Annotated in this window: 234 protein-coding genes, 2 tRNA genes and 3 pseudogenes (2 of these 239 running past the window's edge); 90 read left to right on the top strand and 149 right to left on the bottom strand. The window is 54.1% G+C overall.

Annotated elements, in window-relative coordinates:
• The 5 genes from NITSA_RS03135 to NITSA_RS03115 all read right to left on the bottom strand — a co-directional run.
• Positions 1-260, bottom strand: partial view of a patatin-like phospholipase family protein gene (locus NITSA_RS03135; protein ID WP_013553581.1) — the 5' end (the start) only. It extends 508 nt beyond the left edge of the window; 260 of the gene's 768 nt are visible here — the first part of the coding sequence; its start codon is at positions 258-260; the stop codon falls past the left edge of the window.
• A 1-nt stretch (position 261) separates the two neighbouring features.
• Positions 262-1,407, bottom strand: coding sequence for a tRNA nucleotidyltransferase/poly(A) polymerase family protein (locus NITSA_RS03130; RefSeq protein WP_013553580.1), 1,146 nt, complete (start codon positions 1,405-1,407; stop codon positions 262-264).
• A 60-nt stretch (positions 1,408-1,467) separates the two neighbouring features.
• Entirely contained in the window at positions 1,468-1,977 is a 510-nt protein-coding gene (locus tag NITSA_RS11060; RefSeq protein WP_013553579.1) for an REP-associated tyrosine transposase, read from the bottom strand.
• A gap of 208 nt (positions 1,978-2,185) precedes the next feature.
• Positions 2,186-3,253: a 3-isopropylmalate dehydrogenase gene (gene leuB, locus NITSA_RS03120; RefSeq protein ID WP_042204148.1), complete on the bottom strand. Its 1,068-nt coding sequence runs from the start codon at positions 3,251-3,253 to the stop codon at positions 2,186-2,188.
• Positions 3,253-3,750 carry a 3-isopropylmalate dehydratase small subunit gene (locus tag NITSA_RS03115; protein ID WP_013553577.1) on the bottom strand — a complete coding sequence of 166 codons (498 nt, stop codon included), beginning with the start codon at positions 3,748-3,750 and terminating at the stop codon, positions 3,253-3,255. The genes leuB and NITSA_RS03115 overlap by 1 nt, the downstream gene beginning before the upstream one ends.
• A gap of 197 nt (positions 3,751-3,947) precedes the next feature.
• Here NITSA_RS03115 and NITSA_RS03110 point away from each other — a divergent pair, with 197 nt between their 5' ends.
• The 4 genes from NITSA_RS03110 (at position 3,948) to NITSA_RS03095 (ending at position 8,357) form a co-directional block, all read left to right on the top strand.
• Entirely contained in the window at positions 3,948-5,177 is a 1,230-nt protein-coding gene (locus tag NITSA_RS03110; protein WP_013553576.1) for an endolytic transglycosylase MltG, read from the top strand.
• Entirely contained in the window at positions 5,174-6,391 is a 1,218-nt protein-coding gene (trpB, locus tag NITSA_RS03105; RefSeq protein ID WP_013553575.1) for a tryptophan synthase subunit beta, read from the top strand. Before NITSA_RS03110 ends, trpB begins: the two co-directional genes overlap by 4 nt.
• Positions 6,392-6,464: 73 nt before the next feature.
• A complete protein-coding gene (locus NITSA_RS03100; protein WP_013553574.1) occupies positions 6,465-6,818 on the top strand; it encodes a four helix bundle protein in 354 nt (117 codons plus the stop codon).
• A 54-nt stretch (positions 6,819-6,872) separates the two neighbouring features.
• A complete protein-coding gene (locus NITSA_RS03095) occupies positions 6,873-8,357 on the top strand; it encodes a leucyl aminopeptidase (protein ID WP_013553573.1) in 1,485 nt (494 codons plus the stop codon).
• 123 nt (positions 8,358-8,480) lie between these two features.
• On the opposite strand, the gene NITSA_RS03090 is transcribed toward NITSA_RS03095, so the two are convergent.
• From NITSA_RS03090 to NITSA_RS03065, 7 genes are all read right to left on the bottom strand, one after another.
• A complete protein-coding gene (locus NITSA_RS03090; RefSeq protein WP_013553572.1) occupies positions 8,481-9,104 on the bottom strand; it encodes a hypothetical protein in 624 nt (207 codons plus the stop codon).
• Positions 9,105-9,115: 11 nt separating this feature from the next.
• Positions 9,116-9,622 (bottom strand): Pycsar system effector family protein, encoded by a 507-nt coding sequence (locus NITSA_RS03085; protein ID WP_013553571.1) that lies wholly within the window; start codon positions 9,620-9,622, stop codon positions 9,116-9,118.
• 12 nt (positions 9,623-9,634) lie between these two features.
• Positions 9,635-10,483: a hypothetical protein gene (locus NITSA_RS03080; RefSeq protein ID WP_013553570.1), complete on the bottom strand. Its 849-nt coding sequence runs from the start codon at positions 10,481-10,483 to the stop codon at positions 9,635-9,637.
• 9 nt (positions 10,484-10,492) lie between these two features.
• Positions 10,493-11,203 (bottom strand): adenylate/guanylate cyclase domain-containing protein, encoded by a 711-nt coding sequence (locus NITSA_RS03075; RefSeq protein ID WP_013553569.1) that lies wholly within the window; start codon positions 11,201-11,203, stop codon positions 10,493-10,495.
• Positions 11,204-11,345: 142 nt separating this feature from the next.
• Positions 11,346-11,441 (bottom strand): hypothetical protein, encoded by a 96-nt coding sequence (locus NITSA_RS11760; RefSeq protein WP_425357270.1) that lies wholly within the window; start codon positions 11,439-11,441, stop codon positions 11,346-11,348.
• A 45-nt stretch (positions 11,442-11,486) separates the two neighbouring features.
• Complete coding sequence (locus NITSA_RS11055; RefSeq protein ID WP_013553568.1) at positions 11,487-11,852, bottom strand: type II toxin-antitoxin system VapC family toxin; 366 nt, start codon at positions 11,850-11,852, stop codon at positions 11,487-11,489.
• Between the two features lie 3 nt (positions 11,853-11,855).
• Positions 11,856-12,143, bottom strand: coding sequence for a hypothetical protein (locus NITSA_RS03065; RefSeq protein WP_013553567.1), 288 nt, complete (start codon positions 12,141-12,143; stop codon positions 11,856-11,858).
• Positions 12,144-12,326: 183 nt separating this feature from the next.
• Here NITSA_RS03065 and NITSA_RS03060 point away from each other — a divergent pair, with 183 nt between their 5' ends.
• The 4 genes from NITSA_RS03060 to NITSA_RS03045 are packed head-to-tail and all read left to right on the top strand — an operon-like array spanning position 12,327 to position 15,403.
• On the top strand, positions 12,327-12,542 hold the full coding sequence (locus tag NITSA_RS03060; protein ID WP_013553566.1) for a DUF4492 domain-containing protein: 216 nt from the start codon (positions 12,327-12,329) through the stop codon (positions 12,540-12,542).
• Positions 12,542-14,074, top strand: coding sequence for a cytochrome ubiquinol oxidase subunit I (locus NITSA_RS03055; protein ID WP_013553565.1), 1,533 nt, complete (start codon positions 12,542-12,544; stop codon positions 14,072-14,074). The genes NITSA_RS03060 and NITSA_RS03055 overlap by 1 nt, the downstream gene beginning before the upstream one ends.
• Before the next feature lies 1 nt (position 14,075).
• A complete protein-coding gene (cydB, locus tag NITSA_RS03050) occupies positions 14,076-15,206 on the top strand; it encodes a cytochrome d ubiquinol oxidase subunit II (RefSeq protein ID WP_013553564.1) in 1,131 nt (376 codons plus the stop codon).
• 11 nt (positions 15,207-15,217) lie between these two features.
• Entirely contained in the window at positions 15,218-15,403 is a 186-nt protein-coding gene (locus NITSA_RS03045; protein ID WP_013553563.1) for a hypothetical protein, read from the top strand.
• A gap of 270 nt (positions 15,404-15,673) precedes the next feature.
• Here NITSA_RS03045 and NITSA_RS03040 read toward each other — a convergent pair whose 3' ends face one another.
• The 4 genes from NITSA_RS03040 to NITSA_RS03025 form a co-directional block, all read right to left on the bottom strand.
• Positions 15,674-16,045 (bottom strand): DUF3375 family protein, encoded by a 372-nt coding sequence (locus NITSA_RS03040; RefSeq protein ID WP_013553562.1) that lies wholly within the window; start codon positions 16,043-16,045, stop codon positions 15,674-15,676.
• 210 nt (positions 16,046-16,255) lie between these two features.
• Entirely contained in the window at positions 16,256-19,081 is a 2,826-nt protein-coding gene (locus NITSA_RS03035) for an ORC-CDC6 family AAA ATPase (RefSeq protein ID WP_013553561.1), read from the bottom strand.
• A gap of 251 nt (positions 19,082-19,332) precedes the next feature.
• Complete coding sequence (locus NITSA_RS03030; protein WP_013553560.1) at positions 19,333-20,754, bottom strand: FAD-dependent oxidoreductase; 1,422 nt, start codon at positions 20,752-20,754, stop codon at positions 19,333-19,335.
• A 122-nt stretch (positions 20,755-20,876) separates the two neighbouring features.
• On the bottom strand, positions 20,877-21,557 hold the full coding sequence (locus NITSA_RS03025; protein ID WP_013553559.1) for a phosphoglycolate phosphatase: 681 nt from the start codon (positions 21,555-21,557) through the stop codon (positions 20,877-20,879).
• Positions 21,558-21,675: 118 nt separating this feature from the next.
• Here NITSA_RS03025 and NITSA_RS11380 point away from each other — a divergent pair, with 118 nt between their 5' ends.
• The 3 genes from NITSA_RS11380 (at position 21,676) to NITSA_RS03015 (ending at position 22,672) form a co-directional block, all read left to right on the top strand.
• Positions 21,676-21,825, top strand: coding sequence for a hypothetical protein (locus NITSA_RS11380; protein ID WP_169308526.1), 150 nt, complete (start codon positions 21,676-21,678; stop codon positions 21,823-21,825).
• 15 nt (positions 21,826-21,840) lie between these two features.
• Positions 21,841-22,068 (top strand): thioredoxin domain-containing protein, encoded by a 228-nt coding sequence (locus NITSA_RS03020; RefSeq protein ID WP_042203639.1) that lies wholly within the window; start codon positions 21,841-21,843, stop codon positions 22,066-22,068.
• An 82-nt stretch (positions 22,069-22,150) separates the two neighbouring features.
• Positions 22,151-22,672: a general stress protein gene (locus NITSA_RS03015; RefSeq protein ID WP_013553557.1), complete on the top strand. Its 522-nt coding sequence runs from the start codon at positions 22,151-22,153 to the stop codon at positions 22,670-22,672.
• A 1-nt stretch (position 22,673) separates the two neighbouring features.
• Here NITSA_RS03015 and NITSA_RS03010 read toward each other — a convergent pair whose 3' ends face one another.
• The 4 genes from NITSA_RS03010 to purU form a co-directional block, all read right to left on the bottom strand.
• Positions 22,674-23,591: a CvfB family protein gene (locus tag NITSA_RS03010; protein ID WP_013553556.1), complete on the bottom strand. Its 918-nt coding sequence runs from the start codon at positions 23,589-23,591 to the stop codon at positions 22,674-22,676.
• Complete coding sequence (locus NITSA_RS11375; protein ID WP_169308525.1) at positions 23,584-23,739, bottom strand: hypothetical protein; 156 nt, start codon at positions 23,737-23,739, stop codon at positions 23,584-23,586. Before NITSA_RS11375 ends, NITSA_RS03010 begins: the two co-directional genes overlap by 8 nt.
• Positions 23,740-23,909: 170 nt before the next feature.
• Positions 23,910-24,383, bottom strand: coding sequence for a tRNA (cytidine(34)-2'-O)-methyltransferase (locus tag NITSA_RS03005; protein WP_013553555.1), 474 nt, complete (start codon positions 24,381-24,383; stop codon positions 23,910-23,912).
• The gene (purU, locus tag NITSA_RS03000; RefSeq protein WP_013553554.1) at positions 24,383-25,219 is read right to left on the bottom strand and encodes a formyltetrahydrofolate deformylase; all 837 of its coding nucleotides are present in this window, start codon (positions 25,217-25,219) and stop codon (positions 24,383-24,385) included. The genes NITSA_RS03005 and purU overlap by 1 nt, the downstream gene beginning before the upstream one ends.
• A 171-nt stretch (positions 25,220-25,390) precedes the next feature.
• Here purU and NITSA_RS02995 point away from each other — a divergent pair, with 171 nt between their 5' ends.
• The 3 genes from NITSA_RS02995 to NITSA_RS02985 all read left to right on the top strand — a co-directional run bounded on the left by NITSA_RS02995 (position 25,391) and on the right by NITSA_RS02985 (position 29,833).
• A complete protein-coding gene (locus tag NITSA_RS02995; protein WP_042203638.1) occupies positions 25,391-26,161 on the top strand; it encodes a tRNA (5-methylaminomethyl-2-thiouridine)(34)-methyltransferase MnmD in 771 nt (256 codons plus the stop codon).
• A 253-nt stretch (positions 26,162-26,414) separates the two neighbouring features.
• Complete coding sequence (locus NITSA_RS02990; RefSeq protein WP_013553552.1) at positions 26,415-26,771, top strand: hypothetical protein; 357 nt, start codon at positions 26,415-26,417, stop codon at positions 26,769-26,771.
• 125 nt (positions 26,772-26,896) lie between these two features.
• Positions 26,897-29,833, top strand: coding sequence for a MutS-related protein (locus NITSA_RS02985; RefSeq protein WP_013553551.1), 2,937 nt, complete (start codon positions 26,897-26,899; stop codon positions 29,831-29,833).
• A 179-nt stretch (positions 29,834-30,012) separates the two neighbouring features.
• Here NITSA_RS02985 and NITSA_RS02980 read toward each other — a convergent pair whose 3' ends face one another.
• Positions 30,013-30,579 carry a PAS domain-containing protein gene (locus tag NITSA_RS02980; protein WP_013553550.1) on the bottom strand — a complete coding sequence of 189 codons (567 nt, stop codon included), beginning with the start codon at positions 30,577-30,579 and terminating at the stop codon, positions 30,013-30,015.
• A 177-nt stretch (positions 30,580-30,756) separates the two neighbouring features.
• Here NITSA_RS02980 and NITSA_RS02975 point away from each other — a divergent pair, with 177 nt between their 5' ends.
• The 7 genes from NITSA_RS02975 to NITSA_RS11505 all read left to right on the top strand — a co-directional run bounded on the left by NITSA_RS02975 (position 30,757) and on the right by NITSA_RS11505 (position 37,891).
• Entirely contained in the window at positions 30,757-31,671 is a 915-nt protein-coding gene (locus tag NITSA_RS02975; RefSeq protein ID WP_013553549.1) for a branched-chain amino acid transaminase, read from the top strand.
• A gap of 67 nt (positions 31,672-31,738) precedes the next feature.
• Positions 31,739-32,851: an SPFH domain-containing protein gene (locus tag NITSA_RS02970; protein WP_013553548.1), complete on the top strand. Its 1,113-nt coding sequence runs from the start codon at positions 31,739-31,741 to the stop codon at positions 32,849-32,851.
• An 86-nt stretch (positions 32,852-32,937) separates the two neighbouring features.
• Complete coding sequence (gene hisIE / locus NITSA_RS02965; protein WP_013553547.1) at positions 32,938-33,603, top strand: bifunctional phosphoribosyl-AMP cyclohydrolase/phosphoribosyl-ATP diphosphatase HisIE; 666 nt, start codon at positions 32,938-32,940, stop codon at positions 33,601-33,603.
• 171 nt (positions 33,604-33,774) lie between these two features.
• The gene (locus NITSA_RS02960; RefSeq protein ID WP_013553546.1) at positions 33,775-35,055 is read left to right on the top strand and encodes a putative glycoside hydrolase; all 1,281 of its coding nucleotides are present in this window, start codon (positions 33,775-33,777) and stop codon (positions 35,053-35,055) included.
• Positions 35,056-36,276 carry an MFS transporter gene (locus NITSA_RS02955; RefSeq protein ID WP_013553545.1) on the top strand — a complete coding sequence of 407 codons (1,221 nt, stop codon included), beginning with the start codon at positions 35,056-35,058 and terminating at the stop codon, positions 36,274-36,276. It begins immediately after the preceding gene.
• A 170-nt stretch (positions 36,277-36,446) separates the two neighbouring features.
• Positions 36,447-37,088, top strand: coding sequence for an Hsp20 family protein (locus tag NITSA_RS02950; RefSeq protein WP_013553544.1), 642 nt, complete (start codon positions 36,447-36,449; stop codon positions 37,086-37,088).
• A gap of 95 nt (positions 37,089-37,183) precedes the next feature.
• Positions 37,184-37,891, top strand: a complete 708-nt coding sequence (locus tag NITSA_RS11505) for a L,D-transpeptidase (RefSeq protein WP_013553543.1) — start codon at positions 37,184-37,186, stop codon at positions 37,889-37,891.
• A gap of 21 nt (positions 37,892-37,912) precedes the next feature.
• On the opposite strand, the gene NITSA_RS02940 is transcribed toward NITSA_RS11505, so the two are convergent.
• The 5 genes from NITSA_RS02940 to NITSA_RS02920 form a co-directional block, all read right to left on the bottom strand.
• Positions 37,913-38,866: an SEL1-like repeat protein gene (locus NITSA_RS02940; RefSeq protein ID WP_013553542.1), complete on the bottom strand. Its 954-nt coding sequence runs from the start codon at positions 38,864-38,866 to the stop codon at positions 37,913-37,915.
• Between the two features lie 151 nt (positions 38,867-39,017).
• A complete protein-coding gene (locus NITSA_RS02935; protein ID WP_013553541.1) occupies positions 39,018-40,835 on the bottom strand; it encodes a citrate/2-methylcitrate synthase in 1,818 nt (605 codons plus the stop codon).
• 17 nt (positions 40,836-40,852) lie between these two features.
• The gene (locus NITSA_RS02930) at positions 40,853-42,172 is read right to left on the bottom strand and encodes an ATP citrate lyase citrate-binding domain-containing protein (protein WP_013553540.1); all 1,320 of its coding nucleotides are present in this window, start codon (positions 42,170-42,172) and stop codon (positions 40,853-40,855) included.
• Between the two features lie 323 nt (positions 42,173-42,495).
• Positions 42,496-43,593, bottom strand: a complete 1,098-nt coding sequence (locus NITSA_RS02925) for a hypothetical protein (protein WP_013553539.1) — start codon at positions 43,591-43,593, stop codon at positions 42,496-42,498.
• A 1-nt stretch (position 43,594) separates the two neighbouring features.
• Positions 43,595-44,164 carry an anthranilate synthase component II gene (locus NITSA_RS02920; protein WP_013553538.1) on the bottom strand — a complete coding sequence of 190 codons (570 nt, stop codon included), beginning with the start codon at positions 44,162-44,164 and terminating at the stop codon, positions 43,595-43,597.
• A gap of 325 nt (positions 44,165-44,489) precedes the next feature.
• On the opposite strand from NITSA_RS02920, the gene NITSA_RS02915 reads away from it, so the two are divergent.
• Together NITSA_RS02915 and NITSA_RS02910 are read left to right on the top strand one after the other, a co-directional pair.
• Positions 44,490-45,401, top strand: a complete 912-nt coding sequence (locus NITSA_RS02915) for a DMT family transporter (RefSeq protein WP_013553537.1) — start codon at positions 44,490-44,492, stop codon at positions 45,399-45,401.
• Positions 45,383-46,162 (top strand): helix-turn-helix transcriptional regulator, encoded by a 780-nt coding sequence (locus NITSA_RS02910; protein WP_013553536.1) that lies wholly within the window; start codon positions 45,383-45,385, stop codon positions 46,160-46,162. Before NITSA_RS02915 ends, NITSA_RS02910 begins: the two co-directional genes overlap by 19 nt.
• Before the next feature lies 1 nt (position 46,163).
• Here NITSA_RS02910 and mqnE read toward each other — a convergent pair whose 3' ends face one another.
• On the bottom strand, positions 46,164-47,240 hold the full coding sequence (gene mqnE, locus NITSA_RS02905; protein WP_013553535.1) for an aminofutalosine synthase MqnE: 1,077 nt from the start codon (positions 47,238-47,240) through the stop codon (positions 46,164-46,166).
• Between the two features lie 182 nt (positions 47,241-47,422).
• On the opposite strand from mqnE, the gene NITSA_RS02900 reads away from it, so the two are divergent.
• Together NITSA_RS02900 and glmS are read left to right on the top strand one after the other, a co-directional pair.
• Complete coding sequence (locus NITSA_RS02900) at positions 47,423-49,885, top strand: [protein-PII] uridylyltransferase family protein (RefSeq protein ID WP_013553534.1); 2,463 nt, start codon at positions 47,423-47,425, stop codon at positions 49,883-49,885.
• A gap of 2 nt (positions 49,886-49,887) precedes the next feature.
• Positions 49,888-51,696 carry a glutamine--fructose-6-phosphate transaminase (isomerizing) gene (gene glmS, locus NITSA_RS02895; protein ID WP_013553533.1) on the top strand — a complete coding sequence of 603 codons (1,809 nt, stop codon included), beginning with the start codon at positions 49,888-49,890 and terminating at the stop codon, positions 51,694-51,696.
• 181 nt (positions 51,697-51,877) lie between these two features.
• Here the strand turns inward: glmS and NITSA_RS02890 are convergent, their stop codons facing one another.
• Entirely contained in the window at positions 51,878-52,171 is a 294-nt protein-coding gene (locus NITSA_RS02890) for a hypothetical protein (RefSeq protein WP_013553532.1), read from the bottom strand.
• Positions 52,172-52,267: 96 nt separating this feature from the next.
• Here NITSA_RS02890 and NITSA_RS10765 point away from each other — a divergent pair, with 96 nt between their 5' ends.
• From NITSA_RS10765 to NITSA_RS02765, 26 genes are all read left to right on the top strand, one after another.
• Complete coding sequence (locus NITSA_RS10765; protein ID WP_013553531.1) at positions 52,268-52,879, top strand: TetR/AcrR family transcriptional regulator; 612 nt, start codon at positions 52,268-52,270, stop codon at positions 52,877-52,879.
• Positions 52,873-54,153 carry a TolC family protein gene (locus NITSA_RS02880; protein ID WP_013553530.1) on the top strand — a complete coding sequence of 427 codons (1,281 nt, stop codon included), beginning with the start codon at positions 52,873-52,875 and terminating at the stop codon, positions 54,151-54,153. The genes NITSA_RS10765 and NITSA_RS02880 overlap by 7 nt, the downstream gene beginning before the upstream one ends.
• Positions 54,154-54,337: 184 nt before the next feature.
• Complete coding sequence (locus NITSA_RS02875) at positions 54,338-55,426, top strand: efflux RND transporter periplasmic adaptor subunit (protein WP_013553529.1); 1,089 nt, start codon at positions 54,338-54,340, stop codon at positions 55,424-55,426.
• A gap of 6 nt (positions 55,427-55,432) precedes the next feature.
• Positions 55,433-58,537 carry an efflux RND transporter permease subunit gene (locus tag NITSA_RS02870; RefSeq protein WP_013553528.1) on the top strand — a complete coding sequence of 1,035 codons (3,105 nt, stop codon included), beginning with the start codon at positions 55,433-55,435 and terminating at the stop codon, positions 58,535-58,537.
• Positions 58,538-58,716: 179 nt separating this feature from the next.
• Complete coding sequence (locus NITSA_RS02865) at positions 58,717-59,100, top strand: thioredoxin domain-containing protein (RefSeq protein ID WP_013553527.1); 384 nt, start codon at positions 58,717-58,719, stop codon at positions 59,098-59,100.
• A gap of 42 nt (positions 59,101-59,142) precedes the next feature.
• Positions 59,143-59,448, top strand: a complete 306-nt coding sequence (locus NITSA_RS02860) for a nucleotidyltransferase domain-containing protein (protein ID WP_013553526.1) — start codon at positions 59,143-59,145, stop codon at positions 59,446-59,448.
• A complete protein-coding gene (locus NITSA_RS10760; protein ID WP_052296597.1) occupies positions 59,438-59,668 on the top strand; it encodes a HEPN domain-containing protein in 231 nt (76 codons plus the stop codon). Before NITSA_RS02860 ends, NITSA_RS10760 begins: the two co-directional genes overlap by 11 nt.
• Complete coding sequence (locus tag NITSA_RS11370) at positions 59,658-59,819, top strand: hypothetical protein (protein WP_169308524.1); 162 nt, start codon at positions 59,658-59,660, stop codon at positions 59,817-59,819. Before NITSA_RS10760 ends, NITSA_RS11370 begins: the two co-directional genes overlap by 11 nt.
• A gap of 118 nt (positions 59,820-59,937) precedes the next feature.
• A complete protein-coding gene (locus tag NITSA_RS02850; RefSeq protein ID WP_013553525.1) occupies positions 59,938-60,327 on the top strand; it encodes a rhodanese-like domain-containing protein in 390 nt (129 codons plus the stop codon).
• A gap of 125 nt (positions 60,328-60,452) precedes the next feature.
• The gene (locus NITSA_RS02845; protein ID WP_013553524.1) at positions 60,453-60,815 is read left to right on the top strand and encodes a rhodanese-like domain-containing protein; all 363 of its coding nucleotides are present in this window, start codon (positions 60,453-60,455) and stop codon (positions 60,813-60,815) included.
• Between the two features lies 1 nt (position 60,816).
• Complete coding sequence (locus NITSA_RS02840; RefSeq protein WP_013553523.1) at positions 60,817-61,155, top strand: DUF4282 domain-containing protein; 339 nt, start codon at positions 60,817-60,819, stop codon at positions 61,153-61,155.
• Positions 61,152-62,144 (top strand): twin-arginine translocation signal domain-containing protein, encoded by a 993-nt coding sequence (locus NITSA_RS02835; protein ID WP_013553522.1) that lies wholly within the window; start codon positions 61,152-61,154, stop codon positions 62,142-62,144. The genes NITSA_RS02840 and NITSA_RS02835 overlap by 4 nt, the downstream gene beginning before the upstream one ends.
• 3 nt (positions 62,145-62,147) lie before the next feature.
• Positions 62,148-62,906, top strand: coding sequence for a sulfite exporter TauE/SafE family protein (locus NITSA_RS02830; protein ID WP_013553521.1), 759 nt, complete (start codon positions 62,148-62,150; stop codon positions 62,904-62,906).
• A gap of 10 nt (positions 62,907-62,916) precedes the next feature.
• Positions 62,917-63,162, top strand: coding sequence for a hypothetical protein (locus tag NITSA_RS02825; protein ID WP_013553520.1), 246 nt, complete (start codon positions 62,917-62,919; stop codon positions 63,160-63,162).
• Between the two features lie 10 nt (positions 63,163-63,172).
• Positions 63,173-64,423: a chromate efflux transporter gene (chrA, locus tag NITSA_RS02820; protein ID WP_013553519.1), complete on the top strand. Its 1,251-nt coding sequence runs from the start codon at positions 63,173-63,175 to the stop codon at positions 64,421-64,423.
• A 30-nt stretch (positions 64,424-64,453) separates the two neighbouring features.
• Positions 64,454-65,347, top strand: a complete 894-nt coding sequence (locus NITSA_RS02815) for a cation diffusion facilitator family transporter (protein WP_013553518.1) — start codon at positions 64,454-64,456, stop codon at positions 65,345-65,347.
• A gap of 104 nt (positions 65,348-65,451) precedes the next feature.
• Positions 65,452-66,525, top strand: a complete 1,074-nt coding sequence (locus NITSA_RS02810) for a potassium channel family protein (protein WP_013553517.1) — start codon at positions 65,452-65,454, stop codon at positions 66,523-66,525.
• Position 66,526: 1 nt separating this feature from the next.
• Positions 66,527-66,985 (top strand): Crp/Fnr family transcriptional regulator, encoded by a 459-nt coding sequence (locus NITSA_RS02805; protein WP_013553516.1) that lies wholly within the window; start codon positions 66,527-66,529, stop codon positions 66,983-66,985.
• A complete protein-coding gene (locus NITSA_RS02800) occupies positions 66,985-68,124 on the top strand; it encodes a protoglobin domain-containing protein (RefSeq protein ID WP_013553515.1) in 1,140 nt (379 codons plus the stop codon). The genes NITSA_RS02805 and NITSA_RS02800 overlap by 1 nt, the downstream gene beginning before the upstream one ends.
• Positions 68,125-68,194: 70 nt before the next feature.
• Complete coding sequence (locus NITSA_RS02795) at positions 68,195-68,554, top strand: carboxymuconolactone decarboxylase family protein (protein WP_013553514.1); 360 nt, start codon at positions 68,195-68,197, stop codon at positions 68,552-68,554.
• A gap of 3 nt (positions 68,555-68,557) precedes the next feature.
• Positions 68,558-69,265 carry a cytochrome c biogenesis CcdA family protein gene (locus tag NITSA_RS02790; RefSeq protein WP_013553513.1) on the top strand — a complete coding sequence of 236 codons (708 nt, stop codon included), beginning with the start codon at positions 68,558-68,560 and terminating at the stop codon, positions 69,263-69,265.
• Positions 69,266-69,284: 19 nt separating this feature from the next.
• Positions 69,285-69,692: a thioredoxin family protein gene (locus NITSA_RS02785; RefSeq protein WP_013553512.1), complete on the top strand. Its 408-nt coding sequence runs from the start codon at positions 69,285-69,287 to the stop codon at positions 69,690-69,692.
• Positions 69,693-69,695: 3 nt separating this feature from the next.
• The gene (locus NITSA_RS02780) at positions 69,696-70,277 is read left to right on the top strand and encodes an ion channel (protein WP_013553511.1); all 582 of its coding nucleotides are present in this window, start codon (positions 69,696-69,698) and stop codon (positions 70,275-70,277) included.
• Positions 70,277-71,419: an efflux RND transporter periplasmic adaptor subunit gene (locus NITSA_RS02775; RefSeq protein WP_013553510.1), complete on the top strand. Its 1,143-nt coding sequence runs from the start codon at positions 70,277-70,279 to the stop codon at positions 71,417-71,419. The genes NITSA_RS02780 and NITSA_RS02775 overlap by 1 nt, the downstream gene beginning before the upstream one ends.
• A complete protein-coding gene (locus tag NITSA_RS02770; RefSeq protein ID WP_013553509.1) occupies positions 71,416-72,567 on the top strand; it encodes an ABC transporter permease in 1,152 nt (383 codons plus the stop codon). The genes NITSA_RS02775 and NITSA_RS02770 overlap by 4 nt, the downstream gene beginning before the upstream one ends.
• Positions 72,568-72,636: 69 nt before the next feature.
• Positions 72,637-73,350, top strand: a complete 714-nt coding sequence (locus tag NITSA_RS02765) for an ABC transporter ATP-binding protein (protein ID WP_013553508.1) — start codon at positions 72,637-72,639, stop codon at positions 73,348-73,350.
• A gap of 15 nt (positions 73,351-73,365) precedes the next feature.
• Here the strand turns inward: NITSA_RS02765 and NITSA_RS02760 are convergent, their stop codons facing one another.
• Positions 73,366-76,038, bottom strand: a complete 2,673-nt coding sequence (locus NITSA_RS02760; RefSeq protein WP_083799772.1) for an ATP-binding protein — start codon at positions 76,036-76,038, stop codon at positions 73,366-73,368.
• A 177-nt stretch (positions 76,039-76,215) separates the two neighbouring features.
• On the opposite strand from NITSA_RS02760, the gene NITSA_RS02755 reads away from it, so the two are divergent.
• From NITSA_RS02755 to NITSA_RS02735, 5 genes are all read left to right on the top strand, one after another.
• Positions 76,216-77,139 (top strand): MBL fold metallo-hydrolase, encoded by a 924-nt coding sequence (locus NITSA_RS02755; RefSeq protein WP_013553506.1) that lies wholly within the window; start codon positions 76,216-76,218, stop codon positions 77,137-77,139.
• A 3-nt stretch (positions 77,140-77,142) separates the two neighbouring features.
• Positions 77,143-77,490, top strand: coding sequence for an ArsR/SmtB family transcription factor (locus NITSA_RS02750; protein ID WP_013553505.1), 348 nt, complete (start codon positions 77,143-77,145; stop codon positions 77,488-77,490).
• A gap of 198 nt (positions 77,491-77,688) precedes the next feature.
• Positions 77,689-77,925, top strand: coding sequence for a thioredoxin family protein (locus NITSA_RS02745; protein ID WP_013553504.1), 237 nt, complete (start codon positions 77,689-77,691; stop codon positions 77,923-77,925).
• A 5-nt stretch (positions 77,926-77,930) separates the two neighbouring features.
• Positions 77,931-78,176, top strand: a complete 246-nt coding sequence (locus NITSA_RS02740) for a (2Fe-2S)-binding protein (protein WP_013553503.1) — start codon at positions 77,931-77,933, stop codon at positions 78,174-78,176.
• A 42-nt stretch (positions 78,177-78,218) separates the two neighbouring features.
• Positions 78,219-79,178: a permease gene (locus NITSA_RS02735; protein WP_013553502.1), complete on the top strand. Its 960-nt coding sequence runs from the start codon at positions 78,219-78,221 to the stop codon at positions 79,176-79,178.
• A gap of 100 nt (positions 79,179-79,278) precedes the next feature.
• On the opposite strand, the gene NITSA_RS02730 is transcribed toward NITSA_RS02735, so the two are convergent.
• Positions 79,279-79,707, bottom strand: a complete 429-nt coding sequence (locus tag NITSA_RS02730) for an arsenate reductase ArsC (protein WP_013553501.1) — start codon at positions 79,705-79,707, stop codon at positions 79,279-79,281.
• Positions 79,708-79,730: 23 nt separating this feature from the next.
• Here NITSA_RS02730 and NITSA_RS11050 point away from each other — a divergent pair, with 23 nt between their 5' ends.
• The 3 genes from NITSA_RS11050 (at position 79,731) to NITSA_RS02720 (ending at position 81,923) form a co-directional block, all read left to right on the top strand.
• On the top strand, positions 79,731-79,904 hold the full coding sequence (locus NITSA_RS11050) for an ArsB/NhaD family transporter (protein WP_281031818.1): 174 nt from the start codon (positions 79,731-79,733) through the stop codon (positions 79,902-79,904).
• A 140-nt stretch (positions 79,905-80,044) separates the two neighbouring features.
• Positions 80,045-80,713, top strand: a complete 669-nt coding sequence (locus NITSA_RS02725) for a response regulator transcription factor (protein ID WP_013553500.1) — start codon at positions 80,045-80,047, stop codon at positions 80,711-80,713.
• Complete coding sequence (locus NITSA_RS02720) at positions 80,706-81,923, top strand: ArsS family sensor histidine kinase (protein WP_245526310.1); 1,218 nt, start codon at positions 80,706-80,708, stop codon at positions 81,921-81,923. Before NITSA_RS02725 ends, NITSA_RS02720 begins: the two co-directional genes overlap by 8 nt.
• Before the next feature lie 169 nt (positions 81,924-82,092).
• On the opposite strand, the gene NITSA_RS02715 is transcribed toward NITSA_RS02720, so the two are convergent.
• The 19 genes from NITSA_RS02715 to NITSA_RS02625 form a co-directional block, all read right to left on the bottom strand.
• Entirely contained in the window at positions 82,093-83,427 is a 1,335-nt protein-coding gene (locus tag NITSA_RS02715) for a class II 3-deoxy-7-phosphoheptulonate synthase (RefSeq protein ID WP_013553498.1), read from the bottom strand.
• A 326-nt stretch (positions 83,428-83,753) separates the two neighbouring features.
• Positions 83,754-84,500 (bottom strand): carboxy-S-adenosyl-L-methionine synthase CmoA, encoded by a 747-nt coding sequence (gene cmoA, locus NITSA_RS02710; RefSeq protein WP_042203625.1) that lies wholly within the window; start codon positions 84,498-84,500, stop codon positions 83,754-83,756.
• Positions 84,466-85,389 (bottom strand): 5'-nucleotidase, encoded by a 924-nt coding sequence (locus NITSA_RS02705; protein ID WP_013553496.1) that lies wholly within the window; start codon positions 85,387-85,389, stop codon positions 84,466-84,468. Before NITSA_RS02705 ends, cmoA begins: the two co-directional genes overlap by 35 nt.
• Before the next feature lie 39 nt (positions 85,390-85,428).
• A complete protein-coding gene (locus tag NITSA_RS02700) occupies positions 85,429-86,139 on the bottom strand; it encodes a class I SAM-dependent methyltransferase (protein ID WP_013553495.1) in 711 nt (236 codons plus the stop codon).
• 118 nt (positions 86,140-86,257) lie between these two features.
• Positions 86,258-86,881, bottom strand: a complete 624-nt coding sequence (hisG, locus tag NITSA_RS02695; RefSeq protein ID WP_013553494.1) for an ATP phosphoribosyltransferase — start codon at positions 86,879-86,881, stop codon at positions 86,258-86,260.
• A gap of 160 nt (positions 86,882-87,041) precedes the next feature.
• The gene (locus NITSA_RS02690) at positions 87,042-87,662 is read right to left on the bottom strand and encodes a type III pantothenate kinase (RefSeq protein ID WP_013553493.1); all 621 of its coding nucleotides are present in this window, start codon (positions 87,660-87,662) and stop codon (positions 87,042-87,044) included.
• Positions 87,659-88,279 (bottom strand): DedA family protein, encoded by a 621-nt coding sequence (locus NITSA_RS02685; protein WP_013553492.1) that lies wholly within the window; start codon positions 88,277-88,279, stop codon positions 87,659-87,661. Before NITSA_RS02685 ends, NITSA_RS02690 begins: the two co-directional genes overlap by 4 nt.
• 142 nt (positions 88,280-88,421) lie before the next feature.
• Positions 88,422-89,363 carry an acetyl-CoA carboxylase carboxyl transferase subunit alpha gene (accA, locus tag NITSA_RS02680; protein WP_013553491.1) on the bottom strand — a complete coding sequence of 314 codons (942 nt, stop codon included), beginning with the start codon at positions 89,361-89,363 and terminating at the stop codon, positions 88,422-88,424.
• Between the two features lie 10 nt (positions 89,364-89,373).
• Positions 89,374-90,591 carry a beta-ketoacyl-ACP synthase II gene (locus NITSA_RS02675; protein WP_013553490.1) on the bottom strand — a complete coding sequence of 406 codons (1,218 nt, stop codon included), beginning with the start codon at positions 90,589-90,591 and terminating at the stop codon, positions 89,374-89,376.
• A gap of 82 nt (positions 90,592-90,673) precedes the next feature.
• Positions 90,674-90,907 (bottom strand): acyl carrier protein, encoded by a 234-nt coding sequence (acpP, locus tag NITSA_RS02670; protein ID WP_013553489.1) that lies wholly within the window; start codon positions 90,905-90,907, stop codon positions 90,674-90,676.
• A 153-nt stretch (positions 90,908-91,060) separates the two neighbouring features.
• A complete protein-coding gene (locus tag NITSA_RS02665; RefSeq protein WP_013553488.1) occupies positions 91,061-91,858 on the bottom strand; it encodes a sulfite exporter TauE/SafE family protein in 798 nt (265 codons plus the stop codon).
• Between the two features lies 1 nt (position 91,859).
• Positions 91,860-92,363, bottom strand: a complete 504-nt coding sequence (locus tag NITSA_RS02660; RefSeq protein ID WP_013553487.1) for a hypothetical protein — start codon at positions 92,361-92,363, stop codon at positions 91,860-91,862.
• The gene (locus tag NITSA_RS02655; RefSeq protein ID WP_013553486.1) at positions 92,360-93,328 is read right to left on the bottom strand and encodes a hypothetical protein; all 969 of its coding nucleotides are present in this window, start codon (positions 93,326-93,328) and stop codon (positions 92,360-92,362) included. The genes NITSA_RS02660 and NITSA_RS02655 overlap by 4 nt, the downstream gene beginning before the upstream one ends.
• 218 nt (positions 93,329-93,546) lie before the next feature.
• Positions 93,547-94,230 carry an ABC transporter ATP-binding protein gene (locus tag NITSA_RS02650; RefSeq protein WP_013553485.1) on the bottom strand — a complete coding sequence of 228 codons (684 nt, stop codon included), beginning with the start codon at positions 94,228-94,230 and terminating at the stop codon, positions 93,547-93,549.
• Positions 94,227-94,448 carry a hypothetical protein gene (locus NITSA_RS02645; RefSeq protein WP_013553484.1) on the bottom strand — a complete coding sequence of 74 codons (222 nt, stop codon included), beginning with the start codon at positions 94,446-94,448 and terminating at the stop codon, positions 94,227-94,229. Before NITSA_RS02645 ends, NITSA_RS02650 begins: the two co-directional genes overlap by 4 nt.
• Positions 94,445-95,623 carry an ABC transporter permease gene (locus NITSA_RS02640; RefSeq protein ID WP_013553483.1) on the bottom strand — a complete coding sequence of 393 codons (1,179 nt, stop codon included), beginning with the start codon at positions 95,621-95,623 and terminating at the stop codon, positions 94,445-94,447. The genes NITSA_RS02645 and NITSA_RS02640 overlap by 4 nt, the downstream gene beginning before the upstream one ends.
• The gene (locus NITSA_RS02635; RefSeq protein WP_013553482.1) at positions 95,613-95,879 is read right to left on the bottom strand and encodes a hypothetical protein; all 267 of its coding nucleotides are present in this window, start codon (positions 95,877-95,879) and stop codon (positions 95,613-95,615) included. Before NITSA_RS02635 ends, NITSA_RS02640 begins: the two co-directional genes overlap by 11 nt.
• Before the next feature lie 56 nt (positions 95,880-95,935).
• Positions 95,936-96,637 carry a nitrous oxide reductase accessory protein NosL gene (locus tag NITSA_RS02630; protein ID WP_013553481.1) on the bottom strand — a complete coding sequence of 234 codons (702 nt, stop codon included), beginning with the start codon at positions 96,635-96,637 and terminating at the stop codon, positions 95,936-95,938.
• A 212-nt stretch (positions 96,638-96,849) separates the two neighbouring features.
• Complete coding sequence (locus NITSA_RS02625) at positions 96,850-97,581, bottom strand: nitrous oxide reductase accessory protein NosL (protein ID WP_013553480.1); 732 nt, start codon at positions 97,579-97,581, stop codon at positions 96,850-96,852.
• A 217-nt stretch (positions 97,582-97,798) separates the two neighbouring features.
• Here NITSA_RS02625 and NITSA_RS02620 point away from each other — a divergent pair, with 217 nt between their 5' ends.
• Positions 97,799-99,802 (top strand): TonB-dependent receptor, encoded by a 2,004-nt coding sequence (locus tag NITSA_RS02620; protein ID WP_013553479.1) that lies wholly within the window; start codon positions 97,799-97,801, stop codon positions 99,800-99,802.
• Positions 99,803-99,969: 167 nt separating this feature from the next.
• Positions 99,970-100,173 (top strand): annotated as a pseudogene (locus NITSA_RS11755) (IS1/IS1595 family N-terminal zinc-binding domain-containing protein); the annotation flags it as partial.
• 6 nt (positions 100,174-100,179) lie between these two features.
• Here the strand turns inward: NITSA_RS11755 and NITSA_RS11695 are convergent.
• From NITSA_RS11695 to gpmI, 25 genes are all read right to left on the bottom strand, one after another.
• Positions 100,180-100,359, bottom strand: a complete 180-nt coding sequence (locus NITSA_RS11695) for a hypothetical protein (RefSeq protein WP_042203621.1) — start codon at positions 100,357-100,359, stop codon at positions 100,180-100,182.
• A 25-nt stretch (positions 100,360-100,384) separates the two neighbouring features.
• Positions 100,385-100,909, bottom strand: a complete 525-nt coding sequence (locus tag NITSA_RS02610) for a hypothetical protein (protein WP_013553477.1) — start codon at positions 100,907-100,909, stop codon at positions 100,385-100,387.
• Between the two features lie 150 nt (positions 100,910-101,059).
• The gene (locus tag NITSA_RS11690; protein WP_013553476.1) at positions 101,060-101,956 is read right to left on the bottom strand and encodes a TonB family protein; all 897 of its coding nucleotides are present in this window, start codon (positions 101,954-101,956) and stop codon (positions 101,060-101,062) included.
• Positions 101,953-102,330: an ExbD/TolR family protein gene (locus tag NITSA_RS02600; protein ID WP_013553475.1), complete on the bottom strand. Its 378-nt coding sequence runs from the start codon at positions 102,328-102,330 to the stop codon at positions 101,953-101,955. Before NITSA_RS02600 ends, NITSA_RS11690 begins: the two co-directional genes overlap by 4 nt.
• Positions 102,320-102,757, bottom strand: a complete 438-nt coding sequence (exbB, locus tag NITSA_RS02595) for a TonB-system energizer ExbB (protein WP_013553474.1) — start codon at positions 102,755-102,757, stop codon at positions 102,320-102,322. Before exbB ends, NITSA_RS02600 begins: the two co-directional genes overlap by 11 nt.
• Positions 102,754-103,440, bottom strand: a complete 687-nt coding sequence (locus tag NITSA_RS02590; RefSeq protein WP_013553473.1) for a response regulator transcription factor — start codon at positions 103,438-103,440, stop codon at positions 102,754-102,756. The genes exbB and NITSA_RS02590 overlap by 4 nt, the downstream gene beginning before the upstream one ends.
• Before the next feature lie 96 nt (positions 103,441-103,536).
• A complete protein-coding gene (locus NITSA_RS02585; protein WP_013553472.1) occupies positions 103,537-104,058 on the bottom strand; it encodes a PAS domain-containing protein in 522 nt (173 codons plus the stop codon).
• A gap of 25 nt (positions 104,059-104,083) precedes the next feature.
• Positions 104,084-104,620 carry a nitrous oxide reductase accessory protein NosL gene (locus NITSA_RS02580; RefSeq protein WP_013553471.1) on the bottom strand — a complete coding sequence of 179 codons (537 nt, stop codon included), beginning with the start codon at positions 104,618-104,620 and terminating at the stop codon, positions 104,084-104,086.
• 18 nt (positions 104,621-104,638) lie between these two features.
• Positions 104,639-105,466, bottom strand: a complete 828-nt coding sequence (locus NITSA_RS02575; RefSeq protein ID WP_013553470.1) for an ABC transporter permease — start codon at positions 105,464-105,466, stop codon at positions 104,639-104,641.
• A complete protein-coding gene (locus NITSA_RS02570; RefSeq protein WP_013553469.1) occupies positions 105,463-105,945 on the bottom strand; it encodes a nitrous oxide reductase accessory protein NosL in 483 nt (160 codons plus the stop codon). The genes NITSA_RS02575 and NITSA_RS02570 overlap by 4 nt, the downstream gene beginning before the upstream one ends.
• Entirely contained in the window at positions 105,926-106,579 is a 654-nt protein-coding gene (locus tag NITSA_RS02565; RefSeq protein WP_013553468.1) for an ABC transporter ATP-binding protein, read from the bottom strand. The genes NITSA_RS02570 and NITSA_RS02565 overlap by 20 nt, the downstream gene beginning before the upstream one ends.
• Positions 106,576-107,487, bottom strand: a complete 912-nt coding sequence (locus NITSA_RS02560) for a NapH/MauN family ferredoxin-type protein (RefSeq protein ID WP_013553467.1) — start codon at positions 107,485-107,487, stop codon at positions 106,576-106,578. The genes NITSA_RS02565 and NITSA_RS02560 overlap by 4 nt, the downstream gene beginning before the upstream one ends.
• A 30-nt stretch (positions 107,488-107,517) precedes the next feature.
• A complete protein-coding gene (locus NITSA_RS02555; RefSeq protein WP_013553466.1) occupies positions 107,518-108,042 on the bottom strand; it encodes a c-type cytochrome in 525 nt (174 codons plus the stop codon).
• Positions 108,039-108,611, bottom strand: a complete 573-nt coding sequence (locus NITSA_RS02550; protein WP_013553465.1) for a c-type cytochrome — start codon at positions 108,609-108,611, stop codon at positions 108,039-108,041. Before NITSA_RS02550 ends, NITSA_RS02555 begins: the two co-directional genes overlap by 4 nt.
• A complete protein-coding gene (locus NITSA_RS02545; protein ID WP_013553464.1) occupies positions 108,604-109,407 on the bottom strand; it encodes a 4Fe-4S dicluster domain-containing protein in 804 nt (267 codons plus the stop codon). Before NITSA_RS02545 ends, NITSA_RS02550 begins: the two co-directional genes overlap by 8 nt.
• Positions 109,404-110,645 (bottom strand): nitrous oxide reductase family maturation protein NosD, encoded by a 1,242-nt coding sequence (locus NITSA_RS02540; RefSeq protein WP_013553463.1) that lies wholly within the window; start codon positions 110,643-110,645, stop codon positions 109,404-109,406. The genes NITSA_RS02545 and NITSA_RS02540 overlap by 4 nt, the downstream gene beginning before the upstream one ends.
• A 15-nt stretch (positions 110,646-110,660) precedes the next feature.
• Positions 110,661-111,449 carry a hypothetical protein gene (locus NITSA_RS02535; protein WP_013553462.1) on the bottom strand — a complete coding sequence of 263 codons (789 nt, stop codon included), beginning with the start codon at positions 111,447-111,449 and terminating at the stop codon, positions 110,661-110,663.
• 184 nt (positions 111,450-111,633) lie between these two features.
• Positions 111,634-114,240, bottom strand: coding sequence for a Sec-dependent nitrous-oxide reductase (gene nosZ / locus NITSA_RS02530; RefSeq protein WP_013553461.1), 2,607 nt, complete (start codon positions 114,238-114,240; stop codon positions 111,634-111,636).
• Between the two features lie 159 nt (positions 114,241-114,399).
• Complete coding sequence (locus NITSA_RS02525; protein WP_013553460.1) at positions 114,400-114,918, bottom strand: hypothetical protein; 519 nt, start codon at positions 114,916-114,918, stop codon at positions 114,400-114,402.
• The gene (locus NITSA_RS02520) at positions 114,915-116,012 is read right to left on the bottom strand and encodes a sensor histidine kinase (RefSeq protein ID WP_013553459.1); all 1,098 of its coding nucleotides are present in this window, start codon (positions 116,010-116,012) and stop codon (positions 114,915-114,917) included. Before NITSA_RS02520 ends, NITSA_RS02525 begins: the two co-directional genes overlap by 4 nt.
• The gene (locus NITSA_RS02515; protein ID WP_013553458.1) at positions 115,999-116,646 is read right to left on the bottom strand and encodes a response regulator transcription factor; all 648 of its coding nucleotides are present in this window, start codon (positions 116,644-116,646) and stop codon (positions 115,999-116,001) included. The genes NITSA_RS02520 and NITSA_RS02515 overlap by 14 nt, the downstream gene beginning before the upstream one ends.
• Positions 116,647-116,658: 12 nt before the next feature.
• Positions 116,659-117,519 carry a sensor histidine kinase gene (locus NITSA_RS02510; RefSeq protein WP_013553457.1) on the bottom strand — a complete coding sequence of 287 codons (861 nt, stop codon included), beginning with the start codon at positions 117,517-117,519 and terminating at the stop codon, positions 116,659-116,661.
• Entirely contained in the window at positions 117,516-118,205 is a 690-nt protein-coding gene (locus NITSA_RS02505; RefSeq protein ID WP_013553456.1) for a response regulator transcription factor, read from the bottom strand. Before NITSA_RS02505 ends, NITSA_RS02510 begins: the two co-directional genes overlap by 4 nt.
• Before the next feature lie 301 nt (positions 118,206-118,506).
• Positions 118,507-119,250, bottom strand: coding sequence for a 3-oxoacyl-ACP reductase FabG (gene fabG, locus NITSA_RS02500; RefSeq protein WP_013553455.1), 744 nt, complete (start codon positions 119,248-119,250; stop codon positions 118,507-118,509).
• Between the two features lie 33 nt (positions 119,251-119,283).
• Positions 119,284-120,783 carry a 2,3-bisphosphoglycerate-independent phosphoglycerate mutase gene (gpmI, locus tag NITSA_RS02495; protein WP_013553454.1) on the bottom strand — a complete coding sequence of 500 codons (1,500 nt, stop codon included), beginning with the start codon at positions 120,781-120,783 and terminating at the stop codon, positions 119,284-119,286.
• Between the two features lie 75 nt (positions 120,784-120,858).
• Here gpmI and mraY point away from each other — a divergent pair, with 75 nt between their 5' ends.
• From mraY to NITSA_RS02465, 6 genes and pseudogenes are all read left to right on the top strand, one after another.
• Entirely contained in the window at positions 120,859-121,920 is a 1,062-nt protein-coding gene (gene mraY, locus NITSA_RS02490; RefSeq protein ID WP_013553453.1) for a phospho-N-acetylmuramoyl-pentapeptide-transferase, read from the top strand.
• 196 nt (positions 121,921-122,116) lie between these two features.
• The gene (gene murD, locus NITSA_RS02485; protein WP_013553452.1) at positions 122,117-123,400 is read left to right on the top strand and encodes a UDP-N-acetylmuramoyl-L-alanine--D-glutamate ligase; all 1,284 of its coding nucleotides are present in this window, start codon (positions 122,117-122,119) and stop codon (positions 123,398-123,400) included.
• A 45-nt stretch (positions 123,401-123,445) separates the two neighbouring features.
• Positions 123,446-123,521: transfer RNA gene (locus tag NITSA_RS02480), tRNA-Phe, on the top strand.
• 306 nt (positions 123,522-123,827) lie between these two features.
• Positions 123,828-124,733 (top strand): lipid kinase YegS, encoded by a 906-nt coding sequence (gene yegS, locus NITSA_RS02475; protein WP_013553451.1) that lies wholly within the window; start codon positions 123,828-123,830, stop codon positions 124,731-124,733.
• Positions 124,733-125,620, top strand: coding sequence for a metallophosphoesterase family protein (locus NITSA_RS02470; protein WP_013553450.1), 888 nt, complete (start codon positions 124,733-124,735; stop codon positions 125,618-125,620). The genes yegS and NITSA_RS02470 overlap by 1 nt, the downstream gene beginning before the upstream one ends.
• Positions 125,621-125,819: 199 nt before the next feature.
• Positions 125,820-126,737, top strand: a pseudogene (locus NITSA_RS02465) (IS256 family transposase, variant Zn-binding type); the annotation flags it as partial.
• A gap of 113 nt (positions 126,738-126,850) precedes the next feature.
• Here the strand turns inward: NITSA_RS02465 and metH are convergent.
• Positions 126,851-130,357: a methionine synthase gene (gene metH / locus NITSA_RS02460; protein WP_013553448.1), complete on the bottom strand. Its 3,507-nt coding sequence runs from the start codon at positions 130,355-130,357 to the stop codon at positions 126,851-126,853.
• Positions 130,358-130,481: 124 nt separating this feature from the next.
• Between metH and NITSA_RS02455 the strand changes: the two genes are divergently transcribed.
• The gene (locus NITSA_RS02455) at positions 130,482-130,958 is read left to right on the top strand and encodes a PAS domain-containing protein (protein ID WP_042203614.1); all 477 of its coding nucleotides are present in this window, start codon (positions 130,482-130,484) and stop codon (positions 130,956-130,958) included.
• A gap of 1 nt (position 130,959) precedes the next feature.
• Here the strand turns inward: NITSA_RS02455 and NITSA_RS02450 are convergent, their stop codons facing one another.
• From NITSA_RS02450 to NITSA_RS02435, 4 genes are all read right to left on the bottom strand, one after another.
• The gene (locus NITSA_RS02450; protein WP_013553446.1) at positions 130,960-131,190 is read right to left on the bottom strand and encodes a hypothetical protein; all 231 of its coding nucleotides are present in this window, start codon (positions 131,188-131,190) and stop codon (positions 130,960-130,962) included.
• 101 nt (positions 131,191-131,291) lie between these two features.
• Complete coding sequence (lpxD, locus tag NITSA_RS02445) at positions 131,292-132,254, bottom strand: UDP-3-O-(3-hydroxymyristoyl)glucosamine N-acyltransferase (RefSeq protein WP_013553445.1); 963 nt, start codon at positions 132,252-132,254, stop codon at positions 131,292-131,294.
• A 249-nt stretch (positions 132,255-132,503) separates the two neighbouring features.
• Positions 132,504-132,974, bottom strand: a complete 471-nt coding sequence (gene ilvN / locus NITSA_RS02440) for an acetolactate synthase small subunit (protein ID WP_013553444.1) — start codon at positions 132,972-132,974, stop codon at positions 132,504-132,506.
• A 1-nt stretch (position 132,975) separates the two neighbouring features.
• The gene (locus NITSA_RS02435) at positions 132,976-134,670 is read right to left on the bottom strand and encodes an acetolactate synthase large subunit (protein ID WP_013553443.1); all 1,695 of its coding nucleotides are present in this window, start codon (positions 134,668-134,670) and stop codon (positions 132,976-132,978) included.
• A 106-nt stretch (positions 134,671-134,776) separates the two neighbouring features.
• On the opposite strand from NITSA_RS02435, the gene NITSA_RS02430 reads away from it, so the two are divergent.
• Complete coding sequence (locus tag NITSA_RS02430) at positions 134,777-135,559, top strand: hypothetical protein (RefSeq protein WP_013553442.1); 783 nt, start codon at positions 134,777-134,779, stop codon at positions 135,557-135,559.
• A 104-nt stretch (positions 135,560-135,663) separates the two neighbouring features.
• Here NITSA_RS02430 and NITSA_RS02425 read toward each other — a convergent pair whose 3' ends face one another.
• Complete coding sequence (locus NITSA_RS02425) at positions 135,664-136,695, bottom strand: Ppx/GppA phosphatase family protein (RefSeq protein ID WP_013553441.1); 1,032 nt, start codon at positions 136,693-136,695, stop codon at positions 135,664-135,666.
• Between the two features lie 38 nt (positions 136,696-136,733).
• The gene (gene ilvA, locus NITSA_RS02420; protein ID WP_013553440.1) at positions 136,734-137,945 is read right to left on the bottom strand and encodes a threonine ammonia-lyase; all 1,212 of its coding nucleotides are present in this window, start codon (positions 137,943-137,945) and stop codon (positions 136,734-136,736) included.
• A 48-nt stretch (positions 137,946-137,993) separates the two neighbouring features.
• Here ilvA and NITSA_RS02415 point away from each other — a divergent pair, with 48 nt between their 5' ends.
• Positions 137,994-138,428 (top strand): CoA-binding protein, encoded by a 435-nt coding sequence (locus NITSA_RS02415; protein ID WP_013553439.1) that lies wholly within the window; start codon positions 137,994-137,996, stop codon positions 138,426-138,428.
• 254 nt (positions 138,429-138,682) lie between these two features.
• Here the strand turns inward: NITSA_RS02415 and dnaK are convergent, their stop codons facing one another.
• The 3 genes from dnaK to rpsO form a co-directional block, all read right to left on the bottom strand.
• The gene (gene dnaK / locus NITSA_RS02410; RefSeq protein ID WP_013553438.1) at positions 138,683-140,566 is read right to left on the bottom strand and encodes a molecular chaperone DnaK; all 1,884 of its coding nucleotides are present in this window, start codon (positions 140,564-140,566) and stop codon (positions 138,683-138,685) included.
• Positions 140,567-140,656: 90 nt separating this feature from the next.
• Positions 140,657-141,223, bottom strand: a complete 567-nt coding sequence (grpE, locus tag NITSA_RS02405) for a nucleotide exchange factor GrpE (protein ID WP_013553437.1) — start codon at positions 141,221-141,223, stop codon at positions 140,657-140,659.
• Positions 141,224-141,527: 304 nt separating this feature from the next.
• Positions 141,528-141,797 carry a 30S ribosomal protein S15 gene (gene rpsO / locus NITSA_RS02400; protein WP_013553436.1) on the bottom strand — a complete coding sequence of 90 codons (270 nt, stop codon included), beginning with the start codon at positions 141,795-141,797 and terminating at the stop codon, positions 141,528-141,530.
• Positions 141,798-141,963: 166 nt separating this feature from the next.
• On the opposite strand from rpsO, the gene NITSA_RS02395 reads away from it, so the two are divergent.
• Positions 141,964-142,368 (top strand): RrF2 family transcriptional regulator, encoded by a 405-nt coding sequence (locus NITSA_RS02395; protein ID WP_013553435.1) that lies wholly within the window; start codon positions 141,964-141,966, stop codon positions 142,366-142,368.
• A 9-nt stretch (positions 142,369-142,377) separates the two neighbouring features.
• Complete coding sequence (locus NITSA_RS02390; RefSeq protein ID WP_013553434.1) at positions 142,378-143,430, top strand: DHH family phosphoesterase; 1,053 nt, start codon at positions 142,378-142,380, stop codon at positions 143,428-143,430.
• On the opposite strand, the gene NITSA_RS02385 is transcribed toward NITSA_RS02390, so the two are convergent.
• Genes NITSA_RS02385 through NITSA_RS02375 form a run of 3 tightly spaced genes read right to left on the bottom strand, consistent with a single transcriptional unit; the run spans position 143,418 to position 145,037 of the window.
• Positions 143,418-144,176, bottom strand: a complete 759-nt coding sequence (locus NITSA_RS02385) for a class I SAM-dependent methyltransferase (RefSeq protein WP_013553433.1) — start codon at positions 144,174-144,176, stop codon at positions 143,418-143,420. The genes NITSA_RS02390 and NITSA_RS02385 overlap by 13 nt on opposite strands.
• Before the next feature lie 8 nt (positions 144,177-144,184).
• The gene (recR, locus tag NITSA_RS02380; RefSeq protein WP_013553432.1) at positions 144,185-144,754 is read right to left on the bottom strand and encodes a recombination mediator RecR; all 570 of its coding nucleotides are present in this window, start codon (positions 144,752-144,754) and stop codon (positions 144,185-144,187) included.
• Entirely contained in the window at positions 144,741-145,037 is a 297-nt protein-coding gene (locus NITSA_RS02375) for a Dabb family protein (RefSeq protein ID WP_013553431.1), read from the bottom strand. The genes recR and NITSA_RS02375 overlap by 14 nt, the downstream gene beginning before the upstream one ends.
• Before the next feature lie 128 nt (positions 145,038-145,165).
• Here NITSA_RS02375 and dnaJ point away from each other — a divergent pair, with 128 nt between their 5' ends.
• On the top strand, positions 145,166-146,302 hold the full coding sequence (dnaJ, locus tag NITSA_RS02370; protein WP_013553430.1) for a molecular chaperone DnaJ: 1,137 nt from the start codon (positions 145,166-145,168) through the stop codon (positions 146,300-146,302).
• Positions 146,303-146,382: 80 nt separating this feature from the next.
• Here dnaJ and NITSA_RS02365 read toward each other — a convergent pair whose 3' ends face one another.
• The 3 genes from NITSA_RS02365 to NITSA_RS02355 all read right to left on the bottom strand — a co-directional run bounded on the left by NITSA_RS02365 (position 146,383) and on the right by NITSA_RS02355 (position 147,520).
• Positions 146,383-146,661, bottom strand: a complete 279-nt coding sequence (locus NITSA_RS02365; RefSeq protein ID WP_013553429.1) for an HU family DNA-binding protein — start codon at positions 146,659-146,661, stop codon at positions 146,383-146,385.
• Positions 146,662-147,060: 399 nt separating this feature from the next.
• Positions 147,061-147,146, bottom strand: a tRNA-Leu gene (locus tag NITSA_RS02360).
• 65 nt (positions 147,147-147,211) lie between these two features.
• Complete coding sequence (locus NITSA_RS02355; protein ID WP_013553428.1) at positions 147,212-147,520, bottom strand: F0F1 ATP synthase subunit C; 309 nt, start codon at positions 147,518-147,520, stop codon at positions 147,212-147,214.
• Positions 147,521-147,759: 239 nt separating this feature from the next.
• Here NITSA_RS02355 and NITSA_RS02350 point away from each other — a divergent pair, with 239 nt between their 5' ends.
• Positions 147,760-148,314 (top strand): L,D-transpeptidase, encoded by a 555-nt coding sequence (locus tag NITSA_RS02350; protein WP_042203607.1) that lies wholly within the window; start codon positions 147,760-147,762, stop codon positions 148,312-148,314.
• Positions 148,315-148,403: 89 nt separating this feature from the next.
• On the opposite strand, the pseudogene NITSA_RS02345 reads toward NITSA_RS02350, so the two are convergent.
• The 39 genes and pseudogenes from NITSA_RS02345 to NITSA_RS11685 form a co-directional block, all read right to left on the bottom strand.
• Positions 148,404-150,586: pseudogene (locus tag NITSA_RS02345) on the bottom strand (polyribonucleotide nucleotidyltransferase).
• A 16-nt stretch (positions 150,587-150,602) separates the two neighbouring features.
• Positions 150,603-150,860 (bottom strand): J domain-containing protein, encoded by a 258-nt coding sequence (locus NITSA_RS02340; protein WP_013553425.1) that lies wholly within the window; start codon positions 150,858-150,860, stop codon positions 150,603-150,605.
• Positions 150,860-152,977, bottom strand: a complete 2,118-nt coding sequence (locus NITSA_RS02335) for an LPS-assembly protein LptD (RefSeq protein WP_013553424.1) — start codon at positions 152,975-152,977, stop codon at positions 150,860-150,862. Before NITSA_RS02335 ends, NITSA_RS02340 begins: the two co-directional genes overlap by 1 nt.
• Before the next feature lie 101 nt (positions 152,978-153,078).
• A complete protein-coding gene (gene purD, locus NITSA_RS02330; RefSeq protein WP_013553423.1) occupies positions 153,079-154,353 on the bottom strand; it encodes a phosphoribosylamine--glycine ligase in 1,275 nt (424 codons plus the stop codon).
• A gap of 335 nt (positions 154,354-154,688) precedes the next feature.
• Positions 154,689-155,348 carry a uroporphyrinogen-III synthase gene (locus NITSA_RS02325; RefSeq protein WP_013553422.1) on the bottom strand — a complete coding sequence of 220 codons (660 nt, stop codon included), beginning with the start codon at positions 155,346-155,348 and terminating at the stop codon, positions 154,689-154,691.
• The gene (locus tag NITSA_RS02320; protein ID WP_083799751.1) at positions 155,345-156,301 is read right to left on the bottom strand and encodes a cation diffusion facilitator family transporter; all 957 of its coding nucleotides are present in this window, start codon (positions 156,299-156,301) and stop codon (positions 155,345-155,347) included. The genes NITSA_RS02325 and NITSA_RS02320 overlap by 4 nt, the downstream gene beginning before the upstream one ends.
• A gap of 51 nt (positions 156,302-156,352) precedes the next feature.
• Positions 156,353-156,634 carry a hypothetical protein gene (locus tag NITSA_RS02315; protein WP_013553420.1) on the bottom strand — a complete coding sequence of 94 codons (282 nt, stop codon included), beginning with the start codon at positions 156,632-156,634 and terminating at the stop codon, positions 156,353-156,355.
• A 77-nt stretch (positions 156,635-156,711) separates the two neighbouring features.
• The gene (gene htpG / locus NITSA_RS02310; RefSeq protein ID WP_013553419.1) at positions 156,712-158,586 is read right to left on the bottom strand and encodes a molecular chaperone HtpG; all 1,875 of its coding nucleotides are present in this window, start codon (positions 158,584-158,586) and stop codon (positions 156,712-156,714) included.
• Positions 158,587-158,685: 99 nt separating this feature from the next.
• A complete protein-coding gene (locus NITSA_RS02305) occupies positions 158,686-159,120 on the bottom strand; it encodes an MOSC domain-containing protein (RefSeq protein WP_013553418.1) in 435 nt (144 codons plus the stop codon).
• Positions 159,121-159,188: 68 nt separating this feature from the next.
• Complete coding sequence (locus NITSA_RS02300) at positions 159,189-159,881, bottom strand: TonB C-terminal domain-containing protein (RefSeq protein WP_013553417.1); 693 nt, start codon at positions 159,879-159,881, stop codon at positions 159,189-159,191.
• Positions 159,878-160,264, bottom strand: coding sequence for a biopolymer transporter ExbD (locus tag NITSA_RS02295; protein ID WP_013553416.1), 387 nt, complete (start codon positions 160,262-160,264; stop codon positions 159,878-159,880). The genes NITSA_RS02300 and NITSA_RS02295 overlap by 4 nt, the downstream gene beginning before the upstream one ends.
• Position 160,265: 1 nt before the next feature.
• Entirely contained in the window at positions 160,266-160,844 is a 579-nt protein-coding gene (locus NITSA_RS02290; protein ID WP_013553415.1) for a MotA/TolQ/ExbB proton channel family protein, read from the bottom strand.
• 1 nt (position 160,845) lies between these two features.
• Positions 160,846-161,235 (bottom strand): ATP synthase F1 subunit epsilon, encoded by a 390-nt coding sequence (gene atpC, locus NITSA_RS02285; RefSeq protein ID WP_013553414.1) that lies wholly within the window; start codon positions 161,233-161,235, stop codon positions 160,846-160,848.
• Positions 161,236-161,251: 16 nt separating this feature from the next.
• The gene (gene atpD / locus NITSA_RS02280; RefSeq protein ID WP_013553413.1) at positions 161,252-162,658 is read right to left on the bottom strand and encodes a F0F1 ATP synthase subunit beta; all 1,407 of its coding nucleotides are present in this window, start codon (positions 162,656-162,658) and stop codon (positions 161,252-161,254) included.
• A gap of 16 nt (positions 162,659-162,674) precedes the next feature.
• Positions 162,675-163,562 carry an ATP synthase F1 subunit gamma gene (gene atpG, locus NITSA_RS02275; RefSeq protein ID WP_013553412.1) on the bottom strand — a complete coding sequence of 296 codons (888 nt, stop codon included), beginning with the start codon at positions 163,560-163,562 and terminating at the stop codon, positions 162,675-162,677.
• 14 nt (positions 163,563-163,576) lie between these two features.
• Positions 163,577-165,091, bottom strand: a complete 1,515-nt coding sequence (atpA, locus tag NITSA_RS02270; protein ID WP_013553411.1) for a F0F1 ATP synthase subunit alpha — start codon at positions 165,089-165,091, stop codon at positions 163,577-163,579.
• A gap of 27 nt (positions 165,092-165,118) precedes the next feature.
• Positions 165,119-165,652: a F0F1 ATP synthase subunit delta gene (locus NITSA_RS02265; protein WP_013553410.1), complete on the bottom strand. Its 534-nt coding sequence runs from the start codon at positions 165,650-165,652 to the stop codon at positions 165,119-165,121.
• Positions 165,653-166,207, bottom strand: coding sequence for a F0F1 ATP synthase subunit B family protein (locus NITSA_RS02260; protein ID WP_013553409.1), 555 nt, complete (start codon positions 166,205-166,207; stop codon positions 165,653-165,655).
• Positions 166,208-166,215: 8 nt separating this feature from the next.
• On the bottom strand, positions 166,216-166,638 hold the full coding sequence (locus NITSA_RS02255; protein WP_013553408.1) for a F0F1 ATP synthase subunit B family protein: 423 nt from the start codon (positions 166,636-166,638) through the stop codon (positions 166,216-166,218).
• Between the two features lie 65 nt (positions 166,639-166,703).
• Complete coding sequence (locus NITSA_RS02250) at positions 166,704-167,582, bottom strand: ParB/RepB/Spo0J family partition protein (RefSeq protein WP_013553407.1); 879 nt, start codon at positions 167,580-167,582, stop codon at positions 166,704-166,706.
• A gap of 2 nt (positions 167,583-167,584) precedes the next feature.
• Positions 167,585-168,367 carry a ParA family protein gene (locus NITSA_RS02245; RefSeq protein ID WP_013553406.1) on the bottom strand — a complete coding sequence of 261 codons (783 nt, stop codon included), beginning with the start codon at positions 168,365-168,367 and terminating at the stop codon, positions 167,585-167,587.
• Positions 168,364-168,999, bottom strand: a complete 636-nt coding sequence (locus NITSA_RS02240; RefSeq protein ID WP_013553405.1) for a biotin--[acetyl-CoA-carboxylase] ligase — start codon at positions 168,997-168,999, stop codon at positions 168,364-168,366. Before NITSA_RS02240 ends, NITSA_RS02245 begins: the two co-directional genes overlap by 4 nt.
• Positions 168,980-169,921 carry a methionyl-tRNA formyltransferase gene (gene fmt / locus NITSA_RS02235; RefSeq protein WP_013553404.1) on the bottom strand — a complete coding sequence of 314 codons (942 nt, stop codon included), beginning with the start codon at positions 169,919-169,921 and terminating at the stop codon, positions 168,980-168,982. The genes NITSA_RS02240 and fmt overlap by 20 nt, the downstream gene beginning before the upstream one ends.
• Before the next feature lie 175 nt (positions 169,922-170,096).
• Entirely contained in the window at positions 170,097-170,888 is a 792-nt protein-coding gene (proB, locus tag NITSA_RS02230; protein ID WP_013553403.1) for a glutamate 5-kinase, read from the bottom strand.
• Positions 170,888-172,045: a GTPase ObgE gene (gene obgE, locus NITSA_RS02225; protein WP_013553402.1), complete on the bottom strand. Its 1,158-nt coding sequence runs from the start codon at positions 172,043-172,045 to the stop codon at positions 170,888-170,890. Before obgE ends, proB begins: the two co-directional genes overlap by 1 nt.
• 181 nt (positions 172,046-172,226) lie before the next feature.
• On the bottom strand, positions 172,227-172,481 hold the full coding sequence (gene rpmA, locus NITSA_RS02220) for a 50S ribosomal protein L27 (RefSeq protein ID WP_013553401.1): 255 nt from the start codon (positions 172,479-172,481) through the stop codon (positions 172,227-172,229).
• Between the two features lie 9 nt (positions 172,482-172,490).
• The gene (gene rplU, locus NITSA_RS02215) at positions 172,491-172,796 is read right to left on the bottom strand and encodes a 50S ribosomal protein L21 (protein ID WP_013553400.1); all 306 of its coding nucleotides are present in this window, start codon (positions 172,794-172,796) and stop codon (positions 172,491-172,493) included.
• 121 nt (positions 172,797-172,917) lie between these two features.
• Entirely contained in the window at positions 172,918-173,301 is a 384-nt protein-coding gene (locus NITSA_RS02210; RefSeq protein ID WP_013553399.1) for a RidA family protein, read from the bottom strand.
• Positions 173,302-173,312: 11 nt separating this feature from the next.
• Complete coding sequence (locus NITSA_RS02205; RefSeq protein WP_013553398.1) at positions 173,313-173,669, bottom strand: hypothetical protein; 357 nt, start codon at positions 173,667-173,669, stop codon at positions 173,313-173,315.
• Between the two features lie 240 nt (positions 173,670-173,909).
• Positions 173,910-174,596 (bottom strand): HesA/MoeB/ThiF family protein, encoded by a 687-nt coding sequence (locus NITSA_RS02200; RefSeq protein ID WP_013553397.1) that lies wholly within the window; start codon positions 174,594-174,596, stop codon positions 173,910-173,912.
• Positions 174,593-175,399, bottom strand: a complete 807-nt coding sequence (locus tag NITSA_RS02195) for a carbon-nitrogen hydrolase family protein (RefSeq protein WP_013553396.1) — start codon at positions 175,397-175,399, stop codon at positions 174,593-174,595. The genes NITSA_RS02200 and NITSA_RS02195 overlap by 4 nt, the downstream gene beginning before the upstream one ends.
• Positions 175,396-175,605, bottom strand: coding sequence for an exodeoxyribonuclease VII small subunit (gene xseB, locus NITSA_RS02190; protein ID WP_013553395.1), 210 nt, complete (start codon positions 175,603-175,605; stop codon positions 175,396-175,398). The genes NITSA_RS02195 and xseB overlap by 4 nt, the downstream gene beginning before the upstream one ends.
• Positions 175,602-176,708, bottom strand: coding sequence for a homoserine O-acetyltransferase MetX (metX, locus tag NITSA_RS02185; RefSeq protein ID WP_013553394.1), 1,107 nt, complete (start codon positions 176,706-176,708; stop codon positions 175,602-175,604). The genes xseB and metX overlap by 4 nt, the downstream gene beginning before the upstream one ends.
• Positions 176,709-176,874: 166 nt before the next feature.
• Positions 176,875-178,140: an O-acetylhomoserine aminocarboxypropyltransferase/cysteine synthase family protein gene (locus NITSA_RS02180; protein WP_013553393.1), complete on the bottom strand. Its 1,266-nt coding sequence runs from the start codon at positions 178,138-178,140 to the stop codon at positions 176,875-176,877.
• Positions 178,141-178,347: 207 nt separating this feature from the next.
• A complete protein-coding gene (locus tag NITSA_RS02175; protein ID WP_013553392.1) occupies positions 178,348-178,716 on the bottom strand; it encodes a diacylglycerol kinase in 369 nt (122 codons plus the stop codon).
• A gap of 314 nt (positions 178,717-179,030) precedes the next feature.
• The gene (gene guaA / locus NITSA_RS02170) at positions 179,031-180,575 is read right to left on the bottom strand and encodes a glutamine-hydrolyzing GMP synthase (protein WP_013553391.1); all 1,545 of its coding nucleotides are present in this window, start codon (positions 180,573-180,575) and stop codon (positions 179,031-179,033) included.
• Between the two features lie 152 nt (positions 180,576-180,727).
• Positions 180,728-182,032, bottom strand: coding sequence for a sodium:proton antiporter NhaD (gene nhaD, locus NITSA_RS02165; RefSeq protein ID WP_013553390.1), 1,305 nt, complete (start codon positions 182,030-182,032; stop codon positions 180,728-180,730).
• Entirely contained in the window at positions 182,032-183,489 is a 1,458-nt protein-coding gene (nadB, locus tag NITSA_RS02160; protein WP_013553389.1) for an L-aspartate oxidase, read from the bottom strand. The genes nhaD and nadB overlap by 1 nt, the downstream gene beginning before the upstream one ends.
• Positions 183,486-183,617, bottom strand: coding sequence for a hypothetical protein (locus tag NITSA_RS11685; RefSeq protein ID WP_281031785.1), 132 nt, complete (start codon positions 183,615-183,617; stop codon positions 183,486-183,488). The genes nadB and NITSA_RS11685 overlap by 4 nt, the downstream gene beginning before the upstream one ends.
• Between NITSA_RS11685 and NITSA_RS02155 the strand changes: the two genes are divergently transcribed.
• The 6 genes from NITSA_RS02155 to NITSA_RS02130 all read left to right on the top strand — a co-directional run bounded on the left by NITSA_RS02155 (position 183,600) and on the right by NITSA_RS02130 (position 190,727).
• Entirely contained in the window at positions 183,600-184,061 is a 462-nt protein-coding gene (locus tag NITSA_RS02155) for a DciA family protein (protein WP_013553388.1), read from the top strand. The genes NITSA_RS11685 and NITSA_RS02155 overlap by 18 nt on opposite strands.
• Positions 184,058-185,860: an excinuclease ABC subunit UvrC gene (uvrC, locus tag NITSA_RS02150; protein WP_013553387.1), complete on the top strand. Its 1,803-nt coding sequence runs from the start codon at positions 184,058-184,060 to the stop codon at positions 185,858-185,860. Before NITSA_RS02155 ends, uvrC begins: the two co-directional genes overlap by 4 nt.
• 86 nt (positions 185,861-185,946) lie before the next feature.
• Positions 185,947-186,351 (top strand): hypothetical protein, encoded by a 405-nt coding sequence (locus NITSA_RS02145; protein WP_013553386.1) that lies wholly within the window; start codon positions 185,947-185,949, stop codon positions 186,349-186,351.
• A 3-nt stretch (positions 186,352-186,354) separates the two neighbouring features.
• Positions 186,355-187,926 (top strand): Hpt domain-containing protein, encoded by a 1,572-nt coding sequence (locus tag NITSA_RS02140; protein WP_013553385.1) that lies wholly within the window; start codon positions 186,355-186,357, stop codon positions 187,924-187,926.
• A gap of 15 nt (positions 187,927-187,941) precedes the next feature.
• Positions 187,942-190,344 carry an ATP-binding protein gene (locus NITSA_RS02135; RefSeq protein WP_013553384.1) on the top strand — a complete coding sequence of 801 codons (2,403 nt, stop codon included), beginning with the start codon at positions 187,942-187,944 and terminating at the stop codon, positions 190,342-190,344.
• Positions 190,344-190,727, top strand: coding sequence for a response regulator (locus tag NITSA_RS02130; RefSeq protein WP_013553383.1), 384 nt, complete (start codon positions 190,344-190,346; stop codon positions 190,725-190,727). Before NITSA_RS02135 ends, NITSA_RS02130 begins: the two co-directional genes overlap by 1 nt.
• 12 nt (positions 190,728-190,739) lie before the next feature.
• Here the strand turns inward: NITSA_RS02130 and lon are convergent, their stop codons facing one another.
• Complete coding sequence (gene lon, locus NITSA_RS02125; RefSeq protein WP_013553382.1) at positions 190,740-193,157, bottom strand: endopeptidase La; 2,418 nt, start codon at positions 193,155-193,157, stop codon at positions 190,740-190,742.
• Between the two features lie 101 nt (positions 193,158-193,258).
• The gene (locus NITSA_RS02120) at positions 193,259-193,915 is read right to left on the bottom strand and encodes an outer membrane protein assembly factor BamD (RefSeq protein ID WP_013553381.1); all 657 of its coding nucleotides are present in this window, start codon (positions 193,913-193,915) and stop codon (positions 193,259-193,261) included.
• A gap of 387 nt (positions 193,916-194,302) precedes the next feature.
• Between NITSA_RS02120 and NITSA_RS02115 the strand changes: the two genes are divergently transcribed.
• The 8 genes from NITSA_RS02115 (at position 194,303) to NITSA_RS02080 (ending at position 204,467) form a co-directional block, all read left to right on the top strand.
• A complete protein-coding gene (locus NITSA_RS02115; RefSeq protein WP_148224923.1) occupies positions 194,303-198,907 on the top strand; it encodes an Ig-like domain-containing protein in 4,605 nt (1,534 codons plus the stop codon).
• Positions 198,908-199,681 (top strand): type II secretion system protein, encoded by a 774-nt coding sequence (locus NITSA_RS02110; RefSeq protein ID WP_013553379.1) that lies wholly within the window; start codon positions 198,908-198,910, stop codon positions 199,679-199,681.
• Entirely contained in the window at positions 199,681-200,547 is an 867-nt protein-coding gene (locus NITSA_RS02105; protein WP_013553378.1) for a type IV pilin protein, read from the top strand. Before NITSA_RS02110 ends, NITSA_RS02105 begins: the two co-directional genes overlap by 1 nt.
• Positions 200,547-201,026: a type IV pilus modification PilV family protein gene (locus tag NITSA_RS02100; protein ID WP_013553377.1), complete on the top strand. Its 480-nt coding sequence runs from the start codon at positions 200,547-200,549 to the stop codon at positions 201,024-201,026. Before NITSA_RS02105 ends, NITSA_RS02100 begins: the two co-directional genes overlap by 1 nt.
• Positions 201,023-201,700 (top strand): prepilin-type N-terminal cleavage/methylation domain-containing protein, encoded by a 678-nt coding sequence (locus tag NITSA_RS11680; protein WP_169308522.1) that lies wholly within the window; start codon positions 201,023-201,025, stop codon positions 201,698-201,700. The genes NITSA_RS02100 and NITSA_RS11680 overlap by 4 nt, the downstream gene beginning before the upstream one ends.
• Positions 201,701-201,880: 180 nt before the next feature.
• Positions 201,881-202,429, top strand: a complete 549-nt coding sequence (gene hpf, locus NITSA_RS02090; RefSeq protein ID WP_013553375.1) for a ribosome hibernation-promoting factor, HPF/YfiA family — start codon at positions 201,881-201,883, stop codon at positions 202,427-202,429.
• A 128-nt stretch (positions 202,430-202,557) separates the two neighbouring features.
• Complete coding sequence (locus NITSA_RS02085; RefSeq protein ID WP_013553374.1) at positions 202,558-203,787, top strand: PAS domain-containing sensor histidine kinase; 1,230 nt, start codon at positions 202,558-202,560, stop codon at positions 203,785-203,787.
• Positions 203,784-204,467 (top strand): response regulator transcription factor, encoded by a 684-nt coding sequence (locus tag NITSA_RS02080; protein WP_013553373.1) that lies wholly within the window; start codon positions 203,784-203,786, stop codon positions 204,465-204,467. The genes NITSA_RS02085 and NITSA_RS02080 overlap by 4 nt, the downstream gene beginning before the upstream one ends.
• A gap of 90 nt (positions 204,468-204,557) precedes the next feature.
• Here NITSA_RS02080 and NITSA_RS02075 read toward each other — a convergent pair whose 3' ends face one another.
• The 6 genes from NITSA_RS02075 to NITSA_RS02050 form a co-directional block, all read right to left on the bottom strand.
• Positions 204,558-205,847, bottom strand: a complete 1,290-nt coding sequence (locus tag NITSA_RS02075) for a M20/M25/M40 family metallo-hydrolase (RefSeq protein WP_013553372.1) — start codon at positions 205,845-205,847, stop codon at positions 204,558-204,560.
• Positions 205,848-206,022: 175 nt separating this feature from the next.
• Entirely contained in the window at positions 206,023-206,850 is an 828-nt protein-coding gene (locus tag NITSA_RS02070) for a symmetrical bis(5'-nucleosyl)-tetraphosphatase (protein ID WP_013553371.1), read from the bottom strand.
• Positions 206,851-206,988: 138 nt separating this feature from the next.
• The gene (locus NITSA_RS02065; protein ID WP_013553370.1) at positions 206,989-207,477 is read right to left on the bottom strand and encodes a DNA-deoxyinosine glycosylase; all 489 of its coding nucleotides are present in this window, start codon (positions 207,475-207,477) and stop codon (positions 206,989-206,991) included.
• 32 nt (positions 207,478-207,509) lie between these two features.
• On the bottom strand, positions 207,510-207,989 hold the full coding sequence (locus tag NITSA_RS02060) for a DUF4149 domain-containing protein (protein WP_013553369.1): 480 nt from the start codon (positions 207,987-207,989) through the stop codon (positions 207,510-207,512).
• 114 nt (positions 207,990-208,103) lie between these two features.
• A complete protein-coding gene (gene prmC, locus NITSA_RS02055; RefSeq protein WP_013553368.1) occupies positions 208,104-208,916 on the bottom strand; it encodes a peptide chain release factor N(5)-glutamine methyltransferase in 813 nt (270 codons plus the stop codon).
• Complete coding sequence (locus NITSA_RS02050; RefSeq protein WP_342626800.1) at positions 208,903-210,195, bottom strand: M48 family metallopeptidase; 1,293 nt, start codon at positions 210,193-210,195, stop codon at positions 208,903-208,905. The genes prmC and NITSA_RS02050 overlap by 14 nt, the downstream gene beginning before the upstream one ends.
• A gap of 108 nt (positions 210,196-210,303) precedes the next feature.
• Between NITSA_RS02050 and abc-f the strand changes: the two genes are divergently transcribed.
• Positions 210,304-212,250 (top strand): ribosomal protection-like ABC-F family protein, encoded by a 1,947-nt coding sequence (abc-f, locus tag NITSA_RS02045; RefSeq protein WP_013553366.1) that lies wholly within the window; start codon positions 210,304-210,306, stop codon positions 212,248-212,250.
• A gap of 182 nt (positions 212,251-212,432) precedes the next feature.
• Here abc-f and NITSA_RS10755 read toward each other — a convergent pair whose 3' ends face one another.
• From NITSA_RS10755 to NITSA_RS02015, 6 genes are all read right to left on the bottom strand, one after another.
• Positions 212,433-213,725 (bottom strand): LysM peptidoglycan-binding domain-containing protein, encoded by a 1,293-nt coding sequence (locus NITSA_RS10755; RefSeq protein ID WP_013553365.1) that lies wholly within the window; start codon positions 213,723-213,725, stop codon positions 212,433-212,435.
• The gene (gene thrC, locus NITSA_RS02035) at positions 213,722-215,188 is read right to left on the bottom strand and encodes a threonine synthase (protein WP_013553364.1); all 1,467 of its coding nucleotides are present in this window, start codon (positions 215,186-215,188) and stop codon (positions 213,722-213,724) included. The genes NITSA_RS10755 and thrC overlap by 4 nt, the downstream gene beginning before the upstream one ends.
• Positions 215,189-215,274: 86 nt before the next feature.
• On the bottom strand, positions 215,275-216,126 hold the full coding sequence (argB, locus tag NITSA_RS02030; protein WP_013553363.1) for an acetylglutamate kinase: 852 nt from the start codon (positions 216,124-216,126) through the stop codon (positions 215,275-215,277).
• The gene (locus NITSA_RS02025; protein ID WP_013553362.1) at positions 216,110-217,048 is read right to left on the bottom strand and encodes a tetraacyldisaccharide 4'-kinase; all 939 of its coding nucleotides are present in this window, start codon (positions 217,046-217,048) and stop codon (positions 216,110-216,112) included. The genes argB and NITSA_RS02025 overlap by 17 nt, the downstream gene beginning before the upstream one ends.
• A 13-nt stretch (positions 217,049-217,061) precedes the next feature.
• Positions 217,062-218,183, bottom strand: coding sequence for a DegT/DnrJ/EryC1/StrS family aminotransferase (locus NITSA_RS02020; RefSeq protein WP_013553361.1), 1,122 nt, complete (start codon positions 218,181-218,183; stop codon positions 217,062-217,064).
• A 75-nt stretch (positions 218,184-218,258) separates the two neighbouring features.
• Positions 218,259-219,080 carry a ferritin-like domain-containing protein gene (locus NITSA_RS02015; protein WP_013553360.1) on the bottom strand — a complete coding sequence of 274 codons (822 nt, stop codon included), beginning with the start codon at positions 219,078-219,080 and terminating at the stop codon, positions 218,259-218,261.
• 16 nt (positions 219,081-219,096) lie between these two features.
• On the opposite strand from NITSA_RS02015, the gene NITSA_RS02010 reads away from it, so the two are divergent.
• Positions 219,097-219,702, top strand: coding sequence for an MBL fold metallo-hydrolase (locus tag NITSA_RS02010; RefSeq protein WP_013553359.1), 606 nt, complete (start codon positions 219,097-219,099; stop codon positions 219,700-219,702).
• Between the two features lies 1 nt (position 219,703).
• Here the strand turns inward: NITSA_RS02010 and NITSA_RS02005 are convergent, their stop codons facing one another.
• The 6 genes from NITSA_RS02005 to rny form a co-directional block, all read right to left on the bottom strand.
• Positions 219,704-220,090: a PaaI family thioesterase gene (locus tag NITSA_RS02005; protein WP_013553358.1), complete on the bottom strand. Its 387-nt coding sequence runs from the start codon at positions 220,088-220,090 to the stop codon at positions 219,704-219,706.
• Between the two features lie 507 nt (positions 220,091-220,597).
• Positions 220,598-221,257 (bottom strand): winged helix-turn-helix domain-containing protein, encoded by a 660-nt coding sequence (locus NITSA_RS02000; RefSeq protein WP_013553357.1) that lies wholly within the window; start codon positions 221,255-221,257, stop codon positions 220,598-220,600.
• Between the two features lie 152 nt (positions 221,258-221,409).
• The gene (gene cmoB / locus NITSA_RS01995) at positions 221,410-222,315 is read right to left on the bottom strand and encodes a tRNA 5-methoxyuridine(34)/uridine 5-oxyacetic acid(34) synthase CmoB (protein ID WP_013553356.1); all 906 of its coding nucleotides are present in this window, start codon (positions 222,313-222,315) and stop codon (positions 221,410-221,412) included.
• The gene (locus NITSA_RS01990; protein ID WP_013553355.1) at positions 222,316-222,846 is read right to left on the bottom strand and encodes a peptidylprolyl isomerase; all 531 of its coding nucleotides are present in this window, start codon (positions 222,844-222,846) and stop codon (positions 222,316-222,318) included.
• A complete protein-coding gene (locus NITSA_RS01985) occupies positions 222,843-223,127 on the bottom strand; it encodes a hypothetical protein (RefSeq protein ID WP_013553354.1) in 285 nt (94 codons plus the stop codon). The genes NITSA_RS01990 and NITSA_RS01985 overlap by 4 nt, the downstream gene beginning before the upstream one ends.
• Before the next feature lie 68 nt (positions 223,128-223,195).
• Positions 223,196-224,351: the 3' portion of a ribonuclease Y gene (gene rny / locus NITSA_RS01980; protein ID WP_013553353.1), read on the bottom strand. It continues 368 nt past the right edge of the window; only the last 1,156 of its 1,524 coding nucleotides appear in the window; its start codon lies beyond the right edge, outside the window — the gene reads right to left on this strand; its stop codon occupies positions 223,196-223,198.

The following is a 224,351-nucleotide window of genomic DNA, read 5'->3' as shown; positions in this document are numbered from 1 at the left end:
AGCCGCTCCTCGACCCCGTCGAGGGAAAAGAGCCCCGGTTTACCCCCCAGGCGGAAGAGATCCCGCCGGCGGATCGAACGCAAAAACGCTTCGATCTGTCGACTCTCCCACCCCGCCGCGCTCAAGAGGGCCATCACCGATCCGGCGCTGCTGCCCGAGACCGCCCGGACCCTCACCCCCTGCTCTTCCAAAAAGCGCAAAACCCCTATCTGAGCTGCCGCCCGCAAGGCTCCTCCGCTAAAACAAAGCGATAGCTCCATCTCAATCCTCCAAAGCTTCGATCTTTTGCCGGCGCCGACGCTCCAGCTCCTCTCCCAGGGCTTTGCCCCGGAAGCCCCGGGCCATCAGCTCCCGCGGCGTCACTCCGATTTCAAAGGCGGACTCCCAAACCCCCAAACGCTTTGCTGCCTCCCGCACCTGTGGATAGCAGGCCAGGGGTGAATGTTTCACCCCCTCTTTCCGGGCCAGGTCGGCGACGAAAGAGAGGGGAACTTTCGGGGGCAGCTTGGGGAGCCTCTCCAGAGCCCGGCGGTAGCGATTGGGCGCATCGACGGCGTCCAAAATCTTCCCGATCGGCACAGCAGAATGCTGAGCGTAGATCGCCAAAAAACAGTAGGGGCGGATTCCCTCCGGCGCCTGGGCCGGATAGCGGGCCATCTTCCGGGCGGCGGCGAAAAAGGCGGCCCGGTCCAATCCCTGCCCCCAGAGCTTTTGAGAAATTTCCATCGATTCCAGAGCATAAAGGCCATAGTGCAACCAGACTCCCCCAAACATCTTCCCAAACTCCCCGAAGATCCTCGCCCCCGGCAGATCGCCCAGATCAACCCCCCGGCAGAGTCGGCACGTTCCCTCCTCGATCCGAAAGCCCAGCCGCGCCGCGAACTGCATCCCCCGCAACACCCGCAAAGAATCCTCCACGAAAGTTTCGGGATCGACACAGCGCAGCCGTTTCGCCTCCAGATCCTCCAGACCGCCCCAGTAGTCGAGGATCTTCCCCTCTTGCAGGTCATACATCAGCGCATTGACGGTAAAGTCCCGCCGCCGGGTCGCCTCCCGCTCATCGAAGGCCGGCTCCACGGCAAAGCCCCGATGCCCCTCGGCCACCTTGCGCTCCCGCCTTGGCAGCGCGATATCCAGGTCTCCGTATTTATAGACAAAAAAGCTCTTCCCCACTCCCGAGGCCCCCAGCCGCTCCATCGCCTCTTCGAAACGTGGCAGCTCCAGTCCATAGACTTCCAGATCCACATCCTTCACCGGCCGCCCCAGCAGCCGATCCCGCACCGCACCCCCCACGATCCGGCAGCGGGCGCTGTAATGCGTAGAGAGAAAGTGCTCTACCTCGTGGATCTGTTTTTGAAGTTTGTGGGGGAAAGGAGTGAGGAAATCGGGGGCTCGGAGAGTGGTCATTGGTTATCGATCATTGGGGGATTTGGTAGCTCGCTCAGGCATAAAACTTTCATACGACCATTATAACAACAAAAAGCATCCAGCGTGCGTGGGGCGCACCCTACAGATGTTTCGAAAATGAGCTATAAGTCCAATGTTCAGGATGGACAACGTAGCCATGTTTGACCGGATTGTGATACATATAGCGGATTTTTTCAAAAAATCCTTTTCGTTGCGGATGGTATGTTCGAAAAAACGCTTTTGCCAGATCGGTTTGAGCCGCCGCCTGTATCGGCTGGCTGACTGTGCCATGTGCACGTAATGTTTCGGATCACAATATTGGCTGAAGTACCGTTTGATTGTCGAAATGATAGCAGGATATTCATCTGCACGTTTTGAAGTGATGATCATATGAAAATGGTCGGGCAGGATGACGATAGCGTCGATGCGATAATCGAAGCATTCTTTGCTGTAGGCAAATGCACAGCGAAGCAGAGAAAGATTGTCGATGAGAATTGGATTTCTCCGATAAGTGACAATTGTCAAATAGTAGCTGTATCCATCCAGAAAAACGCGTCGATAATTTGCCATCTCAAAAGCATATCAGGCTCAATGGACATGGAGAGAAAATATGGCGAAATGACCCGTAGGGTGCGCCGTGCGCACCGAATCGAATGACATCTGCCGAATAGTCGTCGGAAATGGCTGAGGGCGATCGTGTGATCTTTTATTCCGGGTAATTGAACCGTTCATTCAGTACGGCGTCTTTCATCCAGCGTGCGCGGGGCGCACCCTACAATTATTTCGCCGCGTAATCGGCAATGATGCTTCCCATCTCGGAAGTGCTCACCACCTCTTTGGCGTCGAAGGCGGCGATATCCTGGGTGCGGTAGCCTTCGGCCAGGGCCTTTTTGATGGCGGTGTCAATCCGGTCGGCCGCACTCTCTTCGCCCAGGGCGTAGCGAAGCATCATACTGGCGCTGGCGATGGTGGCGATGGGGTTGGCGATCCCCTGGCCGGCGATGTCGGGGGCGGAGCCGTGGATCGGCTCGAAGAGGCCCACCCCTTCTCCGGTGCTGGCACTGGGCAGCAGGCCGATGGAGCCGCTGAGCATACTGGCGGCATCGGAAAGGATGTCGCCGAAGATGTTGCCGGTGAGGATCACGTCGAACTGCTTGGGATCCCGGATCAACTGCATGGCGGCGTTGTCCACATACATATGGCTCAGCTCCACCTCGGGGTAATCCCTGTGCACCTCTTCGACGATGTCCCGCCAGAATTGGCTCACTTCCAGGACATTGGCCTTGTCCACGGAGCAGACCCGCTTGTCCCGCTTCATTGCGATCTCGAAGGCCACCTTGGCGATCCGCTCCACCTCGGGGCGGGTATAGACCATCGTGTTGTAGGCTTTCTCTTCGCCGTACTCTCTGGGCTGGCCGAAGTAGATCCCGCCGGTGAGCTCCCGGACCACCATAATATCTACGCCTTTGACCACTTCGGGCTTGAGGGTCGAGGCGTTGATCAGCTCGTCATAGACTGTAGCGGGGCGGAGGTTGGCGAAGGTCCCCATCGCTTTGCGAAGACCCAGCAGGCCGCTCTCGGGGCGCAGATGGCGCTCCAGCGTATCCCACTTGGGGCCGCCGATGGCGCCGAAGAGCACGGCGTCGACCTTCTTGACCCCCTGGATCGTCTCCTCGGGCAGGGGCACACCCGTCTCGTCGATGGCGGCACCCCCGAGCAAAAACTCTTCGTAATCGAAATTGATCTGCTCTACCGATGCGACGGCGTCGAGCACCTTGATCGCCTCATCCACGATCTCGGGGCCGATCCCGTCTCCTTTGATCACTCCGATTTTGTAACTGCGCATCATGCGTTCTCCTTGGCTGCCAACTCTCTTTTGGCGTATTCGATCAATCCGCCGGCATCCACCAGCTCCTGCATAAATTCGGGAATGGGGTTGAACTTGTAGTGCTTGCCGGTGGTCTCGTCGATCACTTCCCCCTTCTCCATATCAATCCGGACGATGTCCCCTTCGTTGATCTCGTCCGCTTCGGGCAGCTCGAAGATGGGCAGCCCCATATTGAAGGCGTTGCGGTAAAAGATCCGCGCGAAAGTCGGGGCGATCACCGCGGCGATCCCGGCGGCCTTGAGGGCGATGGGGGCGTGCTCCCGGCTGGACCCGCAGCCGAAGTTCTCTCCGGCGACGATGATATCCCCGGGCTCCATCTTGCTCACAAATTCCGGATCGGCATCCTCCATCACGTGTTTAGCCAGCTCCGACGGTTCGCTGGTATTGAGGTATCGGGCGGCGATGATCAGGTCGGTGTCGATATTGTCGCCGAATTTCCAGGCTTTTCCTCGCACTTGCTATCCTTTTTTGGGAGAAAGTTCCCCCGAAAATTTTCGCGATTATAGCCAAAAAGAGGCCGGGGCTCTCTAAAAGAGACGGGGCTTCCACGCCCGCTTTTGACTCCGAATGCCATTTTTCCAGGCCCGGGAGGGGGAATCTGTTATAATCGGCAAAATCGGATCCAAGGTCTTGTGAAGGGTGAAATGTCAGGGTGAAACGATTCAAGTGGCTCATCGGTATTGTCGCACTGATCTTTTTGGCACTGCTGGGCTTCTATCTCTACCACACCCGATCGACCCATCCGATCCACCCACCTGCGGCCGCATCCACGAAGCCTTCCCCATCACGTCCAAAACCCGAAAGCCCAAACCAGGGCAACCCCTCTACACCCCAGGCGCCGCCGCGCCACAGCGCGAGCCGGCAAGAGCTTCCCCCCGTCAGCCCCGCCCGGCTCCGCGAATTCGACCAACCCGAGACCCTTCCTCCTCTCATCCATATCCCCCAGGGCGACCGCACAAAGATCTACGACTCCCTGCGCCGACAGGGGCTTCCCCTCTGGATCTCCGATCTACTCTTTCTCCTCCCTTCCCGGGTCACCCCCGGCTGGATCCGCCTCCAACATCCCGTCTCCCTCCAGGAGTTTTTCAGCCGTATCAACGACTTTCCCCGGGAAAAGACCCGCCGGGTCGTGATGTACAGCGGGGACAGCCTGGAGGATTTCATTAGGCAACTCTCCCGACAGGCTCGCCTCGACCCCAAAGCCCTTTATGAGGAGTATTTTCGTTTCAGCCCCTATCTCGACGGCGGGATCCTGGCGGGATACTATCGCCTCCCCTACCGCCTGAGCCCGGGGCCGGCTATGGCTTATTTGACTGAAAAGAGCGAAGAGACCTTCCGGAAACTGAGCGAGCAGTATCTCGGCCGCTACGATCCGGCAGAGTTCCGGCGCTACCTCATCATAGCTTCGATCATCCAGCGCGAAACGTGGCATCCCGAGGAGATGCCCAGGATCGCCGCCGTGATCTACAACCGCCTCAAACGCAATATGAAACTCCAACTCGACGCCACCCTCAACTACGGCCCCTGGTCCCACAAAAAGGTCACCCCCGAGCGGATCCGCCGCGACAAGAGCCGCTTCAACACCTACCGTCACCACGGCCTGCCCCCTTCCCCGCTGGGCAGCGTCACCCCCGCCGCCCTCAAAGCGGCCCTGGCCCCGGCCAAAAGCGGGGACCTCTACTTCGTCAAAGGCCCCAATGGACGCCACCTCTTCAGCGCCAGCTACGCCGATCATCTCAGGATCATCTCCCGGCTCAAAGCCCTTCACTCCCCGGCGCCGGTGAAAAAGAGCGAAGGGAATGAAACGAACTCCTCGGCCCAAATTGGCTATAATCTCCTCCAAACAAACCCGAAAAATCTCGATAAAAACGGAACGCCATGAGCCAGTCACACGATGTTTATATCCCCACCCCTTCCCCCTTTGACCCGGATGAACTGGGCCACTTCGGAATCTTCGGCGGACGCTATGTCCCCGAAACCCTGATGCCGGTCCTGGAGTCCCTCAAAAAAGATTACGAAGCGGTCCGCTTCGATCCCGAATTCTGGAAAGAGGTGGACTACTACTACAAAAACTACGTCGGCCGCCCCAGCGCCCTCTACTTCGCCGAAAACCTCTCAAAAGAGATCGGCGCGCGGATCTACCTCAAGCGCGAAGACCTCAACCACACGGGCGCGCACAAGATCAACCACACCGTCGCCCAGGCGATCCTGGCCAAGCGGCTGGGCAAAAAGAAGATCATCGCCGAGACGGGCGCAGGCCAGCACGGGGTGGCCACCGCCACCGTCGCCGCCCTGTTTGGCCTGGAGTGCGAAATTTTCATGGGAGCCAAGGACGTCGCCCGCCAGGAGCTCAACGTCTTCCGGATGAAGCTCCTGGGCGCCAAGGTCCACGCCGTGCAGAGCGGCTCCAAGACCCTCAAAGACGCTATGAACGACGCCATCCGCCATTGGGTCACCCACGCCCGGGATACCTTCTACGTCATCGGTACCGTCGCCGGCCCCCACCCCTATCCGATGATGATTCGGGATATCCAGAGCATCATCGGCTGGGAAGCCAAACGCCAGATCCTCGAAGCCGAAGGACGCCTGCCTGACAAGGTGATTGCCTGCATCGGCGGGGGTTCCAACGCCATCGGGATCTTCAACCATTTCCTCGAAGAGGAGCAAACTGAGTGCATCGGCATCGAAGCGGGCGGCCTGGGGCTCGACTCCAAGCACGGCGCCAGCCTCGCCAAGGGGGCTCCGGGCGTGCTCCACGGCCAGATGAGCTACCTGCTCCAGGACGAGGACGGCCAGATCCTCGAAGCCCACTCCATCAGCGCCGGGCTGGATTACCCCGGCATCGGCCCCGAGCACGCCTGGCTCAAAGAGCTCGGCCGCGTCACCTACGACAACATCACCGACCAGGAAGCCCTCGACGCCTTCGTCTGGCTCAGCCAAAAAGAGGGGATCATCCCCGCCTTCGAGAGCTCCCACGCTGTTGCCTACCTCAAAAAGATGAATCCCGAAGAACTCCGGGGCAAGCTCGTGCTCATCAACCTCTCGGGACGGGGGGACAAGGATATGATCCAGGCGAAGGAACTTTTGGAGTTCTGACTCCAAAAGTTCCTTCGCAAGTCGCAAGCACGGGCCTTCGACCCTCAAGTCTCAAGTGTGGAGGAATGCCTTTATGAAGTGTGAAAATCTCGATGTTTGGAAACGCTCGGCTACATTGAGCAGTGAGCTTTATCTATATTTTCGTGAAAGCAAAGATTACGGCTTCAAAGACCAGATCACACGCTCGGGACTTTCCATTCCCAGCAATATCGCCGAAGGTGTCGAACGGAACTCGGATAAGGAGAGCATCCACTTTCTCGATATTGCTCAGGGCTCCTGTGCGGAATTGAAAACACAGATCTATATCGGTATGAAGATCGCGTATATTGACAAAGAGACCGGTAAAAAATGGATCGACGAGGTTGCCGCCGTCAACCGTATGATCGGCGGCCTGAAAAAGAGCATCATATCACAACTTGCGACGTGAGGCGGCAAAGCCGCCGTGCTTGCGACTTGCGACTATTTGACTGAAAGGAAAATTATGAAATTGATAAAGTTTTACGAAAAACTCCTCAACGAAATCGAAGCCGATATCGAAATCGTCATCGTCATCAACAAAAACTTCGACCAGCGTTTTGTGGACGAGGACAAGGAACTGCTGCAACAGGCCGGCTTCAGCGGGGATCAGGATGAGACCTGCCTGCTGGCGGAGAAGGGCAAGCTCTATGTGGGTGCCGACTCCATCAACAGCGCCGACATCCGCTCCGCCGCGGCCAACGCGGTGCGGGCCCTCAACGGCAAGGGCTATAAGATCGCCAAGATGGGGGCCTATATGAGCCATCCCTCCTGCACCGCTACCCTGCGTGCCCAAGCCGAGGGGCTGCTGCTGGGGGGCTACCGCTTCGAGCGCTACAAGAGCAAGCACACCGACAAACACCTCCACAAGGTTCGCATCTCCCTGGAGGAGTACAATGGCTACGCTCTGGATATCCCCGCCGCCCAGCGGGCCATCGACAAGGCGATCGTCAGCGCCGAGGCGACCAACTTCGTCCGGGATATCGTCAACACCGCTCCTGATGACTGCTATCCCGAAACGATGGCACAGATCGCCGCAGAGCTGGCACAGAAAGAATCTCGCCTGAACCTGGAGGTCCTGGGGCCCAAAGAGATGAGAGAGGAAGGCATGAACGCCCTGCTGGCCGTAGGACGTGCCAGCCGCCACGAACCCCGCCTCATCCACCTGAGCTACACCCCCAAAGAAACCCCCGTCGCCACCGTCAGCCTGATCGGCAAGGGACTGACCTACGACAGCGGCGGACTCAGCCTCAAGCCCTCCGACTTTATGGTGACGATGAAGGCTGACAAGAGCGGCGGCTCCGCCGTACTGGGGATCCTCAAGGCGGTAGCGGAGCTTCACCTGCCCATCGAGGTCCACGGATTCGTGGGTGCGGTGGAGAATATGATCGGCGGCGATGCCTACAAGCCCGATGACGTTTTGAAAGCCAAAAACGGCAAGACCATCGAAGTGCGCAACACCGACGCCGAGGGGCGCCTGGTCCTGGCGGATGTGCTCTGCTACGCCCAGGAGAAGGTCAAAGCCGACTACATCTTCGACCTGGCCACCCTCACGGGTGCTTGCGTGGTGGGCGTGGGTCAATACACCAGCGGCGTGATGGGCTTTGGCGCCGATCCGGTCAACCGCGTCCTCTACGCCGCCAACACCCTCAGCGGCGAACTGGCCACCAAACTGGATTTCAACCGCTTCCTGCGCAAAACGCTTAAAAGCGAGATCGCCGACATTTGCAACATCTCCAACACCCGCTACGGCGGCGCCATAACGGCGGGAATGTTCCTGGGGGAATTCATCGACGAGGATCACAAAGAGAAATGGGCCCACATCGACATCGCCGGCCCCGCTTTTGTGGAGCACGCCTGGGGAGAGAATCCCCACGGCGCCAGCGGTGCGGGGGTGAGGATGATGACACGCTTGCTGGAGAAGCTGGCGCGGGGGGATGCGCACGCGTAAGGGGTACTTAGTCAGGAACCATTATCGGCCCCTGTTCCCTATCTTTTGTTTCTATTGAAGCCAGTATCCCGGATTTTTATTTATTTTTTTGGGTAATGTATGGAGTGGCTGCATATGAAATACTCAAGTTGAATATAATTTTTGATACATATGAACTAAAGGCTTATCTCTTTTGATTATTAACCGCTTTTCTGATTCAGACAAGATATTAATTAAATAATCATCATACATTTTTTTATCTATAGCCAAATGGTTATATTTTTTATTTATAGAATCACCAATTTTAACTGCTCTATTCAAACTTGACCCGAAAAACATATTTCTATTATCTCTTTTGTGAATTTTTTTGAAAATCTTACTATAAGATAATCCTATACCAAAATCCAGAATTTTCAATCCAATATATTTCTTGTAATCTTCTTTTTGACATTGTAAGAAATTATCTAAAGAGTCTCTAAAAATTTTACCAGCTTCATATATCTTAAAACAAAATGGATTATGCAAATATGATTTGGCAGAAATATTGGCAGAAACATCATTATTTTTAATTATTATCATTATACCATCTCCCATATATTCTATAGCAGAAATTGTTTCTTTGTTAAAATACTTATTTACTTCAAAATTGATAAGGTTTTGATAGTCGTAAATTATTTCTGCTATTTTTTTTAGTATTTCATCATCAACTAATTTTGTATAATTTCTTAGATCTATATAAAATACACCTCCAAAAAATTCATTTTCCATAATTTATAAATTTATATCCCAGCTGCTAAATTAATTAGTATTAATAAAAAAAATATCACCAAGCAGGTTAATCCAATTTTAAAATAACTAGTTTTTTTGTCAAATATTATTTGAAGTTTTAGTCTTTCGTAAGATAATAATTTCAAAAAATCGTTATAACCCAAATTATTTATATTATTATAATATAGTTTTAAATTTTTACATTTTCTTGGAAAGAATAATTTTTTATCCAAATCATTATTAATGATCTCATTAACATTATACAATTCTATATCTGGATCAACTCTTGGAAGGACTACTCCATATACAAAAACTATTGCTGTACCCAATCCACACAGTATAGAAAGAGCCATTATAATTGAGATATTATCATTATTGATTTTAATTACAGCAAAAACCATCACTCCAATAAAAGCTATCAGTACATTTGATTTTATATCCATTGCTCTAATGTTACTAACCGCATCATCAATTGACTTATACATAAAGTCCAATTTTGCTTTTTCTGTATCTGTCATGAAAAATCTCCTTTATTTACCACTTGCTTGATGTGCAGCTTGATGCACAACACTACCAATCAACTTATCCTGTTTGATATGTCCGTTTATGTCAATTCTACTTATCTTGCATAAGCCTTGTTTACAGCCAATCCTTGTTAAAAATTTTTGTTTTATTCTATTCTCTAAAATTGTATTAACCTCAATATTAAATATAGCATATATATGAAAAAACAGCACTCTGATGATATTACTTATTTTGTTTTGATTACTAAGTACTCTAATGAAATATTGACGCTTAAATATTTGGTGAGGTTGATAGTCACAAATCCAAGGATATATATATTTTACTTCGTCTGTATCAAAATTTAAAATATAATCTTTTATTTTTATGAAATTTGCACTATCGTAAATATCTTTTAAACTATGAAAGAAATATATACTTTGAGGAATGATACTTTTTTGAATCTCGTCTTCTAAAAAAATTGAGTAATTGCCATCACCTGTGCATTCTACCATTTTACCATTTAGGACGTCCAAAATATCACCTAACATTTTAGAAGAATAATACATATAGATAGCATATATACAAAGCTCATTTTTGCATTCAAGTTCTTCAACAAGTTTTGTGGAATTTTTTAAATCATTGAAAAGTACTATAGGTGTTCCAAAATCTTTAAATAAAATTATATTTTCCTTATCGCAACTTGAAACTTTACCATTTTTGTCAGAAAAAAAATCATGTGGTACTATTTCAGTCTTAGTTATATACTCCAGTTTTATGGCTTCTTCTTCAAGCTTTTCTCTTTCTAGAATTTCTCTTATAATATTTATGTATTTTTGGATAATTTGTATTATTTCATTATCTGATTTTTCAAACATACTTGTTCCTTAGTTTAAGTCTTCATACGGTTTCCAAATAGTATTGCCATGATAACACTCTCTAGAAGCATTCCACTTTAATAAGCTCTTTTGATGCTGACTTAGCATATCATACACCTTCTTAGTAACCATAGTTCTTTTATCATGTGATTCCCTATTCCCAAATCCACTAAGTTTGGCTGCTTCGCCAACTACCTTTCCTATCCATACAATTTCATTAATACCGCTTCCATTATGCCCGGCTTTTATATATAAAGATTCACCATCGTCCATACCTATACCAACTTTTATGCTTGAATACCCTTTTCTTATTAGCTTTTTATTTAGAGCATCAATTAGTGAAGAAATTTTTGAAGTAGTACTAAATACACTTTGTACATCTTCTCTTGTTTTAGTATCAAATACTGCCCAAACTCCATCCCCCTCTATAAAAATATCATTAATTTTTGAGTTACCTTTCATAACCGCAATTACTTCAGAAATATAACTACGATATATCTTTGCCAGTACCGGTCGTGTATGTTTATTTGCTAACTCTTTAGAACCACGAATATCCACGAAAACTACAGTTACATCTACATAAAATCCATTTTTAAAAGTCAAACTACTTTCAGAAGGTATCCCTTTTTTTTCTTCATAGTTATAATCTGAACTATTTAAAATTTCATCTATCCGCTCAAGACTTCTGTCAAAATCATATTTAGAATAGTCTATTTTCATAATTAACCTTCCCAAAATATCTTTATGGTGTTTAATAAGGTTGATTTAATTAATCTCACAACTCCACCACCCTCTCAAACATCTCCTTAATCTCACTCTCACGCTTATAGGGGTCAGGTGAACGTAATAGCATCCTTCTTACCTACCCTTTTGATAATTTTTGTATCGTTGACCGAGCCAATCCCAATATCTTGGCTATCCCATGCTGAGAATAGCCCTCTTGATAGGCTTGGACAATACACTGATCCCCCAGCCCGACAGTACAATACAGCTTCTTGATATTTCACTTATCCAAACACCGCAACAGCTTCTTATCGAAGGTCGCCACCCGATAATCTCTTCCTATCGAACACAAAAGACAATCGACATAATCAAGAGAGGATTCGGCGAAAAGCCTCAACGCATCTTCATAGTAAACACCATCTTCGAAAGAGTGAAGGTTGGGAAGCGCCAGCAAGGCTTCGAGAACATCGGCAACTTCGGAGCGTGGTACTCCGTAATGGCCGCTAAGTACATAAATAACCTCCCCCAGCACTTCGCCCGGAACGAAACACTCTTCGTTCTCGATCGTCTGCACAGCTTGGCGGAACATATCGGCATTGTCGTTTAAAAGATAACGCAAAATGTAATTGGCATCGAGTAGGACCATAAGCTACCCCTCCTCTGTATACCGATTAAGCACATTCTGTTTCCACACGTCCTTTTCCGAAGCGATCTTCGCCGGATCGGCATATTGTTGGAGTTTTCCTGCGGGATTTTGGATCGCTCTCTTTTTCAGCGCCTCAACTTTTTGGGCCACCTCTTTCACAAGAGAGGCATATTTCCCCTCGATGTAATACCCCTTGATACGGTTGCGCTTTTTATCGACTATCTCGACAATATCGAAAGAGTCGAGCTTATGAAGATTCCTTTGAATCTCTGAAATAGATATTTGTTTCATCTGAGATCCCTCTATTTATATATGTTTTCATATATTATCACTGGGATAGAGGAGTGTCAACCCTTCTACAATCAAAAAGCACCAATTTCCAATCCATTGACGAGGTAAACAACATTTCCTGCTATTATTCCGTCAATGCAAAACGGCATACAGGATTAAGATAGAATAGATCAAGGAGCACCGATGCACCTCTTGGGCAGGATATACCGCTTTTACAGGGACGGCTTCGCTTCGATGCGGCTGGGCAAAAAGCTCTGGCTCATCGTGGCGCTCAAGCTCTTTGTCCTCTTCGTCGTCATCAAACTCCTCTTCTTCCCCAACGTTCTGCAGGAATACTTCTCTACCGATCGACAACGCAGCGACTTCGTCCTGCATCAACTCACCCAAGGAGCCAAATGATGGAACACCTCGACCCCTCCGTCGTCGACTGGTCACGGGCCCAGTTTGCCTTGACCGCGCTGTATCACTGGATCTTCGTCCCGCTGACCCTGGGCTTGACCTTCATCGTTGCCATAATGGAGACGATCTACGTCAAGACCGGGGATGAATGGTGGAAACGCACCACCCGCTTCTGGATGGGCCTGCTGGCGATCAACTTCGCCATCGGCCTCGCCACCGGCATCATCATGGAGTTCGAGTTTGGGACCAACTGGTCCAACTACTCCTGGATCGTCGGCGATATCTTCGGCGCACCCCTGGCCATCGAAGGGATCATGGCCTTTTTCATGGAATCGACCTTCTTCGCCGTGATGTTCTTCGGCTGGGACAAGGTGAGCAAACGCTTCCACCTCCTCTCGACCTGGCTGGTGGCCATCGGCTCCAACCTCTCGGCGCTGTGGATTCTCGTGGCCAACGGCTGGATGCAGCATCCCGTGGGGATGCACTTCAACCCCGATACCGCCCGCAACGAGATGAGCAACTTCTGGGATGTGGTCTTCAACCCCACCGCCTACACCAAATTTCTCCATACCATCAGCAGCGGCTACGTGCTGGCTTCGCTGTTCGTCATCGCCATCAGCAGTTGGTATCTGCTCAAAAAGCGCAACGTCAAGTTCGCCAAGCGCTCCATCGTCGTCGCCGCCAGCTTCGGGCTCTTTGTTTCGCTGTTTAATCTCACCACCGGGGATGACGCCGCCCGCTCCATCGCCAAATATCAGCCGATGAAGCTCGCCGCGATGGAGGGGCTCTACGAGGGCAGATCCGGTGCGGAGCTCGTGGCCTTCGGGATCCTGGATCCGAGCAAAACCCTCACTGACTTCAAAGAACCCTTCCTCTTCAAAATCCCTATCCCCGACGGGCTCTCACTGCTGAGCTATCACAAGCTCGACGCCTACATCCCCGGCCTGCGTCAGCTGGTCTACGGCGACAAGGCCCACGGCATTATGAGCGTCGAAGAGAAGATGGCCCGGGGCAAAAAGGCCGTCGAAGCCCTCGCCGCTTATAAACAGGCCAAGAAAAAAGGGGACGAAGCCGCGATGGAAGCGGCGCTAAAAATCTTCGAAGCCAACAGCGCCTACCTGGGCTACGGCTACCTCAAGAGCCCTGAGCAGGCTGTGCCTCCGGTCCAGACCACCTTCTACGCCTTTCACACGATGGTGGGGCTGGGGGTTTGGTTTATCCTCCTTTTTCTCCTCGTCCTCTACTACGCCATGACCGATCGGCTCCAGCGCAAGCGCTGGCTGCTCTGGGCCGGGGTCGCAAGCCTGCCCCTGGGATATCTGGCTCAGGAGATGGGCTGGGTCACCGCGGAGGTGGGCCGCCAACCCTGGGCGATCCAGGATATGCTGCCCGTGCATATGGCCACCTCCAACATCGCCGCATCGCCTGTGATGCTCACCTTCTGGCTCTTTGCCACCCTCTTTACCGCCCTGCTCATCGCCGAGGTGAAGATCATGGCGGCTCAGATCAAAATCGGACCCAAGGAGCACTGAGATGTTTGAAAAACTTTCCTACCTGACCCTGCAAGAGTATTGGTGGTTCCTCATTGCGCTTCTGGGGGGACTCTTTGTCTTCATGACCTTCGTCCAGGGCGGGCAGACCCTGCTCTGGCGCCTGGGGAAAACGGAAGCCGAGCGTGACCTCATCGTCAATGCCCTGGGGCGCAAATGGGAGCTGACCTTCACCACGCTGGTGATGTTCGGCGGGGCGCTTTTTGCGGCCTTCCCCCTCTTCTACGCCGTCAGCTTCGGCGGGGCCTACTATGTCTGGATGGCGATCCTCTTCTGCTTCATCATCCAGGCTGTCGCCTACGAATACCGCAAAAAGCCCAACAATGTCTTCGGGGAACGCACTTACGAGCTTTTCCTCTTCATCAACGGCTCTTTGGGGATCATCCTCATCGGGATCGCCCTGGGGACCCTCTTTACCGGTGGGCATTTCGTCGTGAACGAGAACCACCTCTCCCACTGGACCCGCCCCACCTACGGCCTGGAGGCGGTACTCAACCCCTTCAACGTCGCCTTCGGACTGATGCTCTTTTTCCTCTCCCAGATCCTGGCGGCCCTCTATTTCATCGACACCATCGACGAAGAGGCCATCGTCACCCGCTCCCGCCAGGTGCTCAAAGTCGAGAGCCTGATTTTCCTGGCCCTCTTTGCCTACGTGGTCTACTCCATCGTCACGATGAGCGGCTACGGCTACGACCCGCAGACGCTGGAGGTCCACAAAGAGAGCTTCAAATTCCTCCACAACCTCAAGGCGATGCCTTTCGTTGCCGGGATGATCCTGCTAGGTACGGTGCTGCTGCTCTCAGGCATCGGAATGGGCCTCTTCGCCAAAAGCGACAAGGGGATCTGGCCGGCTGGCCTGGGTGTGGTGATGGTGGTCGTGGGGCTCTTTTTGCTCCTGGGCTACAACCACACCGTCTTCTACCCCTCCCTGGACGACCCACAGAGCTCTCTGAGTATCCAAAACGCCTCCGGTAGCCGCTACACCCTAATAGCGATGTCTTACGTTTCACTGATGGTCCCGCTGGTCCTGGGCTACATCATCGTCGTCTGGCGGGCGATGAACCGGCACAAAATGACGATCCAAGAGGTCGAGAACGACCCCCATCACTATTAAGGAGTATGAAAATGGATTACACTGAAGCGATCATCTGGTACCTCTCCTGGCCCCTGCTGATCTATATCACCTACCGTTTCGTCTGGCTCAACATCCGCCATCATCAACGGATGGAACGCCTCGAAGAGCTCGAAGAGCATTACGGCAAAGTGCACGATGAGAAAAAGGCCGCTCAAAATACCGCTGCAAAGAGCTGAGTAAACAAGGGGAAACCGACAGGAATCGGGCTCCCCGTCTCCCCGATACAATTCCGTATCACCCCCTTTCCAGGATAATCGGACTGGGATCAGTATAAAACTCTATAAATATGCTTGGTTTGTCCATAAAAAAGCGGAGGACATGTCCCATATTGGTGCGTTTTAGGAAAGCGATAAGGTCAAGATCAATACGGATAAAGAAAAAGAGATTTTTTCTCTTAACTCCTTTGTTAGGGGGAACTATCCCAGGGGAGATATGGGAGTCAGTCTCTACCTTAAAATCCCATAAAACTCCCGCTTACGCAGACTCTCGATCCACTCCAAAACCCGCTGGCTGTGGGGCGTCAGCTCATAGAGGGGCTCCTCCTGGGCCTCGGCGTAATATTTGCGCAAAAAACCCGCCCGGGCGAAATCATCAAGATATGCCTGCGCCGCCTTGGGAAACTCGTCGGGGTAGCTCTGATGGAGGGTATAGAGGTAATCATCGAGCAAAGAGACGATCTTGTGCTGGGGCAGGACTTTTTGCCGATCTTCGATAAAGATTTTGTGGAAAAGCCCCACGCTCATCGCGAAATTGTCGCTGCAGAGAAGTTTGAGGGCCGGGTGGGAGGCTTTGAGCGATTTGAGGTATTCGTAGGTCATTGGGGAATTATACCGGAAGCTTGAAATCAAAATTTCTTCTTCCGCTACCCCACACAGCGGTCCCCCATCTCCCCCGAATAACTCCGCTTTGAGCGATTTGCTATATGGTTATCACCACATGTGTCTTTGTTATCATTGTAATTTGACCTCTTGAGCCTTGAGTTTACTTGAGTTTCCTTCTTTTTTCTTTGGATCTAAATTCGAGGACGTTTACCCATTCGCCTTTTTTATGATTCTGATTCCTTTTCTTAATTTCTTTTTTTTCATATCTTTAATATCAAAAATATCTTTTAGTAACTCTGAATCATGTTCATCTAATAAAAAATTGTTTTGTTCGATTAGCGATACTGTATTTTTATAAAAAGCCTGTTGTAGCTTTTTGGTGTCTTCTGGTTGTTCAAACCAATGACCAGCATATACAATTCCCCGTAAAATAAAATTACTGCCTACTCTATTTAATCGTATATTGTTTTTTCTTGCCACATCCCTGAGTCGCTTTGCTGTATAATTGAAAGTATAACCTTCTTCATCAATTAATTCTTTTAATAGTCTAAATATTTTTTTGTATTCTTCTCTTGATAATTTAGGGATGCCAATTTCATTTGATAATTTGTTTATCAACTTTTCATGATCAGTGAATAATATAAAACCATCACCTTGTTTCCCTATCTTAACTGAGTTATTTTTGATTTTCTTATACGATATATATCCAGGTCCAGAGCTATTATCGATATGCAAATCTTTCAAATCTAGACTTGCGATGAAATGCATAAGCTTTTTATGTCCAAACCAGTGGCTTAATCGAACAATATCACCATATTTATTAATAATCCTATTTCCCAAATCTGCCAAACTAACTGGATTGTCTGAATTATCAATAATTGAATAAATATAGGCAACAATTTCCTTTTTGGGTATTTCTGCATACCTTACAGTATCTTTTAACCTGATATTATATGCTTTCCTTTTGTTAGTGTTTGTTTCTTCTATTGAAAACTCAACAAAATCACCTTTTTCTAGCTTCTCATCAGCATCTTTCAAGAGGAAGAAAGCCTCTGTACCATCTTCAAGTATAGTAATTGTCCCAAACAAATCTTTGAATATTTTTGTAATCGTACCTTCGGCTTTATAAACATTTATTTTTCTAATATTTGTTGCAACTCTAGTTCCATCAACCCAACTACTATTGAAAATTACTCTATCGCCAATTTGTATATATTTTCTATCAGCTTCACCAATATTGCTTATTTGGAATACTGCCTCTTTTTCTTCATCATCAGGCAAAATAATACCTGAATACTTCGTTACTTCCTCAATTGTTCCATAATATTCTTCTTTATTAATGCCTTCCTCTGCACCGACTATCATATCATTTTCACTATCTAAGCTTGTAGCTAATTCTTCTATTTCCTCTTGTGACGATTCGATAAAGTGTTTTGATAGCACAGATAAAGCATTTGTGAAATTTGTTGTAGCATTGCGATGTAGTTCATTTTTTAAAAATTCAATAAATTCACCTTCTGGTATTGATTTTAAGGAAAACGCAATTGCAATGTCAAGCGCATATAAAGGCTTAGCAATACTTTTATTTTTTTTTGCTCTAATTCTTTTCATATCATGCATTGCACCAACCATAATAATACTTTGTATATTATTTGAATTATTTCTATTTATTTCAAAAAATATATTCTGAGGCTTACTCCGCCTACTTCTTCTGTTTATACGCCTTATTTCAGCATTTTGACTATTTAATCTACGGGCTTGGTATTGAATAAAATCCTGTTCCTTTTCACTCAAAAGGTTGTGGTCTATGAGTTGTTCCTGAGCAATCCCAAGAATTGTATTAGATATATTGTTATATCTAATTTTTCCATTACCGTTATAATAAGCTCTCTTCAATATCTCCCAAAATCGTCTTGGAATACCATGTGAAGAGTATATTGCAAGCAAGAAAGTATCTTTTTTATCAAACAGCTCATGTATAAACTGATCTATTGTTCCAGAGTACCCTAAAAGACTTTTTGCACGATTAATCAACATATCTTTAAAAAATTGTTCATATCCAATATTGTCAGTTACATCCCATTGAAGATAGTTTGTAGTAAAATCATGACCAGGCTCAAAATTAAACCCATCATTCTTGATAGTGGGATAATAAGTGTGACTCTTTGGGTAAACAGATGCAACAAAGTAGGCACAAGAGGAACCAGATTCTGGCAACAGTGAATCTGCGCCCCGGATAGTTTTGAGTAACCTAAATATTTCGATCTGTGCATTTTTTGGTGCTTCTGAGCATTCGTCGATTAGAAGAAGAGTGTAATCTAAGTCTAATATTACTTGTAATTGTTTTAAGAAAGTAATTAAAAAATCTACTGCGTCATTGTGAGAAAGTTTTTTTCCAAGAAAAGCTACACCTTCCTGGCTTCTTTCTGTATTTTGTAATATTTTATTTTCTGATAAAGAAGAATCAACATTATTGCCAACTAAGGATACTCCTGCTTTTATATTTCCTCCTTTAGAAAGTGATATTTCTCTAGCCTGTTCTTTGTTAATGTATTTTCCAAGTAAGCCAAATTCAAATTCATCAAATAATTGATCTGAAAGAACATTTATCTTATCTAAAACCCTGTCAAAGGGTTCATTGGCCGATATTCCAAACATTCTTGTAATTGAGTGAAAACTTTTTTTCAAAAGTGTTTTATTAGGCTGGAGACTTTCCTTATTTATATTTGCAATAGAAATTGCTTCTCTAACTAAATTTCCATATAAATACATTCTAAATATATCTGGATCTTTTTTGGCATGTTCACTAATTTTTGCAACTGATAAATAAACTGGCAAAATTCTATTTTCACCAAATTGTTCTAAACGGTTTCTTTGGATCATTTTTAAAACATGCGTTTTCCCAGTACCTCTAATACCTTCTATAAGGGTATTTTGTTTACGACCAATATTTTCAACATTAATGCCTGAATGTGAATCCGGGAGGAAAAATCCTTGGGCATCATGATGGAAAAAGTTATCAGGTAAGTTCATTTTATTCCTTTATAAGGATTTATTAAATACATTTTACCTAAAAATTGGAATCCTCCATCCATCCCCTCTCCAACGCTTCCCTGTTCTCCATCTTGCCACACCGATACCTCTTTGCATGCAGATTCCCTCACTGTTTTTCAGTGTCGACACTCTATTTTGAGGGTATCAGAGAAACATTTTGCTCTTTGTGATGCAGGAATCCACGTTGCGGCTGATTTTGGACAAAGAGACATATGTGATATTAATACATACTACTCAATACACCGCTCACCCATCTCCGCCGGATAGCCCCGACTTTGGGCGATCCGACGGGCGCGTTGGGCCAAAGCGGCCTCTTCGATCGCGTGAAGCTGGGGGATCTGCCACAGCGCCGACTCATCGGGAAGCCCTTCCGCCAGCCCCTGCCGCTCCAAGTCCCTCAAAATCTCCCGCGCCATATCGGTGACCGAAGAGACTTTGACGATTTCACAGCGGGCGTAGCGCGGCAGGGGGAAGGCCACCTCCGCCACCCTCAAGGTGGGGTCCTCTCCCGGGATCTGCTGGGCTCCGAAAAGCGGCGGGCTGCCCACTTCTGCCTGGGCGAAGTCGGGAAGGAAGCGGGCGAGGTGCTTAATAGCCCGGCGGGTGCGCTCTTGCAGCTCATCTTCGGGCCAGCCCTTTTCGATCTTGCGCAAAAGGTGCTCGGGCAGGCGGGGTTGGCTGCTCGTTTCGGTGGAGGCCACCAGTCCGTCGGGGTAGAGGGTGATGCGCTCCGTCATTCCGTGCAGCTGCACATAGCCCGCCGGATAGGGAGTAAACTGCCCCATTCCCTGCGGCGTGCCCCGCTCTCCGTGGAAGATCACCTCAGGCCAACGGGCTTCTCGATCCTTCCAACGGCTCGTATAGGCGGCTTTGAATTCCACCATCCGCTTCTCCCTCAGCCCCAGCATATCGTCGATCTCACCGGTGCGAAAGCCTGCCGCGTTGATGAGATAGTCCGCCTCCAATTCGCCGGTAAAAGCTCCCTCACAGCGCAAACGCCACCCCTCCCCCGAGGGCTCCACATCCACAAGCCTTGTGGAGCGGTGGATCGTCACACGCTCCATCGCCTCCAAAGTCAGCCCCGCTCCGGCGGCCAGGCGGAAGAGATTGAGTCCATACTCCTGCACCAGGATCAGAGGAAACTTCACCCGGTCGAAATCGAGATGCCGCGCCACCGGGATCATCCACTCTTCGGGGCTTGACGGCTTCTCCACCGGCTCCATCTCCGCCAGCTTCTTTAGCTCTTGGCGGCCAAAGAGACGATAATATCCCTCCGGCGCTCCCAGCACCTCATTAGCCGAATCCTGCGCTACCAAAGCAGCGTAATCTTCGCGCAAAAGCTCCAGACGGGGCAGCAGGGCCTCCGGCGTACCCGCATCCTCCGTGGGCACGGCAATGACAGTCGGCCGCCGATCGACAACGAAGGGGTAGAGCTTCGCAAAGTCGATCGATTGCCTCAGCAGGGTCCGGCACTGCGCGTCACTGATCTCCCGGTAGAGATTCCCCCCGGCATGCAAATGGCAAAAAGGCGGCCCCAAAACCAGCGTCGCCTGCCGCTCCAGCAGAGTCACCTCCATCCCCAGACTCCCCAGCAAAAGCGCGGCGCTCACCCCCGCCACACCGCCGCCGGCGATGACGATTTTAGATTTCATAGCAGCTCCTTGATGAATTGTGCTACGTGTTAAGAAAAATGTTTACAGGTTCCCAATCCAAAATCCAAAATCTATAATCCAAAATCATCTATTCTCCATCCTCAACCCTCAACGCTTAGCTCTCAACGCTGTAATTTCTTCAAGATCTCCGTGAATTCCCCGATCACCTCGTCCGCTCCCAGCTCCCTGACCGATCGCCCGTTATCGTAGCCGTAGCTGACGGCGATGACCGGGATGCCCGCCGTCTGGGCGGCCAGGATGTCGTTGGCGGAGTCTCCGATCATCAGGGCCTGATCTTTGCCGCAGCCCATCCGCTCGCAGGCGTGCAGCAGTGGCAGGGGATCGGGCTTTTTGCGCGGCAAGTCTTCGCCCCCCACAATTACATCAAAAAAGCTGTCTATGGAGAGGTTTCGCAGGATGGGGCCGACGAATTGGGAGGGTTTGTTGGTCACCACCGCCATCGTGTATCCCGCGTCCTTCAGGGCATCCAGGGTCTCGGCTACGCCAGGGTAGAGCCCGGTGGCGTCATTGAGCACCCGCTCATAGTGACCCAGAAAACGCTCCATCGCTTCGGAAAAAAGCGCCTCATCCTGCTCGGGATCGATCTGGCGATTACCCGCCAACCCCCGCTTGACCAGCATCGCCGCCCCGTTGCCGATCCAGTTTCGGATCGTCGCTTCATCATAAGTGGGCAGTCCCAATTCCTGCAAAGTCGCGTTAAGCGCCTTGGCCAGATCGGGTACGCTATCGATGAGGGTGCCGTCGAGGTCGAAGAGCAGATGGGTCCTGTCGCGGAATCTCATAGCCTATCCTGAGTAATTTTGGAAGATTTATAGCGAAAAATCTTCCAAAAGGGCAACTCTACAGTGAATCCACAGATCTATTGCTATAATTGTTTATTAAATTTTATAAGGAAAGATAATGAAAAAACTGCTGTTCATCCTGGCGGGCTTTCTTCTACTGAGCTCTTTCGCCGTGGCAGCCGGTTGGCTCCACGATTATGAAGAGGCTCTGGAAAAAGCCCAAAAAGAGCACAAACTCGTTTTGATGATCTATGTCAAAAAGGGTTGACCGGTTTGCAACAGAATGGAACAGGCTGTTCTACCACAGAGAGATGTCGCAAACCTGCTCAAGAAGCATTTTGTCCTGGTCGTCCTGGATATTGACGACGATATGCTCCCCGAGGGATTCGGATACTTCGCCGTGCCCACCTTCTATGTGCTCGACGAGCACGGCAAAAAGCTCGACCGGGCCGTCGGCGGAGTCGGAGCGGAAGAGTTTCTGGACTATCTGGAAAACTTTGTAAAAGAGTAATTCCTTTACCGGGAAGGATTTTTAATATTTATTTAAGGCTACAGAATTTATTATGAATATATCATCATAGAAGGAGCAAGTTATGGCAGATAATAAATTCGTGGTAGCTATCTTTGAAAGTTCGGATTCCGCACAAGTGCAAAAAAGTGTCGAAGCTTTGGTAAAAAGCGGTGTGGATAAACAGTACATCTCCATCATCAGCCGTGTGGAGGATGAGGAAAAGATCGAAGACATCGAAACGAAAAAAGCCAACAAGAAAGCCTTGAAATGGGCCGAATGGGGAGCCCTCTCCGGCGGCTTGCTCGGGCTTCTGATCGGGGGAATCGTCTTTACCGCTCCCGTGACCGGTCCGGTGGCGACGGTGGGAGCTTCCCTGGCGGGCGCCATCAACGGACTGCTGGGTGGAGCCGTGGCCGGAAGCGCCCTCTTTGGCGTAGCTGATGGACTGGTCGAGTGGGGAATGGCCGCCGAAGGCGCCAAGCGTTTGGAAAAACTGGTCGAAGAGGGGCATATTCTCCTGATCGTCAAAACCGACGAAGCTCAAAGCAAGCAGGTCGAAGAGACACTGAAAGAGAGCGGAGCCAAAGAGATCGAAATCCTCTAAGCTATTTCAGGGAGATTCCCTTCTCCGAAACTACGATCCTCCCCTGCTCCAACAAAGCGGTGAGAGCTGCCTTGAAGATTTTACGGCTCAGGCCGAAGCGGGATTTGATCTCCTCGGGGGAGTTTTTGTAATTCATCGGAAGCGCTCCTCCCGCTTCCCGGAGGACCTCCAGAATCTTCGCCTGGGCTTCCTGTAGTTTGGCCTCTTTTCCGGGAGGGCGCAGGCTCAAATCCAGTTTGTGATCGGGCCGGACTTTGACGATATATCCGTGGCGGCGCGCCCCGATCTCCAACGCTTCGAAGATCTCATTGGAAAAGAGCATCCCCTCATATTTACCGTCGACGATCGCCTTGTAACCCAGCGGAGTTTTGGCCAAAATCATCAGCTCCACCTCCTGCCCCGGTTTCAGCCCCTTCATATCGCGGACAAAATATTTGCTCAGCTTCTGGGTGGCATAGAGCCGCCCGGTCTGTTCATCCCGGCAGACCCGCAACAACTTTTTCTCCCCGATACGGAAGTACTCTTTCTGCTGGGAGAGGGGGACGAAGAGATCCTTGGGCAATCCCCAATCGACAAAGGCGCCGTAGGGACGGTAATCCACCACTTCGAAAATCCCATACTCATCAAGCATCGCCGTGGGCCGCTCGGTCGTCGCCACCGGCCGATCCTGTGAATCGTGATAACAAAAGACCTCCAGCCGATCCCCCACCCCCATCTCGGGCGTCACATAGGCATTGGGCAGCAAGACCTCATCCCCGTTCCCGGCACGAAGAAAAAGCCCAAACTCACTGCGCTTATAGACCTCCAGAGTGTTGACCCGCCCAATCTCCAAGGCATCAGAAAGTTTTTTAACCTTCCGTCGATCCTCGTCGGTACTTTCATCTCGGTTACTCGGTTGCTCGGTTACTCCGTTACTCATTATCTTCTCTTTTCTCATCATTATCTATCAGGTCTTTTCTCCGTCCCTGCTCATCGAACTTCCGCTGAAAATTCCCCCGAATGATGACAAAGGTCATCCAGGCAAACCCCACGATCGCGATCCAGTAAAAAATATCTCCAAGCTTCATCAAACCCCTTTTAAGTCGCACGTCGCAAGCACGGGGCTTCGCCCCTCAAGTCGCAAGTGGATTAGTCACTGGTCATTAGTCATTGGTCATTGGGAGACTGGGTAGCGATGATTCACCAACCCTGGTTACTACTCTCTCAACGCTCAAACCTCAACACTCCATTCTCAATTTTACATTCTCAATTCGCCAAGCCGCGAAGCGGATTGGCGCAAAGCTTCATACGCCACAATCCCCACCGCCACCGAGAGATTGATACTCCGCCCCGCCGGCGACATCGGGATCGTGATGCATCGATCGGGCCGGCTTTGCAACAGTTCCGCAGGCAACCCCTCGGTCTCGGAACCGAAGATCAACCAATCTCCGGGATGATACTCCGCTTCCCAATAGAGCCGCTCCGTTTTGGTTGTGGCCAAATGGCAATGTCCGTCGATCGGATGCTCCGCAAGAAAAGCCTCAATCGACTCCCAAACCGTTAAATCGAGGTCTTTCCAGTAATCCAACCCAGCCCGACGCACCGCCTTTTCAGAGATATCGAAGCCCAGAGGTTCGATGAGATGGAGCTTCGCCCCCAGGTTGACGCAGAGCCGGGCGATGTTGCCGGTGTTGGGCGGGATTTTTGGATGGACAAGGACGATATTGAACATCAAAAGACGATCGTCTTGTTGCCGTGGATGAAGACCCGGTCGTTGAGCACCAGGTTCAGGGCCCGGGAGAGGACGATCTTCTCCACATCCCGCCCGGCGCGTTGCATATCCTTCCAGTCGAAGCGGTGGTTGACCGGGATGACATCCTGGGCGATGATGGGACCTTCGTCCAAATCGTCGGTGACGAAGTGGGCGGTGGCGCCGATGATCTTGACTCCCCGTTCATAGGCCTGTTTGTAAGGGTTGGCCCCGACGAAGGCAGGGAGGAAGGAGTGGTGGATATTGATGATCCGCCCCGGATAATGGGAGACAAAGGAGGGGGTGAGGATCCGCATATATTTCGCCAGGACCATATAGTCGAAGGCATACTTCTCCAGCTCCGCCAGGACCTTCGCCTCGTGCTCTTCGCGCTCGAGCCCGTCGGCGGGGATATAGACAAAGGGAATATCGAAGCGCTCCACCAGGTCCCGCAGCACCTCACGGTTGGCGATCACCGCCTCGATATCGGCCTCCAGCTCTCCGTCGGCGTGACGGATCAGGATATCCCCCAGGGCGTGGGACTCCTTGGTCGCCAGGATCACGATCTTCTTGCGGCTGGGAGTGATCACCCGCACATTGGCTTCGGGGGGCACCGCCGCTTTGAGATCACGCTGGAGGGCCTTCTCGTCGAACTCCCCGGTCACCACGGAACGCATAAAGAATTTGTGCGCCTCTTTATCGACGAATTCCCGGTTGCTGTCGATATTGAGTTCGTAATCGTAAAAAACTTTCGAAATGCGGTAAACCAGTCCCCGCTCGTCGTTGCAATCGATCAATACCCGTGCCCGCTCTGCCATCTGCTTCCTCTGTCTGTTCAAAATTGGAATCTCCGCGAATTATAGCTTATATAACCGAGCAACCGAGTAATGAGTAACGGAGTAACCGAGAACCTAGTAACTAGTAATTTTTTTCCACCGCTCCAACGACCAACGACCAAATGCTATAATCCTGAACAAAAAAGCAAACCGATGCCCCTCTATGATCCTGAAAAACGCGCCGAAAAGAAAGTCGTCCCAACCGCGGACGGCACCCCAACCCTCTACTCCGCCGAGTTTGACGAGTGCTACCACTCCACACGGGACGGAGCGCTCAAAGAGTCGCTGCACAAGCACATCCTTCCCGCCTTCTCCCTGGCCGAGACCGACAAAGAGGAGCTGGTAATCCTGGATGTCTGTTTCGGCCTGGGGTACAACACCCTCACGACACTGCTGTATTTCCGGGAGCATCCTATCCCTGGGAAGGTAAAAATTTTTTCTCCCGAATTTGACCGGGAACTGGTCGCCTCTTTGGAGCGTTTCGAGTACCCCGAGGCCTTCAAACCCTTTCGACCCGTCATCGAAAGCCTGGCCCGCAGCGGCCGCTATGCCGATGAGCACATCGAAATCTCCATCCTCTTCGGTGATGCCAGAGAGAGGATCCCCCAAATCCCCCTGCCGGTCAATATCGTTTACCAAGACCCTTTCAGCCCCAAGAAAAATCCCCTGCTCTGGACCCGGGAGTATTTCGCCGATCTGCGCCGCATCGCCTCCGAGGATCTGATCCTCACCACCTACTCCAGCGCCACCCCGGTACGGATGGGGCTCTATGAAAACGGCTTTTTACTCTACGAAGCTCCGGGTGGGGAAGTGAGGCAGGGCACCGTCGCTTCCCTCAAACCGCTACCGCTCACCCCCATAGATATGGAATTGAAAAAAGAGCGCAATCCCGCCGCCGCCAGTTTGAGGGATCGGGACTTCTGAATCATATTACAGTATTACTCCGGCATCCATCAATCCAACTTTTGCGATAGAGCTTTCACTCGATAGCGACAAAGGAGCACCCAACCCCGTAGGGGCACCGCAGGTGTTTGCGACTGCCGGAGCTATCGAGTGAAAGCGACGCACGGAGCAAGAATAGTGTTTGTCGGATTATTAATCTTCCATTTAAAATTAATCGACTGTTAAGGAAAAGGTCAATATTATTTAATATTCAAAACGATCAAAAGGATGAATAATGAAACAGTTTCTCCGAACATTGGCTCTAATCCTCTTTGTCGGCACCGCTTCCGCCAATGCCCAGAACAGCGCCGCCGTCGCCCGGGACGAAAGCTCTCTGAGCGGACAAATTCTGCACAATTATGTCCATCACCGGGACACTCGGGCCGAATTGACGCAGCTGATCGAACTTCACCGACAGTTGAAAGCCGCCCATCCCCGGGCCGAAAAGGCCAATTTGGTCCAATACCTGGAGCTCTGCATCGCCAAACTGCGCCAAACCCTGCAAACCCCTCCCACTCCCCAAAGCATCGCCAGGGTCGAGGAACTCACCCGGCAGATCAAAGAGGGCAGCCTCTACGTCGCCTCCCGCTGATCCAGCCAAACCCGATCACCCCAAACCCCAAGACGGAACGCTCTCCGGCGGCATTCCTCCGAAATCCGACTCCCCGTTCAAGCCGACTATGCTAAAATCTCCCAAAACAAACGAGAAGAGGCGGAGTGGACCGGGCAAGCGAAATCCTCAACCAGAAGGGTAAACTTCTTACCGAAATCTACTTCGAGCTCCAGCGCTATTACGAAGAGCGCTACGGCCCCGATGCCCTGGTCTTCATCGAAGTGGGCAACTTTTTCGAAGTCTACGAAGTCAACAACGAAGAGCTCAAGATCGGCAAAGCCAAAGAGATCGCCGAATTCCTCAACATCCAGCTCACCCGCAAAAACAAGACCATCCTCGAAAACTCCGTCAACAACCCCCTGATGGCCGGCGTACCCGCCATCAGCCTGGAGCGCTATCTCGCCCGGCTGGTCCAGAGCCGCAAATACACCGTGATCCTGGTGCGCCAAAAGGGGGTGCCCCCCAAGGTCAAGCGCTACATCGGCAACATCATCTCCCCCGGCACCAATTTCGAATACCAAAACGACGCCCGGGAGAACAACATCGTCTCGGTGCTCATCGACGAGAACCGCGGCATCTACTCCGTGGGCTACGCCGCCATCGACGTCACCACCGGCAAGACCCTGGTCAACGAGATCCACTCCACCCGCGATGACAAGACCTTCGCCCTCGATGAGCTCTTCAACCTCCTCCAGAGCTACCGCAGCTCCGAAGTGATCCTCACCTTGGCCAACAAGGAGATCGACCGGGAGTGGCTCCTACACTACCTGGAGATCAAAAATCTCCCCCATTCTTTCAACGAGAGCCACCCCCGCATTGCCTACCAGAACGAGCTCTTCGCCCGGGTCTTCGAGATCCGCAGTCTGCTCAGCCCCATCGAATATCTGGACCTGGAGCGCTACCCCCTCACCACCGAGGCGCTGGCGATCCTCATCGATTTTATCATCGAGCACGACGAGAGCCTCATCGAAAAGATGAACCGCCCCCAGTTCCTGGGGAACAACCGCTACCTCTATCTCGGCAACAACGCCCTGGAGCAGTTGGGGGTCATCAGCCGGGACCCGGCGGAGGTGACCCTGCTGGAGCTCATCGACCGCAGCTCCACGGCCTTCGGCAAACGGCTGCTCAAAGAGCGGCTCCTCAACCCCATCTGCGATCCCGAGATCCTCAACGCCCGCTACGACCTCAGCGAACGGGTCGCCCCCCGCAGCGAACAGTTCGCCACCCGTCTCAAGCAGATCTACGACCTGGAACGCCTGGGGCGGCGGATCAAACTGCGGCGGCTGCACCCCGTGGAACTGACCTACATCGCGATGTCGATGGAGGGGATCGAGGGGCTTTTTACCCTCTGCCGGGAATCGGGGATTGAAGTCGACAACGCCCTCGAGAGTGAGAGCCGGGAATTCTCCCGCTATCTGCAGAGCAGCTTCGACCTGGAAGCCTGCGCCCGTTACCGCCTGGACCAGATCGACGACAACATTTTCCGCGAAGGGGTCCATCCCTCCATCGACGAGCTGGTCCGCCGCCAAAACGAAGAGCTGGCCAAGATCGAGAGCGTCGCTGAACACATCGAGGGGCTCTTCGAGCGGGACAGGCTCCTGAGCACGGCCAACGGCTCTCTGGTGCAGGTCGGCTACCTGGAGAGCGAAGGCTACCACCTCACCCTCACCAAGACCCGCTTCAACCAGATCGAAAAGCTCCTCAAAGAGAGCTACGTCACCCTGGAGGGAAAGCATATCTTCCTGAGGGATTTCCGCTTCAAGATCCTCAAGAGCGTCGTCAAGATCCACGCCCCGATCTTCGAAGAGATCACCCGGCGCATCGAGACCGACCGGGTCAAGCTCATCGCCCGGGTCAAAGAGCGCTACACCCTCAGCCTCGAAGAGATCGAACGACGCCACTCTCTGCTGCTCGAGCGGCTGGTCGCCTTCATCGCCGAAATCGATGTGGCCGTCAGCAACGCCCGCTGCGCCCGCTGGATGCGGCTGAGCCGCCCCATCCTGGAAGAAGGAAACTTTTTCGAAGCCGTCGCCCTGCGTCACCCCATCATCGAAGCCAACGAAAAGCACGGCATCTACATCCCCAACGATGTCTATCTCGGTGAACCCAACGGCACAGAGCACGACCACATTATGCTGGACGCTTCCGGCGGCGAAGAGGTGCGTGGCGTGTTGCTTTACGGCATCAACTCTTCGGGAAAATCCTCCCTGATGAAGAGCGTGGGTCTGGCGGTGATCCTGGCCCAAGCGGGCTTTTTCATCCCGGCGGTGGAGCTGCGGATGGGGATCTTCCACAAGCTCTTCACCCGGATCGTCAGCCGGGACAACCTCTACAAGGGTCTAAGCACTTTCAGCGTGGAGATGCTGGAACTCAAAAACATCTTCAACCGCGCCGACGAGCGTTCTTTGGTCCTGGGCGATGAGATCAGCCAAGGGACGGAGACCCTCTCGGCCCTGGCGATCGTCAGCAGCGCCATCTTGAGACTGGAGGAGCTGGGAGCCCGCTTCATCTTCGCCAGCCATCTGCATCAGCTGGCCGAGGTCGAAGAGATCCGTAAACTCAAACGGCTGATCTTCCTCCACCTGGGAGTGCGTTACGATGCCGCGACCGACCGGCTCATCTACGACCGCAAGCTCAAAATCGGCTTGGGAGACTCCCTCTACGGCCTGGAGTTCGCCCGCAGCCTTCATATGGACGAAACCTTCCTGCGCCGGGCCGCCGAGATCCGCGAAACGCTCACGGGTGGCGGCAGCGAACTCAAAAAACTCAAAAAGAAAAAACGGAGCAAATACCACAAAGAGCTCTTCGTCACCCGCTGCGCCCTCTGCGACGCTCCAGTGGACGAGGTTCACCACATCGCCCCCCAGAAGTCGGCCGACGAGGCGGGCAATATCGCCCACTTCCACAAAAACCACCGCTACAACCTCATCCCCCTCTGCAAAAAACACCACGAAATGGTCCACCGGGGCGAAATCGTCATCAGCGGCTTTGTGATGACCAGCGATGGATTGCAGTTACATTATGAAGAAAAGAAAGATTGAGATTTTAGGGAAGTGAAGCGTTAAGAGTTGAGCGCTGAGCGTTGAGAGACAAGTAACTAGTAACTAGAGTCGGTAAATCATCTCTACCCTATCTCCCAATGACCAATGACTAATGACCAGTGACTAATCCACTTGCGCCTTGAGGGGCAAAGCCCTGTGCTTGCGACCTGCGACTTCGATCAGGTAAACATCCGTTTCATCTGCTCAAAGAGTTTGACAGTCAAGCCTTTGGGCTTGGCCAATTCACTGATATAGCTATTGTAACTCATCTGCTTTTCGTGGAGATATGAGCTGAGGTATTCGACCGAGGTTTTCATATCGTGGACCTTCTCGATCTCGAGCATTTTGGCATAAAGGGGCTCAATCTCCTGCAGGATTTGGGGAGAGACAGGGCGTCGGTAGGCGATATACTGATAGATATTCCCCATACTATCGCGTAGAATCTCGAAGTCGGTGACGACCCAGTAGTGGTCCCCGTTTTTGGCCAGGTTTTTGACCACGGCCGTGATATTCTCTCCCCGCTGGATTGTCTGCCATAAGAGGTAGAAGACCGCCTTGGGCATATCGGGATGGCGAATAATATTATGGGGCTGCCCGATCAACTCCACCTCTTTATACCCGCATACTTCGGAGAAGTAATCGTTGGCGTAGAGAATGACCCCTTTCATATCGGTTTTGCTGACGATGATCCTCTTCTTGCTCAATTTGATCTCTCTACCGGTCGGCTCGGGTCTGTTCCGTTTCATCTCCGCCTTTCATTAGATTTAAATCTATTTCTAATGACATTCTAACTTATCTCCCTAAAAACAATGGCATACCCCCATCCATTCCCCTCTCAGCCCCCTTTCGATAAACTATCTACCGACTTTTCCGACACCCTGCTTTCAGTGATGCCGGAGAGATTTTTCTACGGGAGTTAGACTATGAACGAAGCTAAGCTTATCTGGATGGATGGAGAGATGGTTCCTTGGCACGAAGCCAAAGTCCACGTCCTGACCCACACCCTCCACTACGGCAACGCCGTCTTCGAGGGGACCCGCGCCTATCAGACCAAAGAGGGCCTGGCGATCTTCCGCCTGGAGGACCACTGCCGCCGCCTCTACAACAGTGCCAAGATCGTCGCCATCGAGCCAAATATCGACTACGAAACCGTCAAACAGGCCCATATCGACCTGCTGCGGGCCAACGATTTCTCCGCCAATGTCTACATCCGCCCGCTGATCTACCTGGGCTATGGCGTTATGGGGCTCTACCACAAGCACGCCCCCGTGCAGACCATGATCGCCGCCTGGGAGTGGGGAGCCTACCTCGGCGAAGAGGGCCTGGAGAACGGCATCAAAGTCTGCACCTCTTCCATCACTCGCAACCCCAACCGCTCCACCTTCGGCAAAGCCAAAGCCGCCGCCAACTACCTCAACAGCCAGATGGCCAAATACGAAGCGATCGAGAACGGCTTCGAAGAGGCGCTGATGCTCGACGAAAACGGCTTCGCCGCCGAAGGAACCGGAGAGTGCCTCTTCATCGTCCGGGACGGCAAGCTCATCTCTCCCCCCAACGACAACTCCCTCGAATCCATCACCCAGGCGACCGTCCTGGAACTGGCCGCGGATATGGGGATCGAAGTCGAACGGCGCAACATCACACGCGACGAGATCTACATCGCCGACGAAGCCTTCTTCACCGGAACCGCCGCCGAGCTGACCCCCATCAACTCCCTCGACCACCGCATCATCGGCAACGGCCGCCGCGGCCCCGTGACCGAAAAGCTCCAGAGCGTCTACTTCGACGTCGTCTACGGACGCAACGAGAAGTACAAACACTATCTGACATTTATCTAGAGTAAATGTCAGAGATCAATTATCATCTCATCATTCACTATTAACCATTCACCAAAGAAGGAAATTTATGCCCGCTGACCTTAACGACTATTTCAAAAAACGCAAACCTTCCAAACCTGAACCGGAAGAAAACAACTCCGGCGGCGGAAATACCGGGGGTGGGAGCGGTTTTGAAAGCCCTTTCGGAGGTGAAAATACCAACCGCTATCTCGTCATCGGCGGGATCATCCTGGTCCTGATCCTCGCCTTCCTCACCTTCAAACCCTACACGATCATCAACTCGGGAGAGGTCGGCATCAAGGTCGTGACGGGAAAATTCCAGGACAAGCCCCTCAAACCGGGTCTGCACTTTTTCATCCCGGTCTTTGAAAAGATCATCCCCGTCAATACCCGGGTGCGGATGATCACCTACTCCAACCAGACCCGCCCCAACGTCAGCGAGGGATATTCCCGCTACGAAGGGGGCCTCAAGCGCAATCCCGCCATCCGGGTCATGGACTCCCGGGGGCTTGATGTCGATATCGACCTGGCGGTGCAGTACCATCTGCGTCCTGAGACAGCCCCCCGGACCATCGCGACGTGGGGAACCGGCTGGGAAGACAAGATCATCAACACCAAGGTCCGGGAGATCGTCCGCGACGTCATCGGCAAATACGCCGCCGAGAACCTTCCCCAGAAGCGCACCGAGATCGCCCGGGAGATCCAGCAGCGGGTCCGAAAAGCCGTGGAGTCGATCCCCGGCAAACCCGTGGTCCTCGACTCCGTGGAGCTACGAAATATCGAGCTGCCTCCCAAGATCAAAGCCAAGATCGAAGAGCTCCAGGCCGAGAAGCAAAACGTTATGATCGCCGAGCAGCAAAAAGACCGCGCCAAGCGTGAAGCGGAGCGCAAAGCCGAGATCGCCCGGGGTGAAGCCCAGAAGAAGCGGATCGAAGCCCAGGGCTTCGCCGACAAGATCCGCATCGAAGCCACTGCCCAGGCCAAGGCCAACAAGCTGATTTCCCAATCCCTGACTCCGTCGCTGCTGCAGCTGGAGCAGATCAAGACCCAGAGAGCTTTCAATGACGCCCTCAAGGTCAACAAAGACGCCAAGATCTTCCTCACCCCCGGCGGTGCCGTCCCCAACATTTGGATCGACACCAAAAACCGGGAACAAAAAGCCGTCTCGGCACAACAATAAATCCGTGTTAAGTGTTACGTGTTACGTGTTACGAAAATTCGTAGCACTTAGCACTTAGCACTTAGCACTTTTCACGGAGTGAAAAAATGCAAATCGACTGGAAAAAGAACCCCCTCGTCCCCGCCATCGCCCAGGAGGCCGAAAGCGGCGAAGTGCTGATGCTCGCCTATATGAACGAAGAGGCTTACCGCCTGACCCTGGAGACAGGCTACGCCCACTACTTCAGCCGCTCCAAACAGCGGGTCTGGAAAAAGGGTGAAAGCTCCGGCCATACCCAGAAGGTCCTGGACCTGCTGCTTGACTGTGACGCCGATACGATCCTGCTCAAAGTGAAGCAAAAAGGGGTCGCCTGCCACACCGGAAGAAAAAGCTGTTTCTTCACCTCCGTCACCCAGGGGAAAACCGTCAGCGAACCCGAGGTGGATACCGCCAAACTCTACGGCGTGGTCGACACCCTCTACCATACGATCCTGGAGCGCAAAGCCTCCAGCGGAGAAAAGTCCTGGACCAAAAAGCTCCTCGATGACAAAGAGCTGCTCCTTTCCAAGATCCGGGAAGAGGCCGATGAATTGGCCGTGGCTATCGACCGGGAGAGTGACGAACAGGTGATCTACGAAGCGGCGGATCTCCTCTACCACGCCCTGGTGGGCCTGGGCGCCAGAGAGCTCTCCCCCGACCGGGTCAAGCAGGAGCTGGCCCGACGCTTCGGAATGAGCGGGATTGAGGAGAAAGAGAGTCGGAATAAAGATTGAACTCTTCTTCCGACCTTTCATAAAATGCTTATTCATCCTCGGCGCCTGAGGCGAGGATAACGAATATACCCGGATATGCCTTGCCCCTATAGAAAAGAGTTTCCAATACATTATTGGCAAGGTATATCCTCCATAGAACGAGCGATCAATTACAAGAAGGAAAAAAATTTTATGCTCCGAATCTGGCTACTCTCTTTGTTACTACTATCAACTTATCTATCAGCTTACGATACCTTTTACCCTTCCCGACTCAAGAATATCACGGAAACGCAAGCCCCCGACGCTCTGAGCCTTTTCGGCTACTCCTCTTCGGAGGTGCGTGCCCTCTACCTCAACCGCCACACCGCCGGCCCCTCCACCCCTCAATTCAAACACGCACTGAACATCATCGCCCGGACCCCGATGAACGCGCTCGTGATCGATATGAAGAACGTCAAGGGAGACCTGAGCTACCCGAGCGCCCTGCCCGAAGTGCGGCGCACCCGTGCTTCCCGTCACGCCACTCTCCGGGATATTCACCGCTATGCCCGTGAACTCAAAGAGCGGGGGATCTACCTCATCGCCCGGATCGCCGTCTTCAAAGACAAGCGCCAAGCCCTTGCCTATCCCTCTCGGGCCGTTCACCGTCCCGGCGGAGGAATCTGGCGGGACCGCCATAGCGAAATGTGGGTCGATCCTTTCGACCCGAAGGCCAGGGCTTACACCCTCGCCATCGCCGAGGAAGTAGCCCGCCTGGGCTTCGATGAGATCAATTTCGACTATATCCGCTTCCCCGCCCATCGGGGCCTGCGCTACGACCGCCCCGATACCCGGGCCAACCGAGTCGTCGCCATCGACAGCTTTCTCCAGGAGGCGGAGAACCGGCTTCACCCCCTGGGGGTCAAGGTCTCCGTCGATGTCTTCGGCTATGTGCTTTGGAATCCGGGCGACCTGCAGATCGGCCAGGTCCTCGAGAAGATGGCGCGCCACGTCGATTACATCTGTCCCATGCTCTACCCTTCAGGCTTCTACCGCGGCAGCGTCACCTTCTCCAATCCGGCCGCCCATCCCTACGAGATCGTCCGCATCAGCCTCCGAAAAGGGATCGCCCGGGGCGTTTCCCCTTCCAAATTCCGCCCCTGGCTCCAAGCCTTCCGGGATTACGCTTTCAGCCGCCATCAATACAAAGAGCATGAGATCGCCGCCCAGATCCGTGCCGCCGAAAAGCTGGGAGCCTCGGGCTGGCTGCTCTGGAACCCCTCCAGCCGCTTCCCCTACGTCAACCGACGTCTCTTCACCCTGGTCGGTGACTCCTCCGCCGAAAACCCGAGCCAAGTCGCCTACACTCCCCGAAGACGAAGTGCAAAACGGAGCAAAAAGCATCAGGGCAACCGACACCGCAAAACACATAGCGTCAGAGAAAAAGCCCCTAGCCACCCGTCCCATCCTCTGGACATCCTGAGAACGAACTAAATGTCAAAAAACTACCAGATCAATAACCTCAAGAACATCCTGCACGGCTTTTTCCTCTCCGTAGCCACCACCGTGGCCGAGCCCAGCACCATCCTCCCGCTGATCGTCCACCACTTCAGTTCCAACCTGGTCCTGGTGGGGCTCTTCGCCTCCCTGCTGCGTGGCGGGGCCATCGCCGTGCAGCTCGTCGCCGCCTTCTACGCCCAGAGCTATGCCCGGGTCATGCCCCTGATGCGCCGGGTATTCCTCTTTCGCTTTCTCTTCTGGTTCCTCATCGGCGCGGCGATCCACTTCGTGGGAGACCGCAACCCAACCCTCACCCTCTGGCTGATCGGCATCGGGCTCTTCGGTTTCAGCTTCGTCGCCGGCTTCGGCGGCATCTATTTCAAAGAGATCCTCGCCAAAGTATTCACTCGCCGGGAGCGGGGCCGCACCATGGCCGACCGGCAGCTCGCCTCCTCGGTCGGGGCCATCATCAGCGGCGGGATTGCCGGATGGGTCCTACAGCACTACCAAGCCCCCGAGAACTACGCCGTGCTTTTTATGCTCAGCGCCTTTCTGATGGCCATCGGGCTAATCGCCTTCGCCACCATCGAGGAGCCCCCCAAAGAGCGGGTCAGCCAACGGGAAGAGAGCTTCCGGCTCTTTCTCGTCAACGCCTGGGGGATCCTGCGCCGGGATGAGCGCTTACGCACCCAGATCGCCGCGTCACTCCTGGGCTACTCTTTTCTCCTGGCTATGCCCTTCGTCATCCTCCACGCCAAGCAGACCATCCACCTCAGCGGCTGGATCGTGGGAAGTTTCATCACCGTTCAGATGTTCGGTAGTGTCCTGGGTAATTTCTTTCTCTGGAAGCGCTTCTCCGGGCGCTATGTGCGGATGCTTCAAACCGCCTACGGCCTGATGATCGCCGCATTTCTCCTCGCCCTCTTCGCCAACAATGTCTGGACTTACGGCCTTATCTTCCTCCTCTTCGGCATCGGTATCGACGGCTTCCGCAACGCCGATATGAACCTGGTCCTGGAGATCGCCCCCGAAGAGAAGCGCCCTGTCTATGTCGCCATCCAATCCACCATCGTCTCCGTAGGGCTTTTTTTCTCCATTCCGGGGGGATTCATCCTCGAATATTTCGGCTACACCTTCCTCTATATCCTGACGATCCTTATGCTCGCCGGCGGCCTCTACTTCGTCCATCGCCTCGAAGAATTCGTAACAGAATAACCGAGCAACCGAGTAATGAGTAATGAGAAACCGAGAAACTAGCAACTAGTAATTTTTATCAGCTATCTCAATTCTCAATTCTCAATTCTCAATTCTCAACTCCGTTTTAGTTTCGTTAACCTTGAGTCGCTAAGCTTAATGTTGAAAATAAAATTAAGAAAGGAGATACGATGAAAAGAATCAAGTATCTACTCAGCGGCCTCGCCGCCGCCTCGGTCTTCGGATTTGCCAGCGCCCCCTTGGCTACTACGAGCGCTCCTGCTGCGGCGCAACAAAATGACCCCTTCGCCCAGATGGACCATATCTTCCAGATGCAGATGAAGCAGATGGAGCTGATGCGCAAGCAGATGGATGCGATGTTCCGTAATTTCGAGCAGAGCTTCCAGACCCCTGCCATCGCCAAGATGCCGATCCTAGTCCACTCCTCGGGAGTGTTGAGCTCCGGCATCCAGGACAAGGGGGACCACTATGAGCTGCAGATCAAAGTCAGCGACCTGAAAAACTCCAAGGTCAAGGTTACTACGGAGAACGGTATGCTCACCGTGGAAGTGACCGAGCAGAAGAAAGAGGAGAAGACCAGCGGAAACTACGGCAAGATCATCAGCTATGCCAACAGCAGCTCCGTTCAGAGCTTTACCCTCCCCGACGATGCCGATACTTCGGGGATCAAGGCGACACAGAAGGATAACACCATCCTCATCATCATCCCCAAAAAATCCGCCGCCAAAAGCGGGGCCAAGGTAATCCCCGTCCAAAAAAGCAAGCCGGAAGCAAAAAGCCCCGCATCCGCGGAGAAAAACAGCTCCAAGTAATCCTCCCTTCACCCCGCTTGCGGGGACCTTTTCCCAACCTTTTATTTTTCTGTTACAATCCCTGATAAGGAAAATGGATTGGAAAAGGGACAGGAGTGTTCAAAAAGGGATGGTATGTCTTGCTGATTGCGTTCTGTGCTGCGATGCTCCAGGCGGGCGATGAGGGCTACGAAGATCCCCTCCTGGCCTCTCCCTGGCGGATCGACGGGGCCAATGCCCCCCATTTCGTCAAAGCCAAAGTCCCGGCCCCATTACTCTCTACCGATCCCCATCCGGTCCACTACCCCGCCCAGCTCTACCTGGGCCTGAAAAAGATCCCCCTCCAGGCGGCAACGACCTTCGATCCCGAACGCTACCTCTCCCTCAAACAAATCCTCGACCCGATGCCCCAGGCCTACGCCAAAACCTATCTGAAGATGAAGACCCTCCTCAACCCGGCAAAAAAATATCTCATCGTCCACATCGACAAACGTCGCCAGGAGATGCGGGTCTATCTCGACAACGACTATCTGGGCGGATGGCACGTCTCCACGGCGAGGCGGGGCTACTGGACCCCCGACGGCGTCTTCCGCCCCTACTCCCTGGAGCGGATGCACTACTCCCGCAAATACCACCACTCTCCGATGCCCTGGTCGGTCTTTTTCAAAGGGGGCTTCGCCATCCACGGCACCTACGCCATCCGGCACCTGGGACACCCCGCTTCCCACGGCTGCGTCCGCGTCCACCCCGACAATGCCAAGAAGCTCTACCACCTCATCCGGCGCTACGGCAAGGAGAATACCCGGATCATCATTCGGGGGTGAGCCCAGGCTCCCGCCCCATCGCTAAAGGGTCTGATAGAGGGAGTCGCAATCTCCCGTGAAGTAGTCGTGCTGCGTCAGTTTGCTGTGCAATCGCTCTATCATCTCTCTCTTGTGGGCCGCATCGAGAGGCTTTTGATCGTGGAGGCGTTGCCGGCGGCAGGACTCTTCCGGATTCGGATCGAAACCGCAACCCTCAAAGGTCGGCTCACACCCCATCACTTTGTCAGCGAAACGGATGTAATTCATTCTACAAGCCCCAGCCTCTCCAAAGGTCGAGGCTTTGCGGGTGCAGGCGATAGCCCGCTGAAGTTCGTAGCGCATCAGGGGGACCACCAGCTTCCTGATCCGGCGGTGGGCCGCTTTGGCCCGTCTGGCGGCCTGCCGATCCCTGCTCCCCGAAGCCTCAGCCCGGGCCAGAGCGATCCGGCGTTCCCTATCGAGCCGAAGATACCGCTTCATCAGCTTCGGGTATCGTTTGAAAAGGGCGCAATCGTAATAGGCCAGATCGTTCCGGTCCGCCCTGGGAATGATCGAAGCGGCGGGGCATTTGGAAAGATAGGGCTCAGAAGGTTTTCTCTGCGTTTCGGCACACTCATCTTCGATGCTTTGCAGAAGTTTCACAGCGTAGCCTGAGTGGGCGTATTGGTACAGCTTTTTCAGGCTCTTTTTGTAATAGGGAAGCATCTTCCGATCGGAACAAATCGCTTTGGAAGAGTAGAGGTTCATCGCCGCCGTCTCGACCTCTTCGTAGTAGCGGAGCGCTTCTTTGAGGTTCTTTTTCACCCCGATCCCCTTTTCGTAGAAGACCCCGAGATTGTAGGCGGCTTTGGTGCTGCCGCTGTGCTTGTAAGCCTCCCGGTAGAGACGGAAGGATTCGGTGTAGTCCCTCTTTTTGTAGGCACGGTAGGCTTCATCGGTCCCGGCTGAAAGCCAAGAGATCAGAAAGACAGTAAGCAGAAGAAAACAGCGGCGCATCACTCCCCCTTTTTTTCAATTCTACCTAATCTTGAAAACAAGGTTAATCTGCACATATGGGAAAAGATAAATAAAATAAAAGAAAGAGGAAGTTTTTAGAAGCGAAAGAGGCACTCCTTCTCCGACGCGGAGAAGAGTGGCAGATGGCCGATTAGATCTCTTCGGCCTTTTTGACGTCGTAGAGGATGTCGTCCCAGGGGTGGCGGTACATCGGCATTGCCAGGCGCTTCTCATCGAGCACGTGGCCGATGAAGCCGATGGTGCGGCCCAGGATGAAGAAGGAGTTGAGGGTTCCCGACTCGATGAACTCGTCGATCTCCTCTTCGCTGTAGCCCAGAGAGCGCCACATATCGACCATCAGGATTCCGATGGTTCCATCCACGTTGAGGATCAGGTTGTCCTTCTTGGACGTGGTGAGCTGCTCGACCTCCAGGGCGTAATCGAGCAGAGGGGTTTTGGGGAAGTACTCGGCGGCAAACTTCTTGAGCCCCTCGACCCGCAGGTCGGGATTACGCAGGGATTTGATGCGGTGGCCGATTCCGGGAATGGGGATCCCCTGCTTCTTCATATAGGCCAGGAACTCGGCGGGGCTGAGCTCGTTGTCGTAGGCGTATTTGAAGTATTTGGCCGCTCCGTCGATGGCGCCGCCGAAGCGGGGGCCGATGGTGAGCAGACCGGTGACGAGAGACTCGACGACACTCTTGCCGGCACGGGCGGTGACTTTGGCGTTATGCGCACCGGAGACGGCGGGGCCGTGGTCGGCGACGGTCTTGATGACAGTTTCGATGAAATCGACCGCCCAGCGGGGATAGACTTTTTTGAACCAGAGCAGACTGATGACGTCACCGATGGTCTTGCCGGTATCGGGCGTAGCGACGGAGCTGATGGGATAGCCCGCGTAGGTCGCCTCTTCGCCCCGGTCGTCGCTGATGGTACAGATAAAGTTCTTGGGCCGGCGCACTTTGGGGATGGTGCGGATCTCGGGCTCTTCGATCTCCAGGATCACCCCTTCGTTGTAGAGCTTGGTATAGACCTCGTTGATGACACGGGGCAGGTCGTTGAAGCTCTCGGGGACATGGATGCCCGCTTCGCGCATCGCTTCGTTTTTCGCCGCGGCGGTCTCACGGTCGGCGTTGGCGGAGGCACCCGCGTGGCCGAACTGTACGCCGCTGCTGAAGTGCTTGGCGATGGTTCCGATACACCAGGCAATGACCGGCTTGGTGATCTTGCCCGACTTGACCGCTTCGATCACTTTGTACTCTTCGGTTCCCCCGACCTCACCCAGGAGGATCATATATTTGACATCGGGGTTGCTCTCCATACGGAGCATATTGTCGATGAAGACGGAACCGACGAAGCGGTCCCCACCGATGGCCACACCCTCGGCAATCCCGTCGGCGTTGAGGGCGATGATGTTACACAGCTCGTTAAACAGACCGCCGGAGCGGGTGACCAGACCGGCGCTTCCGGCGCGGTGGAGCTTGGATTTGATGATGTTTTCGATGGTTCCGCCGATGTTGGCGATCTTGAAGGCGCCGGGAGCGATGGCACCGACGGTCGCGGGCCCGATCACGGTGACGCCGGCATCTCTGGCGGCCTGGTTCATGGTCCGGGCTAGACGCTCGGGAATCCCCTCGGCGGTGACCATGATCACGCGGAACTGGCCGGGAATGGCCAGGGCTTCCATCGTGACATCGTAGGCAGTCCGGAAAGAGGCGAAGTTCAGAAGCACATCCGCATTGGGATGGGCGGCGACGGCCTCTTCGGTGCTGCGGAAGACATCGATCATGATCTCGTCACCGCCCCAGAAGAACTTTTCGAACTTGGCACTGCTGGTGGGCGCGACGATCGCCGCGACGGAGGGGGTCTCCCGCTTGATGACGTAATCGTAATCCAGCATCCGCTGGATGGCGCTCTTGTTGTTGTTCCAGAATATCGCTTGAGTATCTCGTGTAAACAGTCTGCTCATAATTTTCCTCTCCTACCTTACTTCTGCTTCTCGTCTTCGAGGGCCATGCGCACGATGTCGGTGACGTGAGTTTCGGGACCGTAGACATGGATCTCCAGACCCAGGCGCTCCGCAGCATCTTTCATATCCTGAAGCCCTTTTTCATAGTTGGGGCCGCCCCGGCGTACATAGATCTTGGTGTTGTGCTCTTTGAGCTTGGGCGCCCATTTCTCCAGGGCGTTGATGATCCCGGTGAAGGTCTTGGCGACATCGGTGAAGTTGGCAATGGCCCCTCCGATGATGAGGATCTTGCCTCTGGGGTCGGGATAGCGGGTCATCAGGTCGAAGATGGTCTCGGCGTAGAACTCGGTCTCCCCGGTGGTGGGTCCTCCGGAGTACTCCCCGTAGTTGGCCAGGTCCTTGACCCCTGCCAAATCGGCGATGGTGTCGGCATAGACGACGGAAGCGCCTCCTCCGGCGACCATGGTCCAGATGCGGCCCTGGGGGTTGAGGACGGTGAGCTTGAGTGACGCACCCGACTTGCTGTCGGCTTCGGCGATGGCTTTCTCTTCGGGAGACTGCTCTTCCATACCGAAGGCGGTGGGGAATTCGATGTCTCCCCACTTCTCTTTCATCATAAAGCCGGCGGTATCATCCAGACGGGCAACGAGGTCAAGGATATGAGCGTCGGTACCGATGAGGACCAGCGGGTTGATCTCCAGGTAGGCGAAGTGCATATCCCGGAAGAATTTGAAGAACTGGATGGCGAAAGTGGCGAAGGCTTCATGGCTCTCGGCCGGAATATCCTCAGGCACGTTGGCGCGGATCGCCTTTTCGATGTCCGCTTCGGGCATATTGATGGGGATGCGGACTTCGTTGACTTTCTCTTCCCATCCCTCTTCGACTTCCATTCCCCCTTCGGCGGACATATAGAGCACATCGTCCTCACCGACGGTGGTGGCGGCGATGTAGTACTCCTGATCCTGGGTGTGGGGGGTAAAAGGCTCGACGATGAAGTGGGTCAGGCGGCCATGCTGACCGGAAAGCAGCGTGACGTCATGGGACTGCTTCTCTTCGATCCATTTGGCGGCATCTTCGAGGGTCACGTCACCGGGCTTCTCTTTTTTGAAAAGGACCAGATCGTTTTTACCGCGCTTACCGAAGAGCATATCGGGTTTGACGACCAGGGGCTCCTGGTTGAGCCACTCGAATCCGTGCTCTTTCGCCTTTTGGCGGAGTTCGTCGGCGCTGGTGACCAGCACGGACTTGAAGGGGTAGTGGAACCCGTCGAAATACTCATTCCAATGTTTGGCAAAGAGCTGCTTTCCATCATATTCGCGTATTGCTCGTTGAGCCATCGGCTTCTCCTTTGTCTGCTTAGGGTTGGCTAGATTTTATCATTTGAATCTTTGAAACTTATGGCAGAGAAAGCGGGAGGATTCTTTTTGCCCCGGAGGTGTGTATTTTGGGAACATTAAAAAGTCGCAAGTCGCAGGCACGGGCCTCCGGCCCTCAAGTCGCAAGAATTTTTTGTGTTGTGAATTGAACGAGTCTGTGTAGGGTGGGCCTCGCCCACCAAAATTCGTATCTTGTCTCTGAGAGCGTGAGCGGAGCCCACCCTACGACTCGGTTGTTCGGTTGCTCATTGCTCGGTTACTCGGTTACTCGGTTATTAATCTACTCACTTACAGGCCGGCATTCCATAAAAACGGTAGAGCACATCGTAACGCCGCTTGACGGGCGGATGGCAGCTCTGCCCCCGGGAACGCAGCCCCTCGATCTGCGCCGGGATCTCATAAAGAGGCGCCGCGAAGAAGTGGTGGGGACGTCCCAGCAGCTCATAGAGGGGACGGTGAAGGATCACCGCCATACTACTCAAAAGCAGCGTGATAAGCACGATCGCTCCCGCGATCCTATAGCGCCGTTGGAAACGACGCATCCGCACCCGCATACTGCGGAAATAGACCGCCACCGGGATCATGGTGCCCGCCAGCAGATAGGGGCTGAAATCGACGATGAGCACTTGCTGGCGGATCGAGAGGAGGATCGAGAGGGCCAGGGCACTGAAAGCGATGCTCCAATAAAGATCCCGCGGCCCCTCCAGCGCCACCCGGTAGAGGGCGTAAAAGTAATAGACAAAAAAGAGGGGCGAAAAAAGTGCCGCATAGATCCCGAAGAGCTCAGGCAGATGCCCCTGGGGGTGTCCCCCGATCAGGTAGCGGCCGCCAAGGAGCGAAAGGATCAGCAGCCCCCCGGCCAGCAGCGCCAAGGCGCGCTCCCGATGGGCCCAGGCATAGAGCGCCACCCCCAGATAGAGGGCGAAGCTTGCTGTCGCCGTGCTCAGCAGCACGCCCAGCGCCAGCGCTTCGAGCCAGAAGACCCGGCGGCGGTACGCCCAGAGAAAAAGCAGCGTCAGGCTCAGAGCAAAGACCGCGTCGTTGAGGAGAACATTGGCCGCAATCACCCCGGGCAGTATGGCAAAGATCATCAAGGTAAAACGCCGATCCTCGATCCGCTCGAAATAGTCGGGCAAGAGATGGTAAAAAAGGTAGAGGTTGAGCATCCCCAGCAAAAAAGGGACCAGGCGCAAGCCCAGGGTACCCAGGAAGACCTGATGCAGGAGCCGGGCGGCCCAGACGGCCGGGCTCCACTCCTGGCGGTAGAAGAGTTGGGCTTCGCTGGGAGAGAGCGGGGTCGTCAACGCCAGGGCGGCGATGACCAGGGCATAGAGAATGAGAAAGGTGTAAAAGACCCGGTCGTCTCTCCAGATTCGGATCATTTCAAAGCTTCAGGAAATTGTCCAGCATCTCGTGGCCGTATTGGCTCATAATCGACTCGGGATGGAACTGCACCCCATAGATAGGCAGATCACGAATCTGAAGGGCCATAATCTCCCCGTCATCGGTGCTCACCGCCGTGGGAACGATCCGCTCGGGAAGGGTTTCGGGATTGACCACCAGGGAGTGGTAGCGGGTAGCGCGGAACTCTTCCGGAAGCTCCCGGAAAATGGGGCTCTCTCCGGTCACTTTGACCTGAGAAGTCTTGCCGTGCATCATATTTTTGGCCCGGACCACTTCCCCGCCGAAGGCCTGGGCAATGCTCTGGTGCCCCAGGCAAATCCCGAAGATCGGGGTTTCGCCGGCGAAACGCTCGATCACTTCCAAAGTGACCCCCGCCTCGTCGGGGGTGGAGGGGCCGGGAGAGAGAATGATCTTCTCCGCCCCCAGATCGGCGATCTCGTCAACGCTCATTTCGTCGTTGCGGATCACCCGCAAATCGGCGCCCAATTCCCGGCAATACTGCACGATGTTGTAGGTGAAACTGTCGTAGTTGTCGATCATCAGAACCATAGTCTTTCCCTTCTTGCAAGTGGGAGTATTTTAGCGAAACTCCCTCACGCTATGAAATGGGGAAAATACGACTCCTCCTTTTGGGGCAGCGACTTTAGTCGCTGAAATGACTCGAGATATTTTTTACGCGACTGAAGTCGCGTCTCCACATTGACGCAACGTCTCGATCAATCATAATGGTAACGGCAGGAGACGACGGCAATTCGCTCAGGCGAAGCTCCGTATTCAATCATCCCCCTGAAGCCAAAGAGCAAGAATATTCTATACATCACCCGGAGCTTTCTTCTATGATGGGATCAAAAAATATCGGAAAAGGAGTCTTGTGATGAGCTATCGTTCACTCACCTTTTGGATGTTTTTGGCGATGATCGCCTGGGGGAGTACCTGGGTCAGTGCCAAGATCCTGATGGAAGGGATGGGGGCTCACCAACTGATTTTTTGGCGCTTTCTCCTCTCGGCAATGGGACTTATTCCCGTCATATGGCTTATGGGCCACTCCTGGAAGATCGATCGCCAAGCGTTGCTGATCGCATTGCTTGCCGGGCTAGGGCTGATTCTTTACAACCGCTTTTTCTTCCTGGGGACCCACCTGGGAGAGGCGGGGCTCGGCGGGGTGCTGGTGACGACACTCAATCCCATCCTTACCTTTATGTTTATCGCACTTTTGAGCCGCAAGTTGCTTCGGCAGGATGAGTGGTTCGCCCTGATTTTGGGAGCGCTGGGGACTCTGACAATCCTGAAAGTGTGGAATTACGGGCTGGAGATGTGGCAGCAACCGGGGATTCTCTATTTCATCGCGGCGGCGGCGACCTGGCCCTGGATCACGATCCTGAGCGCACGTTTCAAAAAAGGATCGCCGCTGGTTCTGAGCTTCTATATGTTCCTCATCACCGCCCTGGGGGATTGGGCGCTCTTTTTGGATTTTCAAATCCCCGCGCTCAGTGCTTTGCACCCTATCGAGTGGCTCAACCTGCTCTCCCTCTCCCTTTACGGAACGACCTTCGGGACTTCGATCTATTTTTTGGCCGCCTCGCGCTGGGGAGGGGCCAAGGCCAGCGGATATTTCTTCCTGGTTCCCTTCAGCGCGGCGCTTTTTGCGGCACTCTTTTTGCACGAAGAGATCGGCCTCTCCACTGTGATCGGCGGGCTCTTTACCCTGCTTGCGGTATATCAGATTAACGGTTACAATCTTTTAGGTCTGAGCCAAAGGATACAGGGATGGCTGCAACGCAGTTGAAAAAAGGAGTCCTCGCCGTCGCCGGGGAATTCAAGGACGCGGGGATGATCCCCCACTTTCACGAAGCCTACAGTATCGGTATCTTTTACGCAGGAGAATACCGCTACCGCTCCGGCACCAGGACTGCGATCCTACGCCCGGGAGAGCTGCGGATCGTCTCACCCTATGAACTCCACGAAACCTTCTCGGGAACCTGGAATTACCTCCATTTCGATATCGATGCCCCATTGATCAAAACCCTGGCGGAGGAGATCGCCCAAAAAGAGCTCTCCTTCGCCCCAAAACTCCGGCCCCTTCACAAAGACCCCGCATTGACGGCGGCGGGGAAACGGCTTTATGCGTCGCTGAAGGGGGAGGCGCTGGAGTTGGAAGAGGCTTTTGACGCGTTTGGGAGTCTTTTGCTCCAGCGAAGCTTTGACGCACAGGCGTGCCGGAATCTTCTCTATGACCGGACACAGCTCGGCCGGGCGCTCGATTATCTCTTTGCCCATTGGGATCAAAGCGATTTGAGCGTCGATGAGATCGCGGAGGCTGCCGGGCTCTCCACCTACTACTTCGTCCGGAGTTTTGGCAAGGCTTTCGGCACCACACCGCACCGTTTTTTGCTGAGCCTGCGTGCCGAACGCGCCAAAAAGATGATCGCCGAGGAGAAAATACCCCCGGCCCGGATCGCCTTTGCCTGCGGTTTCAGCGATCAATCCCATATGATCCGGATCTTCCGAAAATTCTTCGGCTACACCCCCGGATCATTGCGAGTTTAAATTAATCGTAGACCTTGAGCTCATTGTAGAGGCTGTCGCGCTCGACGGGGATAAAACCGGAGTTGCGGATCAAGGCGACAAATTCCTCCAACTCCATCCCCTGCGCCGAAGCCGCCCCGGCCGCGGATTGGATCGACTCTTTCTGGATGGTCCCGTCTAGGTCGTCGGCGCCGAACTCCTGGGCCAGCAGCGCCAGGCCGATGGTCGAAGTGGCCCAATAGGCTTTGATGTGGGGGATATTGTCCAGCAAAATCCGGGCGATAGCGTAAGTCTTGAGGATCTCCTGGGCGGTGGGGAACTCTTCGACTCTGAGGAAGTTGTTTTCCCGCTGATAGACCAGGGGGATAAAGGCGTTGAATCCCCCCGTCTCATCCTGCAGCGTCCTCAAGCGCAGCATATGGTCGATCCGATGGGAGCGTTTCTCCACGTGCCCGAAGAGCATCGTGGCATTGCTTTCCCTGCCCCGCTGATGCCATTTGCGGTGGATCTCCAGCCACTGATCGGAGCTGACTTTGCCTTTGCAGATATAGTCACGCACCTCTTCGTCGAAGATCTCCGCCCCGCCGCCGGGCATAGAGTCCACCCCGCTCTCAATCATCAGATCAATCATCTCATCGTAGCTCAGGCCGTTGCTCTCGGCGAGGAAATTGACCTCCGCCGCGGTGAGAGCTTTGACGTGCAGGTCGGGGTAGGCATCCTTGATCTTGCGAAAAGCCCCCAGATACCAGTCGAGGCCCGCTTCGGGGTTGTGGGCTGAGACGATATGCACCTCTTTGGCCCCCTTGGCGCGGGCTTCCCCGGCGATGGAGAGGATCTCTTCGTGGCTCATCGTGTATTGGTTGGGATTCTTGCGGCTGGCGCTGTAGGCGCAGAATTTGCAGATATCTTTGCAGATATTGGTGGGATTGATGTGTCGGTTGATATTGAAATAGCTCTTCTTGCCGTATCGCTCCCGCCGGATCCCATCCGCCAATTCCCCCAGGGTCAGCAGATCCAGATCGTAGAGCACTTCCCCCTCCTCCTGAGAGAGCCGCTCCCCGGCCCGTATTTTGGCGATCAACGCTTCTTGTGCACTCACTTTTCACACCGTCCTGTCGTAAATTTTGGGGTATTATATAATAGTAACTAGTAACTAGGGATTTGAGGTTATAAGTACGAATTCTCAGCACTCAACGCTCACAGCTTGATCGGTTACTCATTACTCGGTTACTCCGTTACTCGGTTCCCATTCTTAGTTACTCGTTATTCAAAAGGATTTCAATGCGCGCCCTCCACGCCAAAGTCGAAGAGCTGCTTTATGAAAATGCGCCTCAACTGGAGATCGCCAAGGCGATCAAAAGTTATCTCAAAGCCTACTTCGCCACCCTGCCGGAGACCTTTGCCCAGACTGGGGGCAAGGATTTTCTGGTGCGGCACACCCGCACCATCGACACGGTCATCCGCCTCGCCTACAAAGTGGCGGTGCGGGAAATGTTCGGCCCCTACACCCCTCTGAAAAACCAGATCCCCGTAACCCTCGTGGCGTTAGGGAGCTACGGCAGGGAGCAGCTCTGCCTCCACTCCGACATCGACCTGATGTTCGTCTATGAAAGTATCGAAGGCTATGCCACCCAGGCCCTGATCGAAAAGATGCTCTACCTGCTCTGGGACAGCGGGCTGAAACTGGGCCACCGGGTCCACGAACTGCGGGACCTCCCCGTCGTGGCACGGGAGGATATCACCATCAAAAGCGCCCTGCTTGAATCGCGCTTCATCGAGGGATCCAAATTCTTATGGACCGGGATCGAAAACAGCCTGAACGAGATCCGCCGGGAAGAGCCCGAAGCGTTCATCCGCCTCAAGGTCGAAGAACGCCGGGCGCTCCATCAGCGCTACCCCCTGACGATGGAGCCCCATCTCAAAGAGGGGGTCGGGGGCTTCCGGGATGCCAATATGGTCTTCTGGATGGGCAAGCTGCTCTACAATGTCCCCCGCATCTGGGATCTGAACGAGTCGATCGTCGATCCCGAGGATTACCGGGAATTCCGCATCGCACTGGAGTTTCTCTTCCGGGTGCGGACCGCCCTGCACATCATTGCGGGGAAAAAGGTCGATCAGGTCCGGCTGGACCTCCTGCCCGAGCTGGCCGACCTGCTCAGATACGACCGGGGCCGCCGGGGGCAGCTGCGCCTGGCCCGGCGCATCATCGGGGCGCTGCGGACCATCCATCTCTACAGCCGTATCTGGCTGGAACGGCTCATCGGCGACTATCTGCCCGAGCTCTATAGCGAATGCTATCTTCCCGAGAAACAACACCGTAAACTCCACAGCCTCGTAGAAGAGCTCAACCGTCAAGCCGACCGGCCCTTCCGCATCCACCCCGAGCTTCTCTATGCCCTGATCCACGCCGAGCGCCCCGAACGCCCCGACCGGACCCTCTACCGCACCCTGCTCCATACCTTCGAACGTCCGGCCGCTACCTCCGTGCTGCAAGCCTTCGTGGAAGCCCGGCTGCTGGGCTATATGGTCCCCGCGATGAAGAAGGTCATCGACCTGCCCCAGTTCGACGGTTACCACCGCTATCCCGTGGACCGTCACTCCATCGAATGTTTCCGCCACCTCGAGAAAATCGAAGACCCTTTCATCGCCGAGCTCTTCGACAATCTGGAGCCCAAAGAGAAGGTGATGCTCAAGGTCGCCGTGCTTCTCCACGATGCCGGAAAGGGGCGCAAGAGAGACCACCACCTCGTCGGAGCTTCCCTCTTCCGCATTTTTGCCCAAAAGCTGGGGATGGAAAAGGAGCTCATCGAGATCGGCGCCCGGCTCATCCTCCACCATACCCTGATGAGCGTCACCGCCCAGCGGGAGGATATCTACAGTGAAAAAGTGGTCCTGCGCTTCGTCTCCCGCTTCGGGAGCAAAAAGCTGCTGGATATGATCTACATCCTCACCTACGCCGATATGAAGGGGGTGGGGACCGACGTCTACAACAGCCACAGCGCCCGACTCCTGCGTATGCTCTACGAGCAATCCCTCGAAGCGCTGAACCATCCCGAACAGCTGAGCGAAACCGCCAAAAGAGTGCGGGCCGTGGACCGGCTCAAAAACTCCAAAGCCTTCCGGGAACTCCCCCGCACCCTGCAGAACAAGATTCTCTCCATCTCTTCGAATGCCTTTTTTATCCGCCACAGCACCCGGCGCATCATCGCCATCGCCAAAGCCGCGGCCAAAATGGAGGAGTACACTTATCATCTAAGCAACGAACACAACCTCACTGTCGAGATCATCCGCCGCCACGACCTCAACCTCGCCTGGTTCCTCCACCGCCTCGCCCGGCTTCAGGTGGTGAGTATGGAGATCGCCAAGCTCTGGGGGGATCTGAAATATTTCCGCATAGACTTCAACGACCGGCTCGACGAGAGCGAACTCCCCCTGCTCGATGAGATCATCCACGGATCCTTTACCCCCCATCCGGAGATGAAACTGCGCAAACCCCTCATCAAAGCCGAAGAGGTCTCCTGCGAATGCGACCACTCCAGGGAGTATGCGATGATGAAGCTCCGCACTGCCGACCAGCCGGGGCTCCTGGCTTATCTCATCGCCCTCTTCGACCGCCTGGGCGTCGACATCGCCTCCGCCAAGATCCATACGATCAAGGGACGGGTCAATGACCTCTTCCTTATCGAAAAGAATGGTAATTTCTGTCATAATATCGACAAAATTATCCAAGAACTCACGGAGTGATTATGTGCGGAATCGTCGGCTATCTCGGCCCAAAAGAGAAAAAGAGCATCCTCCTCGACGGCTTGCAGGAACTGGAATACCGGGGCTATGATTCGGCGGGAATCGCCGTCATCAGCCAGGGAAAACTCCAGCATTTCAAAGCAGTCGGCAAGCTCGAAAACCTGCGCAAGAAAGCGGCCGATTTCCACAGCGATGGCCCCGGAGCCGCCATCGGCCACACCCGCTGGGCCACCCACGGCAAACCCACAGAGCTCAACGCCCATCCCCATATGGGCGCCTTCAGCTACGTCGTCCACAACGGCATCATCGAGAATTACCAGGAGCTCAAAAAGGAGCTGGAGAGCGAAGGGGTGCGTTTCGTCAGCCAGACCGACACCGAAACCATCGTTCATCTCTTCGAACGGAATATCCAAAAGGGCCTGGAACCTTTCGAAGCCTTCAAAGAGACCATCCGCCGCCTGGAGGGGGCCTACGCCATCCTCCTCATCAGCGAAGCAGCCCCCGAGACGATCTTCTTCGCCAAAAACGGCTCCCCGCTGCTTATTGCTTTCGACGGAGATGAGGTCTATTTCGCCTCCTCCGATACCGCCGTCATCGGCAAAGCCAAAGAGGCTTACTACCTCGAAGACGGCGAATACGGCTACGCCAAACCGGGCGAAGTGAAGCTCTTCGGCCCCGAGGGGGAAAAGGAGCTCCACACCCAGCCCCTCCCCTCCGACAAGGCGATGGCCCAGAAAGAGGGCTACCGTTTCTTTATGGAAAAAGAGATCTACGAGCAGAGCACCGTCATCGGCGATACGATGCTGGGCCGGGTACTCGAAGACCGGGTGGAGTTCGAAGAGCTCGACCCCTCCCTCTTCGAAGGGATCCGCTCCATCAAGATCTGCGCCTGCGGCACCAGCTACCACGCCGGACTCACCGGAGCCTATCTGCTCGAGCGCCTGGCCAAGATCCCCTGCCAGGTGGAGATCGCTTCGGAATTTCGCTACAAAGAACCGCTGCTGACACCCGACACCCTCTTCATCGTCATCAGCCAGAGCGGGGAGACCGCCGATACCCTCGAAGCCCTCAAAATGGCCAAACGGGCCGGCCTGAAGAGTCTGAGCATCTGCAATGTGGACAACTCCTCCATCGTAAGAGAGAGCGATGCGACGATCCTCACCCGCGCCGGCATCGAAAAAGGGGTTGCCAGCACCAAAGCCTTCGCCACCCAGGTGATGGTGCTCTGGATGCTGACCCTCTATCTGGGCCAAAAGCACCGGACCCTCGCTCCCGAAACCCTGGCCAAAGAACTCGACGCCATGCGTCATACCCCCCGGGCCCTGCTGGTCGAAGAGAAGCTCCACGAGAAACTCCATCGCCTGAGCAAGCGCTACCTCCACGGCCACGGTTTCTTCTTCATCGGGCGTGACCTCTTCTTCCCCCTGGCACTGGAGGGAGCCCTCAAACTCAAGGAGATCAGCTACCTCCACGCCGAAGGCTATCCCGCCGGGGAGATGAAACACGGGCCCATCGCCCTGGCCGACGCGGAGCTCTTCACCATCGCCCTGATGCCCAAAACCCTGCTCTACGACAAGATCAAATCCAACGTCGAAGAGCTCAGCGCCCGGGATGCTACGATCCTCGCCATCAGCCCCGAGGAGTTTGAGCTCGCCGACGATTTCGTCCGCACAAAGAACGGTGATCATCCTATGCTGGAATTTTTCGAAATGATGGTCGTCACCCAACTCCTGGCCCTGGAGATCTCCATCCGCCTGGGCAACGATGTGGATATGCCGAGGAACCTGGCGAAATCGGTCACTGTTGAATAAATCAATGAGAAGATAGAAATGAGAAATTATGGTTTCTCTGGTTCCCACGTTGAACGTGGGAACCCATACATAGGTGATTATTGGATAATTGATTATAGATGATCTTAGATATGCATTCCCACGCCTAGCGTGGGAACGAGAGGAACTTGCGACGTGAGGGCCGCAGGCCCGTGCTTGCGACTTATTCTTCGCTTTTCACTTCGATCAGATCCTCCAACAGCTCTTCCGCTTCATCCTCTTCCATTTCGCCGCTTTCGATCTCGATGAGGATCTCCCGGCACTCGGCGTGCATCGCCTGCATCTCTTCCAGCTCTTCCCGGTCGGCCAGGGAGATCATCTTCTCCTTCTCCACCATCGCGAAAATCTCGTCGATTGCCTCTTCCAGATCCGGCATCAGTTCATTAAGCAGCAGGTTTTTCAATTTCTCCGTCGCTTTTACTTCACCCATCATCATCACCTTTTTTTTGAGAGACATTGTATCACAGAGCCTCTCCGAAGAGCCCGTTTCAGGATCAATCAAGCTTCTTTGATCTATCATTCGACTTACCGGTTAGTAAGGAGTCGACAACTTATGAACAAAAATCTTTCGAAAAAAGATCGGATCGTCGATGCGGCGGCCCGACTTTTCGCCCGGCACGGCTACAGCAAAACCGTGCTCGAGGATGTGGCGGGGGCCTGCGGCATCACCAAGCCGGCGATCTACTACCATTTCAAAGACAAGCAGGCCCTCTACGAAGCGGTGCTCTGCCAGCGCTTCGCCCTGATCGCTCGGAAAATCGACGAAGAGACCCGAAAAGAGGATCCCCTCCGGGCACTGGAAGCCTATGTGGAGACCTTCGGATACTACCTCATCGAGGATCCCCACTTCGGCACTATTTTTGCCAGGGAACTGGCCGACGGTGCCCGGGACCTGCCCGAGCGCTGCATCAAAAACCTCTCTCAGATCCTCAAACGTCTCGACGAGATTTTGCAGGAGGGGAGAGAACGCAAACTCTTCCACGAAGAGAACCCTTTTATGATTCAGCTTATGATCGTCTCGACATTGAGCAATTATCAAAGCACTTATGAACTCAGAGAAAAGGTCCTGCGACACCTCGACGGGGAGAAAGAGCACATCAATCCGGAACTAGAGGATATAATTCCCAATCTACGAGAAAAAATCCTAAAGGCCCTCACATGCTGAAACGAACCCTCATCCCCCTCCTCCTCGGCAGCGGCCTCTACGCCGCCAGCGTCTCCCAGTTGCTCGACGGCGTGCGGCACCACTATCAGGCACAGCTAGACAACTACTCCATCCAGGAGGCCGACAAAGCCCTGGAGATGGTGCGCAGCCAATTCTGGCCGAAGATCCGGATCTTCGGCAGCGCGACCCATTACAATGCGCCGACCAACCTCCGTCCGGCCACTCCGACGGAGAATGCCAAGCTCTCTCCTCAGGCAGGGGGAAATGGCGACTATCCCTTCAGCACCGACATCTATCGGGTAGGGGCCACCCTTTCGATGCCCATCTTCGTCGCCAATCTCTTTACCCTGGCGGATCAGACCGAAGCGATGCGTCACTCTGCAGCGGCGAAAAAAGAGGTCGATCTCCTGAAAAACGAGGCGACGGTCCTGGGGGCCAACGCCAACCTCCGCTATCTGGAGCAGATGAAAGCTTCCCTGCACTCCAAGGCCAAAACCCTGCGAACGACCGAAGCAATCGTCAAAGCCAAGGTCAAAGCGGGACGGGCTCCCGCTTCGGCGCTCTACAAAGTCCAGGACCGTCTCGATTCGATCCGCATCGCCCTGGACAATATCGAAGTGCAGAAAGAGAACATCCGCACCCTGATCGAAACCCTCAGCGGTGTCACGCTCTCCCATTCGGCACCGATGCGGCAAAAAGGCAACTACCGGCCCGGCCCTATCTTCGCTCTCAAGCCCCTGCAGGCAAAAAGGCAAGCCGATGAATTGGCTGCCAAGGCGGAGCAGGAGAAACTCTACCCCTCTCTCCATCTGGATGCCAACATCAACCGGGGTTACGGCGACAGTTACTTCAGCGGTCACAATATCCATAGAGACTACGGCGGGATCGGGCTCACCCTCAGCGCCCCGCTTCTGGATATGCCGCAGATCCGCAGTATGCAAAAAGCCCGGATCCACGCGATGAAGAGCGCCACCGAACTGGCGAAGACCGCCGATGAGCTCAAAACGAAGGCCAAAGCGATGCGCCGCCAACTGGGGCTGCTGCGCCACGCGCTCTCCCTCCATCGGCACAACATCTCCAATGAGAAAAAGCTGGTCGAAATCGCCCGCCGAAGCTATGAAGACGGCCGGATGACCCTCGAAGAGTACCTGCGCTACATCGACAGCCTCTACGATGCCAAAGCCGAACTCTACAAAACCCGCGCCGCCTATTGGCAAACCCTCGCCCAACTGGCCTTCCTCTACGGAAACCGTTTCGAAAGGATCGTACGATGAGATCGGTCGCAAGTCGCAAGCACGGGCCTGTGGCCCTCAAGTCGCAAGATGGGAATTTTGTGTTAAGTGTTAAGTGCTATGTGTTAAGTAGTTGTTTATCTCTATTTTCCATTTTCTCATCATTCGGTTACTCGGTTACTCATTACTCATTACTCATTACTCATTCCCCCGCAAGGACTTCCAAATGAAAAAAGCGATCAAAATCCTGATCTTCCTCCTGATCCTCGCCGCCCTGATCGTCGGGGCCGTCCGTCTGGTCAAAAAACGCCACGCCGAAGAGGCCAAGACCCCGCCGGCCAAAGAGTATGCCGTGGTCATCAGTACCCTCAAGGCCCAACCCAAAAAGGTCACCCTCACCGTACCTTCGATCTCCCTGACCCGCAACGACAATGACGCCGTCATCGCTTCCAAGGTAGCCGCCAGGGTCCTCCGGGTCCCCAAGAGCGGTACCTCGGTCAAAAAGGGCGATCTGATCGTCCAGCTCGACGATACTGACATCAAAGCACAGCTCGCCTCGGTGCTCCACGCTATCGAGAGTGCCAAAGCCCAGCTCGATGCGGCAATACTCAATCTCAAAAATCTGGAGAAGATCCACGCCCACAGCGCCGACCTGCTCAAGATCCACGGCGTCTCCCGGGAGCAGTTCGATGCCGAACAGGTCAAGATCGACAGCGCCAAAGCCCAGGTCGCCGGTATCAAAGCCCAGATCGCCAAGCTCGAAGCCCAGAAAGCGGCTTTGGAGAACCAACTCTCCTATACCCGCATCACCGCCCCGGTGGACGGGATCGTTTCGCAAACGATGGTCAGCGTCGGCGACCTGGCCACGCCGGGCAAACCCCTGGTCAAGATCGCCGCGTCGAAAGGGACCTGGCTGCTGGTGCGTCTGCCCGGCGGAGCCGAAAAGATCTTCTTCCAGGGCAAAGAGTATCCCCTCAAAGCCCTCCACTCGACATTTAACGGACTCAATGAGTACCGGGCCGATATCGACCGCTACATCCCCGCAGGCAACCGGGTAGAGTGTGAAGTGGTCACCTACCAGGGCAAAGCGGTGCTGTTGCCCTTCGATACCCTCCTCAACCGGGAGGGCAAGAACTGGCTCTTCCTCTACCAGAACGGCAACGTCCATCCCGTCAAAGCCCCCATCCTCGCCACGGGTGAGCAGGGGATCGCCCTCGATCCCTCCGTGGCGGGCAAAGAGATCGTCGAAGCCAAACCCGATATCCTCCTGCGTCTGCTGGGAGGCTACCCTGTCGTCAAAGCCCCCGGGGAGTAAGCGGCCATGTTCAACTATTTTTACAAACGGCCCTATCAGCTCTACAGTCTGATCGCCATCCTCTTCGTCCTGGGGGTCGTAGCCCTCAAGACCCTGCCCAAGAACCTCTTCCCCGATGCCAACCGCCCTCAAGTGGTCGTCATCACCCAGGTTCCCGGCGCCACGGCGGAGGTGGCGGCCAGCAGTGTTTCCAAGCCTATCGAAGCGGAGATCGCCCGTATCTCCATGGTGCGGGATGTCAGCTCGGTCAACGTGGCCAATATGTCCATCGTCTCGGCGGAGTTCGAGTATAAAAAAGGGCTCGAAGCCGCCGCCGTCGACGTAGCCAACGCCCTCTCCATCGCCAAAGGACGCCTGCCGGCCAACGTCACCCCCGCCGTCTATACCGCCGGGGACTTCACCCTCCCGGTGGACGTAATCTCCCTCAGTCCCAAAGACGGCAACATCACGCTGCCTGAGATCCGCAAGATCGCCGACAGTTTCATCAAACCCTATCTGCTGGGCAACCCGGCCATCGGGAACGTGGAAGTCTTCGGCGGCTACCAGAGCGCCATCAATATCGAAATCGACCCCTTCAAGGCCAAGCACTACGGCGTCGATTTCGCCAACCTTATCAAAGAGATCCGCGCCATCAACCGGGACACCCCCATCGGCTTCGTCAAAGGTGAAAAGAACTTCGCCACACTGACCTACTACGGGGAACGGGACCAGATCGAGAAGCTCAAACAGCTCCCCATCGCCCCCAACCTGCGCCTGGGCGACATCGCCAAGATCTCCTGGAGCCATCAAAAGCGCACCAGCGGCTACCTGGGCAACGGCAAACCCGCCATCGCCCTGGCGATCCAGCGGGCCCCCGGCGGGAGCGTTCTCGCCGTCTCCAAAGCGGCCCGGGCCGAAATGGCAAAACTGCAAAAGCGCTACCCTCAGATCGCTTTCTCCATCTCCGATACCCAGCGCGACCTGATCGAGACCGCCAACACCAATATGCTCGAAGCCCTGCGTGACGCCATCATCTACACTCTGCTGGTGATCATGATCTTCCTGGGCAACTTCCGGGCCATCATCGCGGCGGGGCTCTCGATCCCGATGGTCTTCTTCGCCACGATGGCGATCATTTGGCTAACGGGCGGGGAGCTCAACATCGTCATCTACACCGCCATCATTCTGGCCCTGGGAATGCTCACCGACGATGCGGTAGTGGTCCTGGAAAACATCGAACGGCACCTCAACGAGGAGCACGAGGATCTCCAACAAGCCATCGTCAACGGAACCCGGGAAGTCCTCAAACCGATCTTCGCCGGAACCATTTCGACGATCGCCGTTATGTTCCCTCTGATGTTCGTGGGCGACTTCCCGCAACACATCTTCCGGCCCCTGATCTCGACCCTGATTATTGCCCTGCTGGTGAGCTACTTCCTCTCCATCACCTTCATTCCCAAGCTCTCGGCCTGGCTCTACAAAAACGGGACCGGTAAAACCAAGGTCGAGAAGTGGTTCGAAGCCCTCTATGAAAACACCATCGGGCGGCTGGTGGGTCCCTACATCGGCATCCTCAAATTTTCCAACGGCAAATGGTGGGCTCTGCGGCGGATGCTGCTGACCGCCGCCGTGGTCCTGACCCTGGTGCTGAGCCTCAAAAACGTCATGCCCACCATCGGCAAGGATGTCATGCCCCCGATGGATACCGGGATCATCAAGGCGCAGGTGGCTTTCAGCGTCAACGAGACCGTCGAAAGCGCCGAGAAGAAGCTCCAACCCTTCCTCGACTGGCTCAACAAACAGCCCTGGATGGTACGCAGTTCCATCGCCTTCGGTTCCGAGCCCGGTGTCCTGAGCCTGGGCAGCGGAAACCTCCCCACCGAGGCGACCCTGACCATCACCGCCGTCAACCGCTTTGAACGCAACGCAACTATGTGGCAACTCGAGAACAAGATCCGCGACCGATTGGCCCTGCTGCCCGGGGTTAAGCGCGACGATGTCTTTGATTTCGGAGCTACGGCCCTCTCGACCATCAAGGCGCCTCTGGATGTCCGATTGAAATCGAGCGACTACGAGCGCCTCCCCGACAAAGCCAAAGAGGTGCTCAAAGCGATCCGACCCCTCAAAGGGCTCACTTCGGTCTCCACCAGCTGGGACAGCGACTTCAACGAGATCGAGCTCCAGATCGACACCAACAAAGCCCTCAGCTACGGCACGACACCTTTGCAGATCATCGCCCAGCTGCCTCTGCGGGGCGGCGTAGCCTCTCTGGCAGGGGATTTCAGCTCCATGCAGACCCAGTTTGTCCGCCTCTACCTCAAGGGTAAATATGCCCAGAATGTCGAGACGCTGAAAATGCTGCCCATCAGCACCAAATTCGGTGAAGTGCCTCTGAGCCAATTCGCCACCTTCAAACCCCACCTGGTCGCCGCCAAGCTGGAGCGGGACAAGATGCTCTACAGTATCGACGTCAACGGCTACCGGGCCAAACGCCCCATCACCCACATTACCGACGATGCCAACGCCGCGCTCAAAAAGGTGGACACCTCGGGTTACATCGTCAGCCAGGAAGGGGACATCGCCCAGCTCAAAGACAGCTTCAAGCGAATGATCAAAGCGATCGCCATCGGGGTCGTGGTGCTGATCATGACCCTCATCGCCGTCTACGAATCGGTACGCCTCTCCCTGATTATGATTTTGGTCCTGCCCCTTTCGATGATCGGGGCCGCCTGGGGGATGATGCTCTTCCACAAGCCAAGCTGTATGCCCTCGATGGTCGGGGTGCTGCTGCTCTTCGGAATCATCATTAAAAACGCCGTCCTGCTCATCGACTTTTACAAAGAGTATGAGAAAGAGGGCCAGACTCCCTTCCAGGCGGCGATCCAGAGTGTACGCGTCCGCTTCCGCCCCGTTATGATGACCGCTTTCGGAACCATCGCAGGGATGATCCCCATTGCCCTGGAGCAAGCCGTCGGCCTCGAGCGCCTCAGCCCCCTGGCCGACGTCGCCGTAGGCGGCCTGCTGGTCGGAACCCTGCTGACTCTGGTCTACGTGCCCCTCTACGCCTACATTACCGACCCGAGAAACAAAAAGACCAACCCCATCGAAAAGATCGAAGAGGCGTTAGACTAGATCGCAAGTCGCAAGCACGGCGCTTCGCGCCTCAAGTCACAAGTTTATGGTCGTTAGTCGTTAGTCGTTGGTCATTGGTATATATCCACTTATCAATTATTAGTTTCTAGTTTCCAGTTACTCGTTTCTCAACGCTCAACGCTCAGCGCTCAACTCTCCAAAAGTCAAAAGGTTCTTTAATGAAAAATAACAAAATCCAAAATCCAAAATCCAAAATCCAAAATTCCCCCTCCGATGGCGGCGACGCGTGCCACGTCATGGAAGAGGGAGAGATCCTCAACCCCCACTTGACCGAGCTTCCTCTCCACGAAGCGATACTTTACGGAGACCGCGTCCTCACCGCCAAATTCTCCAAACGCCTCTCCTGCGCCATCAAGCACCTGCCGATCCGCCTCCGCTTCCGCTACGAACACTCTACCGAAGCCGCCATCGAAGCGGGCATCGCCAAAGACCCGACCCTCGTACTGGATGGCGAAATTTTCCTTGAAGGCCTGGTCCCCGCCGAAGAGATCACGGAAAAATTTGAGCGATGGCTTGCCCGGGAAGATCCGAAGTCTTCATAAGTCCATCGATTCGCTATAATCGAAAGCAGGAGGGAAAGTTTGATGAAGATAGGAAATAATGAAAAGCGATATCTCATTTCTATGATTCGGGAGAAACTCTCAAATTTTTCAGAAGTGGAACGTGTCATTGTTTTCGGTTCTTTCCTCCATAGTCCCACTCCCCACGATATTGATATCGCCGTAATACAAAACTCTCAAGAAGACTATCTTAGCCTCTCATTGAAATATCGGAAGGTCCTGCGCCAAATATCCCGAAAGATTCCTCTGGATATCCTTCCCGTCAAAACGGATGCCCATGGTACTTTTATGAGGGAGATTCAGACGGGAGAAAGCATCTATGAAAGATGAAACCCGCCTCTGGATCGAATATGCCGAAGAGAACCTCGCCTCAGCCAAAATTCTTCTGGAGAGCCATCTGTATAACCCTGCTTTGCAGAACACACAGCAAGCCATCGAAAAATATCTCAAAGCCTATATCATCGAATTCGGCCTCGGCCTTCCGAAAACCCATAATATTGCAATCCTCAAAAGCCTGGTAGAGGATCACGGAACACCGAATGGTCAGTGATGATGATGTCGATCTCATCGACAGTATTTATCTGACATCGAAATATCCCATTGGTTCAGTTCTGCCGGACTACATTCCGAACGAAGCTCTATGCAAAGAGTGCCTTGCCGCAGCCTACGCAGTACGCGACTCCCTCTCTTCAATTCTCTGAAAAACTTTTCAATTTCTGCGTAATACTCAAATATTTTCTCATTCAATTTACCTACCGTTAAGTAAGTTGATGTAGAATTTTCATAAAGATAAATCAACATATCTTGAAAGGACGTGAATTGAAAGAGTTGGATTTCGGTGAATATCTTCGAAATTTCGGATACGATGAACGCAAAGCGATGAAGATCCAGATGAAGGAGCTCTTCGAACTTTTAGAAGCGGACAAAGCCCAGCTGGTCGATATCCGTTTCCCCGAGGAGTATGAAGCGTGGCATCTGGGGATCGGCACCCATATCCCCCTCAACGAACTGCCCGACCGCCTGGACGAACTCGATCCGAGCAAGACCATCGTCACGATGTGCCCCCATTATGACCGGGCCGAGATCGCCCGGCTCTTTCTCAAGCTCAAGGGCTTCGAAGCCCGTTACCTGACCGACGGGATGCTGGGTCTGGTAGACTATCTCCGGGGCGACCGGGCCAAAAATACCCTGAAGCGGTTGAAGTCCTGAGCCAACGGTAAATGGGCCCGGTGAATCTTCTGCGGAAGCTTTTCCGGGCCCATCGACCCGATAGCCGATAGTTTCTCAAAGAAACTATCCACGTAGCACTTAGCACCTAACGTGAAAGGATAAAAATGAACACCTTCCCCCTCAACATCGTTCCGAGTGAAATGAAAAACATGCGCATCGAGATCGAAGAGTTCATCGATCTCTACAACAAAGGCGAAGCGGAGCTGGTCGATATCCGGGTTCCTTTCGAGACCAAGGTTTGGCAAGTCAACTTCGGCCTGCAGATTCCGGCCAATGAACTGCCTGAGCGTCTGGAGGAGCTGCCTAAAGACAAGCTCCTCGTCGTCGCCTGTCCCAAGAGCGATCGCTCCAACATGGCCCGCACCTACCTCGCCTCCAAAGGATACGAGGTCAAATACCTCGTCGGCGGCCTACTGGGCCTGATGGAGCGCCTCAAGGGCGGCAAAGCCAAAGATCTGAAGCTCTGAAATGCATGACGTCCTGGCCTTCAACCACTTCATCACTCAGGATGTTCTGATCGTTTTCTACTACATCGGGGCCATCCTGATGCCGCTGTTGATGTGGCTGGGCCGTGGCTGGATCGTACGAAATATCGCGTTTGCAAAGCGATGGGACGAACGGCTGAAGAGACTCAATACATCGCTTTCCAAGCGTGGAAAAATAACAACGATCCTGGCCGTCATAGGGTTCTTTCTCTGTATGGAACTCTGCTGGCGTATGGTCTTCGAGGCGATGATCGGCTATTTCGATATGCACGATTATCTGTATGAAATTTACAAACACCAACATTTGGGAGGTTTGAAATGAAAAGACGTGACTTTATGAAAAATGCTGCTTTGGTCGCCGGAGCTATGGGTCTGGCCGCTTCCAGCGCGAATGCGAGTGGAATGGGTGCCGCCTGTGTCCTCGGCTCTACCCCCACCGCTCCCGGTAAAGGTGAAAAAGCCCCCAAAGGGCCGGTAACCTACTACACCGAATTCAAAATCTGGATCCCCGAGCGGGAGAAAATGGTCCATCATATGGAAAAACTGGTTCAAAAACTCAAAAAAGAGCGCGGTTTCCTTTCCTTCTCACTCAAAAATATGGTCGGCGACTCAACCATGGTGCACAACTATCCCACCAACCTCAAAGGGATCCTGGAGACCGCCTATCTCGATGCGGCCAAGGAAGACAGCCTTCCCCTCTTCTACTCCCTTTTCGTCCGCTTCGCCAGTTACGAAGATTTGAAACGCTCCGGCGTTATGGAAGACTTCAGAGCGCTGATGAAGAGCTTTGGCGGCCTGAGTGAAAACTTCTCCGAGGGGGTCTATGTGACCGTCTCCGCGGGCGACCGGGAGAAAATCTACCTCAGCCGCAAAGAGATCGAACACTTCCTGCGCCATCAGGCCGACGTTCCCATCAGCGACCTGGTCACCGTCAACAACCACGTGGCGATCCTGGCCAAAGACCGGGAAGTCTTCAACAAGAAGAGCACCGCACTGCTGAAAGTGGCGCAGGATACCTTCCGCCCCGCCAAAGGAGACTTCGACTACAACCCCAAATTCCCCAAGGGAATGCCCGGTTCCTATCAGAATCTCCACTACCGTGCCGCGGTAACCACCGAAATTCTCCAGAGCGCCTTCGCTCCCGACGGCAAGTATCGCTACCTCTTCCACGGAACCTGGGAAACCGTCTACGATCATGAAAACTCCCACATCGATCCCCGCTTCCGCCACCATGTCATGGCGATCCTGCCCTATATTGTCGAAGGGCCCATCGAGCCGTTCTACAAAACCACCGTTTTGGTCAACGGATAATCAATGAGCCCCGAACTGCTCCATTACGGGATATACTTCCTCCTTACGCTGGGGCTTTCGACCCTCTTTGCCATGGGCGGGGTGGGTTCGGCCATCGTGCTGGTGCCTACCTTCAATATGATGGGAATGCCCCTCAATCTCGCCAAGGCGATCGGACTCTTTATCAACAGCTCCTCCACCATCACCGCCTCGGTGATGAACTTTTTCCGGGGGGTGCTCGATATCCGTTTCGCCCTCCCCCTGGTCATCGCCATCCTCCTCGCCACGCCCATCGGAGCCTACGCCAGCAAATTCGTCCCTGTCGTCACCGTCAAGTGGATCCTTGTCGCCTTCCTCATCACCGCGGCATTTCTGCTGCTCTATACCAAGCGGGAGACCAAGGTCGTCTATGACAAGGCGTGGATCCTCTTTTTGATCGGTTTCAGTGTGGGGATCATTTCGGGGATGATCGGCGTGGGCGGCGGAGCGTTGATTATGCCGCTGTTGATTCTGCTGGGCTTCGATGCCAAAAAGGCCGCCTATGCCGTCAGCTTCATCATCCCCTTCTCTTCTTTGGGAGCCTTTTTCACCTATCTGAGCTTCGTGAAGATGGATTGGATCCTTCTGGCGGTGGTGACCGTAGCGGCAATTATGGGAGGCTATCTGGGTGACCGCATTATGCACTACCGCCTCACCCCCTCCCAGGTCAAGAAGCTCATCGCCGTGCTCTTGCTGCTCCTGGCAGCCAAAATGATCGCAGGGCTTTTGCACCTGCATCTCTAAAGGAGGACTTATGATCCATATCCTGAAAAAGATCGCCGACTGGATCGTCGAACACGAAGAGAAAGATGCCGAAGACTGCACCGTCCCCGACGAAGTGATCGACGAGTGGCTCGAAACGATCGAAGAGCGCAAAAGACGGATGGAGGAGCACGGACATACCCACTCCGAACAGTATGAAATGCTCCTGGATCTCGAAAAAAAGGTGCGTCATATCAAAGAGATCCGCGCCCAAAAATGCCACATCAAACCTTCATAAAACGGCAATAATGAACCCCAGGCAAAGCTCTGCACAGACCCGGGAGACCTCGGACAGAGTCGTCCCTTCCCTCTGGCAGCTCTGCCGGGCTTTTTTCCTCATCGGGCTCACCGCCTACAGTATGGCGATGCTCCAGCAGCTCAAAGCGCTCCTCATCGGAAGGCGATGGCTGACTCAGAGAGAATTGGATGAAGGCTTGGCGATGGTCCAGCTCTATCCCGGCCCCATCCTCTTCAATCTCGCCGCCTACTCCGCCTATCGCATCAAGGGATTCGTCGGAGCTTTTCTGGCGACGTTCCTCTTCGTGCTTCCCTCCTATCTCTTGATGCTGCTCCTCTCCTGGCTCTATTTCCGCTACGGTCAGATCGGCTGGGTCCATCCTCTCTTCATCGTCCTTGAAGCGATGGTCGTGGGGATCGTCCTGCACGTGACGATCGATTTCTCTGGCCGCTACATCTCCGGCGGTAAGACAGCTCTCATCGCGGGGATCGCCTTTGTTTTGATGCTCTACCGCGTCAATGCCTTTTGGATCATCCTGATCGCTATGCTTTTGGGACTGCTTTTGCTGGAGATGCCCAAGCCAAAGGAAAACGCCGTCAAGGAAACAGGGGCCACACCCATCCCTCTCCCGGGCCGCTGGCAGTGGCGTATGGCGGGGCTCTTGCTCGCCGGAGCCCTTTTCGTTCTCCTGCTGGCCGTGGGATCGCTCTGGCACAGCAAATCGGGCCGACTTCTCTTTTCGATGTTCAAAGTGGGGGCGGTGGCCTTCGGCAACGGAATGACCATCATGCCCCTGCTCCAGCAGGAAGCGGTCGTCGCCCATCACTGGTTGACAATGAAAGAGTTCGCTGACGGGATCGCTTTCGGGCAAATCACTCCCGGACCCTTTCTCATCACCGCGACTTTCATCGGCTACAAGGTCAGCAGCCTTCTGGGCAGCGCCCTGGCGACGGTGGGGATGTTCTATCCCTCCTTTTTCTACACCCTTGTCATAACGGAGCTCTATGAGAAGATCAAGGACTACGGCCCGATCCGCAAAGCCCTGAAAGGGATTCTCGCCGCCTTTACGGGAATGCTGGTCTTCGTCCTGCTCAGCCTGGGCAAAGTCAGCCTCGTCGCTCCCGCCACTTACATCTGGGCGGCGGGGGCTCTGATCGCCGTGCGCTACTGGAAGATCAACATCCTCTGGATCTTCCTGGCGGGCATCGCGGCGGAGCTTTTGCTCTATTTCGCGGGTATGCCTCTTTTTAATTTGCACTAAACATCGAATAAAAAGATCGAAAGGATCATTATGGGACACCATCATCACGAAGTCAGCGGTAAAAACCTCTTCATCACCGTTCTTCTGAATGTCATCATCACCCTCTCCCAGATCGTGGGAGGGTTCCTCTCGGGCTCCTTGGCGCTGCTCAGTGACGCCATGCACAACTTCAGCGATGTCCTGGCCCTGCTGATTGCCTGGTGGGCCAACCGCCTGGCTGCCCGCCCCAGGGACGAGGGGCGGACCTTCGGTTTCAAGCGGGCCGAAATCATCGCCGCCCTCTTCAACGCTTCGGTGCTCATGGGTATCGCCATCTTCCTCATCGTCGAAGCGGTGCGAAAGCTCCTCCATCCGGAGCCTGTCGCCTCGGGCTGGGTCATCGGGCTCGGCCTGCTCAGCATCGTGCTCAATGCCGCCAGTGTGCTCCTCATCAAGGAGGATGCCCACGAAAACATGAACGTCAAGGCGGCCTACCTACACCTGCTCACCGATGTGATGACCTCAGTGGCCGTCGTGATCGGCGGGGTGCTGATGTATTATTGGAACCTGTTCTGGGTCGATCCCCTGATCTCCCTGCTCATCGCCCTCTACCTCATCTACGCCTCCTACGATATTGTCCGGGAGTCGGTGGCCATTCTGATGCAGTTCGCCCCCGAGGGGCTCGACCTCAAGGCTCTGGCCGAAGCGGTCGAAACGCTTCCGGGGATTCAGAATATCCACCATATCCACCTTTGGCGCCTCAACGACCACGACGTCTTTCTCGAAGCCCACATCGACTTCGCCAGCAACCTTCATCTCCTGGAAGTGACCCATAAACTGGAGCAGATCGAAACACTCCTCCAGGAACGTTTCCACATCGCCCATGTCACCCTCCAGCCCGAATATCGACGCGGAGACGACAAGCGCCTGGTGATTTCGGACTAGGGAACGACGGAATAAGTGAAACGATCAAGGGGGTACATCGGAAAGATCTCTGACTTACTGTAAAATGAGTGAATTGAAATGATGGAGCCCAATGAGTGGAGAAGATGAAAAAAATTGAATTCAGCCTGGCGGCAGTCTATATCTTCTTCTATACGATCTTCCTGATGGTCGCCTCGGAGATCATGACCCTCATCGAGCCCCACAACTACCGAACGTTTTTCGACGGACTCTGGTGGTCCGTCGTCACGGCGACCACGGTGGGGTATGGAGATATGGTCCCTCACACGGAGGCGGGGCGAATGGTGGCGATCGTCATCATCGTCGGCGGGGTGATCGCTGTGGCCGCCTTCACCGCGCTGATGACCAGCCAACTGGTCACGACGAAAATCTTTGCGAAAAAGGGGTATGAGAATTTGGAAGGCTTGGAACATCATCTGGTGATTTGCGGGTTCAAAACCCCGAGAAAAGAGGTTTTGGAGGGGTTCAAGGAAAAGTACGGTGAGCGGATCGTCATCATCTATCCCGAACTCTCCCCCGAGTTGGAAAAAGTGCTCGAAGAGAACGGCCTCAAATTCGTCCAGGGCGAATACAATGACGAACTGGCACTCAGAGAGGCGAGGATCGAGAAAGCCGACAAGGTGATGATCCTCAATATGCATGATGAATACGCCGACGCCAAGGTCCTGGAGACCGTGATCGTCATCCGCTCCCTCAACTCCGGCGTCTACATCATCGCCGAGATCAACGATGCCAAATTTGAAAACTACCTCATCAAGAGTCGATGTGACGAAATCATCATGAGCGAAGAGTACAACCGCTTCCTCCTCTCCAAATCGATCAGCGAACCGGGGATGTCCAAGGTGATCCGAAACCTCCTGCGCACCCAGAATTTCCACATCATCACCAAGCACCCCTTCGAAGGGAAACGGTATGCGGAAGCCTTCGAGGAAAGCATCAAAAAGAATCAGATCCTCCTCGGCGTCGTAAAAAACTACATTACGGGTACGCAGCTCAAGCATATTGTTTTGAACAAGATAAGATACGGAAACGAGAGTGAAAAATACAAAGAGCTGCTCGGAAAAATAAAACGTAACGAGATCGAGATGGAGGTGCTCATCAATCCCGAAGATGATTTCATCATTCCCGAATTCTCGGCCATCATCATTATGGAGCGTTGATATGGAGATCAAAAGCCAACTTTTCGACGGATTAGATTCCAAACAGATTGAGGAAGTACTCTCCGCTTTTGCAAGCCACACGGTTCCCAAGGGAACGGTGTTGCGGGAAGAGGGCAAAGCGACTACGGCAGCCTTTTTCCTCGAAATAGGGAGTATCCGGGTGCACAAACACTCCTCCGAGGGAGAAGAACTGGAAATCGCCGTCATCGAAGGGGGAGAGGATGTCCTCTTCTCCCTCACCTCCCTGGTCGACGGGGGCTCGAGCTTGACCAAGTTGATCACAGCTTCGGAGTGTACGATCCGGGAGATCGACCGGAAAAAATTTCTCGATTTCTGCCGGAAGCATCCCGAAATCGGTATGGTGCTCCTGAAAAACCTCACACAAGCCCTGGCCCGCTTTCTGCGGCGCAGCGACGAAAAGATCGCCGAAATGTACAAAACACTCGAGGAGGTGCTCTAATGGACAAACTGACACTCATCAAAGAGATCTACGACCTGGATGAAAACGACCTGAAGATGCGCAAGGAGGCGCTTGAAAAGCTCGCCCCCTACGCCGGGGAGATCATGGACCGTTTTTATGAAAAGCTTCTGGAAAAAGAGGAGCTCGCCTCCTTCATTCCAAGAGAAAGGATTCCCGAGCTCAAGAAAAAGCAGATCGCTTTCGTTGCAGAACTCCTCTCCAAACCCTTTGACGACAAGCTCTACCGGCACATCGCCCGTGTGGGGATCGTCCACTATCACATCCGTCTCGACCCCATCTCCATGTCCTACGGGTTCCACCTCCTCTCCCAGCTCATCCTCGCCCAATCCCAAAGAGATCCCGGACTGCTGCCTTATCTGAAACTGGTGATCAAATACCTCAAAGTGGCCGAGGCGATCATGGGGCAGGAGTATTTCGCCCAGAAGACCCTGGAGAAGACCCCCTACCGGGCCAACGACCTCTTCCTCGCCGTCAACGAGCTCTACGCCCGCTACAGTCTCTGCCGCCAGAGGGTGCGCCAAATCGCCTCAGGAGAAGAGCAAAAAATCGATCCGAAACAGAGCGCCGCTTTCCGTGAAGCCCTGGACAAACTCGCTCCCTACCGCCAGATCCTCGAAGCGATCGGATTGAAACTCTCCATCGTCAAGCGCCACTGCACCGAACTGGAGCAGGCCCGGAGCCCCGAAGAGGCCGCCCGGGCCGCCGAGCTCCTCGACGAATCGATCCTCCATCCCCTCAACGACCTGAGCGTCAGTGCCTATATGACCCTGGGCAGCTCTCTGGCCTCTCTGCGGGCGATGACCGACATCCTCTACCGCCGCAGCACCGCCAAAGAGGCCGCCATCTCCGCAGAGGAGGCACGCCGGAACATCCGGGGCATCCTCGAAAACACTTACGGCTGGGCCATCGAATCTCTGGAATTCCTGGACGAGGAGCCCGAAGAGGAGGCCTGGGATATCGTCAAGCATCTCTACCTCCCCGCCGAAGAGCGCATTCTCTACCTGGCTCTTCGGCTCAAGAGCCTCTCCAACCGCATTTACATCGCCGAAGGTTTGGATCTGCTGGGAGAGGCGATGAAGCTCACCCTCTTCCTGACGGGCAAGGAGCTCAAGAGCTAGGGCTCTGTTTTTAAATATCGAGATATTTTGATATAATTTCAACTCGCAATCAATACCCTAAGGAGAAAAAATGCAAATGCCTACCCCCGAACAGGTCGAACAGATGATGATGGATGCTTTCGGTGAACTCCCCTCTTCCATCGAAGCCGCCAAAGCCGCAGATCCTTCCTTCCTCGTCGAACAGGCGATGAGCGCCAGGCTGGGAACCAAGAGCGAGAAAAATGTCCTCGATCCCAAAACCACCACGATGATCTTCCTCGCCGCCGCCCTGGCCACGGGAAGCGAAGATTGCATCGAGGTCAACACCTCCGCCCTGCTCAAAATGGGTGCCAGCAAGGAGGAGATCCTTTCTGTGGTGCGCATTGTCCGCCACGCCGCTTTCAGCAAGGTCGTCGGCGACGCCAAAACCGTTTTCGATCTGCTCAAATAATCCGTGCTCGAAACACTGACCGCCTGGCTGGGAGCCCATAGCCTCCTCTCCATACTGGGCGCCCCGGGGATCGGGGTGATCACCGCTATGGCTCCCTGCTCCATCGTCACCCTGCCGCTGCTGGTCGCCAGCGCCGTAGCCCTGAGTGAAGACATCGACACCCCGGCTGCCCGGCGACGTTTCGTTATCCGCTTCTCCCTCCTTTTCGTCCTGGGCCTGGTGATCAGTTTTTCCATCCTGATGCTGCTTACGGCCAAGATCGGCATCATGCTCTCCGTCGCGCCCCTCTGGGCCGACCTCCTGGCGGCCCTGGCCTCCTTCGCCGTGGCGGCCTATGCCATGGGGTGGCTGGGCCAGGGGATCGACAAGCAAAAGATCGCCGCAAAACTGCTAAGATTCAAGCTGTTGGGCGCCCTGGTCATCGGCCTGATCTTCGGACTGGTGAGCACTCCCTGCGCTTCGGCACCCCTGGTGGCCATCATCACCGTAGCCGAAAGTGCGGGCTGGGTGCACGCCTATATCCTGGTACTCAGTTTCGCCCTGGGGCACGCTTCGCTGCTGCTGGCGGCAGGGATCTCGGTGGGCTTCGCCCAAAAGATCGCTTCCAACCGCCGTCTGGGGCAGATCAGTCGGGGGATCAATGCCCTTTTTATCGCCACGCTGGTGCTTATTGGCACCTATTTCCTTTACAAAGCGTGGCAGTTGTTCTAACTCACGACAAAGGAACGGAATGTTTTTACGATCGATCCTCACGCTTCTCTTTTTGGGACTCTTCGGCACCGCACAGGCCGATGAGGGGATGCTTCCGGCCACTCCCTATGCCAAAATCCCCGCACAGGGGGCCAAAATGTTGGAATTCGGCGCGACCAGCTGCCGAAGCTGCCAAAGGATGGATCATCTCCTCTATGAGCTCAAACAAAAAAACCCCAAACTCCCCCTCTATTTCGTCAATGTCCTGCAGGACCGGGAAGCGGCCGGGAAATTCCGCATCCGGATGATCCCCACCCAGATCTTCATCGACCGCTCAGGCAAGATCGTCGAGCGCCACATCGGGCTGCTTAGCCGCAAAGAGCTTACCGAGCGACTCAAACGCTACGGGATCGCAGAGAACAACGCTTCCAAATCCGGGGAGCGATAGCCGATGCTCAGCCGCCTCGCCGAACGGAAAAACCGCTGGATCAAGAGTGACAACATTGCTTTCCTCATCCTGCCCTTGGTCCTCCTGCCTCTTCTGCCCCAGATCTATTTGCAGTATGCCTATTTCGGGTGGTTTATGGAGCATCGAGACGCCATCATGTTCGCCGATATTCTTTACATCGTGTTGGCGCGCTTTTTACTGCTCGATGTCGCGATCTACATCTTCAGTCATATCAAGCGTCATTTTCATATCGCTTTGCTGCATGTGGTGATGCTCTATTTGGAGGTAACGGTAATCACCATCCTCTTTTATGCCACAATCTACTGGTTTTTCGATCCTTTTCATCTTTTTCACCTCAACTCCCAGCTTTCGACGGAGAATCTGGCGGAGATCCAGTCCCATGACTTCATCCTGAGCATGTATATCTCTGCCGTCACCTTCACGACGCTGGGTTCGGGCGACTGGATCCCCCAGACCCTTCCGGCGATGGTCGCCGTCATCAGCGAAGTGATCTTGGGCGTCGTACAGGGCGGTGTCTTCGTCGCGATTTTGCTCTACGCCCATCAGAACAAGGAGATCAAATAGTGAATCCTTCCTTGCGCTCCCTGGCCAAAACTCTGGTTGGGCTCCTACTCCTAGCCATAACGGGCCTGCTTTTCTATACCAAGCTCTTCATCCCCAAACACAGCTACCGAACGATCCATCCCATGAGGGGAGAGATGAACCTCAGTGTCTTCGGCATCGCCACGGTGGAGGCGAAGACCCTCTATCCCGTGGGCTCCACCTACGGCGGCAAGCTCCTGGCGGTCCTCAAGGATCAGGGAGAAACTGTACGACAAGGGGAGCTCATCGCCCGTATCGACCCGGTGGACCTGCCCGATCAGATCGCCCAGGCCCGGGCCCACCTGCAGAGCCTGCGCTTCAACCTCCAGGCGGCCAGGAAGGATCTCGAGAGCCTCAAGGCACAGTTGAAGCTGGCGCAGATCGTCTTCGCCCGCTACCAAAAGCTCTCTCCCAAAGGCTACGCCCCCGAATCGGAATACGACAAGGCCCAGGCCAATCTCCGGTCCGTGCAAGCCCAGATCGCCGCCAAAGAGGCGGAGATCGAAGCTCTCAAAGCCCAGGAGAGCGAAGCCCGCCTCAATATCGACGCCCTGCAAAAACGCCTGAGCCGTTTCGAGATCCACGCGCCGGTCAACGGCCTCGTCGTCCACCGCGACGCCCAGCCCTCCCAGACCGTCGCCCCCCAGCAGCCCATACTCACCATCGTCCGCCCCCGGGATGTCTGGGTGAGTGCCACCATCGACGAAGCGCTGAGCCAAAAGCTCCGCCCCGGCGAACCCTCAACGATCCGGCTGCGCTCCCGCCCCGGAGCGCCCCTCGCGGGCAAAGTGGCGCGTATCGAACCCCAGAGTGATCCTGTAACCGAAGAGCGCATTGTCGAAGTGGCTTTCGACAAACTCCCCCGGCCCTTCTACCTCAAAGAGCAGGCCGAAGTGACCATCCAAACCGGAAAGCTCAAAAACGCCATCATCCTCCCCAAAAAAGCCCTACAGCACGGCGGCGTCTGGATCGACCGAAACGGCAGAGCCCACTTCGTCAAAGTCAAAGCGCTGGCCGTACAAGGGAACAAAGTCGCCGTCGAAAGCTTGAAGGGGAATGAAACCATCCTCCTGCCCGATCCCCATAAAAAACCTCTCTCGGAAGGAACGAGAGTCTACCGATGATCGATCTGGCCCGCCGCGACATCGCCCACGCCAAACTCAAATTCGTCGTCACCGCGATGGGGGTGGGGATGCTGCTGGGGATCGTGCTCATCATGGTGGGAGTCTATCGGGGGATGATCATCGACGCTCAGGTGCTGCTGAACGATACCGGCGCCGACCTTTGGATCGTCCAGGAGGATACCCTGGGGCCCTTCGCCCAGAGCTCCCGCATCCACGAAGACCTCAAAAACACCCTCAAAGCCCAGCCCGGCATCGACAAAACCGCCGCTCTGGCCTTTATGGGATTTCAGGTTCGGGTACCCAGCGGGGAGATGAAGCGCATCTACAGCGTGGGTTACGACCCTTTCGGTGATCTCTGCCCCATCAATCCCAAACGCCTCGTATCGGGACGCCCCATCGCCAGGGCCCACTACGAAACGGTCGTCTCCCAAAAGCTCGGATTCAAGCTTGGAGACAAGATCCCGATGGGACGTGACCTCTATACCGTGGTCGGGATCACCAAAAGGGCCGTCTCCTCCGGCGGAGAGCCCCTCATCTACCTCAGCCTCAAAGATGCCCAGAAGCTCCAATTCCTCTACTCCAACGCCCGCATCCACAACGACCGGGCGAGGGGGATGAACGTCCAGGCCGACCGGCACCTGGTCAATACCGTCGTCGCCACCCTCAAGCCCGGCTACGACCCCGACGCCGTGGCACAAAAGATTCGGCACTGGAAACATCTGGGGGTCTTCACCAATGCCCAGGAGCGCCGCATCCTCACCATCAACCTCATCGAAATGGCCCGAAAGCAGATCGGGATGTTCACCGCCATCCTCATCGTCGTCTCCAGCATCATCATCGCCCTCATCATTTACACCATGACCCTGGAGAAGATCAAAGAGATCGCCATTATGAAACTGGTGGGCATCCCCAACCGGATGATCACGACGATGATCGTCAAGGAGACCCTGGCACTGGGGGTGCTGGCCTTCCTTTTCGCCAATCTCTTCGCCCACTCCATCTGGGACAAATTCCCCAAACGGGTGGTCCTGGAGTGGAGCGACGCCTGGGGGCTTTTCGCCGTGGTACTCGTCGCCTCCATCGCCGCCAGCCTCTTCGGGGTCTTCAAGGCGATTCGGGCCGATGAACGCCAAGCGATCGGGGGATAATATGGTCATTAGTCATTGGTCACTGGTCATTGGGAGGGGCGGAAACATATTGTCGAAAGAGACGAAACTATGAACGATACCGGTATTAGGGTAGAAAATCTCACCAAAATTTTCGGCAAGGGCGATGCCCAGGTCCGGGTCCTCGAAAACGCTTCCCTCGAGGTCAAAAAGGGGGAGTTTGCCGCCCTCGTGGCTCCCAGCGGCGCGGGAAAGACAACCCTGCTGATGATGATCGGCTGCGTGGAGAAGCCCACGAGCGGCAAGATCTGGCTGGGCGACGAGCTGGTCTGGGACGAAGACCACTGGAGCATCCGGGATCCCCGCAAGATTCGCCGGGAAAAACTGGGCTTCATCTTCCAGGCCCACTATCTGATCCCCTTTCTCAATATCCTCGAGAACGTCATCCTCATCCCCACCACCAACGGCATCCCCCGCAAAGCCGCCGAAAAAAAAGCAATGGAGCTGCTGGACTATTTCGACATCGGTGACAAGGCCCACGCCATGCCCAGCCAACTCTCCGGCGGGCAAAACCAACGCGCGGCCATCGCCAGGGCGCTGAGCAACGATCCCCACATCGTCCTGGCCGACGAACCCACCGCCGCGCTGGATATGAGCCGGGCGGTCAACGTGGTCAAGATGCTGCGAAAGATCGCCAAAGAGCGCCAGGTCGCCATCATTATGGTCACCCACGACGCCCGGCTGTTGCCCTACTGCGACAAGATTCTCTCCATCGAAAATCGCAAAGTCGTCACCAAAACCCAGGTGGCCCAGGAGTTTATCTAAGAGCCCTCCATACGATCAGGAGCTTTTGACAACCTTATCGGGCGCATAATAACCGATCAGATTACGCAGACGATCGATATTGATCGGTTTGGCGATATAGTCGTCCATCCCCGCTGCCAGATACTGATCCTTGTTTCCCTGAACCGCATTGGCTGTCAGCGCGATGATCGGGATATGGGGGCTGTCCGTTTCGCGTTCATACGCCAAAATCGCCCGTGTCGCCTCCACCCCATCCATTACCGGCATTTGAATATCCATAAAGATCAGATCAAAATTATCCTCTTTGCGCCTCTCGAACGCCTCTTCCCCGTTATTGGCGATCGCCACATCGATCCCGAATCGCGAAAGTGTCGCAATGATCAGTTTTTGGTTGATGGGGTTGTCCTCGGCCACCAGGACTTTCAAGTCTCTGAACGCCATTTCCGATTTGAATCCCTCCGCATGGCTGCTTTCCAGACCGGCGTATTTACTTAGAGCACGAAGCGTTTTGGAGTAGTTCAGCGGTTTGTATATGAGCGTATTGAGCTTCGATTTGATCGCATCGAGAATCTTTTTGTTTTCCCCGGAAGTGATCAGACTGATGGGAACCTTGAGGATCAACAGTTTGACAAGCTCTTTCTGTCCGTCCAGGCAATCCTCATCGAGGAAGAAGAGATCGGGCATTTCTCCGGAGCGTCCCCTCAAAAGACTCTTTTTGTCATAAACGGAGAAATCCGCCCCGAGGTATTCCACATACGTTTTGAGATTTTTATCCCTTTGTCGATCGAGTGTGAAGCCCTCCTGAATCAGGCCGATCTTCGTTCCCTGAAAACTTGGCCTCCGGCGCTCGGGGGCTTCGGGGTCTTTTTTGAGCGGCAGGGTAAAGAAGAAGCTCGATCCCTTCCCGGGCTCACTCTCTACCGCAAGCTTGCCTCCCATCGCCGCAACCAATTTACTCGAGATGGAAAGCCCCAAACCGGTCCCCCCGAATTTCCGGCTTGTCGTGGAATCCGCCTGAGTAAAGAGATCGAAAATTTTTTCCTGTTGATCCAGCGCGATACCGATTCCCGTATCGGAAACGACAAACTTGACAAAGACATTCCCTTCGAGTTCTCCCATTTTTTGGCAAAAAACGCTAACTTCGCCTCCACGCTCCGTGAATTTGATCGCATTGTTTACCAAGTTGACCAACACCTGGGAAATTCGGGTTGGGTCGCCCAAAATCCTTCCGGGAAGAGCGGGATCGACATAGACGGCGAAGTCGATTCCTTTGTGCAGCGCTTTGGCCGCATAGGTCTCGACAGCCATCTCCCACTTGTCGATGGGATCGAAAGGGATCTCTTCGAGCTCCACCTTCCCAGCTTCGATCTTCGAAAAATCGAGAATGTCGTTGACGATATTCAAAAGATTCTGGGAACTCTCCTGAACGACGCGGATGAACTCCCGCTGCTCCTCGTTGAGCGGTGTGGTCTCCAGGAGCTGGATAAAGCCGACGATTCCATTGAGCGGCGTACGGATTTCATGGGACATATTGGCCAGGAAGAGATCCTTGGCCCTGGCCGTATCCAGAGCACTCCTTCGCTCTTTGTCCGCCTTTTCCAACGACGACTCCAGGAGCTGATAGACCTTCTGAATCTCTTTACGGGAGTCGAAACGCAACTGAGCGAGATCCACCTCTTCACCGTTATGGGGCATTGTTTTGACCAGCGCCTCCAATCTGGAGATATGTTCCTGCATCGCTCCGGAAAGCCTGTATCCCCAGAACAGCATCATCAACCCAACGAATAAGACAACGGCTGCGGCGATCAGATGAAGAAACTCCTGATCGATGTATTTTTGAACCGAGATGTAACTCGAATCGATGATCCGTGTTTCAATTTCGCCGAGGAGAGCAATTTTTTTATTTTGCAGTTCAAACCACTCCATAACGTCGATCGGATAATCGCCTTTTTCCGCATGAAAGTCGATCAGGGCCAAAAATCTATCGAGCTTCGATCGGAGCTCCTGAACTTTGGGCTGATTGAGCAGGGCACTGATCGATCGAGCCAGGGCATCTTCTTCCTCATCCGGAGAGACAAGATGCGCTTCGTTATGGTAATTTTGCCAGCTCCTATGCTCCTCGGAGCTCATCGCGTATTCCCCGGCAAGATAATAGGCGAGATAGCCCCACTCAAGATCGCTCGCCTCTCTTATATGTTCGTAGAGCAAAAGGTAGACGATTTTTGAAGCGAGCTCATAATCAAATTTGTAATTTTGGACAGCTGAATAGCTCCTCTCCAGGGGATCCAATAGACTCTGTGTATATCCATTGACGAAGAAATCTTCAAAAGAGAAAGAATCTACTTTGCCTTCATCAACCTTTTTTCGAAGAGCCTGAAGCTGCTTCAGCTTACTAAAAAGGATCCGATAGCTCTCCCGAAGCTTCAAATCTTTCACTTGATGATCGAGCCCTTTCCAAAGTGCAGTGAGCGCCCGGTCCGACGCTGCCCTCTGCTGCTTGAGCATTCGGTGAAACTCCTCCCGTCTATTCCCCAGATAGAGAGCACTTATACTTCGTTCCTTCCCAATCTGAAGCAGCACCTCTTTTATAAGCCTGTCATTCTTCAAAACCTTCTTCAAGTCAGAAACTTGGGAAATGTGATGATATGAGATACCGAGGAGATAAGCAGCCAAGAGAATCAGCACCAAAGGAGGCAAAAGCCCGACCATTTTTATCTTATTTTGAATATGCAGTATTCACCCTTTTTTAGCTTCTAAAAAACATATATATAGAATTATAATACTATTTTAATTCATAAAGTTTGGAAGTCGAATTGGATTCTGGGCGGGATAAACCATCAAGATATTTTGATATAATTGTTTCGAAAACGATACCAAGGAATCTCAATGAAAAAATTGATCCTGCTGTGCAGCATTCTCCTGGGGGCACTTTCCCTCCATGCCGAGCCCCTCTACCCCTTCAAACCGGTCAAAGTGGCTGACGGCATCGAATGTGTCATCGGAGACTTCAACCCTCCCACCAAGGCAAACAAAGGCTTCGTCAACAACAGTTGCTGGATCGACATCGGCGACGGCCTGGTGATCGTCGATCCCGGCCCGAGCTATCGCTTCGCCCAGGAGTTCGCCAAACTGGCCCAAAAGAGCACCGACAAAAAGATCAAAGCGGCGGTGGTCACCAACTACCACGACGACCGCCTCTATGGTGCCAGCTACTATGCCCAGCACCATATCCCCGTCATCGCCCATCGAAACATCGTCGAAGACATCAAAAAGAATCCCGGCAAATACGAGCGCCTCAAACACATCCTCAGCCCCGAAGAGTTCAAAGGGAGCAAAGTGGTCACCCCCGATACCCTCTTCGATGACCGCTACGTCATCCAGGGAAGCAAACGCAAGGTCGAACTCCTCAAACTCACCCCCGTCAGCGAGGAGCACTCCGACATCGTCGTCTGGGTCCCCGATGTCAAATTCCTCTTCGCCGGGAACATCGTTTTCAACAACCGGGTACTGAACTACACCAAAAACTCCAATATGAAAGGATGGATCGAAGCCCTCAAAAAGATCGAAGCGATGCATCCGAAGATCGTCCTGGGCGGCCACGGCAGCCTGATGGAGCCCGATGCCTACAAAACGACCCTGGAATATCTGACTAGCCTGCAAAAGCAGGTCAAAGCCGCCTACGCCAACGATGTGGACCTGAGTGAACTGATGAAGCATGTAGACCTCTCCAAATTCAAAAACCTCAAACATGCCGAGCATCTGAACCGTCACAATGCCAAGGATTATTACGAACAACTCGATTGGGAGTAAACTATGAATACCCATGAAGAAGCCCTCGAGGATTTCCTCGCCACCACCGGAGCCCTCTACGACGCTACGAGGGTGTTGTTGCTCAAATTCCTCGATCGTCACGGCCCCCTTTGCGTCTGCGACCTGCAGGAGAGCTTTGGTATGATCCAATCCCGCCTCTCGAGGCATCTCAAAATCCTCAAAGAGGCAGGCTTTCTGAGGGTCAAACGCCAGGGACGCTGGGCCTATTACGAAATCCGCTCCCCGTTGGATCGTTTCCGCTTCTCGGCGATCGAAGAGATCCGCACCCTCCCCCTGGAGCTGCCGAAGCTCAAACGGCTCTCCGAAAGTTGCCCGATAAATAATGAGTAACTGAATAACCGAGCAACCACGCAGCTAAATAACTGAGTGATAAAACTTCTCAACGCTCAGCACTCAACACTCAACTCTCCCAATGCTCCTTTTCGAGAAAGTGACCTTCGGACTGACAAAATACATTGCTTCCCCGTAATCTATATATCAAGAAATTGTGATATTATGTCGACAATAAATTTTCCCTAGGAGTTAATTGTGAAAATAGAGATCCTCGGAACCGGATGTGCCAAGTGTAAGCAGCTGGAGAAAAATGTCCTTGAAGCCCTGGCTAAAACCGGCAAATTCGCCGAAGTGGAGAAGGTCGAAGACTTGACGAAGATTATGGAGTATGGCGTCATGAGCACTCCCGGCCTCGTTATCGACGGCAAAGTCGTCAGCGTGGGCAAGCTGCTCACTCCCGACGAGATCGCGGACCTGATCTCCAAGGCTTGAGAAGAATGCAATTTTTCACTCAACCCAAGCGCTACGACGATGTCACAACGCTCAGCAATGAGGATCTCATCTGCTATTGCGTCGAAGTGGACAAAAAGAGCATCGTCGAAGCGATCAAAAAGGGCGCAAGCACCCTCAAAGCGATCAAAGAGGCCACCGCCGCCTGCACCGGAAACGAATGTGCGCGGAAAAATCCCAACAAACGCTGCTGTTCCAAAGAGATCAAGCAGTTGATCGAACTCTATGCTTAGTCGCAAGTCACAAGTAGATGCTTCTAAGTAAAAGGATTGAATATGTTTGAATGGTGGCAGCGGATCGTCGATCATTTCGTCTATGGCACTCTCGGCCTCAGTCCCGACTCTCCCGCCGGAAGCGCCCTGGATTTCTTCCTCTTCGATACGGTCAAGATCCTCTTTTTGCTGACGGTGATCATCTTCCTCGTCACCTTCATCCGTAGCTACTTCCCCACCGAAAAAGTAAGAGATTGGCTGGCGGGCAAGCACCCCCTCGTCGGCCATGTCGCCGCCGCGCTTTTTGGAATCATCACCCCCTTCTGCAGCTGCTCAGCAATCCCTCTCTTCCTGGGCTTCCTCCAGGCGAGGATCCCTCTGGGAGTGACCTTCAGCTACCTCATCAGCGCCCCGATGAACAACGAGATCGCCATCGCGATGCTCTTCAGCCTCTTCGGCTGGAAGATCACAGCCTTCTACATCGGCTTCGGCCTGCTGGTGGCTATCGTCGCCGGGATCATTATCGGCAAAATGGACCTCGAGGACGAGATTCTCATTAAGCCCCCCGCCGTCACCCCTCCCGAGATCGAAGAGGTGAAAATTCCTATTTCGGAACGGATCAAAGAGGCCTGGGATTACACCGTCGATATCCTCAGAAAAGTCAGCCTCTATGTCATAGCCGGCGTCGGCGTCGGCGCCTGGATCCACGGCTATGTGCCGGCAGACCTCATCGTCAAATACGCCGGGGGCGACGCCTGGTATGCCGTGCCCCTGGCGACCATCCTGGGAGTCCCTATGTACTCCAACGCCGCCGGCGTCATGCCCCTGATCGAAGTATTGACCCAGAAAGGAATGCAGATGGGCACGGCACTTAGCTTCATGATGGCCATCACGGCACTGAGCCTTCCCGAAGCGATGATCCTCAAAAAGATCCTCTCCCTCAAACTCATCGCCATCTTCTTCGGCACCGTCGCCCTGGGAATTATGATCATCGGTTATATTTTCAACGCCCTACTGGGGTAGAAAGGCACTTGGCAGTGATTCATCTTCTGCCTCTACCAGGCATTTCCGAAGAAGGTTCCCTCTCTTTTCCCCGACAATCGATCCGGGAAAAAGAGGAAAATTATTTATCCTGTTCCCCCTGACACAGTTCCCGTTCCACTACCGAGAGCAACTCTTTTTCGAGAAGTCTCAGGGTCTTCTCATACTCCGCTTCTTCTTTTCCGCTGGGGTCTTCGAAACCTATATGGATCGTCTTGACCTTTCCGGGGAACATCGGGCAAGTCTCTTTGGCATTGTCGCAGACAGTAACGATCAGATCGAAGGGACGGTCGATCACTTCATCCAGGGTTTTGGAGTGATACTCGGGACGCCAGATCCCCTCACGCTCCAGCAGAGCCTGGGCAACGGGATTGACCCGTCCGGTAGCAGCCACACCCGAACTTTCGGCTTCGACGCAATCATTCAATTTCGCATTGATCAGGGCTTCTGCCATAACCGAGCGGCAACTGTTACCGGTGCAGAGGATGAGAACGCGTTTTTTTTGACTCACGGGGACTCCTTGGAAATTATCGAGTGATTTTATCATATATTTCAAGATATATTGATTTCGGCTCCTTCCTCGCCACCCTGCTCTGGCTCTATGTCCTGGCAAAAAAAGGGCTCAAGATCGGCTGGGGAGAGTATATGAAGGTCGGACTCATCGTCACGCCGCTGGTACTCCTCGTCGCACTTTTGGGGATGCTGTAAACCCGATGGGAGAAACTGAGCCCAACTCTCCCGAGAGATAAGACCTTATATCCGATGTATTGGCTCAATATAAATCAACTAACGGCTCTTCCACATCGATTGTTTGCTTTGAATTAAACTGTAGCCGATAGAATAAATCTATGGAACAGGCTCAAGAGAAACCTATCAAAATTTTGATGATCGAAGACGACCCGGAGTTTGCGGAGCTGGTCAGTGAATATTTGGCACAGTTCAATATGCAGGTGACCAACTACGAAGATCCCTTTTTGGGGGTCAGCGCCGGCGTACAAAACTACGATCTGCTGCTGCTGGATCTGACTCTCCCCGGTATGGACGGCCTGGAGGTCTGTGAAGAGGTGGTGCGCAAATACCGCATTCCCATTATCATCTCCTCGGCGAGAAACGATGTGGAGGACAAGGTCAAGAGCCTCCATATCGGAGCCGACGACTACCTCCCCAAGCCCTACGACCCCAAGGAACTCCACGCCCGGATCCTCTCCCTGCTTCGCCGCTACAACAAAGGCGCCCAACCCCAGAACATTCCCCCAAGCCCCTACGAGATCCGCGGCGATACGATCTACTATCAGGGCAAAGCGCTCCAGCTCACTCCGGCGGAGTTCGATATTCTCTCCCAGCTCATCCGCAAGCAGGGTATGGCCCTCTCAAGAGAACAGCTCATCAACCAATCCAGGGTCATGAGCGACAGTTCCCAAAAGAGCCTCGACGTAATCATCAGCAAAATCCGGGCAAAGCTGGGAGATCCCAAAGCGATCCAGGCCGTCCGGGGTGTGGGCTACAAGCTTGTTTAAACGCTTTCGCATCACTTCCCTGCGGGCCAAGATCGACCTGGTCTTCTCCATCGCGATGATCCTGCTCATCTTCCTTTTTGCCGTGCTGTGGAAACGTTCCGTCGACCGTTCCTTCGCCGAGATCCAAATGCAGGAGCGGGCCAACATCCACTACCTCTATCTCTATTACCTCAAATACGGGACCATCGACCGGGACTACCTCGCTTCCCAGAATATCCGGGTCGTGGATGTGGGCGGGAAAAACCTCAAACTCTATAAAGAGATCGTCAAAAAAGGAAAAAAGAAAGATTTCGCCGTCGCCAACATCCGGCTCCACCGTTACATCCTCATCAACAACGACCGATTCAAGCTGATCCTGGAAAACCTCAACAAACCCCGTTTCCCTGTAGAGCTGGCCCTCGCCTTCGCCGGAGCCCTCGCGCTGCTCATTCTTCTCTATTTCTGGATGATCCGTTCGATTCAACCTCTGAGTGAACTCAGGGAAAAGATCCTCCGCTTCTCCGAAGGGGACCTCGACATCCACTGCCACAGCGACCGGGAGGACGAGATCGCCGCCGTGGCCAATGCCTTCGACCAGGCGGTCGGGCGCATCCGGGACCTTATGCGCTCCCGCCAGCTTCTGCTTCGGGCCATTATGCACGAGCTCAAGACCCCCATCGCCAAAGGGAGGCTCCTCTCGGAGATGATCGACGATCCCAAACGCAAAGCCCGCTTCCACGCCATCTTCGAACGGCTCAACCTCCTCATCGACGAGTTCGCCAAGGTCGAACAGATCACTTCACGCAATTTCCAACCCGATTTCCACCGCTACAAAGCCAGCGACATCCTCGAAGGGAGCATCGACCTGCTGATGCTCGACGACCCCGCCAAATACCTGCATACCGTCATCGCCAAAGACTTCACCCTCCAGGCCGATTTCGAGCTGCTGACCCTGGCGCTCAAAAACCTCATCGACAACGCCGTCAAATACTCCCCCGACCGGCACGCCGATATCCTGATCAAAGCCCCGACGATCGTCGTCTCCAACCGGGGAAAACCCCTCCCCCACCCTTTGGAAGAGTATTTCACCCCCTTCCACGCCTCCGAAGGAGGACTGGGCCTGGGGCTCTACATCATCAAAAGCATTCTCGATCTCCACGGAATGGATCTACGCTATCGGCACGAAAAAGGGGAAAACTATTTTGAGATCGTTATAAAAAATGAGGAATGAGGAATGAGGAACCGAACAACCGAGCAACTGAAGTCAGGTCTCTCAGTTTAGAGCGATGAATTACAAAGTAGGAAAAGCGCCTAAATCCAACGACCACCGACTAACGACCAACGACAAAAAAAAGGTCAAACATCAGACGTCTAATTCCTTCACTCAACGCTTAACGCCCTTAAAACTCTTCCCCGATCATAAAGGCAAGTTCCAGAGCCTGGTTGGCGTTGAGGCGGGGGTCACACTGGGTATGGTAACGGTCACCTAGCTTCTCTTCGGTGATGGGGCAGGAGGTACTTCCGGTGCACTCGGTGACATCTTCTCCGGTCATCTCCAGGTGGATTCCCCCGGCGACGGTCCCCTCTTTCTGATGAATTTCGAAAAATTGGCGCACTTCGGAGAGGATGTTGTCGAAATCGCGGGTTTTGAATCCGGTACCCGTCTTCTCGACGTTTCCGTGCATCGGATCGATGGTCCAGACGACATTTTTACCCGCCTCTTTGACCGCTTGCAGCAGAGGCGGATAGAGTTCGCTGATTTTGTCGGCTCCCATACGAACGATCAGATTGAGCCGCCCCTCTTCATTCTCGGGATTGAGGGCATCGATGAGCTCGATCAGCTCATCGGGCTGCATACTGGGGCCGACTTTGCAGCCGATGGGGTTTTTGATCCCCCGGAAATACTCGATATGGGCCCCGTCGAGATTGCGGGTACGGTCCCCGATCCAGAGCATATGGGCGGAAGTGTTGTACCACTCGTCGGTGAGGCTGTCGATCCGGGTCAGCGCCTCTTCGTAATTAAGTAGCAGCGCCTCGTGGGAAGTGTAGACCTGGGTTTGGCGCAGTTGAGGTGCCGTCTGGGAATTGATCCCGGCGGCGGCCAGGAATTTCATCGCCTTGTCGATCTGATTGCTCAGCTCTTCATAGCGTTTGCCCAGAGGGTGATCCTTGATAAAGTCGAGGTTCCACTGATGTACTTTGTTCAGATCCGCCAAACCGCCGCGGGAGAAGGCCCGCAGCAGGTTCATCGTGGCCGCCGACTGGTAGTAGGCGCGGAGCATCCGGCGGGGATCGGGCTTGCGCGCCTCTTGGCTGAACTCGATGTCGTTGATGATGTCTCCGCGGTAGCTGGGGAGTTTGACGCCGTCTCTCTCTTCGAAATCACTGGACCGGGGTTTGGCGAACTGGCCAGCCACCCGGCCGATCTTGACCACGGGCTTGCCGCTGGAGTAGGTCATCACCACCGACATTTGCAGGATCAGTTTGAAGAGGTTTTTGATGGTATCGGCATTGAAGGCGGCAAAACTCTCGGCACAGTCACCTCCCTGGACGATAAAGGCTTCCCCCCGCCCGACTCTGGCAAGATCCGACTTGAGATTGCGCGCCTCCCCCGCAAAGATCAGCGGCGGGTAATGGGAGAGCTCCTCTTCGACCGATTTGAGAAGCTCCTGATCCTCGTAGGTGGGTTGCTGCTTGATGGGGAATTCTCTCCAACTCTTTGGACTCCAACTCATAGACATTCCTTCCTGTGACACGTGTGAACAATTCGTGAATTTTGGCAAAGATTATACCCAAACTCTCCCATCTTTCCCCACAACTCCCGCCTTGGGTCAGCGGGAGGTGACTGCGGGTGATCGCAAGGGCTGAAACGACCGTTTTTCGGCACTTTTCTTTAGGTATTCCAAGTGCTTTTTCACTCGATATTCACTTAGTTTGTCACACAATGTATAAAAGAAAAACTTTCCTTTTTGATGAAAAGGGCAATTTATTCACTATGTGAATAACCGGTGAAAAACTCCTATTAAAAAATATATGCCATCAAATGGGGGTTGAGAGAAAATCAGACTTTTTTGGCCCGGAATGTGACGAAATTGGCCCACTGAAAAATAGTATCGACACGGGAAAATCCCGCTTCCTTGCAGAGACGGATATTCTCCTCGATCGTAAAGGGGATCAGAACATTCTCCAGGGCTTCCCGCTTGGCGGCGATCTCATATTCGCTGTAGCCCTGGCGGCGCTTATACCCGTAGTAAATGTCGATCATCGCCTTGTCCAGGTGCCGGTCTTCGAAGACCACCTTTTCGGAGAAATAGAATTCGCCCCCCTCGTTGAGCCCCTCGTAGATGCGGCGCACCAGAGCCGGCCGCTCCAGGGGGCGGATAAACTGCAGTGTGTAGTTGGCCACCACCACATCCTCCCCCTCGATGGGAAACTCCCGCAGATCCCCCTCGATCAGTTCGATCTCTTCCGCACCGAAAGCGGCGCACTTTTTCCTGGCCCGTTCGATCATCGCCGGGGAATTGTCGATGCCCCGCAGCCGCAAAGGAAGCTCGGAGGCGTTACGCAGCTCCAGCAAAAGCCGCGCCGTAGAGGTCCCCAGGTCCAGGACCCGAAGCTCCTCCTGCCCTCGGGCCAGGATCAGGCCCACGATCAATTCCAGCACTTCACGGTAATAGGGCACGGAGCGGTCGATCATATCGTCGAAGACCGCGGCGACCGTTTCATCGAATTCGAACTTTTTCGCCGGAGGGGCCTGAAAGATCCGGTCTTTCTTATCCACGGGCCGCCTCCTCGGTCTCGGGGTCATCACTCTTGATATAGGGGACCTTGGCGCTGGGGGTTTTGAGGCTGGTGCCCTCCAGATGCACATCCTGATCGTCGAAGAAGATATCCGCATCAAAGGCTTCCACTACCCGCCGCTTTTCCACTCCGCCGAGGAAGAAGGCTTCGTCCATCCGGACATCCCAGGCATCGAAGGTGCGGATCACCCGCTCAAAGGTGGAGAAGTTCCGGGCCGTGATCAGCGCCGTGCGGATCGGAGCCCGCTCGATGGGGAAGCGCGCCTGGATCTGGGAAATGACCTTCAACAGTTTGGCGAAGGGGCCTTCAGGCAGGGGCTTTTGGGCGTTGAGACGCTCGTGCTCCAAAAAGGCTTCCAAACCCTGCTCCTTGTAGATACGCTCCGAAGCGTCGGAGAAGAGCACCGCATCCCCGTCAAAGGCGATACGCACATCCTCCCGCTCCTTGGCTTCGTATTTTTTGGGCAGGATGCGCGCCGCGGCTACCCCGGCATTGACCGCCTCTTGCACATCGGTTTCGTGGGCTGAGAGGAAGAGATTGACATCCAAGGCCCCCAGATAGCGGCTGATGGAATCCCCGGCGGTCCACCCTGCCCGTTCGATGGCCAATCCGTAGTGCTCGATCGATTTTCGGATACGCAGTCCCGTGGCGGCATTGTTACGCGAGAGGACGATCACTTCGATGATCGGCTCGTCGAAATGGGTATTGAGGCGCAGAAGGTTTTTGACGAAGCCAAAAGCCGTGCCCGGTTTGAGGATGCTGTTTTCACGGCTGATCTGATATCGATAATACTCTTCGATCCCCTGCTCTTCAAAGAGTCGATTCTCCTCTTCGAGATCGAAAAGGGCGCGGGATGAGATGGCGACGACAAGCTTCTTGGTCAAATCATAGGCCACGGCATACACTTTTTTTCTTTGATTGTAGCATAGGGGCCGTTAGGGCCTGGGAGCGAACGCCAGGAAAAGTTTGTCGGGGGTCTCGGTGTAGAGAGAGACAGGATCACGCAGCAGAATCTCCGCTCCCAGCACTTCGGCGATCTTTTCGGGGCTGCGATAATATTGCCGGATGGTCCCCTCAGATTTGCGCCAGCAAGCCCCCTCTTTTTCAAACAGGGTAAAATCGGCCCGGTAAATGCCCGCTTCGAATTCACTCTCGATGGCAACAAACCGCCCCTCATCCTCCGCGACGAAAGCCCCTACCGCCACCTCTTCAAAACCGTATAAGGTATTGAGATCGCATAGAAGGACCCCGTTAGGGTTGAGCCGTTCTTTGAGGCAATGGAGGAAAGGGACCAACTCCTCATCGGAGAGGTAGTTGAGCATATCGAAGACACAGGTAATCACATCATAACGCCCCGGCAGCTCACAAAGATCACTGCAGTGAGCCTCCACCCCCTGCTTGCGGGCCCGACGGACCATCTCGGGGCTCAGGTCGATGCCGGAGAATTCCGCCTCGGGAAAGGCCCCCTGCATCGCCTTGAGAAAATCCCCGCTCCCGCACCCCACATCCAGCAGAGAACCGAATTCCAGCGACTGCAGGGCCAGCAGATAATGGGCATAGAGCCGGGGAGCCGCCTCTTTGACCCCCAGGAGGTCTTCAACTTTGGCATAGAGGTCCAGGGCTTCGGAGGGGTTAGGTTCTGTCATTTTCAATGTTTCAATTTTATAGGATTAGTCACTGGAACATTGAAGATTGAGTATTGAGAGATTTTGTTTTTCGGTTCTTCATTCCTCATTCCTCATTCCTCACTCCTCGTTCATTTATCTACGCACTCTTGCTATCGATCACCGCCTTGATCTTGCCGTAGAGATCGAGAATCTCCTCTTTTTTGGCATAAAAGCTATTTTTGTTGGCGATGAGATGGGCGGAGGAGTCCATAATATCTTCGGCGACCTTGAGGCCGTTTTCCCGCATCGTAGTCCCGGTCTCCACGATATCGACGATGGCGTCGGCCAATCCAACGAGCGGGGCCAGCTCGATGGAGCCGTAGAGTTTGATCACTTCCACGCCGACGGCTTTGGAGGCGAAATAGTTTTTGGCGATGTTGACCATCTTGGTCGCCACCCGGATATCGGGGCGGCTCCAGTCGAGCTCCTGGTCATCGGGGATGCCGATGGCGACTTTGCAGCGCCCCAGTCCCAGATCCAGCAGATCCACGATATCGAGTTGCTTTTCGGTAATCACATCGAGTCCCACGACCCCCAGATCCGCCGCGCCGTATTCCACATAAGTAGGCACATCCTGGTTTCGGACATTGAGGAAACGGAACCCGCCCGTCTCCAGGATTAGCTTGCGACTCTCAAACTCAAATCCCTCTCCGAAAAGTTGGGAAAAGATGGCCAGAGTCTCCTCGGCGATCCGCCCCTTGGGTAATGCGATGGTCAGCATAGCCGCTCCCCTTCTCTAGCGAATGAGGAATGAGGAATGAGGAATGAGGAATTGTGGTTGGTTTTGCTTCGCAAAACTTTTTTTTCAATAATCATATATTGTCTCCATTTCAATGAAAGTGTTGCATCGCAACACATCCAAAACTATTCACTGTTAACTTTTAACCATTAACTGAAACAAGGGCTTTCATCATTCCCTGAAAGACCAAAGTTTCGTCGTAAAGAGTGTCGTCGAACCAGGAAGCGACGATCCGGCCGTCCCCTCCGGTGATGTAGAGGGTTAAGCCCTCTCTGAGCCTCAGGATCTCGTGATAAATCGGTGCAATGATACCATAGCTGAGCTGCCTGGCGGTCCCCTTGGGCAGGGAGGAGCACTCAATGCTCCAGTCAGGCTCCCGATCTAAAACTTCGGAAATCTCCCCAAGGGCCCGGCGGTAAGCGTGCAGCCCCGGCAGGATCATTCCCCCTTCGTAGCGCCCCCCGACCACTCTGTCCACCGTCAAGGCGCTGCCGGCATCCACAAAAAGCCCCTCGTCCCGGCTCAGGCAAAGCGCCCGGCGATCCACGCCCATCCCCTCGTAGCTACCGGGCAGATCGATCTTCGATTCCAGATCCTTCCAGTAAGTCAATGCCACGATCTTTTTTCGCACTTCGGGATCGACACAGATATAGTACAGTATCCGATCACCAAAAGCTTCGATCGCATCCTCCGGCTCCAGGTGGAGCACCCGGCCCTCTTCGTAGATATGTATGTGGGTATTGCCGACATCCGCAAGAATCACAGCTCCTCCTTGGCCCGATGCCGCAGCCAGTAAAAGAGGCTTAGTCCCGCTACCCCCACCAATGCCAGCAGCGTGGCATTGTGGAGGTAGTGCGCTACCCGGTCCTCGTGAGCCCCCAGGAAATACCCCAGCAGCCCCAGGACCGTCACCCAGATCCCGGCCCCCAAAGCCGTATAGAGAGCGAAGCGACCTACGGGCATCCGCGCCAAGCCCGCCGGGAGGGAGATGTACTGGCGGATTCCGGGGATCAGCCGCCCGTTGAAGGTAGAGATCTCTCCGTGCCTGGCAAAAAAGCGTTCCAAGTGATCCAAAGTTTCGGGTTTGAGGAAGAGATAGCGACCGTAGCGCAGCAAAAAAGGCCGCCCGAAGTGCATCGCCAGCCAATAATTGAAAAGCGCCCCCGCCAACGACCCCGCGATCCCCACACCGATGGCCAAAAGAAGACTCATCTCCCCCTTGAAAGCCAGGTAACCCGCAGGGATCATAATCACTTCACTGGGAAAAGGGAAAAAGGAACTCTCCAGAAACATAGCGGCGAAGATACCGAAATATCCCCAGGCATTGACGGTTTGGACGATCCAGTCGACGATGGAGTGCAACTGAATGTTGCACTCCATCGTCGAAATGAGGAATGAGGAATGAGGAATGAGGAATTTTGGATGGCTTTGCTCTGCAAAGCCCCGTCTTTTAATCAAGAGCATCGCTAAGCGATGCTTACCGCAACCATTCATCATTCATCATTCACCATTAACCATTCACCTACTCATTCTCTTTGTAGGCCCCGATGGAGGTGAGTTTCTCGTAGCGCTTCTGCACGAGCTCCTCTTTGCTCAACTCCCGCAGGCTTCGGACGGACTGGAGATAGTACTCTTTGACCTTTTCGGCGGCACTGTCCATATCCCGATGGGCACCGATGAGGGGTTCGTCGATGATGTCGTCGATGAGACCGTACTCTTTGAGGGCATCGGGAGTGATCTTGAGGGCTTTGGTCGCCTGCTCTACCTTGCTGGGATCGTTCCAGAGAATGGCGGAACATCCTTCGGGCGAAATAACGGCGAAGACCGAATAGCGCATCATCGCCAGCTTGTCCGCCACGCCGATAGCCAGGGCCCCGCCAGAGCCTCCCTCGCCGATGACGACGGAGATGAGGGGAACCTTGACGCCGGAGAGTTCGAAGAGGTTTCTGGCGATCGCTTCGCTCTGGCCCCGCTCCTCGGCACCGATCCCCGGATAGGCGCCCGGAGTGTCGATGAGCATCAGCACGGGGATGTCGAACTTCTCCGCCAGCTTCACGGCCCGAAGGGCTTTGCGATACCCCTCGGGATGGGGCATTCCGAAGTTTCGGCGGAGTTTATGCTTGGTCCCCCGTCCCTTCTGCTCACCGATGAGAACGGTCTTCTGCCCGCCGATCCAGCCCAGATAGCAGAGGATTGCCGGATCGTCCCGATACATCCGGTCTCCGTGGATCTCCTGGGCATTTTCCATAATCCGGCGCACATAGTCCAATGCATAGGGACGGTCGGGATGGCGGGCCAATTGGAGTTTCTGATAATCACTCAAAGAGCCGAAGGTCTTTTTGACCTCCTTCCCCAACTCTTTTTCGAGGATCTCAACCGCATCCTGATCCCCGCGGGCCTTGGCCGACTCGATATCCTTTTGGATCGCTTCGATCGGTTTTTCGAAATCGAGATAGGTGGCCATCGGAGACGCCTCAGACCCGCTTGAAAATGACGACACCGTTGGTGCCGCCGAAACCGAAGGAGTTGCTCATCACCACATCGAGCTGCGCTTCTCTCGCTTCGTTGGGGACATAATCCAGATCGCAGTTCTCGTCGGGGGTGGTGTAGTTGATGGTGGGCGGGATGATGCCCCGATCCATCGCCATCAGGGAGATCACCGCCTCGATCGAGCCAGCCGCTCCCAGACAGTGACCGATCTGCCCCTTGGTGGAGCTGACCGGCGGGCAATTCTCTTTGCCGCCGAAAAGCTCTTTGAGCGCAGCGGTCTCGTTCTTGTCGTTGATGGGCGTGGAAGTACCGTGGGCATTGACGTAATCGACCTTGGGCCGGCCGGCCATCTCATAGGCTGCCTTCATCGCCCGCAGCGGCCCGTCCATCGTGGGCGTGGTGATGTGGTTGGCATCGCCGCTCTCGCCGAAGCCGATCAATTCACCGTAAATCTTGGCTCCACGAGCCTTGGCCGCCTCATACTCTTCGAGGACCAGGGCTCCGGCCCCCTCACCCATAATAAAGCCGTCACGCTCCGCGTCGAAGGGACGGGAAGCGTGTTTCGGATCATCGTTGCGAGTCGAGAGGGCTTTCATCGCCGCGAATCCGCCGACGCCGATCCCGGTAATGGCCGCTTCGCCTCCGACAACCAGCATCCGGTCCGCTCCGCCGATCATAATGGTCTTGGCCGCTTCGTCGATGGCATGGGTTCCGGCGGCACAAGCGGTAACGGAACCGAGGTTGGGGCCTTTGAGAGTGTGGGCAATGGAGACGAAACCTCCCAGCATATTGGCCAAAGCCGAAGGGATGAAGAAGGGAGAGATCCGACGGGGACCGCGCTCGTGAAGGATGACAGAGTTCTTTTCAATCGTAGGCAAGCCGCCGATCCCAGAGGCACAGCTCACGCCGAAGCGCTCCCGCTCTACCGAATCGTCGATCCCGGCATCGGCGATGGCCTCCGCCGCCGCCTTGAGGCCGAGCTGGATAAAGCGGTCGGCTTTTTTGACCTCTTTGGGGTCCATCACGGTTTTGGGGTCGAAATTCTTCACTTCGGCGGCAATCTTGACACTGAAGGCTTCAGGGTCAAAAAGGGTGATCCTATCGACCCCGCACTCTCCGCGGACGATCGCTTCAAAGGCACTCTCTTTATCGTGCCCGACACTATTGATCATTCCCAGACCCGTCACAACCACTCTTCTCACATCGGCTCCTCAATAAACGTAGTAGATACGAAACATCCTCGGATGCTTCGTATCTAACACGTCTGCCCTGCCGGGCAGTCGCTTAGGCTTTGTGCTCTTCGATGAACTTGATAGCGTCGGCGACGGTTGCGATCTTTTCAGCCTCTTCATCGGGGATTTCGATATCGAATTTCTCCTCCAGGGCCATAACCAGTTCGACAACATCGAGGCTGTCCGCTCCCAGATCTTCAACGAACTTGGAATCTTCCTTCACCTCATCAGGGCTGACGTTGAGCTGCTCGACGACGACCTCTTTTACTTCATCCAGAATTGCCATTTATTGCTCCTCATAATTTAAATGATGCTCACAAGTATAGCAAAAGTAGTTGAAGATTTCGGAGGATTGCTCTATTGGTATATTCGTGTATTGGTTATTGGGAAAGAGTCGAGAGTCTCTTTCAATCGATCAAAATTTCTCCATTTTCTATTCTCAATGACTCATTGCTCCGTTAATAGTTTCCAAGGGTTTTGGCTTAAAGTCGGGAAGCTCCGTTTTCCCCTTGGGCATCGACTCTTCCGATTCACAGCAGTTGAGCAGCGATTTATCGGGATGGCGGATGAAATCATAGCCCCGATAGACGGTATAGAGCCCGTAGAGCACCACCACCAGCGCCGCCAGGTTGATCATCACTTTGCGCAGATCGCTTTTGGCGAAGAGCCCCGTAAAAAGCCCCAGGCCCAGGAGTGCCGGTACGGTAGAGAGCCCGAAGATCAGCATCACGAAAGCCCCCCAGAGTGGACTGCCGGTGCTGGCCGCTTCCACGGCGAAAAAATAGACCAACCCGCAAGGCAGCAGGCCATTGAGCAAGCCAAGCAGATAGAAACTGTAGAGGGATTTATCCCGCAAAATATAGCGAAAGGCCCGCTGATACCATCCGCTGCGGGAAAAGGTATGCTCGATCCGGGTCAGGAACTCCACCTTGCCGATAAGGGAGAGCCCCGCCAGGATCATAAAGACCCCGGCGACAATGGTCAGCACACCGTTGGCGTAGCCGTTGAATTTTGCCACCCCACCGATGGCTCCGAAGATCGCTCCCAGGGTCACATAGGTGGTGATCCGGCCGAAGGAGTAGAGCAGATGGGCGATGATCTCGTGGGTCTTTCCCCAGCTCTTGTCGATCTTGGCGGAGCTGTAGGCGATGACGATACCGCCGCACATCCCCAGGCAGTGGCCGAAGCTCCCCAGAAAGGCTGCCGTGACGATGGCCAGGATATCGATCCCCCCCACCTCAGACTCCCAAAAGTTTTTTACGGATTTTGGGGTTGGTCAGGTTTTCACCCCGGAGCATCCGCAGCTGCATTTCGTGAAAATCGATGCAATCGGGGCATTTGTGCTCCCGCGCCCCAAAGCCGTAGTGCATCGCCGTGGCGTCCTTGACACCGTACCAGGCTTTGCGGGCATCGATCCAACGCTTGGTATCGAGGGTATGGACCCATATTTTCGCCCGGTCTTTCCAGGGTTTGTCCTGGATCCAGAGGGTCATACACCCCGGATCGTCGAAAAACCAGGTCCGCCCGTCGGGAGCGATCACTTCCACAGCATTGCGCTCACTCTTGATGAGCATTTTGCACTGGGTGTCGTTGGTAGCATTGAGTTTGATGGGAAGGGGTTTGAAGGCGGTATTGCCTTTGACGATGGTCACCGGCTGCTCTTTTTTGGCCAGAGAGATGAAGATAATGGCGATAATGGCGATAAAGAGCAGCGTTCCCAGAACCGGTATGAGCTTTTTCACAGCAAGACTCCGTTACGAAGATAGTAGACCCCTACATAGAGGGTGCTTAGTAGCACAAAGGCACTGACAAGCCCCAGCCCCCACCACTCCAGACGGCGGGTCTTCACCTTGAGCCCCAGGTGCAAAAGCGCGGCGATAAGCCCCAGGAAGACTCCGCCGAAGAGGGTTCCCCAGATGGCGTAGCCCACATAGTGGTAGGGACGTTGCATCATACAGAAAGGACATTTGTGGGTGGGCAACTCGTAGACATAGGTGCCGAAGAAATAGACCACCGCATAGTAGGCGACGATCACAAAGAGCCCATAGGCGGCTATTTCCAGCCAATACTGCCGAGAGAGGGTGGTCAAAAGGATCAGGGCATAGAGCAGATAGAAAAGGAGCAGCAGCTTGGGGATATCGAGCCCGAAGGGGAGCGGATTGGCCCCCTCCAGCTGCCCGAAAAGGGCCGAACAGCAGCTCACGGGGAGATGAATATCGATGTGGGTGAAGTAGGCCCAATCCATCCAAAGCTCCACGCTCACCAGGGCAAAGATCAGCACAAAAAGCCACCCCTTGAGCCGAAACCAGGGATAGGTCTTCGCCTCCAGATCGTAGTGGTTGATCGCCATCCAGAGCAGGAGCAGAAAGAGAATCAGCAGCTTCAAAAAGAGCAGCGGCAAACCGTAGCCGTTGGCGCTGATCACCCCCGCCGCGCACATCGCTCCCGGCACCAGGTCGCTGAGCTTGTCGATAGTAAAGACAAAAAATGGCAGCAGCAGGAACTTCAGAATAAAAGCCACCAGAATGATCGTCATCACCAGATAAGCCCGCCGCTCCAGCGCATACTGTTCTTCGCTGCTGCTGCCGAAATCCCAGCGCAGCAAAATATGGACCGAAACCCCGAAGGCGATCGCCAGCAGTCCCCAGAGCACCGTTTCGCTCAAAAGATAAACGAGGACGTTCGTATTGAGCAACACGGGGCTCATTGGCAAACTCCTCTTTTTGAATGAGGAATGAGGAATGAGGAATGAGGAATTTCGGTATGCATTGCTTTGCAAAGCTTTTTTCTTAACACATAACACCTAACACGTAACACGGATAAAGTGGCAAAGTCGCTCCCCAGTGCCCAATGCCCAATGCCTAATGCCTGACGTCTCCCAACGACCAACGACCAACGACCAACGACTCTTCTACACACTACGCACTACCTTCTACCCACTATTATTCCGTTCTCCATCTCCACCATCCTCGCCTCGAAAGGAAGCTCTTCGAAGATGGGATCGTGGGTGGCGATGAGGATGGTTTTGCCCAACTCGTGGAGTTTGGCCAGGATCTCCAGGAAACGGCGGGCGTTGGCCCGGTCGAGGTTGGCAGTGGGCTCGTCGCAGAGGATGATCTCAGGATCGGCGGCCAGTGCCCGGGCGATGGCGACACGCTGCTTCTCCCCGCCGGAGAGGTATCCGGCGTTCTGATCGGCTTTGTGGGCGATGTTGGCCAATTCCATCGCCTCGGTGACTCTGCGATCCACCTCCTCCATCGTCAATCCCATCGGGATCAACGGGACCGAAACGTTATCGCTGACCCGCAGGTGCTCCATCAGGTTGTAGTGCTGGAAGATCATTCCGATATGACGCCCCCGGAAGCGGCTCAGGTGCCGGTCGGGGAGCTTGGCGATCCGCTCCCCCTCCACGATCAGCTCCCCGCTGCTGGGATGATCAAGCCCCGCGATAATGCTCAGCAGGGTGGTCTTACCGCTGCCGCTGATCCCCCGGAGGATCACACACTCTCCCCGCTCTACACTCAGATCGATATCCTTTAGAGCGTGGAACTCCTCTTCTCCCGTCTTAAAATGACGATTGAGCCCGCGGATCTCTATGATGGCACTCATTCTCCTGCTCCTTCGTCGCAGGGATTGAGGATGGAAGATGGAAGATGGAAGATTTTATTTTGAGTAACAAGTAACAAGTAACTAGTAACTAGAAAAAAGAGGTTATAAAAGAAAATTACCAATGCCCAATGCCCAATGCCCAATGCCTGATCTCTCGCTATAGTGCTAAAAGCATCCCTAAACTCCTCATTCCTCACTCTTAACTCCTCACTCATCATAACATTGCCTCCTTGGGGTCGGTTACGGCGATCCGCCAGACGGGGATCAGCACGGCGGCGATGAAGCTCACGCCGTAGAGCAGAAAAATCGAAGCCAGCACCGAAAAGTCGATCACCGGAACCAGCGTCAGATCGTTGTGCAGGTTCGACGCCCCGAGGAAGATCTGCCGCAGCAGGGGGGCTCCCAGAACAAAGACATAGAAATAGGCCGCCACCGTACCTAGAATGAAACTGGCGAGTACGATGCTCAGCGTCTCCGCCAGTTTGAGCTGGAGCACATCCCGGATACTCCAACCCAGAGCCCTTAGGATCCCGATGGAACGTTTCTCCTGGGAAAAGACTTGGCTGCTGCGCTGATAGAGGATCAGGGCAAAGGCCAGCAGGACGATGAGGAAGAGCACCAGGAAAAAACCTCCTTTGTAATTGAAGAGTCGGTCGTAGGCTCCGCGGACCTCCTTTTTGGAAATGATGCGCAGATCGTAATGCATCGCGGAGACTTTACTCTCAATATTGGGCCATTCACTGTCATTGGGGACATTGAAGGTGATGTCGGTGGATTGCTCCTCTTTCAATCCCAGAATCTTTCGCGCCGTTTCGATGGGGACGATCACCAGATCGTTGCCCATCAGCGAACTCTCTTTGGGAAGAGTAGCAAAGAGTTTGAGCTGGATGAACTTCCCGTCGGGGGCCAGAAAGTTGTAGCCCTCCTTATAGAAATGGCGCTGCATCCAGCGCTGCACTCCCGGTCCGGCGATCATATATTTTCCACTCAAAAATTTACGCAGGTCGGTTTGGGCGATCAGCTTTGAAAGGGCCCGATGGCTCTGCTCCTCCAGAAAATCGATCCCCACGATCAAAAAACTCTTGCCTTTGGGCTCGGTGTAGTAACGCCCCCAGACCCGGGGAGCCACGGCGCTGACTCCGTGCAGCGCGGCGATCTCGTCGATCCACTCCTCGGGCACCGGCAGCAGATGATCCCCACGCACCCGCTGCACCACGAAATCGGGTTCACTCTCGAGAGCCTTTTGCAGAGAAGTTTGCAGAGACGATGAGATAAAAAGGGTCGCCGAGAACAAAAAGATCAGCACGACCGAGAGCCCGACCACCGCCAGGTGCTTGCGCCGCTCGGCAAAGAGATTGAGGGTCAGGAAGTGAAAAAAGGGATTATTTCCCATTGAGATCTCCATAGACGAAATCGAGCCGGTCGGTCGGAAGCAATTCCGGATAGGCCGGGTTGAGGGAGCGTTCGAAGCGTCGCAGCCTCGGCTCGAAATATTCGACACTCAGTGCCGGCGAATCGAGGTCCGTCACCGCCACCAACTCCCGCTGTTTCTGAAACAAATTTTCACGGTCGAACAGCGAAAAATGTGCAAGCGCAGCGATCAGTAGAAGCGACAAAAGAGCCGTCAAAAAGTAAAAACGGCCGATCATAAGCACTCCTTATTAGAGCGCGTTAATAATGAATGGTTAATGATTAACCTCATTCCTCATTCCTCATTATATTCGATTCCGTCCAAGCCCATCACCATCTTCCCGGTGATCTCATTGAATCGGACGATGCGGTCTCCACCGTGGTCGGCGATGAAGTCTTTGGCCTCTTTCTCGGTTTTGAAGGGGATCAGCTCGTTACCCATCGGGCCGTAGAGTTTGGAGCCGATCACATAGTAAGCCTCTTTGGCCGGGATCGCTTCGAGCGTATAGTAGTCGGTCACCAGCATCTTCTCGATCTTGTTACGGTCGTAGGGAAAATCCCCGTCGAAGATATAGAATTTCATCATATCCTTGACCCCGTCGAAATAGTAAGTCTTTCCATCCACCACCATCTCAGCGGCCCATTTGGGATATTTGCTTACGATCATCCCGCAGACAGGGCACTTGGCCCCTTTGGGAACGACAATCTCTTTGCCGCTTGGGGTATGAGCCTCCTGAGCACCCGCCTTGAGAAAAGTAGCCAGAGCCTCCCTCTTGCTCCGGCTCAGCGGGGGACAGGCCCCGCTGCTTTTGATGAGCCTGGCTACCTCATTGAGCGACATTTTTTCCGAAACCTTTGGAAGCTTCTTTTGATCACAAAGTTTCTGGGCGATCTTCTCCCCCTTGGCCACCATCCGGGCATATTTGACAGCGGAGAGATCCTCACCAAATGCCGAAACCTGCCAAAAAAGCAGCGCGATCATCCAAAATTTTGCCATTTGACCCATCCTCTTTCTTTAAAAAATCTATATTGATTTTAGCTTGAAATACCGCATTGGATAATGACTCACATCAAATCGCCTGGCAGTCTCATCCGGACGTCAGTACTTCGCACTTTCTTTTTTTCTTTGCTTCGTTTCTTTTTCTCTTTCGTTGCGAAACAAAGAAAAAAAGAAATGAAGAAGAGAAGCCCCGAAGAACGGGGAAGCTCCTATTTGGAGCCAAGAGATTTGAGATAAAGCCCCACAGCCTGCAGCGGTTTACCCCGCAGATCCCCACAGAGATGATTGGCTTGGATATAAGCCTTCGCTTCGGCAGCCGTCGCGAACTTTTTGTCAACGGGTTTACACATCTTTTTGTAAATCATCTCCCCTTTTTTGGCCATCATCGCCTGTTTTTTGGCGATCATCGCCGCCTCTTTGTCATAAGCGGCTTCCGCCATCTTCAGCGCCGCATCAAAAGGCATTACTTTGCCGCCGAACTCTTTGGCGAATTTCTCCGCTGCCTCTTTGGTACCGAAAGCGTATTTACTCACCTTGCTCATCGTCGCAGGCTTGGAGCTGCCGACCACATACCAGGCCTTCTCGGCAGGGATGAATTTCAGCGTCGAATTGTCGACAACTTGAATGTCGGAGACTTTTTTACCGCTTTTGATCTCTTCGACCAGGCAGTGCATCGAGCAGAACTGCTCCATTTTTCCATCGACCTTGGCGGCGTGGTTGGTGCGGTAGAACATCGGCAGGGTCATCCCACACTTGGGGCAGTACATTTTCGCTTCACCTTTCTGAAGGATCTGTGCCTTGCCCATCGGAACCATCCGGAAATTTTTGGGCATCATCTTGCCGTGATGCATCCCTCCCATATGGTGCATCCCCATTCCTTCGGCCTGTGCGGCAGCCATCATTCCCAGAGCGAGCCCCAGGATCATCAACAGTTTTTTCATTTTTACTCCTTTGATAGTGATCGAAAATGATTGTAGATCAACAATGTTACATTTGTGTTAATTTTAGCCTGTCGAGACGGTTTTTTGATAGATATGATTCATTTATCCGTCAAATGATCTTTTTCGATTGAGAAAAGATTTGATTTCCTTATCGATTTAACACTCTTGAAACACCTCGTATCCCATAATGTCTCTATTCTTTTAGGAGGGAATGATAATGATTCGACGCACACTGACACTCTCTGCCCTTACGGCAGCTTTTCTCTACGCCCAACCGGCAGAGGATCTGGGCACCATCGATGTCAACGCTACCTTTGAAACCACCGTCGTCAAGGATGTCGCCGGCGAAGAGATCCGCTCCGCCGACGTCGCCGCCGCATTGGCGAAGCAGGTTCCCGGCGTTACCCTGGTCCGCCGCAGCGCCGTAGCCAACGATATCGTCGTCCGGGGATTGAAAAAAGACAACCTCTCGGTCACCATCGACGGGGCGCAGCTCTACGGGGCCTGCCCCAACCGGATGGACCCGCCCATCTCCCACGTCCTGGCCAACAATATCGACACCATCGAAGTGACCGAAGGGCCCTTCGACGTCTCCGAACCCGGGGCCTTGGGCGCTTCGGTCAAGATCCACACCCTCAAACCGGCCAAAGAGTTTAAAGGAGACTTCAATCTCGGGCTGGGACGCTGGAACTACCGCAAACTCGCCACGACCCTGAGCGGAGGCACCGACACCGTGCGTTTCTACCTGGGGCTCTCCACGGAGACCAGCGACCAATACAAGGACGGTAACGGCGACGACTTCTACGGGCAGCAGATGCGCTTTATCGCCAATCACCCCACAGCCAAAAAAGGAATGGCTTATCAGCCCAAATACAAGGATCTCGCAGCCTACACCAAATCGACCCTGATGGGCAAACTCTTCTGGGACATCACCGACAACCAGTCGCTTGAACTGAGCTATACCGCCAACCGCAGTGACGACGTACTCTACCCCAATACCCCGATGGATGCCGACTACGACAACTCCGACCTCTTTGATAGCAAATACATCATCCGAAACCTGGGAAGTTACTCCGACAAACTCACCTTCCACTACTTCCATACCAAGGTCGATCACCCTATGTCCAACCGCTACCGGAGATCCGTAAAGAAGAAAGGGATCATCAAACACTGGCTCCAATCCAAGGTCGACGGCGGAGCCATCGTCGACGAGTGGACGATGGGTGGGCATTCCCTCGAAGGGGGCCTGGAGTACAGCGTGCGCAACTGGGATGGGAATTATTATAAAAATGGAAAACTCTTCCCTGCTGCCAAGCGCCACAGTATCTACGATGTGGACACCAAAGACTACGGCCTCTATCTCAAAGACCACTACCTTATGGGGGCTCTGACCTGGGATCTGGGGCTGCGTTACGACCATTTCGATGTGGACACTCCCCGTCCCGGAGACCGGGATCGAAGCTTCGACGGCCTGGGCGGAAACATCCTGGCCACTTATCACCTCAACGAGAGCTGGAGCCTCTTTGCCGGGGTGGGTAGCGCCTTGCGGGTCCCCGATCCCAAAGAGCTCTATTATCGCAATAAGCAGGGGAAGGATGTCGGAAACGACAATCTCGACCCGGTGCGCAACTACGAGATCGATGCGGGCGCCGAATGGAGCAATGAGCGTTTCGACCTAAGAGTCAAGGGCTTCTACAATTACCTCAACGACGATATTCTCTACAATGCCACACTCAATCACTATGAGAATACCGACGCCTATATTTATGGCGTGGAACTCAGCGGCAGCTACAACTACAGCGACTCCCTCTACTTCGACAGCAGCCTCACCTGGCTGAGAGGGAAGAAAAAAGATCCCCTCACCGGCCAGAGCGATACCGATCTGCCCGAGATTCCCCCTCTGAAATTCACCCTGGGTGCCAACTGGATGCCCACCGATACCTGGACCCTGCGTGCCGAGCTGCAGGCATCGGGCCGCTGGGACAAGATCGACTCGGAAAACGGGGAGCAGGTCCTGGGCGGCTGGGGCGTCGTCAACCTCAAAGCCCAAAAGAGCTGGGGCGACCACCTGGAGTTGACCGTCGGGGTTGACAATCTCTTCGACAAGACCTATGCCGTCTCCAATACCTACAAAGATTTGACCCTCATCGCCGGCGGCAGCACGATGCTGCTCAACGAACCCGGACGATACATCTATACCAACATCCGCTACAAATTCTAAGCCTGATCGCACGCCGCAGCCACGGGCCTACGGCCCCCAATTCGCAAGTTTAGACCTAAAGTAAAGAAACGTGTGTCTAAAAACCTGCTTGAGCTTCGGTAATATGGGGTTTAAAAAGGACTTTTTACAGATGGCTTGTAAAAAAATGCCCCTAGTGCGATTCGAGACATACAAAAAAGTATGGCCACTTCCATGGAATACAACGCTACTATTGCCTTGAATGCCGCCGGACCTTTTCCTCCTCGAGACGTCAGAGACGATTGACTCGCCGTCTTTTTGAAGACTATTTCTATCACCGAAAGACACTCAAAGAACTGGCTAAAGAGTATGGGCATTCCCGTGCCTGGGTTCAAGAGAGAATTGTAGAGTAGAAATGTTTACACGTGGATGCCAAACGGCTCTGGTGTTCGAGGCATGCTTTTAAAAACCTCCGGCCCCGGCTCCAGCGCCACATCCGCCTCCGGCACCACCGGCGCCACCCCCGGCACCACTACCACCCATTCCACCTTGACCTCCGCCGAAACCGCCGAATCCACCGAAACCGCCGTGACCGCCATGGCCCCCGTGGCTACCGTGGTTGCCCTACGCTCCAAAATGACCGTTGAGCGCCACCATGGCGTTCATGTGATGCGATGAAGCGTGATGACTGAAAAACCCTAATACGTTAGAGGCATGTTGATGAGCATGGGAGTGAGCCTGGTGCACGACCGAATGGGTATGGGCATGGACATGCCGGGCAGTATGATGGGCCTGCATATGGGCATGATGTACCGTATGCCGTCCCCGTGCCTGTGCTGTATGCTGAGCCGCTTTGGCCTTCGTCTCCTTGGCAGACGCTACAGCCTGCTGCTTTTGCTCTTTGGCGGCGGTGTGCATGGCTTTATAGGTTGCTTGAGCCTTTTGCTGTGCCTGTAGGGCCTTGGCCTGAACCTGTTGCTGAGCGGCTTGGACCTCTTGAGCCTCCTGAGAAACCTGAGCGGCTTTTTGTGATACCGATGTATCGGCCTTCGCCTGCTGCCCTGAGCTCTCTTGGGATGCGGCGGCAGCCACACCCCCCATAACTCCAAGACTTAAAAAGATTGTCGTGATCAATCGCGAATGTTTCATGCTGACTCCTAAAGAGAATTTCACCGATAAGCTTAGGATAAGCGTATTAACGGACCATTACTTCAGCTCCAATAATCCGAAATCTATAATCCACCATTATCCATCTTCAATCCTCCAACTACCCTCTGCCCACTACGCACTACCCGCTTTTTAACGCAGTCGATAGGAGAGCGTCACGCTCATCTGCCGGGGCAACCCCGGCGCCGCCTCCCCCACGCTCACCGGGAAAGCCCGGCGCACCGCCGAACGGGCTGAAGCGGCAAAAGCCCTGGGGCCGCTGACCCGGATATTTCTCACGCCGCCGCTGCGTGTGACGATGAAGCTCACCCGCACCGTTCCCTGTAGACGGCGACGTTTCGCGGCAATGGGATAGCTCTTGTTCCGGGCGATGCGCCGTTTGATCCTGGCCAACAGGCGGTTGACATGCGCCGTTCCGCCGCGGCGTGCCCGGGAGCGCACACTGTTGTTCCCTCTTTTTTGATGTGAAATTTTCCGGGCGGTTTTATGGGCTCTTTTGGAAACTCTATGCTTTTTTTGCCGGGGCGGTTTCACCTTCTCTACGTGCTTCTTGACCTCGGGCTCAGGCAGAGGGGCCTTGAGGGCAAGCAGTTTTTGTGGATCGAAAGGGGTGGGGGCTTTGAGCGGCTTTGGAGGCGGAAGGGTCACCTGATCGTTCGCGGGATGCTCTACCGCCTCCACTTTCTCGACCGGCTCAGGGGGAGTCTCTTCCTTCGGGGGCTCCGTTTTTGGAGGCTCTTCGGGTGAAGTCTGTGGAGGCGCGGGAGGCGGCTCTTCGGAAACTTCAGGGGGTTCCGGCTTGGGCGGGGTCTTTGGGGGCTCAGCCTCTTTGGCAGGGGCCGGTGAAGCTTCGGAATTGACCGACTGGGACGCGGAGGTGCTCTGCTCGGGATTGACGAGGGTAACGGCGGTGCTGCGGGCCTCTTCGGAGATCGCCAATTTGGGGAACTGATGGATCAGGAGCGCCGCGGTACCTCCCAGCGCCCCATAAACGGCAGCGGCATAGACAAAGGCCTGCAGGCGTCTCATTTGGTGGTGACGATATTGATATGCCCGTATCCCAGGGCTTTGAGACGGTCGAGCACCTCCACAAAAGCATCGTAGCGGGCCGCTTTGTCACAGGAGAGGTAGACAGGGAGCTGGCGGTCTTTGCCGGCGAGCCGCTCAGAGAGCGCCTCCTTGTCCACCGCCTGATCGCCCAGATAGATCTCCCCCTTTTTGGAGACGCTGATACGGATCTTCTCTTTGGGGGAATATTCGGCGGCACTTTTACCCTGAGGAAGTTCGAGAGGGATCACCCCTTTGGCGATAAAGGTCGCCGTGGTCAACACGATCACCAGCAGTACCAGCATAATGTCGATCATCGGCACGACATTGATGGAATCAAACTTCTTAATCGCCATGATCGTGCAGGATCTCCCAGCGGTTTTGCAGCACTTCGATCTTGCGCACCACGTGGTTATAAAAGAGCATCGAAGGGATCGCCACCACCAGGCCCATCGCCGTCGCCTTGAGCGCCAAGGAGAGGGAAGTCATAATACTTCCGGCATCCATCTGCTTGGTCTGTCCCAACAGATAGAAGGTGATGATGATCCCCAGCACCGTCCCCAGAAGCCCGATATAGGGGGCGCTGGAGCCGATCGAAGAGAGGATCGTCGTGTTGGCGGTCAAATCGGTCTCCAACGCCTCTTTGTGGCGGTAGCTCGCGAGATCGATCTTCCGAAAAAAAATCAAACGCTCGAAATAGACCCAGAGCGCGATGAAACCCATCAGTGCCAGTGTCCCCAAAATGCCGTAATCCACTATCTCTTTGATCCAATGGATATTCATCCTTCCTCCTCCAATCTTAGCCGATACCCTACACCGCGGATATTCTCGATCCGATCGCCGAAATGCTTTTTGAGCCGGCTGACATAGACCCGGATGGCTCCGTAACTTGCCTCTTCGGCACTGGACCAGAGAGCCTGAATGATCGCTTCGTTACTCACAGCATCCCCTTCGGCTTTGAGCAGCAGTTGAAGCAGTTCGAAGGGTTTACGCTCGATGGGAACTTCCCTGCCCGCTTTATAAATCCTGTATTTCGCCTGGTCGATCAGATAACCGTCGATCTCGTAGCTTCCGGGCCCTTGCGTCCGGCGCAGAGTAGCGCGTACTCTGAGCGCCAATTCTTCCAGATCCACCGGTTTGCGAAGATAGTCGTCGGCGCCGATACGCAACCCCTCGATCAAGGAAGCCCGATCCTCCCGGGAAGTCAAAAAGATCGCCGGGGTTTCATCCCCGCTCTCCCGAAGTGAACGTAAAAAATTGAGCCCCGTATCGAAGGGAAGGTTGATGTCCAGCAGATAGAGATCGAAGTGACGGCGGTAGCAAAGCTCCATTGCACTCCGAGGCTCCAAAACGGCGCAAACCTCATACCCCTCTTCTTCCAGAAAATCGGCGATCGTCTCACTGTAGAGTTTGTCATCTTCCAGAAGCAGGATCACTCCCGAATTCATCCCTCGTTTTGTCTGCACCGAACTCCCCTCTCCTCTATCTTCGCAGCTTTGGATAGATTGTAAAAAAGAAATGTTACAGAAGTGTTAAATAAAGCATCCATCCGGGAGGATGGCTCAATAGAGGCGGTGAATATTCTCCAGGAGATTATCCACGGTAATATCATCCCCATGCTCGGCAAGAAATTCGTTGAGATATTTTTCGGAAGCTTCCATGCCGCCCTCTTTTTCGATTTCGGTCAGCTTTTTGTAAAGCGGATCGAGCAGATCGGTGACGTGGTGGGAAATCTTCTTGCGGGCCGCTTTGTATCCCACGGTCTTGCCTTCGGAGTCTTTGATCGGTTCGAAATCGGTAAAGACCCAGTAGTAACGGCCGTCCTTGGCCAGGTTTTTTACCGCGGCGATAAAATTTTGGTCTTTCTGGAGGCGATCCCAGAGGAGTTTGAAAAGAATCCTGGGCATATCGGGGTGGCGCACGATGTTATGGGGCTGGCCCACCAACTCTTCGGGGGTGTACCCGGAGATTTCAGCGAAATAGTCGTTGGCGTAGGTGATGATCCCCTTGGTATCGGTGTCACTCTCGATGTAGACATTGTTTTTCAGTTCGATCTCTTCGTTTTTTGGTTCGGGACGTTTCATCGCTTCTCTCCTTTGCACTTTGACATCACATCATATCCAGATAGTGGATCAGGCCGTAACCCTTGTCACCAACCTCTTTGAAACTCATAATCTTCGTCCCGCCGTAGCGCTTGGTAAAAAGCTCCGCCCGGGTACGGCTACTCAGAGGGATGAGGTCATCTCCGTGCGGCCCCATAAGCCGGGAACCGAAAACGAACCAGGCGTTCTGCAGAGGGATTCTTTCTCCGCTGAGATAGTCTTTGACAAACATTTGACGAATCGCACGGCGGCTGCGGACTTTGTAGAGAGGATACTTTTCGGGATGGTAATAGAAGTTGAGCATCGACTTTACCGAGGCAAAACGGATCTTTTTCCCGTTTTTCAGGATCATCTCGGTCGTAAATTTCGGAAGCTTGTTTACCGGAATTTTGTAGACCGGATCCAAACTGTTCCCCCACACTTTGACAGAAGCGGCGGGAACCGTCCCCTTGGCGGGAGTGGTTATATTGCTCTCTCCAGCCCACAAAAACCCGCAGGTCAGAAGCGTCAATACACAGGTAGAAATTCTTTGAGCGTTTTTCATTCTTTTATCCTCCATAGACTACAGTAGATCTTTGCGTCGGAATAGAGTATAACCCAAAAGTGCAAACACCATTCCCAAAACGATCGGATAGAGAACCGCATAGAGCATCAGGAGCGTATGCCCCAGTGAATCGAGCAGATAATAGGCCACCGGTCCGATCACCGTCAGCTCCGGATCGAAGAGGGCAATCGCCCCGATCCGGAAGGCTTCCATCGGATTGAGCATCGCGATCGTGATGATCACCCCGTCGGAGATGCGGTTTTGCATCATCAGGCCGATCAGGGCGACATCGATGAAAGCCAGCAGGATAATCCAGGTCATAAAGGCGATTCCCAAAGCCATGTCGTGGGATTTCACGGTGGTCGAGATGAAAAAGGCGATCCCCAGGAAAACGATACAGAGTGAAAAGATCAAAGCCGAGTAGAGCAGCACCATCGCCCAGGGGATGGCCGCTCCTTTGAGCGCCCCCCAGGCCACACCGATGATCAACGCGAAGATCACCGGCACAAAAACGGTGACGAAACGGCCCAGAAATTTACCCCAGTAATAATCGCGCAGGGAAATGGGGAAAGAGAGCATATATTCGAGGATATTGCTCTCCCGGTCGGCAGAGATCGATTTGACGGTGGTGATCAGGATAAAAATGGGCAGGATGATAATCGTCACCTGGATAAAGACCAGCAGAAGGCGGCTCAGGCCTGTAAAGCCCATTACCACCGAATCGGTGATCCCGCTGATAAAAAAGAGCCCCATCAGCCCGCCGAAGACTACGGCGTAGACGTAGAACCATTTCGATCGTAGCGACTCCCGGATGTCGAGATAGGCTACCAGCAGCAGATTTTTCACGGTTTTACCCCCCGCAGTTCATTATTTTTCGCTTCGATTTTTCGAATGACCTCTGCCGCTTCCTTGAAGTGGAGAACTTTGTGGCCTTTGGGAAAGGTTTTTTCGCTGAATGCAGCGATCCCATACGCCATCGGTGTGATCGAATCGTCAGTATAGAGCGCTTTTCGCGCATCGAGCCATTGGCCGGTTTTGGCGTCGGTCACCCAGATCTTCGCCCGGTCCTTCCAGGGGATATGCTCTTCGTCCATCCAGAGTACGGCACAGCCGATATCGTCGAATTTATACGTTTTGCCTGTGTTGGGATTGGTGATTTCCGCGGCATATTTCCGCTCGCTGAGCACCATTTTGCATCGCTCGCACATATCCCGGTCCCAGTGCACCGGCTCCGCTCCATCCTTTTGACGCTCTTTGCATCCGGAAAACAGAGGAAGGGCCACTCCCAGTGTCACCAAGAGAAAATCACGTCGCGATCGGTTCATCCTCGACCACCTTTCCCAGTTCCATATAGATTTTGCGGTTGATCAATCCTTCGAGCTCTTCGAGCCGGTGCGTGATGTAAATCGCCGAATAGTCATAATCGAGATCCGAGAGGAGCCGATAGAAGAGTTCCCGTGCCTTGGGATCGAGGCTGGCGGTCGGTTCATCGAAGACAAAGAGCCGACTCCGTCTGGCCAGGGCGATGGCGATGAGCAATTTCTGCTTCATCCCTCCGGAGAGTTTGAAAAAGGGTTTGGAGGCATGCTGCTTCACATCCAGCGCCATCCGCTCCGCCTGGGCGATCACCGCACCTTTGGGCGTGCCGGTGCTGCGTTCGATATACATCAACAGCTCATCCAGACTCAACTTCACCGGCGGAGGGAGCTGGGGGATAAAACCGATATGCCGTAGCACCTCTACCCGATCACGGATCGGATCTTTGCCCATCACACGGATCTCCCCCTCATCGAGATGGTAGAAGCCCAACATCGAACGCACCAGGGTCGTTTTACCCGCCCCGTTGGGTCCGAGCATAGCAATCCGTTCTCCCGCCTCGATGGAGAGGGTAATGCCGTCGAGCACCGGGGTGCCCATAAACTTTTTGCGGGCGTTGCGGATCTCGATGAGAGGACTCACACCAGATCCTTCAGCCGGAATGTGTAATTGTAGGCATCGGTATGGCAGACATCGAAACAACGGGCGCAGAGGGTGCAGTCCCCGTTGACGACGATCTGCTTGGTGATGCCCTTCTCTTTGCGCTCTTTGTCGTGTTTGGGCTTGATGAATTCCAACACGTGGTTCTCAAAGCAAGCGTCCAGACAGGCGCCGCAGTGATCGCACTTCTCCATATCCCATTGGACCTTCGTGGCGCTCACCCAGCCCAGCAGATTGTAGGTGGTCCCCACCGGGCAGATATATTTGCACCACATCCGCCGGGAGTAGAAGATCTCGAAGAGCAAAATAACCAAAACCCAGACGATCGCCAGACTCCAGCCGTAGACGATGAAACGGCTGAGGATTCCGATGGGATTGATCACTTCGAAAACCAAGAAGCCGTCGATGAACGTGACGACAAGAAAAACCGCCCAGAAAGCGAAACGGATCCTCGGATCCCAACTGCGTTCTTTGATGATCTTTTTGCGGACCAGCTTCTGATGCCAATACTCTCCGATCTCGCTCAAGATCCCGTAGGGGCAGGCCCAGGCACAGAAGCTCTTACCCCCGACCAGCAGGTAAAAGACCGCAATGGTCACCGAACCGATGATCATATTGGTGTGGATCGTATGGGTAGCCGCCCAGGTCTCCAACGCCGTAAAGAGATCGATCAGGTGAAAGCCCAGCAGACGCGATCCGCTCATGGTACCTTCGAGCAGCTGAATGTCGATATGGTAGGAGAGGAAAAAGGCGATGTTGATGAGAATGACACTCATCCAGCGCCAGAAACGCCACGTAGGGCGTATTTTTCCTTCCCGTGTCCGATAGTAGAACGTCGAAAAGAACGACGCATTGAGGATGTCGCGAATTGAACTGTTGTATCGATCCATAATCTATCCTTCTCCTCCTCGAGGATGGGCTCAGTTGCCCTGGGCTTTGAGCTTCGCTTCAAAGGTTCCGATCTCGTCGGCCAAAGCTTTGAGCTGGCTTTCATCCATTTTCGAAAGCAGGCCGTACATCACGTAGTTCTTTCGCTTGCCGCTCTTGAAATCCTCAAGCGCCTTGAGAACATAGTCGCTGGATTTGCCGATGAGTCTGGGACCGATGATCCCTTCGCCGTTGACTCCGTGGCAGGAGGAGCACTTCTGCTTATACAGAGGGCTGACCTTGAATGCCATAGCGTTTCCGGCCCGCTCACGCAGGGCTTTGAGTTTCTTCTGAAGCTCATCCTCTTTTTTCTTCGCTTCCTTATCGGCACTGGGGGCCGAAGCTGCCTGCACTACCTGTGTCGGCTCTTTTTTCTCAACCTTGACTTCCATCTTGGTCCGCTCAAGCAGCTTTTGGATCTCCCCGAAGCGATTGGCTTCTACATCCAGTTGATACATGTAATACATAGCCCACAGAGCCAACAGTGTTGCGATAGCCGCGATGATATGTCGAATCATTTTCTCCCCTCCCGAAGTTTTTGGATTTGTTTGTTAAACGCCGCGATTTCATCGGCGATCGCCTTGAGTTTTGCATCGTCGATCTGAGAAACCAGCTCTTTCATCAAAACGTTTTTCTTTTTACCCGTCTTGAAGTCGATCAGATGCTGATAGATATAATCTCCACTCTTGCCCAGAAGCGAAGGTCCGATCACTCCGTTGGCATAGTCGTCGTGACAGGGAGAACAGCGGACAATGAAATCCTTGCTCAGCTTTTTGATCATAAGGTTGATCTGAATCCGCTCGTAGGGCGAATGGATATGCAGATAGGCATCGAGCGTCGTGCGGGTCTTGGGCGGATTTTCGTCGCTGCTGTTCTTCTCGGTGTTGTAGGAGTAGTAGAACTGCCCGCTGTTGGCTTCGGACTTTTTGGACTCCTTTTGAATCTTCACAGCCCCCTGCGTCACTTTGATCTGCGGCGCAGCATTGCCTGAGGCCCCTTCCCCCTGGCTTTGGGATTCTTTCTTACCGCAACCGACCGTTCCCAAAGCAAGCAAAAGGCTGAGCGCCCATAAGCTCATTTTACGCATGATGCTCCCCTTTTTCACCGTAGATATCGGCGTAGGTCTTTCTCGGGATAATCTCGATCACATCGGTGGGACAAAGCTCCACACAGGCACCGCATCCCACACAGGCTTCCCGGATCTCGGGCAGCAGGCCGCCTCCCTTGGCTTTGACCATGCCGATCGCCTTGAGCGGCTCCGGATAGGGGCAGAGATCGGCACAGATGGTGCAGGGGTTCTCCTTGCGGTATTTTTCCAGCTTGAGGAGCAGTTGCTTTTGCAGCTTAGCCTTTTCGGGATCGGAGTCACTGATCTCGACATGATGGCTGCTGCGCTCCGCCGCGCTCAAGACCGTCGTATGGTCATAGATCCGGTCGATGGCCTCATCGGGAACCGGCGTCCCGGTCTTGGCCAGACAGGCACCGGGATTTTTGACCACGGCGATCCCCATATGGACAAATTCGATACTGTCGTGCTCGTGATCCAGCGCGCCGCTGGGACAAGCCAGAATGCAGGGAAAAGCATCGCAGAGATAGCAACCCCGATCCCTCGGTTCGATGTAGGCCATCCCCACCCCGACTTTTCCGTCGATGTCTTCGAGTCTGATGGCATCGTAGGGACAGACCTGGAGGCACTGCCCGCACTTGATACAGAGCCCGATAAATTCCTCTTCGGGTACCGCACCGGGCGGGCGCAGGCGCAGGGGCTCCGCTTTGAGATAGGAGGCACCGAAAATCCCTCCTGCCGCCGCCAGGCCCAAAACGCCCAGACCCGTCATCTGCTGGATGAATTGACGCCGTTTTTTGTTCGCTGCCGCACTCATCGTTTTCCTTCCTTTTCCAATGTTTGTTCCTCCATCACCGGATGGGGATCCTCCAAGAGCATGACCGGCTCCGATAGCGGGGCCAGTTTCGCCAGAAAGTTGAGAATGGAAATCACCGGCGACGCGTAGAAGAATTTGATGTTGGGGTTGCTCATCCACATCCGATCGGCATAATAATAGAGCCGATAGGGGGTATCACCGATCCCGTCACCGTTTTTGTCGAATCCTTCGTAATCATCCCAGTAATTCTCATCCCAATGGTTCTTCACCGAATGCAGGGTCACCTGATCGTCGTCGTAGACATTTTCGATGTTCCCCTTGAAAATATTGTGGTGAATGTAATTGTTGATACTCAGGGAGTGAAAATTGATCCCGATTGAGTTATAAACGATCCTATTGTATTCGATACTGTTGTTCTGATCGGGCTGAAAGGGCGAGCGATCGATATAGAGCCCGCGGGCACAATAGATCATCGTATTGTCCCTCAGGGTGAAATTGCTGCAATCCTTGAGCCCGATCCCCAGCCCCGTGGTACCGATGGAGCTTTTGATCACATTTCCCACCGCCACACTGTCCTGGGAATACATGAAGAAGATCCCCACCGAATTGTGCTCGTAAGTATTGAAGCGCACATCATTACGCCCCGCATACATGAAATGGAGCGAATATCGGCTGTACTCCCCGAAATTGTGGGCGATGGTATTGCCGTGACTGTACCAGACCACCATATCCCGCGAATGGGTAATGTGGTTGGCACTGACATTGTTGTCGTTGCTGTACCAGAGCCGCACCGCATCACCCCGCAATCCCAGACTAAAGGGTTTGGAGCGGATCCAGTTGCGGGTGATCTGTGACTCATTTACCTGCTCGAGATCGATTCCGAAAAGGCAATCGTCGATCCGACAGTGGTCCACCGTCAAATGCTTGAGCTTTTTGGCCGAGACCGCCGCATCCACCCGCTCGTGCTCCTGACCGCTGTGGAGGATCGTCAGATTCTTCAGGGTCACATAGTCACTGCGAACGGTGATCACCGTGCCGTTGCCGTCCCCGATGATCCGAGCGCTCTGATCCTCGGGACCCACGAGGATCAACGGTTTATCGATGCGGAGATTGCCGTGATACTCTCCCGCGGGCAGTTCCAGTTTGGAACCGGGCTGCGCTTTGTCGATCGCCGCCTGAAGCACATTGCCCGAGAGCAGACCCGTAACGGTAAAGATCATAACCGCGACCTTCCACATCGATGCATTCCCGACTCAGACCGTCTGCTGGGCCAGCCGACGGGCTTTACGTTTGGAGACGATCGCCAAAAGGCTGAAGAAGGCGATCGCCAGCAAGATCCAGAATCCTATAGTGGGATAGGAGTGGGTGGTAAACTGCGCCACCTTCCCATCCCCGAAGACCGTCGGCATGAAGGGTTTGATCTTGAAGGCCCCCCAGGCGTGCATATGGTGCCCGAACCAGTAGAGCCAGTAGGCATAGAAGCCCAGGAAGATTACCGGCAGCACCACCGGGATCCACATCAGCCAATCAAGAATCTTCCAATTGTAGAGCATATAGTAAACCATCAGCAGCGCCACCAGCACCAGAGCATAGGGCGCCAATGCGCGCAGGTAGGGAGCACCACGCTCCATCGGGTCCATCCCGATGAAGTGGTTGATGGTGTTCATTTCATGTACATCGCCGCTGAAGCCGTCGAAGTGATAATAGACCGGAATCCCGTTGGGAAAGGCCTTTTTGGGATAGTTGGGAGCCTCCAGCGCCACATACCAGATCGGTGCGCTGACCGCCGAAAGCTCCGCATCCTCATCGATCATCTTTTTCAAATCCCCCACAGCGTCTTTGGGGGTGTTGGGGCTGACATACTGCCCTTTGACATAATAGTTCCAAACCTTGTAGGCAATGGGCGGGATTTTGTCCACTTTGCCTTCCCTGGCCAGTTCGACCACATCATGGGTAAAAACCGCAGGAATCACGAAAAAGTAGAGCAAGAGCCCCAACGCGATCAACGTGAAAATCCTCGATTTCATCAATGAGCTTTTCATCCCCTCTCCTTCTTGAAAAATCTTGGTCGATTATACTCCAATCGCCCCCAAAAAGATTGACTGACGTCAATAAAAGCACTTAGGGCTATTTTTTCGTCAAATCTTTTTGGGGAAGCTTGGGAAATCTGTCTGAACAAACAATAGATAATTTCATATAGTGACCGGAGGGTTCCGGTCTCTTTTCTTAGAAGAGGTTGGCGTTCTTATCGATCCACTTGAGGTATTCGATAATATCGTCGACCTGCTTCTCGGTCATACCCTGGTTGGGCATACGGAGGTTGAAGTAGTTGGTCATCGACTTGATGTAGGGGTTGTTATACATCTTCTCGGGATGGAGAATCCACTCTTTGACCCACTTTTCACCATTCTTGTGTCTCTGCAGGACGCCGACCAGGTCGGGACCTGAGGAGACTTTACCGATGACGTGGCAGCCGTTACATCCGCCTTCGAGATAAGCTTCGTGGCCACGGCGTGCCGCTTCACTCATCGGGGTAGCCAGTTTCTTGACCAACAGGTCACGCGCACGGATACCGACGTCTGCGGTTTTGACCATATACTGCCAAACCATGTTTTGGAAGAGGATCGCTTTTTCGAGATCACCCTTCTTGTAAGCTTCTTCAGCCTTCTTCTGCTGCTCGGGGATCTTGCTGTACTGATCCAGAGCATCTTCGACCAGTTGCTTCACGACGGGATATTTCTCGTAGTGATTCTCTTTGAGGAACTTCACGACACTCTGAATGACCTTGTCGGTCGCTTTGTTGGTCGCGACGATCTTCTCGTACTCTTTCTCAAGCTGCTCTTTGGACATTTTGGCCATTTTGAGCTTCTTGGCGGAGACATAGTGTTTGTTGGGATCTTTGACCAAGAGGTAACCCATCATCTCCAGGTGCAGTGCCGAACAGAATTCCGTACAGTAGTAGGGGAAAACACCCTCACGATCGGCCTTGAAGGTCAGAGCGACTGTTTTGCCCGGCTCCAGAGAAGCATGGACATTGTATTGATCCACAGTGAATCCGTGGGTCTCGTCCTCTGCCCGCTCCAGGTTGGTCAGATAGAAAGTGACAGTATCACCCAGATTCACATTCACGTGCTCAGGATTGATGTGCGAACGGACCATCGTTCCATAGACATAGACATGGTTGCCTTTGCGCTCGATATGTTCCTGACCTGCCAGGGTCTTGCCGCGATGGGGCTTGCCGGTGAAGGGGTTGGTTCCCATTTTGTAGCGAACCTCAGGCTTGAGCTTGCTGGCACGGATCGCTACCGCCTGGTGAGGCTCGCCCAGAGGAATCGGCATATCGTAGAGCAGCTGCATTTTCTTGCCGCGGATATCGATGAGCTGGTGGTTCTGCGGGTGCAGAGGCCCGATCTCGTTGAAGCGGTCGATGGCCAGTTTGTTCAACGCGATGATGTAATCACCCTGGGGATCCTCGGTCTTGCCTTCCATACCGCAGAGGTGGCCGATGTTGTAGTTGACATTCTGGCGATCTTCCACTTTACAGGTCAGGTAGTTCCACTTGACGACCTGGCTGTCGACGTAAAGTGATGTATAGATCTCGCCTTGCTTTTTCCAATGCTTACCGAATTGGTTGTGCAGGGGCCCGAGGCCCAGCTCAGCCTGGCAGTGCATCGCCTTTTTCATATCGATGATGGGAATGCCGTAGGGATCTTTTCCTACAAAATCTTTGTTTTTGATCGCCTTTTGAATCTTGTCCCAGCTGTAAACCGTCGCATGGGTATCGAGCTTTCCGCAGACGACAATGTATTTACCGTCGGGAGAGACATCGACTCCGTGAGGCGATTTGGGTTCGGGAATCAAGAACAGAGCGTTGTTCTTGACGGCGACATCGATGGGAACGACTCTCATCCCGTTGATGACTTTGACATTCTTGGGATCTTTGGCCAGTTCGGCGAGTTTCTTCCAATTGTAGACATGGAGGAAGTCGGTATCGTTCCGGCTACACCCGGCTTCGAAAGGAGGCAGACCCTTTTCGATACCACCGGTGTACATTTCGGAGTTGAAGCTGTTGGTAAAGCCCCAGCCGTAGCTGGCCTCTTTACCCGCGTCGCTCAAATCCTGCATATAGGGAGGGAATTCGATCGTAAAGGATTTGTCCGGCAGAATCCGTCCGATCTTGGGATCGAATTTCCAAACGGTTACCCCGCCCCGATAAGTCTCTTTGTATTCACTCATCGGGTGCCAATTGTTATCCAGCGGGGCTGCATACTGACACGCTTCGAGGATATATTCACTGTTCGGAGTGAAGAAAGCTCCACCGTGATCCGATTTGAAGAGCGGGTTGACAACGATCTGCTTGGTAACGAAGTCGTTCAGATCGATGACGGCAATACGCGGGTTGGCTTTGTCGTTGATGACGAGCCATTTCCCGTCATAACGTCCGTTGGTCTCGGAAAGCGCCGGGTGGTGGGTATCCCCCCAGGTGATCTGCTTGCCGCGGATCTTGCCCTCGGCCAGAATCTTTTTGGTGTCGTCGTCATAACCCCAACCCTGCCAAGGCTCGGGAGTAAAGACACCGATGTATTTGAGGATCCGCATCGAAGGAACCCCATAGACCAACATCTGCCCCGATTGACCGCCCGAGCTGAAGACAATGTACTTGTCCCGCCCGCCGCTGGGGGTATAAGTCTTGGCGGCTGCCAGCAGATCCTGCTGGGTCAAGCCGCGCTCCTTCATTACCTTTTCAAGTTCACTGTTATCCGCAGAGACCATCGACACCCCGACCAGGGCCCCGATGGCCGCCAGCGACAAGCGTTTGACCATCGAATTCATTCTACACTCCTTTGAGAATCTTACGCAGCACAGCATAATATGCCATCCCGCATCCTTCAATTCTAGTGCAAAAAAAATTTAGAACTCTTGATCTATGTTAAGTTTTTTTAACAAAGTGATGGGAAAGTAATAGGATTGATAAGTTTTGGAGTCTGAGGTTTAACGCCTCTTCTCCTTCAGGATCTCTTCGGGAGAGGGCATCCTGGCCGGACGGCGACGTTTTTGCGTGGCTTTGTGAAAAAATCTTCGGAGCGAACGGCGGACCCGGTTCATCATACACCCGACACTCCGGCAGGTACGTCGGACGTGGGAATGCCGCCTCTTTCCTGAGCTACCACTCTTCTTCTGCCCGGCACTCTTCGATTTTTCTCCCCCGGTTCTATCTTGTTTGAGTTTTTTCAGTTTGATCGCCTCGACGATGGCGAGCTTCTGTTCTCCGGTCACCTGCTCCACGATGCGGGTGCGAATTTGCGGCAGGAGTCTCTTTTTTTCACCGGGTGGCGCCGAGCGATAACGGTCGATCAGACGGTCCAGTTCCGACTCGTTTTTTGCCGAATCGGATCCAAGTGGCTTCGACCCCTGATCTATAGAGGGGGAAGGAGCCTCTGTTGCCGGACCGGCATAGAGCGCCGCCGCCAGAAAAAACAACGGGCCGAAGAGTTTGATCAGGATTTTCATCCCTCCGTTTCCTCTGATGCCGAATCTTCATTTCCTTTGGATGAGTGCGCAATGCCCGAAAGATCAAGGACGACTTCCGTCCCCTGATCCACTTCGCTCTGGAGGCGAAGGGGGATCCCCATCTCATCCGCCAGTTTTTTGACGATGTGCAACCCCAGACCCAGCCCCCGTTCTCCCTCTTTATAGTAGCGCTGAAAAGCCCGTTCCGGATGGGCCATCCCCTTGCCGGTATCCGAGATTTTCAAAAGCTTCCCTTCCAGCGAGACAATCACCTTGCCGTTGGGCCGGTTGTATTTCCCCGCATTGCTCAGGAGGTTTTCGATGATCCGCAAAAAGGCTTCCCGATTACACTCAAGCGACAAGTCCTTCGCGAGATTGAGCTCGAAGCTAAGGCCCGGATAGAGGGCTCGAAAAAATTCCAAACGTTCCTGAAGAAGCTCCCGAAGAGAACAGCGCTCCATCTGCCCCTCCTGACGGCTCAAAAAGGCCCGGAGATTCGACTGAAAGGCGTGGATGGTCCCCAAAGCGCCGAACATCCGCTTCATCGTCCGGTCTTCGCCATAACGTTTCTGAAGAATATTGAGATTGATCCGAAGAGAACTCAGCGGGGTATTGAGATCATGGAGGACATCCCGCACGAACTCTTCATTGAGCTCCAGGGCCCGCTTAAGGGGATAGAGCGTATAGAGTGCCAGCAGAAAAGAGATCGCGGCGATCACCAGCAGATAGAGTTCCCATCCCGCGAAACTCTCCCGGCGGATCTGATCGAGCATCGCCTGATAATTCGAAAGAGGCAAAGAGAGCTTGAGCAGATATTTTTGACTTCCCGGGATTTCGAAGTAGGCGAAGACCCCACTCTCTCCTTTATAAAGGTGCATCAGATCCTTGTGCTCCTCCTTCGTTTCGAAATCCACATCGAAGCGGTCGCCCACCGGATGGAAACTATACAGACGCATCTCATTGAGGATCCGATCTTCCAGGTGGCGTTGACGGTCCCGGTAATTCAGTGTCGCTACGAGAAAGTAAAGCGCCGACATCAGCAGAAAAAAGAGCACGAAGCTCTTGATCAGGGATTCGAGCTCATACTTTTTCAAGCAGATACCCCTGTCCGCGCACATTGGTGATATCGATGCCGATCTTTTTTTTGAGTTTGGCGATCGTCACCCGCAACGCATTGAGGTTGGAGCGATCCAGCAGATCCAGCAGCTCCTGGGTCGGCACCAGCTGCCCTTCCCTCTCCAGCAGGGTGCTGAATATCCGCCCCTGGATTTCACCCAGATAGAGGACTTCACCATCGGGGCGCAGGATCTTCCCGCTCTCCGGCTCGTAGCGTAATTCCCCATACTCCAGCATCCTTCCGGGTTCATCCGCCTCCGTGCGAAAGTGATGGCGTATGCGCAGGATGAGTTCCTCCGGGTCAAACGGTTTTTTCAAATAATCCACCGCCCCCAGGTCGAACCCCTGCGTGATGGTTTTGATATCGGTCAAAGCGGAGATATAGATCGCCGGAGTCGTATCCTCGGCTTCATAGAGCTCCTTGAGGACCTCCAGGCCGTTGACATCCGGGACATTGATATCGAGGATATAGAGGTCATAACGGTTGTCGAAGGTCCGATCGAAAACCTCTTCACCCTGTGTCACCCGCTCTACCTCGAACCCCTCGATCTCCAGGTACTCCTCCAGACTCTCTCCCAACAATGTATCGTCTTCAAGCAATAGAATTTTCATAATCCGATTATATTACCTCTGTATGTGCCGAGTATTACCTGAGCCTTTGCCCCGAAAATCGAGGATCACATCCGTCCCTTCGCCCGGCCTCGATCGGATCTTCAACCCGATCCCCTCCTCATCGCAGTAACGCTTGACCAGCGCCAGGCCGATCCCCTCGCCCCGGACATTCCGATCACTCTGATAGTAGCGCTCGAAAATCCGCAAAAGCTCATTCTCATCCATCCCGATCCCCCGGTCCCGGATCGTCAATTCCCCCTGCGAGAGCGTCACATCGATCGGCTCGGCTTTCTCAGAATACTTGAGAGCATTTTCCAGGAGGTTGTCCAATATCTGCTCCATCCCGATCCTGTCGGCTTCGAGGATCAGCGGTTCGAGACGGGTCACGATCGGATTGCGTTTCATCTCTCCGAATTGGGCCACCCGCTCTTCGACCAGACCGGCCAGGTCGAAGCGCTCTTTCTCCACTGGAGCGATCTGGCGTTTGATGTTGTAGGAAAGTTCGCGGTAGAGACGGGTCAGGCGCTTCGAAGCCCCCTCGATTCTGCTCAGACGCCGCAGGGTCCGCTCATCCCGGGTATTTCGGAGAATCATCGCCAGATTGGCTTCGATGGTCGAAAGGGGCAGATTGATCTCGTGGAGCACTTCACGGACCAGATGCTCCAGCTCCGCCTCCTGGCGTTTTTTGGGCTCGAGGAGCTGGGTGAGGAAGATGTACCCGACGATCAGGGCAGCAGGCAGAAGAATCGCCAGCGCCGTGAGGTAATTGGCGGCACTGAAGCCCTCCTGGACGAGAAAGAGAAAATGAATCCCGAAAAAGGCTGCCAGGATGATCCCAAAGATCGCCAGCGCCCCCCACAGCTCCCGCTTCACACCCTCTCCTCATTGACGTGGGAAAGATCGAAGCGGTAACCCACTCCCCGGATATTCTCTATGGCATCGGGGAAAAGCTTTTTGAGCCGGGCGATGTAGACCCGGATCGCCCCTTCACTCGCCTCCTCGTCAGAGTGCCAGAGGCGCTCCTTGATCGCTTCCTGGGTGACCACTTCACCGGAACGCTCGACGAAAAGCTCCAGCAGATCATAGAGTTTTCGCCCCAGCTTCATCGGCTGCCCATCCAGGAAAAGATCGCGACTTCGGGTATCCATCCGATAAGGACCCAAAGGGATATTTCTCTGAGGGTTTTTCCGGCGGAGCGCTGCTCGGACCCTGGCGCTGAGCTCGTCCAGATCCACCGGTTTGCGCAGGTAGTCATCGGCTCCGATCGCGAAGCCCTCCAGCAGGGAGGCCTTGTCTTCCCTGCTGGTCAGGAAAATCACCGGGGTCCTGTCCCCGCTCTCACGCAGCTGACGGAAAGTCTCCAAGCCGTTTTGAAACGGCAGATTGATATCAAAAAGATAGAGGTCGAAGGGCTCTTGATAGCAGACATCGAAAGCACTTTGAGGATCGTAGCAAGGGTGAACCGCAAACCCCTCTTCCTCCAGCCAGTCGCAGAGGGTTTCACTGTAGAGCCGGTCATCCTCCAGCAGCAGGATCTTCCCAGCGGTCTGCTCGTTCATCTCACTCCTTTACCCTCGCTGACTATAGTTTAACGGCCTCCGGTTTCGCGCCTACCGGCGACACGCAGGTGTCACCGGCTTCACGGCGCACGCTTTTCAAGCTTCCCTGCCTTCGGCGGTGCAGGCTTTCGCCCGCACATCACCTCCGGTTTCGCGCCTACCGGCGACACGCAGGTGTCACCGGCTTGACGGCGCACGCTTTTCAAGCTTCCCTGCCTTCGGCGGTGCAGGCTTTCGCCCGCACATCGCCTCCGGTTTCGCACCTACCGGCGACACGCAGGTGTCACCGGCTTCACGGCGCTCACATCATCATGCCGCCGTTGACTTTTAGGGTCTCTCCGGTGACATAGGAGGCGTGGTCACTGAGCAAAAATGCGATCGCCTCTGCCACCTCAGCCGGTTCTCCGAAACGTCCCAAGGGGATCTTGGCAATGAAAGCCTCTTTGATCTCCTCCTTGAGCACATCGGTCATCTCCGTGGCGATAAAACCGGGGGTGACGACGTTGTAGCGGATCCCGCGGGGGGCCGCTTCCTGGGCGAAGCTTTTGGTCATGGCGATCATCCCCCCCTTGCTGGCGGCGTAGTTGGTCTGACCCGCATTGCCGGTCTCGCCCACGATACTGGCTACATTGACCACGGAGCCGAAACGCTTCTTGCCCATCACTTTGAGGGCTTCCCGGCATCCGATGAAGGCTGACTTGAGGTTGGCCTCGATCACGGCCATAAACTCTTCGGTCTTCATCCGCATCGCCAGTTTGTCCTTGGTGATGCCGGCATTGTTGACCAGATAGCTGAGTTCCCCATCCTCTTCGACGATCCGCTTGATCGCCGAAACGAAGGCTTCCTCGTCGGTCACGTCAAAGCCCACCGTTTCAGCCTGACTTCCAGCCGCCAGAATCTCACTCTTGACCGCTTCGGCCTCTTCGGCTCCGCTGCGATAGTTGATCCAAACCTTCAGCCCGTATCCCGCCAGAGTTTTGGCGATCTGGGCTCCGATTCCCCGGCTGGCACCCGTGACCAGCACATTCTTTCCGCTAAATTTCATTGACTGCTCCTTTGATAGTTATATGATCGGCATTTACGCCTCGTGGGCGATGAGGGACTCATCCATCTCTTCGGGCTTCTCAAGCCCCATCAGCTCCAGCACCGTCGGAGCAATGTTGTTCAGCCCGCCGTGCTCTTTGAGTTTTGTCACCCCGGGCGCTTTGACAAAGGCCCAGACATCCCCGACGGTGTGGTTGGTGAGCATATTCCCTTCGCTGTCGCACATCTCTTCGCAGTTGCCGTGATCGGAGGTCAGAACGATGTTATAGCCTAGTTTGTCGGCTTTCTCGACGATCTGCCCCAGCTCACGATCTACCGCTTCCACCGCTTTGACCGCGGCATCGAAGTTTCCGGTATGGCCCACCATATCGCCGTTGGCGAAGTTGACGACGATGAAATCGTAGCCTTCATCCATCGCCTTGCGGACCGCCTCTCCCACTTCGGGAGCACTCATCTCCGGCTTAAGATCATAGGTCTTGACCTGGGGGCTGGGGATCAATACCCGGCTCTCCCCTTCCACAGGCTCTTCCACACCGCCGTTAAAAAAGAAGGTCACGTGGGCATACTTCTCCGTCTCCGCTGTATGGAGTTGCCGCAATCCCGCCCGGCTGATCACCTCCGCCAGAGTATTTTCGGGCGCCTCTTTGGGAAAGAGGACCGGATAGGGGAAGGAAGCGTCATACTGAGTCATCGTGGCGATATTGAGCTTGAGGGGTTTACGCTCAAATTTATCAAAGTCGGGATCCCCCAGAGCGGTCGTGATCTCCCGCACCCGATCGGAGCGGAAATTGGCCACGATCACCCCGTCATTGTTTTGCATCCCTTCATAGCCTTCAAAAGCCGTCGGAATGATGAACTCATCAGTGATCCCCTCGTCGTAACTTTTGAGCACATACTCCACAGGGCCAAAATGGGTCTTGGGCATTGCCTCGGCGATGGCCCGGTATCCTTTCTCCACCCGTTCCCAGCGGTTGTCCCGGTCCATCGTGTAGAAACGCCCTCCCAGGCTGGCGATCCGGATATCTTCGTCGAGAATCTCTTCCACCTGCTTCAGATACTCCGGTGCCGAAGTGGGCGAGACATCCCGGCCGTCGGTGATCAGATGCAGCCATACCTTCTTGCCCATCCCTTTCAGGATCTTCACCAGACCCAGAATGTGGGTCAGATGAGAGTGGACTCCTCCATCGCTCATCAGCCCGATGATGTGCATATCGTTGCTTTTCTCAGCCGTCTCCACCAGCGCCGGGTTCCTGGCCAGCGAACCGTCCTCCAGGGCCAGGGAGATCTTCACCAGGTCCTGGTAGAGCACCCGTCCGCTGCCGATAGTCATATGCCCCACTTCCGAATTGCCCATCTGCCCTTCCGGCAATCCTACGCTCAAACCGTAAGTGGAAATGAGGGTATGGGGCACTTCGGCAAAGAGCTTCTCGTAGGTAGGTTTTTGGGCCGCTTCGAAGGCATTGGCGGCACTGCCGGGTTTGTGTCCGATTCCGTCGGTAATAATCAGAACTGTCTTTTTTTGCTTATGTTCCACGCAGCCTCTCCACGAAAAAATTATTTAATTGTAGTAAAATATCACTTCTCAACCGATAAATCAAGAAAGAGCGCTATGTTCTATTATCTTCACGAAGCCCTGGGTATCCACCTCTTTTACTATATTTCCGTTCGGGCCGGATTGGCCTTCTTTATCGCTTTTTGCCTGACCCTCTTTCTCATGCCCCGCTACATCGCCTGGGCCAAGGCCCGCAAAGCCAACCAACCCATCAACAAATATGTCCCGGCCCACGAAGAGAAGCAGCACACCCCCACGATGGGCGGAGCGATTTTTGTCTTTTCCACCGTTATCGCTTCCCTCCTGACAGCCAAGCTGAACAACTGGTACGTCATCGGGGGCCTCCTGACCCTCGTCGGTTTCGCCGCGGTGGGGTTCAAAGACGATCTGGGCAAAGTCCTCAGCGGCGATAATCTCCAGGGACTGACAGCCCGGGGGAAAATGGCGCTGCTGATCCTCGTCTCCCTGCTTGTGAGCTCACTCCTGGTCTTTGTCGCCCACTTTCCGACCACCTTCTACGTCCCCTTCATCAAAACACCGCTCTTTGATATGGGTTATTTCGCCATCCTCTTCTGGACCCTCGTCATCATCGCTACCTCCAATGCCGTCAACCTCACCGACGGACTGGACGGGCTCGCCACGGTGCCGACCGTCATCGCCCTGGGAACTCTGGGGATCATCGTCTATCTCACCGGCCACGCCATCTTCTCCAAATATCTGCTGCTTCCCTACATCCCGGGCGTAGGGGAAATCACCATCGTCGCCGCAGCCCTTGCCGGGGGACTGCTCGGCTTTCTTTGGTACAACTGCTATCCCGCCGAAGTCTTTATGGGCGATACCGGTTCCCTCTCCATCGGTGCCTTTCTCGCCTATATGGCGATCCTGGGCAAAAGCGAAGTACTCCTGATCCTCATCGGCATCGTCTTCGTCATCGAAACCGTCTCGGTCATCCTCCAGGTCGGCAGTTGGAAACTCCGTCAAAAACGGGTCTTTTTGATGGCACCCATCCACCACCACTTCGAAATGAAAAAATGGGCGGAGAACAAGATCATCGTCCGTTTCTGGATGGTAGCCTTCCTCGCAAATCTTTTAGCACTTATCACCCTAAAGATCAGATAGTGTTGATATTCGGTCGCAAGTCGCAAGCACGGGGCTTCGCCCTTCAAGTCCCAAGTAATCCCTTCAATAAGTTTTGGAAGTCATTAATAGTTGTGAATTCATATCACTCAACGCTCAACACTCAACGCTCAACGCTCCCTTTCTCTAGTTACTTGTTTCTGGTTTCTTATTTCTCACACAATCTCGGAGCTCGATAATGCATCTTTCCTTTTTCGGTTACGGCAAAACCACCCGGGCCATCGCCGCACGTTTTGGCGGCGGCTTCGATTTTTACGATGACCGCTGCGAAAAGCCTTATGTAGATGAAGCGGGCAACCGCATTCATCCCTCTAGAGATTTTGCTCCCGAGCAGAGCGCCTTGGAGATCCTCACCCCCAGCATCCGGCCCGACAGCCCCCTGCTGGCCAAAGCACGAAACCCGATCAGCGAATACGACCTTTTTCTCTCACGCAAATGGATCGAAACTCTTTCGGAAGAGCAACGCCGACATCTTCCATCTTCCATTTTCAATCTTCTGCCCAAAACCCCTCCCCGCACCGTTTGGATCAGCGGCACCAACGGCAAAACCACCACCACCCAGATGCTCACCTGGCTCCTGGAACCCCACGGAGCACTCAGCGGGGGCAACATCGGAACCCCTCTGGCCGATCTCGACCCCGAAGCACCCCTGTGGATCCTGGAGACCAGCTCCTACACCCTCCACCATACCCGCTACGCCTCCCCCGATCTCTATCTGCTTCTGCCCATCACCCCCGATCACATCGATTGGCACGGTAGCCCCGAGGCTTATACCGCCGACAAATTGGCCCCGCTGAGAACGATGCGCGAAGGCGAGCTTGCCCTGATCCCCGCCGGCCTGCCTCGACCCTCGAGTGCCGCCTGGGTCGTGGAATACGACTCCAATGCCTACCTCGAATCCTTTTTCGACCTCGACGCTTCACGGCTTCGCTACCGGGCGGGCTTTCTCCAGGATGCCCTATTGGCCCTGGCCGTCAGCCGTACCCTCTTCGACGAAGCCGACTACGACCAGCTCGATGCCTTCCGCCTCGACCGGCACCGCCAGGAAGAGATCCTCGATGCCCGGGGCCGCCTCTGGGTCAACGACTCCAAAGCTACCAACCTCGACGCAGCCCTCCAGGCGTTGGAAGCCTATGCCGACCGTCCTATCCATCTCATTGCCGGCGGCGATGACAAAGGAGTCGATATGACCCCCCTCATCCGGTGCCTCGCCCGGCTCGACGCCAAACTCTACACCATCGGCAGCAACAACCGCCGCCTTAGCCAACTGGCCCGAGACTATGGAGTCCCGGTACAGAGCTTCACCCATCTCGACGAAGCGCTCCAAGCTGTCGATCGAGCCCTAAAGCCCTCGGAAGTCGCCCTGCTTTCCCCCGCCGCCGCCAGCCTGGACCAGTTTCCCTCCTATGCCCACCGAGGAGATGCCCTGGTCGATTATGTCAAGAAAATTGAGATAGATTAAGCGTCATATAAGTTTTATGGGATATAATTTCAGTCCACTTCAAATGGCTCGGTAGCTCAGTTGGTAGAGCAAAGGACTGAAAATCCTTGTGTCGGCGGTTCGATTCCGCCCCGCGCCACCATTCAGGAACTTCCATAAAATCATCATTTTAAACTTCTTCAAACATTAACTCAATATTTGAGATTCTTTCTTTCATCCAACCTGTTTCTAATATCATCCGCTTATAAGCTGGTCTATTTTCCAAACGCCCCCAACCTCGGCAACTATCGAGGGTTACGATATAATTGATTATAAATCGAAAAGGGGTCGTTATGCAGTCATATCAGGAAATTCAAAAAAATTCTTCCTTCTCTTCTGATAAAAGGGCGACTCCTTTTCTATCAAAATGCTTTCCCATTCAGGAAGACGGAAAAAGTGAAGGCAGACTATGAAGATACGTCTGATCCTCAACGGCAGTAAACGTGATCGACAAGATGTCCAGGAAGCGATAACCTGGATTCGACAGCATCACTTTTTCGCCCTTGATGTCCGCTACAGTGAGAGCCCCGAAGATTTTCCTCTACTGGTTACCGACGCAGTCGAGAATGGAGTTGAACGTCTCATCGCCGGCGGAGGGGACGGTACGCTCAATCTTACGGTCAATGCGCTGATGGCGATCCCCAAAGAGAAACGGCCGGAACTGGGCATCTTTCCAATCGGAACAGCCAATGACTTCGCCACCGCTGCCTTCATTCCGGAAAATCCCCGGCAGGCGCTCATAACAGCCATCGACTGCTGCAGCGTTCCCATTGATATAGGACAGGTCAACGAACGCCATTTCCTCAATGTGGCCAGCGGTGGCTTTGGAGCCGTGATCACCGCGGAAACCCCACCGGAGCTCAAACAGATGCTCGGAGGAGCCGCCTATCTGCTTACCGGAGTTTTGAAGCTCTTCGAATTCACCCCTATACAGGGGAAAATGTGTGTGGGCGATCAATGTTTCGAAGGGAGTGCCTACGCCATCGCCGTCTGCAATGCCCGCCAGGCAGGTGGAGGCATGGTCCTCGCCCCGAATGCCTATGTCGATGACGGCCAATTCGATGTAGTCCTCTATACCCTCGATTCACCACCGATCCCGGAAGATCTCGCACCGCCCTCCTCAGTCCTTGGCTGGATCCTTCCTTTCAAAAAGATCTTTCGCGTGCAAGAGGTCACCTTCATCCCCGAAGAGGGCGTGCGGCAGATCAATCTAGACGGCGAACCCTACGAGGCTGACCGTTTCGAGTTCAGGATCCACCCGCAGGCACTCAACGTCGTCCTTCCCCCCAATACCCCTCTGCTCCAGGAAGCATAATGAGAATACTGCACTGCAGTGACCCCCATTTTGATCTCTCACTCAGGAGCATTCCCTGGAAAAAACTATTCGGAAAACGTGCCATAGGGGCACTGAACCTTTTGGGAGGAAGGGGACGCTATTTTGACGAAGCCGAAGAGAAAATCGCCGCACTCGCTCGCTTCAAAGAACGTTACGGTGTCGATCTGGTCCTCTGCACCGGCGATGTGACCGCTCTGGGACTGACGGCGGAGCTGGAAAATGCCGCGGAGCTTCTGGCCCCCCTGGCCCAGCCTCCCAAACATTTCATCATCATTCCCGGTAACCACGATGTCTACAGTGCCGACGTGATACGAGGCGACCATTTCCACTACTATTTCGGCCAATATATGCATACCGATTGGCCCCAATATGCCGTAGACGGCCCCTGGCCCATCGTGCGGCTTTTCAGTGAGGATATAGCCGTCGTCGCCGTCAACAGTGCCAAACCCAATCCCCTTCCCTGGCGCTCGGATGGCTATATCCCCCCTGCACAACTCGAAGCTTTGGAGAAGATCTTACAGGATCATAGAATCAAAGACCGCTGGATCTTCGTGATGACCCACTATGCCGCCAGGCTTGCAAATGGCCGACCGGACAAACCCAACCACGGATTACGCAATGCAGACGAATTCCTCAATGTCTGTCGCCTCATCCAAAAAGGAGCCATCCTCAACGGCCACGTCCACCGATGCTACCGCACTTCATTAGCCGATGAAGGGCTGAATATCGATGAGTACTGCGCCGGCAGCGTTACAATGGAAGGTAGAGAGTGTTTCTGGCTCTTTGATGTAAACCAAGATTCGATGAAGGTTCACCAAGGCTACTTCGATAAAGAGGCTTATGAGTTTAAGCTCAGAAAATCTTAGGGACTCTTCAGCTCAACCTCTTTAATCGGCAAACCATCTTTGAGCGAGAAGATCTCAATAATGATCTTGTCGCAAAACCCTTTATTTGGAATTTCGAGCTAAAGCGGTTTTTCGGGTTGCTAAAAATCCTCTATAGCTTCGGTAATATAGGGTCTAAAAAGGACTTTTTTACAGATGGCTTGTAAAAAAGTGCCCTGTATGCGGTTCCTGGCAGACGAAAAAGAATGGGAAAAGATCTGGGATCCAGCGCTATTTATGTCTAAACTGTCGGCATGGCTTTTCTTCAAGTAGACGTCCTTCCCGAATACAGAAACAACTTTTTATTGCCTACTTCTATGAACACCAAACGCGCAAAGCCTTATCTCGGACCTATCATAGAGATCGGGTGTGGATTCAACGTCAGATTCATAGCTATGAACCGCAGAAGGCTTTACCTCGTCCCAGGCCGGTCACTTTGGTCATCGATGCGACATTCTTCGGAAAACGGGGAGAGGGCTTTGGTGTGCTGGTGGCCAAGGATGTCCTGAGTGGCCGACCTGTAGCGTATCGTTTTATTCAGACTGAGACGCTCAATGAATATGCGATGATTCGGCAAAGCCTTCTCGATCAGGGCTTTGTAATTCAGGCAGCGACCGTCGATGGCCGACGGGGATTATTCGGGCTCTTTGCTGATCTTCCGGTTCAAATGTGCCACTTTTACCAACAGGCGATATTGACCCGTTATCTGACACGCAGACCTACCTATCAAGCCTCCAGGGATCTCAAACGTATTGCATCATATCTCGGCAAAACCACTCCCTGTCGTTTCCGTTATATGCCAGAAGCTTTGCTTCAGAGACACAAGGACTTCTATGAAGAGAAAACGGAAGATGATTCTCCTCGCGGATGGCACTACACCCACGATCGACTTCGTTCAGCCTATCGAAGTCTTGAACGCAATCTTCCTTATCTTTTCACTTATAAAACTCATTCTCATCTTGGCATTGCCAATACGACCAATGCTCTGGATGGGGGGCTCTTCTCTCCGATGAAATCCTTACTGAAAGTTCATCGGGGTATTGGAAACTCTATGAAGAAAAAACTCATCATCGATTTCCTGGAAAAAACTATGAAATAGCAACCCGAAAACCCGCTTTAAGTCTTCATTTTCGATCGAAAGACCGATCAATAGGATTCCCAACTTTCACTGAATTGAGTAGTATGCTGTATCAAGCATTACTACACCATTATTTAGACTGCGTAATAGGTCGCTTCGGGATGGTGCACCACGATCGCCGTCGTGCTCTGCTCGGGGTGGATCTGGAAGGTTTCGCTCAGTTCAATGCCAAACTCTTCGGGCTCAAGGAGGTCAAAGATGACCCGGCTCTGCTCCAGGTCGGGGCAGGCGGCATAGCCGAAGCTGTAGCGCGCACCCCGGTAGCGGTTCATCCGCACATCCCGCAGGGTATGCCCCTCGTCCTCGCTGGCGATGCCCAGATCCAGGCGAATCTGCTTGTGGGCCACCTCCGCCAGAGCTTCGGCTAGTTCCACGCCGAGGCCGTGGACCAGGTTGTACTCCAGATACTCTCCCTTTTCATAAAGCGCCCGCTCATATTCAGTGATCTTCGGCCCGGCGCTGACGCAGGTAAGCGCCACCACATCGTGACGCTCATGGCGGAAGAAGTCGCTCAGCGCCCGATAGGGTTTGCGCCGCTGGCGGGGGAAGTTGAAGACCCCGACCGCGCGTCCCACGATCTCTTCCAGGGGTTCACGGTTGACTTCGCTCTCGCTGAACCACCCCTCATCGGGTGAGAAGAGGAAGAGCTCCTGATCATCGCTGCGGCAGGGATAGTAGCCGTAGAGGATGGTCGGCTCGAAGAGCTTCTCTTTGAGGAAGGTATCCTTCAGCCGTTCCCAGGCGGGATAGACGGTTTTGTCCAGGAGCTTTTGATATTCCTCCTTGCTCATCCCTTTGCTCTTGTAGCCCCAATGCATCTTAAAAAGGGTCCGCTTGTTGACCCAGTCGAAGATCATACTCAGGTCCAGGTTCTCCCGATCCATCACCCGCCGGCCCCAGAAGGGGGGCGTGGGGATCTCCACGGGCTTGGGCATTTTGATCTCTTCAAAAGGAGGGATCACCACCTCCTTCTTCTCTTTGACCACTCGCTCGTTCATATCGCCGGCCATCCGGGTATCGAGGGGTTTGGAGGGGTCTTTTTTCCACTCTTCGATCCGGCTCATCGCCACCACTCCGTCGAAAGCGTCGCGGCAGTAGAAGATGGGGCCCTTGTAGATGGGGCGGCAGTAGTCGTCCACGAATCCCCGGGTCAGCGCCGCTCCCCCCATGATAATCGGTATCTCGATCCCCCGACGGGCCAACTCCTCCAGATTCTCCTTCATCACCTGGGTCGATTTGACCAATAGGCCGCTCATCCCGATGGCGTCGGCGTTGACCTCTTCGTAGGCTTCGAGGAACTGCTCCAGCTCTACTTTGATGCCGATGTTTTTGACCTTGAAGCCATTGTTGGAGAGGATAATGTCCACCAGGTTCTTGCCCACGTCGTGGACGTCGCCTTTGACGGTACCGATCACCAGCGTCGTATCGCTCTCTTTTTCCTGCTTGGTGAGGTAGGGATTGAGGTAATCCACCGTCGCCTTCATCGTTTCGGCCGATTGAAGCACAAAAGGCAGCTGCATCTGCCCACTGCCGAAGAGTTCACCGATCACCTTCATCCCGTCGATGAGAATCTCGTTGACGATCCGGTCGGCGCCCAATTCGTGGCGCGCCTCTTCCACCAGGGGAATGAGCCGCTCCTTGTCTCCGTCCATCAGGAGCTTTTGGATCTTCTCTTCGGTGCTGAGCTTTTCATACTCTTCGTCAGTTTGCTCCGTCTCCAGGGACTTGTCGCTGAAGTGCTCGATGAAGCGGAAGAGGCTGTTCTCGTCGGCGTGGAAGAGGAGCTCTTCACAGACGGCGATATCCTCTTCGCTCATCCGGGAGAGGGGGACGATATGCTTGACGTTGATGATAACGCTGCTGAGTCCCGCTTCGACGCAGTGGTGCAAAAAGACGGAGTTGAGATAGACCCGGGCGTGGGGGGCCAGGCCGAAGGAGATATTGCTCAACCCCAGAGTGGTGCCCAGTTCGGGGTGGCGTTTGTGCAGCTCCCGGATCGCTTCCAGGGTCTGCACCGCCGCGTCGCGGTACTCTTCATCCCCGGAGCCGACGGTAAAGGTGAGCACATCGACGATCAGTTCCTCTTTGCGCAGGCCGTGAAGATTCACCGCCCGCTCGATCATCCGCTCCGCCACTTCGACTTTGCGCTCTTTCTCCTTGGCCATTCCGGTTTCGTCGATGGTCAGCAGCACCAACGCCGCGCCGTACTTTTTGGCCAGGCGGCAAATCCTGTCGAAACGCTCGATCCCGTCTTCGAGGTTGGCGGAGTTGATGATGGGGCGGCCACCGATCCGACGCAACCCCACCTCCATCGTATGGACGTTGGTGGCGTCGGGCATCAGGGGGATGGGGATCTTCTGGTTGTAGAGGCTGATCACCTCCTTCATATCCTTCGCTCCGTCCCGTCCGGCGAACTCCACATTCACATCCAGGGCGTGGGCCCCGGCGCGGACCTGCTCCTGAGCGACGGTGAGGGTCCCTTCATAATCCTCGTCCAGGATCAGCTGCCGGAAGGCTTTGGAACCGGTGGCGTTGGAGCGCTCCCCGATGAGCAGGGGCGCGGGGTCCTGGAAGAGCTCCACACTCTCGAAAAGAGAAGCAATGCTGGGCGGGATCGAACCGGTGGGGGACTTGGGTTTTTTGCCCTCGATGGCTTTGGCAAGAGCCTGGATATGCTGGGGCGTGGTCCCGCAGCAGCCTCCCAAAAAGGCCACGCCGTCGAAGTCGATGAATTCCAGCTCCTTTTTGGCGAACTCGTCGGGCCCCATCGGATAGAAGGTATGGCCGCCCCGGTTCTGGGGCAGCCCGGCGTTAGAGTGGACGGAGATGGGAAATTTGCAGCGCTCCGAGAGGGTCTTGAGGTGCTTTTTGACCTGGTCGGGCCCGGTGCCGCAGTTGAAGCCCAGAGAGAGAATGTCGAAGGGCTCCAGGATCGTCACGATGGTCGCCGCGTCGGTGCCGATGAGCATGGAACCCGAAAGTTCGATCGTGACCGAGACCATAATGGGCAGCGAGGCGGACTTTTCGGCGTTGGCCGCTTCGCAGGCGTGCAGGGCCGCTTTGATCTGCAGAGGGTCCTGGCAGGTCTCCAGCAAAAAGACGTCACAGCCCCCGTCGATGAGCCCCCGGGCCGTCTCCAGATAACCCTCGTACATCGCTTCGTAGTCAATATGGCCCAGGCTGGGAAGCTTGGTCCCGGGGCCGATGGAGCCCAGGACGAAGCGGGGTTTCTCAGGCGTGGAGTACTCCTCGCAGACCGCCTTGACCAGCTCCGCCCCCTTGCGGGAGAGCTCGTAGGCCCGCTCCCCCAGGCCGTACTCGTCCAGCACCCAGGGCATCGCACCGAAAGTGTTGGTCTTGATCATATCGGCGCCCGCCATCGCGTAGCGCTTGTGGATGCGCCCGATCAACTCGGGGGCCGTGGCGTTGAGCAGCTCGTTGCACCCCTCCTGACTTTCACCTTTTTCATCCAGCCACGCCTCGGCGGGAACCTTGAGATCCTGGATCTGGGTTCCCATCGCCCCGTCGATGACCAGATAACGCTCGGCAATGATTTCACGAATACGATCGGCAGGCTTCAAACAGGCTCCTTGGAGAATATTGAGGCAATTGTAGCAAAGTCAATACCAAATTAGGCATGAGCCTCTCTTAAGATTTTCGAGCTAGAATATAATGCAAATATATTTTTACAAAGTGACAAATTCAATGAGTGGCAAAACAGTCAAGAATACCATAACCGGTCATACGATTACCAAGCCGGACCCTGTCGATGAAGAGGTTCCCTTCGACGGTGGCGTGATGATCACCGAGACCGACCGATACGGCATCATCACCTATGCCAACAAAAAATTCCGGGATATGACCGGATACACCAAAGAGGAACTCATCGGCTCCCCCCACAATATCAATCGACATCCCGATATGCCCAAAGAAGCCTTCCGTCAGATGTGGGAAACGATCAAAAGAGGGGAATATTGGGAGGGCTATGTCAAAAATATGCGCAAAGACGGACGCTACTATCTCGTTATCGTCTGGATCAAACCCAAATTTGACAAAGAAGGGAAAATCGTCGGATACATCGCGGGACGCAAGATCCCCGATCGTCAGAAAATGAATGAAGCACTCGAGCTTTACAAAAAGCTGAAAGCCGAAGAGGAAGCCAAAGGCCTCTCCGCTTCCTGAATCAGAGTGCCTCTTTCGCCTTTTTCAAGGCTTCGATCACCCCGTCGATATTCTCTTTGGGGATATGGACTTTCCAATCGGGCTCTTCGTTGGAACCGTCCAGAAAAATCCCGATACTCGCCACCGGCTCGCTGCCGGCTCCATAGGGCTCTTCGATCACGGCGACTTCGATCTTCCCCTTCTCGGCGCTGGAGAGGGGAAGCGTTGCGATCTCGTTGAACTTATCTGCCATCTCTGACTCCTTGAATTGATTTTATAGAGCCATCTTAGCGTAATGCTTGACCAATTATGGGGAACCCAGGTCGCATTGCCGGCCGGTCGATCACTCGGCGGCTAACTTCTCTTCCCTTTGGCCAGGCGCATCAAAGCCGCCTGCTGCCGTCGCCAGAGCCGGATATCCATCGCCGGGACCCCGGCATAGACCTTGTGCCCTTCCAGGGATTTGGTGGCGGCGCATCGGGCGGCCAGCGTGGCGAAATCTCCGATCTCCAGATGCCCGGCCGTAGCGCTCTGCCCCCCCATGACCACATTGCGCCCCAATCTCGTCGAGCCGGCGATTCCCGTCTGGGCGACGATGAGACAGTTCTCTCCGATGATACAGTTGTGACCGATCTGGACCTGATTGTCGATCTTGGTTCCGCTGCCGATGAGGGTATCTCCCAGGGCACCCCGGTCGATCGTGGTATTGGCGCCGATCTCTACCTCATCCCCGATGCGGACCGCCCCGAGCTGATGGATCTTGACATGCCTTCCGTCGCGGGTATGGGCGAAGCCGTAGCCGTCACTACCGATGACTGCCCCGCTGTGGAAGATACAGCCGTTGCCCGCGCTGCATCCGTGATAGATCGTCACGTTGGGATGGATGAGGCAGTTTTCCCCGATGACAACATCGTCTCCGATATAGCTGCCGGCCAGGATCACCGTATTGCTACCGATCTTTACATTCCGCCCGAAACGAACCGTTGGATCGATTTCACACCCCTCTCCTACGACCGGAGGCTCCGAAGCGGGAGAGACCCTGTGAGCGAACAGCGCCGTCGCCAGGGCCAGTTTGAGGTAGGGCTCTTCGGTAACGAGGGGGATCACCCCTTCGGGCAAACGCTCGGCAAAGCGCTCCTCAACCAATACCGCCGCCGCCCGCGTCCGCTCCAGATCCCGCAGATACTTTTCGCTATGCAGAAAGCTCAGCTCTTCCGGTGTCGCATCGGCCAGGGTATTGAGCCCGGTGACGGAACGATCCTCACCCGAATACTCCACCCCGATCTTTTTGCAAATCTCTTTCAACGAATAGGACATAACAAACCTTTGATTTCCAGTGAGGAGCCATTGAATGAGCGAGCGGATGGAATGAGAAATTGTGGTATGCGTTGCGTGGCAACGCTTTCTTTTTTATAGATGGGAGGCTGAGAGGTCGAGAGTATAGGAAGATATAGACCCAAAACTTTCTCACCCAAAATACAAACGTCTAATGTCAAACGTCTAATGTCAAAAAAAATGTGCCGCCATCGCTCCCCAATGACCAATGACCAATGAGCAATGACCAAATTACCGCTCCATCGCAACGACCCCGCTGCGAACGACTTCCAAGGGGTGATAGCGCTTGATCGCATCCACAAAATGCTCAATCCGAGCCGATTCGTCCGCCGCCATCGCAATGAACATCTCCGTTCCCGCGTTCACGATCCCGCCGTTGTAGGCTTCGCAAAGCGCGCGGACATCAGCCAGCGGTGCTTCGATGGGAAATTTCACCAGCACCATCTCCTTTTCGACCATCTCCGTATGTTCAATGACCTTGAAGGTCGGAATCAACTTATGGAGCTGCTTGACGATCTGTTCAATAACCCGGCGATTACCGTAAGTAACGATGGTCATATGAGAGAGATCCGTATCGGGAATCGGCGCTACGGTGAGCGAATCGATGTTGTACCCCCGCCCGGCGAAGAGCCCCGAGACTCTGGCCAATACCTGCGCCTCGTTGGCGACCACAACTGAGATAACGCGTCTTACTTTATCCATCTCATTGATCCTTGTGTTCCAGCAGCATATTATAAAGAGCCCCTCCGGCCGGGACCATAGGCAGGACATTCTCGAAGCGGTCCACCGCGACATTGATGAAGGTCACTTTACCCCCTTCCATCGCCGAGCGAAGCGCCTCATCAAACTCCGCCTTTGTCGTGACGTCATACCCCGCACCGCCGCAGGCTTCCGCCAGCTTTTTCCAGTCGGGCTGATAACTCAGATCGGTCTCGCTGTAGCGTTTGTCGTAGAAAAAGGTTTGCCACTGCCGCACCATCCCCAGGAAGTGGTTGTTGAGGATGATGTTGATCACCGGCACGCCGTATTCGGCCGCCGTCACCAACTCCTGCACATTCATCAGGATCGACCCGTCACCGGTGAAATTGATGACCGTCTTTTCGGGAACACCCACTTTGGCCCCTATGGCGGCGGGGAAGCCGTATCCCATGGTTCCCAGGCCGCCCGAATTGATCCATTGACGGGGACGGTCGAAGGGGTAGAACTGAGCCGTCCACATCTGGTGCTGCCCCACATCGGACGTGATGATCGCGTCGCTGCCGACCAGCTCACCGACCCGCTCGACGACCCACTGGGGTTTGATCACTTCGTCACTGTCGGTATAGCTGAGCGGATGGAGCTCGTCGTAGCGGGCCAGAATATCCCGCCAGACCTGATAGCGGTCGGGGTCCACCTTCTCCCGGATCATCTCCAGCATCTTGTTGACGACCGTCTTGACATCGCCGACGATGGGATAATCCACATCGACCAGTTTGCCGATGTTGGCCGGGTCGATATCGACGTGAATAATATCGGCATAGCGGGCGAACTCCGAGAGCTTCCCGGTCACCCGGTCGTCGAAGCGCGCCCCCAGGGAGATGATCAGATCGGTTTCGCTCATCGCCATATTGGCGGCGTAGCTGCCGTGCATTCCCAGCATGCCGACCAGCAGCGGATTCTTCGCCCCCATGACTCCCCGGGCCATCAAGGTCTCCACAGTGGGGATCTGTGTCAATTCGGCGAACTCTCTGACCTCCTGATAGGCATTGCTCAGGACCGTCCCGCCACCGATATAGAGCAGAGGTTTTTTGGCTTTGACGATCGCTTCGACTGCTTTTTTTATCTGCCGGTCGTTGCCTTTGTAGCGGGGTTTGTAGGTAGGCAGGTTGACATGATCGGGATAGATAAATTCACCCATTTCACCGGTGATATCCTTGGGAATATCCACCAGAACCGGGCCGGGGCGCCCGCTGCGGGCGATGTAGAAAGCCTCTTTGAGGATCCGGGGCAGATCCTCGATGGAGCGGACCAGATAGTTGTGTTTGGTGCAGGGGCGGGAGATCCCGACCGCATCGACCTCCTGAAAACCGTCGGTTCCGATGAGGCTCAGGGGAACCTGCCCGCTGATGACGACCAGCGGAACCGAATCCATATAGGCAGTCGCCAGACCGGTCACGGCATTGGTGAACCCCGGTCCGCTGGTCACCATTGCGACGCCGACTTCACCCGTGGCCCGTGCATAGCCGTCGGCCGCGTGGACCGCCGCCTGTTCGTGCCGGGTAAGGATGTGTTTGAAGGCATTCTGTTTATAAATCTCGTCATAGACGTTCATGATGGCGCCGCCGGGGTAGCCGAAGACCGTCTTGACCCCTTCGGCGATAATCGCCTCGCACACCATCTGAGCTCCGCTCATCTTCATAATGACAACTCCGCTGGATGTAGATTGGGCTGATTATATCAAAAAAGCCCGATAAGGCAATTAGTGTTACAATGCTTCCCAAAGCGCCAAGGAGGGTAAAGAAACGATGCCAAAAATGCTTCCGCTGACACTGCTGATCGGGTTTTTCCTGCTGGGAGGCTGCCAAAAGCAAAAGGCTTCCAAGCAGGTTTCCCCCTACCTTATGACTTCGGCAATGACAAAAAAAGCGCCCCACACCCCTTCCCTGGAGGAGCTGCGCATGGCGCACGAAGAGAAGCTGGCCCGGATCGAAGCCGAAAAGACCAAAGCCCTCAAAACCCTTGAGCTGGAACAATCCAAAAATCGTGAAGCGATGCAAGAGAGGACCCGGGAAATAGAGGCACAAAAAGCCTTGGAGCTCGCCCGGGAAAAAGAGAAGTATGCCCGGCTCGTCGCCCAAAAGGAAGAACGGCTCAAAACCCTGGAAGCCGAAACCGCCCGAGCACAGGCAGCCGCCCGGGAACGGATCGCCCGACTGGAAGCCCAGAGCCGGGAAAAGGTCGAAACCATCAAGGGGGAGTATGCCGGAAAGATCAGCGCCCTGGAAGCCCGGCTGAAAAACCGCTACCTCATCGCGGCCATTTTCCTCATCGTGCTCCTGCTGATCGTCGGTATCCTGCTTTATCTATACCGCCGGAAGAGCCACCTGCGGGAACGGCAGGAGGAGCGGGAGCACGAAATGCGTATGCTGGCCAACCGCCAACGCCACGAACAGATCGAAAAGATCCTGGAAATCGTCGCCGCCAAGACCACCGACAAAGAGGTCAAGATCGAACTGGTCCGCCTCCTGGCACAAGGACCTTTGGATGAAGATCATCCGAAGTTGATCGAATACAAAAATAAAGAGTAACGGAGTAATGAGTAACCGAGTAACTAGTAACTAATAACTAGTAATTTTTCTCCACTGCTACAATGACCAATGACCAATACTCTTGCGACTAAGATTACCGGTTTCTAGTCCCTCGCCGTTTCATCCTCGCAAAGCGAAACCGCCACTCCCTCTCTGAGCCCGTCGTCAATGACAATACACTCCTCAAAGCCCAGCAGATCGAAGAGTGCATCAAAGATCAAAATCCCCGCGGCGATGAGATCATCCCGGCCCACGCCCACCGCCTTTTGACGTTCTTCGGGGTTCATAGCCAAAAGCATCTGGAGCGTCTTCTCCAGATCCTGACGACAGAGCCGGGTCCCGTTGATTCTGGCACTGTCGTAACTTTCGTAATCCATCCCCAACTTCAGCGCCGCCACCGTCGTGGGGGTTCCGGCGGTGGCGCTGAAGAGCCTGGGCTTACCCTGGTGGGCATAGACATCCCCGATAAATCCTTTCAGCGTCGGCAAATGCTTTTCCAGCGCGGCGGGGACATTGCGCCAGCCCCCCGCCTCCTGGCTCAGGGTCACGATCCCCAGAGGAAAGCTCCGGCTGACTATCTCTTCTCGATAGTTGAAAACCAGCTCCGTCGATCCCCCGCCGATATCCACCATCACGAAACTTTCAGCATCGATCCCCAAACGCTTCAGACGCTCTCGCACCGCCAAGAGGGTCAACCGCGCCTCTTCCTCCCCGTCGATCACTTCAAAACGGATGCCGGTTTCATCCTCGATCCTTTGCAGCACCTCCTCACGATTAGCCGCCCGGCGCATCGCCTCGGTGGCCACCGCCCGGATCTTCGCATCGTCGCAGCCGAGCCGCTCCCTGGCTTCATGGACCGCCTCGATCACCCGCCCAATCGCCGCTTCCGATATCCGCCCGCTTTCGACCAGCCCCTCTGCCGTGCGGACGATCTTTTCATACTCGGCGACGAACTCCCGGGAAGTACAGTCATATTTGACGGCACGGAGGGTGTTGGAGCCCAGGTCGAAACCGATGGTATATTTGTGAGTGAGGAGTGAGGAGTGAGGAGTGAGGAGTTCAGGATGACTTTGCTCTGCAAAGTCTTTCTTTTTGGAAGAAGGCGCCGTCTCACGGCGCTTACCGTAGTTCCTCATTCCTCATTCCTCATTCGTCGTTGCAAAAAGCGACGACGCTAGTGTTCTTCTCTGAAGGGAAAACCGTTTTCTCTCAAAGCTTGGCGGATCTTCTCCTGATGTTCGGCTCCTTTGGTCTCCAGGGCCACACTGACGTGGGCATCGCCGAATTCCAGGTCCGTGGAAGTGCGGTCGTAACCGATCTGGACGATGTTGGCCTGCACTTCCCGCATCAGTCCGGCGAAGCGCTCCAGAGCGCCGGGCTTGTCGATGAGGGTGACCACCAGCTTCATCTTTCGGAAAGATTTCATCAGTCCCTTTTCGATGATCAATGAAAGCATCGTCACGTCAATGTTCCCACCGCTGAGCACGATACCGATACGGCTCCCTTTGGGCAGATCCAGATGCTTGTGGAGTATGGCGGCCACCCCCACCGCTCCGGCGCCCTCAACCGTCAGTTTCTGGCGCTCGAGAAGAAAGAGGATGGCATTGGCGATCTCATCCTCTCCCACCAGTTTCATCTCATCCACATATTTGCGGATATACTCCAGGGTCACGGGGGAAGTATCGCGCACGGCGATTCCGTCGGCGATGGTCCGTACCCCGGTGGTGTCGATGGGTTTGCCGGCATCGTAGGAGAGCTTCATCGCCGGGGCACCCGCTGAAGCGACGCCGATCACCTTCATCTCGGGCGAGAGGGATTTGGCCGCCACGGCGCAGCCCGAGATCAGGCCGCCTCCGCCTACGGGGATCACCACCGCATCCAGCTCCGGCTCTTCTTCCAGCATCTCCAGCATAATGGTCCCCTGCCCCGCCATCACCTCTTCGTCGGCGAAGGGATGGACGAAATCCTTTCCCTTCTCCTTCGCGTACTCCACGGCATAGGCATAGGCTTCGTCGTAGTTGCTCCCTTTGAGGATCACTTCCGCTCCGAGCTCCTGAACCCCCATCACCTTGGTCAGGGGGGTCGATTCGGGCATCACGATCGTCCCGTCGATCCCGAAATAGCGGGCGGCAAAAGCGACTCCCTGGGCGTGGTTGCCCGCGCTGGCGGCCACCACACCGTTGCGGCGTCCCTCTTCCACGAGCGAAGCGATCTTGTTAAAGGCCCCACGCAGTTTAAACGATCCCGTGCGCTGGAGGTTCTCTTTTTTCAGATAGATCTCATAGCCGCTCAGTTCACTGAGAATCGGTGCATAGGCCATAGGAGTATGGAGCACCACATCCGCGATCCGCTTCCTCGCCCGTCCGATCTTTTTTAAGTCCAACATTACACATTCCTCTGTAAAATTGAGCAAATTATACGTAAAGGATGCTTTATGGAGTGTGAATTTCCCCGGATCAACAGCAATGAAGAGGAGGTCAGGCGTTATCTGACCGAATGCAGGCGCATCGCCGTCGTCGGAGCCTCCCCCAATCCTGAAAAGGACAGCCACCGGGTCACCAGATACCTCATCGAGCATGACTATACCGTCTATCCCATCTACCCCAAAGGAGAGGAGTTCCTCGGCCAAAAATACTACCGGAGCCTCAAAGAGATCCCCGAACCGGTCGATATGGTGGTGGTCTTTCGCAAACCCGAAGCGGTCGGCCCCATCGCCGACGCCTGCATCGAACGGGGCGATGTAAAGGTCCTCTGGACCCAAAAGGGAATCGTCAATAACGAAGCGGCTGAAAAGGCCAGGGAGCACGGGATCAACGTGGTACAGAATATGTGCGCGATGGTCGAGCACCGGGAGCTAATCGGGGAATAAGCAACTAGTAACGAGTAACTAGTAACTAGAAACCGAATAAGCGAATGATTTGAAAAATAACAAAAGTAAGGGCATCAAGCCCTTTTTCAAAACCTTTTATCCCTTACATAGATTATTCTACTCTTCCAAAACAAAACTAAATTACTTGAATATCACTTGATGACTCAGAGAAGAAAAAATGCAGTTTAAATGTGGATAAGTGGTAAAGTTAGAAAAGAAAAATTTTAATTACTAGTTACTGAAAGCCCGGTGGATTACTCCACCTCGGCGTCGATGACATCGTCATCGGAGGGTTTTTGCTGGCTGCCGCCTTGCTCGGCTCCGCCGGCTTGTTGGGCCTGAGCAGCCTGCTGAGCCAGCTTTTCATTGTGAGCGTTGAGCTCGTTGACCTTGGCTTCGATCTGCTCTTTGGTCGCTGCTTCGTTCTTGAGCAGCTCCTCGAGCTCGGCCACACTCTTCTCAGCCGCTGCTTTGAGACCGGCTTCGACCTTCTCGCCCAGCTCACTGAGGACCTTCTTGGTCTGATGGACCAGGGCGTCGGCTTTGTTCTTCAGCTCGACGAGAGCCTTGCGGGCCTCATCCTCGGCTTTGTGAGCCTCGGCGTCGCGGATCATCTGCTGGATCTCCTCTTCGCTGAGTCCCGACGAACCGGTGATCTTGATCTCCTGGGACTTACCGGTAGACTTGTCGACTGCCGAAACGGTCAGGATACCGTTCGCGTCGATGTCGAAGGTGACTTCAATTTGAGGCACGCCGCGGGGTGCAGGCGGGATACCGGTCAGCTCGAACATACCGAGGGACTTGTTGTCCTTGGCAAACTCCCGCTCACCCTGCACGACATGGATCGTCACGGCAGGCTGGTTGTCTTCCGCCGTGGAGAAGATCTGGGACTTCTTCACGGGGATGGTGGTTCCCTTCTCGATGATCTTGGTGGTCACGCCGCCCAGAGTCTCGATACCAAGGCTGAGGGGGGTGACATCCAGCAGGAGCACATCTTTGACTTCACCGCTGAGGACTCCACCCTGGATCGCCGCACCGATGGCCACAACCTCGTCGGGGTTGACCGACTTGTTGGGCTCTTTGCCGAAGAATTCTTTGACCTTCCGCTGAACCAGGGGGATCCGGGTCGATCCACCGACCAGGACGACCGCCTTGATCTCGTCCTTGCTCAGACCGGAGTCTTTGAGAACCTCCTGGACCTTGGTGATGGTCTTGTCGACCAGGTCTTCGATCAAAGATTCGAACTTCGCCCGGGTGATCTTCATCACCAGGTGCTTGGGACCGGTCTGGTCTGCCGTAATAAAGGGCAGGTTGATCTCGGTCTCGGTAGCGGTCGAGAGCTCTTTCTTGGCATTCTCGGCCGCCTCTTTGAGGCGCTGGAGCGCCATGATGTCGGCTTTGAGATCGATGCCATGCTCTTTTTTGAACTCTTCGACCACATAGTCGATGATCCGGTTGTCGAAGTCGTCTCCACCCAGGAAGGCGTCCCCGCCGGTCGCCAGGACCTCGACCACACCGTCGCCGGTTTCGAGGATGGTCACGTCGAAGGTACCGCCACCCAGGTCGTAGACGGCGATGTTTTCGCTCTCTTTTTTCTCCAGACCGTAGGCCAGAGCCGCGGCGGTAGGCTCGTTGATGATCCGCAGGACATTTAATCCGGCAATGGTTCCCGCCTCTTTGGTCGCTTTACGCTGCGCATCGTTGAAGTAGGCGGGGACGGTAATGACCGCATCGGTCACCGGCTGGCCCATATAGGCTTCCGCGTCCTCTTTGAGTTTCATCAGGATCTTCGCTGAGATCTCCTGAGGTGTATAGATTTTTCCATCGATCTCGACGGCACAGGCGCCGTTCTTGTCGACGACGTGATAGGGCAGACGCTCTTTGGCCTCTTTGGCCTTCTCTTCGTTACACATCAATCCCATGATCCGCTTGATGGAGTAGATGGTCTTTTCCGGGTTGGTGACCATCTGACGCTTGGCGGGATCCCCCACCAGGACTTCACCTTTGTCGGTAAAGGCTACGACAGAGGGGGTGGTGTTCTTTCCCTCTTTGTTGGGGATGATCTTCGCTTCCCCGTTTTCATAGACCGCCATTGCGGAGTTGGTCGTTCCCAAGTCGATTCCAATTGGTTTGCTCATTGTTCGTTCTCCTTTTCTGATTCTTTATCGCTATTATAAGCGTTTTTTTGATTTACCTAGGCAACCTAAGTCACCTTCTGTAAAGTTTTTTTATTTTTTGGTGCTTACCATAGAGGGACGCAGAACACGATCCCTGAGCTTATATCCCTTCTGCAGGACATGGACGATCTCGTTTTGCTCGTGAGCATCACTCTCGACCTGCTGGACTACCTGATGCACATGAGGATCGAAGACTCCCTCATTGGCGATCTCCTCGACCCCATGCTTCTTGAGCACCTTCAGCAGCTGCTCATAGGTCAGAGCGATCCCTTCTTTGATCTTTTCGACCGCTTCGTCTCCTTGGATCTTGTCGATACTCGCCAAAGCGTTCTCAAAAGTATCGATCACACTGAGCAGATCGGTGGCAAAGGCTTCGTTGGCATACATTACGGCCGTCGATTTGTCCTTCTCCAAGCGTTTTTTCATATTTTCGAAATCGGCATGGGCTCGGAGGTATCGATCTTTGTACTCTTCGACCTCTTTTTGGCAGTCTGCCAGTTTCTCTTCACAGCCAAACTCCTCCAACTCCTCAGGCTCCTGGCTCTCGTTTTTCTTTTTCTCTTCTTCCCGGGAGAGCTTTTTTTCGCTCTCTTCGGGACGTTTGTTCTTTTTACTCATCGCTTCCCCCTTTCGGAAAATTTTCTCCATTATATCCATTGAGCTTGGATTTGTCAAGTATCTCTATTGGTATTATATATATGTTTATTTAGTCATAATGACTCAACTAGTATATAGTTATTGGCTACAATGGTAAAGAAACGGAAATATGATAAGTCCAAAGTATGTGATCCTCGTGCAGCAACGATAAATAAAACTGTGTGTGGGAAACTCGGAAATGTTAGAAGGGTAATGAAAAGTATTGGAAAAAATGTAAAAAGATTAAAAAAGAGTTTGAAGTTCCCGGGAAAACCCGGGAGAGGGATCAGTTACGGATACCGAGCGCCTCTTTGATAGTAACGAAACGATCGTAATCTTTCTTACGCAGATAACGCATCAGTCTGCGGCGCTGGCCGACCAGCTTCAGCAGACCAAGTCTGGAAGAGTGGTCTTTCTTGTTTGTCTTGAGGTGATCGGTCAAATATTTGATCCGTTCTGTCAGCAGTGCGATCTGCACTTCCGGAGAACCGGTATCGTTCTCTCCCCGTCCGTATTTAGCGATGATCTCTTGTTTCTTCGCCGAATCCAAAGCCATAATGACCTCCTGATTGGTATAAATTTGGTCCGAAATTATACTGTCCCAAGCTTCAAAGGAGATAAGTCCCCCTCTTTAGAGACCGAAATCTCCTATTAATTAAATTAGAGTAAAATACTCTTAATTATAAAGTTGCATTATCAGTTAAAGAAAAGAGGACGCATCCATGCTATTGACCCGCGCCAGCGAATACGCACTACTTTCACTCGACAAAATCCGGAAATCGGAGCAACCGATCGGCTCCGAACAGTTGGCACGCGAACTCTGCATTCCCAAAAGCTTCCTGGCCAAGATCCTCCACAATCTCGCCAAACAGGAGATCCTCGAATCCCACAGGGGGGCCCAGGGAGGCTTCACGATCAAAGCGGGAATGGACCAGATCTCGGTTTACGATGTAATCCTGGCGGCTGAGGGCAAATCTCCCGCCGTCTTCGATTGCACCCAATACGCGGAGAACTGCCCCAACGGGAGCATCGGCGGATGCGCCATCTCCCCCTTTCTCGCGACTTTTCAGGGCAAGATCGACGATTTCCTCAACGAGCTGACCCTCGATCAGCTCTTTGTCGACTGAGGTGCCGCGATGCGTATCCATCATCTCTCCCACATCGACCTGGACGGTTACGGTTGCCAATATCTTACGACCCGGGCCTTCGACGATATTCAATGCTACAACGCCAACTACGGCCCGGAAGTGACGGCCCGCCTGGGGGAAATTCTCAACCGCATCAAAGAGGAGCGACTCCGGGATCCGGAGAAAGAGTTCCTCATTCTCATCACCGATCTCAACCTGAGTACCAAAGAGTGCAACGCTCTGGAGAAAGGGGCGATGGAAGCGGGAGCCAAGCTGCAACTTCTCGATCACCACGGCACGGGAGCCTCGGCTGCCGAACGCTTTGCCTGGTATACCCTGGACACTTCCCGAAGCGCCACGAAGATCACCTACGACTGGCTGCGGGAGCACTTCGGCTTCGACCCGGAAGGTCACTATGAAAAGATCGTCGAAGCGATCAATGCCATCGACATCTGGGTGGAGGAGAGCCCCTACTTCCCCTACGGCAAAGTCCTCCTGGGGATGATCAGCGGAGCCCGGGAAGTCAACCGAATCCTCTTTCCCGATGAGGACCGCGCCTACAAGCTCAGCCTCATCGACACCGCGGCGAAGATCCTGGAAGATGTGCCTCTGGAAGAGGCGCCGATCGTGCTGGATGAAGCGCTGCATAGCCACAAGAAAGCCTTCTTCCGCCTGGAGAAGAACGATACCAAGGACAACCTGGTCGCCAACTATGTCACCCGGCTGCTGAGCCGTGAAAAGGATCGGTTGACTATCAACTATAAAGGCTACAAAGGGTTATTGGGTTACAACGTGGGCAATACTTCCCTCATCGGTAACGCCTTTCTCCTCGCCAACCCTGATTACGACTTCTATATGGATGTCAACTCCCGGGGCAATTTCAGCCTGCGGAGCAACAACAAGCTCGACGTCTCCGCTATGGCGGCGGAGATCGGCAACGGCGGCGGCCACCCCAACGCCAGCGGCGGCAAGATCGAAAACTACAAAGACTCCTTCGTCTACAGCGACCTGAGGGACTTCATCCAGAACTATATCGACGAAAAGAGTGCTCAGCCCTCCTGATGGGCAGCACCCACGACCCTCAGAAGCACCTCTTCATCCAAAAAAAAGCCGTTTTCACAGCAGGCTTCCATTGCCTGCCTGAGCTGATCGATCATTTTTTTTCCCTCTGCAGGGTCAAGCAGCAGTGCCGAGGGGCGAATCAGACCTTCACCCCACTCCTCCAGTCTCTCCCGAGAAATACGCCGGTGGCGGTAAATGATCCGATCCTCTTCCAGGCTCACCCCGGCGCGCTGCAGAGCATTGCGCCAGACATTCGCCGGGGGATATTCGATTCGCTCCACTTCTTCCCGGCATCCCCGATCCCCGAGCACCCGATCCAGAACTTCGCCGGCAGCCTCCAAGTGACCGTTCAGAGGCAACTCCATCAGCAGCCTCCCGCCCCGTTTGAGCGCCCGGACGAGATGGCGGATCGCACGTTCCGGCTGATGCATACGATAGCCGGGATCGAGGAGGATGATCCCGTCAAAGCGCTGCCGATCACTCAAATACTCTGCCTGGGCCAGAACCGCTCTTACCCCGGCCTTTCTCGCCTTCACCGCCTCCGCTTCGGACTGGACACAGAGCAGAAGCTCCGTGCCTCTTTTCTGCCAAGCTTCCAATACCTGCAGATCCCCATACCCCAGCACCAGAATCCGTTCACCCTCTCGGGGATCGAGAAGTTCCGACAGGCTCAGGCTCTTTTGGGGGCGAAACGCTTCGGGCAGAGCGGAAGGCGGCGCCATAAAATCCAGCAGAGATTTGGGCATAAAACCTCCTAGACGCGCACCCGGTCTTCCAGGGCCCGGGAGAGGGAGAGCAGATCGATGTTGTCCAACTCCACGCCGGTGGGAACTCCCTGGGCGATCTTGGTAAAGACCAAGCCCCGGTCACTCAGACGATCCTCGATATAGAGGATCATCGTATCGGTGGCGATCCCGGGAGGGAAGGCGAAGATCACCTCCTCCACCCCCTCCACGATCTCGTGCAGGTGGCTCTCATCCAGCTCTTCGATGGAAGAGAGGATATAGTAGAGTCCCTCGTACTGCCCCGATTCTTCGATGGTAAAGATATCCTTGGCGCTTTGGACGATACAGAGCTTGCTCCGGTCCCGGCCCGGATCGCTGCAGATCCCGCAGAGCTCATCTTCGCAGATCGCGTGACAACGCCGGCACGTTCTGAGGCTACTCACCGCATCCTCGATCGCCTGGGCGAGCTTGAGCCCGCTGAAGCCCTGCTCCGTCACCAGATGATAGGCCAGGCGTGTCGCCGTCTTGCGCCCGATGGTCGGCAGAGCATTGAAGGCTTCAACCAGCCGTTCGAAAGATTCGACTCTATACCGTTTCATAATCCACGACTTTGCTGTACTCGGCTACGCTCTTGATGTAATCGATCACCCGCAGATGCTCGGGATGCACCGCATATTCCTCCAGCCCCTTGCGGTCATCGAAGGTGGTGGTCAGCACCAGGTCCATAGCCCGCTCTTCCTCGGAGAAATTGATCCCCGTTTCCATACTGCGCAGCGAAGGGACCTGCTCAATCAAAGCGTCAATACGCCTTTTCGCTTCCCTGATCCGCTCATTTTTGTCTGCCGCTTCAGCGAATTTGATCATAACGATATGGACAACCATGCGCTTCATCCTCCCCACAATTTTGCCGAATTATAACCTAAATAATTATGGTAAAATTCTGACAACTTTTATCCTGTTAATCCCAAAATTCCCAGAGATCAGACAGTAAAATCAGGAGCGATTTCCCAATGACAAGCGTCGACTATTATGAAATTCTGGAAGTGAGCCGTGACGCCACGGCTGCCGAGATCAAAAAGGCTTACCGCAAACTGGCACTGCGCTATCACCCCGACAAAAACCCCGGGGATCCCGAAGCCGAAGAGAAGTTCAAGCTCATCAACGAAGCTTACGGGGTCCTCAGCGACGAAGAGAAACGGGCCATCTACGACCGCTACGGCAAAGAGGGCCTGGAGCGCCAGGGTGCCGGGTTCCACGCCGACAGTATGGATGATATTATGGATATTTTCAACTCGATGTTCGGAGGGGCCTTTGGAGGCGGATTCGGCCGATCCCGACGTACCCAGAGCGGAGCCAACTACGCTATGGACCTGGAAGTGGAGCTGGAGCTAAGCTTCCAGGAAGCAGTCTTCGGTTGCGAAAAAGAGATCGACCTGCAATACAAAGCCCCCTGTGACGCCTGCCGGGGCACCGGAGCCAAGGATGGGCAGCTCCAAACCTGCAGCACCTGCGGAGGACAGGGGCAGATCGTGATGCGCCAGGGATTTATGACCTTCGCCCAGGAGTGTCCCCACTGCCAGGGACGCGGACAGGTCGTCAAGGAACCCTGTCCCGAGTGTCAGGGGCGCAGCTATCAGCTCAAGCATGAAACTGTGCTGCTCTCCATCCCTGCCGGAGTCGATACCGGCAACAGGCTCCGTATCCCCGCCAAAGGCAACGAAGACCGAAACGGACGCCGTGGGGATCTTTACGTTCTCTTCTATGTCGAAGAGGATGAGCATTTCGTCCGGGAGGGGAACAACCTCTACATCGAAGTCCCAGTCTTCTTCACCCAGTGCGTTATGGGCGGTGAAATCACAATCCCTTCTCTCGACGGAGAGTTGGAACTGGATCTCAAACCCGGCACGAGAGACCGGGCACAGTTCGTCTTCCGTGGCAAGGGAGTACCTGATGTCCATGGCGGACGCACCGGCGATCTCATCGCCCAGATCAAGATGATCCTCCCCAAAAAGCTCAACGCAAAACAGGAAGAGCTGCTCTCAGAGCTTCAGGAGAGCTTCGGCGTCGAGAGCCATCCTCACAAAAACCGCTTCGAGAACGCCTTCGAAAAGATAAAAAGCTGGATCAAGGGAAAAAAATCGGAATAGACAACTCTATGTTTTACAATTGGTTTTGGATTGTAAGGGTAAGTAAGGGGGAATAAAAAGCCGGTAAACCCCGGCGGGGATTACTTGGCGACAGCGTCCTTGATGGACTTGCCGAATTTGAACTTGGGTGCGGTGTGAGCCGGCTTGGTATAAGTCTTGTCCGTTCCGGGAACCTTACCGCTCTTCTCGGGAACTTCAACGGTGCTGAAAGTTCCGAAGCCGACCAAGGTAACAGTCTCTTTTCTTTTCAACGCCTCTTCGATCGCCTCGGTAAATGCCTTGATGGCTTTCTCAGCGGCAGCCTTGCTCTCATAACCGCCTTTTTCTTGTACAAGCTCAACAAATTCAGCTTTGGTCATAGTAATCCTTTCTCTCAATTGATTGATACCCACTCATTATAGATATCACTTTCTTATAAGGCGTTTAAAAACTACCCGCCCACAGCCCATAAACCGGAATATGAGAAGATAAAAAGCCTTTTATCTCTCCTCCACTTTTCAAAAGCTTGAAAATATGATCCGGCCGTCACCTTCCGCCAATTGTCGTGAAGCACACAGTTGTCTTATTCCGGCTCACGACAAATTCGGCCGAAAAGATAATAAAACATAGATATTAAATTTTTGCTTAGAATCAAAATTTCTAGCGAAAAAATGAGATAAATGGGCTCGGACCTCACAAAAAAAATTCAAAAAAATGTGATGATTAAGATATAACGCTAAAGAATTATAATCGTGGAGAAATGTGTGGGATAATTCGTATGGTGCGGCAGAGAGGATTTGAACCTCCACGGGCTTGCGCCCACCAGCCCCTCAAGCTGGCGTGTCTACCGTTCCACCACTGCCGCGTGGGAAACGTCTTTTGACGTGGGCGGAATTATAACCGCACCACGCTTAAAGAACTCTGAATCTCTTAGCCGAGGAAAGGGTTGGCGTAGAGAGCGATCAGAGCGATAACCAGGGTATAGATAACCTGGGCTTCGATCATCGCCAGGGCGATGAACATAGTGGTCATGAGCTTACCGCCCAGACCGGGGTTGCGTGCGGTACCGGCGATGGTAGCGGCGGCAGTATGACCCATACCGATGGCTCCACCGAGTGCAGCCAGACCCAGACCGACACCTGCGGCGACGACAGAGTAAGCCTGGATCATGGATTGACCTTCTTCACCGGCCAGAGCAAAGGCACCGAGTGCCAGGAAAAGTGCAAAAAACTTTTTCATAAAGTTTCCTTTTGAATAATTTTCGGTTTTCGGTCCCGTCGACCATCTTTCGGAAGTCCGTTCGGCTTGCGTAAACAAACGGAAAAACCCGTTTGCCAACGGCGACATAAATGCCCACCGTTTCCCTACTTATCACTTCCAATAAAGACGCCGATATTATACATCGAAGAGATTAAGAGCCGATTGAAGCGTCGTGGATTTCAACGCGGGCCGGAGAGCTTTCTGCTAGAATGTCGCCTATGAAACAGATAGTGAAACTCTTGATTTTTATTTCCATCGCTTTATTGCCTCTTGCCGCTCGCGAAGTGATTCCCCTGAGCAAAACCCGCTTCGAAATCCGCTACGACAATGGACAAAGCCGCACCGTCAATCTCAAAGGGAAAGAATTTATCGTCGTCTCCGTACGTGAACCCGGCAGCGACGGCCGCTTCTACGCCGTGGACCGCGACGGGGTGGTCTGGTGGACCGGAGCCGTCACCTCGGGGGCCGATGATTACAAAACCCCCTCAGGGATCTACCCGGTACTCTATAAAAAGCGTCACCATATGTCCACCAAGTATCCCGATCCCTCCGGGGAGAACAATATGGATTTCAGCATCTTCTTCACGCACCAGGGGCACGCCCTGCACAAAGGGAGTGTCAACTGGATGAGCCACGGTTGTATCCACATCGATCCGAGGGATATCTGCACCCTCTTCCGCTGGGCCAAGCCGGGCAGGACCCACGTCATCATCACCCGCCACAGCTATATGCCCTTCGCCCGGCCCGACCTATTGCGTTTTCATTTGAAATAGTTTTATTCGAGCAAAACTATTCAACAAGCTGTTAGGGCAGTCTAGATCATTCAGGTTCAAAGCTCATCTTCTCCCTCAACGCTCAGCGCTCAACCCTTATATTCGGGAAGAGCCAACTCCACCTTGCGATCCTGCTGACTGAGTACCTTGACTTCGATCGCATCACCCGGTTGGAAATCTGCAGGGCTTTTGCCCGGCATTTTGGAGCTATGGAGCAGCGCATCGTATCCGCGCCGGGCAGTTCCACAAAAAGCCCGTAATCGGCGATCCGCTTGACGGTCCCCTGATAGGTCGCGCCCACTTCGTATTTGGGAACCTTGGGCTCCTCTCGGGACGCGATCCCCTCGATGTGTTCCCTGGCGGCTTTGACCTTCTCCCTGTCGGCGCCGGTCACTTTGACTTTGCCCTTCTCGCGGTCCATGTCGATCTTGACTTCGAACTTCTCGATGATTTCCCGGATCGTGCTTCCCGCCTTGCCGATGACATGGACGATCTTTGAAGGATCGATATGGAAGTGCTCGGCGACGGGAAGCGCGGCACTCGGCACGATACTCTTTTGAGCCTCCTCCATCAGGTCCAGGATATGGAACCTCGCTTTTTTCGCCTGGGTCAGCGCTTCGCTGAGAATCTCGAGATCCAAACCGCCCAGCTTGATATCCAACTGCATCGCCGTGATCCCTTTGCGGGTGCCCGCGACTTTGAAATCCATATCTCCGTCGTGATCCTCCAGCCCCATAATATCGGTCAGGACCCGATGGCGGTCCCCCTCTTTGACCAGCCCCATAGCCACACCGGCCACCAGCGCGCTGATCTCCGCCTCGGCCGAGACCAGGGCCAGAGAACCGGCACAGACCGTGGCCATAGAGGAGGAACCGTTGCTCTCCAGGATCTCGGAGACCAGCCGGATGGTCCGGGAGAGTTCCCGGTCGATGACTGGCTCCAACGCCCGTTTGGCCAGATTGCCATGCCCCAGCTCCCTTCGGCTGGGGGCCCCGATGGGACGGGCCTCCCCCACACAGAAGGGCGGGAAGTTGTAATGGACCATAAAACGCTCTGTCCGCGGACTCCGCTCCGTGAGCAACTCATAAAGCTGCCCCTCTTTGCCCTCTCCCAGGGTCACTGTGGCCAAAGCCTGAGTCTCCCCGCGGGTAAAGAGGCAGGAGCCGTGGACACTGGGCAGGAGATTGGTCTCGATACTGATGGGCCGCACCTCATCCGGCTTCCGTCCGTCGGGACGTACCCCCTCCTCCAGGATTTGACGGCGGAGCATCTCCCGCTTGACCGCTTCGATGGCGCGGTAGACGACCAGGGGCTCCCGGTGGATCCCGTGCTCGACGAGATAAGCCTCCACCTCCTGCACCACCTCGTCGATAATGTCGGCGCGTTCACTCTTGGAGAGACCCGCGAGGGCTGAAGCGATCCGATCGCTGAACTGCTCACGCACCAGCGCCGTCAAATCCTCCAGCTCGGCCCGGTCGATCACAGGAGGGAACTCCCGGATCTCAGCCTTGAAAGGCCGCAGGGCCTCTTCGTAACGGCGACACGCTTCGGCGATCTCCCCCCGGGCTTCCCCGATCAGAGCGATCAGCTCCTCCTCCGGCAACTCGTTGCTCTCCTGATGGGGAAGCAGCACCGGCATCGGCCCCATCAAAAGCTCGGGCTCGGGAATCTCTTCGACTTCGATGACTTCTGTGGCTTTGGCCGCCATTTCGATCATCAGCAGCTCTTCACCGCTTCCTACCAGCAGCAGATCCAGCGCACTCTCTTCCATCCGGCTCAAAGGAGGGTTGAGCCGGCGTTCTCCGTCGATCTTGCCCAGTCGGACCGCCGCTACGCTCCGTTCCACAGGAAGATCGGAGACCAGAAGGGCAGCATTGGCCGCGTGAAGCGCCGCCACCTGAAGATCCACCTCAGAATCGGCGCTGAGCACCAACACGGTGATCACCGTGGGATAGGCGAAATCCTCGGGGAAAAGGGGACGCAGAGAACGGTCGATGATCCTCGATGTGAGTGTTTCGAAGTCGCTGGGCTTGCTTTCGCGCTTGACAAAACCTCCCGGAATCTTCGCCGCGGCGTAAGCCTTTTCTATGTATTGGACCGTCAAGGGCAAAAAGGGTTCATGGACCGCTTTGTCACTGCTGACCACTGTGGCAAGGATCATAGTTTTCCCCTGGCGATAGAGAACGGAACCGTCGGTTTGTCGTGCCACCTTGCCCAGGGTAAAACTCTCCTGCAATCCGTTGCTTGTGATCTCGATTATTTTTTCCTGCATCTTTTCTTTATTCCTTTTACATTTTGAATTTATCATTTAAACTCGCCTGGGGATTGTGGCGGTTGATCTCCTCCTCGTCAAAACGAAAGCGAAAATTTTCCACATACTCCATCAGCGTCTCATAAGCACGGTTGATCTCCCCCATGCGCGCCGCGTCCCCTTCGTCACGGTCGGGATGGTAGCGCCGAGCCAATTGGCGGTAGCGCTCCTTGATCTCCCGACGCGTCACGAGCGAGGGCAAGCCCAGGATTTCCAAAGCCTTACGAATATCCATCAGCCGCCTACATTTTGGAACGAGCGACTTCCTACCCCACCAAAGGGCACGAGGTTGAACTGGAACATTACGGCGTTGTTATGAATGGACCCGCCGCCGCTTTTCGTCAGGACCGGGGTGATATCCTGTTTGAAAGCCAGAGTAATGTTCCAACATTTCCGATCAAAGGTAAATCCGGCTTCCCAATTTTTGGAACTCTTCTCTTTGAAATCATAACTGTAGCTTCCAAACCATGTCCACTGATCGCTCTGCCGAAAATGCAGATCGAGGCTCATATCGTTTTGGGCCAACTTATGTTCATCGTTCTCATACTCTTTCCGGGTTTGGGAGATTCCCCAATCCACTTTTTCCCCATGATAGGAAAGGGTATTGGCCAATTGACTCAAAGAGTGGTAGCGTATCGAATAGTCAAACCGGGTACTGAGTGTATAGGATCCGTAATGCATATGAAACTCCTGCCGCAGGAGGTTCCAGCGGGAATCGTTTTCGGGATAATAATCTGCGACCACGAGATAATCCATAGCGAAGGGAGCATCGTAAGATTCCCAGTAGTGATGCATTTTCAGTGCTACGCGGCTATCGTAGAGCATATTCAAATCAAAATCGTTGATCTGAGCTTTCGGAATATCCTCGAAATGAAGATCGCCTTCCGCCAAAAGCGTGCTCTTCGTATAGCCCAGCCCCAAAAGCATCGTATGGACCCCGCTCTCATAACCACGGACCATATCACTGTTCAGTTCGATATTGTGGTGAAGAGCCAGCGCCGCATAATGGTCCTCAGAAAAATTCAGGGACCCCCCCTCCATAAACTTGGTATCGGAGGCAATGAGTTTCTCTTCGACCGTCAAGTTCAAATAATCATCGAAGAGCGGCATATGAAACTCTACCGGGAATGTCGCCATACCCCTCAACGCACGAACGCCGTCTTCACGCCAATAGTTGTGGAGCTGGGCATCGATGCTGTAATGAAGATAATCGGTCCCCAACTCCGATGAGAACTTGTGATACTGCAAAGCCGGTAATTCCTGAATCGTCTCATTGTTCTCCAGGCTCGTCGTATCGATGAAATAACGGGATCTCAAACCGAAATACTGTTGATCGTTGTAAAGAAAGTAGTTGAGCCGGGACTCTTTGAAACGGCTGGTCTCCTCCAGATGGGAGAGCGTACTGTATTGCAGATTGGAGTAATCGATATCGTTGAAGAGGTCAATATTGGCATAGAGGCCGTCGCGATATCCCTCGGGCTTCCAATCCCGCAGGAAATTGCTGCTCTCATAGAGAAGTTCGAAGCCGTAGTGGGAATCGTTTTTCAGATTATGCTCATCGACGAAAGAGTTTTTGTCTTTGAAATAACCGGTTCGGATCGTCCCTTGAGACCAGGGGCTGTCGACGAAACGGAAGGTGCCGTAGAGTCCATATCCCCGGGTCGTACGGATCGAAGGATTGAGTTCCAGGTCCATGCTAGGTGAGATTGCCCAGAAATAGGGCTGTTCGTAGTAGAACCCCTCGTCGGCTCCATAGCCCAGGTGGGGCATCAGAAATCCGGAGTGCCGCTGCCGCTCCAAAGAGAAGCCGAGATAGGGGGTATAGAGCACCGGGACTTTGCCGGCATAGAGTTTGACATCCCTCAGACGCATATATTTGCTTGTAGAATCGTAGACTGCTTTGCCGAAGTGGACCGACCAGTCGGGATTGTCGACGGAGCAGCTGGAGAGGACACTGTTGTTCAGGGTGTAATTACCATCCTGTTTCTCCGCGCTCTCGGCGTAGACCCAGATATCGTCCCGGTCACTGCGATAGAAGTCGCTGAAGGTCACCCGGTTTTTCCCCGCTTCGAATACGACCCGATCCGCCAGGACTTTGCCGCCCTGCCGGCTGAGGATTTCGACATGTCCTTCGACGACGATCCGATCCGCCTCCCGGTCGTATTGCGCCCGATCCCCGAGAAATAGGGTCCCGTCGTAGGCCAGGACCACATGGCCCGTGGCATAGACCGTATGGCCCTTACTGACGAAGCTGTCGGCGAAGAGTTCCGCCTTTTGTCCCTGATCCTCAAGCTCCTGTGAGGCAAAGAGTACTCCCGAGCAGAAGAGAAAAAGGAGCAGGAGAGTACGCATCAGAGATCCTTTCCCTTCATCACAGGGGCCTGGGTGAACTTTTCCCGGACTGCAGCCTCCCGCTTCGGGGACTCAAAAAGCTGCATTCCGGTAACCATGGATCACTCTTCCAGAGCCTGATAGGCGATATCTGTCCGGCATTGCTTGCCGGCGAAATGCACCTGCCCCACCAGCATATAGGCCCGATCCCTCGCTTCGCGGATCGAATCTCCCAGGCCGACACAGACCAGAACCCGACCGCCGGTGGCATAGAGCTTGCCGTCTTCTCCCCGGCTCACTCCCGCAAAGGAGATATGGCTGTTTTGTTTCAATTCATCATGGTGGATCTCATCGAGAATGATCTCGGCAGGTTCACTCGATTTATAGGGATAGTTCTTGCTCGCCATCACCACCCCGACGGCATAGCGATCGTAAAACTCGATCTTGGCTTCTGCCAGCCGGCCGGTCGCCGCTTTGTAGAAAAGTTCGCTCGCCGGCGATTTGAGCAGCGGCATCAGCACTTCGCACTCGGGATCGCCGAAGCGGACATTGTATTCGAGGATATAGGGCTCGCCCTTCACCACCATCACCCCTATAAAGAGCACACCGGTAAAGGGCATCCCCTCCTTTTCCATCCCCGCCAGCGTAGGCCGGATGACCCGCTCATCCAGCTTGCGATAGATCGATTCGTTGACCAGGGGCGTCGGCGCGTAAGCACCCATCCCGCCGGTATTGGGCCCCTTGTCGCCGTTGAGGAGACGCTTGTGGTCCTGCGCCGCCGGGAGCACGACATAATCTTTGCCGTCACACACGGCAAAGACCGAGAGTTCATAGCCGTCGAGGAATTCCTCCACGACAATCCGGGAACCCGCCTCACCGAAGGCTTCGCCGCTGAGCATCCCCCGGGCCGCCTCCCTCGCTTCATCACGTGAGGGAGCGATGATTACTCCCTTCCCGGCACAAAGCCCATCTGCTTTGACCACGATGGGAGCTTCGAGGGTATCGATGAACTCGGAAGCTTTCTCAAAAGAGTCGGTTTCGATATACCGTGCGGTCGGGATCCCATACCGGGCCAGAAAATTCTTCATAAAAATCTTGGACCCTTCCAGTTGGGCGGCCTTGGCCGAGGGACCGAAGATCGTCAGGCCCTCTTCCTGGAAAATATCGACGACTCCGTCGACCAGAGGAGCCTCCGGACCCACGATCGTCAGGTCGATCCCCTGCTCCTTGGCAAAAGCCGCCAACTCCCGGTAGTCGCCAATCGCCAGATTCTCACCCAATTGGTCGGTAGCACCGTTTCCCGGGGCGAACCAGATCTTTTCCACCTCCGGGTCGCGCTGAAGCGCCAAGCCTATCGAATACTCTCGCCCTCCGCTTCCTATGACCAGTACCTTCATTCAAGCCTTCCCTTCACTTTGAGAAATGAGTGCAAGGCAAAAACTATTTGCATTCCACTTATTCCTCAACCGATCGATAACCCCCCAGGTGGCCGTATTTGCTATGTGTCGGCCCTGATAAGCCAACGATGGAGGAGTGAGACAGCCTTCAGGGGGCGGCATCTCGCCCGTTTCCGGGCTCAAACGATGTCGCCCGCACACCGGCCGTCTACCGGCTCCTCCAATACTTTATGTGTTGGACCCCATAAGCAAGTAGGCGAACCACCCAGGGTTGAATAGATTATAACCAATAGGGAGTTAGCTGAAAATAAAAAAGAGAGGCAGCTTCGTTGATATCATTTAGTATCAGGCAAGATTTCCGCCCATTGGCGCGCCCGGGCGATGCACGCGGCGATCGTCGGCTCCTCGGCCACGGAAAAAGAGGGCCCTTCGGGCAGATGAGCAAGGGTCGAACGGCCGATCACCACGGCGTGATAATCATCCCGCCAGGCGAAGTTTTCCAAGAAGCAGTGGATGGTCGAGGGAGAGGTGAAAACGATGACCGATCCGGGCTCCGGGGCCTCCTCGGGCGTATAGTCCCGGCAGCGGGTCTCATAGAGGATCTGATCCTTGAGCGTAATCCCCATACGCTCCAGATACCCCCGGCTGTCAAAGGAGACCTTTTTGGGACGAAGGTAGAGGAGTTTCCGTTCCCGAAAACGTTTGACGACCTCCTGGGCCAAACTCTCACCGTAGAAGGAGTCGGGGCGAAAAAGTACCTCTCCCCCGAGCGTTTCGATCTGGCGCTGGGTAGCGGGACCGATGGCGATGGCGGGCAGGCGTTTCCAATCGGGATCGATCGCTTCGGCACTCAGTACCGCCTGCTTGGAAGTGAACATCAGCGTATCGCACCCCTGATAATCGATACGGTCGGCGACGAGAGCGAATCGGATCATCGGCAGGGGGATTGTTCCGGGATACTCCACGGGAGAGGTGAGATAGATCCTGGGGTTCACGCCCTTGCTCCTCCCGACTCTTTTTCGACATTCCCCTCCGATTCGCAGGCGAAACGGAACTTCCCCTCGTAGTAGATCTCGTTGAGATGTTCGTCATCGTAGGGATCGAAATGGGGAGTGATCACCCACCCTTTGTTGGGATCCAGGGAAGCGATCTTGCACTCGAGCTCCTCGGCGATCCGGTGGGCCTCTTCCAGGGTCATTTCCGGGGTGAGCACCAGATGAAATTCGACGAAATTATGGGTGCCGTCAGTGCGGGTCTTGAGCCAATGATAGCCGTTGACCTTGGGATGATTGCCGATGATCTCCCCGATCTTCGCCACCATCTCGCTGGGGAGGGAGCGGTCCAGAAGAATCATCACCCCCTCCTCGATGATCTCGTAAGCGGAGTAGATGATATAGAGTCCGATCCCCAGACCGAAAAGGGCATCGATCCAATCCCAACCGGTCAACCACACGATCACCAGGGCCGCCACGACGGCGCTGTTGCTCAGGAGGTCGGTCTGGTAGTGCAGCGCATCGGCTTTGATCACGATGTTGTCGGTCTTTTTGGCCACCGATTTCAGGTATTGCACCAGGAAAAAAGTCACGACTATGGAGAAGAGCATCACCCCCAGGGAAGTCCCCAGATATTGGGTCGTCTTTCCCTGAAGGATTTTGCTGATCGCTTCATAGATGATAAAAAGACCCGAAAGGGTAATGATCGTTCCCTCGATCACCCCGGCAATGGCTTGAATCTTCCCTTTGCCGTATGGAAACTTGTCGTCGGGATGCTCTTCCGCCTTTTTGATGGCAAAAAAGTTGAAAAGGGAGACCCCCATATCGAGAATCGAGTCGATGGCGGAAGCCAGGACCGCTACCGACCCGCTCATAATTCCGACAAAGAGTTTGACAAAGGTGAGAAGAGCCGCGGCGGAGGTGGAGACGACCGTCGCCCGTCGTTGGGCAGACATCTCCCCTAGTTTATATTGGAGGTTGGCCATAAATTCGGATCAGAGAAGGGATCAGGAACCGATACGGGCCACAGGGGACTGGGCGCGAACGGTATTTTTTCCTTCGTAAGCCCCTCGACAATAGCCTGCAGGGACTTCCCAGGGATAATAGTGGGCGACCCCCATGCAGTTGTGAGGCCCCTTGACGAACGCTTCTGTTTCGACGACCGAATATCCGTCGTGTGCACAGGGATCATGCATAAAGCCCTGCCGACAGTCGGCCGCATTGGCCAGGGCTCCGAGCGCCAGGAGCAATGTGGCGGCTGTGGCAATTTTTTGACTTGTTCTTTTCATTTTCATTCCTTTACTCGAGAAAACCTGTCTACTATCTTACCACAGCTTCAAGGCTCCTCTCCTAAAAAGCCGCTCGCCTACAGAGCCCGGCTGAGCAGATCGGCGACCCGGCGGGCGAAAGCGACCTTGTCCCCGGGCTCCAGGCCCTCGGCCAGCTTGGCGCTGTCGAGCAGGACCCAGGCGCTCTCTTCGAGGATCCTCTCATCCTCGGTCTCGGCGAGCTTTTTGATCATTTCGTGTTCGGGGTTGATCTCCAGGATCAGAGGAATTTCCGGCGCCTCCTGCCCCATCTGGCGGAAGAGATGGCGCATCTGGGCCATGGGATCGCTGCTGTCGGGCACGACACAGCTGGGACTCTCACTCAGGCGAGTCGTCAGGCGGACCTCTTTGACCGCTTCACCCAGGATCGTTTTGAGCTTCTCCACCAGAGGTGTGAAGGTTTCGCCGTACTGCTCGAGCTTCTCCTTGTCTTCCACTTCGGGAGCGTCCACGGTGGCAATATCGACGAATTTCCACCCTTTGTACTCGCCGATGGCGGGAGTGACGATCTCGTCGATCTCCTTGTCATCCATAATCAGGACTTCGATATCCGCCTTGCGGTAAGCCTCCAGCAGGGGGGAGTTACGCAGGAGATGTTCATCTTCGCCCACGATGTAATAGAACTCTTTTTTGGTCTCCCCTTCCCGCTCACCGGCACGTTTCATATAGTAGTCCAGCGAAGTCATTCCCTCGACCTTGCTGCTCTTGTAGCGGACGATCTCCAGGAGGCTCTCTTTGTTGAGATGATCGGTGAAGATCCCCTCTTTGATGAGTTTGTTATACTGATCGATGAAGCGATCGAACTTCTCTTCGTCGAGCTTTTTGATGGCGGCGAGGATCTTTTTGACCGAAGCCTGGCGGATGTTGGCCAGAATGCGGTTCTCCTGCAGGATCTCCCGGCTGACGTTCAGCGGCAAATCTTCGCTGTCGATGATCCCCCGGACGAAGCGCAGATAGAGCGGCAGGAGCTCCTTCTCGTCATCGGTGATGAAGACCCGTTTGACATAGAGCTTCACTCCGGGTTGGAAATCGGCCCGGAAAATATCCGCCGGAGCGGTCCTCGGGATATAGAAGAGGGTCGTATACTCCAGGCTCCCCTCCACCTGGTTGTGCGTCCAGGTCAGGGGCTCTTCGCTGTCATGCCAGAGCGTGGAGTAGAATTCGATGTAATCTTCGTCTTTGAGCTCACTTTTGGGGAGGGTCCAGAGCGCCTTGGCTTCATTGACCTGCTCGCTCTTCTTGACCTTCTTCATCTCGACCTTGTCCCCCTCGCCCACATTCTCCTCCTCTTCATAGTGGAGGAAAATGGGATAGGGGATATGGTCGGAATATTTCTTGACGATCTCCTTGACCCTCCAGTGATCCAGAAACTCTTTGGCATCCTCTTTGAGTTTCAGGTAAACCACGGTTCCATGCTCGTCTTTGATCACGGGCGTGATCTCATATTCCCCGGTCCCGTCGCTGCTGAATTTCCACGCCTGATCTTCACCCGCCTTCTTGGTGATGACATCGACCCGTTCCGCCACCATAAAGACCGAATAGAACCCGACGCCGAACTGGCCAATTAGGTTGTTGTCCTTTTTCGCATCCCCGGTGAGCTGCTCCAGGAAAGCTTTGGTTCCCGATTTGGCGATGGTCCCGAGGTTGTGGATCAGGTCCTCTTCGTTCATCCCGATCCCGTTGTCGGTCACGGCAAGAGAATTGTCCTCTTTGTCGATCTTGATATTGATCTTCGGATCCCACGTTTCGTTTTTGAACTTCTCGTCCGTCAAATGGAGATATTTGAACTTGTCCAGCGCATCGTTGGCGTTGGAGATCAACTCTCTAAGGAAAATCTCTCTATGGGAATAGAGGGAGTGGGTCATCAGTTGGAGCAATTGTCCGATCTCTGTCTGATACTCGTATTTGGCCATGGCATACTCCTGGTTTTTTTGGAGTTATTTTACAGGATATCAGAGATTATTTCAAGTGGATATAAAGATTATTGAGTGTTAATGACTAAATATCGATCGTCAGCCCTTTTGATCCTCCGGAGAAATTCGCTCGCCTGTTCTCAGTACTCCTCCCCGAATCACCCGCAGATAGACCCCTCGGGTCTCCTTGACCAACTGGGGAAGGCGGGGATCGTGGATCGCCAAATGGTTACAGATGGGACAGAGCCTGCTCACCTCCAAAAGCACATCGCCGCAGCTGAGCCGGTCGCCGGGCTCCAATGCTCTCGTATCGAACTCCACCAGAATATTCTCTCCCAGATCGCCGGCTTCCAGGTCGATCCCCTCCTCCTTGGCCATTTCATAGGCGATCGTGCCGGTCAGGAGAATGGAGCGGTCGGGTTTCTTGCCGTGAAACTTGTCCCCGACCACGCCCCCCTCATCAATCATCAGCTTTTCACAGGGGGTGCGTCCCTCCTTCTCCTCTTCGGCCAAAAAGAGTCTCAAAATTTCCATAGCGCGGGCATCCTTGAAGAAAATTGCTGCATTATATCACAGCACGTTGTCGCCGTGATCCGAGGAAATTAATCGTGGGCGATGAATTTCACTTCGATGTCGTAGGGTTTTCCGTGGGAGTGGGGACCGAATCCTATGCCTTGAAGCTGTTTGAGGTAATTGATCAGCTCATGATTGAAATCGGGATTGGCCGAGAGTTTGAGAATCCGATAATCAAACCGACCGTCGGGGTAGATCGTCAGGCGTATATCGATCTCTTCTCCGGCGAAATTGGCCTGGGCAGGCCACCCTTTGAGCAGGCGCTCCACCTTGGCCAGATAGGCGTTTTCCACTCCCGAACTACCCTGGGATTTTTTGAGGGTATGCTCTCCCGTTTTTTTACTCCCCGCAGCTCCGGACGATTGCTTTTGAACCCTTTTTTTCGGGTGAGGCTTTTTGACATGACTGAAGAGTCTGCGGGCATCGGGCTTTTTGGCCTCGGGGGCTTTATGCGCCTTTTTGGTCTTGAGAGCTTTTTGATGCTTCTCCGCTTTGCGCGGCTTGGTAACTCTCTTTTTCCGGGTGGTCTTCGGGTGAGATTTCGGCGCGGCTTGCGGCGAGGGAACTCCGGCCAGACTTACGGTGATCCCCGCCCGGTTTTTGGTGACAAAATGGGTCGATTTGGAAGAGTGATGATATCCGAAATAGTAGAGCAGGAGCAAAATGAGTGCCAGATAGATGGCTACGGCTGCCACCCCTGCGGTGATCTTCTCTCTCATCATTCCGTCAGCAGGGAGACCCGGGTAAACCCCGCCTCCTTGACACTTTTGAGCAGATAGATCACATCTTTGTAGGGGAGGGATTCGTCCGCACGGATGAAGACATCGCTTTTTTTATTCATTTTGGATGATTTGAGCATAAAATTGTCGGCGAAATCCCGCAGGGTAAACGTCTCTTTGCCCAGGTAGATCCGGCGGTTTTTATCCATACGGATCGTAATCGTGGAGAGCTTTTCGACCTTTTTGCTTCGGGTTCCCTTGGGAAGGGTGATCTGCTCCTGGTACGTAATGGTCGGGGCCGTCACCATCAAGATCGCCATCAGCACCAACATCACATCCACGAACGGAGTGATGTTCAAATCGGGATCATCATCCCAGCGAAACATTTCATCGCTCCTTGCGGGTCTGAGCCAGCACGATCTCCGACTGGGATTCCAACAAAGATTGCAACTCGTACGCTTTGCGTTTGAGCAGGAGGTGAAAAGCGTAGGCGAAGACCGCTACGAAAATTCCCGCAGCCGTCGCGATGAGCGCTTCGCTGATCGCCGGGGCGACCACCGAAAGCGAAGCACTTTTTTGGGTCCCCAGACGGCCGAAGGCTTCGAGAATACCCACCACCGTTCCAAACAGGCCGATAAAGGGAGAAGTGGAAGCCATAATCGAAAGCTGGGTCAAGCCCCGGGTGGCACTGCGAACGGCATCATTGACCGCCGCCTTGAGGACTTCCGGACTCACCCGTCCGATCTGACGGAGATATCCGGCAAGGAGGGAATCATCGGAAACCATTTCACTTCGCCCCATATAGAGACGGGTCAGAGAACGGGATTCTATAGCAAGGCGCTGAAGAATGAGGCGATAACGATAGATGAAAATCCAAAAGGTGGCAATAAAATAGAAAGAGAGAATCAGCAGCACCATCCAGGTGATGGGGCTGCTGTGAGCAAAATAGGAGGAGAGTGAACTCACGTCAGTAAGACTTCTTCTTGATCGATTCGACTTTGCTCACGGCTGCGGCGATTGCCACATCGGAGGTTTGAGCCTTCTGGAGAAGTTCTTTGGCCTCGGAGAGGCGCTCACTGAGACTACCTTCTTCATCGCTGATCAAAACGGCACCGTCTACCACACAGCTCACTTTGTTCTCGTCGACTTTGACGTAGCCCTGATTGATGGCGACCATAATCTCTTTGCCATCGGCTGTTTCAATCGTGATGACACCGGTATCCAGCAGTGAAACCAGGGAAGCGTGCCCGGGGAGAACTCCGAACTCACCCTCTTTCCCTGGCAGTGTTACCATCTTCACATCCCCTTCGTAGATAAGTCCGTTGGGGGTGACGATCTCGAGTTTCATGGTGTTCATGGAGATCCTTTAAGGCTTAGGAAGCCTTCTCTTTCATTTTTTCCGCTTTTTCGATCGCTTCGTCCATGCTACCGACCATATAGAAGGCGGCTTCAGGCATATGGTCGTACTCACCGTTGAGCAGACCTTTGAATCCTTTGATCGTCTCTTCCAGTGTGACGTAGCGTCCGGGACTTCCTGTGAAGACTTCGGCGACGTGGAAAGGCTGGGAGAGGAACTTCTCGACCTTACGTGCCCGCTCGACGATCAGCTTATCCTCTTCACTCAGCTCGTCCATACCCAGAATCGCAATGATATCCTGAAGGTCTTTGTACTTCTGGAGAATCGCCTGGACCCCGCGAGCGACCTGGTAGTGCTCATCCCCGATGATGACGGGATCGAGCATCCGGCTGGTGGAGTCGAGAGGATCCACCGCAGGGTAGATACCCTTCTCGGCGATGGAACGGTTCAGAACCGTCGTCGCATCCAGGTGGGCAAAGACCGATGCAGGCGCGGGGTCGGTCAAGTCGTCCGCAGGAACGTAAACGGCCTGGACGGAAGTAATGGAGCCCTTCGTCGTCGAGGTGATCCGCTCCTGGAGTTTCCCCATTTCACTGGCGAGAGTAGGCTGATAACCGACCGCAGAGGGGATCCGGCCCAACAGTGCAGACATCTCGGCACCGGATTGGGCGAAACGGAAAATGTTGTCGATGAACATCAGAACGTCCAGACCCATCTCATCCCGGAAATACTCCGCCATGGTCAGACCGGTAAGGGCGATGCGGTTACGTGCTCCCGGAGGCTCGTTCATCTGACCGTAGCAGAGGGCAACTTTGTCAAGAACGTTAGATTCCTTCATCTCGTTGTAGAGGTCGTTTCCTTCACGGGTCCGCTCACCGACACCGGCAAAGACGGAATAACCGCTGTGCTTCATGGCGACGTTGTTGATCAATTCCATAATGATAACGGTTTTACCGACTCCGGCACCGCCGAAGAGACCGACCTTACCTCCCTTGGCATAGGGAGCGAGCAGATCGACGACCTTGATACCGGTTTCGAAGATTTCGGCTTTGGTGCTCTGAACGTCGAAAGCGGGAGGCGTGCGGTGAATCGACCATTTGGTCTTGGCTTCGACAGGCTCTCCGTCGTCGATGACGTTACCGACAACGTCGAAGATGCGGCCGAGGACCTCTTCCCCGACAGGAACTTTGATCGGTGCTCCGGTTGCGCGAACTTCCTGTCCGCGTACCAGACCTTCGGTCATATCCATTGCAATGGTGCGGACGCGGTTGTCCCCCAGTTGGATGGCGACTTCCAGAACAAGTTTCTGCTCCTTGGTCTCCGTCTTCAGCGTTGTCTCCAACGCTTCGTTAATCTCGGGAAGGTAGTCGCTGAATTCCACATCGACTACCGGTCCCATAACCTGAATGATTTTACCAGTCATTGAGTCTCTCCTCTCTTTATTTCAGTGATTCGACACCACTGATGATCTCGATCAGTTCGGTGGTGATGGCTTCTTGCCGTGCTTTGTTGTATTTGACCGTCAGAGATTTGACCATCTCCTTGGCATTGGTGGTCGCTGCATCCATCGCCTGCATTCTCGCCCCGTGCTCTGCGGCGAGCGAATCGATCAGAGCATAGTACATCACATACTCCAGATAGCGATGAACCAGAGCTTCGAGCAACGTATCGTCGTCATCGGGCTCCAGTTCCAGCTCGGAAGGACTGCTCTGAATGTCGCTCGGCAGCGTCGAAGGATCAACAGGGATCAGATGGTCGATCCGGATCTCCTGAGTGATCATATTGACGTAGCCGTTATGGACGACAATGACTTTGTCGGTCTTGCCGGCCATATAGTCATCCACACACGCCCGAATGAATTTGGCCGCCTCTTCATATGAGGGCGAAGAACTGAGCCCCTCGATCTCGTCGATCATTTCCGTTTTGTTGAAGCGGTAATAGGCAATACCCTTCTTACCGATCGCCCGAAGACGGACCTGAGCCCCTTTGGCACTCCACTCTTCGGCAAGTTGGTTCACCGCTTTGAGGGTCTGGGAGTTAAAGCCTCCGCAAAGACCTTTGTCGGCAGTGATAAAGACGATATCGACCGTTTTCGGGTTCTCCACCTTGCGGAAATAGGCGTTGTCGCTCACATCATTGTATTTGGCGATCTGGAGCGCGATCTCGTCGATCATCTCCGTGATCTTCTGAGCATACATCTTGGAACGCTTGGCAAGCTCTTCGGCGCGCTTGAGTTTTGCGGAAGAGACCAGCTTCATCGCATGGGTCGTCTTCTGCGTCCCCTTGACGCTTTTGATCTTGCGTTTGATATCTTTTAGGTTCGCCATGGTTCAGCCTTGCTTTATGCTGCGAACTGGGACTTGAAATCCTCGATCGCTTTTTTCAGTTCCTCTTCCGTCTCTTTGGTCAAATCTTTTTTCGTGCGGATGTCTTCGAGGATGTTGCTGTATTTGGCATCCAGGAAGGTATAGAATTCACGCTCAAAACGGGTGATTTCGGAAACAGGAATATCATCGAGATATCCTTTGGTTCCCGCATAGATAATCACTACCTGCTTCTCGACGGGGATCGGAGAATAGGGAGGCTGCTTCAGCAGCTCCGTCATCCGTGCTCCACGCTCGAGCTGGTGGCGGCTGTGCTCATCCAGGTCACTTGCAAACTGGGCAAAAGCCTGAAGTTCCCGGTAAGTCGCCAGGTCTAGACGCAGAGTACCGGAGACTTTCTTGATCGCTTTGATCTGTGCGGCTCCTCCGACACGGGAGACGGAGAGACCGACGTTGATCGCCGGGCGGATACCGGCGTTGAAGAGATCGGTCTCCAGAAAGATCTGACCGTCGGTGATCGAGATGACGTTGGTGGGAATGTAGGCGGAAACATCCCCTGCCTGGGTTTCGATAATGGGGAATGCGGTAATCGAACCGGCACCCAGCTTATCGTTGAGCTTGGCGGCGCGCTCCAGCAGACGGGAGTGGAGGTAGAAAACGTCACCGGGATAGGCTTCGCGGCCCGGAGGACGGCGAAGGATCAGGGACATTTCGCGATAAGCGACGGCATGCTTGGAGAGGTCATCATAGAAGATGACGGCATGGCGTCCATTGTCACGATAATACTCCGCCATGGTCACCCCGGCATAGGGAGCCAGGAATTGCAGAGCGGAAGGATCGGAAGCCCCGGCGTTGACGACGATGGTGTACTCCATCGCACCCGTCTCTTCCAGCTTTTTCACCAGAGAGGCTACGGTCGATTGCTTCTGACCGATGGCGACATAGATACAGATAACATCCTGCCCTTTCTGGTTGATGATCGTATCGATCGCCAGGGTGGTTTTACCGGTTTGACGGTCACCGATGATCAGCTCCCGCTGACCCCGTCCGACGGGAACCAGAGCATCGATCGCTTTGATACCGGTCTGCAGAGGTTCATGAACCGATTTCCGGGCCATGATCCCGGGTGCCTTCTCTTCGACGAAGCGTTTTTCGCTCGCTTCAATCGGGCCTTTGCCGTCGATGGGCTCACCGAGGGGGTTGACGACGCGTCCGACCAGACCGTCACCGACGGGGATCTCGAGAAGCGTTCCGAGACGCTTGACGCTCATTCCCTCGCGGATATCGGTGTACTCACCCAGGACGACGACACCGACTCGGGCCTCCTCGAGGTTGAGAACCTGACCTTTGGTTCCGTTTTCAAATTCGACCATTTCACCGGCCATAACATTGCTCAGACCGTAAACGGTTGCGATGCCGTCCCCGATTCCGGTCACCTTTCCGATCTCGTTAATGTCTACATTCAGTTCGAAATTCTCGATCCGTTCCTTGATGATGGAACTGATCTCATCCGCTTGCAATTTCGCTGCCACTGCTGCTCCTTTCTGTAAGTTTGCTCTTTAGAGGGCTCTCTGGATAAAATCCAGAAGTTCAGATTTGATCCGTGCTCTGGAAACGTTCAATTCCAGACCCAGGTCATCCACCGCTACTTTCAAACCGTCACACGTCTTGTCGCTCTGTTTCAGATCGATCTTCGCTCCGCTGTAACGGGAGAGAACCTTTTCGAGGCTCTCCATTTTCTTTTTCGGAAGCTTTTTGTCCGCTTCGACCGTTCCGCTGTAATGATTCTCGATCCGTTTGATTTCACGATCAAGGATCCCGGTAAGTGTGGGAAGAAGATCCAGCCTTCCCTTCTCGTTCATTATCTCCAGGAGACGGAAGAGATTCTCATCGATCTTACCTTTGAGCGGCTCGATGAAGAGACGATACTTTTCGTCACGGCTTACCAGGGGCGAGCGGAGAATCTCCTCGGTCTCTTCCCGGCTGAAGAGAGATTCGAGGGCCTCCAGTGTCGCCAGAATCTCGGGAAGTTTCTCGACCCCGACAATCTCACTCAGTGCTTTGGCGTATCTTTTTGCGATCAGTTCTTTCATTTAGGCCACCTTTTTCGCGAGAGTATCGACAACCTGGGAAGCGGTCAAAGGAATATCGTCGACGCTGATATTCTCATCCAGCAGTGCCACAATACTTTCACGGACCATACGACGCTCTTCGGTCTCCATCCGCTCCTCATACTGGGCTTCCAGGGCCGCCAATTCTCTTTCACCGAGTTCACGATAGCGCTGGACAAGCAGCTCGGCCTCTTTTTTCCCGTCTTCGAGAATCTCCTGAGCCTTCTTTTCACTCTCGGCAAGAGCCTTCTCGGCAGACTTTTTGGCCTCTTTCGCCTCCTGGAGTCTGCGCTCGATCTCCGAAAGCTGTTCCGCAATTTTTTCACGACGCTCTTTGAAGAAGTTGCGGATGGGATCGGCCACCAGATAGTAGACCAATGCCGCAAAGATCAAAAAGTTGAAAACGCGGGGTACAAAATCGGTGCTGCGACCCGCAATGGCTTCGTAGTGGCTGGCGCCTTCCGCTTCGCCCGCGAGCAGCAGTGCCGCAGGAACGGCGAGTGCCGCCAATAGCAGTAGAAATTGTTTTCTCATCATCTCTCCCCTCAGAGTTGGCTGAATTTGGCTTTGAGGCTCTCTTTGATCAGCGGCAGCTGAGAGAGAACAGCCGATTTGAGACTCTCCCGCTCTTCGACCAGTTTCTCTTTGAACCGCTGATACTCCTCTTCCAGGGCCTGCTGCTTGGCACTCAATGCGGCAGCATTCTCTTCCTTGACCTTCTGGACGGCACCCTGACGGATCCGTGCCGCCTCGCTGCGGGCCTCCTCCAGTTTCGCCTGAGCCTGAGCCAGGAGCTCATCGCTCCCGCTGCTGAGCTGTTTGGCCTCCGCCAGGTCTCTGGCGATGGTCTTCTCCCGTTCATCCATAAAACGAACCAACGGGCCGAACAGCCGCTCATTGAGCTGATAAAGCAGGAAAAAGAAGATCAACAACACGATCCCCATCAACCATGGATGTAGTTCAAGCATCGGCACTCCTCATAAAAAGTGGGGCATTTTAACATCTTGCTTTTTAAATGCCGGTTAAGCTGGACTTATCGTCGACTTTTCTCCAACAGATCGATCAAAGCTTCCAGGGCCGCATCATCGGGAAGGTCGATCTCGATCCCTTTGGGAGTGAAACGATGGGGGAAAGGGAGCAACCGGGCCAGACGGGCTTCGAGTTCCGGATCTCTTTTCCCGATCTGCTCCCGTTTTCGGCTCTTCTTTTCCGTTTTTCTATCCCGGTTGCTTTTGACCAGTTCCTCGGTCTCCCGGACACTCAGTTTCCGTCCCAGAATCGTATCCACGACGATCCGCTGCTTCTCTTCGGGAAGGGAGAGCAGGATTTTGGCATGCCCCTGGCTCAGTCGTCCTTCAACCAGCTGTTTCTTCGCATAATCCGAAAGGGAAAGCAAACGGAGCGTGTTGGTGATCTGGGAGCGGCTCTTGTGCACGATGGAAGCCAACTCTTCGTGGGTGATCCCGTGGACTTCGAGCAGTTCCCGATAGGCTTCGGCCAATTCGACCGGATTGAGATTCTCCCGCTGTATATTCTCCACCAGCGCCAATTCCCGCATTCGCAGGCGGTCGAGGTCCACATCGGCGATGATGGCACGGATCTTCTCCGCCCCGATGATTTTGTGGGCCCGGAGCCGGCGCTCTCCGGCGACGAGGATCCACCCTTCGCCGTTGGGGATGACCACGACCGGCTGAAGCAGGCCGTGACGCCGGATTGATTCGGCCAATTCGTTCAGTCGCTCGGGATCGAAGCTTTTGCGAGGCTGATAGGGGTTGGGCTCGATCGCCTCGACCGGCAACTCCCTCACCGCATCCCCCAGGTCCTCTTCCCGGATCTTCTCTTCGCTCAATTCGCTCTCATAAGCCTGGCCGACCTCTTCGAGGATGGCCCCCAGTCCCTTGCCCAATGCCATACTCAACTCCTCAAAATCGCTTCGGCCAGGGCCTTGTAGGCTTTGGAGCCCTTGGAGCCGGAGGCATAATGGATGACGGGTTGGCCGAAGCTGGGGCTCTCCGCCACTTTGACATTGCGGGGAACGACGATGAAATCATTCTTGTCGTGGGTGAAAAGCTTGTCCCGGAAGTGATGCTCCAAATCTGCCAGGACCTGCTTGGAGAGATTGTTTTGGCTCGTATACATCGTCGGCAGGAACCCTTTGATCTTCAGATTCGGGTTGATGGTCTTGCGTAGGAGCGAGACGGTATTGAGTAGCTGCGCCAAACCCTCCAGGGCGAAAAATTCACACTGGATGGGAATGATCACCGAATCGGAGGCGCTCAGTGCATTGATGGTGATGGGGCCCAGTGCCGGAGGGGAGTCGATGATGATGAAGTCGTACTTTTCCCGGATATCGGCGATCGCTTTGCGCAGGATCGTCTCCCGGTTCTGCTTCCGGTTGCCGTAGAACTCCTTCTCGATTCCCACCAGACCGATGTTGGAAGGGGCCAGATGGAGGCGTTTGACGGCGGTCTTGAGGATCACCTCTTCGATCCTTTTACTACCGATCAGCACATGGTAGATATTGAATTCATAATCGTTTCGGCTGAAGCCGAGATTGGTCGTGGCATTGGATTGGGGATCGACATCGATGAGGAGAACCCGCTTCCCCTCTTCCGCCAGCGAGGCAGCCAGGTTCACCGCAGTCGTCGTCTTCCCCACTCCCCCTTTTTGATTGGCAACACTGATCACTTCACTCATCGTAGTCCCCAGATCCTTTCTCCGTTGATCTCTATTGACCCATCCTCCAAAAGATGGGCATTTTCAAAGCTCGTATATTCCCGACCGACGTGGGCACCCACGTGGCGGTTGCTGTCAAATTCTAGCCGGAACTTACTAAAGATGTCCTTCCATTTCGGCGGGTTCTTCAAGCGCCCAAGGAACATATCAAGTAATATCATCGCGGGAAGCTCCGTCTCAAGGGAGGTGAAGTTTTTTTCACTTTTTTTCAGATTGACCCCGATCCCGGTGACATAGCACGAACGCAGACGGGCGGTCAGCACCCCGCCCAGTTTCTTTTCCCCCAGATAGAGGTCGTTGGGCCACTTGAGCCATACGGCCGGATCGATTTCACAGAGCAGCTCCTTCATCAACCAACCGAAATAGATGGAAGCCGACGGTGGCGGCAGATCGTCGGGGAGTGACGCCTCCGAGAGCGCGATGGAGGCGAAGAAATTCCCGGGGTGGCCGATCCAGCGATTGTCCCGACTGCCGATTCCGTCGGTCTGCAACTCGGTCAAAACCGCTACAGGGGGCTGAAGCCGCCCTTCACGGATCGCATCGGTCAACCAACGCTGGGTCGAAGGGAGACAATCAAAGTAGAGAATCTCCACGCTTCAGCCCCCTTCCGACACAGTAGGCCCGTCCGCTCATCTCTTTTTTCCCCGAGGGCTGTAGGCGGAGGATACGGACTCTTCCTCTGCTACAGCCGACATCGATCGACTCTTCGCCGATCTCCAGGATCTCTCCCGGACGATGGGTGGAATCGTCGGCGGGGAACTCCAGCTCCAGAAGTTTGAGGCCGTTGGGGAGGAAGACTCCCGGCCACCCCTCAAAGGCCCGATATTTTCTCCGGATCTCTGAAGCCTCCTCCAGCGTGATCTCTCCGTCGGCCCGCCGGATCTTGCTGCAGTGGCTGGCCAGGGCCCCGAACTGGGGTAGGGGCTGGAGGCGGTCATAGCGTTTGAGCACCCGGGGGGTCAGCTCCGCCGCCGCTTCGGTCAATCGCTCCATAAGCTCCCGCAGACGGGTCGACTCATCGATGAGAACATACCGATAAGCCAGGCCCGGCCCCGTATCGAGCCCCTCTTCCATCAGCATAGCCGTGACCCCGGTATACCGATCCCCCTGCAAAAGCGCCTGCTGCACCGGAGATGCCCCCCGGTAGGCAGGAAGCAAGGAGGCATGAAGATTGATGCAGGGGGCGATCCCCAGGACTTCCGGCGGCAGGAGCTGCCCGAAGGCGGCAACGACGATAAAATCGGGAGCCTCCGCCCGAAGACGCTCCTGTACCGGCTCTTCCCGCAACGATGAGGGTTGGAGCACTTCGATCCCCCGCTCGTGGGCCAAATTTTTCACCGGAGGAGGGGTCAGAATCTTTTTGCGCCCCACAGGACGGTCCGGCTGGGTCAAGACCAGAGAAACTTCGATTCCTGGCTCCTCCAGCAAGCGCTCGAGTATTCGCCGGGCATACTCCGGTGTCCCCATAAAGACAACACGGATGGCTTGGCCTTCTCCCCTATCTTCAGAATTCACGCTTCACTCCTCATAATATAGTCGCAAGTCGCAAGCACGGGCCTTCGGCCCTCACGTCGCAAGAATTTTAGTCATTGGAAATTGCCGCAAAAACGACATCAATTTACCCATTCTCAATTATTCGGTTACTAATTACTCGGTTACTAATTACTAGTTACTAGTTATTAGTTTCCAGTTACTCGTCCTCTTCACCCCGTCGAGCGTCGGAACTTTCAAAAAGCGTCCCCCCGCGGTGCACCCCTTCCAGGAGCAGGCTTTGCACATCAGCGAGATCGAATCCGCTGGCGAGGAACATTCGCCCTCCCCGTTTGAGAAGAAAATCCGCCGCCTGCAGCTTCGTTACGATCCCGCCGGTGGCGAAGGCGTTATGGGGAGTGCATTCGGCTTCCAACTCCTTCGCATCGAGTGCACAGACCACCTTGCGCAGCCGGGCATCGGGGTAGCGATGGGGATCTTTGTCGTAATAGCCGTCGATGTCGGAGAGGATCACCAAAAGGTCCGCATCGAAATAGTGGGCCACATGGGCACTGAGACGGTCATTGTCACCGAAAACCAACTCTTCGGTCGCGACCACATCGTTTTCATTGACGATCGGGACGACCCGATGCTTCAAGAGCTCCTCGACAGCGTTGCGTGCGTGACGGGTTCGACGGCGGGAGTCGAAATCGTCGGCGCTGAGGAGCAGCTGGGCACTCAAAATACCATGGTGGGCGAACTTGCTCTGATAGAGCTTCAGGAGATAGGGCTGACCGATCGCCGCCAAGGCCTGTTTCTGCGCCACATCGGAGCGATCGAGCCTCAGCTGGGTATATCCCGCCGCCACGGCTCCCGAACTGACGAGGATCACCTCCCTGCCCCCGCGGATCAGATCCGCGATAAGGTCTACCAGTGCACGCATACGTTCCAGGGCGATCTCTCCCTCTTCGGTCAAGACGTGCGAACCCACTTTAATGACGATCCGCTTCATCAAGCCTCCTGGATATCCGTGGAAGGCTCCTCCCGGGAGGCTTCGCGCTTCGCTTCCCTGCGGGTCGCCTGGACCATCTCGCCCAGGGCAAATCGCAGAGGCTCGATGTTCCGCCCGCTGACGGAAGAGACGGGGAGAATAAAGACCGGACGGTCCGTGGGCATCTGTTCCCAACTCTCGTGCGGATCGGCATAGCTGAGGAGTTTGCGATCCGCATCGAAACGCTCTTCGAGAATCTCGTTGGGCTCCAACCCCAGAGTTTCGAGCAACTCTTCGGTCTTTTGATCGATCTCGTTGTCGCTCAGTGCGTCGATCTTGGTGATGGCTACGGCGAAGGGGCGGCCGGCAAGCTCCCGGGAGTAATTCTTCAGCTCCTCTTTGAGGATGTCGTACTGATACTTCATCTCCCGATAATTGGTCGCATCGATCATCAAAAGCAGTGTCTTGGTCCGCTCGATATGACGGAGAAACTCCAACCCCAGTCCCCGACCGTCACTGGCTCCTTCGATGATGCCGGGGATGTCCGCCATCATAAAAGAGTCGAATTCCCCCAGAGCGACAACGCCCAGCTTGGGGGTCAGGGTCGTAAACTCATAGTTGGCGATCTCGGGTCGGGCATTGGAGAGTTTGGAGATCAGGGTCGATTTCCCGACGTTGGGGAAACCGACCAGTCCCACATCGGCGATCAATTTCATCTCCAGGCGGACGCGGCGTGTCTGTCCCGGCAGACCGGGCTGAGCGTAGGTAGGACGCTGGTTGGTGGAGCTTTTGAAGTGGACATTTCCGAGGCCCCCCTTGCCCCCTTCGAGGAATTTGACTTTTTCCCCCGGAGTCGTGAGATCGAGCAGAAGCTCACCCGTTTCGGCATCGATCACCTGGGTGCCGGGAGGGACCACGACCGTGGTATCCTTCCCGCTGCGTCCGAAACGCTTGCGCCCTTCACCCGGCCGGCCGTTCTCCGCCTTGATGTGGCGCTTGCCCCGCAGATGGGAAAGGGTATCGGTATTGCCGTCGACCTGAAACCAGACCGCCCCGCCCCGTCCCCCGTCTCCGCCGTCAGGACCGCCTTTAATCACGAACTTTTCCGTATGGAAAGAGACGCAGCCCGCGCCTCCTTTGCCGGAGCTGAGTGTCAGCTCCACATTATCTACAAACATAGTTTTTACCTTCTTATTGTCTATCGAATTTTATTAATCTGTTTTTCTTTATTATAACATAGGGGCAGAGAGTTCCATTCCGGAATTAAAAGATTGTCAACTATGGAATAAAAGTAGAAAAGAGTTGAGAGGAATATTGAAAAAGAGGAACCGGCAGGCGAAGCCGCCCGGTTCATAAGAGTCAGGCGGGAACGACGGAGACTTTCTTCTTGGTAGAAGTCTTGTTCTCGAACTTGACTACACCCTCGATGAGGGCATAGATGGTATGGTCTTTGCCCATACCGACACCTTTGCCAGGATGAACTTTGGTCCCACGCTGGCGGATGATGATGTTGCCGGGAATGACGTGCTCTCCACCGAACTTTTTCACACCGAGACGGCGGCCCGCTGAGTCACGGTTGTTCTGGGTTGAACCCTGTCCTTTCTTATGTGCCATAAACGCTCCTTATGCAATTTTGGTGATGCGGACGCGGGTGAAATCCCGGCGGAATCCGCGCTTGAGCTTGGAGTCTTTTCTCCGACGCTTCTTGAAGATGACCACTTTGCGGTCACGGCCCTCGTTGATCACTTCGCCTTTGACGACAGCGCCCTCGACATAGGGGGTGCCGATCTTCAGCTCACCGTCATCCAATGCCAGGACTTCGGTGAACTCCACTTCGGCTTTGGGCTCCAGACCCATCTTGTCGAAGCAGATCACGTCGCCTTCCTGCACCTTGAACTGCTGTCCGCTTGCTTTGATAATCGCGTACATTGCTAACCCTTTATTTGATTAATCACTCGTCGATCGCCGGGGTGCGGCAATTTAAGTTCGGGATTATACCCAAAGAAAGTTTAAGAGATTTTGAATTTTTCCGAAAAAGAGTGAGGAGCCCTTAAAGTGACTCTCCCGGCTTCGCGATACAGTCGATCTCCACCAGGACCTCTTTGGGGAGAGTCTTGACGGCGACGGTACTTCGGGCCGGTTTGTGCTCACCGAAAAACTCCGCATAGACTTCGTTGACCGTGGCAAAATCTCCCATATCGGCCAGGAAGATGGTGGTCTTGATCACATCCTCCAGACTCCCGCCGGCCGCTTCCAGCACTGCGCTGAGATTGCTCAGAACCTGACGGGTCTGCTCCGCCACACCCCCTTCGATCAATTCACCTTCCGGTGTCAGGGCGATCTGCCCGGAGGTATAGAGGATGCCGTCGACCAGGATCGCCTGTGAATAGGGGCCGATCGCCTGGGGTGCCTTGTCGGTCGCGATGATTTCCATAGTTACTCCTTTTAGCGTGCTTCGTCGTTTTCGTAGAAGATATAGTTGGTCGAGTAGTCGGAAAATTCGAAATAGACCTTCTTCTCCCCTTTGTCGACCTTGTAATTGAAGTTCTTGTCGTCGTAGCCGTATCCGTAGCGGTAGGGGCGCGGCTTACCGTCATTGGTGCCGTAGGCGGTGGAGAGCTTGTCGATCTTGATAAAGCGTTTGACCAGTTTCTCCCCGGCATAGACATCCAAAACCCCGTCGGTTCCGGTCCAGTTCTGGATGGAACGGCTGATGGAGTTCTGAGCCTCCTGGGTACAGCCTGCCAATCCCGCCATCAGGGCAAGTGCAGCTGCAATGCCGATCTCTTTTTTGAATTTCATAGAGATTCCTTCAAAAATTTAGTGCGTCATTATAACACGAAGAAAAGAGTGGGTAGTGGGTAGTGGGTAGTGGGTAGTGGGTAGTGGGTAGTGGGTAGTGGGTAGTGGGTAGTGGGTAGTGGGTAGTTTGACACGGTTCAATGCCTTTGTCAAGAAAAATAGTGTTCTTCAATTAAAAAAAGGCATTGCAAAACAATGCCAACCGCAATTTCTCATTACTCATTTCTAATTTCTAATTCCTCACTCTTCACTCACAACCGGTAGTTTGAACTTTTTGAGCACCAACTCCCCCTCTTCGTCATAATAGAGATAGTGGAGCTGATCTTTGCGAATGGGAAGTCCCGCGAGATAGCGCAGTGCCAGATTGGCCTGGAAGGAGCCGACCTGCATCACGATCGGGGCGGCGATGCCTGCGGGGGTATGGTCACTGACGGCGAAGACCCCGAAATCGGCCCGGTCAAAAAAGCAGACTTGCCCGTTGAAGGCTTCCACACTGGCATAGACCCAGGGGATGCGGCAGCTTTTGGCCCAGGCATCGATTTTGGAGCGGACGGGGAGGTTGTCTGTCGCGTCGAGGATCAGATCGAAGGCAAGAGTATTGCTCTTTGCGAAGGAATCGAAGTCGCAGGGGTGGGCCTGGACCTTCACGAAGGGATTTTTCTTTCGGAGCAGCTCGGCGCTCACCTCCGCTTTGTTTCCTCCCTGATCCTCCAGAGTGAAAACGATCTGCCGGTGGATATTGTGCAAAGAGACCTCATCGAAATCCACCAGGTGAATCTCTCCGATGCCGCTGCACCCCAGAGCCAGAGCGAGCGTCGAGCCGAGCCCTCCGCATCCGATGATGACGATCCGCTTGGCAGCGAGCCGCTCCTGGGCTTCCTCCCCCCAGAGCTGAATCTGCCGATGGAAATACTCCTCCGACCTCATAAAGCTCCCCGGCGCCGCAGAGCCTCCTGAAAACGCCACCCTTTGCGATGCTCTTTGACAGCTTTCTTCTCCACAGACTCCACCAGCATCGACTCTTTGTCCTCCAGCATCATCTCCACTTCACCGTCGGGATTGACCAGCATACTGTCTCCGTAGAAACGCCACTTGTTCTCTCCGTCGTCATACTCCCCCAGACGGTTGGCCCGCAGGATATAGACCCCGTGCAAAAAGGCCCTCGATTTGATCAGCTCCCTCCAGCGGTTATGCGAGCCGAAGGTCGAAGCGGTCGGCAGGAGCACCAGATCGACCTTGTGACGGTCCAGCGCCTCCCAGAGGGGATCAAAATGGAGTTCGTATCCCGCCATCACCGCGACTTTGAAGCCGTCGACCTTGAAGATGAAAGGATCCTTCAGAGGCGCGACGGGATTGGAGAAAAAGGCCTCTTCGTTCCAGTGGGGATAAGGGAGGAGGATCTGCTGGGTGTAGTAGCGGGTCTTCTCCGGGCCGACCAGAACGACGGTTTTGAAATACTCCTTCTTCTTGACCCGGACCAGGGGAGCGACGAAGGTCACATCATACTCCTTCGCCAGGCGTTTGAGCAGCTTGAGATGGGTCCGGCTCTGCTCCTTGATCATATTCCGGGGCATCGATTGGAGTTCGAGAAAAAAGTGGTTGAGCACATACTCTCCGAGCAGGATGATCCGGGCTCCCCGCTCCGTGGCGTTGCTGAGATAAAATTCCAGACGGGTCGCGTTCATCCCCAGAGTCGGGAGTTGCAACGCAGCGACGGTGAGCTCTTTCATTCTTCCGGCTCCCCGTCGCTATGCTGCGCTTCGATCTGCTCCACCTTGAGTTTCGCCTCTTCGATCATCTTTCTGGCGCGGTGGATCGTCTCCATCCCCTCTTCGTAGAGTTTGACACTCTCTTCCAGGGTGATCTCCGGATCCATCAATCGCTCCAGGATCTCCCGGCTGCGTTCCAACTGCTCTTCGAAGCCGAGCTCTTTCATCCACACTCCTCTTCCAGAATTTCCCGGATAATGAAATCGAACTTATCCACTTCCACCAAAAAGGCGTCGTGCCCGTAATCACTCTCGATCTCGTGATAACTGTGGGCCTGGCCGTTACGTCGCAACATTTTAGCGAGGTGTTCCATCTCCTCCGGAAAGAAGAGGTAATCCCCCGCGAAGCTGATCAGGTGCACCTGGGCACGGATCCGGCTCACAGCATCGTGGAGGGAATCGTAACCCCGGGAGAGGTTGAAGGTGTTGATCGCCTTGACGATGTAGAGATAGCTGAGCGGATCGAAGATCCGGGAGAAGTTGGCGGTGTTGTACTCCATATAGCGCTCCACTTCATAACGGCCGAAAAGTTCGAAGAGGCCGTCGGTAGCGACATAGTTGCGCCCGAATTTCCGATCCATCGACTGGGGACTGAGATAGGAGATGTGCCCGGCGATGCGTCCCACGGCCAGCCCGTCGCAGCCGTGTTCTTTGAAAGCGTCGGGGGCGTAGTTGCCGTTGTCGAAGCGGGGATCTCTGCGGATCGCCTCTACCGCGACCTTGTTGAAGGCGATGACCCAGGGGCGAGTGGCGTAGGTCGTAGCCAACGGAATGATATGGTCGGCAAAGCCGGGATAATCCACAGCGAATTGCAACGCCTGCATCCCACCCATCGAGCCTCCGACGATCGCTTTGACATGGTGGATCCCCAGATGGCTCAGAAGCTGGCGCTGGGCTCGGATCATATCTTTGATCGTCACAACCGGAAATTTGAGGCGGTAGGGTTCCTCGGAAGGGTATTGGGGACTCATCGGGCCCGTAGAACCGAAACAGGAACCGATGACATTGGTGCAGACGACGAAGTAGCGGTCGGTATCGATCCCCTTGCCGGGGCCGATCAGCGCATCCCACCAGCCCGGTTTGCGCTCCCCCTCATAAAGCCCCGCCGCGTGATGGGAGCCGCTGAGGGCGTGGCAGACAAGGATCACATTGTCTTTGGCTTCGTTGAGTTCCCCATAAGTTTCGTAGCGAATTTCATAAGGTTCCAGGATTCGCCCGCTCTCCAGATAAAGCGGTGAAGTGAAATGGGTAGTATGGGTCTCGATCTTCATCGGCAGCCTGTCGGATAGTTTGGCGCTATTTTATCGTAAAAAGATTATTGTGTATTGGTGTATTTGTCTATTGGTTATTGGGAGTGATGTCGCTTTTAGGCGACAATTCAAAAAAAGCGTTGCCACGCAACGCCAACCATAATTCCTCATTCCTCATTCCTCGTTCCTAGTTCTGAAGCGCCTGCCGCAGATCCTCGATCAGATCCTCCGTATCTTCCAGACCGACACTGAGACGGATCAACCCTTCGGGGACTCCGGCGGCTTCAAGCTCTTCTTTGCTCAGCTGCTGATGGGTCGTGCTGGCGGGATGGGTGATGAGCGATTTGCTGTCGCCGATATTGACCACGAGCTTGAAGAGCTTCGTGCTGTCGGCAATCCGCTGCGCCTCTTCCCGGCTCTCCACTTCAAAGCTCAGCAGCCCGCTGGCCATTCCTTTTTTGAAATATTTTTGAACCAATGGGTAATTGGGGTCGCTTTTGAGGCCGGGATAGTTGACCTTTTTGACCTTGGGATGGGCTTCGAGAAATTCGGCGATAGCGAGAGCCGAATCCGAATGTTGTCGCATTCTCAAAGGCAGGGTCTCCAGGCCCTGGATATAGAGCCAGGAATTGAAAGGGCTGGGTGCCGCCCCCAGGTCGCGCAGAAGCGCCAGGCGTGTGCGAAGGGTAAAAGGAGGCAGGGGCAGATCGGTATAGACCAGTCCGTGATAGCTGGGATCGGGCTCGTTGAAATGGTAGTAGCGTTGATTGCCCTTGAGCTTCTCCACCAGCCCTTCCCGTTCGACGACGATCCCTCCGATCGCCAATCCCTGGCCGGTGGTGTATTTGCTGGCGCTGTGTACCACCACATCCACGCCGTGTTCGATGGGTTTGCAGATCACCGGCGTGGCCACCGTATTGTCGGTACAGGTAAGCACACCGTGGCGATCGGCGATCCGGACGATCTCCGCGATATCCGCTACATCCACACTGGGATTGGTGATGCTCTCGAAATGGATCAGTTTGGTCCGCTCGTCGATCATCGCTTCGAGCTCTTCGGGTTCGTACACGTCAAAATAGCGTGCCTCGATCCCGAAACGGCGGATCGTGTGTCCCGTCAGAGTCGTCGTCCCGCCGTAGACCTGCTTGGCGACGATGATGTTGTCCCCCGCTTCGGCGACATTGGCGATGGCATAGAAGATGGCACTCATCCCGCTGGCGGTCGCCACCGCCGCCGCTCCCCCTTCGAGTGCGGCGAAACGTTTTTCGAAAACGTCGGTGGTGGGATTCATCAGGCGGGTATAGATATTGCCCAGCTCTTTGAGTTCAAAAAGATTCGCCGCATGCTCGGCATCCCGGAACTCATAGGCAGTCGTCTGATAGATCGGCACCGCCATCGTTCCGAACTCGTTACCGTCGTATCCGGCATGAATCGCCAGGGTGTTCTCTCGCATCGTCGGTCCTTTGATTATGAGGATTCATTGGAAAAGATTATAGCAGTTTTGTTCTATCAGGGATCGCAAGTCGCAAGCACGGGCCTATGGCCCTCACGTCGCAAGAAATAATTATGTGGTTATCGGAGAACGGTGTCGCCTCTGGCAACAATTTCAGATAAAAGGCGTTGCAAGGCAACGCTTACCGAAACTCCTCACTCCTAACTCCTAACTCTTCACCAGCTCCCCATATAGCACGATCCCCCAGATCATCGCCGTCAGACAGAAGGCCAAAAAGACCCCAAACGCTCCGATATCTTTCGCCTGCCCCGCCAGAGGGTGATGCTCCTGAGTCACCAGGTCCACCACCCGCTCGATGGCGCTGTTGAAAGCTTCAGCGATCAGCACCAGCCAGGTCGAAGCGAAGAGGATCCATTTGGAGAGCGTTGAGATGGGAGCGAAGAAGAGCCCGACGGCAATGAGCGCAATGACCGCCAGCTGGGTGCGAAAGGACTTCTCCTGAGTGACGGTATAGCGCATCCCCGCCAGGGCATAGCCGATGTTTTTGATGATGTGGAATTTGGGTTTATTATGCATAGGCTTTCCTTTTTTGAGTCGCAAGTCGCAAGCACGGACCTCCGGCCCTCACGTCGCAAGAGTATTAGTTTTATTATATGGGTATTGATTATTAAGGAGCGGTGTCGCCTTTAGCGACAATTTCAAAAAAAGCGTTGCAAAGCAACGCAAACCTCAATTCTTCATTCCTCACTCCTCATTCCTCATTCAATAATAGCCAAACTATTTTGGAGCAGATTTGAGTGGAGGGCTCCCTCGGAGCGAAGGAGCTTACACGAAGTAAGTGACTGAGCGTAGAGGGAGGCTTCCGCTCGAAGATGCCCAAAAGAGGCAGGCTATTCCCATTCGATGGTTGCGGGGGGTTTGGAGGAGATATCATACACCACCCGGTTGATCCCGTCGATCTCGTTAATGATCCGGCGGCTGATGTTCTCCAGAATGTCGTGGGGGACATAGGCGAAAGTGGCGGTCATCCCGTCGACCGATTCCACCATCCGCACGCAAACGGTGTTGTCGTAGGTGCGGTTGTCCCCCATCACGCCGACACTGCTGACGTTGAGCAGCACGGTAAAGGCTTGCCAAACCTTATCGTAATAACCGCTGGCGCGGAGCTCCTCCTGCATGATCTCGTCGCTGTCACGGAGCAGGCGCAGTGCCTCTTCGTTGACTTCGCCCATCACGCGGATCGCCAGACCGGGCCCGGGGAAGGGATGGCGGCCGATCATATGTTTGGGCAGGCCGAGCTCCAGGCCCAGTTTGCGCACTTCGTCCTTGAAAATCTCCCGCAGGGGTTCGACCAGCTCGAAGGTCATCCACTCGGGCAGACCGCCGACGTTGTGGTGGGATTTGATGGTTTTGGAGGGGCCTTTGACGCTGACCGATTCGATGACGTCCGTGTAGAGGGTCCCCTGGGCCAGGAAGCTCACTTCGTCGGCGTGCTTTTTCGCCTCTTCGTCGAAGACTTCGATAAAAGTTTCACCGATAATCTTACGCTTGCGCTCGGGATCGGTCACTCCTTTGAGGCGGGAGAGGAATTTCTCGGAAGCGTCTACGGTAATCAGGTCGATCCCCAACTGCTTGAACATATCCTGGACCTGCTGCGCCTCATTCTTGCGCAGCAAGCCGGTATCGACGAAGACCGCAATGAGCTGATCGCCGATCGCTTCGTGGAGCAGTGCGGCGACGACGGAGCTGTCCACCCCGCCGCTGACGCCGCAGAGTACCTTTTTATCCCCCACCTGCTTGCGGATCTCTTCGATCTTCTCTTTGGCGAAGGAGCCCATATTCCAGGTGCTTTCAGCTCCGCAGATATATTTGGCGAAGTTTTTGAGCATCTTCACCCCTTCGACGGAGTGGTGTACTTCGGGGTGAAACTGAAAGGCGTAGATTTGACGGTTCTCGTCGGCGATCGCCGCATGGGGGGAATTGTCACTGACGGCGATGGTCTCGAAGCCCTCGGGGAGCTTCTCCACCCGGTCGCCGTGGCTCATCCAGACGATGCTGTTGTCGGGCACATCTTTGAAGATCGGGGAATCGGGCTTGGTGATATGCAGCCGCGCCTTGCCGTATTCGTGGTGGTCCGCCGGGACCACTTCTCCGCCGAAGTGTTGGGCGATGAGCTGCATCCCGTAGCAGATCCCCAAAATCGGCAGCCCCAGATCCCAAATCCCCTCATCGGGATGGTAGGCATCTTCGGCATAGACCGACGCGGGCCCCCCGGAGAGAATGATTCCCTTGGGTTTGCGGGCTTTGATCGCCTCCAGGTCTTCCCGGTAGGGGACCACTTCAGTATAGACACCGCTCTCCCGAAGCTTACGGGCGATCAACTGCGTATATTGCGAACCAAAATCCAAAACGACGATCGGTACTTCTTTTCTCACATTTATCCTTTTGAATAACTAGAAAGAGACTAGTAACTAGTAACTAGAAATTCTCCTTTTTGTAAAATTCCACCGGCTCTCCGGTATTCACAGAGCAAATTATATCGACAACTCAACAGGGCACCAATCCTCCCCATTACTAGTTACTCTCATCAATAGAGTCCGAGGATCTCGAACTGCACATACCAGAGCGCGATCGAGAGAATGTATCCCGCCAGCACAGTCCAGGCCAGGCGGATATGGCTGCCGAAGGTATAGATCCCCCGCAGCCGCCCCATCACCCCCACTCCCGCTGCGGAACCGAAGGAGATAAGGGAGCCGCCGATACCGGCGGTCATCGTCACCAGCATCCACTGGTCGGTCCCCATCGCCGGCGACGATTTCAAAATAGCACTCATCACCGGGACATTGTCGATGATCGCCGAGATGAATCCTACACCGACGTTGGCCGTCGTAGCGCCCAGAAGGTCATAGAGATGATGGATATAGTGCAGATAGCCTAGGTAATGCAGCGCCCCGACAGCAGAAAGGATCCCGAAGAAGAAGAGCAGCGTATCGTTCTCCACTTTTTTCATATTGACGAAGACATCGAAACCGGTGCGGTGTTTGCGCTTGGCCAAAGAGTAGGAGTAGAGCTTGAGCAGCGAAAGCCCGAACATCATCCCCCACATCGCCGGGAAATGGAAAAACTGGTGTCCCACCACGGCGATGAAGATTGTAAAAGCCCCCAGCCAGACCACAGCCATACCGCCATCCTTGATGACCGGTTTGAACTCTGTCTTTGCATCGAAGTGGGGTTCCCCTTTGGGGACGTAGAAGCTCAGCAACCAGGCGGTCAAAAGCCAACCGGCGATGGAGGGGACGAAGAGGTAGAGGAAATCGACGAACTCCCCCTTGCCGGCGGTCCAGGCCATCAGCGTCGTAATGTCACCAAAGGGGCTCCAGGCTCCCCCGGCATTGGCGGCGACGACGATATTGATCGCCCCGGCGACGAGAAAGGGGCGGTTAGTCTTGTCGATAGTAAAGAGCACCGTCGAAAGAATCAGAGCCGTCGTCAGGTTGTCGGCGACCGGGGAAATGAAAAAGGCCAGCAACCCCGTCAGCCAGAAGAGTTTTTTATAACTGTAGCCCTTGGAAACCAGCTTAAACTTGAGTGCGTCGAAAACCCCCCGCTCAATGAGGGTCTCGATGTAGGTCATCGCCACGAAGAGGAAGAAGTAGATCTCGGCGATCTCTTCGATGAGCTTGGTCATCTCCTCATGCAGCGGCGCCGGGTCGAGATGATTGAGGGCGTAGTAGACCCCGATCATCATAAACATAAAGGTTCCGGCGAAGAGGGCCGGTTTGGCCTTGTTTATTTCATATTTCTCTTCGGTGGCAACCAGGAGATAGGCGACAATGAAGACCACCAGGTCCAGCCAGCCCACCCATGTAGTGGTCAGGTCCATTCCGTGCATCAGGATTCCTCTTTTTCGATGTAGTGGCTGCCCAGGGATTCCTTGCGGGCCAGGGCAGCTTCGACGATGGCGGCGGCGGTGTTGAGACGTAGTTCGAGCAAGCGGCCGATCTCTTTGTTTTTGGTGTCGTAGATAAAGTTCTTGGCTTCATGCAGCCCTGCTTCGGTGCGAATGATCCCCGCATCTTTCCACATAATCTGTCGCAGTTGATGTTTGTAGGATTTGTCGTGCTCCTTGTGCAATTGGGTATCGTAATCCTTTTCGAAACGGGGAATGGGACCGTCGTGGACGGGAGTCCCCAGGATCGCTTCGACCGCCCGCCGGGCGAAAACCGCCGCCTCCAGCAGAGAGTTCGACGCCAGGCGGTTGGCTCCGTGTACCCCGGTCCGTGCCGCTTCACCGGCTACATAGAGGCCCTGCATTCCGGGGATCCGCCCCCAGGTATCACATTCGATCCCTCCGTTGGCATAATGGAAGGCCGGGGAAATGGGGACCCGATCTTTGGGGAGGTGATAGCCCAAAGCTTCGAAGGTCTTGGTAATGTTGGGGAAACGCCGGTGGAACCACTCCTCGTCGAACATCGAAAAGTCGAGGTAAACCTCTTTGCCGGTTTTGCGTTTGTAATCGAAGATCGCCCTGGAGACGATATCCCGGCTGGCCAGCTCACCCCGAGGATCGTAGTCAAAAAGAAACCGTTTGCCGTCTTCGTCGACGATATAGGCCCCTTCTCCCCGCAGCGCTTCAGTCAGCAGCAGTTTCCGGGCGAAGGGGGTTTTGACGAAGACCGTCGGGTGGAATTGCATAAACTCCATATCTTTCAGGGCGATTCCCTTCTCTACGCAGATCCCGTGTATATCGGCGCTGACGGTTCGGGAATTGGTGTTGTAGGCATAGAGGGAACCGACCCCACCGCTGGCGATGAGTACATGGTCGGCATAGAGGGTCGTGGGCTGGTAATTGACCATCGCCCGCACCCCGTAGCAACGGCCGTTCTCGATCAGCAGATCATAAACCAGGGTGTTGCGCTGGAGCAGATGGGGGTTGCGGGTCATCATAAAGTAGTGCATATAGCGGCCCGTGGCATCCCCGCCGGCATGGAGAATACGGCTGGTAGAATGGGCTGCCTCCTTGGTATAGAGGAGCCGTCCATCCTCCCCCCGATCGAAAGGCATCCCCCGTTCCACCAGATCCTCACGCAATCCCAAAGAATCCCGGGAGAGGATCTCCACCGCCTCTTTGATATTGTGGTAAGCACCGGCAGCCAGGGTATCCTCGATGTGCGAGGGGATGTCCGCCTCGTTCAGCGCCGTAACGATCCCGCCCTGGGCGTAAAAGGTATTGCACTCCCAGGGAATATCTTTGCAGACCACGAGCACCTTCATGCTCTCGGGCAGGTTCATCGCCGCATAGAGCCCGGCGATCCCGGCGCCGATGATAATGACGTCGTAGCGTTTCACGGATTCGGCACCGTTCGGTTCTGATCCGGGGAGGAGACGTAGACCGGAGCGGTCTTGTATCCGCAGCCGGCCAGCGCCATCCCCATCAGCAACAATGCTATAATTCCGGCATGAAAACCGCCCGTCATCTGCTTGCCTCTCTTTGTGATACTCATGCGTTTCGTCCTCTGGAGCAGCATCGCTGCACTCGTCGTTTCCTGGAGCTTCTGCCCCCGCGCTTCCAGCAGGCCATCGCCTTCGTGACGGTCAAAAACCGCCAGCTCATGGTCGCCCTCTCCCATCCCGGCTACAAAATGGAGCTAAATTATAATCAAGATGTGTTGAAAAGCCTATTAAGCACCCTCATCGATACGTGCCCGGAATGCCGGTTCATGGAGGCGGATCGGATCGTCATTTTCCCCTCCAAATTCCATACGGGTTCAAACTCCTCCAAAGAAGACGAAGAAACCGTTCCCCATTATTCGGAATTGGCGACGGGAACATTCCGTATCCCCGAGACCGACGAGCCCCTTCGGGAGTGTTTCCTCAAAATCCGTCACGATATCCTCCGCAACCGGGGAGAGGCGGGGTGAGCCTGGAACAGACCCTCTCTTCCCTCCCCAAAAACCCGGGAGTCTATCAATATTTCGATGCCCAGGGACGGCTGCTCTATGTAGGCAAAGCGAAAAACTTGAGAAACCGGGTACGGAGCTACTGGCGCTTCACCCCCACGCTGCGTCCCAATCCCGATCAGAGCCCCCGAATCCTCAAAATGCTTCACGAAGCGGCTTCTCTGGATTACCTGGTGGTCGAGAGCGAAGCCGATGCCCTGATCCTGGAAAACTCCCTCATCAAGCAGCTCAAGCCCAAATACAACATTCTGCTTCGCGACGACAAGACCTACCCCTACATTTACCTGGACGAATCCCAGGACTTCCCCCGCTTCGAGCTGACCCGCAAGGTGGTCCGTGGGAAGAAGATCCGCTACTACGGCCCCTTCCCCAGCGGCGGGCGGGCGCTGCTCGACGCCCTCTATGCCCTCTTCCCCCTGGTACAGAAGGCGGGATGCCTCCGGGGTAAAAAGGCGTGCCTCTTTCACCAGATCGGCCGCTGTCCCGCCCCCTGCGAAGGCAAAATCACCCCCGATGCCTACCGTCAAGGGGTCGAAGCGGCCAAAGAGGCGATCCACAATCTCCCCCTGATCCTCAAGCGCCTGGAAGAGCGGATGATGCAACTGGCGGAGCAGGAGCGCTTCGAAGAGGCGGCCAAGGTGCGGGATCAGATCGAAGCGATCCGCGGCCTGGAGATCCGCTCCGAAATCGATCTTGCCCGGGAAGAGGATTACGACATTTTCGCCATCGATCCCGGCAAAGACCGCGGAGTGGTCGTCCGGCTCTTTATGCGCCGGGGACGCATCACCGCATCGAGCCACAGCTTTTTCCGCCATACCGAAGCCTACGAGCCCGAAGAGGCTTACGCCCAGGCCCTGCTCGATTTCTACCGCGAAGAGGCTCCGCTGACCGCCGCGACGATCCTCCTTCCGCTGGCGTTGGAACAGCGCGAAGAGCTGGAAAAGGTCCTCAGCCGACGCCTGGGGCGGAAGATCCGCATTCTTCACCCGCAGCGGGGCCCCAAAGCCCAGCTGACCCGCCTCGCCCTCACCAATGCCGCAGAGCTGCTCCGACGGGAAACTTCCCCCACTGTTACACCCATCGAAAACCGCATCGCCGAGCTCTTCGGTCTGGAACGCACCCCCTGGAGGGTGGAAGTCTTCGACAATTCCCATCTGATGGGGGAAGCCCCCGTGGGCGCGATGGTCGCCTGGGATGAAGGAAAATGGGCAAAGAACTCTTACCGCCGCTACCGCCTGGAAGCCAGGGATGAGTACCATCAGATGATGGAGATGCTCCAGCGGCGTATCGGGGATTTCGATAAAGAACCGCCGCCGGATCTCTGGCTCCTGGACGGAGGGGAAACCCTGCGGCGACTGGCGGAGGATCTGCTCCGGCAAGCCGGAGTCAACCTGCCGGTACTGGCCATCGCCAAAGAGAAGCTCGACGCCAAGGCCCACCGGGCCAAGGGAGCGGCCCGGGATCTCCTCCACGGCCCCGCGGGGACTCTGCATCTCGATCCCAAAGACCCACGCCTCCAGTGGCTCCAACGCCTCCGAGATGAAGCCCACCGTTACGCCATCACTTACCATCGCAACAAAAAACGCCGTGAGGATCGCCAAGTCGCCCTCCTTCAAACAAAAGGGATCGGCCCCGCCACCCTCAAAAAACTCTTGGATTGCTTTGGAACTTTCAAGGCAATCGAGAAGGCCGATTTCAATACATTGCAAAAGGTGGTCGGTCCAACAATGGCAAAGAGATTGATCGAGTCACTCTCTTAAAAGTAACAGAACCCCATTAGAACTTAGGTTTAAAGTTTATATTATACAATATGCATATTGGAGGCTTTACTTGAAAGGATGAAGTGGTGTGGGTACATTACAATGATTGTCGTAATAAATTGCCTTCTCTTTTCACTCAGAAGATGATTCATCACAAGATGTATAAAGCAGGAATGATCCCCGAGATCAGCCAAAGTTTTGTGCTTGAAAATAGATACGGCAAAAAAGAATTGTTCGGAAAACCTTGTGATAAACTTCTTTTGCCAAGAAGTTCCAAAAAATTTCGTAACGGCTGCAGAACATACCGAAAAGGGGAAAGTGTGGGAGGAAATGTAGCATATTCCGGTGAGGAAAATCGATATATCTATCCCAGTGAATATCTTACTCATTCCTCAAATTTCAAAAATGCGAAGGATATCCGCCTGACCCCTGAAAAGTTTAAAGCGAAAGAATTGACATTCAAACGACCAACTATGGAAGCGAGGAATTAAGCAATGTTTATCATCGATCAGAACAACCACCTCATCGCTGCGAATCAGGGAGAGTTGAAAGAGTGGGGGTACACAGACTTTTATGAAGCCGCCCGGGCTTTTGCCAACGGCAGTGTCCGTCTAAGCAGTGAGCAGCCGTCTCTTATCCTCGAAGACGGGCGCACTCTATCCTATGAAGAAGAGAATTTGGATTCGGCACTGGGGATTTGGCGGCTTTTCAGGACAGAGATCCGAAAAAGCCTCGAAGCCGAACCTGCAATAGAAGCTGCAAGTACTGAAACACCTAGTCCTATCGAAGAAGCAGGCGAGGAGGTGGACGAAGAGTTGGAAGCCTTGCTTGAACTCCTTACCGAAGAAGGAGAAAGCCCTTCTTCCAAAACTTCGGAAAATACGAAAACGAGTACCGAACCAGAAATCGAAGAACTTTTACCGCTGCAGGAAGAAACTCCGACCGAAGAGGAAGTCCTCCAACCCGAAATTCAGGAGCCTGCCACGCTTTTGAATGAGGAACCGGCAACGGCAGAAGAAGAGCCTCTAATCGAACTACAGTTGGAAGAGGAACTCCCCACCGAAGAAGAGACTCAAGCTCCGCTTTTAAAAGAGGAACCTTTGGAAGTGGAGCAGGAAGAAGAGCCTCTATTGGAACTCATTGAAGAAGAGAGCTTCCCTCTCGAACTTGAAAAAGCAGCCCCCCAAGAGGTAACCCCGCTTATCGAAGAGGGCGAAGGGAACAAGCCGCCTGTCCCCGAAGAGGCTGAATGGGAAAAGATCACCAAAGAGTTCCATCCCGACCTCAAAGCTAATGCCGCCCAATTGAATCTGGGGAGTGAGGAGTATCTCGGTCTGCTTCGAGATCTGACCCTGGACCTGAAGCAGATGCGTGAACAATTACTGAATGATGATTCCCAGCAGCGACATGAAGCCGTCTCGATTTTGAAGGATGCCCTGCTCCTGCTCCAACTTTCCCCCCTGGATCGGATGCTTTCGCTCCTGGAGCAAGCAGAGCCCGAGGATCGCACCGCCATTGTCGATTCCCTGGAAAATCTACTTGATTCTCTTGCGGCGAGTCACCCTGTAACACCCGAAACTCCTGAAACCGTATCAGAATCACAAACAGAGATTGCGGCACAGGAATCTCCGACACCCCAGGCCCCTATAGAAGAGGTCGAAAAACCGGAGGAGAAAGTCCCCGAAGCGCCGAAACCCCAAGTCTCCGTAGAAGCCTTTCTCGAAGGGGTGGAGCCCATTCCCATTTCCTTCAGCCTTCACGTCGCAGCGGAAGAGTTGAACCTTCCTGAAGATCTCGTACAGGAATTCGTCACCGACTTTGCCCAACAGGGGCACGACTATCTCCCCGTCCTGATCGAAGCCTATAAAGAGAAAGATTTGGACAAATTGCAAAAAACCGCCCATATGCTCAAAGGGGCGGCAAGCAACCTCCGTGTCGAAGCGATGGTTGAGAATCTTTATGAGCTCCAGTTCGACAACGACATTGAACGGGCTCCGGAACGGATCAGAAAATTTGCAGGTCAATTGATGAGCCTGGACAACTTTCTCAAACAGCTCAACGAATAAAGGAGCATCGAGACCATGAAAATCACCAACAAACTCACGCTCATCGGAACTTTGGCCGCAGGTGCACTTCTCCTAATTGCCGGAGGATTCTATTGGCTGAGTCAGCTCGATCCGGCACAAATTACCCGCTATCTCCATTCTCCAACGATTTTGGGAACGGTTCTGGGGGTCCTAGTTCTTCTGGCCCTCTTGATCCTCTACTTGACGCGACATACCGCTCTGACCATCAGATCCTACAATACGACGTTTAAAAAGGCCCTGAAATATCTCGTGGAAGATTTCGGAGACGAAGATGAGCATTACTCGGAAATAGTCGGTGATCTCAGCAAAGTCGATCTGGAGGCACCGGGGGGATATCGAAAAGCCTTCGAACTCCTCCAAGAGATCGTCCGACAAGCCAGAGAGGATCGTCGGACTGCCCAGGAGGAGAATCAAGCCAAATCACTTTTCCTCGCCAATATGTCCCATGAAATCCGGACACCAATGAATGGAATTATCGGCTTCACCGAACTTTTGAAAAGTACGCCGCTCAATGACGAACAGCAGGAATTTGCCAATATTATTGAGAAAAGTTCCCATAATTTGCTCAATATCATCAACAATATTCTCGATCTCTCCAAAATCGAGAGTAACAAGGTTGAAGTGGAGCATATCACTTTCGAAACCCATCATGAGCTTGATAATACCATCGATAATTTCGGTGTGGTTGCCGCTGAAAACGACATTGAACTCTATTATTTCATCGACCCTTCCATTAGTTCGCGCCTCAAAGGAGATCCCACCAAGATCAAAGAGATCCTGACCAATCTCCTCAACAATGCCGTCAAATTCACCGAAGCCGGAGGAGAAATAAGCGTAGAGATCGAGAAGCTTGAGGCAACCCAGGGGGATCGATCCCTGATCGAATTCAGGGTCATCGATACCGGCATCGGCATGTCCCAAGAGCAGATCAAAAAGATTTTTGAACCCTTTACCCAGGCCGACAGTTCCATTACCCGTAAATATGGGGGAACAGGTCTTGGACTGACCATCACCAAAGAGTATGTGGAGCTGATGGGAGGCAAACTGCTTGTCGAAAGCGAAGAGGGTAAAGGCAGTACTTTCTCCTTCACCCTTCCCCTGGAAGAGATCAGAGATGAAGAGACAGATTATCGCAATGCTTTCACCGACGTCATCCTCTGTATCTACCAGGGGGATGAGGTAAATAGATTCAACCAATATCTCCAGCGCTATGCAGATTATTTCGGTATGGAACTGCAACCTTTCCGTTCTGCCCAGGAACTGCATACCTTCGTTTCCGAGGGAAATTGTCCTGCGCTGCTTATGGATTTCGACCGAATTCCCCAAAGCTTGAGGGAAGTCCTCGACCGCTTGCCGGAAGAAGATCTCTATCTTTTGGCACGGGTCACTTCCCGGGAAGAGTTGAAGGATTATAAATTTACTAACGAGAATATCCTTTTCAAACCGGCCACTTACACCAAAATCCTTGATATGCTCAAAAGCATCTCCCGCTATGAAATGGGGGAAAAGGAGCTCAAAAGCACTACAACGACAGTCCAGACACGCTACCACGGCAAAGTCCTCGTCGTGGAAGACAATATCATCAATCAAAAATTGGTAAAAAATATTCTCGAAGGCTTGGGCCTCGATGTCGATATCGCCAACAATGGCCTGGAGGCTTTCGAGCTACGTCGTGGAAACGACTACGACTTGATCTTCATGGATATCCAGATGCCCGTTATGAATGGAATCGAAGCGACACACGAAATCCTCGAATATGAAGAGGATGAAGAACTCCCCCACGTGCCCATCGTCGCCCTGACCGCCAATGCTCTCAAAGGGGATCGCGAACGTTTCCTTGCTGAAGGAATGGATGAGTACATTTCCAAACCGATCGAAATGTCGGAGCTGATTTATATTCTCAACAAATTTCTCAAGGATAAAGCAACCCTGGTCACGACTCCCCAGGAACACGCTGCCCAGATCCTTGAATCGTTGCAGCCACAGGAACAAAGCGGCACGGACTCCTCTTCTTCAGCCCCCAAAGAGGTAGCCGCTACTGCACAGGAAGGCAAAGGGATGGAAACGAAAGAGATCCTCATCGCAAAGAACCTGCCTTTCAGCCGTAAACTTTTGTCGAAACTGCTCGAGGCTCTCGGCTATCCCTACCGTATAGCCGAAACGCCGGCAGAGGCATTGGCGATCCTCTCTTCCCAACCTGTTTCCATGGTTTTCCTCGATGAGAAGATGCTCGATGATGCCCTGGTCAATAAACTGAAAGAGAGCGGTGTTCTGGTCGTCTTAACCAGCCAAGCGGAACACCCCGAACGCATCTTGGGTTTGAACAGCATAATCTATACCGAAAAAATGACTCGAGAGAATTTCAAAAAATTCCTTGAAGAGAGAGGGGAAAAATAATGGCCTTGAAAGTCTTGGTCGTCGATGACGATTTCATCAACCGCAAGCTGATTCAGGCTCTGCTCCATCGCCATCCGGATCTGGTTTCCCAAATCCTCGAGGCGGAGAACGGTTCCGAAGCTTTACAGGTCGTCCGGGAGAATCCTGATGTGGATCTGATCCTCTTGGATATTCTTATGCCTGTACTTGACGGAAAAGAGTTTTTGAAAATTTTCCGATCTGATCCGGAAAATAGTCGCATCCCTGTCATCGTCCTCTCTACGGACGATACGCAGAAAAGCGCCGTCTTCGATCTAGGTGCAGAGGACTTCATCATCAAGCCGATCAATGAAAACGACCTGATCAACCGGATCCGCTATTGGACCCAGAATCTCGATTCTTGATTCTTCTCCTTTTTAGAGGAGCGCCTCTTCCAACACCTCTTCTATAATCGTTACCGGAATGATCTTCACATGTTCGAGCACCTCTTTGGGAAGATCTTCCAGATCCCGCTCATAATTCTTTTCGGGAATCAGCGCTTTTTTCACTCCCGCCTTGTACGCGGCGATCAGTTTTTCTTTGAGGCCTCCGATGGGAAGGACTTTGCCTGTTAAAGTCAGCTCTCCGGTCATCGCAACCTTGTTGTCGACCTTACGCTCACTGTAGATCGAGGCAATTGCCGTTGCCATCGTGATCCCCGCGCTGGGGCCATCTTTGGGCGTAGCTCCCTCGGGGACATGGAGGTGCAAGTCGTAACGTTTGTAGACTTCGCTGGCATCGGGATATTTACCCTCCTCCTGCTCCTTGGCAGTACGGGGAATGACGGATCGAGGGATCTTCACTTTCCCTTCATCGATGAGGATCTTGACCACACTGTGGGCGATCCGGGCAGACTCTTTCATCACATCCCCCAGACTTCCCGTCAGCTGCATCAACCCCTTGCCTTTGATCTTGATCGCTTCGACGGTCAGAACATCACCTCCTACTGCCGTCCAGGCGAGGCCGTTGACCACACCGATTTGAGGCTCTTCATCGATGACGGAGAATTCGAAGACCTTCTTGCCTGCGAATTTCGGGAGATTCTTTGCATTGATCCGTATATGCTGGATCTTGGGATCCTCCAGGATCATCCGCGCCGCTTTGCGCATCAGGGTCGCGATCTTTCTCCGCAAATTCCGCACCCCGGGTTCCCGGGTGTATTCGTCGATGAGCAGGCGCAGTGCCTTTTTGGAGATGCTGAATTCATCGGGACGCAGGGCGTGCTTCTTGAGCTCCTGAGGGATCAGATAACGTCTGGCAATCTCGAATTTCTCTTCGGGCGTGTAACTGTTGATAATGATGATCTCCATCCTATCCCGCAGTGGAGCGGGGATATAGCCCAGCTCGTTGGCGGTAGCGATGAAAACTACTTTGCTCAGATCGATGGAAAAGTTGAGATAGTAATCCCGATAGTGGGTATTCTGCTCAGGATCCAGAATCTCTAGCAAGGCCGAAGTCGGATCTCCACGATGGGTGCGCCCCACCTTGTCGATCTCGTCGAGGACCATTACGGGATCCATCGTCTTAGCTTCGATAAGCCCTTGGACGATCCGGCCGGGCATCGCTCCAACATAGGTACGGCGGTGTCCTCTCAGCTCATTCACATCCTCCAGACCCCCCAGGGCGATTCGCACCAATGGACGGTCCAGGGCTTTGGCAATGGAGTTGGCCAGAGAGGTTTTTCCCACGCCTGGAGGTCCGGCGAAACAGAGGATGACTCCTTTGCTCTCAGTCTCCTTCTTGCCTCTGAGCTCTGCCAACTCTCTGACGGAAAAGTACTCCACGATCCGTTCTTTGGGTTTTTCGAGGGAATAGTGGTCCTTGTCTAGCTCTTCAGCCACCTTTTTCACATCCAACTGCCCTTTGGAGAATTTTCCGAAGGGCATTTCGAAGACCCACTCCAAATAGTTCTGCAGCACCACCGCATCGGCACTGTCGGGATGCATCCGTGCCAGGCGGTCGAGCTGCTTTTTGATCTCCTTGTAGGCGTCCTCTTCGAGATAGGGTTTGATCTCTTCGAGCTTCTCGCGGAAGGCAGCGATCTCTTCTTCGCGCTGGGTATCAACCCCCAGCTCTTTCTGGATCTCTTTGAGCTGCTCCTTGAGGAAGTACTCCTTATTGGTCTGCTCGATTTTGTTGTGGACCTTGGAGCTGATCTCCCGCTGGACCTTCAGGGCTTCGATCTGTCCGGTGATGATATCGATGAGCCCTAAGAGCCGCTCCTCGATGTTCTCCATCGTATAGAGCTCGTACGCCTTCTCTTTGCGCAGCGAGAGCATCGAAGAGACAAGGTCTGCGATGCGGTGGGGCTCGTCATTCTCTTCGATGGTTTTGACCAGATCGGCGGGGATGGTGCTGTTGAGCTGGCTGAGCTGCCGGATCTTCTCCCGAAGGATTCCCAGCATCGCATCGACTTTGAGTTGGTTGTAACTGTCGTTCTCGATAATGCCGATCTTCGCCTGGAGGGGTTCGCCCTCCACCGGCTCCAGCACCCGGCCCCGGGCCAGACCCTGGAAGAGGATCTTGACTCGGCCGTCGGGCATATGGACTTTGCGCATAATGCTGCCGACCACGCCCACGGGATAAATTGCTTCGTGGGTCCGTTCCCCCTCGTGTCCGGGTTTGGTCGTGGCGACAAAGAGCAGAGAGTTGTTCTCCATCGCCATGGTCGCCGCATCGATATCAGGCTGAGAGCTGAGGAAGATCGGACTGATCATAAAGGGGTAGAAGAAAAGTTCATCCTCGGCTACGATTGGAAGGACGGTTGGAAATTTATCATAATCACTAAGTTGCATTGCTCAATCCTTTTTAGTCACTGTTTATAAAGTCTTAAATTTTCTTTAAGAATATACAGGAAATGGAAGAATATGTCAAGATGGGCACGCGGGCCCGGGGATCAATCGAAGGGATTGAGCGAAGAGAGGAAACCGCTCTCAGGATCTTCGATCTGCTCGGGCTTGAAAACGTAGTGGGTGTTCTTCTCGCGGTAGATCTTGGCGGCTTCGGCTTTGCCGATGCGGTCATAGAGATGGGCGATATCCGCATTAAGCAGATACTGGGCCATTTCCAGACGGACGATCATCGTCTGCACCAGCGGCGCATAGCGGCTTCCACGGTGTGAAGCGTAGAAGCTCTGGCATTGTGCCAAGGTATCGGCGACAAGCTTCTGGTCCTTGTTGATATCGTGGATCCCAAGGAAGGAAGCCTTGAGCTTGAGGAAACGGGCATATTCCGCCCAGGCCCCGCGGGCATATTTCTTGAGAAACTCATCCAGATAGTAATTGGCCAGCAGATACTCTTCATCGGCCATATGCGCCTGTGCCAGCGCCAGCATCGCCGTCGGCAGCAGAGCCGAGTCGATATGCTCACTCCGCAGAGAGAGATACTGCTTGTCCGCCTTCTCCAGCTCATCGTGGGAAATGGAGCTCTGGATCGCATCGTACCACGCCTGAGCCGATTTGTTGTACTCCTGCTTCTTTTCTCCTATGCCGAAGCAACCTCCCAAGGTCACTGTCAAAATAGCCAACAATGAATATTTTACAATCAGTCTCATCTCTCGTTCTCCTGCTTTGGACACTAGAATAAATTTTATCCAATTTTTGGTAAAGGCTTCTACTCCTATGTTGGACGACAGCGCAAGAATACCAACAAGGTACCTCTCAACAAAAATATTAGCGATCTTTAAATCAACATCTTATTTTTCAAATATGTTCTTATTTCCAGAAAGTATAGTTTTTATTGGGATACTTACCTTTCATATCTCTTTAATCTCCCTTACGTTATATTATTTTTGAGGGACTGAACGGAAAAAGGTTGAACTGTTCCGGAAGAGAAGGGTGCCGGGGAGTTTGAGTATATACCAGTTGATCTGTGTTATATGCTTGAGGGAGTGTATCAATACATCCGTATTTTAGGATAGTATAGAATTAAGAAAGGCGTTATGATGAAAAACTTTAAATCATTTTTAAACTATTTATCCTTTTTTTTGAATAGATTATTTTTACAAAAAAATTCTGCAAAAATGAATTATTATTTATTATCAGTTTTGCTACTTTTGCCATTACTTCCAAATTCGTTAAATGCTGCAACCGGAGATGATTGCAGCACAGCTGAGAATGTTGCTATCCCTTCAAGTTTCACTGTTGATCTTGCTTATTATTGGCAATCAGGTTGGAACTCAGGTCGATATTATTACTACCAATTCACAGCGCCTTCTAACGGAGTTGTTCATATATATAGTACGGGAGCCGACACCGATACTGATAGTAAATTATACAATTCAGACTGTTCGTCTTTATTAACGGATGACGAAGAATCTAACAATAATATTGATATGAATTATTCTGTTAATGCTGATGCATCTTATAAAATAGAATTATATAACTATGTTTGGAACAATCATGGAAACTTCACACTTCATATCGATTTCACACCAGCACCAAATCAACCGCCAAGCGCCAATGATGTCAATGTCACGACAAAGCTTAACACGTCTGTAACCATTCATCTCGACGCCAGCGATCCCGATCCAGGTGATCATATCCAATCATACCCGATAATCGAAGGCCCCAGCCATGGACAGTTGAGTGGTTCAGAACCGGACATTACTTATACTCCCGATTCAGGATACACGGGAACAGACACTTTTACTTATAAAGCATGTGACACACACAATGCCTGCTCGGATCCCGCCACAGTCACGATCACTATTTCCAATACCAGCGAAAGCTCCGGCGGCCGTGACTTTGAGTTGCGCCACCAGGAGAACATCTACGGCAATGTCAAAGTCATCGGCAATACAGTCCTCTGCGTCCATGACAGGAACGGTAACTGTGTGGAGCCTTCGGGGACAGCAACCAATGCCAGCACCGACCTCCAAAAGGCCCCGCAATCCTGGTCGGAACTCTCGATCCCTAATGACGCCAGAATCGTCTATGCACGTCTCTACTGGCAGGGGAGAAAAGACGCAACGAGTAGTAATCTATCCTGGGATAGCACATCCAAACGTGATGCAAGTAAAATCAAGCTGAAGATAGGTGATACAGGAGAGTGGAAACCGATTATAGCTGATATTTTGGATCTCGACTATACTAAATCAGTTAACTATATAAGAACCTATTCCGCCAGCGCAGATGTGACAGATTTAGTTCTCCCCGGCGATAATAAATATTACATCGACACATCAAGTTTTTACACAAGTACTGGTGAAACATGGTCAAAGACTCCTAAAGATGGTTTGGGAAATTATGGCGCATGGACATTGGTCGTCGTCTATAAAGACCCCAATTCCGATGAGGCCAGGAACATTTCGATATTCGATGGATTTAAACAAGTCAATAAGGATTTGGGGAATGTAGACATTTCTGTTAGCGGTTTCCTGACTCCCAAAGCGGGTGATGTAGATTCCAAACTCTATGCTTTTGCCGCCGAGGGAGACAAATACCTTACCGGAGACGACTTTTTGATGGCGGGTGAACGTTATAACACATCCCTCCGAAGTATCGCACCCGATTCCGATAACGCTTTTAACTCCAGAGTCGATGTCAACGCCTCGCGTGGCCCTGAGCTCATCAATAACAATGGTATCGACATTCAGGAATATAGCGTTGGGACAACCCCGGGGGCCAAGGGTATTATTCTTAATGAAGAGTATGGAGCCAAGTTCCAATTTACTTCGCATCAGGATACCTATTTCCCCTCGCTGCTCGTCTTTTCAACCAAAATCCGCGCGCTTGATCTCTGCTATGACTATACCTATGGTCAAAACGGCAATTACATTGTTGCTTCGGATACTCAAGGGATGACGATCAATGGCAAATTCAAAACCACTGCACCCTTAGATGTCAAACTCTATGTCCGTAACCAGGAAAACTCCGACATTACTGTTTCAAATCTCAAAGTCAATATCGAAGACATCAACGTCTCCCAGGCTAAATACAGAAGAGATTCAACATTAATCGCAAAGCCCAACAGTCATATTGAACCTCTCCCTGATCAGGGAAGAGAGGTCGGGGATGCTTACGACCGCAACATAAGTATTGGCAGTGTCGGATCTCTGGAGCATTTCTATGTCTATTATAGTTTGGATCTGCTCAGAGAAAATATCAATATGCCCATTCACGTAAATATCGACTATGACATGACTGTGACGATCGATGGAAAGGTGATCCCTCTCGGTCATCAATCCATGCCTTTGCAAAATGTGGGAATATGTAAAGACAACAGCTTTTATCAGCCCACCTTTGGCCAGTTTAACGTCGTACACCAAGCCATGTATCGATCCGGCCATGATCCGGATTATTATTACAATCTACCCACGCAGATCGTCAAAAGACGGGATCAAAATTACAAATTGGAGCTTATGGAGCCCGGCAGTGACGGCAAATACAACGAAATTGGCAGCACCGACTATCTCATAGCCGCAGCGGTCGAAACGATCAGTGCGGATGGATTCCACTATACAGACGCCACTTGTACCGATGAGAACGCTACCAGGATTAGTCACGGTAGAGCGTGGGGACTCATAGATGCGGGTAAACATCTTGACAATTTAAGTGCGAGTGATATAAATGGATTAGGCTTTTTCGATAGAGCGGCTTCCAATAGTGCCTTTCTCATTACCACACCTCTTGATGAAAATGGCAATCTGGTAGAATTTGAAAAAAATGGTAACCAATATTCTATTGTCCATCTACCAAATTACGGCAATCAAAATACTTGTAAAAATTCCACTGATACAATAGAGTCACAATGTGATGGCGACCTTACGAAAGAGGATGTCAAGGCTTGCCTACAATGTATTTATGGATATGTCACCGAAAGACTCTGTTCCCGGGACAACTTTGCCATCCGACCCGAAGCGTTCTATGTGAACATTACAGACGCGAATGGGACGGCATCTCCATCCTCCATCAGCAGGCCTGTCACCAATAATGCTTCCGCGCTGCCCAAGGTGAATCTCGCTGCGGGGTATTACTATCTGTATGATGCCAATGCGACTACCCATGAAAGCAACAATTCATCTCCCGGATACACTTCCAAAGTTGATGCTACATTTGTCTGGAGCCCAGGCAGTTCCGTTAATGTATCCAAATGTAATGATACGAGTGACAAAAACAACAGTTTCACTTTTGCGGGAGGGACGGCGCATCAAACGCTGCCAGTGAACCAGGTGGGTGAATATCATCTGAATATAACAGACTCGGAATGGACCAGGGTCGACCATATCTCCCAATATATGGTGCATCATGTCTCCCCCTACTTTAAGACGGGTCAAAATACCGATTGCATAGAAAATAATGGTTCTGTCCAGAGTGGCACGACCCCTGGGCTCAACGGATGCAATATTTCCTCTGATCATAACAACAGTGACGCCAAGACCATCTACAGAGATCTGAATATCACATTTTTCCCATACACTTTTAACCTAACTGGTATCCAAGCCCACATCGGTCCAAATACCAGAACACATAGCCAAACCTTCATCTATATCAATACGCCACCCAAAATGAATGCGGATGACCTTGGTATGAGTTACAACTTGGATGGAACCTTTTATGCATCAGGAAAAAATGGAGCGCAGTTGAGCAATTTTGTCTCCGGTTGTTATGCGGAGAATACGGATTTGAATCTCTCCATTGTCTATTATACGAGTCCGAAGTTCAATGAGAATGTTAGCACAGTGCCAGACCGGAACATCTCCTCTGTCATCCAGGAGAATAATAGCCACGACACTATCATTCGTCCGGTACCCGGAAGTACTTTGGATTTCGAAAACAATACTTCAATAGTCAAAGTCGATACTTCACATCAAAAGATTTATATTTCCCAGGACCAAGGTTTTTATACCAAAGATATGAACGGATCAGTAAAGTTGAAGCTACGATTGAACTTCGATCGAAATATCTCCAAGCCGATCAATCCCCGTTTCATCCACTTCAATGATTTCAACATAAGCTATCGAAGTCAGCCTGGTCTTCTTTATGCAGATGAGAAAAGCAATCACCAAATCTCTGGGGATTTGACATTGGATGACAATGTCACCTTCCTCTACGGCCGTGCCAAACCCTCCAAATTCTTCTACGATGACATAGAAAGCAACCGTACCAAAACCCCGATCTCCATTGTCGTTTATTACGATGACCTTAACTCTACGATTATGCCCAATCCAAATTTCAAAATGACCAATGAGTACGAGTGGTATCTCAACACTAATCATTACAGCGTTGATGGCGATGGAAATGTATTCTTAGTGCCATCACCGGACGATAGCAATGGAACGGTTGATAATAATCCGGCTATCACTAACGGCAAAAACGACCAGGTTACCGTAACGGCCAATTCGACCAACCGTCCGCTGACCGTCGATATCAACCTTACCGGAACCGACCCCTGGCTGATCTATAATCCCTACAAAGAAGCCGAGCCCGCTCCCTTCTACCGTGTCCGTTTCATCGGTACCAGTAACTGGGCAGGATATGGCGGTACCGGCAATGTGGTTGAGAGTAACGCCAGCAAGAAAAAACTACGTAGGCTGGAGTGGTAAGTGAAACGAACTCTATTCCATCAAGCTCGGCCTGCCGTCGCGATGATCGAGCTGATCTTCGCCATTGTCATCATCGGGATTGTCCTGATGTCCGCTCCCAATTTGATCCGAACGGTAGAGAAAAGCGGCTATGTGGCCATCCAGCAGGAAGCGATCAACGAAGCTGCCGCCCATCTTAACATGGTGATAGGCTACCATTGGGATGAGAACGATGCCAATGAGAGTTTCCTGGACCCTGTTTTGCATGTCACTAGTGGAGACTCGGGTCTGGATGAAGTCCTCTTGCCCGATGGGAACAAATCGGGCCGCAGAGCAGGAACCCCAAAAGAGAGTTACAGGAAATTTATCCGATCCGACGGGAATGACGATCTTAACGCTTCCACGATCCTGGGCCTTGACAGTGGAGAAAGCAAAGGTCAAGAAGATGACATTGATGATTTCAACGGAGAGCCCCCTTATCATCTTTCAAACGAGGGCTCGCCTGTTACGACGACCTGCACTTCAGACTATGTGGAAAAGACCACCGATATCAGCATCACGACAATGGTCTCTTACGCTTCGGACTCCCCCGGAGGCGGTGGCTATATCGACCCGGGCTCCGATAAAAAAATCACATTCAATTTTCCAGGGGCTCATAGTGCCTCTACAAATATCAAAAAGATCAATGTAACGCTTACCAGCAACAGTGGTGTATCCGAACTTCAAAAAACCATCATCCTAAAAGCCTTCAGCTGTAATATCGGGGCAACTAAGCTGGAAGAGAGGCATTTCTGATGAAGCGTTTTCATAAAAACAAGAGAGATGCTTTCAGTATGATCGAACTGATCTTTGTCATCGTAGTCCTGGGGGTTGTTGCTTCCCTCGGCTCGGAGATGATCGCCAAAGTCTACAAGAGCTACATCCTCCAGCGGGCCCAACACCGAGCCGAGATCAAAACGGAACTGGCGGCTCTACAGATCGCCAATCGGCTCGCCGCTGCGATTCCCGGCACCGTGGTTCGCAAAGACGCCACCGGCAGTTCACCTACCGGTGGCGGAACTGTCGAAGAGATCACGGAACCGATGAGCTTGCCGAGCAACAGCTATACAGTGCTTCAATGGGTCGGTGCCGATATGGATAGCTTCAACTCGATCGGAAGCACCGCAGATCGACTGCCCGGCTGGAGTGGCTTCATCGATCTCAATACCAGCGACAGCACTCACCTCGACAGCAAAGGTTCAAAACTGAGCCGGGCTCGCACGATCATTACCAATCTCAACGGAGGCACATTCCCCGGCGGATTCAATCCCGCCGTCTTTTTCCCTGATGACCCTAATGCACATCTTGTAAACAATTTGGGAGACAATGACACCAGGCTCACCCTTCTTTCCCCTGCTCCCCGTATCGTCGAACACTACAAACTCGCCTGGACCTCCTACGCCCTTTCGGTTGAGAATGGAGACCTCTATCTCTATTATTCATTTGACCCCATTCCCGGCTGGGCGATTCCAAACGGAACTCCAAAATCTCTTCTCCTAAAAAATGTGACGGTCTTTAAGTTTCGGGGAGATGGTCAGACGATCCGATTCAAAATTTGCGCGTCGGAAGACATTGGCGAAGATTGCAATATATCAGTGTGTAAAGAGAAGGCGGTGTTCTGATGAAAAATAGAGAAATGAGAAAAGCCTTTTCGATGATCACGGCGATCTTCGTGATTGTCCTTATGGCGACGGTGGCGGTCCTAATCCTTAGCCTCTCGGGCAAAATGGTCAAGGAAACTACTGCGCAGTTCCAACGTGAGCAAGCGATGCTCCTAGCCAAGAGTTACACCGAATATGCCGTTATGGCCGTTACGGCCAATGACCGCAACGGTACGGGAAATTGCCTGAGTGATATCGATGGCAACTACGGGGCTGATCCTGCACACGGCAAGGGTTACCGCATCCGGGTACGCCTCGCCTATATCGGTCATGCTGATCAAATCGCCAGCTGTGCGGCAACGCGAACTTTCGCCAATAATGTCGTGACCGAAAAGACGCCTCTAAACATCATCGTCGATGTCTATGTGGAATACAAGGACCCCGACAATCCTTCGGGTCCCTGGCTAGCTTATCACAGACGAACACTGCAAAAGATATGAGAGAAGGAAAGAAGATTATGACAAAAAGAAGGAGTCGCGGTTTTACGATGATCGAACTGGTTTTCGTCATCGTCGTCATCGGTATCCTCGCAGCCTTGGCGATTCCAAGACTGAAACGGGACATAAGGCAGGAGGCAGCGGATAATATTCTTTCTGCCATCCGCTATACCCAACACCTGGCCTTGATAGATGATAAGCAGAGCTTCAACGATCCGAAGTGGCAAGGAAGATTTTGGGCGATTCAGTTCACTGTCTCTTCTTCCAATGTCTTGAACAATTTCTACACGATCAGTTCCGATACGGACAATGACACCAACGTCGACAAAAACGAAACGGCTATCGATCCCGCCAACGGTAAATATATCTATAATGCGGGTGGTGCAACGACTGCAATCAATGCCGACGAAAGCCCCAATATTTTCATTGGGAAAAAATACGGTGTCAATTCTCTAACGACTTCAGGGGACTGCAACGGCACGCAGACGATAGGTTTTGATCACCTCGGTCGCCCCCACGTGGGATTTCTCGGTAGCGGCACCCCCGATAGCAGCAGCTATATGTCGAGGGATTGCAAACTGACATTCGGTTTTAAGGATTCCAGTCTCAATCCCTTAAGCATCATCATCACCAAAGAGACCGGCTACGCCTATATAGAGGGCCAGCCCGGTTCTTGACCACTTTTTTATCTCATCATAGCGCCACTGTCTCAAAACTGTTAATCCGATTTGAAAAAATTACAAAATCGGCTTCGGTTTCTCCCAAACCAAGAAAGAGCAGACAAAAGGCAAACTCCACCTGAGCATCCCTCTGCTATAATTTTAATACTCTTAATCTATTTGACAAAGGATCGCTGAATGAACAAACATATCGCAGGCAGACACTTCGAACTGACCGAACCCATCAAGAACTATATCGAGAGCGCTATCGATAGCTTGGAGAAATACAACCTGGAGATCATCTCCGTCCACTGCATCATCTCCGGGGATGAGAAGAACGGAAAGAAAGGGTACAACGTCGAATTCGTCGTCAACCTCAAAGATAAGAACACCGTCGTCATCACCCAGCGGGACAAAGATGTCTACGCCGCGATCGACCTGGCCCTGGAGCGGATGAAGAAGAGCCTGCGCCGCTATGCCGACAAGATCAAGGACAAGAGCGGCAACCTGAGCCTGCGTGAGCTGGAGAGTGAAATCGAAGAGGCCGAGGAGCAGCTCGACTTCGTCAACGACATCGACGACGACATCGTCCCGATGGACCTGGAGCTCCACAAGCCCCTTGATTTCGAAGAGGCCCGTGAACTGCTCGCCTCCGATCCCAAACGCCAATTCATCGTCTTCAACGACAATGAAGGGCGCCTGCGGGTTATGTACAAGCGTGCCGACGGGAAATACGGACTCTATTAAGAAGTCGCAAGCACGGGGCTTCGCCCCTCAGGTCGCAAGATTTTTGCTAAAGAAACAATATTATTACTTCTCTTCACTTTTTCTGCGCTCTTTCCCGGATTTAAAGCTTATTAAGAGATAATTGCCCTATGCTCCAGCAATATATCGAGGCGATCGAAAGTTCCAACATCGTCTCCCGGACCGACATCAACGGTATCATTACCTTCGCCAACGATGAATTCTGCAAAATTTCAGGATACAGCCGAGAGGAACTCATCGGGAAAAACCACAACATCGTGCGCCATCCCGACGTTCCCGCCGAGAATTTCCTCCGGCTCTGGAAAACCATCCTGGCCAAAAAGACCTACAAAGCCACTGTCAAAAACCTTGCCAAAGACGGCAGTACCTTCTACGTCAATACCACGATCGTTCCCATTCTCGATCAGCGGGGGGAGATCGAGGAGTTTGTGGCCATCCGCTACGATGTGACCCGGGAAGTGGAGCTTCGGATGAAGCTCGAAGCCAAAGAGCGGGAGCTGGCGGAGCTCAACCGCAATCTCGAAGAGCGGGTCCGACAGCAGACCCGGCAGCTCCAGGAGCTCAACCGCAACCTCGAAGAGAGGGTCCGGGAAGAGGTGGCGAAAAACGAAGAGAAACAGCGGATGCTGCTGTGGCAATCCCGTTTCGCCAGCCTGGGGCAGATGATGGCCAATATCGCCCATCAGTGGCGCCAACCCCTGACCGAGCTCAACCTCTCGCTCTACAGCCTCAAAGAAGCATGCCGAAACGATCCCGATGCCGCCGAAGAGCTTTACACCCAGAGCCGAAAAATCATCCGAAGTATGTCCCAGACGCTGGACAGTTTTATGGATTTCTTCAAACCCGACCGCAGCAGCGTCACCTTTCCGATCCACTCCAGCCTCGAAGATGCCCTCTCCCTCATTCGCAAGGCACTGGAGAAGAAGCGCATCCGGGTCAAAATCGAAGGGGACCGGAGCCTCCGGGTCACCGGCATTCCCAATGAATTGACCCAGGTCTTCGTCAATCTGCTTCAAAACGCCAAAGAGGCTTTCGGGGAGAGCGACGACGAGGAACGTTGGCTACGGATCCATCTCAGCCGGGATGAGAACAACGCCGTTATCGTCGTCGAAGACAATGCCGGGGGGATCCCTCCCGAGGCACTGGAACGAATCTTCGAACCCTATTTCACCACCAAACACAGTTCCCAGGGAACCGGGTTGGGACTTTTTATGTCCCGGATGATCGTGCAAAAGAGTTTTCGGGGTTCGATGGAAGCCTTCAACAGCCTCAAAGGGGCACTTTTCGTCATCAAAATCCCCCTCGCCAAAACCATTTCACCGCCGGGAGAGACCCAATGAAAACCGACCGATCTTCCCTCAAAAAGCTACGAATCCTCTATGTGGAGGATGAACATACCCTAGCCGAGATGATGCAGCGGGCCGTAGGACACCATTTCGGAGACTTTCGCATTGCCGAAAACGGTCAGGAGGGCTTGCAACTTTTTAAAAAGCTGCGCCCCGACCTGGTGATCACCGATATCACGATGCCGGGGATGGACGGCTTGACAATGGGGCGCTTCATCCACGAGCTCTCTGCCGATACACCCCTGATCGTCCTGAGCGCCTACAGCGACAAAGAGAAACTCCTGGGAGCCATCGATACCGGGGTGAGCAAATATTTCATCAAGCCCTTCGACCCTGTGGAACTGCTGGAGTATCTGGAGAGCATCGCCCCGAAGATCATCGAAAAACAGAGGATCGCTATCCGCCCCGGCTACCTCTATGACCGCCACTCCGGCAGCCTCCGACACCAGGGAGCCCCCATCCCGCTCAGTGCAAGAGAGCGGACCTTTCTCGAGGCCCTCCTGGAGGAACCGGGATACTTTCTCGATACTCCGGCGATCAAAAAGCTACTCTGGCCCGAAGCAGAAGTCACCGATGACGCCGTGCGGGTCTTCATCAACCGCCTCCGCGCCAAAACCGGCAAAGAGTTCCTCCACACCCGACCGGGAGAAGGGTATTATTTGAAAGTGGAGTGAAACCTTCGGAAATCTCAGTAATCTTTCAATCCAATCGAAGCGTTGCTAAGCAACGCATACCGAAACTCCTCACTCCTCACTCCTAATTCCTCACTCAATTTCCCCAATGATCTTCTTCAACGCCCCAAAAGTCCGCTCTACCGACTCCAGATCCACCCGTTCCCGCACCGAATGGGGATTCTCGATGGTAGGGCCGATGGAAGCCATTTTGATCTGCGGATATTTTTGGCTCAAGATCCCGCACTCCAGGCCGGCGTGGATCGCTTTCATTTCGCTATGCCCAAACTCCTCTTTGAGGAACTCGGCGACCTTGAGCGTAAATTCATTGACCTCCGGCTTCCAGGCGGGGTAAGCCTCTTCGCGGCTCACTTCGAAGCCGTAACGGTGCAGGAGGGTTTCGGTCCGATCCGCCAGGCTTTGCAGATCCCCGTCACTCATCGCCCTGAGGCTGTAATCGATGCGGCAGCCGGAGAGGGAAAAGTCCACCTGGGCGAGGTTGAGGCTCTGTTGGGGAATCTGGAGCTCTTCGTTGCGGGAGACGACGCCGTGGGGGGCAGTGGCCAGAAGCCGCAGGAGTCTGTCCGAATCGGCAAAGACCCCCTCCTGGGCATCTTCCGCCTCTTCGACAGTGAAATCAAAAGCATCCCCCGGTTCAGGGCGTTTGGCCGAACGGACCACCGCTTCGGCGTGAACGGGGATCGAGTTGCGCCGTTCCCCTCCCACGAAGGAGACCAGCCCCAGCTCCTCATCCTCCGCCAGAGCTTGGGCCAGCTCCTTGATGGCGTTGGGGATGCCCTTGTCGATATCGACTCCCGAGTGGCCGCCGGGCAGACCGCAGAGGCGCACCCTCCAAGCGGGGCGATGGTCGGGGAGTCGCTCACAGCTACGACGGCCGACAATATCCACGCCCCCCGCACACCCGATATAGACCTCTCCCGCCTCCTCCGTATCGAGATTGAGCAGATAGGGGCTTTGAAGCTCGAAAGCCAGGGCCTTGGCCCCCACCAGCCCCACCTCTTCATCGGCAGTCAGGAGAAACTCCAGCTCGGCCCCCTCCTCCATCAGTGCCATCATCATCGCGATCGCCATCCCGTTATCGGCCCCCAGAGAGGAGTCTCGGGCCTCCAGCCACCTTTCGCGCTCGATGAGCTCGATCTCGGGCGCATTGCCCACACAGACCATATCGTAGTGCCCCTGGAGGCAGAGCTTCGGCTTACCCCGGCGCATCAGCAGGTTGCCCGCAGAATCCTCCAGCACCTCATACCCCACCTCTTGTCCGAAACGGGCCAGATACTCCCGAAGCTCCCCCGCCTCCCGGCTGCAATGGGGAATCGAAGCGATGGTTTTGAAATAGGTCAGAATTCTCTCTAGATTGGTCATAAATTTTCCTTTTTGTCAGTCTCAAGTCTCAAGCACGGGGCTGCGCCCCTCAAAAGTCTCAAGAAATTTTTGTGCGAAGCGTTAAATAGTTTCTCATTTCTATTTTCTATTTTCTCATTCTTCGGTTACTCATTACTCGGTTACTCGGTTGCTAGTTATCTTTCCTCATTCCTCACTATTCGGGCTCTATGCCCCCAGGACATTCCACCTGCACAATCTCCCCCTCCTTCATATCGAGCCGCCGGGCAGTGAGCTTGCCTTTCCAGAGGCAGCCGCTATCGAGGCAGCACACCTCATCGTTCTCGAAATAGCCCAGAGTGGACCAGTGGCCGAAGAGGATCTTCTCATCCACCCTTTTGCGTACCGGACATTCGAACCAGGGCATCAGCCCCTTTTTCCTCACCTTGTCCGTGGGAGGACCTTTCTGGTCGAAATCGAGGCGGCCGTCGGGATAACAATAGCGCATCCGGGTAAAACCGGCCAGCATATAGCGCTCGTGCTGGGTATCATCACCCAGAGGGTCGAAATGATCCTCGTTTTTGCCCATCATCGCCGCCAGCCACTCAGGGGCGCGCTCGCTTTGGAGTTTGCGCATCAGGATGCGGTTGTAGTGGAGGCTGCTTCCCAGGCCGAATTCGGGAGGAATACCCGCATGGGCCATCACATAACCCAGATTCAAATCCACCTGCACAAAGGGTTGCCGCCGCAGCCACTCCAGCCACAATTCGTGCCGCTCATCCTCGAAGATGGGATCGAGGGTCGGGTTGGATCTCTTGATCCCCCACCAGGCCGCCAGCAGGGCGATGTCGTGATTGCCCAACACGATCCGCAGGCTCTCCCGGATCGGGTAGAGATACTCCAAAGCCTCCCGCGACTTCGGCCCCCGGTTGACCAGATCCCCCGCCAGCCAGAGGGTATCGCGCTGCGGATCGAAGTCGATCTTCTCCAAGAGCCGCCGAAAGGAGTCGTAACACCCCTGGAGATCGCCGATGGCCCAGATCATTTGGCATTCCTTGTGCCAAATGAGGAATGAGGAATGAGGAATGAGGAATTTTGGTTTGCGTTGTTTTGCAACGCTTCTATTTGAAAGATCGCCGAAGGCGATACCCTTCCCCAATGACCAATGACCAATGACCAACGACTAACGACCGACATTGATCTTCTCCCGATACTCTTTGACCTTCTGTTTATAGCTCATCCCCGCATAGGCGGGAGAAGGAGAGGGGAGATAATCCCGCTCGATCTTCAGGTCGCCGTAATGCTTCTCAAAAAGGTCTTGGGCTTTGCGCCCGGTAAAGAGGATCTTGCGGATGGAGGGATACTTTTGCAGAAGCGCAAGGATGTCGTTGACTTCGATCTCTCTGAGGGAGCTGTCGAGGGAGTTGCTTCGGCTGCAGCCTTGCACCATATCCCAGAGCCCCAGTTTGGAAGACTTGAGCAGCCAGATCTTCTGATCCCGGTTATTGACCGGATAGCCGGTAATCTCCGAGAGAATGGGCCAGAACTGATTGCGGGGATGGGCGTAATAGAAGGCTTTGTCAAAAGAGTCGATACTGGGAAAAGTCCCCAGGATCAAAATCTCCGTATCGTCAAAAACGATCGGCTCGAACGGATGGCTCAACTTACTCATACTGATATTCTACCCTCTACACTCTACCTGCTTTATTTACACGCCTTGCGCATATTCTGGATCATCAGCACCAGGATCCCCAGAGCGAAAATTTTGAAATCGAGCTCGCTTCCTTTGTGGGTATTGATGAAGGCTTGGCTCTGGGTCATCTGCTCCCCCGCCATCTGCATCGTGACGATATCGGGGAGGTAATACCAATTGAACATCGCCCCGGTGAAGATCACGACAAAGGCGGCGGCCTGGGTCAGCTTGTCCCGCTCACCCATTTTGTATTTGTATCCCTCGTAGAGAAAGACGAAGATGATCGTGGCCGTCACCGCGTAGCTGAGCAGGACAAAGTTCCGGGTCATAATCAAGCCCTCCTGGAAGTGGCTCAATACTTCGCTCCCCAGCCACTGGGCACTATGGAAGATCACCGGAGCGACCACCGCCCCCGCATAAATGACGGCCCCCAGCATAGCCCCCAGCCAGATCAGATAAGCCATCGTGGCGATTCGAAAATACTTTTTCATTTTTGTTTCCTTTTTATTTTAGTCGCAAATCTCAAGCACGGGGCTTCGCCCCTCAAGTCGCAAGTTTATACCTTAATCCAAAATCCATAATTCTCCATCTTCAATCTTCCATCCTCAATCATTTATCAAGAATCCCCGGTCCAAGCCCGCCAAATCTTTGTAAAATCGATAATGTTCGATCCCCTGCTCTTTGAAAAAACCCTCCATCGCCGCCCGCTGGTCATAGCCCATTTCGCAGGCGATGGGGATACCGCGCTCTTGCCCCAAAAGCACGATCTGCCTAAGCAGATCGGTCCCATCACCGGGAGCATAAAGGGCGGTCTCCGGCTCGTAGTCGGCGACATTGGGCTCCAGTTCGGTCCCCGCGGGGATATAGGGGGGATTGGAGACGATCATCTCCACCGCTTCCACTCCATCCAGCAGGGAACTTTGCCGCAGTTCGATCCGATCTTTCACACCGAAACGCTCCGCGTTGACCCCGGCGATTGAAAGCGCCTCGGGCGAAATGTCGGTAGCGACGATCTTTAGCTCCGGGAAAATCCGCGCCAGGGTCACGCTGAGCGCTCCGCTTCCCACCCCGATCTCGGCGATACGTTTCAAACCCTTTTCCCGGATCAGATGCGCCACCTCCTCGACCAAAAGCTCCGTCTCGGGACGGGGGATCAGCGCTCCGGAGGCGATATAGAAAGTCTCGGAGTAGAAACTCACTTCGTTGGTGATGTATTCGATGGGCTCATGGGCTTTGCGCCGCTCGATCAGAGCAAAAAACTCCTCTTCCCGGGGCAAAGTCTCCCCCTCCCTCAATAGCAGGGAAGTCCGCTCACACCCCAGGTGATGTGCCAGCAGGATCTCCGCCTCCAGGCGCGGTCGCTCCGCAATCTCTCTGAGACTCGCAGCGGCGTCCCGAAGTGCCTCAGCGATCGTCATCCCGGGTCTCTTCGTCATTTTGGAGGAATTCGAAGATCCCTTCCCGGGGCAGCTCGGCATCCATATCCACCTTTTCGGGATCATAGCCCAGCGCCTCCAGCCGCTCCAGGATCGGCGGGTGGGTATGGTAGAAACGGGAGTAGACAGGGTCCGATTTGGGGAAAGATTTGTTTTCACTCACCAGCTTCAGCAGGGCCGAGATCAGATGCTGTTTGCCTCCCACTTCCGAACCGTAACGGTCCGCCTCGTATTCGTTGTGGCGGCTGAGCATACTCATCAGCGGGGTATAGACGAAGCTCAGCACCGGCAGCAGCAAAAAGATCGTCGCCAGCGTCACCCCGGCGGTGGGGACTACCCCCATCTCGATATAGAGCTCTTCGGGAAGATGGCCGAAGAGGTAGAAGGCCACAAAGAGAAAGCCCCCCATCATCGCCACATTCTTCCAGATATCGCCGTGGCGGTAATGTCCCAGTTCGTGCCCCAGGACCGCCAGCAGCTCTTTGTCGCTCAGTTTGTCGAGCAGGGTATCGAAGAGTACCACCCGTTTGGATTTGCCCAGCCCTCCGAAGTAGGCGTTGAGCCGGCTGTCGCGTTTGCTGGCGTCCATCACGAAGATCCCGTCGCTCTTGAGCCCCGCATCCTTCATCATCCCTTTGATCTTACTTTTGAGCTCCCCATCGGGCAGCGGGGTAAATTTGTTGAAAATCGGGGCGATAATGGTCGGGTAGATCACATTGGCCAGCAGAGCGACGGTGAAGAGGAGTGCGAAGCCCCAGAGCCACCAATGCCCGACGTGGGTGACGATCCAGGCCAGAGCCGCGAAGAGCGTTCCACCCAGCACCAGAAAGAGAAGTACCGACTTGAGGGTATCGATGAGATACATTTTGGGCGTCATCTTGTTGAAGTGGAAGGATTGATCGATCTTGAAACGGCTGTAGATTTCAAACGGGAGCATCACCAGCCAATTGATCGTGAAAAAGCCGAAAAGAAAGAACACGGCATTGGCAACGCTCTCGTCGATCCCCACGACCCCCTGGAGCCAACGGAAACCCGCCATTACCCACCAGAGGAAGAGGAGATACTCCGCGAAACTCTCCAGGATAGCCAAGCGTTCTTTGGCGATGGCGTAGTTGCCCGCGACGAGATAGCGCCCCTGGGACATCAGCACCGGCTTACGGTTTTTTTCGACATTGATATAGCCGATCTGCATCACCGAAAGGTAGATCTTGGCGAAGGTATAAAGAGTATAGATAAAAATGATCCAGAAAAGCACAGACACGCGAAACCTTTTCAGAGTAAATTTGTCAGCATTTGCCGCCATTATACCAGCAAAAGCTAACCGCGATATAATCGGCTCAGCAAAATCCGCGACGAAATGGATAGAGATATGGCCTACATCGACCTCTACGATATTCACAAAAATTACGATGTCAAACAGATCTTCTCCGGAATGGAGTTTCACCTGGAACCCGGAGAAAGGGTTGCCATCGTAGGCCCAAACGGCTGCGGCAAATCAACCCTGCTCAAGATCGCCGCGGGGCTCGAAGAGCCCGACGAAGGCAAACGGGTCGTCGACCGCTCCGTGGAGTTTGGACTCCTGGCCCAGCAACCCCGGTTTGACACGGGGCTCACGACCCGGGATGCCATCGAAGCGCAGCTGACGGAACTCAAAGCGGCTCAGGAGCGCTACCAGCACCTTAGCGAAGCGATCGCCACCCGTCCCGACGACAAAGCCCTGCTCCGGGAGCACGCCGAAGTGGCCGCCTATCTGGACCACCACAACGCCTGGAACCTCGACGCCAAGATCGAGCGGGTGCTTCAGGAGTTTCAGCTCAAAACGTATGAACACCGCTTGGTGAGTACCCTCAGCGGCGGGGAGCAGAGGCGGGTCGCCTTGGCGGGATTGATCCTGCGCCGCCCCGACGTGTTGATGCTCGACGAGCCGACCAACCACCTCGATGTCTATATGGTGGAGTTTCTCGAAGAGGTGCTGCTTAAAGAGAAGTTCACCCTGCTGTTTATCTCCCACGACCGCTACTTCATCGACCGCATCGCCACCCGGATCGTGGAGGTGGAGAAGCACAGACTGGTCAGCTACAAGGGGGGCTATCAAAGCTACCTGGAGCAAAAAGAGCGCCGCCTGGCCGCCCTGCAAAAAGAGCACGAGAACCTCCTGCGCCTGCTCAAAAAAGAAGAAGAGTGGCTCAGCCGGGGCGTGCAAGCCCGCCAAACCCGCAATCAGGGGCGCAAAGCGCGGGTCTTTGAGCTTCGAGAAAAAGCCAAGGAGAACCCCTTCCTGATCCGTAAACTCCGGGTAGAGCTGGAGCGGGAGAAACGCAGCTGGAAGGGGGAAAAGACCCTGGCGAAGAAAAAGGTGCTCTTCGAGATCGAGGACCTGCACTACAGCATCGCCGGGCGACGCTTGATCGACGGTTTTGCGACCCGCATCCTCCAGCGGGACAAGCTCGCCATCGTCGGCCCTAACGGCAGCGGCAAATCGACCCTGCTCAAGCTGCTACTGGGACGCCTCCAACCCGAAAGCGGCACCATCAAACGGGGTGTGGAGATCTCCATCGGCTACTTCGACCAGCACCGGGAGATGCTCAAGGACGACGCCACCCTCATCGAAACCTTCTGCCCCGACGGCGGGGACCGGGTGCAGGTGATGGGGCGCAATATGCACGTCTACGGCTATCTGCGCAGCTTCCTCTTCCCGAGGGAGTATCTGGACAAACGGGTCGGCCAGCTCAGCGGCGGGGAGAAGAACCGGGTCGCCCTGGCCCTGCTCTTTACCAAGCACTACGACTGCCTCATCCTCGACGAACCCACCAACGACCTCGATATCCAGACCATCAATGTCCTCGAAGAGAAACTCCTGGCTTACCAGGGGGCGGTGCTCTTCGTCAGCCACGACCGCTATTTCGTCGACAAGATCGCCCAGAAACTCCTCATCCTACGCGGCGACGGCACGGTGGAAGAGTCCCACCAGAGCTATACCGAATATCTGGAGCTGGAAAAGGAGATCGGCCAATTGGAGGCGATGGAGCGGGAGATCGAGACGGCTCCGAGAGAGGAGCCAAAAAGGGAGCGCAAACGCAGCGTCAAGCTCAGCTACAAAGAGCAGCGGGACCTGGAGCTCCTCCCCCCTAGGATCGAAGAGCTCGAAGCCAGGATCGATGAGCTCAACGCCTGCCTGGCCGATCCGGAGTGCTACAATCAAAAAGGCCTCTCCACCGTCAGCGAAGAGTTGGCAAAAGCGGAAGAGGAGTACGGTATCCTCAGCGACCGCTATCTCGGCTTGCTCGAGAAGCTGGAGGAGATGGAACAAAATTGATTAGTCGCAAGTCACAAGCACGGGGCTACGCCCCTCAAGTCGCAAGACCAAGGACAAGGATCTGTGTTAAGTGCTAAGTGTGACGTGTCAAGTAAATTCTCAACACTCAGCTCTCAACGCTCAACACTCATCACCTTCCTCGGTTACTCGTTACTCGTTACTAGTTACTAGTTTCTCATTTCCTACCAGTAGAGAATGACTCTCCGCCTCCCCCATCGCAAAGCCCGGCGTCGGTCGGTTCCCATATAGATATCGATATGATTGTGCAGGCGGGGGTTCATTTTGTCCCGGACAGTATAGATCCCCCTCAGGCCGGAGATTTTGACCTTCGTGCCGTTGGTGATGCCGTATTTTCGGATCAAATCGGGACTGACGGCGATGATCTTCATCCCGGGGCGGATCCGATTGTTCCACGCCGCCAGAAAGGGTGTGCTGTCGGTCTGGTTCCGATGGGAAGTGTAGGCGGTCGCCACCACCCGCATCCGATGCTTGAAACGATGATCCCCGGTATATTTGAAGGTATAGCCCTTCTCTCTTTCCAAAACAGCCTTGATCTTTTTGGGCGTCAAAGGAAGCATCAGCTTCTGACCGACCCTCAAATGGGCGGAAGGGGGCAAGTCGTTGAGCCGGCGTATCTCTGCGGACTTGACCCCGAAACGCCGCGCCAGTTTCAAAAGAGTATCACCTTTTTTTACCCGGTAATATCCATAAGTCTCCCGGAGCAAACCTTCACGGATCTCTTCGGGGGTACTCTTGACCCCCGGATGGATCGTCAATTTCTCACCCACACGGAGCAGGTGATCCCGTTTCAATCCATTCCAACGGCGAAGATCGTAGCTACTGGTCTTGTAACGGCGGGCCAAACCGATCAGGCTCTCCCCCGCTTGCACCCGGTGCACGATCGTCTCGGGGAGCTTCTCCCTGGGCGCGCTCAACGTCGCCTGTGTTTGATTGACTTTGAGCAATTTCTCCTCGATGGATCGGGAAGCCGGTTTTATCAACATCGCTGTCACATTGCGTTCTCCAAGGGTCTCTGCGAGAGTCGGAGCCGGCTTCGTGGCATTGTGTTCCTCTTTTTGCACTGTCTCGGGAGGCGTGGGACGTTCGATGGGTTTGGAAAATGACGGCGAAGGGGGATTCAGACGGGGTCTGTGTCGAAGCGCTTGAATCCGCTCTTCGTAATGGATGTAGCGGTCGACCAGCTGCTGCAGGGTCAGGCGCCTTCGATAAGAGGGGCCGGGAACCGGTTCGAGCTTTCGGACGAAGCTACGCTTCTTTTTCCCGGCGGGGAGGATCTGCTCCGTTGAGACATAAATCAGTTTGACGGCATAGGGGTTGCAGCGATGCAAAAGAGTCAGATTCTCCGGTTCGTCACAGCCCGGAGTGGGAAACCGGTCCAGCGCCACAGCCGACCCCGTTCCCAATCCGAGAAGCAAAAGAGCTTTCAGCCAGGAACCCGGCGAAAAACGTTTCATAGAAAGGAGAGCATTTCCTGCATGATCTCCTCTTTTTCAACCACCGTGGTATGAACGATCGGTTTGTTGAAAAGTTCGGAGATGACCTTGGGGATAAGAACCCCGAGCTTACGGCTGACGGCATCGAGCGCCTCTTTGTCCGTTTCCGCCGCGATCCCGATGGCCCGGGCGACGGTCCGGCTGAACTTGGTCCACTCCGCCGTCGAATAGATCACCGTCGCCAGCGGCTCACGGCGCAATTCCCGATAGGCTTTGAGGCAGGTAGCGGTATGGGGATCCATCAGGTAGCCCCGCTCGGCATAGCGGGCGATGATCTTCTCCCCCTCTTCGTCGCTGCTGAAGGTCGCGTCGAAATCTTCCTGCAGACTCTTGAGCTCCTCGGGTGTCAGGCTGTAGTGCCCCTCTTTGCTCAGAGCTTCCATCAATTCCCGGGTCCGTTCGGGGCCGAATTTGTCGTAGAGCACCCGCTCGACGTTGGAGCTGATGAGGATGTCCATAGCGGGAGATTCGGTCTGGATCAGACAGCGTCCCCGCAAGTCATACTCCCCTTTGCGGATCCAGTCGGTGAGGATATTGTTGGCGTTGGAAGCGATCAGGATTTTGCGGACGGGCAAGCCGGCTTTCTTGGCATAGTAGGCACCCAGGGCGTTTCCAAAATTTCCGCTGGGGACCACGAGGTAAATCTCTTCGCCCAGGGTGATGACGTTTTGACGCACGAGCTCCAGATAGCTGTGGATATGGTAAATGATCTGGAAAATGATCCGGCCGAAGTTGACGGAGTTGGCCGCCGAGAGTTTCAAATCCCGCTTGCGCAGCTCTTCGCGGAAGGTCTCGGAGGAGAGAAGCTCTTTGAGCGCGTGCTGAGTATCGTCGAAATTCCCTTTGACCCCGATCACTTTGAGATTGGGAGCATCCTCGGTGACCATCTGCAGCCGCTGGACATCGCTGGTCCCCCCCTCGGGATAGAGGCAAGTCACTTTGATGTTCTCCCGGTTTTTGAAGGTTTCCAGCGTCGCCGGGCCGGTATCCCCGCTGGTGGCAGCCATGATGAGATAGCGCTCATTCCGGCGCTTCGCCAGCGTGCTCAGGATCACACCAAAGGGTTGCAATGCCATATCCTTGAAGGCCCGGGTGGGGCCGTGATAGAGTTCGCTGACATAGAGATCCTCTTCGATGCCGACCACGGGGACCGGGTTATTAGGATCGTCGAAACGGTCGTAACGCTCCAAAGCTTTGTGGAGCAGTTCGTCGTCGATATCGATCTCGAAGGCTTTGAGCAAAGCAAACGCGAGGGTTTTGTAGTCGCTCTGGAGATATTCGGAGAGGAAGCCGATGCTCATATCCGGCAGCGATTCGGGCACATAGAGCCCGCCGTAACTGGCGCGGGGATTGAGGATCGCCTCGGAAAAGGGGACGGCTGCGGGGTTCTTGCCGTCATTCCCCCGGGTTTCGATAAATTGCATAAAATCTCACCTGTTTTTAGGCGCATTATAGCAAAATGCGGCTCCAGACGCCACAGAAAGGGGCTTTGGCGCCTTGTCGATCGCTCCTAGAGCTCGATGCAGGTCCCGATCCCGCTGCTAGTCAGGATCTCCAGTAGGAGGGAGTGTTCGACGCGGCCGTCGATAATATGGGCCTTTTTGACCCCGCCGCGCAACGCATCGATGCAGGCGTCCACCTTGGGGATCATGCCGCCGCGGATCACCTCCTCCTCCTTGAGCCGGCGGGTCTGGTCGATGGTGAGGGTGGGGATCAGCTTCCCTTCCCCATCCAGGACACCCGGCGTATCGGTCAGAAAGAGGATCTTCCTCGCTCCCAGGGCGACGGCGATCCGACTCGCGGCGAGATCGGCGTTGATATTGAAGCCGGGGTGTCCCAGGGTCTGGCTCCCCGCGATGGGGGCGATGACCGGCACAAAACCGTCGTCGAGAATGTTGTCGACGATCTCCGTATTGATCTGTTCGATCACGCCGGTATAGCCGAAATTCTCACTGTCTTTCGGGATCGCCTCGAGGAAGTTGGCATCTTTCCCGGATATCCCCACGGCTCGGGCCCCCTGGGAGTTGAGCAGGGCGACGATCTCTTTGTTGATCTCGCCGCTGAGCACCATCTCCGCGACGCGCATCACTTCCCGGGTCGTGACCCGCTGCCCGTCGATGAAGCGGGTATCCACCCCCAGGTCCGACAGCAATCGGGTGATGTTCTTGCCTCCACCGTGGACCACCACGGGACGCATCCCCACCGTGTGGAGCAGGACGATATCCTGGGCGAATTTCGCTTTGAGCTCTTCGCTCTCCTGGGCCGATCCGCCGTATTTGATGACGATGATCTCATCCCGGAACTTTTTGATATAGGGGAGGGCCTCCAGCAGGGTCTGGACAATCTCAATCTTGTGCTGCATGAAACTCCTTCAGATAGCACTCCACCGCCTCGAAGACGGAAGAATCGATCTCTAATTGTAGCTCCATCACCGATAGCGGGAGCTGAAAGCCCTGCATCTTGACCGCATCTTTGCCCGTCACCAGCAAAGAATCGGCCCGGTGGCGACGGAGTGCTTCGGCCAGGGCCTTTTCGTCGAACCAGTGATGATCGGGAAGGCGGTAGTGCCCGACGACTTCTTCGGGGAGCCAGGGCTTCAGCCGTTCCGGGCGGGCGATGGAGGTGGCCAGGAGCATTCGGGGAGCGGGATCGAGGATGCGGACGCGGCGGCGATACTCCCGCCCCTCTTTAAGCTGCAGATCGGCCTTGGCCGCAGTGGAAGGAAATTCCCGAAAGGGGCCGGCGGGAAGCACCCGGCAGTTGGGGAGCACTTCGGGCTCCAGAAGGATTTCGAACTTTTCGATCTCTACGCGGTTGAATCCGTCATCCAGGATCACCAGCTCTGCCCCCTCTTCCACAGCGCGGCGGATCCCCTCAGAGCGGTTCTTTGAAACCAGGACCGAGGCTTCGGGAAGCGCCAGGGCCATCTCCATCGCCTCGTCACCGGAGGCTTCGACGGGACAGAGGATCTCTCCCCGCCTGCTTACCTGCACCATCCCCCTGCTTTGGCGGCCATAACCCCGGGAGACGATCCAGACATTTTCATAACGGGAAGCCAGGGCGATGACAAAGGGGGTTTTGCCGCTTCCGCCGACGACCAGATTGCCGACACTGATGATGGGGAGACCGAAACTACGGCGCCGAGCCAGGTGCCGGCGCAGCCACATCACACTCCCGTACCCCCATCCCAGAGGGCTCAAGAGGGTTGAGAGTATTCGTTCAGGAAGGCCCGAGCGGTAAAAAAGCCTCTCGGCGAACGCTTCGATCCCCCTACCCTCCTGCATAAATGCTCTGTCCTCAGATATGCTCTGCGTCGATCTCCCGGATCGCGTCGCAGATGTAGAGGACCTCTTCGTCCGTCAGATCGGGGCGGTTGGGCAGGGACATCGCCCGCTGATAAATTCCCATCGCCCAGGGGAAGTCGAAGAGTTTGAGCTCGTATTTCTCTTTGTAGTAGCGGGTGGTATGCAGGGGCACATAGTGCAAAGCTATTTCGATCCCCTTCTCCGCCAGCTTGCGGGCGAAAGCGTCCCGGTTGCGGTCGATCTCCACGATAAAGCGGAAATAGGTGTGCTCCTCATGCTTGAGAGGCAAGCGCAGATGGGCCAGCCCCTCCAACTCCCGGAAGTAGATCTCTGCGATCTCCCGCCTTCGACGGTTCTCTTCATTCAGCTTTTCCAGCAAAAGGGAAGCATAGATCGCGCTGTACTCATCCAGACGATACTGGCACCCGATACACTGGACATCGTAGAGATAGGGAGCCTTCTCCTTCTCCCGCACCATTCCGTGATTGCGCAGAAGCATCCCGCGTTCATAGCACTCTTCATTGTGGGAGAGGAGAAGCCCCGCATCGAAACGCCCGTTGACTTTGCTCCCCAGGCCGGCGATCGCAAGGATCGTCCGCTCATCCGCCCCGAGGACCCCTCCTCGCCAGGGGACCAGCGGAGCATCGGTCAAATCTTCGATCACCTCGACATCATACTTTTCGGCCAGGGCGTAGATCGTCTCGAGTTCTGCCGGCAATCCCGCCATATGATTGACGATGACCGCCCGGAGTTTTTTGCTCTGGTTGGCTTTGAGGGCCTCTTCGAGGCGCTCCGGATTGATGTTGTAGCTGAAAGGATCGCAATCGACGAAGATCGGTTCCGCATCGAAATGGCGAACCACCTCCGGCACATCGACAAAGGCATTGACCGAGCAGATCACCTTGTCTCCCCGTTTCAAATCCAGAGCACACATCGCCAGATGCAGAGCGGCCGTCGAGTTGACGGTACTGAGCACATGAGGCGCACCGTAAAGAAGCCGTGCCTGCTCCTCCAGCTTTTCTGCTTGGCCGTCGAGGCCCTTTTCATTGCTCTCCGTCAAGAGAGAAAGCAGTTCATCGGGAAGGTGGCCCGTCCCGTCATAACTGATGGTCATCCGTTCATTCCTTCTGACACATGTCATTTATATTTTTTAAGTGGGATATTTTATCGGAATTCTGTTTCCACAGCGTTAATCCTCACACTCCGCGGCCCCCAAATCCTTCAACTCGGCGCAGGTAAAACCCGCCGCCTTTCTGGCGGGGACATTGAGAAAGTTCCCCTGACGTTTCCGAAGATCGTAGCGATCCAGGATCTCCCGAAACGTGCGCTCGGACTCCAACCCCCGCTGTTCACAGCAATAGCGGAACCATCGGTCCCCTTTGCGGACGTGATCGATCTCTTCACGATAGATCGTCTCGAGTGCTTCGATCGTCGTAGCCACCGCTTCCTTATGAGCAAAGGGGCGCAGCTTCTCCATGATCCTCGGATTGACATCCAGGCCCGTGGCTTCATAGTGGCGGGGGATGACCGCCATACGGTGCAGAATGTCCCCCTCAGTATGCTTCGCCGCATCGAAAAGCCCGCGATGGACGGGGAAGTCCCCATAGCGATACCCCAATTCCTCGAGGATCGCCTCAAGCATCCGGAAATGGCGCACCTCATCCTCCGCGACCTCCAGCCAATCCCGGCGGAAAGCCGTCGGCATCGCCGGAAAGCGGTAGACTGCGTCGAGGGCCAGATCCACGGCGCTGTATTCGATATGGGCGATAGCGTGAAGCAGGATCGCCAAGCCCTTGGGCGTATCGAAGCTCCGGCGCCGGGGAAGCTCCCGCGGATCGACGATACGGCAGCGTGACGCATAGGAGGGAGCCTCGAAACTCCAGGGGGCGAAACCGGACTCCGGGCGATCATCCCCTGTGCTACAATAGCGCATCAGCCGGCTGATCGCCGAAGCTTTTTCATCGATATCGGCAGACTGCAGGGCCTTTTCGGCCAGGGAATAAAAAGTCATGGAGGCATTATAACCGATGGAGATCAAAGCCTGCCCGATGGGGCCTTATCAAACCAATTGTTACCTTGTCGAAACGGGGGGAAAGACCCTGATCATCGATCCCGGAGTGGGCGCGACGGAATGGGTCCTCCGGGAGGCGAAGAACCCGGTGGCGATCCTCAACACCCACGGCCACTTCGACCACGTCTGGAGCAACGCCGAGCTTCAGGAGCATCTGAAAATCCCCCTCTATGTGCCGGAGGCCGATGCCTTTATGCTCGAGAGAGACCCCTTCGGCCAGGGAACGCCCCCAAGCCGTCCCGATGTCAAAGTCGCCCCCGACAGCACTCTGGAGATCGGGGGGATCCCCGTCACTTTCCGCCATTTCCCGGGGCATACACCGGGATGTTCCGTCCTCGAGATCGGGGAGTGCTGGTTCAGCGGTGATTTTCTCTTCCGCGACTCCATCGGCCGCTGGGATTTCCCCTACTCCAGCGCTGAGCAGATGGCCGAAAGCCTGCGCAAGGCGATGACGATCGAAGAGGATTTCCGGCTCTACCCAGGCCACGGGCCCCAGAGCACCCTCCGACGGGAACAGCGCAATCTCCCCCTCTGGCTCGCCGAGGTTCAGCGACGGGGCTGAATCAGCCCTCCAGAACGTGCCGCGGCAGAACAAAGGCTTGGAAGGCTCCCTCGAAGACCCGCCGCCCTTCCGCTTCGCCCGAAACCTCGACCCGCCTCCTCTTACCGCTCGATTCGCCAATCCTGGCGACGAAACGGATACTCTGCCCCTTACGCACGGGAGCCAGGAATTTCACTTCAGCCGCCCCTAGAACCACATTGGGATCATTGACCGCCGCCATCGCCGCATAATCCGCCGCTGAGAAGAGGAATCCCCCGTGGATCAAACCCCGATCATCCGCCTTCATCCGCTCCGAGGTATGGAGCCACACTTCGGCATAGCCCTTTTCATGACGGGTCACACGTCCACAAAGGTCCTCATCGATGGCAAGATGGGTTTTCAAACTCATTGACACTCCTTCAGATCGAATTATCAGATATGCGAAGTTTACATCATTTCCGGAATTTGGGAAGAAAGATCTTAGATTTTTGATTGTGGATTGGAGAGGAAATCACTGTTCTAAATTTGTTCAAAGCTTCGGCTGGAATAAGGGAGCTTAAATAAAAACAAGTGACCGAACGGGAACGGAAAGGAGAACTAGTGAAGTCTTTTCAGAGTGTACCGGTTTTGGGGGGTGTTTCGAAGGAGCCTGCTCTAGAGCAAGTGACTGAGTGAACTCCCCCGAAGACGGGGTGCTATGATTTGGATGGAAATCGCCTGATTTGTTTTAGGTTTGTTCAAAGTTTCGGCTGGAATGAGGGAGCTTACATAAAAAATAAGTGATCGAACTGGAACAAAAAAGAGTTATGGTGAAGTCTTTTCAGAGTGCTCCGGATTTGGGGGTTGTTCCGAAGGAGCCTGCTCTAGAGCAAGTGACTGAGTGAACTCCCCCGAAGACGGAGTGCTATGGAAAGACTTAGTAGGAGAACTTGTAGCCTCGGCGTCGGACGGTATGTATCACCTGAAACCCCAGAATACTCCTCAGCCTTTTTCGGATCTGGTTGATGGCGACCTCGACGGTATTGTCGCTGACATACTCGGGCTCTTCCCAGAGGGCATTGATGATCTCGTCTTTGGAGAAAACCCTCTGCTTGCGCAGGGCCAGGTAGGCGAGGATGTCGAAGGTTTTGCCGTTGAGGGAGACTACCTTATCGTCATATTCGATCTTTTTGTTGACGATGTCGATGCAGAGTTTGTCGATGTTGATTTTGGTGCCGTAGAGATTGCGCATATTGGCCAGGACCCGAGCGGCGATGAGGTCGGGCTCGTAGATATGGTTGAAGATCACATCATCCACCCCGAGAGCGAAAAAGGCCCGCTGATGCTCCGGCTTCTCCGTCAGCAGAATGATCTTGGTCTCTTTTTTCTTCTTCTTGATCTCGTTGATGTAACGCTCCAGAGAGAACTGAACCCCCTCATCGACGATAATGATCAATTCGTAGTGTCGGAAATAGGTGAAGTTTGTCGCATCGTAGAGATCCTGCGCACTGTCAACGATACAGATAAAGTATTTACCGATCTCTTTTTCAACCTCTTTGGAAAACTCTTCGTCAAAACCGACTGTCAATATCCTCATTCCGCGTCACATGCCCAATCCAAAATTGTAAGAGAGTGCCCATAAAATGGTAAATATATCGATACACTCTCTCTTTTCATAGCGTATTTATATCGAAAGCTTGCTTATTTAAAAATAAAACAAAAATTCAGGATTTCTTGGATATTTTATCTCTAGACAACACAACGGACATAAAGACGCTGAGGCGCGGGGTATCCTTCGACCGTTTTGGAGGGATCTTCCGGATCGAGGAAATCCTCCAGGCTCTGGGTAGCGATCCAATCGGTTTTGCGCTGTTCCGTCACATCGGTCGGCCGCTTGGCCAGGATCTCCACCTCGGAGAAACCCGCACGATGGCACCAGCCTCTCAAGGCGTCGATGGTGGGGATGAAATAGACATTGGGGATCTTGGAATAGCGCTGCGCCGGTGTCAGGCAATACTCCCCTTCTCCCTCGATCATAAAGGTATCCAAAAAGAGCTCTCCCCCTTTTTTCAAACCCCGGCGTAACGCTTTGAGCGTTCCGATAGGATCGCTGCGGTGATAGAGGACCCCCAGGCAGAAAAGGGTATCGAAGGGCTCTTCGTAAAAGGGCAGATGCTCGACTCCCAAAAGCTCATAACGGATACCGCTGCGGAAAAAGCGCTCCAGAAATTGAAATTGAGAGTAGTAGAGCGCCGAAGGGTCGAAACCGACCAGCCGGGCAGGAACCTGCTCCATCATTCGAAAGAGGTAGTAGCCGTTGTTGCAGCCGATATCTCCCACCACTTTGTCGCGTAGATCGAGATAAGGTTCGAGCAGGCCGTATTTGATCTGGCTGCGCCATTCGCTGTCGATGAAAAGGTTGCCCAGGCGGAAGGGCCCTTTGCGCCAGGGCATCAACAGGCGTGCCGTCTCTTCGATCTGCCGGCCGAAACGGGCATCATATCCGGGATCCAGCTCGGCGGTGACCGCCTCTGCATCCCAGAGGACCCGTTCGACTTCAGGTTCAGGAAGTGCCTGAATGGCCTCTTGAAGGGGAGCGATGTTTTTCCACCTCAACCAGGAACGGCGCTCGCGGCGCAGAGCCTCCAGATCCATCTATTTGACGATCGCTTTGAGGATCTTCTGCTCTTTGAGCGGGCGGTCGCCGGGGCCGGTCGGGACCCGGTCGATGGCGTCGACTACCTTCTGCCCCTTGATCACTTTGCCGAAGATGGTGTAGCCGCCGTTGAGCCAGGGGGCCGGAGCGACTGTGATGAAGAATTGGCTACCGTTGGTATTGGGGCCGCGGTTGGCCATCGCCAGGAGGTAGGGACGATCGAAGACCAGGTTGGGGGCGTATTCGTTTTTGAACTCTTTGCCCCAGATCGACGTGCCGCCCCGTCCCGTACCGGTCGGGTCACCTCCCTGGATCATAAAACCTTTGATGACCCGATGGAAGATCGTCCCGTCGTAATACCCCTTTTTCGCCAGGCCGACGAAGTTTTTGACCGCCAGAGGCGCCGCTTTAGGGAAAAGCTTGAGGGTGATATCCCCCCGATTGGTATGAAGCACCACGATCGGAGCCTTTTGACCGGCGATCAAAGCCCCGCCCATAACGAGAAGGGCCAAAAAGATCTTTCGCATCATACGTCCGACTCGCAAACGAGGTGGAGTTTGTCCAGGACTCGCTGGAAAAAGTCTCCGGCTTCCCGCTGGACATCTTCATGAAACTCCAGATAGATCCCTTCGTTTTCGGGATGGTCGGAAGAGGGATTGTCGAAGATTTCGGGCTTCAGACCGGTCTCTTTGATCGTCGCTTCCACCGCGTCGAACACCTCTTTTTTCAATTCGGGATTGTCGCCGTAAGTCAGGCTCAACCCTTCATATCGCTCTTCCATCCGAATGTGGGCTTCGATACACTTGCGCATAATTACCTCGTTTTGTAAAATTGATACTATATTCTACCCTAGGGGCCGATTAGCCCCTGCTGAAATACTCAGCGGGCATAATCGATCGTTCGGGTCTCCCGAATGACATTGACTTTGATCTCTCCGGGATACTGGACCTTCTCTTCGATCTCCCGTGCGATCTCATGGGCCATTTTCGCCGCCCGGTCATCGTCGATCTTCCCCGCATCCACAAAAACGCGGAGTTCCCGGCCGGCATTGATCGCGTAAGCTTGCACGACCCCCTCTTCCGACTTGGCAATCTCTTCGATCTCCCGGACCCGGCGGGTGAAGCTCTCCAGCACTTCCCGGCGGGCTCCCGGCCGTGCCGAACTGAGGGCATCGGCGGCACAGACCGCTGCACTCTCCACACCGTCGGGTTCGGCATGTCCGTGGTGGGCGTAGATGGCGTTGATGACGGTGGGGTGCTCTTTGCATTTGCGGCAGAGCTCGGCGCCGAGCTCCACGTGAGAGCCGCCGAAATCCTGGGTCAGCGCCTTGCCGATGTCATGCAGCAGGCCCGCCCGCATCGCCAGTTTCTCGTCTCCCCCCATTTCAGCCGCCATTACCCGGGCCAGGCGGGCGACCTCCAGGGAGTGGGCCAGAGCGTTCTGCCCATAGCTCGCCCGATACTTCAGCTTGCCGATCATTCGTACCAGTTCTTCGTGCATCGGGAAGAGCCCCAGGTCGATCAGGACATTCTCGCCCTCTTCATAGAGTTTCTCTTCGAACTCCTTCTCCACCTTGGCGTGGACCTCCTCGATCCGGCCCGGGTGGATCCGCCCATCAGCGACAAGAAGCTCGATGACCCGGGTGGCGATGGCACGGCGGTAGAGGTTGAAGCTGCTGACGACGATCACGCCGGGCGTTTCGTCAATGATGATATCGACCCCCAGCGCCTGCTCCAGCGCTTTGATGTTTCGCCCTTCTTTTCCGATGATCCGCCCCTTGTGGTCGTCGGTGGGGAGCGTGATGGTATTGATAAGCCGCTCACCGGCGAATTCACCGGCATAGCGTGTCGTCGCCTGGGCCAGGATGTAGTTGGCTCGGCTCTGGGCCTCCTCTTCGGCCAGCTTGACCCGCTTGCGGACAACGGCGGCCAACTCTGCTTCGCACTGCTCCTCGACCCGTTTGAGAAGCAGTTGCTTCGCCTCTTCCCGGGTCATGGAGGCCAGGTGCTCGATCTTGCGGATGTCCTCTTCAATT

It is taken from the genome of Nitratifractor salsuginis DSM 16511, assembly GCF_000186245.1.
In the GTDB taxonomy this organism is placed as follows: Bacteria; Campylobacterota; Campylobacteria; order Campylobacterales; family Sulfurovaceae; genus Nitratifractor; species Nitratifractor salsuginis.
The sequence above is the reverse complement of the archived record's forward strand: the minus strand, read 5'-3'. Positions and strand labels throughout refer to the sequence as shown.

What these genes read in the sequence shown, in the direction of transcription:
- NITSA_RS03130 (WP_013553580.1), bottom strand. Translation starts at nt 1,407, where the DNA reads ATGACCACTCTCCGAGCCCCCGATTTCCTCACTCCTTTCCCCCACAAA.
- NITSA_RS11060 (WP_013553579.1), bottom strand. Translation starts at nt 1,977, where the DNA reads ATGGCAAATTATCGACGCGTTTTTCTGGATGGATACAGCTACTATTTG.
- leuB (WP_042204148.1), bottom strand. Translation starts at nt 3,253, where the DNA reads ATGCGCAGTTACAAAATCGGAGTGATCAAAGGAGACGGGATCGGCCCC.
- trpB (WP_013553575.1), top strand. Translation starts at nt 5,174, where the DNA reads ATGAGCCAGTCACACGATGTTTATATCCCCACCCCTTCCCCCTTTGAC.
- NITSA_RS03100 (WP_013553574.1), top strand. Translation starts at nt 6,465, where the DNA reads ATGAAGTGTGAAAATCTCGATGTTTGGAAACGCTCGGCTACATTGAGC.
- NITSA_RS03095 (WP_013553573.1), top strand. Translation starts at nt 6,873, where the DNA reads ATGAAATTGATAAAGTTTTACGAAAAACTCCTCAACGAAATCGAAGCC.
- NITSA_RS03090 (WP_013553572.1), bottom strand. Translation starts at nt 9,104, where the DNA reads ATGGAAAATGAATTTTTTGGAGGTGTATTTTATATAGATCTAAGAAAT.
- NITSA_RS03085 (WP_013553571.1), bottom strand. Translation starts at nt 9,622, where the DNA reads ATGACAGATACAGAAAAAGCAAAATTGGACTTTATGTATAAGTCAATT.
- NITSA_RS03080 (WP_013553570.1), bottom strand. Translation starts at nt 10,483, where the DNA reads ATGTTTGAAAAATCAGATAATGAAATAATACAAATTATCCAAAAATAC.
- NITSA_RS03075 (WP_013553569.1), bottom strand. Translation starts at nt 11,203, where the DNA reads ATGAAAATAGACTATTCTAAATATGATTTTGACAGAAGTCTTGAGCGG.
- NITSA_RS11055 (WP_013553568.1), bottom strand. Translation starts at nt 11,852, where the DNA reads ATGGTCCTACTCGATGCCAATTACATTTTGCGTTATCTTTTAAACGAC.
- NITSA_RS03065 (WP_013553567.1), bottom strand. Translation starts at nt 12,143, where the DNA reads ATGAAACAAATATCTATTTCAGAGATTCAAAGGAATCTTCATAAGCTC.
- NITSA_RS03060 (WP_013553566.1), top strand. Translation starts at nt 12,327, where the DNA reads ATGCACCTCTTGGGCAGGATATACCGCTTTTACAGGGACGGCTTCGCT.
- NITSA_RS03055 (WP_013553565.1), top strand. Translation starts at nt 12,542, where the DNA reads ATGGAACACCTCGACCCCTCCGTCGTCGACTGGTCACGGGCCCAGTTT.
- cydB (WP_013553564.1), top strand. Translation starts at nt 14,076, where the DNA reads ATGTTTGAAAAACTTTCCTACCTGACCCTGCAAGAGTATTGGTGGTTC.
- NITSA_RS03045 (WP_013553563.1), top strand. Translation starts at nt 15,218, where the DNA reads ATGGATTACACTGAAGCGATCATCTGGTACCTCTCCTGGCCCCTGCTG.
- NITSA_RS03040 (WP_013553562.1), bottom strand. Translation starts at nt 16,045, where the DNA reads ATGACCTACGAATACCTCAAATCGCTCAAAGCCTCCCACCCGGCCCTC.
- NITSA_RS03035 (WP_013553561.1), bottom strand. Translation starts at nt 19,081, where the DNA reads ATGAACTTACCTGATAACTTTTTCCATCATGATGCCCAAGGATTTTTC.
- NITSA_RS03030 (WP_013553560.1), bottom strand. Translation starts at nt 20,754, where the DNA reads ATGAAATCTAAAATCGTCATCGCCGGCGGCGGTGTGGCGGGGGTGAGC.
- NITSA_RS03025 (WP_013553559.1), bottom strand. Translation starts at nt 21,557, where the DNA reads ATGAGATTCCGCGACAGGACCCATCTGCTCTTCGACCTCGACGGCACC.
- NITSA_RS11380 (WP_169308526.1), top strand. Translation starts at nt 21,676, where the DNA reads ATGAAAAAACTGCTGTTCATCCTGGCGGGCTTTCTTCTACTGAGCTCT.
- NITSA_RS03020 (WP_042203639.1), top strand. Translation starts at nt 21,841, where the DNA reads ATGGAACAGGCTGTTCTACCACAGAGAGATGTCGCAAACCTGCTCAAG.
- NITSA_RS03015 (WP_013553557.1), top strand. Translation starts at nt 22,151, where the DNA reads ATGGCAGATAATAAATTCGTGGTAGCTATCTTTGAAAGTTCGGATTCC.
- NITSA_RS03010 (WP_013553556.1), bottom strand. Translation starts at nt 23,591, where the DNA reads ATGAGTAACGGAGTAACCGAGCAACCGAGTAACCGAGATGAAAGTACC.
- NITSA_RS11375 (WP_169308525.1), bottom strand. Translation starts at nt 23,739, where the DNA reads ATGAAGCTTGGAGATATTTTTTACTGGATCGCGATCGTGGGGTTTGCC.
- NITSA_RS03005 (WP_013553555.1), bottom strand. Translation starts at nt 24,383, where the DNA reads ATGTTCAATATCGTCCTTGTCCATCCAAAAATCCCGCCCAACACCGGC.
- purU (WP_013553554.1), bottom strand. Translation starts at nt 25,219, where the DNA reads ATGGCAGAGCGGGCACGGGTATTGATCGATTGCAACGACGAGCGGGGA.
- NITSA_RS02995 (WP_042203638.1), top strand. Translation starts at nt 25,391, where the DNA reads ATGCCCCTCTATGATCCTGAAAAACGCGCCGAAAAGAAAGTCGTCCCA.
- NITSA_RS02990 (WP_013553552.1), top strand. Translation starts at nt 26,415, where the DNA reads ATGAAACAGTTTCTCCGAACATTGGCTCTAATCCTCTTTGTCGGCACC.
- NITSA_RS02980 (WP_013553550.1), bottom strand. Translation starts at nt 30,579, where the DNA reads ATGAAACGGAACAGACCCGAGCCGACCGGTAGAGAGATCAAATTGAGC.
- NITSA_RS02975 (WP_013553549.1), top strand. Translation starts at nt 30,757, where the DNA reads ATGAACGAAGCTAAGCTTATCTGGATGGATGGAGAGATGGTTCCTTGG.
- NITSA_RS02970 (WP_013553548.1), top strand. Translation starts at nt 31,739, where the DNA reads ATGCCCGCTGACCTTAACGACTATTTCAAAAAACGCAAACCTTCCAAA.
- hisIE (WP_013553547.1), top strand. Translation starts at nt 32,938, where the DNA reads ATGCAAATCGACTGGAAAAAGAACCCCCTCGTCCCCGCCATCGCCCAG.
- NITSA_RS02960 (WP_013553546.1), top strand. Translation starts at nt 33,775, where the DNA reads ATGCTCCGAATCTGGCTACTCTCTTTGTTACTACTATCAACTTATCTA.
- NITSA_RS02955 (WP_013553545.1), top strand. Translation starts at nt 35,056, where the DNA reads ATGTCAAAAAACTACCAGATCAATAACCTCAAGAACATCCTGCACGGC.
- NITSA_RS02950 (WP_013553544.1), top strand. Translation starts at nt 36,447, where the DNA reads ATGAAAAGAATCAAGTATCTACTCAGCGGCCTCGCCGCCGCCTCGGTC.
- NITSA_RS02940 (WP_013553542.1), bottom strand. Translation starts at nt 38,866, where the DNA reads ATGCGCCGCTGTTTTCTTCTGCTTACTGTCTTTCTGATCTCTTGGCTT.
- NITSA_RS02935 (WP_013553541.1), bottom strand. Translation starts at nt 40,835, where the DNA reads ATGAGCAGACTGTTTACACGAGATACTCAAGCGATATTCTGGAACAAC.
- NITSA_RS02930 (WP_013553540.1), bottom strand. Translation starts at nt 42,172, where the DNA reads ATGGCTCAACGAGCAATACGCGAATATGATGGAAAGCAGCTCTTTGCC.
- NITSA_RS02925 (WP_013553539.1), bottom strand. Translation starts at nt 43,593, where the DNA reads ATGATCCGAATCTGGAGAGACGACCGGGTCTTTTACACCTTTCTCATT.
- NITSA_RS02920 (WP_013553538.1), bottom strand. Translation starts at nt 44,164, where the DNA reads ATGGTTCTGATGATCGACAACTACGACAGTTTCACCTACAACATCGTG.
- NITSA_RS02915 (WP_013553537.1), top strand. Translation starts at nt 44,490, where the DNA reads ATGAGCTATCGTTCACTCACCTTTTGGATGTTTTTGGCGATGATCGCC.
- NITSA_RS02910 (WP_013553536.1), top strand. Translation starts at nt 45,383, where the DNA reads ATGGCTGCAACGCAGTTGAAAAAAGGAGTCCTCGCCGTCGCCGGGGAA.
- NITSA_RS02900 (WP_013553534.1), top strand. Translation starts at nt 47,423, where the DNA reads ATGCGCGCCCTCCACGCCAAAGTCGAAGAGCTGCTTTATGAAAATGCG.
- glmS (WP_013553533.1), top strand. Translation starts at nt 49,888, where the DNA reads ATGTGCGGAATCGTCGGCTATCTCGGCCCAAAAGAGAAAAAGAGCATC.
- NITSA_RS02890 (WP_013553532.1), bottom strand. Translation starts at nt 52,171, where the DNA reads ATGTCTCTCAAAAAAAAGGTGATGATGATGGGTGAAGTAAAAGCGACG.
- NITSA_RS10765 (WP_013553531.1), top strand. Translation starts at nt 52,268, where the DNA reads ATGAACAAAAATCTTTCGAAAAAAGATCGGATCGTCGATGCGGCGGCC.
- NITSA_RS02880 (WP_013553530.1), top strand. Translation starts at nt 52,873, where the DNA reads ATGCTGAAACGAACCCTCATCCCCCTCCTCCTCGGCAGCGGCCTCTAC.
- NITSA_RS02875 (WP_013553529.1), top strand. Translation starts at nt 54,338, where the DNA reads ATGAAAAAAGCGATCAAAATCCTGATCTTCCTCCTGATCCTCGCCGCC.
- NITSA_RS02870 (WP_013553528.1), top strand. Translation starts at nt 55,433, where the DNA reads ATGTTCAACTATTTTTACAAACGGCCCTATCAGCTCTACAGTCTGATC.
- NITSA_RS02865 (WP_013553527.1), top strand. Translation starts at nt 58,717, where the DNA reads ATGAAAAATAACAAAATCCAAAATCCAAAATCCAAAATCCAAAATTCC.
- NITSA_RS02860 (WP_013553526.1), top strand. Translation starts at nt 59,143, where the DNA reads ATGAAGATAGGAAATAATGAAAAGCGATATCTCATTTCTATGATTCGG.
- NITSA_RS10760 (WP_052296597.1), top strand. Translation starts at nt 59,438, where the DNA reads ATGAAAGATGAAACCCGCCTCTGGATCGAATATGCCGAAGAGAACCTC.
- NITSA_RS11370 (WP_169308524.1), top strand. Translation starts at nt 59,658, where the DNA reads ATGGTCAGTGATGATGATGTCGATCTCATCGACAGTATTTATCTGACA.
- NITSA_RS02845 (WP_013553524.1), top strand. Translation starts at nt 60,453, where the DNA reads ATGAACACCTTCCCCCTCAACATCGTTCCGAGTGAAATGAAAAACATG.
- NITSA_RS02840 (WP_013553523.1), top strand. Translation starts at nt 60,817, where the DNA reads ATGCATGACGTCCTGGCCTTCAACCACTTCATCACTCAGGATGTTCTG.
- NITSA_RS02835 (WP_013553522.1), top strand. Translation starts at nt 61,152, where the DNA reads ATGAAAAGACGTGACTTTATGAAAAATGCTGCTTTGGTCGCCGGAGCT.
- NITSA_RS02830 (WP_013553521.1), top strand. Translation starts at nt 62,148, where the DNA reads ATGAGCCCCGAACTGCTCCATTACGGGATATACTTCCTCCTTACGCTG.
- NITSA_RS02825 (WP_013553520.1), top strand. Translation starts at nt 62,917, where the DNA reads ATGATCCATATCCTGAAAAAGATCGCCGACTGGATCGTCGAACACGAA.
- chrA (WP_013553519.1), top strand. Translation starts at nt 63,173, where the DNA reads ATGAACCCCAGGCAAAGCTCTGCACAGACCCGGGAGACCTCGGACAGA.
- NITSA_RS02815 (WP_013553518.1), top strand. Translation starts at nt 64,454, where the DNA reads ATGGGACACCATCATCACGAAGTCAGCGGTAAAAACCTCTTCATCACC.
- NITSA_RS02810 (WP_013553517.1), top strand. Translation starts at nt 65,452, where the DNA reads ATGAAAAAAATTGAATTCAGCCTGGCGGCAGTCTATATCTTCTTCTAT.
- NITSA_RS02805 (WP_013553516.1), top strand. Translation starts at nt 66,527, where the DNA reads ATGGAGATCAAAAGCCAACTTTTCGACGGATTAGATTCCAAACAGATT.
- NITSA_RS02800 (WP_013553515.1), top strand. Translation starts at nt 66,985, where the DNA reads ATGGACAAACTGACACTCATCAAAGAGATCTACGACCTGGATGAAAAC.
- NITSA_RS02795 (WP_013553514.1), top strand. Translation starts at nt 68,195, where the DNA reads ATGCAAATGCCTACCCCCGAACAGGTCGAACAGATGATGATGGATGCT.
- NITSA_RS02785 (WP_013553512.1), top strand. Translation starts at nt 69,285, where the DNA reads ATGTTTTTACGATCGATCCTCACGCTTCTCTTTTTGGGACTCTTCGGC.
- NITSA_RS02780 (WP_013553511.1), top strand. Translation starts at nt 69,696, where the DNA reads ATGCTCAGCCGCCTCGCCGAACGGAAAAACCGCTGGATCAAGAGTGAC.
- NITSA_RS02770 (WP_013553509.1), top strand. Translation starts at nt 71,416, where the DNA reads ATGATCGATCTGGCCCGCCGCGACATCGCCCACGCCAAACTCAAATTC.
- NITSA_RS02765 (WP_013553508.1), top strand. Translation starts at nt 72,637, where the DNA reads ATGAACGATACCGGTATTAGGGTAGAAAATCTCACCAAAATTTTCGGC.
- NITSA_RS02760 (WP_083799772.1), bottom strand. Translation starts at nt 76,038, where the DNA reads ATGGTCGGGCTTTTGCCTCCTTTGGTGCTGATTCTCTTGGCTGCTTAT.
- NITSA_RS02755 (WP_013553506.1), top strand. Translation starts at nt 76,216, where the DNA reads ATGAAAAAATTGATCCTGCTGTGCAGCATTCTCCTGGGGGCACTTTCC.
- NITSA_RS02750 (WP_013553505.1), top strand. Translation starts at nt 77,143, where the DNA reads ATGAATACCCATGAAGAAGCCCTCGAGGATTTCCTCGCCACCACCGGA.
- NITSA_RS02740 (WP_013553503.1), top strand. Translation starts at nt 77,931, where the DNA reads ATGCAATTTTTCACTCAACCCAAGCGCTACGACGATGTCACAACGCTC.
- NITSA_RS02735 (WP_013553502.1), top strand. Translation starts at nt 78,219, where the DNA reads ATGTTTGAATGGTGGCAGCGGATCGTCGATCATTTCGTCTATGGCACT.
- NITSA_RS02725 (WP_013553500.1), top strand. Translation starts at nt 80,045, where the DNA reads ATGGAACAGGCTCAAGAGAAACCTATCAAAATTTTGATGATCGAAGAC.
- NITSA_RS02715 (WP_013553498.1), bottom strand. Translation starts at nt 83,427, where the DNA reads ATGAGTTGGAGTCCAAAGAGTTGGAGAGAATTCCCCATCAAGCAGCAA.
- cmoA (WP_042203625.1), bottom strand. Translation starts at nt 84,500, where the DNA reads ATGACCCCGAGACCGAGGAGGCGGCCCGTGGATAAGAAAGACCGGATC.
- NITSA_RS02700 (WP_013553495.1), bottom strand. Translation starts at nt 86,139, where the DNA reads ATGACAGAACCTAACCCCTCCGAAGCCCTGGACCTCTATGCCAAAGTT.
- hisG (WP_013553494.1), bottom strand. Translation starts at nt 86,881, where the DNA reads ATGCTGACCATCGCATTACCCAAGGGGCGGATCGCCGAGGAGACTCTG.
- NITSA_RS02685 (WP_013553492.1), bottom strand. Translation starts at nt 88,279, where the DNA reads ATGGAGTGCAACATTCAGTTGCACTCCATCGTCGACTGGATCGTCCAA.
- accA (WP_013553491.1), bottom strand. Translation starts at nt 89,363, where the DNA reads ATGGCCACCTATCTCGATTTCGAAAAACCGATCGAAGCGATCCAAAAG.
- acpP (WP_013553489.1), bottom strand. Translation starts at nt 90,907, where the DNA reads ATGGCAATTCTGGATGAAGTAAAAGAGGTCGTCGTCGAGCAGCTCAAC.
- NITSA_RS02655 (WP_013553486.1), bottom strand. Translation starts at nt 93,328, where the DNA reads ATGAGCCCCGTGTTGCTCAATACGAACGTCCTCGTTTATCTTTTGAGC.
- NITSA_RS02650 (WP_013553485.1), bottom strand. Translation starts at nt 94,230, where the DNA reads ATGAGTGCCATCATAGAGATCCGCGGGCTCAATCGTCATTTTAAGACG.
- NITSA_RS02645 (WP_013553484.1), bottom strand. Translation starts at nt 94,448, where the DNA reads ATGATGAGTGAGGAGTTAAGAGTGAGGAATGAGGAGTTTAGGGATGCT.
- NITSA_RS02640 (WP_013553483.1), bottom strand. Translation starts at nt 95,623, where the DNA reads ATGGGAAATAATCCCTTTTTTCACTTCCTGACCCTCAATCTCTTTGCC.
- NITSA_RS02635 (WP_013553482.1), bottom strand. Translation starts at nt 95,879, where the DNA reads ATGATCGGCCGTTTTTACTTTTTGACGGCTCTTTTGTCGCTTCTACTG.
- NITSA_RS02630 (WP_013553481.1), bottom strand. Translation starts at nt 96,637, where the DNA reads ATGGCAAAATTTTGGATGATCGCGCTGCTTTTTTGGCAGGTTTCGGCA.
- NITSA_RS02625 (WP_013553480.1), bottom strand. Translation starts at nt 97,581, where the DNA reads ATGAAAAAACTGTTGATGATCCTGGGGCTCGCTCTGGGAATGATGGCT.
- NITSA_RS02620 (WP_013553479.1), top strand. Translation starts at nt 97,799, where the DNA reads ATGATTCGACGCACACTGACACTCTCTGCCCTTACGGCAGCTTTTCTC.
- NITSA_RS11695 (WP_042203621.1), bottom strand. Translation starts at nt 100,359, where the DNA reads ATGGCGGTCACGGCGGTTTCGGTGGATTCGGCGGTTTCGGCGGAGGTC.
- NITSA_RS02610 (WP_013553477.1), bottom strand. Translation starts at nt 100,909, where the DNA reads ATGAAACATTCGCGATTGATCACGACAATCTTTTTAAGTCTTGGAGTT.
- NITSA_RS11690 (WP_013553476.1), bottom strand. Translation starts at nt 101,956, where the DNA reads ATGAGACGCCTGCAGGCCTTTGTCTATGCCGCTGCCGTTTATGGGGCG.
- NITSA_RS02600 (WP_013553475.1), bottom strand. Translation starts at nt 102,330, where the DNA reads ATGGCGATTAAGAAGTTTGATTCCATCAATGTCGTGCCGATGATCGAC.
- exbB (WP_013553474.1), bottom strand. Translation starts at nt 102,757, where the DNA reads ATGAATATCCATTGGATCAAAGAGATAGTGGATTACGGCATTTTGGGG.
- NITSA_RS02585 (WP_013553472.1), bottom strand. Translation starts at nt 104,058, where the DNA reads ATGAAACGTCCCGAACCAAAAAACGAAGAGATCGAACTGAAAAACAAT.
- NITSA_RS02580 (WP_013553471.1), bottom strand. Translation starts at nt 104,620, where the DNA reads ATGAAAAACGCTCAAAGAATTTCTACCTGTGTATTGACGCTTCTGACC.
- NITSA_RS02570 (WP_013553469.1), bottom strand. Translation starts at nt 105,945, where the DNA reads ATGAACCGATCGCGACGTGATTTTCTCTTGGTGACACTGGGAGTGGCC.
- NITSA_RS02560 (WP_013553467.1), bottom strand. Translation starts at nt 107,487, where the DNA reads ATGGATCGATACAACAGTTCAATTCGCGACATCCTCAATGCGTCGTTC.
- NITSA_RS02555 (WP_013553466.1), bottom strand. Translation starts at nt 108,042, where the DNA reads ATGATTCGACATATCATCGCGGCTATCGCAACACTGTTGGCTCTGTGG.
- NITSA_RS02550 (WP_013553465.1), bottom strand. Translation starts at nt 108,611, where the DNA reads ATGCGTAAAATGAGCTTATGGGCGCTCAGCCTTTTGCTTGCTTTGGGA.
- NITSA_RS02545 (WP_013553464.1), bottom strand. Translation starts at nt 109,407, where the DNA reads ATGAGTGCGGCAGCGAACAAAAAACGGCGTCAATTCATCCAGCAGATG.
- NITSA_RS02540 (WP_013553463.1), bottom strand. Translation starts at nt 110,645, where the DNA reads ATGTGGAAGGTCGCGGTTATGATCTTTACCGTTACGGGTCTGCTCTCG.
- NITSA_RS02535 (WP_013553462.1), bottom strand. Translation starts at nt 111,449, where the DNA reads ATGAAAAGCTCATTGATGAAATCGAGGATTTTCACGTTGATCGCGTTG.
- nosZ (WP_013553461.1), bottom strand. Translation starts at nt 114,240, where the DNA reads ATGAATTCGATGGTCAAACGCTTGTCGCTGGCGGCCATCGGGGCCCTG.
- NITSA_RS02525 (WP_013553460.1), bottom strand. Translation starts at nt 114,918, where the DNA reads ATGAAAATCCTGATCAAACTCTTCGGCCCGTTGTTTTTTCTGGCGGCG.
- NITSA_RS02515 (WP_013553458.1), bottom strand. Translation starts at nt 116,646, where the DNA reads ATGAAAATTCTATTGCTTGAAGACGATACATTGTTGGGAGAGAGTCTG.
- NITSA_RS02505 (WP_013553456.1), bottom strand. Translation starts at nt 118,205, where the DNA reads ATGAACGAGCAGACCGCTGGGAAGATCCTGCTGCTGGAGGATGACCGG.
- fabG (WP_013553455.1), bottom strand. Translation starts at nt 119,250, where the DNA reads ATGAAATTTAGCGGAAAGAATGTGCTGGTCACGGGTGCCAGCCGGGGA.
- mraY (WP_013553453.1), top strand. Translation starts at nt 120,859, where the DNA reads ATGTTCTATTATCTTCACGAAGCCCTGGGTATCCACCTCTTTTACTAT.
- murD (WP_013553452.1), top strand. Translation starts at nt 122,117, where the DNA reads ATGCATCTTTCCTTTTTCGGTTACGGCAAAACCACCCGGGCCATCGCC.
- yegS (WP_013553451.1), top strand. Translation starts at nt 123,828, where the DNA reads ATGAAGATACGTCTGATCCTCAACGGCAGTAAACGTGATCGACAAGAT.
- NITSA_RS02470 (WP_013553450.1), top strand. Translation starts at nt 124,733, where the DNA reads ATGAGAATACTGCACTGCAGTGACCCCCATTTTGATCTCTCACTCAGG.
- NITSA_RS02455 (WP_042203614.1), top strand. Translation starts at nt 130,482, where the DNA reads ATGAGTGGCAAAACAGTCAAGAATACCATAACCGGTCATACGATTACC.
- NITSA_RS02450 (WP_013553446.1), bottom strand. Translation starts at nt 131,190, where the DNA reads ATGGCAGATAAGTTCAACGAGATCGCAACGCTTCCCCTCTCCAGCGCC.
- lpxD (WP_013553445.1), bottom strand. Translation starts at nt 132,254, where the DNA reads ATGTCCTATTCGTTGAAAGAGATTTGCAAAAAGATCGGGGTGGAGTAT.
- ilvN (WP_013553444.1), bottom strand. Translation starts at nt 132,974, where the DNA reads ATGGATAAAGTAAGACGCGTTATCTCAGTTGTGGTCGCCAACGAGGCG.
- NITSA_RS02435 (WP_013553443.1), bottom strand. Translation starts at nt 134,670, where the DNA reads ATGAAGATGAGCGGAGCTCAGATGGTGTGCGAGGCGATTATCGCCGAA.
- NITSA_RS02430 (WP_013553442.1), top strand. Translation starts at nt 134,777, where the DNA reads ATGCCAAAAATGCTTCCGCTGACACTGCTGATCGGGTTTTTCCTGCTG.
- NITSA_RS02425 (WP_013553441.1), bottom strand. Translation starts at nt 136,695, where the DNA reads ATGAGGAACTACGGTAAGCGCCGTGAGACGGCGCCTTCTTCCAAAAAG.
- ilvA (WP_013553440.1), bottom strand. Translation starts at nt 137,945, where the DNA reads ATGTTGGACTTAAAAAAGATCGGACGGGCGAGGAAGCGGATCGCGGAT.
- NITSA_RS02415 (WP_013553439.1), top strand. Translation starts at nt 137,994, where the DNA reads ATGGAGTGTGAATTTCCCCGGATCAACAGCAATGAAGAGGAGGTCAGG.
- dnaK (WP_013553438.1), bottom strand. Translation starts at nt 140,566, where the DNA reads ATGAGCAAACCAATTGGAATCGACTTGGGAACGACCAACTCCGCAATG.
- grpE (WP_013553437.1), bottom strand. Translation starts at nt 141,223, where the DNA reads ATGAGTAAAAAGAACAAACGTCCCGAAGAGAGCGAAAAAAAGCTCTCC.
- rpsO (WP_013553436.1), bottom strand. Translation starts at nt 141,797, where the DNA reads ATGGCTTTGGATTCGGCGAAGAAACAAGAGATCATCGCTAAATACGGA.
- NITSA_RS02395 (WP_013553435.1), top strand. Translation starts at nt 141,964, where the DNA reads ATGCTATTGACCCGCGCCAGCGAATACGCACTACTTTCACTCGACAAA.
- NITSA_RS02390 (WP_013553434.1), top strand. Translation starts at nt 142,378, where the DNA reads ATGCGTATCCATCATCTCTCCCACATCGACCTGGACGGTTACGGTTGC.
- NITSA_RS02385 (WP_013553433.1), bottom strand. Translation starts at nt 144,176, where the DNA reads ATGCCCAAATCTCTGCTGGATTTTATGGCGCCGCCTTCCGCTCTGCCC.
- recR (WP_013553432.1), bottom strand. Translation starts at nt 144,754, where the DNA reads ATGAAACGGTATAGAGTCGAATCTTTCGAACGGCTGGTTGAAGCCTTC.
- NITSA_RS02375 (WP_013553431.1), bottom strand. Translation starts at nt 145,037, where the DNA reads ATGGTTGTCCATATCGTTATGATCAAATTCGCTGAAGCGGCAGACAAA.
- dnaJ (WP_013553430.1), top strand. Translation starts at nt 145,166, where the DNA reads ATGACAAGCGTCGACTATTATGAAATTCTGGAAGTGAGCCGTGACGCC.
- NITSA_RS02365 (WP_013553429.1), bottom strand. Translation starts at nt 146,661, where the DNA reads ATGACCAAAGCTGAATTTGTTGAGCTTGTACAAGAAAAAGGCGGTTAT.
- NITSA_RS02355 (WP_013553428.1), bottom strand. Translation starts at nt 147,520, where the DNA reads ATGAAAAAGTTTTTTGCACTTTTCCTGGCACTCGGTGCCTTTGCTCTG.
- NITSA_RS02350 (WP_042203607.1), top strand. Translation starts at nt 147,760, where the DNA reads ATGAAACAGATAGTGAAACTCTTGATTTTTATTTCCATCGCTTTATTG.
- NITSA_RS02340 (WP_013553425.1), bottom strand. Translation starts at nt 150,860, where the DNA reads ATGGATATTCGTAAGGCTTTGGAAATCCTGGGCTTGCCCTCGCTCGTG.
- NITSA_RS02335 (WP_013553424.1), bottom strand. Translation starts at nt 152,977, where the DNA reads ATGCGTACTCTCCTGCTCCTTTTTCTCTTCTGCTCGGGAGTACTCTTT.
- purD (WP_013553423.1), bottom strand. Translation starts at nt 154,353, where the DNA reads ATGAAGGTACTGGTCATAGGAAGCGGAGGGCGAGAGTATTCGATAGGC.
- NITSA_RS02320 (WP_083799751.1), bottom strand. Translation starts at nt 156,301, where the DNA reads ATGTCTGCCCAACGACGGGCGACGGTCGTCTCCACCTCCGCCGCGGCT.
- NITSA_RS02315 (WP_013553420.1), bottom strand. Translation starts at nt 156,634, where the DNA reads ATGAAAAGAACAAGTCAAAAAATTGCCACAGCCGCCACATTGCTCCTG.
- htpG (WP_013553419.1), bottom strand. Translation starts at nt 158,586, where the DNA reads ATGGCCAAATACGAGTATCAGACAGAGATCGGACAATTGCTCCAACTG.
- NITSA_RS02305 (WP_013553418.1), bottom strand. Translation starts at nt 159,120, where the DNA reads ATGGAAATTTTGAGACTCTTTTTGGCCGAAGAGGAGAAGGAGGGACGC.
- NITSA_RS02300 (WP_013553417.1), bottom strand. Translation starts at nt 159,881, where the DNA reads ATGATGAGAGAGAAGATCACCGCAGGGGTGGCAGCCGTAGCCATCTAT.
- NITSA_RS02295 (WP_013553416.1), bottom strand. Translation starts at nt 160,264, where the DNA reads ATGTTTCGCTGGGATGATGATCCCGATTTGAACATCACTCCGTTCGTG.
- atpC (WP_013553414.1), bottom strand. Translation starts at nt 161,235, where the DNA reads ATGAACACCATGAAACTCGAGATCGTCACCCCCAACGGACTTATCTAC.
- atpD (WP_013553413.1), bottom strand. Translation starts at nt 162,658, where the DNA reads ATGACTGGTAAAATCATTCAGGTTATGGGACCGGTAGTCGATGTGGAA.
- atpG (WP_013553412.1), bottom strand. Translation starts at nt 163,562, where the DNA reads ATGGCGAACCTAAAAGATATCAAACGCAAGATCAAAAGCGTCAAGGGG.
- NITSA_RS02265 (WP_013553410.1), bottom strand. Translation starts at nt 165,652, where the DNA reads ATGAAAGAACTGATCGCAAAAAGATACGCCAAAGCACTGAGTGAGATT.
- NITSA_RS02260 (WP_013553409.1), bottom strand. Translation starts at nt 166,207, where the DNA reads ATGATGAGAAAACAATTTCTACTGCTATTGGCGGCACTCGCCGTTCCT.
- NITSA_RS02255 (WP_013553408.1), bottom strand. Translation starts at nt 166,638, where the DNA reads ATGCTTGAACTACATCCATGGTTGATGGGGATCGTGTTGTTGATCTTC.
- NITSA_RS02250 (WP_013553407.1), bottom strand. Translation starts at nt 167,582, where the DNA reads ATGGCATTGGGCAAGGGACTGGGGGCCATCCTCGAAGAGGTCGGCCAG.
- NITSA_RS02245 (WP_013553406.1), bottom strand. Translation starts at nt 168,367, where the DNA reads ATGAGTGAAGTGATCAGTGTTGCCAATCAAAAAGGGGGAGTGGGGAAG.
- proB (WP_013553403.1), bottom strand. Translation starts at nt 170,888, where the DNA reads ATGAAGCGGATCGTCATTAAAGTGGGTTCGCACGTCTTGACCGAAGAG.
- obgE (WP_013553402.1), bottom strand. Translation starts at nt 172,045, where the DNA reads ATGTTTGTAGATAATGTGGAGCTGACACTCAGCTCCGGCAAAGGAGGC.
- rpmA (WP_013553401.1), bottom strand. Translation starts at nt 172,481, where the DNA reads ATGGCACATAAGAAAGGACAGGGTTCAACCCAGAACAACCGTGACTCA.
- rplU (WP_013553400.1), bottom strand. Translation starts at nt 172,796, where the DNA reads ATGTACGCGATTATCAAAGCAAGCGGACAGCAGTTCAAGGTGCAGGAA.
- NITSA_RS02210 (WP_013553399.1), bottom strand. Translation starts at nt 173,301, where the DNA reads ATGGAAATCATCGCGACCGACAAGGCACCCCAGGCGATCGGCCCCTAT.
- NITSA_RS02205 (WP_013553398.1), bottom strand. Translation starts at nt 173,669, where the DNA reads ATGAAATTCAAAAAAGAGATCGGCATTGCAGCTGCACTTGCCCTGATG.
- NITSA_RS02200 (WP_013553397.1), bottom strand. Translation starts at nt 174,596, where the DNA reads ATGAGGTCGGAGGAGTATTTCCATCGGCAGATTCAGCTCTGGGGGGAG.
- NITSA_RS02195 (WP_013553396.1), bottom strand. Translation starts at nt 175,399, where the DNA reads ATGAAAGAGCTCACCGTCGCTGCGTTGCAACTCCCGACTCTGGGGATG.
- xseB (WP_013553395.1), bottom strand. Translation starts at nt 175,605, where the DNA reads ATGAAAGAGCTCGGCTTCGAAGAGCAGTTGGAACGCAGCCGGGAGATC.
- metX (WP_013553394.1), bottom strand. Translation starts at nt 176,708, where the DNA reads ATGAAGATCGAGACCCATACTACCCATTTCACTTCACCGCTTTATCTG.
- NITSA_RS02180 (WP_013553393.1), bottom strand. Translation starts at nt 178,140, where the DNA reads ATGCGAGAGAACACCCTGGCGATTCATGCCGGATACGACGGTAACGAG.
- NITSA_RS02175 (WP_013553392.1), bottom strand. Translation starts at nt 178,716, where the DNA reads ATGCATAATAAACCCAAATTCCACATCATCAAAAACATCGGCTATGCC.
- nhaD (WP_013553390.1), bottom strand. Translation starts at nt 182,032, where the DNA reads ATGCACGGAATGGACCTGACCACTACATGGGTGGGCTGGCTGGACCTG.
- NITSA_RS02155 (WP_013553388.1), top strand. Translation starts at nt 183,600, where the DNA reads ATGAAAACCGCCCGTCATCTGCTTGCCTCTCTTTGTGATACTCATGCG.
- NITSA_RS11685 (WP_281031785.1), bottom strand. Translation starts at nt 183,617, where the DNA reads ATGACGGGCGGTTTTCATGCCGGAATTATAGCATTGTTGCTGATGGGG.
- NITSA_RS02140 (WP_013553385.1), top strand. Translation starts at nt 186,355, where the DNA reads ATGTTTATCATCGATCAGAACAACCACCTCATCGCTGCGAATCAGGGA.
- NITSA_RS02135 (WP_013553384.1), top strand. Translation starts at nt 187,942, where the DNA reads ATGAAAATCACCAACAAACTCACGCTCATCGGAACTTTGGCCGCAGGT.
- NITSA_RS02130 (WP_013553383.1), top strand. Translation starts at nt 190,344, where the DNA reads ATGGCCTTGAAAGTCTTGGTCGTCGATGACGATTTCATCAACCGCAAG.
- lon (WP_013553382.1), bottom strand. Translation starts at nt 193,157, where the DNA reads ATGCAACTTAGTGATTATGATAAATTTCCAACCGTCCTTCCAATCGTA.
- NITSA_RS02120 (WP_013553381.1), bottom strand. Translation starts at nt 193,915, where the DNA reads ATGAGACTGATTGTAAAATATTCATTGTTGGCTATTTTGACAGTGACC.
- NITSA_RS02115 (WP_148224923.1), top strand. Translation starts at nt 194,303, where the DNA reads ATGATGAAAAACTTTAAATCATTTTTAAACTATTTATCCTTTTTTTTG.
- NITSA_RS02105 (WP_013553378.1), top strand. Translation starts at nt 199,681, where the DNA reads ATGAAGCGTTTTCATAAAAACAAGAGAGATGCTTTCAGTATGATCGAA.
- NITSA_RS02100 (WP_013553377.1), top strand. Translation starts at nt 200,547, where the DNA reads ATGAAAAATAGAGAAATGAGAAAAGCCTTTTCGATGATCACGGCGATC.
- NITSA_RS11680 (WP_169308522.1), top strand. Translation starts at nt 201,023, where the DNA reads ATGAGAGAAGGAAAGAAGATTATGACAAAAAGAAGGAGTCGCGGTTTT.
- hpf (WP_013553375.1), top strand. Translation starts at nt 201,881, where the DNA reads ATGAACAAACATATCGCAGGCAGACACTTCGAACTGACCGAACCCATC.
- NITSA_RS02085 (WP_013553374.1), top strand. Translation starts at nt 202,558, where the DNA reads ATGCTCCAGCAATATATCGAGGCGATCGAAAGTTCCAACATCGTCTCC.
- NITSA_RS02080 (WP_013553373.1), top strand. Translation starts at nt 203,784, where the DNA reads ATGAAAACCGACCGATCTTCCCTCAAAAAGCTACGAATCCTCTATGTG.
- NITSA_RS02075 (WP_013553372.1), bottom strand. Translation starts at nt 205,847, where the DNA reads ATGACCAATCTAGAGAGAATTCTGACCTATTTCAAAACCATCGCTTCG.
- NITSA_RS02070 (WP_013553371.1), bottom strand. Translation starts at nt 206,850, where the DNA reads ATGATCTGGGCCATCGGCGATCTCCAGGGGTGTTACGACTCCTTTCGG.
- NITSA_RS02065 (WP_013553370.1), bottom strand. Translation starts at nt 207,477, where the DNA reads ATGAGTAAGTTGAGCCATCCGTTCGAGCCGATCGTTTTTGACGATACG.
- NITSA_RS02060 (WP_013553369.1), bottom strand. Translation starts at nt 207,989, where the DNA reads ATGAAAAAGTATTTTCGAATCGCCACGATGGCTTATCTGATCTGGCTG.
- prmC (WP_013553368.1), bottom strand. Translation starts at nt 208,916, where the DNA reads ATGACGATCGCTGAGGCACTTCGGGACGCCGCTGCGAGTCTCAGAGAG.
- abc-f (WP_013553366.1), top strand. Translation starts at nt 210,304, where the DNA reads ATGGCCTACATCGACCTCTACGATATTCACAAAAATTACGATGTCAAA.
- NITSA_RS10755 (WP_013553365.1), bottom strand. Translation starts at nt 213,725, where the DNA reads ATGAAACGTTTTTCGCCGGGTTCCTGGCTGAAAGCTCTTTTGCTTCTC.
- thrC (WP_013553364.1), bottom strand. Translation starts at nt 215,188, where the DNA reads ATGCAATTTATCGAAACCCGGGGGAATGACGGCAAGAACCCCGCAGCC.
- argB (WP_013553363.1), bottom strand. Translation starts at nt 216,126, where the DNA reads ATGCAGCACAAGATTGAGATTGTCCAGACCCTGCTGGAGGCCCTCCCC.
- NITSA_RS02025 (WP_013553362.1), bottom strand. Translation starts at nt 217,048, where the DNA reads ATGCAGGAGGGTAGGGGGATCGAAGCGTTCGCCGAGAGGCTTTTTTAC.
- NITSA_RS02020 (WP_013553361.1), bottom strand. Translation starts at nt 218,183, where the DNA reads ATGACCATCAGTTATGACGGGACGGGCCACCTTCCCGATGAACTGCTT.
- NITSA_RS02015 (WP_013553360.1), bottom strand. Translation starts at nt 219,080, where the DNA reads ATGACTTTTTATTCCCTGGCCGAAAAGGCCCTGCAGTCTGCCGATATC.
- NITSA_RS02010 (WP_013553359.1), top strand. Translation starts at nt 219,097, where the DNA reads ATGGAGATCAAAGCCTGCCCGATGGGGCCTTATCAAACCAATTGTTAC.
- NITSA_RS02005 (WP_013553358.1), bottom strand. Translation starts at nt 220,090, where the DNA reads ATGAGTTTGAAAACCCATCTTGCCATCGATGAGGACCTTTGTGGACGT.
- NITSA_RS02000 (WP_013553357.1), bottom strand. Translation starts at nt 221,257, where the DNA reads ATGAGGATATTGACAGTCGGTTTTGACGAAGAGTTTTCCAAAGAGGTT.
- cmoB (WP_013553356.1), bottom strand. Translation starts at nt 222,315, where the DNA reads ATGGATCTGGAGGCTCTGCGCCGCGAGCGCCGTTCCTGGTTGAGGTGG.
- NITSA_RS01990 (WP_013553355.1), bottom strand. Translation starts at nt 222,846, where the DNA reads ATGATGCGAAAGATCTTTTTGGCCCTTCTCGTTATGGGCGGGGCTTTG.
- NITSA_RS01985 (WP_013553354.1), bottom strand. Translation starts at nt 223,127, where the DNA reads ATGCGCAAGTGTATCGAAGCCCACATTCGGATGGAAGAGCGATATGAA.